The 230,686-nt window shown below is 44.4% G+C and carries 202 protein-coding genes, 3 tRNA genes and 1 pseudogene (2 of these 206 running past the window's edge); 75 read left to right on the top strand and 131 right to left on the bottom strand.

Going from position 1 to position 230,686, the window contains the following annotated elements; all coding sequences use genetic code 11:
* Both ACMH5P_RS09410 and ribD read left to right on the top strand, forming a co-directional pair.
* Window positions 1–1,506: the final stretch of an efflux RND transporter permease subunit gene (locus ACMH5P_RS09410; protein ID WP_459494114.1), read on the top strand. The gene continues 1,569 nt to the left of window position 1, outside the view; 1,506 of the gene's 3,075 nt are visible here — the last part of the coding sequence; its start codon lies beyond the left edge, outside the window; it ends in the stop codon at window positions 1,504–1,506.
* Entirely contained in the window at window positions 1,499–2,506 is a 1,008-nt protein-coding gene (gene ribD / locus ACMH5P_RS09405) for a bifunctional diaminohydroxyphosphoribosylaminopyrimidine deaminase/5-amino-6-(5-phosphoribosylamino)uracil reductase RibD (protein ID WP_459494113.1), read from the top strand. The genes ACMH5P_RS09410 and ribD overlap by 8 nt, the downstream gene beginning before the upstream one ends.
* Here the strand turns inward: ribD and ACMH5P_RS09400 are convergent.
* A complete protein-coding gene (locus tag ACMH5P_RS09400; protein ID WP_459494112.1) occupies window positions 2,503–3,822 on the bottom strand; it encodes an Nramp family divalent metal transporter in 1,320 nt (439 codons plus the stop codon). The two genes, ribD and ACMH5P_RS09400, sit on opposite strands and share 4 nt — an antisense overlap.
* 121 nt (window positions 3,823–3,943) lie before the next feature.
* Between ACMH5P_RS09400 and ACMH5P_RS09395 the strand changes: the two genes are divergently transcribed.
* Window positions 3,944–4,609 (top strand): metal-dependent transcriptional regulator, encoded by a 666-nt coding sequence (locus ACMH5P_RS09395; protein ID WP_459494111.1) that lies wholly within the window; start codon window positions 3,944–3,946, stop codon window positions 4,607–4,609.
* On the opposite strand, the gene ACMH5P_RS09390 is transcribed toward ACMH5P_RS09395, so the two are convergent.
* The 4 genes from ACMH5P_RS09390 to ACMH5P_RS09375 form a co-directional block, all read right to left on the bottom strand.
* Complete coding sequence (locus ACMH5P_RS09390) at window positions 4,598–7,534, bottom strand: DEAD/DEAH box helicase (protein ID WP_459494110.1); 2,937 nt, start codon at window positions 7,532–7,534, stop codon at window positions 4,598–4,600. The genes ACMH5P_RS09395 and ACMH5P_RS09390 overlap by 12 nt on opposite strands.
* A 97-nt stretch (window positions 7,535–7,631) precedes the next feature.
* Window positions 7,632–8,459 carry a 50S ribosomal protein L11 methyltransferase gene (gene prmA, locus ACMH5P_RS09385; protein ID WP_459494109.1) on the bottom strand — a complete coding sequence of 276 codons (828 nt, stop codon included), beginning with the start codon at window positions 8,457–8,459 and terminating at the stop codon, window positions 7,632–7,634.
* A gap of 12 nt (window positions 8,460–8,471) precedes the next feature.
* The gene (locus tag ACMH5P_RS09380; RefSeq protein WP_459494108.1) at window positions 8,472–9,422 is read right to left on the bottom strand and encodes an MlaD family protein; all 951 of its coding nucleotides are present in this window, start codon (window positions 9,420–9,422) and stop codon (window positions 8,472–8,474) included.
* Window positions 9,423–9,429: 7 nt separating this feature from the next.
* On the bottom strand, window positions 9,430–10,230 hold the full coding sequence (locus ACMH5P_RS09375) for an N-acetylmuramoyl-L-alanine amidase family protein (RefSeq protein WP_459494107.1): 801 nt from the start codon (window positions 10,228–10,230) through the stop codon (window positions 9,430–9,432).
* A gap of 88 nt (window positions 10,231–10,318) precedes the next feature.
* Between ACMH5P_RS09375 and ACMH5P_RS09370 the strand changes: the two genes are divergently transcribed.
* Window positions 10,319–13,036: a putative LPS assembly protein LptD gene (locus ACMH5P_RS09370; protein ID WP_459494106.1), complete on the top strand. Its 2,718-nt coding sequence runs from the start codon at window positions 10,319–10,321 to the stop codon at window positions 13,034–13,036.
* Here the strand turns inward: ACMH5P_RS09370 and msrA are convergent.
* Window positions 13,033–13,575, bottom strand: a complete 543-nt coding sequence (msrA, locus tag ACMH5P_RS09365; RefSeq protein WP_459494208.1) for a peptide-methionine (S)-S-oxide reductase MsrA — start codon at window positions 13,573–13,575, stop codon at window positions 13,033–13,035. The two genes, ACMH5P_RS09370 and msrA, sit on opposite strands and share 4 nt — an antisense overlap.
* 165 nt (window positions 13,576–13,740) lie before the next feature.
* Here msrA and ACMH5P_RS09360 point away from each other — a divergent pair, with 165 nt between their 5' ends.
* Window positions 13,741–14,376 carry a phosphatase PAP2-related protein gene (locus ACMH5P_RS09360; protein ID WP_459494105.1) on the top strand — a complete coding sequence of 212 codons (636 nt, stop codon included), beginning with the start codon at window positions 13,741–13,743 and terminating at the stop codon, window positions 14,374–14,376.
* Here the strand turns inward: ACMH5P_RS09360 and ACMH5P_RS09355 are convergent.
* The 4 genes from ACMH5P_RS09355 to ACMH5P_RS09340 all read right to left on the bottom strand — a co-directional run bounded on the left by ACMH5P_RS09355 (window position 14,373) and on the right by ACMH5P_RS09340 (window position 18,641).
* Window positions 14,373–16,307: a polysaccharide biosynthesis protein gene (locus ACMH5P_RS09355; RefSeq protein WP_459494104.1), complete on the bottom strand. Its 1,935-nt coding sequence runs from the start codon at window positions 16,305–16,307 to the stop codon at window positions 14,373–14,375. The genes ACMH5P_RS09360 and ACMH5P_RS09355 overlap by 4 nt on opposite strands.
* Before the next feature lie 78 nt (window positions 16,308–16,385).
* On the bottom strand, window positions 16,386–17,087 hold the full coding sequence (locus ACMH5P_RS09350; RefSeq protein WP_459494103.1) for a WbqC family protein: 702 nt from the start codon (window positions 17,085–17,087) through the stop codon (window positions 16,386–16,388).
* Window positions 17,088–17,093: 6 nt separating this feature from the next.
* Complete coding sequence (gene thiL, locus ACMH5P_RS09345; protein WP_459494102.1) at window positions 17,094–18,113, bottom strand: thiamine-phosphate kinase; 1,020 nt, start codon at window positions 18,111–18,113, stop codon at window positions 17,094–17,096.
* Between the two features lie 48 nt (window positions 18,114–18,161).
* Entirely contained in the window at window positions 18,162–18,641 is a 480-nt protein-coding gene (locus ACMH5P_RS09340) for a hypothetical protein (protein WP_459494101.1), read from the bottom strand.
* Between the two features lie 99 nt (window positions 18,642–18,740).
* Here ACMH5P_RS09340 and ACMH5P_RS09335 point away from each other — a divergent pair, with 99 nt between their 5' ends.
* The 3 genes from ACMH5P_RS09335 to ACMH5P_RS09325 all read left to right on the top strand — a co-directional run bounded on the left by ACMH5P_RS09335 (window position 18,741) and on the right by ACMH5P_RS09325 (window position 21,335).
* Window positions 18,741–18,980 (top strand): cytochrome b5 domain-containing protein, encoded by a 240-nt coding sequence (locus ACMH5P_RS09335; protein ID WP_459494100.1) that lies wholly within the window; start codon window positions 18,741–18,743, stop codon window positions 18,978–18,980.
* Complete coding sequence (locus ACMH5P_RS09330) at window positions 18,977–19,837, top strand: N-acetylglucosamine kinase (protein ID WP_459494099.1); 861 nt, start codon at window positions 18,977–18,979, stop codon at window positions 19,835–19,837. Before ACMH5P_RS09335 ends, ACMH5P_RS09330 begins: the two co-directional genes overlap by 4 nt.
* 85 nt (window positions 19,838–19,922) lie before the next feature.
* On the top strand, window positions 19,923–21,335 hold the full coding sequence (locus ACMH5P_RS09325; RefSeq protein WP_459494098.1) for a TonB-dependent receptor: 1,413 nt from the start codon (window positions 19,923–19,925) through the stop codon (window positions 21,333–21,335).
* A gap of 54 nt (window positions 21,336–21,389) precedes the next feature.
* Here the strand turns inward: ACMH5P_RS09325 and carA are convergent, their stop codons facing one another.
* The 30 genes from carA to rplC all read right to left on the bottom strand — a co-directional run bounded on the left by carA (window position 21,390) and on the right by rplC (window position 37,844).
* On the bottom strand, window positions 21,390–22,490 hold the full coding sequence (carA, locus tag ACMH5P_RS09320) for a glutamine-hydrolyzing carbamoyl-phosphate synthase small subunit (protein WP_459494097.1): 1,101 nt from the start codon (window positions 22,488–22,490) through the stop codon (window positions 21,390–21,392).
* Between the two features lie 87 nt (window positions 22,491–22,577).
* A complete protein-coding gene (gene rplQ, locus ACMH5P_RS09315) occupies window positions 22,578–23,165 on the bottom strand; it encodes a 50S ribosomal protein L17 (RefSeq protein WP_459494096.1) in 588 nt (195 codons plus the stop codon).
* Window positions 23,166–23,248: 83 nt separating this feature from the next.
* Entirely contained in the window at window positions 23,249–24,238 is a 990-nt protein-coding gene (locus ACMH5P_RS09310; protein ID WP_459494095.1) for a DNA-directed RNA polymerase subunit alpha, read from the bottom strand.
* A gap of 70 nt (window positions 24,239–24,308) precedes the next feature.
* The gene (rpsD, locus tag ACMH5P_RS09305; protein ID WP_315574874.1) at window positions 24,309–24,914 is read right to left on the bottom strand and encodes a 30S ribosomal protein S4; all 606 of its coding nucleotides are present in this window, start codon (window positions 24,912–24,914) and stop codon (window positions 24,309–24,311) included.
* A 100-nt stretch (window positions 24,915–25,014) separates the two neighbouring features.
* Window positions 25,015–25,410, bottom strand: coding sequence for a 30S ribosomal protein S11 (gene rpsK / locus ACMH5P_RS09300; RefSeq protein WP_315574872.1), 396 nt, complete (start codon window positions 25,408–25,410; stop codon window positions 25,015–25,017).
* 45 nt (window positions 25,411–25,455) lie between these two features.
* Window positions 25,456–25,833 (bottom strand): 30S ribosomal protein S13, encoded by a 378-nt coding sequence (gene rpsM, locus ACMH5P_RS09295; RefSeq protein WP_459494094.1) that lies wholly within the window; start codon window positions 25,831–25,833, stop codon window positions 25,456–25,458.
* Window positions 25,834–25,873: 40 nt separating this feature from the next.
* A complete protein-coding gene (gene ykgO, locus ACMH5P_RS09290; protein WP_130895424.1) occupies window positions 25,874–25,990 on the bottom strand; it encodes a type B 50S ribosomal protein L36 in 117 nt (38 codons plus the stop codon).
* A gap of 31 nt (window positions 25,991–26,021) precedes the next feature.
* Window positions 26,022–26,240 carry a translation initiation factor IF-1 gene (gene infA, locus ACMH5P_RS09285; protein WP_092013982.1) on the bottom strand — a complete coding sequence of 73 codons (219 nt, stop codon included), beginning with the start codon at window positions 26,238–26,240 and terminating at the stop codon, window positions 26,022–26,024.
* Between the two features lie 7 nt (window positions 26,241–26,247).
* The gene (map, locus tag ACMH5P_RS09280) at window positions 26,248–27,054 is read right to left on the bottom strand and encodes a type I methionyl aminopeptidase (RefSeq protein WP_459494093.1); all 807 of its coding nucleotides are present in this window, start codon (window positions 27,052–27,054) and stop codon (window positions 26,248–26,250) included.
* Window position 27,055: 1 nt separating this feature from the next.
* A complete protein-coding gene (gene secY, locus ACMH5P_RS09275) occupies window positions 27,056–28,384 on the bottom strand; it encodes a preprotein translocase subunit SecY (RefSeq protein ID WP_459494092.1) in 1,329 nt (442 codons plus the stop codon).
* A 17-nt stretch (window positions 28,385–28,401) separates the two neighbouring features.
* Window positions 28,402–28,848: a 50S ribosomal protein L15 gene (rplO, locus tag ACMH5P_RS09270; protein WP_459494091.1), complete on the bottom strand. Its 447-nt coding sequence runs from the start codon at window positions 28,846–28,848 to the stop codon at window positions 28,402–28,404.
* A gap of 46 nt (window positions 28,849–28,894) precedes the next feature.
* Window positions 28,895–29,074, bottom strand: coding sequence for a 50S ribosomal protein L30 (rpmD, locus tag ACMH5P_RS09265; RefSeq protein WP_377974656.1), 180 nt, complete (start codon window positions 29,072–29,074; stop codon window positions 28,895–28,897).
* 35 nt (window positions 29,075–29,109) lie between these two features.
* Window positions 29,110–29,628, bottom strand: a complete 519-nt coding sequence (rpsE, locus tag ACMH5P_RS09260; RefSeq protein ID WP_459494090.1) for a 30S ribosomal protein S5 — start codon at window positions 29,626–29,628, stop codon at window positions 29,110–29,112.
* A 6-nt stretch (window positions 29,629–29,634) separates the two neighbouring features.
* Window positions 29,635–29,982, bottom strand: a complete 348-nt coding sequence (rplR, locus tag ACMH5P_RS09255; RefSeq protein WP_459494089.1) for a 50S ribosomal protein L18 — start codon at window positions 29,980–29,982, stop codon at window positions 29,635–29,637.
* A gap of 42 nt (window positions 29,983–30,024) precedes the next feature.
* Window positions 30,025–30,582, bottom strand: a complete 558-nt coding sequence (gene rplF, locus ACMH5P_RS09250) for a 50S ribosomal protein L6 (protein ID WP_459494088.1) — start codon at window positions 30,580–30,582, stop codon at window positions 30,025–30,027.
* A gap of 51 nt (window positions 30,583–30,633) precedes the next feature.
* Window positions 30,634–31,029 (bottom strand): 30S ribosomal protein S8, encoded by a 396-nt coding sequence (gene rpsH / locus ACMH5P_RS09245; protein ID WP_130895432.1) that lies wholly within the window; start codon window positions 31,027–31,029, stop codon window positions 30,634–30,636.
* Between the two features lie 75 nt (window positions 31,030–31,104).
* Window positions 31,105–31,374, bottom strand: a complete 270-nt coding sequence (gene rpsN / locus ACMH5P_RS09240; protein ID WP_459494087.1) for a 30S ribosomal protein S14 — start codon at window positions 31,372–31,374, stop codon at window positions 31,105–31,107.
* Between the two features lie 40 nt (window positions 31,375–31,414).
* Complete coding sequence (gene rplE, locus ACMH5P_RS09235; protein ID WP_459494086.1) at window positions 31,415–31,969, bottom strand: 50S ribosomal protein L5; 555 nt, start codon at window positions 31,967–31,969, stop codon at window positions 31,415–31,417.
* Between the two features lie 46 nt (window positions 31,970–32,015).
* Window positions 32,016–32,351 carry a 50S ribosomal protein L24 gene (rplX, locus tag ACMH5P_RS09230; RefSeq protein ID WP_459494085.1) on the bottom strand — a complete coding sequence of 112 codons (336 nt, stop codon included), beginning with the start codon at window positions 32,349–32,351 and terminating at the stop codon, window positions 32,016–32,018.
* Window positions 32,352–32,393: 42 nt separating this feature from the next.
* Window positions 32,394–32,762 carry a 50S ribosomal protein L14 gene (gene rplN / locus ACMH5P_RS09225; protein ID WP_315574843.1) on the bottom strand — a complete coding sequence of 123 codons (369 nt, stop codon included), beginning with the start codon at window positions 32,760–32,762 and terminating at the stop codon, window positions 32,394–32,396.
* A gap of 43 nt (window positions 32,763–32,805) precedes the next feature.
* Complete coding sequence (rpsQ, locus tag ACMH5P_RS09220) at window positions 32,806–33,063, bottom strand: 30S ribosomal protein S17 (protein ID WP_459494084.1); 258 nt, start codon at window positions 33,061–33,063, stop codon at window positions 32,806–32,808.
* 75 nt (window positions 33,064–33,138) lie between these two features.
* Window positions 33,139–33,330 (bottom strand): 50S ribosomal protein L29, encoded by a 192-nt coding sequence (gene rpmC / locus ACMH5P_RS09215; protein ID WP_377974644.1) that lies wholly within the window; start codon window positions 33,328–33,330, stop codon window positions 33,139–33,141.
* A 40-nt stretch (window positions 33,331–33,370) separates the two neighbouring features.
* Complete coding sequence (gene rplP, locus ACMH5P_RS09210) at window positions 33,371–33,790, bottom strand: 50S ribosomal protein L16 (protein ID WP_377983482.1); 420 nt, start codon at window positions 33,788–33,790, stop codon at window positions 33,371–33,373.
* A 44-nt stretch (window positions 33,791–33,834) separates the two neighbouring features.
* Complete coding sequence (gene rpsC, locus ACMH5P_RS09205; protein ID WP_459494083.1) at window positions 33,835–34,647, bottom strand: 30S ribosomal protein S3; 813 nt, start codon at window positions 34,645–34,647, stop codon at window positions 33,835–33,837.
* A 23-nt stretch (window positions 34,648–34,670) separates the two neighbouring features.
* Entirely contained in the window at window positions 34,671–35,045 is a 375-nt protein-coding gene (rplV, locus tag ACMH5P_RS09200; RefSeq protein WP_315574834.1) for a 50S ribosomal protein L22, read from the bottom strand.
* A 39-nt stretch (window positions 35,046–35,084) separates the two neighbouring features.
* Window positions 35,085–35,363: a 30S ribosomal protein S19 gene (rpsS, locus tag ACMH5P_RS09195; RefSeq protein WP_315574833.1), complete on the bottom strand. Its 279-nt coding sequence runs from the start codon at window positions 35,361–35,363 to the stop codon at window positions 35,085–35,087.
* A gap of 3 nt (window positions 35,364–35,366) precedes the next feature.
* On the bottom strand, window positions 35,367–36,194 hold the full coding sequence (rplB, locus tag ACMH5P_RS09190; RefSeq protein WP_459494082.1) for a 50S ribosomal protein L2: 828 nt from the start codon (window positions 36,192–36,194) through the stop codon (window positions 35,367–35,369).
* 45 nt (window positions 36,195–36,239) lie between these two features.
* Window positions 36,240–36,527, bottom strand: a complete 288-nt coding sequence (gene rplW / locus ACMH5P_RS09185; protein WP_315574829.1) for a 50S ribosomal protein L23 — start codon at window positions 36,525–36,527, stop codon at window positions 36,240–36,242.
* Window positions 36,528–36,564: 37 nt separating this feature from the next.
* Entirely contained in the window at window positions 36,565–37,194 is a 630-nt protein-coding gene (rplD, locus tag ACMH5P_RS09180; RefSeq protein WP_459494081.1) for a 50S ribosomal protein L4, read from the bottom strand.
* 32 nt (window positions 37,195–37,226) lie between these two features.
* Complete coding sequence (gene rplC / locus ACMH5P_RS09175; RefSeq protein WP_377974635.1) at window positions 37,227–37,844, bottom strand: 50S ribosomal protein L3; 618 nt, start codon at window positions 37,842–37,844, stop codon at window positions 37,227–37,229.
* 796 nt (window positions 37,845–38,640) lie between these two features.
* Between rplC and fbaA the strand changes: the two genes are divergently transcribed.
* On the top strand, window positions 38,641–39,723 hold the full coding sequence (fbaA, locus tag ACMH5P_RS09170) for a class II fructose-bisphosphate aldolase (protein WP_459494080.1): 1,083 nt from the start codon (window positions 38,641–38,643) through the stop codon (window positions 39,721–39,723).
* A gap of 109 nt (window positions 39,724–39,832) precedes the next feature.
* On the opposite strand, the gene ACMH5P_RS09165 is transcribed toward fbaA, so the two are convergent.
* The 7 genes from ACMH5P_RS09165 to ACMH5P_RS09135 form a co-directional block, all read right to left on the bottom strand.
* Entirely contained in the window at window positions 39,833–40,441 is a 609-nt protein-coding gene (locus ACMH5P_RS09165; RefSeq protein WP_459494079.1) for a transposase, read from the bottom strand.
* Between the two features lie 159 nt (window positions 40,442–40,600).
* Window positions 40,601–41,176 (bottom strand): precorrin-2 dehydrogenase/sirohydrochlorin ferrochelatase family protein, encoded by a 576-nt coding sequence (locus ACMH5P_RS09160; protein ID WP_459494078.1) that lies wholly within the window; start codon window positions 41,174–41,176, stop codon window positions 40,601–40,603.
* A 3-nt stretch (window positions 41,177–41,179) separates the two neighbouring features.
* A complete protein-coding gene (gene rlmN / locus ACMH5P_RS09155) occupies window positions 41,180–42,220 on the bottom strand; it encodes a dual-specificity RNA methyltransferase RlmN (RefSeq protein WP_459494077.1) in 1,041 nt (346 codons plus the stop codon).
* Entirely contained in the window at window positions 42,221–42,673 is a 453-nt protein-coding gene (locus ACMH5P_RS09150) for a GatB/YqeY domain-containing protein (RefSeq protein WP_459494076.1), read from the bottom strand. It lies immediately after the preceding gene.
* Window position 42,674: 1 nt separating this feature from the next.
* Complete coding sequence (locus ACMH5P_RS09145) at window positions 42,675–44,195, bottom strand: GH3 auxin-responsive promoter family protein (protein ID WP_459494075.1); 1,521 nt, start codon at window positions 44,193–44,195, stop codon at window positions 42,675–42,677.
* A gap of 1 nt (window position 44,196) precedes the next feature.
* Window positions 44,197–45,060: a glycerophosphodiester phosphodiesterase family protein gene (locus ACMH5P_RS09140; protein WP_459494074.1), complete on the bottom strand. Its 864-nt coding sequence runs from the start codon at window positions 45,058–45,060 to the stop codon at window positions 44,197–44,199.
* 3 nt (window positions 45,061–45,063) lie between these two features.
* Window positions 45,064–45,390: a DUF4296 domain-containing protein gene (locus ACMH5P_RS09135; protein ID WP_459494073.1), complete on the bottom strand. Its 327-nt coding sequence runs from the start codon at window positions 45,388–45,390 to the stop codon at window positions 45,064–45,066.
* Between the two features lie 106 nt (window positions 45,391–45,496).
* Here ACMH5P_RS09135 and ACMH5P_RS09130 point away from each other — a divergent pair, with 106 nt between their 5' ends.
* The 4 genes from ACMH5P_RS09130 (at window position 45,497) to ispE (ending at window position 49,024) form a co-directional block, all read left to right on the top strand.
* Complete coding sequence (locus ACMH5P_RS09130) at window positions 45,497–46,360, top strand: DUF58 domain-containing protein (protein ID WP_459494072.1); 864 nt, start codon at window positions 45,497–45,499, stop codon at window positions 46,358–46,360.
* Complete coding sequence (locus ACMH5P_RS09125; RefSeq protein WP_459494071.1) at window positions 46,360–47,223, top strand: hypothetical protein; 864 nt, start codon at window positions 46,360–46,362, stop codon at window positions 47,221–47,223. Before ACMH5P_RS09130 ends, ACMH5P_RS09125 begins: the two co-directional genes overlap by 1 nt.
* Window positions 47,224–47,456: 233 nt before the next feature.
* Window positions 47,457–48,212: a VWA domain-containing protein gene (locus tag ACMH5P_RS09120; protein WP_459494070.1), complete on the top strand. Its 756-nt coding sequence runs from the start codon at window positions 47,457–47,459 to the stop codon at window positions 48,210–48,212.
* 2 nt (window positions 48,213–48,214) lie between these two features.
* The gene (gene ispE, locus ACMH5P_RS09115) at window positions 48,215–49,024 is read left to right on the top strand and encodes a 4-(cytidine 5'-diphospho)-2-C-methyl-D-erythritol kinase (protein ID WP_459494069.1); all 810 of its coding nucleotides are present in this window, start codon (window positions 48,215–48,217) and stop codon (window positions 49,022–49,024) included.
* On the opposite strand, the gene ACMH5P_RS09110 is transcribed toward ispE, so the two are convergent.
* Genes ACMH5P_RS09110 through ACMH5P_RS09100 form a run of 3 tightly spaced genes read right to left on the bottom strand, consistent with a single transcriptional unit; the run spans window position 49,021 to window position 54,864 of the window.
* Window positions 49,021–50,130, bottom strand: coding sequence for an efflux RND transporter periplasmic adaptor subunit (locus tag ACMH5P_RS09110; RefSeq protein ID WP_459494068.1), 1,110 nt, complete (start codon window positions 50,128–50,130; stop codon window positions 49,021–49,023). The two genes, ispE and ACMH5P_RS09110, sit on opposite strands and share 4 nt — an antisense overlap.
* Entirely contained in the window at window positions 50,123–54,442 is a 4,320-nt protein-coding gene (locus ACMH5P_RS09105) for a CusA/CzcA family heavy metal efflux RND transporter (RefSeq protein ID WP_459494067.1), read from the bottom strand. The genes ACMH5P_RS09110 and ACMH5P_RS09105 overlap by 8 nt, the downstream gene beginning before the upstream one ends.
* 38 nt (window positions 54,443–54,480) lie before the next feature.
* A complete protein-coding gene (locus tag ACMH5P_RS09100; RefSeq protein ID WP_459494066.1) occupies window positions 54,481–54,864 on the bottom strand; it encodes a hypothetical protein in 384 nt (127 codons plus the stop codon).
* 103 nt (window positions 54,865–54,967) lie between these two features.
* On the opposite strand from ACMH5P_RS09100, the gene ACMH5P_RS09095 reads away from it, so the two are divergent.
* Both ACMH5P_RS09095 and ACMH5P_RS09090 read left to right on the top strand, forming a co-directional pair.
* Window positions 54,968–55,585 carry a DedA family protein gene (locus tag ACMH5P_RS09095; protein ID WP_459494065.1) on the top strand — a complete coding sequence of 206 codons (618 nt, stop codon included), beginning with the start codon at window positions 54,968–54,970 and terminating at the stop codon, window positions 55,583–55,585.
* Window positions 55,582–56,034: an NADH-quinone oxidoreductase subunit A gene (locus ACMH5P_RS09090; RefSeq protein WP_459494064.1), complete on the top strand. Its 453-nt coding sequence runs from the start codon at window positions 55,582–55,584 to the stop codon at window positions 56,032–56,034. The genes ACMH5P_RS09095 and ACMH5P_RS09090 overlap by 4 nt, the downstream gene beginning before the upstream one ends.
* Here the strand turns inward: ACMH5P_RS09090 and ACMH5P_RS09085 are convergent.
* Window positions 56,031–57,146 carry a PorP/SprF family type IX secretion system membrane protein gene (locus ACMH5P_RS09085; RefSeq protein ID WP_459494063.1) on the bottom strand — a complete coding sequence of 372 codons (1,116 nt, stop codon included), beginning with the start codon at window positions 57,144–57,146 and terminating at the stop codon, window positions 56,031–56,033. The two genes, ACMH5P_RS09090 and ACMH5P_RS09085, sit on opposite strands and share 4 nt — an antisense overlap.
* Before the next feature lie 106 nt (window positions 57,147–57,252).
* Between ACMH5P_RS09085 and bshC the strand changes: the two genes are divergently transcribed.
* The 4 genes from bshC to cysM are packed head-to-tail and all read left to right on the top strand — an operon-like array spanning window position 57,253 to window position 61,523.
* Complete coding sequence (bshC, locus tag ACMH5P_RS09080; protein ID WP_459494062.1) at window positions 57,253–58,806, top strand: bacillithiol biosynthesis cysteine-adding enzyme BshC; 1,554 nt, start codon at window positions 57,253–57,255, stop codon at window positions 58,804–58,806.
* Window positions 58,799–59,833: a tRNA 2-selenouridine(34) synthase MnmH gene (mnmH, locus tag ACMH5P_RS09075; protein WP_459494061.1), complete on the top strand. Its 1,035-nt coding sequence runs from the start codon at window positions 58,799–58,801 to the stop codon at window positions 59,831–59,833. The genes bshC and mnmH overlap by 8 nt, the downstream gene beginning before the upstream one ends.
* A 9-nt stretch (window positions 59,834–59,842) precedes the next feature.
* Window positions 59,843–60,646 carry a serine O-acetyltransferase gene (locus ACMH5P_RS09070; RefSeq protein WP_459494060.1) on the top strand — a complete coding sequence of 268 codons (804 nt, stop codon included), beginning with the start codon at window positions 59,843–59,845 and terminating at the stop codon, window positions 60,644–60,646.
* Window position 60,647: 1 nt separating this feature from the next.
* On the top strand, window positions 60,648–61,523 hold the full coding sequence (cysM, locus tag ACMH5P_RS09065) for a cysteine synthase CysM (RefSeq protein WP_459494059.1): 876 nt from the start codon (window positions 60,648–60,650) through the stop codon (window positions 61,521–61,523).
* Here cysM and ACMH5P_RS09060 read toward each other — a convergent pair.
* From ACMH5P_RS09060 to ACMH5P_RS09040, 5 genes are all read right to left on the bottom strand, one after another.
* Window positions 61,509–62,063, bottom strand: coding sequence for a hypothetical protein (locus ACMH5P_RS09060; protein WP_459494058.1), 555 nt, complete (start codon window positions 62,061–62,063; stop codon window positions 61,509–61,511). The genes cysM and ACMH5P_RS09060 overlap by 15 nt on opposite strands.
* 55 nt (window positions 62,064–62,118) lie before the next feature.
* Window positions 62,119–62,325 carry a helix-turn-helix transcriptional regulator gene (locus ACMH5P_RS09055; protein WP_459494057.1) on the bottom strand — a complete coding sequence of 69 codons (207 nt, stop codon included), beginning with the start codon at window positions 62,323–62,325 and terminating at the stop codon, window positions 62,119–62,121.
* Between the two features lie 215 nt (window positions 62,326–62,540).
* On the bottom strand, window positions 62,541–64,259 hold the full coding sequence (locus ACMH5P_RS09050; protein WP_459494056.1) for a GMC oxidoreductase: 1,719 nt from the start codon (window positions 64,257–64,259) through the stop codon (window positions 62,541–62,543).
* Window positions 64,260–64,277: 18 nt separating this feature from the next.
* Window positions 64,278–64,883: a gluconate 2-dehydrogenase subunit 3 family protein gene (locus tag ACMH5P_RS09045; RefSeq protein ID WP_459494055.1), complete on the bottom strand. Its 606-nt coding sequence runs from the start codon at window positions 64,881–64,883 to the stop codon at window positions 64,278–64,280.
* Between the two features lie 92 nt (window positions 64,884–64,975).
* Window positions 64,976–66,298 carry an alpha-L-fucosidase gene (locus ACMH5P_RS09040; RefSeq protein ID WP_459494054.1) on the bottom strand — a complete coding sequence of 441 codons (1,323 nt, stop codon included), beginning with the start codon at window positions 66,296–66,298 and terminating at the stop codon, window positions 64,976–64,978.
* A 145-nt stretch (window positions 66,299–66,443) separates the two neighbouring features.
* On the opposite strand from ACMH5P_RS09040, the gene ACMH5P_RS09035 reads away from it, so the two are divergent.
* The gene (locus ACMH5P_RS09035) at window positions 66,444–67,814 is read left to right on the top strand and encodes an MFS transporter (RefSeq protein ID WP_459494053.1); all 1,371 of its coding nucleotides are present in this window, start codon (window positions 66,444–66,446) and stop codon (window positions 67,812–67,814) included.
* Window positions 67,815–68,015: 201 nt separating this feature from the next.
* Here ACMH5P_RS09035 and ACMH5P_RS09030 read toward each other — a convergent pair whose 3' ends face one another.
* Genes ACMH5P_RS09030 through ACMH5P_RS09010 form a run of 5 tightly spaced genes read right to left on the bottom strand, consistent with a single transcriptional unit; the run spans window position 68,016 to window position 72,493 of the window.
* A complete protein-coding gene (locus ACMH5P_RS09030; RefSeq protein WP_459494052.1) occupies window positions 68,016–69,209 on the bottom strand; it encodes an MFS transporter in 1,194 nt (397 codons plus the stop codon).
* Window positions 69,206–70,174: a zinc-dependent alcohol dehydrogenase gene (locus ACMH5P_RS09025; RefSeq protein WP_459494051.1), complete on the bottom strand. Its 969-nt coding sequence runs from the start codon at window positions 70,172–70,174 to the stop codon at window positions 69,206–69,208. Before ACMH5P_RS09025 ends, ACMH5P_RS09030 begins: the two co-directional genes overlap by 4 nt.
* Entirely contained in the window at window positions 70,174–70,587 is a 414-nt protein-coding gene (locus ACMH5P_RS09020) for a VOC family protein (RefSeq protein WP_459494050.1), read from the bottom strand. The genes ACMH5P_RS09025 and ACMH5P_RS09020 overlap by 1 nt, the downstream gene beginning before the upstream one ends.
* A gap of 45 nt (window positions 70,588–70,632) precedes the next feature.
* On the bottom strand, window positions 70,633–71,244 hold the full coding sequence (locus ACMH5P_RS09015; RefSeq protein WP_459494049.1) for a flavin reductase family protein: 612 nt from the start codon (window positions 71,242–71,244) through the stop codon (window positions 70,633–70,635).
* Window positions 71,245–71,275: 31 nt separating this feature from the next.
* Window positions 71,276–72,493: an acyltransferase family protein gene (locus tag ACMH5P_RS09010; RefSeq protein ID WP_459494048.1), complete on the bottom strand. Its 1,218-nt coding sequence runs from the start codon at window positions 72,491–72,493 to the stop codon at window positions 71,276–71,278.
* Between the two features lie 73 nt (window positions 72,494–72,566).
* On the opposite strand from ACMH5P_RS09010, the gene rbsK reads away from it, so the two are divergent.
* The 4 genes from rbsK to ACMH5P_RS08990 are packed head-to-tail and all read left to right on the top strand — an operon-like array spanning window position 72,567 to window position 76,949.
* Window positions 72,567–73,466, top strand: coding sequence for a ribokinase (gene rbsK / locus ACMH5P_RS09005; RefSeq protein WP_459494047.1), 900 nt, complete (start codon window positions 72,567–72,569; stop codon window positions 73,464–73,466).
* Complete coding sequence (locus ACMH5P_RS09000) at window positions 73,463–74,404, top strand: nucleoside hydrolase (RefSeq protein WP_459494046.1); 942 nt, start codon at window positions 73,463–73,465, stop codon at window positions 74,402–74,404. The genes rbsK and ACMH5P_RS09000 overlap by 4 nt, the downstream gene beginning before the upstream one ends.
* Window positions 74,401–75,948: an ADP-ribosylglycohydrolase family protein gene (locus ACMH5P_RS08995; protein ID WP_459494045.1), complete on the top strand. Its 1,548-nt coding sequence runs from the start codon at window positions 74,401–74,403 to the stop codon at window positions 75,946–75,948. Before ACMH5P_RS09000 ends, ACMH5P_RS08995 begins: the two co-directional genes overlap by 4 nt.
* Window positions 75,949–75,959: 11 nt before the next feature.
* On the top strand, window positions 75,960–76,949 hold the full coding sequence (locus ACMH5P_RS08990; RefSeq protein ID WP_459494044.1) for a GRP family sugar transporter: 990 nt from the start codon (window positions 75,960–75,962) through the stop codon (window positions 76,947–76,949).
* Here the strand turns inward: ACMH5P_RS08990 and ACMH5P_RS08985 are convergent, their stop codons facing one another.
* From ACMH5P_RS08985 to ACMH5P_RS08975, 3 genes are all read right to left on the bottom strand, one after another.
* Window positions 76,950–79,304, bottom strand: a complete 2,355-nt coding sequence (locus tag ACMH5P_RS08985) for a glycoside hydrolase family 95 protein (RefSeq protein WP_459494043.1) — start codon at window positions 79,302–79,304, stop codon at window positions 76,950–76,952. It abuts the gene before it with no gap.
* A 54-nt stretch (window positions 79,305–79,358) separates the two neighbouring features.
* Window positions 79,359–80,270, bottom strand: coding sequence for a sugar phosphate isomerase/epimerase family protein (locus ACMH5P_RS08980; RefSeq protein ID WP_459494042.1), 912 nt, complete (start codon window positions 80,268–80,270; stop codon window positions 79,359–79,361).
* Between the two features lie 172 nt (window positions 80,271–80,442).
* A tRNA-Phe gene (locus ACMH5P_RS08975) sits at window positions 80,443–80,518 on the bottom strand.
* Between the two features lie 139 nt (window positions 80,519–80,657).
* Between ACMH5P_RS08975 and ACMH5P_RS08970 the strand changes: the two genes are divergently transcribed.
* The 11 genes from ACMH5P_RS08970 (at window position 80,658) to ACMH5P_RS08920 (ending at window position 92,959) form a co-directional block, all read left to right on the top strand.
* Window positions 80,658–82,064 (top strand): capsule assembly Wzi family protein, encoded by a 1,407-nt coding sequence (locus tag ACMH5P_RS08970; RefSeq protein WP_459494041.1) that lies wholly within the window; start codon window positions 80,658–80,660, stop codon window positions 82,062–82,064.
* Window positions 82,065–82,136: 72 nt separating this feature from the next.
* Window positions 82,137–82,865 carry an LPS export ABC transporter ATP-binding protein gene (lptB, locus tag ACMH5P_RS08965; protein WP_459494040.1) on the top strand — a complete coding sequence of 243 codons (729 nt, stop codon included), beginning with the start codon at window positions 82,137–82,139 and terminating at the stop codon, window positions 82,863–82,865.
* 2 nt (window positions 82,866–82,867) lie between these two features.
* Window positions 82,868–83,992, top strand: coding sequence for a trans-sulfuration enzyme family protein (locus ACMH5P_RS08960; protein ID WP_459494039.1), 1,125 nt, complete (start codon window positions 82,868–82,870; stop codon window positions 83,990–83,992).
* A complete protein-coding gene (locus ACMH5P_RS08955) occupies window positions 83,989–84,549 on the top strand; it encodes a sugar transferase (RefSeq protein WP_459494038.1) in 561 nt (186 codons plus the stop codon). Before ACMH5P_RS08960 ends, ACMH5P_RS08955 begins: the two co-directional genes overlap by 4 nt.
* A gap of 83 nt (window positions 84,550–84,632) precedes the next feature.
* A complete protein-coding gene (gene recJ / locus ACMH5P_RS08950) occupies window positions 84,633–86,393 on the top strand; it encodes a single-stranded-DNA-specific exonuclease RecJ (protein WP_459494037.1) in 1,761 nt (586 codons plus the stop codon).
* A 19-nt stretch (window positions 86,394–86,412) separates the two neighbouring features.
* Window positions 86,413–88,008, top strand: a complete 1,596-nt coding sequence (locus ACMH5P_RS08945; RefSeq protein ID WP_459494036.1) for a hypothetical protein — start codon at window positions 86,413–86,415, stop codon at window positions 88,006–88,008.
* A 104-nt stretch (window positions 88,009–88,112) separates the two neighbouring features.
* Window positions 88,113–89,165: an NAD-dependent epimerase/dehydratase family protein gene (locus ACMH5P_RS08940; protein WP_459494035.1), complete on the top strand. Its 1,053-nt coding sequence runs from the start codon at window positions 88,113–88,115 to the stop codon at window positions 89,163–89,165.
* Window positions 89,162–90,226 (top strand): NAD-dependent epimerase/dehydratase family protein, encoded by a 1,065-nt coding sequence (locus ACMH5P_RS08935; protein ID WP_459494034.1) that lies wholly within the window; start codon window positions 89,162–89,164, stop codon window positions 90,224–90,226. The genes ACMH5P_RS08940 and ACMH5P_RS08935 overlap by 4 nt, the downstream gene beginning before the upstream one ends.
* On the top strand, window positions 90,226–90,966 hold the full coding sequence (locus ACMH5P_RS08930; RefSeq protein WP_459494033.1) for a glycosyltransferase family 2 protein: 741 nt from the start codon (window positions 90,226–90,228) through the stop codon (window positions 90,964–90,966). Before ACMH5P_RS08935 ends, ACMH5P_RS08930 begins: the two co-directional genes overlap by 1 nt.
* Before the next feature lies 1 nt (window position 90,967).
* A complete protein-coding gene (locus ACMH5P_RS08925) occupies window positions 90,968–92,533 on the top strand; it encodes a hypothetical protein (RefSeq protein WP_459494032.1) in 1,566 nt (521 codons plus the stop codon).
* Between the two features lie 60 nt (window positions 92,534–92,593).
* Entirely contained in the window at window positions 92,594–92,959 is a 366-nt protein-coding gene (locus ACMH5P_RS08920; RefSeq protein WP_459494031.1) for a hypothetical protein, read from the top strand.
* Between the two features lie 31 nt (window positions 92,960–92,990).
* On the opposite strand, the gene thrC is transcribed toward ACMH5P_RS08920, so the two are convergent.
* From thrC to ACMH5P_RS08900, 4 genes are read right to left on the bottom strand one after another with little or no spacing between them, the layout of a single operon-like run.
* Window positions 92,991–94,295 carry a threonine synthase gene (gene thrC, locus ACMH5P_RS08915; protein ID WP_459494030.1) on the bottom strand — a complete coding sequence of 435 codons (1,305 nt, stop codon included), beginning with the start codon at window positions 94,293–94,295 and terminating at the stop codon, window positions 92,991–92,993.
* The gene (locus ACMH5P_RS08910) at window positions 94,292–94,993 is read right to left on the bottom strand and encodes a 2-phosphosulfolactate phosphatase (protein ID WP_459494028.1); all 702 of its coding nucleotides are present in this window, start codon (window positions 94,991–94,993) and stop codon (window positions 94,292–94,294) included. The genes thrC and ACMH5P_RS08910 overlap by 4 nt, the downstream gene beginning before the upstream one ends.
* Entirely contained in the window at window positions 94,994–96,073 is a 1,080-nt protein-coding gene (gene gcvT / locus ACMH5P_RS08905; RefSeq protein ID WP_459494027.1) for a glycine cleavage system aminomethyltransferase GcvT, read from the bottom strand.
* Window positions 96,073–97,074, bottom strand: a complete 1,002-nt coding sequence (locus tag ACMH5P_RS08900; protein ID WP_459494026.1) for a M28 family peptidase — start codon at window positions 97,072–97,074, stop codon at window positions 96,073–96,075. Before ACMH5P_RS08900 ends, gcvT begins: the two co-directional genes overlap by 1 nt.
* 85 nt (window positions 97,075–97,159) lie before the next feature.
* On the opposite strand from ACMH5P_RS08900, the gene rnr reads away from it, so the two are divergent.
* Entirely contained in the window at window positions 97,160–99,400 is a 2,241-nt protein-coding gene (gene rnr / locus ACMH5P_RS08895; protein WP_459494024.1) for a ribonuclease R, read from the top strand.
* Window position 99,401: 1 nt separating this feature from the next.
* On the opposite strand, the gene ACMH5P_RS08890 is transcribed toward rnr, so the two are convergent.
* Window positions 99,402–99,776 carry a hypothetical protein gene (locus ACMH5P_RS08890; protein WP_459494023.1) on the bottom strand — a complete coding sequence of 125 codons (375 nt, stop codon included), beginning with the start codon at window positions 99,774–99,776 and terminating at the stop codon, window positions 99,402–99,404.
* Window positions 99,777–99,839: 63 nt separating this feature from the next.
* Here ACMH5P_RS08890 and ACMH5P_RS08885 point away from each other — a divergent pair, with 63 nt between their 5' ends.
* Window positions 99,840–100,934 carry a glycerate kinase gene (locus ACMH5P_RS08885; RefSeq protein WP_459494021.1) on the top strand — a complete coding sequence of 365 codons (1,095 nt, stop codon included), beginning with the start codon at window positions 99,840–99,842 and terminating at the stop codon, window positions 100,932–100,934.
* On the opposite strand, the gene ACMH5P_RS08880 is transcribed toward ACMH5P_RS08885, so the two are convergent.
* The 3 genes from ACMH5P_RS08880 to ggt all read right to left on the bottom strand — a co-directional run bounded on the left by ACMH5P_RS08880 (window position 100,929) and on the right by ggt (window position 104,903).
* Window positions 100,929–102,074, bottom strand: a complete 1,146-nt coding sequence (locus tag ACMH5P_RS08880; RefSeq protein WP_459494019.1) for a methionine aminotransferase — start codon at window positions 102,072–102,074, stop codon at window positions 100,929–100,931. The two genes, ACMH5P_RS08885 and ACMH5P_RS08880, sit on opposite strands and share 6 nt — an antisense overlap.
* A gap of 3 nt (window positions 102,075–102,077) precedes the next feature.
* On the bottom strand, window positions 102,078–103,151 hold the full coding sequence (gene nagA, locus ACMH5P_RS08875; protein ID WP_459494017.1) for an N-acetylglucosamine-6-phosphate deacetylase: 1,074 nt from the start codon (window positions 103,149–103,151) through the stop codon (window positions 102,078–102,080).
* 63 nt (window positions 103,152–103,214) lie between these two features.
* Window positions 103,215–104,903 (bottom strand): gamma-glutamyltransferase, encoded by a 1,689-nt coding sequence (gene ggt, locus ACMH5P_RS08870; protein ID WP_459494016.1) that lies wholly within the window; start codon window positions 104,901–104,903, stop codon window positions 103,215–103,217.
* 354 nt (window positions 104,904–105,257) lie between these two features.
* On the opposite strand from ggt, the gene ACMH5P_RS08865 reads away from it, so the two are divergent.
* On the top strand, window positions 105,258–105,824 hold the full coding sequence (locus ACMH5P_RS08865) for a hypothetical protein (protein WP_459494014.1): 567 nt from the start codon (window positions 105,258–105,260) through the stop codon (window positions 105,822–105,824).
* A 288-nt stretch (window positions 105,825–106,112) separates the two neighbouring features.
* Here the strand turns inward: ACMH5P_RS08865 and ACMH5P_RS08860 are convergent, their stop codons facing one another.
* The 7 genes from ACMH5P_RS08860 to rpsA all read right to left on the bottom strand — a co-directional run bounded on the left by ACMH5P_RS08860 (window position 106,113) and on the right by rpsA (window position 116,747).
* A complete protein-coding gene (locus tag ACMH5P_RS08860) occupies window positions 106,113–109,484 on the bottom strand; it encodes an efflux RND transporter permease subunit (protein WP_459494207.1) in 3,372 nt (1,123 codons plus the stop codon).
* Window positions 109,485–109,548: 64 nt separating this feature from the next.
* Window positions 109,549–110,661, bottom strand: a complete 1,113-nt coding sequence (locus ACMH5P_RS08855; RefSeq protein ID WP_459494013.1) for an efflux RND transporter periplasmic adaptor subunit — start codon at window positions 110,659–110,661, stop codon at window positions 109,549–109,551.
* Window positions 110,662–110,668: 7 nt separating this feature from the next.
* Complete coding sequence (locus ACMH5P_RS08850; protein WP_459494011.1) at window positions 110,669–111,958, bottom strand: TolC family protein; 1,290 nt, start codon at window positions 111,956–111,958, stop codon at window positions 110,669–110,671.
* Between the two features lie 50 nt (window positions 111,959–112,008).
* The gene (locus ACMH5P_RS08845) at window positions 112,009–112,614 is read right to left on the bottom strand and encodes a TetR/AcrR family transcriptional regulator (RefSeq protein ID WP_459494010.1); all 606 of its coding nucleotides are present in this window, start codon (window positions 112,612–112,614) and stop codon (window positions 112,009–112,011) included.
* Between the two features lie 101 nt (window positions 112,615–112,715).
* The gene (locus ACMH5P_RS08840; RefSeq protein ID WP_459494009.1) at window positions 112,716–113,222 is read right to left on the bottom strand and encodes a cupin domain-containing protein; all 507 of its coding nucleotides are present in this window, start codon (window positions 113,220–113,222) and stop codon (window positions 112,716–112,718) included.
* A gap of 76 nt (window positions 113,223–113,298) precedes the next feature.
* On the bottom strand, window positions 113,299–114,732 hold the full coding sequence (locus ACMH5P_RS08835; protein ID WP_459494008.1) for a Gfo/Idh/MocA family protein: 1,434 nt from the start codon (window positions 114,730–114,732) through the stop codon (window positions 113,299–113,301).
* 194 nt (window positions 114,733–114,926) lie between these two features.
* Window positions 114,927–116,747, bottom strand: coding sequence for a 30S ribosomal protein S1 (gene rpsA, locus ACMH5P_RS08830; RefSeq protein ID WP_459494007.1), 1,821 nt, complete (start codon window positions 116,745–116,747; stop codon window positions 114,927–114,929).
* A 147-nt stretch (window positions 116,748–116,894) separates the two neighbouring features.
* Between rpsA and ACMH5P_RS08825 the strand changes: the two genes are divergently transcribed.
* Window positions 116,895–118,034, top strand: coding sequence for an aldose epimerase family protein (locus tag ACMH5P_RS08825; protein ID WP_459494006.1), 1,140 nt, complete (start codon window positions 116,895–116,897; stop codon window positions 118,032–118,034).
* A 23-nt stretch (window positions 118,035–118,057) separates the two neighbouring features.
* Here the strand turns inward: ACMH5P_RS08825 and mazG are convergent, their stop codons facing one another.
* Both mazG and ACMH5P_RS08815 read right to left on the bottom strand, forming a co-directional pair.
* Window positions 118,058–118,855, bottom strand: a complete 798-nt coding sequence (gene mazG / locus ACMH5P_RS08820) for a nucleoside triphosphate pyrophosphohydrolase (protein WP_459494005.1) — start codon at window positions 118,853–118,855, stop codon at window positions 118,058–118,060.
* 2 nt (window positions 118,856–118,857) lie between these two features.
* Entirely contained in the window at window positions 118,858–119,709 is an 852-nt protein-coding gene (locus ACMH5P_RS08815; protein ID WP_459494004.1) for a glycoside hydrolase family 16 protein, read from the bottom strand.
* Window positions 119,710–119,791: 82 nt separating this feature from the next.
* Between ACMH5P_RS08815 and uvrB the strand changes: the two genes are divergently transcribed.
* On the top strand, window positions 119,792–121,813 hold the full coding sequence (gene uvrB, locus ACMH5P_RS08810) for an excinuclease ABC subunit UvrB (protein ID WP_459494002.1): 2,022 nt from the start codon (window positions 119,792–119,794) through the stop codon (window positions 121,811–121,813).
* A 49-nt stretch (window positions 121,814–121,862) separates the two neighbouring features.
* Here the strand turns inward: uvrB and pdhA are convergent, their stop codons facing one another.
* Window positions 121,863–122,873, bottom strand: a complete 1,011-nt coding sequence (pdhA, locus tag ACMH5P_RS08805) for a pyruvate dehydrogenase (acetyl-transferring) E1 component subunit alpha (protein ID WP_459494000.1) — start codon at window positions 122,871–122,873, stop codon at window positions 121,863–121,865.
* 139 nt (window positions 122,874–123,012) lie between these two features.
* Here pdhA and recF point away from each other — a divergent pair, with 139 nt between their 5' ends.
* The gene (gene recF, locus ACMH5P_RS08800) at window positions 123,013–124,113 is read left to right on the top strand and encodes a DNA replication/repair protein RecF (RefSeq protein WP_459493999.1); all 1,101 of its coding nucleotides are present in this window, start codon (window positions 123,013–123,015) and stop codon (window positions 124,111–124,113) included.
* Here recF and ACMH5P_RS08795 read toward each other — a convergent pair.
* From ACMH5P_RS08795 to ACMH5P_RS08755, 9 genes are all read right to left on the bottom strand, one after another.
* Window positions 124,085–125,236, bottom strand: a complete 1,152-nt coding sequence (locus ACMH5P_RS08795; RefSeq protein WP_459493997.1) for a glycosyltransferase — start codon at window positions 125,234–125,236, stop codon at window positions 124,085–124,087. The genes recF and ACMH5P_RS08795 overlap by 29 nt on opposite strands.
* A gap of 75 nt (window positions 125,237–125,311) precedes the next feature.
* On the bottom strand, window positions 125,312–126,610 hold the full coding sequence (locus ACMH5P_RS08790) for an amidohydrolase family protein (protein WP_459493996.1): 1,299 nt from the start codon (window positions 126,608–126,610) through the stop codon (window positions 125,312–125,314).
* Window positions 126,611–126,614: 4 nt separating this feature from the next.
* Window positions 126,615–129,638 carry an amidohydrolase family protein gene (locus tag ACMH5P_RS08785; RefSeq protein WP_459493994.1) on the bottom strand — a complete coding sequence of 1,008 codons (3,024 nt, stop codon included), beginning with the start codon at window positions 129,636–129,638 and terminating at the stop codon, window positions 126,615–126,617.
* 56 nt (window positions 129,639–129,694) lie between these two features.
* Complete coding sequence (locus ACMH5P_RS08780) at window positions 129,695–131,047, bottom strand: DUF6056 family protein (RefSeq protein WP_459493993.1); 1,353 nt, start codon at window positions 131,045–131,047, stop codon at window positions 129,695–129,697.
* Window positions 131,044–131,772 carry a glycosyltransferase family 2 protein gene (locus ACMH5P_RS08775; protein WP_459493992.1) on the bottom strand — a complete coding sequence of 243 codons (729 nt, stop codon included), beginning with the start codon at window positions 131,770–131,772 and terminating at the stop codon, window positions 131,044–131,046. The genes ACMH5P_RS08780 and ACMH5P_RS08775 overlap by 4 nt, the downstream gene beginning before the upstream one ends.
* The gene (locus ACMH5P_RS08770) at window positions 131,759–132,661 is read right to left on the bottom strand and encodes an NAD-dependent epimerase/dehydratase family protein (RefSeq protein ID WP_459493991.1); all 903 of its coding nucleotides are present in this window, start codon (window positions 132,659–132,661) and stop codon (window positions 131,759–131,761) included. Before ACMH5P_RS08770 ends, ACMH5P_RS08775 begins: the two co-directional genes overlap by 14 nt.
* An 11-nt stretch (window positions 132,662–132,672) precedes the next feature.
* Window positions 132,673–133,425 carry an NTP transferase domain-containing protein gene (locus tag ACMH5P_RS08765; RefSeq protein ID WP_459493990.1) on the bottom strand — a complete coding sequence of 251 codons (753 nt, stop codon included), beginning with the start codon at window positions 133,423–133,425 and terminating at the stop codon, window positions 132,673–132,675.
* Entirely contained in the window at window positions 133,422–134,033 is a 612-nt protein-coding gene (locus ACMH5P_RS08760; protein WP_459493989.1) for an HAD family hydrolase, read from the bottom strand. Before ACMH5P_RS08760 ends, ACMH5P_RS08765 begins: the two co-directional genes overlap by 4 nt.
* On the bottom strand, window positions 134,026–135,726 hold the full coding sequence (locus tag ACMH5P_RS08755; RefSeq protein ID WP_459493988.1) for a 2-phospho-L-lactate transferase CofD family protein: 1,701 nt from the start codon (window positions 135,724–135,726) through the stop codon (window positions 134,026–134,028). The genes ACMH5P_RS08760 and ACMH5P_RS08755 overlap by 8 nt, the downstream gene beginning before the upstream one ends.
* 158 nt (window positions 135,727–135,884) lie before the next feature.
* Between ACMH5P_RS08755 and ACMH5P_RS08750 the strand changes: the two genes are divergently transcribed.
* The gene (locus tag ACMH5P_RS08750) at window positions 135,885–137,636 is read left to right on the top strand and encodes a T9SS type A sorting domain-containing protein (RefSeq protein WP_459493986.1); all 1,752 of its coding nucleotides are present in this window, start codon (window positions 135,885–135,887) and stop codon (window positions 137,634–137,636) included.
* Here ACMH5P_RS08750 and ACMH5P_RS08745 read toward each other — a convergent pair.
* Window positions 137,628–138,038 carry a GNAT family N-acetyltransferase gene (locus tag ACMH5P_RS08745; protein ID WP_459493984.1) on the bottom strand — a complete coding sequence of 137 codons (411 nt, stop codon included), beginning with the start codon at window positions 138,036–138,038 and terminating at the stop codon, window positions 137,628–137,630. The genes ACMH5P_RS08750 and ACMH5P_RS08745 overlap by 9 nt on opposite strands.
* Before the next feature lie 87 nt (window positions 138,039–138,125).
* Here ACMH5P_RS08745 and ACMH5P_RS08740 point away from each other — a divergent pair, with 87 nt between their 5' ends.
* Together ACMH5P_RS08740 and ACMH5P_RS08735 are read left to right on the top strand one after the other, a co-directional pair.
* Window positions 138,126–138,746: a hypothetical protein gene (locus ACMH5P_RS08740; protein WP_459493983.1), complete on the top strand. Its 621-nt coding sequence runs from the start codon at window positions 138,126–138,128 to the stop codon at window positions 138,744–138,746.
* A gap of 6 nt (window positions 138,747–138,752) precedes the next feature.
* On the top strand, window positions 138,753–139,817 hold the full coding sequence (locus ACMH5P_RS08735) for a lactonase family protein (protein WP_459493981.1): 1,065 nt from the start codon (window positions 138,753–138,755) through the stop codon (window positions 139,815–139,817).
* Window positions 139,818–139,897: 80 nt separating this feature from the next.
* On the opposite strand, the gene ACMH5P_RS08730 is transcribed toward ACMH5P_RS08735, so the two are convergent.
* The 3 genes from ACMH5P_RS08730 to ACMH5P_RS08720 all read right to left on the bottom strand — a co-directional run bounded on the left by ACMH5P_RS08730 (window position 139,898) and on the right by ACMH5P_RS08720 (window position 145,915).
* On the bottom strand, window positions 139,898–140,824 hold the full coding sequence (locus ACMH5P_RS08730; RefSeq protein ID WP_459493980.1) for a PorP/SprF family type IX secretion system membrane protein: 927 nt from the start codon (window positions 140,822–140,824) through the stop codon (window positions 139,898–139,900).
* A gap of 33 nt (window positions 140,825–140,857) precedes the next feature.
* Window positions 140,858–144,727, bottom strand: coding sequence for a T9SS type B sorting domain-containing protein (locus tag ACMH5P_RS08725; protein WP_459493979.1), 3,870 nt, complete (start codon window positions 144,725–144,727; stop codon window positions 140,858–140,860).
* A 366-nt stretch (window positions 144,728–145,093) separates the two neighbouring features.
* Entirely contained in the window at window positions 145,094–145,915 is an 822-nt protein-coding gene (locus ACMH5P_RS08720) for a sterol desaturase family protein (protein WP_459493977.1), read from the bottom strand.
* 103 nt (window positions 145,916–146,018) lie between these two features.
* Between ACMH5P_RS08720 and ACMH5P_RS08715 the strand changes: the two genes are divergently transcribed.
* Both ACMH5P_RS08715 and ACMH5P_RS08710 read left to right on the top strand, forming a co-directional pair.
* Window positions 146,019–148,082, top strand: coding sequence for a glycoside hydrolase family 97 protein (locus ACMH5P_RS08715; protein ID WP_459493975.1), 2,064 nt, complete (start codon window positions 146,019–146,021; stop codon window positions 148,080–148,082).
* Between the two features lie 11 nt (window positions 148,083–148,093).
* Complete coding sequence (locus tag ACMH5P_RS08710; protein WP_459493974.1) at window positions 148,094–148,579, top strand: GNAT family N-acetyltransferase; 486 nt, start codon at window positions 148,094–148,096, stop codon at window positions 148,577–148,579.
* Here ACMH5P_RS08710 and ACMH5P_RS08705 read toward each other — a convergent pair.
* Both ACMH5P_RS08705 and ACMH5P_RS08700 read right to left on the bottom strand, forming a co-directional pair.
* Window positions 148,573–149,406, bottom strand: a complete 834-nt coding sequence (locus ACMH5P_RS08705; RefSeq protein ID WP_459493972.1) for a DUF1684 domain-containing protein — start codon at window positions 149,404–149,406, stop codon at window positions 148,573–148,575. The genes ACMH5P_RS08710 and ACMH5P_RS08705 overlap by 7 nt on opposite strands.
* The gene (locus ACMH5P_RS08700) at window positions 149,396–150,724 is read right to left on the bottom strand and encodes a hypothetical protein (RefSeq protein ID WP_459493971.1); all 1,329 of its coding nucleotides are present in this window, start codon (window positions 150,722–150,724) and stop codon (window positions 149,396–149,398) included. The genes ACMH5P_RS08705 and ACMH5P_RS08700 overlap by 11 nt, the downstream gene beginning before the upstream one ends.
* 83 nt (window positions 150,725–150,807) lie before the next feature.
* Here ACMH5P_RS08700 and ACMH5P_RS08695 point away from each other — a divergent pair, with 83 nt between their 5' ends.
* A complete protein-coding gene (locus tag ACMH5P_RS08695) occupies window positions 150,808–151,305 on the top strand; it encodes a heme-binding domain-containing protein (RefSeq protein WP_459493970.1) in 498 nt (165 codons plus the stop codon).
* Here ACMH5P_RS08695 and ACMH5P_RS08690 read toward each other — a convergent pair.
* From ACMH5P_RS08690 to ACMH5P_RS08675, 4 genes are all read right to left on the bottom strand, one after another.
* On the bottom strand, window positions 151,282–151,869 hold the full coding sequence (locus ACMH5P_RS08690; protein WP_459493968.1) for a PepSY-associated TM helix domain-containing protein: 588 nt from the start codon (window positions 151,867–151,869) through the stop codon (window positions 151,282–151,284). The two genes, ACMH5P_RS08695 and ACMH5P_RS08690, sit on opposite strands and share 24 nt — an antisense overlap.
* A gap of 1 nt (window position 151,870) precedes the next feature.
* Window positions 151,871–153,247 carry a DUF2271 domain-containing protein gene (locus tag ACMH5P_RS08685; protein WP_459493966.1) on the bottom strand — a complete coding sequence of 459 codons (1,377 nt, stop codon included), beginning with the start codon at window positions 153,245–153,247 and terminating at the stop codon, window positions 151,871–151,873.
* A 158-nt stretch (window positions 153,248–153,405) separates the two neighbouring features.
* Entirely contained in the window at window positions 153,406–154,449 is a 1,044-nt protein-coding gene (locus tag ACMH5P_RS08680) for an NAD(P)-dependent alcohol dehydrogenase (RefSeq protein WP_459493964.1), read from the bottom strand.
* Complete coding sequence (locus ACMH5P_RS08675) at window positions 154,439–155,083, bottom strand: DsbA family oxidoreductase (protein ID WP_459493963.1); 645 nt, start codon at window positions 155,081–155,083, stop codon at window positions 154,439–154,441. The genes ACMH5P_RS08680 and ACMH5P_RS08675 overlap by 11 nt, the downstream gene beginning before the upstream one ends.
* A 43-nt stretch (window positions 155,084–155,126) precedes the next feature.
* Between ACMH5P_RS08675 and ACMH5P_RS08670 the strand changes: the two genes are divergently transcribed.
* The 3 genes from ACMH5P_RS08670 to ACMH5P_RS08660 all read left to right on the top strand — a co-directional run bounded on the left by ACMH5P_RS08670 (window position 155,127) and on the right by ACMH5P_RS08660 (window position 161,012).
* Window positions 155,127–157,352 carry an alpha-L-rhamnosidase-related protein gene (locus ACMH5P_RS08670; RefSeq protein WP_459493962.1) on the top strand — a complete coding sequence of 742 codons (2,226 nt, stop codon included), beginning with the start codon at window positions 155,127–155,129 and terminating at the stop codon, window positions 157,350–157,352.
* 53 nt (window positions 157,353–157,405) lie between these two features.
* A complete protein-coding gene (locus ACMH5P_RS08665; RefSeq protein ID WP_459493961.1) occupies window positions 157,406–159,661 on the top strand; it encodes a glycoside hydrolase family 3 protein in 2,256 nt (751 codons plus the stop codon).
* A 97-nt stretch (window positions 159,662–159,758) separates the two neighbouring features.
* The gene (locus ACMH5P_RS08660; RefSeq protein WP_459493959.1) at window positions 159,759–161,012 is read left to right on the top strand and encodes an alkaline phosphatase family protein; all 1,254 of its coding nucleotides are present in this window, start codon (window positions 159,759–159,761) and stop codon (window positions 161,010–161,012) included.
* On the opposite strand, the gene ACMH5P_RS08655 is transcribed toward ACMH5P_RS08660, so the two are convergent.
* Both ACMH5P_RS08655 and ACMH5P_RS08650 read right to left on the bottom strand, forming a co-directional pair.
* The gene (locus ACMH5P_RS08655; protein WP_459493958.1) at window positions 161,013–162,458 is read right to left on the bottom strand and encodes a glycoside hydrolase family 32 protein; all 1,446 of its coding nucleotides are present in this window, start codon (window positions 162,456–162,458) and stop codon (window positions 161,013–161,015) included.
* A gap of 56 nt (window positions 162,459–162,514) precedes the next feature.
* Window positions 162,515–163,351 carry a sugar phosphate isomerase/epimerase family protein gene (locus ACMH5P_RS08650; RefSeq protein ID WP_459493957.1) on the bottom strand — a complete coding sequence of 279 codons (837 nt, stop codon included), beginning with the start codon at window positions 163,349–163,351 and terminating at the stop codon, window positions 162,515–162,517.
* 59 nt (window positions 163,352–163,410) lie between these two features.
* On the opposite strand from ACMH5P_RS08650, the gene ACMH5P_RS08645 reads away from it, so the two are divergent.
* From ACMH5P_RS08645 to ACMH5P_RS08630, 4 genes are all read left to right on the top strand, one after another.
* Window positions 163,411–163,971, top strand: a complete 561-nt coding sequence (locus ACMH5P_RS08645) for a pentapeptide repeat-containing protein (protein ID WP_459493956.1) — start codon at window positions 163,411–163,413, stop codon at window positions 163,969–163,971.
* A 91-nt stretch (window positions 163,972–164,062) separates the two neighbouring features.
* A complete protein-coding gene (locus ACMH5P_RS08640) occupies window positions 164,063–165,061 on the top strand; it encodes a sialidase family protein (RefSeq protein WP_459493955.1) in 999 nt (332 codons plus the stop codon).
* Window position 165,062: 1 nt separating this feature from the next.
* On the top strand, window positions 165,063–166,562 hold the full coding sequence (locus ACMH5P_RS08635; protein WP_459493954.1) for a sodium:solute symporter family protein: 1,500 nt from the start codon (window positions 165,063–165,065) through the stop codon (window positions 166,560–166,562).
* On the top strand, window positions 166,559–167,443 hold the full coding sequence (locus tag ACMH5P_RS08630) for a dihydrodipicolinate synthase family protein (RefSeq protein ID WP_459493953.1): 885 nt from the start codon (window positions 166,559–166,561) through the stop codon (window positions 167,441–167,443). Before ACMH5P_RS08635 ends, ACMH5P_RS08630 begins: the two co-directional genes overlap by 4 nt.
* On the opposite strand, the gene ACMH5P_RS08625 is transcribed toward ACMH5P_RS08630, so the two are convergent.
* Genes ACMH5P_RS08625 through ACMH5P_RS08615 form a run of 3 tightly spaced genes read right to left on the bottom strand, consistent with a single transcriptional unit; the run spans window position 167,415 to window position 169,381 of the window.
* On the bottom strand, window positions 167,415–167,870 hold the full coding sequence (locus tag ACMH5P_RS08625; RefSeq protein WP_459493952.1) for a DUF1569 domain-containing protein: 456 nt from the start codon (window positions 167,868–167,870) through the stop codon (window positions 167,415–167,417). The genes ACMH5P_RS08630 and ACMH5P_RS08625 overlap by 29 nt on opposite strands.
* On the bottom strand, window positions 167,867–168,499 hold the full coding sequence (locus ACMH5P_RS08620) for a hypothetical protein (RefSeq protein WP_459493950.1): 633 nt from the start codon (window positions 168,497–168,499) through the stop codon (window positions 167,867–167,869). Before ACMH5P_RS08620 ends, ACMH5P_RS08625 begins: the two co-directional genes overlap by 4 nt.
* A 21-nt stretch (window positions 168,500–168,520) precedes the next feature.
* The gene (locus ACMH5P_RS08615) at window positions 168,521–169,381 is read right to left on the bottom strand and encodes a bile acid:sodium symporter family protein (protein WP_459493949.1); all 861 of its coding nucleotides are present in this window, start codon (window positions 169,379–169,381) and stop codon (window positions 168,521–168,523) included.
* 37 nt (window positions 169,382–169,418) lie between these two features.
* On the opposite strand from ACMH5P_RS08615, the gene ACMH5P_RS08610 reads away from it, so the two are divergent.
* Window positions 169,419–170,297, top strand: coding sequence for a 1-acyl-sn-glycerol-3-phosphate acyltransferase (locus tag ACMH5P_RS08610; RefSeq protein ID WP_459493948.1), 879 nt, complete (start codon window positions 169,419–169,421; stop codon window positions 170,295–170,297).
* A gap of 30 nt (window positions 170,298–170,327) precedes the next feature.
* On the opposite strand, the gene ACMH5P_RS08605 is transcribed toward ACMH5P_RS08610, so the two are convergent.
* Genes ACMH5P_RS08605 through ACMH5P_RS08595 form a run of 3 tightly spaced genes read right to left on the bottom strand, consistent with a single transcriptional unit; the run spans window position 170,328 to window position 172,162 of the window.
* The gene (locus ACMH5P_RS08605; RefSeq protein ID WP_459493947.1) at window positions 170,328–171,209 is read right to left on the bottom strand and encodes an aldo/keto reductase; all 882 of its coding nucleotides are present in this window, start codon (window positions 171,207–171,209) and stop codon (window positions 170,328–170,330) included.
* On the bottom strand, window positions 171,206–171,718 hold the full coding sequence (locus tag ACMH5P_RS08600) for a D-glycero-alpha-D-manno-heptose-1,7-bisphosphate 7-phosphatase (protein WP_459493946.1): 513 nt from the start codon (window positions 171,716–171,718) through the stop codon (window positions 171,206–171,208). Before ACMH5P_RS08600 ends, ACMH5P_RS08605 begins: the two co-directional genes overlap by 4 nt.
* Window positions 171,719–171,724: 6 nt before the next feature.
* Window positions 171,725–172,162: a hypothetical protein gene (locus ACMH5P_RS08595; RefSeq protein WP_459493944.1), complete on the bottom strand. Its 438-nt coding sequence runs from the start codon at window positions 172,160–172,162 to the stop codon at window positions 171,725–171,727.
* Window positions 172,163–172,274: 112 nt separating this feature from the next.
* On the opposite strand from ACMH5P_RS08595, the gene ACMH5P_RS08590 reads away from it, so the two are divergent.
* The 8 genes from ACMH5P_RS08590 (at window position 172,275) to tgt (ending at window position 182,332) form a co-directional block, all read left to right on the top strand.
* On the top strand, window positions 172,275–172,652 hold the full coding sequence (locus ACMH5P_RS08590; protein WP_459493942.1) for a DUF983 domain-containing protein: 378 nt from the start codon (window positions 172,275–172,277) through the stop codon (window positions 172,650–172,652).
* Window positions 172,652–173,728: an LptF/LptG family permease gene (locus ACMH5P_RS08585; RefSeq protein ID WP_459494206.1), complete on the top strand. Its 1,077-nt coding sequence runs from the start codon at window positions 172,652–172,654 to the stop codon at window positions 173,726–173,728. The genes ACMH5P_RS08590 and ACMH5P_RS08585 overlap by 1 nt, the downstream gene beginning before the upstream one ends.
* Window positions 173,729–174,604 carry a DMT family transporter gene (locus ACMH5P_RS08580; RefSeq protein ID WP_459493941.1) on the top strand — a complete coding sequence of 292 codons (876 nt, stop codon included), beginning with the start codon at window positions 173,729–173,731 and terminating at the stop codon, window positions 174,602–174,604.
* 148 nt (window positions 174,605–174,752) lie between these two features.
* Window positions 174,753–175,583: a sugar phosphate isomerase/epimerase family protein gene (locus tag ACMH5P_RS08575; RefSeq protein WP_459493940.1), complete on the top strand. Its 831-nt coding sequence runs from the start codon at window positions 174,753–174,755 to the stop codon at window positions 175,581–175,583.
* 145 nt (window positions 175,584–175,728) lie between these two features.
* A complete protein-coding gene (locus ACMH5P_RS08570) occupies window positions 175,729–176,841 on the top strand; it encodes a Gfo/Idh/MocA family protein (RefSeq protein WP_459493939.1) in 1,113 nt (370 codons plus the stop codon).
* Window positions 176,842–176,844: 3 nt separating this feature from the next.
* Window positions 176,845–180,450 (top strand): PVC-type heme-binding CxxCH protein, encoded by a 3,606-nt coding sequence (locus ACMH5P_RS08565; protein ID WP_459493937.1) that lies wholly within the window; start codon window positions 176,845–176,847, stop codon window positions 180,448–180,450.
* A 93-nt stretch (window positions 180,451–180,543) separates the two neighbouring features.
* A complete protein-coding gene (locus ACMH5P_RS08560; RefSeq protein WP_459493936.1) occupies window positions 180,544–180,984 on the top strand; it encodes a VOC family protein in 441 nt (146 codons plus the stop codon).
* Window positions 180,985–181,198: 214 nt separating this feature from the next.
* Window positions 181,199–182,332, top strand: a complete 1,134-nt coding sequence (gene tgt, locus ACMH5P_RS08555) for a tRNA guanosine(34) transglycosylase Tgt (protein WP_459493934.1) — start codon at window positions 181,199–181,201, stop codon at window positions 182,330–182,332.
* Between the two features lie 3 nt (window positions 182,333–182,335).
* Here the strand turns inward: tgt and ACMH5P_RS08550 are convergent, their stop codons facing one another.
* On the bottom strand, window positions 182,336–182,806 hold the full coding sequence (locus ACMH5P_RS08550; protein WP_459493932.1) for an Lrp/AsnC family transcriptional regulator: 471 nt from the start codon (window positions 182,804–182,806) through the stop codon (window positions 182,336–182,338).
* Between the two features lie 99 nt (window positions 182,807–182,905).
* Between ACMH5P_RS08550 and ACMH5P_RS08545 the strand changes: the two genes are divergently transcribed.
* From ACMH5P_RS08545 to ACMH5P_RS08530, 4 genes are all read left to right on the top strand, one after another.
* Window positions 182,906–182,978 (top strand) — tRNA-Gly (locus tag ACMH5P_RS08545).
* 45 nt (window positions 182,979–183,023) lie between these two features.
* Window positions 183,024–183,109: transfer RNA gene (locus tag ACMH5P_RS08540), tRNA-Leu, on the top strand.
* Window positions 183,110–183,488: 379 nt separating this feature from the next.
* Window positions 183,489–184,736 (top strand): serine hydrolase domain-containing protein, encoded by a 1,248-nt coding sequence (locus tag ACMH5P_RS08535; RefSeq protein ID WP_459493931.1) that lies wholly within the window; start codon window positions 183,489–183,491, stop codon window positions 184,734–184,736.
* 82 nt (window positions 184,737–184,818) lie between these two features.
* A complete protein-coding gene (locus tag ACMH5P_RS08530; RefSeq protein WP_459493930.1) occupies window positions 184,819–185,817 on the top strand; it encodes a glycosyl transferase in 999 nt (332 codons plus the stop codon).
* A 65-nt stretch (window positions 185,818–185,882) separates the two neighbouring features.
* Here ACMH5P_RS08530 and ACMH5P_RS08525 read toward each other — a convergent pair whose 3' ends face one another.
* Together ACMH5P_RS08525 and ACMH5P_RS08520 are read right to left on the bottom strand one after the other, a co-directional pair.
* The gene (locus ACMH5P_RS08525) at window positions 185,883–186,770 is read right to left on the bottom strand and encodes a PorP/SprF family type IX secretion system membrane protein (RefSeq protein ID WP_459493929.1); all 888 of its coding nucleotides are present in this window, start codon (window positions 186,768–186,770) and stop codon (window positions 185,883–185,885) included.
* Window positions 186,771–186,774: 4 nt separating this feature from the next.
* Window positions 186,775–201,042, bottom strand: a complete 14,268-nt coding sequence (locus tag ACMH5P_RS08520) for an Ig-like domain-containing protein (RefSeq protein ID WP_459493928.1) — start codon at window positions 201,040–201,042, stop codon at window positions 186,775–186,777.
* 374 nt (window positions 201,043–201,416) lie between these two features.
* On the opposite strand from ACMH5P_RS08520, the gene ACMH5P_RS08515 reads away from it, so the two are divergent.
* Entirely contained in the window at window positions 201,417–202,400 is a 984-nt protein-coding gene (locus tag ACMH5P_RS08515) for a helix-turn-helix domain-containing protein (RefSeq protein WP_459493927.1), read from the top strand.
* A gap of 99 nt (window positions 202,401–202,499) precedes the next feature.
* Here ACMH5P_RS08515 and ACMH5P_RS08510 read toward each other — a convergent pair whose 3' ends face one another.
* Genes ACMH5P_RS08510 through ACMH5P_RS08495 form a run of 4 tightly spaced genes read right to left on the bottom strand, consistent with a single transcriptional unit; the run spans window position 202,500 to window position 208,660 of the window.
* The gene (locus ACMH5P_RS08510) at window positions 202,500–204,110 is read right to left on the bottom strand and encodes an OmpA family protein (RefSeq protein ID WP_459493926.1); all 1,611 of its coding nucleotides are present in this window, start codon (window positions 204,108–204,110) and stop codon (window positions 202,500–202,502) included.
* Window positions 204,092–204,673 carry an LOG family protein gene (locus ACMH5P_RS08505; RefSeq protein WP_459493925.1) on the bottom strand — a complete coding sequence of 194 codons (582 nt, stop codon included), beginning with the start codon at window positions 204,671–204,673 and terminating at the stop codon, window positions 204,092–204,094. The genes ACMH5P_RS08510 and ACMH5P_RS08505 overlap by 19 nt, the downstream gene beginning before the upstream one ends.
* Window positions 204,666–205,541 carry a TIGR01777 family oxidoreductase gene (locus tag ACMH5P_RS08500; protein ID WP_459493924.1) on the bottom strand — a complete coding sequence of 292 codons (876 nt, stop codon included), beginning with the start codon at window positions 205,539–205,541 and terminating at the stop codon, window positions 204,666–204,668. Before ACMH5P_RS08500 ends, ACMH5P_RS08505 begins: the two co-directional genes overlap by 8 nt.
* Complete coding sequence (locus ACMH5P_RS08495; RefSeq protein ID WP_459493923.1) at window positions 205,541–208,660, bottom strand: glycoside hydrolase family 3 N-terminal domain-containing protein; 3,120 nt, start codon at window positions 208,658–208,660, stop codon at window positions 205,541–205,543. Before ACMH5P_RS08495 ends, ACMH5P_RS08500 begins: the two co-directional genes overlap by 1 nt.
* 111 nt (window positions 208,661–208,771) lie before the next feature.
* Between ACMH5P_RS08495 and tpiA the strand changes: the two genes are divergently transcribed.
* Together tpiA and ACMH5P_RS08485 are read left to right on the top strand one after the other, a co-directional pair.
* The gene (gene tpiA / locus ACMH5P_RS08490) at window positions 208,772–209,533 is read left to right on the top strand and encodes a triose-phosphate isomerase (protein WP_459493922.1); all 762 of its coding nucleotides are present in this window, start codon (window positions 208,772–208,774) and stop codon (window positions 209,531–209,533) included.
* A 55-nt stretch (window positions 209,534–209,588) separates the two neighbouring features.
* Window positions 209,589–210,266 carry an HAD family hydrolase gene (locus tag ACMH5P_RS08485; RefSeq protein ID WP_459493921.1) on the top strand — a complete coding sequence of 226 codons (678 nt, stop codon included), beginning with the start codon at window positions 209,589–209,591 and terminating at the stop codon, window positions 210,264–210,266.
* 24 nt (window positions 210,267–210,290) lie between these two features.
* Here ACMH5P_RS08485 and ACMH5P_RS08480 read toward each other — a convergent pair whose 3' ends face one another.
* The 10 genes and pseudogenes from ACMH5P_RS08480 to ACMH5P_RS08435 all read right to left on the bottom strand — a co-directional run bounded on the left by ACMH5P_RS08480 (window position 210,291) and on the right by ACMH5P_RS08435 (window position 221,724).
* Window positions 210,291–210,884 carry a NifU family protein gene (locus ACMH5P_RS08480; RefSeq protein ID WP_459493920.1) on the bottom strand — a complete coding sequence of 198 codons (594 nt, stop codon included), beginning with the start codon at window positions 210,882–210,884 and terminating at the stop codon, window positions 210,291–210,293.
* A 257-nt stretch (window positions 210,885–211,141) separates the two neighbouring features.
* Window positions 211,142–211,399 (bottom strand): annotated as a pseudogene (gene rpmA, locus ACMH5P_RS08475) (50S ribosomal protein L27); the annotation flags it as partial.
* A 38-nt stretch (window positions 211,400–211,437) separates the two neighbouring features.
* Entirely contained in the window at window positions 211,438–211,752 is a 315-nt protein-coding gene (gene rplU / locus ACMH5P_RS08470) for a 50S ribosomal protein L21 (RefSeq protein WP_459493919.1), read from the bottom strand.
* 107 nt (window positions 211,753–211,859) lie between these two features.
* On the bottom strand, window positions 211,860–213,029 hold the full coding sequence (locus tag ACMH5P_RS08465; RefSeq protein WP_459493918.1) for an AIR synthase related protein: 1,170 nt from the start codon (window positions 213,027–213,029) through the stop codon (window positions 211,860–211,862).
* Window position 213,030: 1 nt separating this feature from the next.
* A complete protein-coding gene (gene hemB / locus ACMH5P_RS08460) occupies window positions 213,031–214,002 on the bottom strand; it encodes a porphobilinogen synthase (RefSeq protein WP_459493917.1) in 972 nt (323 codons plus the stop codon).
* A gap of 34 nt (window positions 214,003–214,036) precedes the next feature.
* The gene (locus tag ACMH5P_RS08455; protein ID WP_459493916.1) at window positions 214,037–214,366 is read right to left on the bottom strand and encodes a helix-turn-helix domain-containing protein; all 330 of its coding nucleotides are present in this window, start codon (window positions 214,364–214,366) and stop codon (window positions 214,037–214,039) included.
* Window positions 214,367–214,441: 75 nt separating this feature from the next.
* Window positions 214,442–215,848 (bottom strand): M61 family metallopeptidase, encoded by a 1,407-nt coding sequence (locus tag ACMH5P_RS08450; protein WP_459493915.1) that lies wholly within the window; start codon window positions 215,846–215,848, stop codon window positions 214,442–214,444.
* Entirely contained in the window at window positions 215,845–216,531 is a 687-nt protein-coding gene (gene recO, locus ACMH5P_RS08445) for a DNA repair protein RecO (RefSeq protein WP_459493914.1), read from the bottom strand. Before recO ends, ACMH5P_RS08450 begins: the two co-directional genes overlap by 4 nt.
* Window positions 216,521–217,303, bottom strand: a complete 783-nt coding sequence (locus ACMH5P_RS08440) for a lysophospholipid acyltransferase family protein (RefSeq protein ID WP_459493913.1) — start codon at window positions 217,301–217,303, stop codon at window positions 216,521–216,523. Before ACMH5P_RS08440 ends, recO begins: the two co-directional genes overlap by 11 nt.
* Complete coding sequence (locus ACMH5P_RS08435; RefSeq protein WP_459493912.1) at window positions 217,303–221,724, bottom strand: hypothetical protein; 4,422 nt, start codon at window positions 221,722–221,724, stop codon at window positions 217,303–217,305. The genes ACMH5P_RS08440 and ACMH5P_RS08435 overlap by 1 nt, the downstream gene beginning before the upstream one ends.
* Window positions 221,725–221,809: 85 nt before the next feature.
* Between ACMH5P_RS08435 and ACMH5P_RS08430 the strand changes: the two genes are divergently transcribed.
* Together ACMH5P_RS08430 and ACMH5P_RS08425 are read left to right on the top strand one after the other, a co-directional pair.
* On the top strand, window positions 221,810–222,322 hold the full coding sequence (locus ACMH5P_RS08430; RefSeq protein ID WP_459493910.1) for a KdsC family phosphatase: 513 nt from the start codon (window positions 221,810–221,812) through the stop codon (window positions 222,320–222,322).
* An 11-nt stretch (window positions 222,323–222,333) separates the two neighbouring features.
* Window positions 222,334–222,843 carry a gamma carbonic anhydrase family protein gene (locus ACMH5P_RS08425; RefSeq protein ID WP_459493909.1) on the top strand — a complete coding sequence of 170 codons (510 nt, stop codon included), beginning with the start codon at window positions 222,334–222,336 and terminating at the stop codon, window positions 222,841–222,843.
* Between the two features lie 139 nt (window positions 222,844–222,982).
* On the opposite strand, the gene ACMH5P_RS08420 is transcribed toward ACMH5P_RS08425, so the two are convergent.
* The 3 genes from ACMH5P_RS08420 to ACMH5P_RS08410 are packed head-to-tail and all read right to left on the bottom strand — an operon-like array spanning window position 222,983 to window position 226,592.
* Window positions 222,983–224,476 (bottom strand): GH3 auxin-responsive promoter family protein, encoded by a 1,494-nt coding sequence (locus ACMH5P_RS08420; RefSeq protein ID WP_459493908.1) that lies wholly within the window; start codon window positions 224,474–224,476, stop codon window positions 222,983–222,985.
* A gap of 6 nt (window positions 224,477–224,482) precedes the next feature.
* Window positions 224,483–225,166: a tetratricopeptide repeat protein gene (locus ACMH5P_RS08415; RefSeq protein WP_459493907.1), complete on the bottom strand. Its 684-nt coding sequence runs from the start codon at window positions 225,164–225,166 to the stop codon at window positions 224,483–224,485.
* A 10-nt stretch (window positions 225,167–225,176) separates the two neighbouring features.
* On the bottom strand, window positions 225,177–226,592 hold the full coding sequence (locus ACMH5P_RS08410) for a DEAD/DEAH box helicase (protein ID WP_459493906.1): 1,416 nt from the start codon (window positions 226,590–226,592) through the stop codon (window positions 225,177–225,179).
* 146 nt (window positions 226,593–226,738) lie between these two features.
* On the opposite strand from ACMH5P_RS08410, the gene ACMH5P_RS08405 reads away from it, so the two are divergent.
* From ACMH5P_RS08405 to ACMH5P_RS08395, 3 genes are read left to right on the top strand one after another with little or no spacing between them, the layout of a single operon-like run.
* Complete coding sequence (locus tag ACMH5P_RS08405; RefSeq protein WP_459493905.1) at window positions 226,739–227,932, top strand: chloride channel protein; 1,194 nt, start codon at window positions 226,739–226,741, stop codon at window positions 227,930–227,932.
* Between the two features lies 1 nt (window position 227,933).
* Entirely contained in the window at window positions 227,934–229,124 is a 1,191-nt protein-coding gene (locus ACMH5P_RS08400) for a M14 family zinc carboxypeptidase (RefSeq protein ID WP_459493904.1), read from the top strand.
* Window positions 229,121–229,756: a DapH/DapD/GlmU-related protein gene (locus ACMH5P_RS08395; RefSeq protein ID WP_459493903.1), complete on the top strand. Its 636-nt coding sequence runs from the start codon at window positions 229,121–229,123 to the stop codon at window positions 229,754–229,756. The genes ACMH5P_RS08400 and ACMH5P_RS08395 overlap by 4 nt, the downstream gene beginning before the upstream one ends.
* Here ACMH5P_RS08395 and ACMH5P_RS08390 read toward each other — a convergent pair.
* Both ACMH5P_RS08390 and lipB read right to left on the bottom strand, forming a co-directional pair.
* Complete coding sequence (locus ACMH5P_RS08390) at window positions 229,751–230,464, bottom strand: 3'-5' exonuclease (RefSeq protein WP_459493901.1); 714 nt, start codon at window positions 230,462–230,464, stop codon at window positions 229,751–229,753. The genes ACMH5P_RS08395 and ACMH5P_RS08390 overlap by 6 nt on opposite strands.
* Before the next feature lies 1 nt (window position 230,465).
* On the bottom strand, window positions 230,466–230,686 hold the final stretch of the coding sequence (gene lipB, locus ACMH5P_RS08385) for a lipoyl(octanoyl) transferase LipB (RefSeq protein WP_459493900.1). It continues 517 nt past the right edge of the window; 221 of the gene's 738 nt are visible here — the last part of the coding sequence; its start codon lies off the right edge, out of view; the stop codon is at window positions 230,466–230,468.

The raw sequence follows: 230,686 nt of genomic DNA, 5'->3' as shown, positions 1-230,686 counted from the left end.
GTACGATGGATTGCTTGGGTGATTATGATCGGTTTGGTAGGCGTGATTTATACGTTATTCAAATCAGGAGCCATCCCATCAGAATTGGCGCCATTGGAAGACCGCGGCCAAATGCGTGTCAGTGCAACGGCACCGGAAGGCGCTACATTCGACTACATGTTGAACTTTACGGATGAAATTACCAAATTCATCATGAAGGAAATTCCGGAAAAAGAGCGGAGTGCCATCTACACCATTACATCACCCGGATTCGGAAATGCCGGTTCAAATTCTGGAATGATTCGGATTTTATTAAGTGATACGGCGGCGCGTAGGAGCCAACAAGCAATTGTCGATGGACTCCAACCGAAGGTGAAGAAATTTCCTGGAGCTAAAACGATTGTTATTCAGGAGCCTACCTTACAAACGGGTCAACGTGGGGGTGGAGGTTTGCCTGTAGCCTTTGTGGTTCAGGCCCCTAACTTTGAGAAATTGAAAAAAATGATGCCACAGTTTATGGCTAAGGTGCGGGATTCTCCAAAATTTGAGGTGTCCGATATCAACTTGAAATTCACGAAGCCTGAGCTCCGCTTGGAAATTGATCGTGCCAAAGCACAAAACTTGGGTGTATCGATTCAAGATGTGGCGCAAACCTTACAATTGGGACTTTCAGGACGTCGTTTCGGATATTTCATCATGGATGGAAAGCAATACCAGGTGATTGGTCAAATCAATCGTTCTTTGCGTAATGACGTGAACGATTTGAAGTCACTTTACGTGAAAAATAATCGGGGGGATTTGATTCAATTGGACAACATGGTAAAGATTACAGAACAGAGTACGCCACCGCAATTATTCCGTTTCAATCGGTACTCGGCCGCTACGGTAACGGCACAGATGGCAAAAGGAGTTACCTTAGGAGAAGCCTTGGATGAGATGGATAAGTTGGCCAAAGAAACCTTCGATGAATCCTTCTCTACAGCCTATGACGGACAAAGTAAGCAATTTAAAGAGTCGAGTTCTTCGTTGCTTTTTGCCTTTGCGCTTGCCATTTTATTGATTTACTTGATCCTATCGGCGCAGTTTGAAAGCTTTATCGATCCATTCATTATCTTGTTTACGGTACCATTAGCCGTAGCTGGAGCACTATTATCCTTGTGGGATTTTAGCCAAACGCTGAATATCTTCTCACAAATTGGAATCATTGTATTGATTGGTTTGGTAACGAAGAATGGTATCCTGATTGTGGAATTTGCGAATCAGAAAAAGGAAAGTGGGTTAGCGAAATTAGAAGCGGTAAAAAGTGCAGCTACGGCACGTTTCAGACCGATTATTATGACATCGCTCTGTACGATCTTAGGTATATTACCCATTGCCTTGGCCTTGGGATCTGGTTCAACGAGCCGTGTTTCGATGGGTATTGCCGTTGTAGGGGGTATGTTATTCTCCACCACCTTAACCTTGTATGTGATTCCAGCGATTTACAGCTATATGTCTAGAAATTTAAAACCTTCAAAAGGTGAATGATGAAATTTGGATGCAACGAGCCCTTGATTTGGCCCAATTGGGTGGAGGGTTCGTTGTTCCTAATCCTTGGGTTGGTTGTGTAATCGTCCGAAACAATCAAATAATTGGCGAAGGGTATCACGCCCAATACGGCGGTCCCCATGCAGAAGTTAATGCCTTCCTTCAAACGGAGGATGCATGTGGCGCGACCGTTTATGTCAGTTTAGAACCCTGCAGTCATACCGGTAAAACACCCCCCTGTGCCGATCTACTGATCAAACATCAAGTTGGCCGAGTAGTCATCTGCAACCTAGATCCCAACCCCTTAGTGGCAGGACAAGGTGTCGCCAAATTACAAGCTGCAGGCATTGAGGTTGAGATTGGAGTTCTAGCAGAAAAAGGAGAATACCTGAATCGCCGATTCTTTCATTTTCACCGACATCAACGACCCTACTTAACTGTTAAATTCGCCAGCTCCTCGGATCAATTTATTGCTCAAAAATCGGGAGAGGCGATCTTGTTTTCGAATCCGATTAGTCATGCCTTGGTCCACCGATTAAGATCTGAGCACCATGCGATTTTAGTGGGAGTTAACACGGTGAATAACGATAATCCAAGTTTAACGTCCCGGACATGGCCTGGGAAATCACCCTTACGATTGATCTTGGATCCACATGGCCGAACGAGTCCCAATGCCCTCGTTTTAACGGATGGCAATCCGACTATCCTATTCACATATGAAATCACTAAATCGGAAGGGAATAAAGCATGGGTTGCATTGGGGGAATCTGATTACTTAGCGGCTTTTATGCGCTATTGCTATGCAAAGGGGATTCAATCGATTCTAGTAGAAGGAGGAACCAAAACTATTGAGGAATTGGTGGAAAAAATGGAGGTTCAAGAACTCATTCAAATCGAATCGGATCTTGAGCTAAACGAAGGAATTGCTGCACCCCGACTAGCCAATGAAGATTTTAAGTCCTATCCAATCGGATCCAATAACCGCTGGAAAAAACGTTAGGCTAAAAGGATTTGACCTAGTAAATAACAATTAAGCGAGAGAATAATCGCAGAGACAATCCAAGCAAGATTACGCATCCAGTTCGGATTTACAAAAGGTCCCATTCGTTCGGGATCACTCGTAAACCAAACCAGTGGAATAACGGCAAAGCTCAGTTGCATCGATAGAATGACTTGCGAGAAAATCAATAATTCATTGATACGAGATTCCCCCCAAATCCAGGTCACGAAGAATGCGGGCACAATGGCAATCATTCGGGTAATCATTCGTCTTAACCAAGGTTTCATCTTCAAATCGATGAATCCTTCCATGACAATTTGCCCCGCCAAGGTACCTGTTACCGTGGCATTTTGACCTGACGCTAAAAGTGCCACAGCAAATAAGATACTCGCCCATTTTGTGCCCATCACGGGATCCAGTAGCACAAAGGCATCTTGGATATCGGCAACGTCCTGACGGCCATTCCAATGAAAAGCCGCCGCCGCTAAAATCAAAATACTCGCATTGATGAAGAACGCAAAGCTGAGGGAAATCGTAGAGTCCCAAGTCGCATACTTGATGGCTTTTTTACGGTCGATGTCATTTTGTTCAAAAGCACGGGTCTGCACAATGCTCGAATGCAGGTATAGATTATGGGGCATCACGGTAGCTCCTAAGATACCAATAGCAACATATAGTTGACGCTCATCCATCAGGATACTCGAACTAGGAATGAGGCCTTGTAGAACTTGAGCAACCGCGGGCTGTGCTGCCCACATTTCATAGGCAAAACAGAGCGCAATGACAGCAAGCAAGGCCATCACGATGGATTCAAGGACGCGGAAACCGCGATTTTGAAAATAAAGAATTAAGAAAACATCCAGAATGGTAATTGCGATACCCGCTAAAATGGGTATACCAAAAAGCAAATGAAGCGCGAGCGCGGAGCCAATCACTTCGGCTAGATCGCAAGCAGCAATAGCTAATTCACAGATAATCCAGAGAAAATACGCGACCGGTTTTGAGAAGGAATCTCCACAGGCTTGCGCTAAATCCCGACCTGTAGCCACGCCTAATTTCAAGGCCAAATGTTGAAGCAAAATCGCAAATAGGCTGGAGATAAGAATCACCGATAGAAGCGTATAGCCAAATTGAGCGCCACCAGCTAAATCCGTCGCCCAGTTTCCAGGGTCCATGTAGCCGACAGCGACCATAAATCCTGGACCAATGAATGCACGTAAATTTCGCCAAAATCCTTCTCCTTTAGGGACAGGTATCGTAGCAAAAACCTCGCTCAATGAATTTTCCGGATGTGATTTACGCCAATGCTTGGACATTGAATTAACTATTTACCTTCAAATATACTTATTTTACGACAATTCAAAAATAATTTTTAGTTAAGCCTAAAAAATTAAATCCCCAAATAATTCCTTATTTTTGAGTTCAAAACAATTCAAGATGGCGACTTCATTTGCGGAAGAAAACTACCTGAAAATCATTTATCGCCTTTCAGAGGGCCATAATGAGGATATATCAACCAATGCAGTGGCTGAATTAACCCAGACAAAAGCGGCTTCGGTAACCGATATGCTTCGCAAACTGGCTGATAAAGGCTGGGTCAACTACCAAAAATACCAAGGTGTTCGTTTAAGTCCGGAGGGTGAAAAAATAGCCTTGGGTATTGTTCGCAAGCACCGGTTATGGGAGGTTTTTCTGGTGGAAAAAATGGGCTTTAATTGGGATGAGGTACATGAAATCGCTGAACAGCTGGAACATATTGAGTCGGATACGCTCATCGACAAGCTGGATGCCTTTCTTGAATTCCCCAAAACGGACCCACACGGAGATCCAATTCCCAGTAAAAGTGGAGTGATGCCTGAACTAGGCTATTTGCATTTGGCAGATATCAGAGCAGGAAAAAGTTGCGTGCTGATGGGCGTAGCGAAAGACTCTGCTGTCTTTCTGCAATTACTTACGAAAATGAATTTAAGTCTTGGGAGTAGCCTAAGCGTACAAGAAATCAATGAGTTTGATCGTTCGATTGCGGTAAGCATCGACGGAAAACCTGCTGTGTTTATTAGCCACGAGGTTGCCAAAAATATTTTGGTTAAACTAGCTCAATAGATCCAAGACTTCATCCTCACTCAGATTACGCAAGATACTTTCATCTGAAGTCACCAATTCATTCGCTAAATCCAGCTTCCGTTGCTGCAAGGATAAAATCTTTTCCTCGACGGTTTCCTTGCTGATAAACTTATAGGTAAATACGGTCTTCTTCTGTCCGATTCGGTGCGCCCGGTCGATCGCTTGTGCCTCCGCCGCAGGATTCCACCACGGATCCAACAAGAATACGTAATCCGCTGCTGTCAAGTTTAAACCTACTCCACCGGCCTTCAAGGAAATCAAAAATACAGATTGCCCATCGTCCTTTTGGAAGCTTTCCACCTGACTTTTACGATCGGAGGTACTTCCGTCCAAATAAGCATAATCAATGCCTCGCTCATCCAAAGCCTTGCGAATAAGGCCTAAATGCTGGACAAACTGGCTGAATATCAGCACCTTATGATGCTGCTCCAATACAGTTTCCAATTTCTCTAACACAGCCTCCATCTTGCCAGATTCTCCCTCGAAGCCTTCTTCACAGAGTGCCGGGTGATTCGCTAATTGGCGTAATTTGGTTAGACCTTGAAGGACAGAGAATCGGGATTTTTGAAGACCCTCGTCTTTGATTTGTTTCAACAACACATCGCGATAGAACGATTTCGTCTTATCGTATAGGCGTTCTTGTTCCTCTGACATGGTGCAATAGGTAATGGACTCCATTTTCTCTGGTAAATCCGCCGCTACCTGCCGCTTTTCACGACGTAATAAATAAGGCTTTATTAAGAAATAAAGACGTTTTTTCTGATCGCTATCGGCCTTCTTCTCAATGGGAATTTGAAAATAATCCTTAAAATATCGCTGAGTACCTAATAATCCTGTATTGACAAAATTCATTTGCGACCACAAGTCCATGGTTGAATTTTCCAGCGGCGTTCCCGTCATCACTAAACGGTACTTCGCATTTAACTTCTGAACGGCTTTCGTAATATTAGCCAAAGGATTTTTAATCGCTTGCGACTCATCCAAGATGACATAACTAAAGGCTTGTTTCTCAAACCAGTCTATATCCGAACGAACCAACCCAAATGAGCAAAGAATCAAATCAACTTTGCCAATCTGGGCCTGTAATTTCTCTCGTTGAGGTCCACTATAGACCAAAACACGCAATTGAGGCGTAAATTTCTTGGCTTCCATCTCCCAGTTGTACAAGAGGGAAGTTGGCATAACCAATAAGGACGGTGCCGTCTCCCCTTGCTCCTTTAAGCTCTGCAATAGACACAAGGTTTGCACCGTCTTACCAAGACCCATATCATCTGCTAAACAGGCGCCTAAGCCAGCAGCTTGGCGAGTCCGCATCCAACGGTAACCTTCCAATTGATATGGGCGAAGCGTTCCCTTGAAGTTCTTCGGAACGGGGAACTCTTTGGTTTCGAGTTTGAGATCGTTGAGGGTTTTTGTCCGCAAATTGGTTTTGACCAATTCTTGGTTTTCCCATTCTTGAATCAATTGAAAATGTTGACGGCGTAAAAATACCCCCTCTTCACCGGGACGGGTCTCGGAGAAATAGAAAAGATCTTGGTAATCATGAAACCAGTTATCAGGGATAATGGCGATGGAACCATCGGGCAGATGGAACTCCTTCTTCTTCTGTAAGATGAGTTGGCGTATCTTCAAAAATGGGATCTGGAAAGTCCCAAACGAAATAATAGCTTGCACATCAAACCAATCTAATTTCTCGCCAATACGAATCTTAATTTCCGGTTTACCTAGGAAATACCTTGGGGCAGAACCATCCCCTTTGAATTGCACGGAGAAAGCGGCTTGATCTAGGTCTTGCTTGTGGGCAGTTAGCCATTGTACGGCATCTGAACGGGAAATCGTTGCCCGGCCATCCGCTTCCATGGGCAGACCCATTGATTTAAGTGCTTGAAAAGCACGCTTTTCCTTGGTGAGGGAGCGCATGATTTTTTGAAAAGCATAGCTATCGCCTTTCTTTTCGAATAAGACATTCGCCTCCGCGGAGAGACCATCCCAAGGGAAGCGATTATTACCATATTGGAATGAAAGTACAAACTGCCATCGATCCGCAGCTTCCAAAGCTTTCTTGGAACTTACTTTTTCATCTTCATCTAACTTCGGGGTAATGGGCCCGTAAGACAAAAGGTATTGACAGTTCTTTTCGGTATTGGTAATCTCAAAACCTTTGGCATGAACGGGATAGCGAGCTACCATGGCTTTGACGAATTTTCTAAAATAATCTTCCTCCATGTTTCGAGGAATAACGACAAACTTCTTATTCAAAAAGGCGCGTAATTTCTTGCCTTCTAATTGCGGTTTGAAGTGATAAAGCTTTTGATTTAAAAGCATCCAAGCTGGTTCATCACAAAGAATGAGGGCATCCTTGTATTGAAATTCCAGCTTATTACCCTTGTATTTGAGGGTTGGAAAATAGTGCGTATTCTCCTCATTCCGCATGAAATGAAATAACACCTCAACAGCATCCTCCTGAATTTCAACGGCTTGTCGCATCGGGTTGCCGTCATTACCCATGATAAATAACGTTTTATCTGGGCAAATCAATTCGAAAATCTGGGAACGGCGTTTTTCGACGACAGCATGAACCGCCTCTTGGATTTCTTTCTCGCCTTTTTCGGCATCGAACGTCTTTAAATAAAACTCCTCCATGGACTTGCGCTTGGAGGTATTAAATTTCTCATAAATCGCAGCGGGTTTCATTCCCTCCACCAATTTGACTGCAGCCTCATCACGTTCATCTAAACTGTGTGCAAATTCATGGAAATTGCGTGTCGTAAGGGTTTGATACTCCCACGTCAACTGACCCTTGTCATTCAATTGAACAACAAAAACCTCAAACAAATAACCGAGGCATTCGTGGGATAACAAGGAATAAACAACCTGAAAAGGTTTGTTTGGGGAGATCTTCATGTAGCTATTCAGAGCTCGATTTCGCGAGTTCTAAGAGTAAAACCTTCAAAAATAAGGTTTTTTTATGAAATACTACCTAAGAATAAGAAAATTAACTTCAAGCCTTCTTCAGACGTAGATAAGCCCAATTCCGCAAGTTCGTCTCAGATTCCAACGATAATCCATGGGAGGTCGCAGCTTCCAACAAATACGAAATATCATCCGCATAGAATCCACTTAATAACAAAGTGCCACCAGGGACAAGCCGTGCGGCATATTCAGCGAGCTCGTCCAACAAGATATTTCGATTGATATTGGCTAGCACAACATCATACGTAGTATCGGGTTCATTTCGAATTGTTCCTTCTTGAAAGGTCACCATTTCGCATCCATTCAATGAGGCATTTTCGATCGAATTCTCCACTGACCAGGGGTCGATGTCGAAACCATGTACTCGGTTAGCACCTAATTTAATCGCAATGAAAGCTAATATTCCGGTACCCGTACCTACGTCAAGGACGGATTTATTCGTTAACTCTATTTCAAACATACCCTGAACCATGAGGGTTGTTGTTTCATGATGCCCCGTCCCAAAAGACATCTTGGGATTAATGACGATATCCATGGTCACGGATGGGTCAGGCTCATGAAAACTTGCGCGGATGTTTACTTGGTCCGAAATACGGATGGGGTCATAATTGGTTTCCCAAACCGCATTCCAATTTTGCTTTTCGATTTCTGCCTCCTCCACTTCGATAGGACCTAAAAATCGATACCGTTCAATGATTTCATGAGCGGCGCCATGGTCGTAAACGGCGAGTGGGCAATAAGCTTGAATACCGGTGTCAGTATCTTCAAAGATATCGAATCCAATTTCACTTAGCTCCGCCATTAAAATATCTGTAATCTCGACACTAGCCGAAATACGTAGTTGTTTCGTCGCCATACTGAAAAGGAATTATTGGGTAACCGGATTCGGATCTTTTTTGCCGAAAACAGAGAAATGTATGTAGCGTTTGGGCTGTGTACGAAAATCGATCAGCAGCTTATCAAGATCCAATAAGGATTTGTTAAGCCCGTTGTACAATGAATCGTTGACCAATAATTTGCCCGCAGTTCCTTGTCCTTGTTCAAGCTTCGTCACAATCTTCTGCAGTGAATTAATCGCTTTCCCCGCTTCCTGCAAGGTTTGTCCGATGCGTACAGCTTGCAAGGAATCGGCAACTGTATTGAATTTCGTCAACAAGGGCTTTAATTGCTTTTCCGTTTCAGTCAAACTCTGTGTCAACGACTTCATGTTAGCGGTAATCTGCTTCACGTTCGCTTTGTTGTCGGCTACTAACTCTGTCACCGACCCATTGATATTGGTCACCGCTGAATTCGAATTTTTAATCAATTCATTCAGATGGGTTCCCGTATGCTCAAATTTCTTACTGATGGTTCGGAAGGAAATCAATAAAGAATCCGCATTGGATAAAACTGGTAAAGCGCGTTCTTTTAGCAGGGCAGAAAGTCCCTTTTCGGTCGTCCCAACCAATATGCTTTCACTAGGCAAAGATCCTTTTCCGAGTAATTCCAAACGCATCACTTTCCCGCCGAGCAAGGCCCCATCTGACAAAACGACGATGGATTTATCCGGAAGAATTAAATCTTTATTGATGCGTAAGGTAACCTTGATTTTATTGCCATCCTCCGGCAACAACTCTACTTTTTTGACTTTACCTACCTCAATTCCATTTAATAAAACTTGATTAGATGCGGTCAATCCATCTACGTTATCGTAGGTGACGTAATAAATATTAGAGGAAGAGAAAACGTCATTCCCTTTCAAAAAATTAAACCCAAAATACAGGATTAGGAAGGCAATTAAAGCTAAAAAACCAACCTTTAATTCGTTGCTTTGAAACATAGTGGGTTTATTTTTCGATTTCTAATTTATACTTCTTGAAGGCTGTCGCGATAGCTTCCGCAACCTCAGCTTGCCCTTTTTCTGAGTTTAAGTATTCTTCTTCATTCGGGTTCGTTAAAAAGCCCGTCTCAACGAGAACACTTGGCATGGCCGTCCGCCAAATGACTAAAAAACCTGCTTGCTTCACACCAAAGCTTTTGCGCTTGTAGGTTTTGGAGAACTGGTCCTCCACATGCGAGGCAAACTTCACCGAATTGGCCATAAATGCACTTTGGTAATTTGCCATCATGATATGTGCTAAAGGCGAATTAGGATCAAAACCATTGTAGGAGGTTTGATAGTCCTTTTCTTGTAAGATTACCGAGTTCTCGCGCTTCGCAACATTTAGATTTCCATCCGTTTTATGTAAACCCATCGTATAGGTTTCCGTTCCATAAGCGGATTTATTTACGGCTGCATTACAATGAACAGAAATAAATAAATCAGCTTTATTACGATTAGCGATGTCAGCGCGCTCAAAAAGTTCGATAAATTCATCGGTTTGGCGCGTGTAGATAATCTTCAAATCTGGGTATTCGGCTTTCAACTTTTTCACTAATTCCAAAATGATTTTCAGGGTGACTTTCCCCTCTCGAGCACCCGTAGGGCCCAAACATCCGGGATCCTTTCCACCATGGCCCGCATCCAAACAAACCGTTTTGATAAGATTCTTATTGACCGAACGAGCTGGATCAATCGTCGGCATCGTCGCCGAAATAATCGACAAAGTTAAACCAAGAACAAAAACAACTCGGATGGATGAAAACATTATTTTTATGATTATTACACTTAGGTACCAAGCAATGATGTAATTTTGCAAATTAATTACAAGGACAAATATAATTTTTAAATTCCATTTGATAAAGAAATCCACATATTACCTTTTACTGAGTTGGGCTTTGTTTTTAGCAACACCCAAGCTACAGGCGCAGCGGGTAATCTTGGCGGATTCCACGCAAAAATCAATAGCCAAAACCGATAGCGCTAGCAAATCTCAAGATTTACAAACTACGGTATTTTATTCCGCTGTTGATTCAACGGTTTTAGATGCCGACAAACAGGTGGTTCACCTCTATGGAAACGCCAAGGTGAAATATGGCGAAATCAGCTTAGAATCAAGTTACATTCGATTGGATTGGGATAAAAACGAGGTCTATGCCATTGGTCGGTATGACTCCACCAGCCATAAAATGGAAGGCTTACCGGTGTTTACACAGGGCTCCGACAAATACGATTCGGATGAAATTCGCTATAATTTTAAGACGAAACGGGCCGCGATTAAGGGAATTGTTACCCAGCAAGGCGAGGGCTATGTTCAAGGAAAAACGGTCAAAAAAGACGAGGAAGACAATCTTTACATTCGAAATGCGATCTACACGACTTGTAATTTAAGTCATCCCCATTTTCACATCAAAGCGAGTAAAATCAAGGTTGTTGGCAAAAAGGAAATCATTTCCGGCCCATTCCACTTTGAACTAAATGACATCCCATTACCGATTGGCCTTCCCTTTGGTTTCTTCCCCTATTCACAACCGAGAGAGGCGGGAAAATCGGGTATTTTGGTTCCTACCTATGGTGAGGAACCCACGGGTAGAGGGTTTTACCTTCGAGAAGGTGGATATTATTGGGCTGCTAGCGAGAATATTGGGATTCGATTCACGGGTCAAATTTACTCCAAAGGGGGCTGGGGATTGGGAGCGAATTCACAATACAATAAGCGTTACCGCTATACGGGAAGTTTTAATTTAGCGTTTAATCGCAATTCCAATGGGGATGAGTTTAACCCGACCAAACGTACTGATTTCGCGTTGCAGTGGTCCCATAGTCCGAGAAGCTTAGGAAATTCCAGCTTTTCAGCATCGGTAAACATTGCATCCAACTCCTACAATCAGTTTAATAACTTTAATACCCAACAATACCTATCGAATACCATTGGCTCATCGGTTCAGTATACGAAAAACATTGGCCAAACATTTAGAAGTAGTATCAGTTTGCGAATCAATCAAAACACGACAACGCGTGTGTTTGATGCGGGTACCGAATTCAGTTTGGGTTTGAATCAATTTCAACCTTTCAAACGAAAATCAAGCGTAGGTGACCGCTTCATGGATCAGTTCCGGGTAGGTTTAGATTTCTCTGGAGGCATCAGTATGACCAACCAAATCTCGGATCCGTATACGCGTTATGAATTCGATGTTTTTCCGAGGGAATCAAATAGTCAACGTGGAATCATACAGAAACCATTTATACCGAAAGGCTTAGATGATTTGCCTCCGGGTGTTGTGGCTGTTAATGCGAACACCATTCCCTTGCTTTGGGAAAAGGCTCAGACAAAATTTAATTACAGTATCCCTATTTCCCTCCCGAATATCAAGTTGAATCGTTATATCAATGTGACGCCGGGAATATCGTGGTCGGGCAATATGTATACCCGCTCATACAAATACACCTACATGAAATCGGACTCAACAGTTCGAATCGATACCGTGGGGGGCTTGCCGAAATTCAATTCTCAAATCTCCTTTTCTGCGAGTATGAATACGCGTTTATTTGGAACGGCAAGATTTAAAAAAGGACGCTTAGAGGCCTTAAGGCACACGATGATACCATCTATTAGTGTTAGTTATACGCCGGACTATTCCGATCCGGCCTATGGCTATTTTCAGGATGTTCGCATTAACAACCGGAAGTTCATCAATGCCGCTGGGGAAGAGCAAATTGGTGATATCCGACGAATAAGTACATTTGACCCCCGCATTCTCTCGTATGGTGGCGCCTCTGGGGCGATAAGTTTTGGTATTCAAAATAGCTTGGAAGCTAAGTTGAAGACCAAATCAGATACGGCAACTAAGCAAAATGAAAAGATAAGCCTGATCGATAACTTTGGGATTAATGGCAGTTATAATTTTCTGGCCAAAGAATACCCCTTATCGAATATTGGCTTTACAGCAAATTCGCGGGTCAAAGAATTTGACATCAATATTGGTGGAAGTATAGACCCATACTCCTATGTACAGGATAAATCGTTTTTCGATATGGGCCGACGGACGAATGAGTATATGTTTAGCAAAGGCGAGGGATTAGGTCGCTTGCAGTCATTTAACTTGTCCATTGGAAGGCGATTTGCCCCGAGTACGGCAAAGAAACAAAAGACGAGTGAACTTGGTTCGGAGGCGCAATTGAAACAGATTAATCGCAACATGGATGATTATGTCGACTGGAATGTGCCTTGGACCTTTTCGTTCTCTTATCAATTTAGTTATAACCGAATGGGCTTGGCTGACCCGCAGAAAATTAGTGGTTTAACTTTTCAGGGAGATATCAGTCTAAGTGAAAAGTGGAAATTCTCCGTAAGCTCCGGCTACGATTTTAAATTCAGTGGACTGACCTATACGAACATGTCGGTGCATCGCGATTTGCATTGCTGGGAAATGAACTTCAACTGGACGCCGATTGCAAGCCCATTCTTTGGTCGGGCGAGTAACTATTCCTTCGATTTACGAGTTAAATCAAGCTTATTGCAAGATTTGAAAATCTCTCGTCGCAGAAGTTTCTACGACAAGGGCGGATTTTAATTCAGCTTATCCTTAAAGGCCTTCAAGAATTTATCCATTTTGGGTTTGATGACAATCTGGCAATAGGGTTCGGTGCCATTAAGGTTATAGTAATCTTGATGATAATCTTCCGCTGGATAAAAGGCACTCGCTGTAGTCACTTCGGTTACAATCGGATTAGGAAAAACTTTCTTAGCATTTAGGTTGGTCTTCCATTCCTGAGCTGCCTTCAATTGTGCGTCTGAATGTGCAAATATTGCAGATCGATATTGAGTACCGACGTCAGCACCTTGGCGGTTGAGTGTTGTGGGATCGTGGGTTTGCCAGAAAACTTCAAGCAGCGTTTCGAATGAAACAATCGTAGGGTCGTAGGTAATTTGGCAAACTTCGGCATGTCCTGTAAGCCCTGAACAAACTTCGCGGTAGGTCGGATTTTTCAATTGACCTCCCATGTAGCCCGAGGTTACGGAATGAACTCCTTTGAGGCGCTGATAAACTGCTTCTACGCACCAAAAGCAACCGGCCCCAAACGTAATCGTATCTAATTTTGCTGTATTCATAGCTTGTTTTGTTTGAACTGATTTAGTTGAACTTCCACAGGAAATGTGCGTTAGCACGATGGAAATAAGTCCAATCAGAGCAATATTTTTGAGCAGCTTATTCATTTCATTCTAAATTTAGGTAGTTTTGCGCTCCGTTTTACTAAGGTATAACGACAAGAACACATGAAAGGTTTTGAACAATCCATTGAGAAAAATTGGACTGCCGCTTGGCAAGATAGCCGATTTCGTTGGCAATTGATAATTGCCATGGGCGTCTTTGCCATTTTCCCATGGAAAGCAGATGACTATTTTCAATGGATTCAACAAAGGGATGGACAGGTTTTGCAGGATATCGTGCTTAAACAAGTACCTGCATACAATGTATCCATTCCCATTTTTGCCATCATCTACTGCAGCGTAATCTATTTATTGCTTCGAATCATTCGTAGGCCAACGCACTTTTTATGGTTTGCTTGGGCCTTTAATTTGGAAACGATTTTTCGATTTATCTGCATCTATGGAGTGGCATTAAACCCTCCGATTGGTTTAGTAGATTTACATGACCCCATCGCAGAATTGTTTATTTACGGGGAGAACTTAGCAATCACGAAGGACCTGTTCTTTTCCGGGCATACGGCTACCATGGTATTTGTTTGTTATTACTTGCCAACAAAAATAGAAAGGGGAATTGCGTTGATCTTAACTTTAATTCTTATTGGCTTGTTGATCATCCAGCATGTCCATTATACGCTCGATATTTTAGCGGCTCCTATCGCTACCTGGATAGCGATTCAATTAGCTAAACGGTTGATTTCTTAACGAGATCGCTTGGACGAATAGGACTTCGCATCTAATTTTTCGAAAACAGAATTATTCGATTTGTATTCGGGGATGACGTCTTTGATTTTCCCGACGATGTCATTGCTATCCCCTTCTTCCAACAATCTGAGAATCTCCTGAATTTGGGTTTCCATGAAGGCAAAACTAGGCGAATTAACTTTAGCCTTCAGGATTTTAGGATGATGCGTAGGCAAGGTATTTTCATCATTATTTAGGAGCTCTTCATATAGTTTCTCACCTGGACGCAAACCTGTGAATTTAATCTCAATATCCCGATCAACACGTAAACCACTCAGTGTAATCATCTTTTTGGCAAGGTTGACAATCTTAACAGATTCTCCCATATCAAAAACAAAAACCTCTCCCCCATCACCCATGGTTGCGGCTTCTAACACGAGCTCACAGGCCTCCGGAATCGTCATAAAATAGCGCGTAATTTCAGGATGGGTAACAGTCACTGGCCCACCGCGCTCAATTTGTTTTTTAAACAAAGGGATAACAGATCCACTCGAACCCAAAACATTACCAAAACGAGTCGCAATAAACTTCGTATAAACTCCCTCTATTTCATTGAGGGATTGCGTATACATTTCGGCAAAACGTTTTGTCGCACCCATAACATTCGTCGGATTCACCGCTTTGTCCGTTGAAACCATAATGAACTTTTCAACCCCATGTTCCGCAGCCAAATCCGCTAAGGTCTGCGTCCCTAATATATTCACCTTCACGGCCTCGTACGCATTTTTTTCCATGAGAGGCACATGTTTGTAAGCGGCAGCATGAAAAACTAAAGAAGGTTTATGGGCCCGAAAAATAGCGGCCAAACGATTCTTGTCGGTCACATCCGCAATCTTTACAACAAGTTCTGTATTCGAAGGGATCAGGCTGGAAAGCTCATATTCCAAATCAAAAAGGCCCGATTCCGACTGGTCTACCAAAATAATTTTAGACGGGAAATAAGCAATTAATTGCCGAACGATTTCGCTACCAATAGACCCCGCGGCACCGGTTACCATGACGGATTTAGAATTAATTTCCTGACTAATTTGCTGGTTGTTCATTTGAATTTCTTCGCGTCCAAGCAAGTCTTCAATTTTGACATTGTGAATCTGATTTAAGGCAAATTCACCGTTTACCCACTTATCAACGGGTGGAAGAATTTTTACTACGACACCTCGATCCAAAAAAACTTCGGAAATCTTTCTTTTTGCTTGTAGGCCAATGTTATTGATGGCCATAATGACTTGAAGTCCTTCGTATTGATTTACGAATTTATCCATTGCCTCAGCTAAACTAAATACCCGAATACCTTCGATGGTTTTGTCAATTTTGGAGGAATTATCATCAATAAAACCTAGTACTTGGTAATTCACCCCCCGGTCATTCTGAATGACGTTTTTTGTTAGCATCCCGGAATAACCCGCGCCGTAAATGAGGACACCTACAGCAGGCTTAAATTCATTGATAAATGATTCATAGAATGACTTTACAAAAAAGCGAAGCGTCACCATCAAGAATAAGCAGATGAAAAAATCAATCGCTAAGATGGATAAGGGTACATATAAGAATGTATTGATTCCTGAAAAATAGCGAAGACTAACAGAGAAGATACCGGCAATTAATGTGCCTAAAAAAACTGCTTTTAAAATCAGGACCGCATCTTCTATACTCGTATGTCGGATAATTCCCGTGTAGGACTTAAACCATAAGAAAACAAGTATCCGAATCGTAAACAAAAAAGCAAAATGGAATTGAAATCCATACAAATCGATTTCGCTGTAATGAAAATTCATTCGCAAAAGCGTTGCCAGAGAAAAAGAGAACATGACAATCAACAAATCGATAGCAAGCACCAGCCATCTAGAGAGAAAGCGATTGGAATATTTCCGTATGAGAATCGATTGCGTCATGTACTGTAACGAGTTAAAACCCAAATACAAATTTAAAAACAAATTGCGCTAAAACGCATGATAATTACTAAATGGTATTTATTCTAAGGAATACGTTGTTAGCATTTCTCGAATGAGGTGGGGTTCACACCACATTAAGACATCTAGCATTGACAATCCGGGAATAAATTCAGTTACCCCCTGTTGCGTGTAAGATGTTAACTCCGGCTTAATAAACAATAATTCAACCCCCTGGGCGGCAAAAGAATCCTTTTGATATAAGCTCTGTCCATTTAACGCATTAATGTACTTTGTGGAGCCTAGTTGTTTTGTTAGATGAATAAGTCGCTCAGCCCGCCCATCAGCCTGATTATTTGGCATTTGCGAACTGTAATGAAAACGTTTTTCTAAACCTAGATATTGCCATACCAACTGAATACTTTTCCCAGCCAACTCCGCCATACTCATAGGTCTATCCTCAAATAGCTTTTCTACCAAAGGCCTCAAATTGGCATATTGGGGTGCTTTTTTGTAGGCGGAATCCAATTGGGCTAAAAATTTTCCTGAAAAATCCGTCTCCCAGGCTACACTTGATTCACGAATCGTCTTATTCTGACTTTGTTTTTCAAGAGGAATTGTAAACAAAAATTCACGGCCTTGAAGCAAAATTCGATTTCGATTAATCCAACCTTTTTTAATGAACATCACATCATCATAGAACACAAAATCATCGACCGCTTGGACTAATTGAAAATAGCCCAAATAGGGGAAAAAATAGGGTTGCATGATGGCTACTGACATGTAGACTTAATTAAATCCAGGAGCAGTCAAGGTTACAATTTGATCCGACTTCATGACCATGACTTTCTCATTTGGCATATTAGTCATGTAGCCAATGGCCGTTACATCCGCAATCTTCTCCACTTTTTCAAAGTCGGCCTGCGAAACGGTAAACACCAACTCATAATCTTCCCCACCATTCAATGCCGCGGTCAGCGGACTCAGATTAAACTCAGTTGCCGCCAAATAAGTCTCATCATCAATCGGAATATTCTTCTCAAAAATACGAGCGCCCGTACCGGATGCCTCACAAAGGTGAAGTATTTCAGCGGCTAATCCGTCTGAACTATCAATCATGGAGGTGGGAACAACACCTAAGTCTCTCAACTCGTGGATAATATCAAAACGAGCACTCGGCTTTAATTGGCGTAAAACGACATAACTCTTATTATCCAATTCGGGTTGCATGTCAGGATTCGCCAAAAAAACCTGCTTCTCGCGTTCCAAGGATTGTAATCCTAATAATGCTCCTCCAAAATCCCCACTCACACAAATAACATCGTTGGGTTGTGCTTTCGATCGCGTAACTACTTGCGCGGAATCAACTACCCCCAGCGCAGTAACCGATAGGATTAGTCCTTGGGGAGAAGCCGTTGTATCTCCACCTACTAAATCAATTTGATAGTCTTCACAAGCTGCTTTAATTCCTGCATATAATTCATCGACAGCCTCAACCGAAAAGCGATTGCTCAGACCTATGCCAACCATCAACTGCGTTGGGATGGCATTCATGGCAGCGATATCGGATACGGCAACAGTTACTACCTTATATCCCAAATGTTGGAGGGGAGTATAAGATAAATCAAAATGAACCCCTTCTATGAGAAGTTCGGTTGAGCTGACGGTCAACTGATTTGCAGCTTCTAATAAGGCCGCATCGTCCCCGATACCCAATTTGGTCCAACCTTGATGCTCGGCAAAAGGTACAGCAAGGCGCTTAATTAAGCCAAATTCCCCGAGTGTCCCTATTTCTGTTCTCTTTTCCATATAAAAAAAAAGCCGCCTCACGAGACGGCTCAAACAATAAATTCTAGTTTATGGGTTTACTAAAGACAAGCTTACTTTTTTGTTGCTCGCTTTGATGTATGTTGTCGATGTTTCTAAGCTTAATGCAGCTGCAGACGGCGTACCAACAATATTGAATTCAATGGTTCCATTCGTCCCCGAAGGTGCCCCCTCTGAACTGGTTAAGCCATTTAACGTAATCTTCTTATTATCCGTGGATAAGGTATAAGTACCCGTAAATTTGCGTCCATCAAATTCGGTTAATGAGGCAGCCGTCGTACTCGATAAATCTAACTTGAATTGAGAATATCCTGATACTAAGTTGGTCGTTGCGCCTTTTGAATATTGGGCAACACCGTCCCAACTAACATTGCTCGCGCTCCAAGATTTGCTAATCAATTGCGATACGGTAGGCTGTGGCGTGGGTGCTGGATCTGACCCAGAGGAAGAACCACATGACCACATAGCAACACTAACTAAACAAATAAGAGCCCTCGAAATGATTTTCATAAATCTGCAAATTAGTAATACATGTAAAATTAAAAATCTTTACTAAAAAAACGGTCTTTAGTCCTTTTTATTTAGCTTCGTAAAATATTTATTTCCGTTTTGCAAGAAGATCTTCATACGTACACACGTTCACAATTAGCCCTCCGAAATGGACAGGACCGTCCGGAAATTTGGGTGGCTTTTCAGGGGCTAATCTACGACATGACCCAATCCAAATTGTGGAAAAATGGAAAACATTATGAACATTGGGCAGGCCAGGATTTAACGGATGAATTAGCTGATGCCCCGCACTCAGAAAAAGTTTTTGAAAAGTTTAACCCTATCGGAAAACTCATATGATTCTGATCATTGAAAGTGGTTCTACCAAAACAGCTTGGCGTAATATTACAACTTTGAATGAAGCATACGAAAGTTTCAATTCATTGGGGATTAACCCATACTATCAAAGCGCAGAGGAAATTCAAAAAGCACAAGCCGAAACGCTCGAAAAGGTAAAACCCCTATCCTTAAAATTTGTCTATTATTTTGGTACGGGCATTACCGATGAATCAAAAAAAGCCATCATCGAAGCCGTCTTAAGACCCGTCATTGGAAATGCGGAACTTCTAATTCAATCTGATTTGATGGCAGCCGGCCTGGCCTTATGTGGCAAACAAGCAGGGATTGCATGCATCCTCGGGACAGGAGCAAATTCCGGGTTTTTCGATCAAGGTGAGTTGCAAAACCAAGTCCCTCCTCTTGGATTTTGGCTAGGTGACGAGGGTAGCGGGGGCCACTTGGGCAAAAGCCTCATGTTGGCTTATCTGCATCAGGAATTACCGGCCGACTTACGTAGTTTATTCGAAAAACGCTATGGTGCGATTGACCGATTAAGCATTCTTCAAAAAGCCTACCGGGAAGAATTTCCCAATCGCTGGTTTGCCTCTTTCTCCAAATTCCTTTTTGACCACCGGAAACACCCCTTTTGTTACCAATTGATTGAAAAATCGTTTCAATCGTTCTGTGAATTGTATTTACTGAAATACGAACAAGCGCTCAATCAGCCGATTCATTTTACCGGCTCAGTGGCATTTTATTATGCCGATATCTTACGACGGGTTCTAAAGGCCAATAAGCTTCAAGCGGGTATCATTAGCGAGGGTCCAATGGCCGGATTAACCTTGTATTACAAGGAATTGCACAAAAGCATTTTTTAGGATTTTTTCAAGAAATAGCACCGACAAAAGCGAATATTTTTTTAACTTGCTGTACCTAAGCAACATTTAACAAACTAATTCGCCGATGACAGCCACATTAAAATCCATTGGAACGAAGCAAAAAGCTCTTAAGATCAATTTAGATCGAAGTATCTATGGTTCTTTCGCGGAAATTGGAGCGGGTCAAGAAGTAGCTGCCAACTTTTTTAAAGCCGGCGGAGCATCAGGAACCATCGCAAAAACAATCTCGGCTTATGATATGGCCTTCTCAGACGCCATCTATGGCGAAGAGGAATCAGGCAAATATGTTTGCGAGCCTCGCTTAATCAAAATGTTAAATCGGGAATATAAATTATTACAAGTCCGATTAACTGAGAGCGCGGCGGAGAAAAGATTCTTCGCTTTTGCAGATACAGTCTCCGCACTAAATTATCAGAAAACAAATGATGCCCATGGCTGGATTGGCCTACGCTTTCAGTTGCGCCCCAATGGCCCGGTTAATAGCGTCGTGATCCACGTAAACATGTTGGACAACGATAATATTTTACAACAACAGGCATTAGGTATCATCGGCGTCAACTTAATTTATGGTTGTTATTTCTACCATGAAGATCCAGAAAAACTTCTTTTGTCCCTTTTAGATGATTTGTCGCGTGATCGAATTGAAATCGACATGATTCGCTTTGAGGGCGCTGATTTTAAGGAAGTGGACAATCGCTTGATGTCACTGTATTTAGTGAAGCATGGTTATACGCAGGCGGCTGTTTTCGGTCCAGACGGAAATGTGATGCAACCCTATGATGCCTTAGCGAAAAAACATATCATAGCCATTCGTGGACGATTTAGACCTGTGACAAACATCTTCCTCGACATGTTGAAAAAGGGGCAATCTCAATTCGAACAGGAGGCTGATGTGGATGACGATAAGGTATGTGTTCTTTCGGAGTTGACATTACGTAGCTTAGAAGATGGAACTCACAATATAAATGAGAAAGACTTTTTAGATCGCGTCGATATTTTGTGCTCTTTAGGCCAAACCGTTTTAATTTCAAATTTCCACGAATACTTTAAGCTCGTTGCCTTCTTAAGCCAATTCTCAAAGTTGAAAATGGCACTCATCATGGGTATGCCTAACTTGGAGTATATCTTCGATGAGAAGCATTATACCCATTTAGAGGGCGGAATTTTAAGTGCCTTTGCGAATCTCTTTGGGCACAAGATTAAATTATATTTATACCCAACGATCGATGATGCGGGTTCCGTTTTGAATCTAAAATCATTCAAGCCAGATCCTCACTTGAAAGGCTTGTATCAATATCTAATCGATAATGCGAAGTTGGAGGACATCAAAAAATCCGACGAAAAACTCATGAACATTCGTACCGACCAGGTTTTGGATATGATCCAACAAGGAACGGGTGAATGGGAGAAACTTGTTCCGAGTTCCGTGGCTGCCATGATTAAGGAGAATGCCTTATTCGGATTTCCCAAGAAGTAAATTCTACCCATAAAAAAAGCCCAACCGAAAGATTGGGCTTCTTTGTTGTATCTGCTATTTCAATAGATCAACAAATTGATCAAATAAGTAACGGGAATCATGTGGACCTGGTGATGCCTCTGGGTGATGTTGCACAGAGAATGCCTTACGGCCCTTAACACGAAGACCCTCCACCGTTTGGTCGTTCAGGTTGATATGCGTTAACTCTGCCTTTTCAGACGCTGCTAACTCCTCCATACGAACGGCAAAACCGTGGTTTTGAGAGGTAATTTCAGATAGGCCGGTAATTAGGTTTTTAACCGGATGATTTAGGCCTCTATGTCCATTGTGCATTTTGTACGTAGATAATCCACAAACTTGTGCCAAGATTTGGTGACCTAAACAGATTCCAAATACCGGTTTATCCGAAGCCAAGAATTGAGAGACCGTCTCTACAGCATAAGGCATCGTAGCCGGATCGCCAGGACCGTTGGAAACAAAATAACCATCAGGATTCCAAGCAGCTATTTCGGCAAATGGCGTTTTGGCAGGGAAAACTTGTAAATAACAATCTCGATCGGTGAAGTTGGTCAAAATGCTTTTCTTCACCCCTAAATCCAATACCGCAATCTTATAAGTAGCAGTTGGATCACCAAGGAAATATGCCTGTTTCGTACATACTTGAGAAGACAATTCCAATCCTTCCATGGAAGGAATCTTGGCTAATTCCGCTTGCAAGGTAGGAAGGTCGAAAATTTCCGATGAGATAAGGCAGTTCATCACCCCTTTCGTGCGTATATGACGAACTAAGGCGCGCGTATCGATCCCAGAGATACCAACGATGCCAGCATTGGCTAAATAATCTTGCAAGGATCCATCGGCCGTGGCACGGGAATGAACACTGGCAAACTCGTTACAAACCATTCCAGCGATTTGCACTTGGTTAGACTCCGCTTCGGTTTTATCGATGACACCATAGTTACCAATATGGGCTGTCGTATTGATAATCACTTGTCCGCTGTAGGAGGGATCGGTATAGATTTCTTGGTACCCCGTCATACCGGTATTAAAGCAGATTTCTCCACCGTGGGTACCGATTTTGCCTAGGGCTTTTCCATGGAATAATGTTCCATCTTGAAGTAAGAGTACAGCTGGGGTCGACTCAGAAACTTTCATAAAAAATATTCAAATATTGACGATTAATCCTAAAAAAAGGGCCTCAACTAAACGTTGAAGCCCTTCAAAAAAATGTAAGAAAAGATATTAAGCGTCTTCTCCTTTTTCTTCTGTAGGCTCCTCTGTTGCAGGTGCTTCCGGAGTTTCTTCAGCTGGTGTTTCTTCAACAACCTCTGCAGCAGCAACTTCTTCTACAACTTCTGCAGAAGGTGCTTCAGCAGCAGGTGCAGCAGCAACAGCCTCATCCTTCTTAGCTCCAGCACGGCGACTACGACGAGTCTTACCCGCTTTCTCCGCAGAAGCAGCTAACATCGTTTCGTTGAAGTCAACTAATTCGATGAAACAAATCTCCGCGTTATCACCAAGACGATTTCCTAATTTAATAATACGTGTATAACCACCTGGACGGTTCGCTACCTTTTCAGAAACGATGCTGAACAATTCTTTGATGGCATCCTTATTTTGTAAGTAAGAGAAAACCACACGACGATTGTTTGTGCTATCTGTTTTTGATTTCGTAATCATTGGCTCAATGTATTTACGCAACTCCTTAGCTTTCGCTACAGTTGTTTCGATACGCTTGTGTAAGATTAACGAAGAGGCCATATTGGATAATAAGGCTGCTCTGTGGGAAGCTGTTCTTCCTAAGTGATTGAATTTTTTACCGTGTCTCATTGTTGTAATTCGTAAGTTAAAAGCTCTTGCGAGCTGCGGTTAGTATACTACCTGCATACCACCTATTACTTTTTGTTTAATTATTAATCTTCGTCTAAACGATATTTAGATACATCCATTCCGAACGTTAGACCTTTTTCTTCGATCAATTGTTCTAACTCTGTTAATGATTTCTTACCAAAGTTGCGGAATTTCATCATATCTGAAATCTCTAATTTCGCTAATTCTCCAAGTGTACGAACATCAGCTGATTTTAAGCAGTTGTAAGCACGAACTGAAAGATCTAGGTCAGCCAATGAAGTCTTCAACAACTTGCGCATGTGAAGCATTTCCTCATCAACTACGTTATCTTCCTCAGCTTTCGGAGTTTCAAACGTCATTGTTTGATCAGAGAACAACATAAAGTGTTGGATCAAGATATACGCAGCACCTTTCAATGCATCTTCTGGGTGGATAGAACCATCCGTTTCGATATCTAAAACTAATTTCTCGTAATCGGTTTTTTGCTCTACACGTGTATTTTCAATGCTGAACTTAACGTTCTTAATTGGCGTGTAGATTGAATCAATCGCGATGTGTCCGAAAGGAAGCTCATTTGCACGAGGCTCATCTGCAGGAACGTATCCGCGACCTTTTTCAATGATCAACTCAACTTCTACTTCTTTCGAAGCGTCTAAGTGACAGATCACTAAATCAGGATTTAAAATGGTGAAATAAGGTGTGAATTTGGCGATGTCACCAGCAGTAATGGCTGTTTGGCCCTTTACTTTTAATGTCACCTTGTTATCTAAAATCTCTTGTGCTTTCTTAAAGCGAACTTTTTTCAAGTTTAAGATGATTTCAGATACATCTTCATGTACACCTTCGATAGCTGAAAACTCGTGTAAAACACCAGAAATCTTAACGCTTGTAATCGCATATCCCTCTAAAGAAGAAAGTAAGATTCTACGAAGCGCGTTACCAATGGTAACACCGTAACCTTTTTCGAGTGGCTTGAACTCAAATAACCCGTGAAAGTCATCGGCTTTCTCCATCACAACTTTTTCGGGCATTTGGAATGCTAATATTGACATATTTCGTAGCTTAAAATGATACTGAAAAAACGTTATTGGTACTGTTTAATTTATTGAATAACCCTAGGGATTATTTAGAGTACAATTCGACGATTGCTTGCTCGTTGAAGTTTTCTGTGATTTGATCTCTTTCTGGGTATGCCAAAAATTTACCAACCATATCACTTTCAGACCACTCTAACCAGTTGTAACGTTTTGGAGAACGTCCAGCCAAAGAATTAGTCACAACCTCTAAAGATTTAGATTTTTCACGAACACCGATCAATTGACCTGCGCGTAAAGAGTAAGATGGCACATTTACTACTTCACCGTCTACAATGATGTGTTTGTGGATAACCAATTGACGAGCTGCACGACGCGTCGGTGCAATTCCCAAACGGTATACTGTATTATCTAGACGTGCTTCACACAATTTTAACAAGTTCTCACCTGTAATACCTTCTTTAACAGCGGCTTTGTGGAATAGGTTCTCGAACTGACGCTCTAAGATACCGTACGTGTATTTAACTTTTTGCTTCTCCTTTAATTGAACAGCGTATTCAGAAACCTTTGAACGTTTCCCTTTACCGTGCATACCTGGAGCATAATTTTTACGAGCTAATGCTTTGCTCGGACCTAAAATTGGTTCGCCGAAACGACGCGCAATCTTGGATTTTGGACCTGTGTATCTAGCCATTTTTTTTAAAAGTCAATGCACCTCTTATGTGCAGTGAAGTAATTAAATTGTGAATAAAAGCGGGGGAAAATAATTACTAATTACCCCTGCATGAAAATTATTAAACGCGACGACGTTTTGGAGGACGACATCCATTGTGAGGCATTGGAGTGATATCACGGATAAGTGATACTTCGATACCTGAATTTTGGATGGTACGGATTGCTGACTCACGTCCTGCACCCGGTCCTTTTACAAAAACCTCTGCTTTCTTCATCCCTGCCTCGACAGCTACTGCTGCACAGTTCGATGCTGCCATTTGAGCTGCATACGGAGTGTTTTTCTTAGAACCACGGAAACCCATCTTTCCTGCTGATGCCCAAGAGATCACTTGACCTGCTGAGTTGGTAATGGAGATAATGATGTTGTTAAAGGAAGCTTTGATGTGTACTTGACCAACTTGCTCAACTACAACAACCCTTTTCTTCGCTTTATCTTTTCTTTTTGCTTGTGCCATACTATTTGATAAATAAAATTGGGTGTGAGGTATTTCCTCTACTTATTATTTAGTTACTTTTTTCTTGTTAGCAACTGTCTTACGACGTCCCTTACGAGTACGTGAGTTGTTCTTCGTGCGTTGACCACGTACTGGAAGACCTTTACGGTGACGCAATCCACGGTAACAACCGATGTCCATCAAACGCTTGATGTTCAATTGAACTTCAGACTTAAGCTGACCTTCCGTTTTGAATTCTGCTGCGATGATCGCACGAATAGCATTCGCCTCCGTGTCATTCCACTCACCAGCTTTCTTATCAAAAGAAACTGACGCCTTCGTTAAAATCTTTTGAGCAGTGCTACGACCAATACCGAAAATATAAGTCAATGCAATTTCTCCTCTTTTTTTGTCGGGAATATCAACCCCTGCAATACGAGCCATATAGGTAATTAATTGTTGTGATTAATCAATTTAGTTTGAATTATCCTTGTCTTTGTTTGAACTTCGGATTCTTCTTGTTAATAACGTAAAGCTTACCGTGACGACGAATCACTTTGCAGTCTGCACTACGCTTTTTAATAGATGCTTTAACTTTCATTTTATTTAATTTTATGGGTCAAACCCTATTTTTACTTGTAACGATAAACAATTCTAGCCTTACTCAAATCATATGGAGACATCTCCAACTTCACCTTGTCTCCTGGTAGAATCTTAATGTAGTTCATACGCATCTTGCCCGAAATATGAGCAATCACTTGATGGGTATTCTCCAATTCTACTCGAAACATGGCGTTCGAAAGAGCTTCCAAAATAATTCCGTCTACTTCGATCGAAGATTGTTTAGCCATAATTTTTTTAAATATTCAACAATACTGTTGAGGTTTTTAATACGTCTTCAATATAAGCAAATGTAGTCAATGCCCTTGGGCCTGCAGCGGTTACCCCGACTGTGTGCTCAAAATGGGCGCTCGCTTTGCGGTCGATTGTACGGATGGTCCAACCATCTTTGTCAACCGTGATCTGGCGTTTTCCTAAATTGATCATCGGTTCGATCGCAATGACCATTCCTTCCTTCAATTTAGCACCATCTCCGCGCCGGCCGTAATTAGGAACCTCCGGACTTTCGTGTAAGTTTTTTCCTACACCATGTCCTACCAATTCCCGAACCACTCCGTAGCCTAAGGATTCCGTATATACTTGAACGGCATTCCCGACATCCCCTACTCGCTTACCTATTTGGGCTTGATTCAAACCCTGATACAAGGACTCTTTTGTCACTTGTAATAATTTCTGTACCTCCGCATCTACATTTCCTATTCCGTACGTGTAGGCACTATCGGCGTGAAACTTATTCTTATAAACACCCGCATCAATCGAGATAATATCGCCTTCTTGTAAGACTAAATCTCCTGGTAAACCATGAACTACCACATCATTTACCGAGATGCAAAGTGAATAAGCATATTTCTTATTCCCAACTTGGTAGTTTAAAAAAGAAGGGTGAGCCCCATTATCTTTAATAAACTCGTAAGCAATCTTGTCTAATTCCAGGGTGCTAACACCCGGCTTTATCGCCTTGGCAACCTCCGCATGACATTTCCCCAAAATCTCGCCATTCGCTTGGATGATGGCCATCTCTTCGGGTGTCTTTAGGTAAATCATCTTAACGACCTATCACCTCAGAACGTCCTTTTACACGTCCCGACTGCATTAAACCTTCATATTTACGCATCAACAAGTAACTTTCAACTTGTTGCAAAGTATCTAAAACAACTCCTACTAGGATCAACAAAGATGTTCCACCAAAGAAAGAGGCAAATCCACGCGTTACACCAAATAAATTGGCAATCGCAGGAAGGATCGCGATAATTGACAACATCACTGCACCTGGCAAAGTGATACGATCTAAAATCGTCGCAATAAAACCAGCAGTCTCTTCGCCCGGCTTAACGCCTGGAACAAAACCTCCACCACGCTTCATGTCATCGGAAATCTGCGTAGGGTTGATTGAGATCGCTGTATAGAAAAACGTAAAGACAATAATTAAGAATGCGAATAATGCATTGTATTGCCATGTCGTAAAGTCGCCAAATGATTGCGCTACCGATGCCGCAAATTCAGACTTCTCAGCAAATGACTGAGCAACTAAACCTGGGATAAACATCAAAGCCTGTGCAAAGATGATTGGCATTACACCTGAGGCATTCAATTTCAACGGAATATATTGACGTTCACCACCGACAGCAGCAGCTGAAGTTTTCGCACCTACAACTTGTTTCGCATATTGAACAGGAATACGACGAACCGCTTGCGTAACCATCACAGCACCCATTACTACGAAAAATAATGCGATCACTTCAATGATAAACAACAAAGCACCCGACATTCCACGTGAACCTGCTTCTTGAATTAAAGAGGATGGGAAACGAGATACGATACCGATCATGATCAACATCGAAATACCGTTACCAATACCTTTGTCGGTGATTTTCTCCCCCAACCACATACACAACATCGTTCCTCCTACCAAGATGGCAACGCCATAAAGACGGAAAAACCATGGATCAACCATGATGGCTTCCGAAGGGATTGTCACCTGAAGGTAAGTGAAACCTTGCGCAGCCGTCACGAAAATCGTAAGGATACGTGTGATTTGGTTTAATTTTTTACGACCAGACTCGCCGTCTTTCTGCATTTTTTGGAAATACGGAAGGGCGATAGTCAATAACTGAATTGCGATAGACGCCGAAATGTACGGCATGATACCTAACGCAAATACAGAGGCGTTGCTCAAGGCACCACCTGAAAACATATTCAACAAGCCGAATAAACCACCATCTCCACCTTGAGACAATTTAGTCGCATCTACACCCGGTAAAACGATAAAAGATCCCAAACGGAAGAAAGCAATGAAGAGAAGCGTATTGATGATACGTCCTCTCAATTCTTCAATTGCGAAAATATGCTTGAAAGTTGTTATTAACTTGTTCATTCGATTAGAATAGAGGATTAACCAACAATTGCTTTACCGCCAGCCGCTTCGATAGCAGCTTTAGCAGCACCTGAGAAACCTTTTACAGTTACTTCCAAAGCAGAAGTTACCGCACCGCGGCTAAGGATTTTCACTAAGTCAGACTTAGATACTAAACCGTTGCTGTATAAAGTTTCGAATGTGATTACTTTCAAACCTGTCGCGTCAGCTAATGCTTGTAACGTATCCAAGTTGATTGCTTTGTATTCTACTCGATTGATGTTCTTGAAACCGAACTTAGGAACACGACGTTGGATCGGCATTTGACCACCTTCGAATCCACGCTTACGTGAGTAACCTGAACGAGACTGAGCTCCTTTGTGTCCACGTGCAGAAGTTCCACCTAAACCAGAACCTTGACCACGACCTACTCTTTTTCTTACTTTTACTGAGCCTTCTGCAGGCTTTAGTGACGATAATTTCATTGTAATTGGGGCTTAACGCTGCCATCGCTGGCAACTCGCGTGTTAATTAAATATTTTCTACGACAATTAAGTGGTTTACGGCACGAATCATACCCGAGATTGCAGGGTTCAATTCTACCTCAACGCTCTTACGGATTTTTCCTAAACCCAACGCTTGGATTGTACGCTTTTGTACTTCCGGGCGCTTAATTGCACTTTTAACTTGAGTAATTTTTACTTTAGACATCTTCTGTTCTATTAGTGAGGCTTGAAGCGCTCGGATTATCCATTAAATACTTTCGCAACTGAAATTCCACGTTGGAACGCTACGCTATGTGGTGCACGCATCTTCACTAACGCATCGATGGTTGCCTTCACCACGTTGTGTGGATTCGATGAACCTTTTGATTTTGCTAGGACATCGTGGATACCCGCAGATTCCAATACAGCACGCATCGCACCACCGGCGATCAATCCTGTACCTGGAGCAGCTGGCTTCACTAAAACGAAACCACCAGAGAATTTACCTAATTGCTCGTGAGGAACGGTTTTCTTCAACAAAGGAATTTGGAACAAATTCTTCTTTGCATCTTCGATACCTTTTGTAATCGCGTCAGTAACCTCGTTTGCTTTTCCTAAGCCGTATCCAACGATCCCGTTACCATCTCCTACTACAACGATAGCAGAAAAACTAAAACGACGACCCCCTTTTACCACTTTGGCAACACGGTTGATGGCTACTACCTTCTCCTTCAACTCACCCTCGTTAACCTTAATTGGTTTTGCTTGTAATTGCGACATATCTTATTAAAATTGTAAGCCACCCTCGCGAGCGCCTTCAGCTAATGATTTAATTCTTCCGTGATATAAATAACCGTTACGATCGAAAACTACTTTCGTAATACCTGCAACTTTCGCCTTGTCAGCGATTGCTTTTCCTACTGCTTTCGCAGCTTCGATGTTATTGTTCACTTTATCCTTCTTGTACGAAGTTGCCGAGAACAAAGTCTTTCCTGCTTGATCATCTACTAACTGTGCGTAAACTGCAGTGTTAGAACGATAAACTGTCAAGCGAGGACGCTCAGCTGAACCAGCTATCTTAGCACGAATCGCACGCTTAATGCGGGTTCTGCGTAAATCTTTTGTTGTTGCCATTGTTTAACTTGTTTGTGTGGATTTCCGGCCCACGCTTATAATTTATTTCTTACCGCCTGCTTTACCAGCCTTACGACGAACTTGCTCACCCAAGAAACGAACACCCTTACCTTTGTATGGCTCAACTGGACGTAATGATTTAATTTTAGCAGCTACTTGACCAATCAATTGCTTGTCAATACCTTCTAAAATAACCATTGGGTTTTTACCTTTTTCCATCGCCGTAGCTACTTTGATCTCAGCAGGTACCGACATGAAAATAGCGTGAGAATATCCCAAGCTTAATTCCAAAATATTTCCTTGATTAGCGGCTTTGTAACCAACCCCGATAATCTCTAAATCTTTCTTGTAGCCTTCACTTACCCCAACAACCATATTGTTGATCAATGAACGGTATAATCCGTGCATCGCTTTGTGACGCTTTTGCTCAGTTGGACGAGCTACTGTCAACACACCATCCTCAATCTTAACGATGATATCTTGATCAATTTGTTGTGACAAAGTTCCCTTAGGACCCTTTACCGTTACTAAATTACCAGCACTAACTTCTACTGTAACTCCAGCAGGCAATGTGATAATCTTATTTCCAATTCTAGACATAAAATAAATATTAGCTTAAATTACGAGTTACCCCCTTTCAGCGTGAAACAATTAATATACGTAGCAAAGTACTTCTCCACCTACGTGAAGTGTACGAGCTTCCTTATCTGTAATAACTCCTTTCGAAGTAGATAAGATCGCGATACCCAAACCGTTCAATACACGTGGCAACTCTTCAGCACCATTGTATTTACGTAGACCTGGTTTAGAGATACGAGTCAAATTAACGATAGCCGGTTGCTTCGTTACTGAATTGTATTTCAAAGCAATCTTGATTGTTCCTTGTACGGAAGAATCATCGAACTTATAGTTTGAAATGTATCCTTTATCAAAAAGCACTTTCGTGATTTCCTTTTTAATGTTGGAAGCAGGAATTTCAACTACCCTATGGCGTGCCTTAAGCGCGTTTCTCAATCGGGTTAAATAGTCTGCTATTGGATCTGTCATTGTTTTTAAATTTGCCGCATTCCGAAAACCGGGATGCAAAATTACAGAAATGAATTTAATTAATCAAATTTTATCTTACCAGCTTGACTTAGTCACACCTGGAATCAAACCGTTTGAAGCCATTTCACGGAAGGTAACACGGCTAATACCGAACTTACGCATGTATCCACGAGGACGTCCTGTTAATTTACAACGGTTGTGTAAACGCACTGGAGATGCATTTTTAGGCAATTTATCTAAACCTAAGTAATCTCCAGCTGCTTTCAAAGCTGCACGCTTCGCTGCATATTTAGCAACGGTTGCTTCGCGTTTTCTTTCTCTTGCTTTTACTGACTCTTTAGCCATTTTGTAAAAATTTTAAAGGGGTTATGAAGCCTTGCGGCAATTATTTTTTAATATTTGAAAAAGGCATTCCAATTGCTGCTAATAAAGCGTAAGCCTCTTCGTCTGTGGGTGCAGTCGTCACAAATGTGATGTCCATACCAGAGATTTTAGATACTTTGTCAATTGAAATTTCTGGGAAGATAATTTGCTCCTTCACGCCTAACGTATAATTACCACGGCCATCGAAACCCTTCTCTGAAACACCTTTGAAGTCACGTACACGAGCCAAAGAAACCGTAGTTAAACGATCCAAAAACTCATACATACGATCACCACGTAAAGTTACTTTCACACCAATCGGCATGTTCTCACGTAACTTAAAGTTTGAGATCGCTTTCTTAGAGATCGTTGCTACCGCCTTTTGACCAGCGATTTGAGTAATTTCCTCTACTGCAACGTCAACTAATTTCTTGTCGGATACTGCTGCTCCAACACCCTTGTTGATTACAATTTTCGTAATCTTAGGAACTTGCATTACTGATTTGTACTCAAACTTCGTTTTCAAGCTAGGTACAACCTCTTTTAAATAACGCTCTTTTAATCTAGGTACTGCCATGTTCTTCTATTTTGTGGATTTCCGACCCACGTTTTACATTCTTATATTATGCGATAAACTTACCTGTTGCTTTTGAGTAACGTTGTAATTTACCTTTCTCGTTCAACTTACGTCCTGTACGTACTGGCTTTCCGTTCTCAACAACCATTAGGTTAGAGATGTGGATCGAACCTTCACGCTTCTCGATGCCACCTTGTGGGTTGCTCGCAGACGGCTTAACGTGTTTTGTTTGAAGGTTAGCACCTTCTACAATAGCACGAGATTTCTCCGTGATCACTTCTTTGATGACACCGGTTTTACCTTTGGCGTTACCAGCGATAACCATCACAGTATCACCTTTTTTGATGTGCAATTTTGTTTGCTTGATAATTTTCTTTTCCATTGTATGATTCGTTCTATTGGTTAACCCAATATGTCATCTTTCTTATAAAACTTCAGGGGCTAAGGAAACGATTTTCATAAAACCTGCCTCACGCAATTCACGAGCAACTGGCCCGAAAATACGTGTTCCTCTTGGCTCATCATTCGCGTTCAATAACACGGCTGCGTTATCTTCGAAACGAATATATGTACCATCCTTACGACGAATTTCTTTTTTCGTGCGAACAACTACCGCACGAGAAACCGTACCTTTTTTCATATTTGATGAAGAAAGAGCTGATTTAACTGAAACGACAATTTTATCGCCAATAGAAGCATATCTCTTACCAGTACCGCCCAATACGCGAATTACCAAAACTTCTTTTGCTCCAGAATTATCCGCTACACCCAATCTTGATTCCTGCTGTAACATTATCTTTGATCTTTAAATTTTAAAATTGAATAACAAGAGGGTCTTATTTCGCTTTAGCGATAATTTCGACTAATCTCCAACGCTTATTTTTTGAAAGAGGACGCGTTTCCATCACTTTCACTGTATCTCCGATACCACACTCATTGTTCTCATCGTGTGCCATCAACTTAGTTGTTTTCTGTACGAACTTGCCGTACAAAGGGTGTTTTACTTTACGGTCAACAGTTAATGTGATTGATTTATCCATCTTATCACTAACTACTTTCCCAATCCTTACCTTTCTTAGATTTCTCTGTTCCATCGTTGGTTTGTTAACTTGTTAAACAATTGACCATGAGCCTTATATCGACACGGTCTATTAAAATTAATTTTACTATTATGCGTTAACCGCTTTTGTAAGAGCTGTCTCTAACTTCGCGATCACACGGCGAGTTTCACGAATACGCATCGGATTCTCGATCGGTGAAATGGCGTGAGCCAATTTCAAACGAGTCAAGTTCTCTTGCTCTGCCGCAATGGCTTTCTTCAATTCGTCTACTCCTAATTTGTTTATTTCTGCGTTTTTCATAACAATGCTATTTGGATGTTTAAACCGAATGGCTTAAAACCTATTCTGAATAATCTCTACGTACGACAAACTTCGTGCGCATCGGCAATTTTTGTGCGGCTAAACGCAATGCCTCTTGTGCAAGCGCTAACGGTACACCCGCCGATTCAAACAAAATAGTTCCTGGACGAACGTTCGCTACCCAATACTCTGGAGCTCCCTTTCCCTTACCCATACGAACCTCTGCAGGCTTCTTCGTAATTACTTTGTCAGGGAAAATACGGATCCAAACTTGGCCCTCACGCTTCATAGCACGAGTTACCGAAATACGAGCAGCCTCAATTTGACGTGCTGTAATACGTCCCGGCTCTAACGATTTAATAGCGAATGATCCAAAATCAATTTCGTGCCCACGTGTGGCAACACCTCTTACGCGGCCTTTTTGGGACTTACGAAATTTGGTTCTTTTTGGTTGTAACATCTTCTTAAAAGTCTAATATCTATTTCTTGATTTATTTTAGGCAATTAGCGTTTTCCACCACGTCCACGACCACCGGCACCTGGACCACCTGCCTTGTTACGATCGCCTCCTTGATCTCCGTCACGACGACCACGACCACCACGGTCACCTGGACGACCACCACGATCACCTGGACGAGAATCCGCAGCTGTAGACTGCAAGCCCATGTTCGCATTTGGAGACAAATCTGGCTTTCCGAAAACTTCACCACGGAATACCCATACCTTGATACCGATCTTTCCGTAAACAGTTAACGCTTCTGAGATCGCATAATCCACATCCGCACGTAATGTATGCAATGGGATACGACCCTCCTTATATCCTTCTGAACGTGCCATTTCCGCACCGCCCAAACGACCAGACAATTTCAATTTGATACCTTGTGCACCTACACGCATCGCTGACGCGATCGCTTGCTTCATCGCACGACGGAATGAAATACGAGCTTGTAATTGTTGAGCAATCGCCTCACCGATCAATTTCGCATCGATTTCTGGACGCTTAATCTCAAAGATGTTAATTTGAACATCCTTTCCTGTGATCGCTTTTAGCTCTTCTTTTACCTTGTCTACCTCAGCACCTTGCTTACCGATAACCACACCCGCACGAGCCGTGTTAATTGTCAAAGTAATGCGCTTTAAGGTACGCTCAATAATAACTTTAGAGATAGATCCCTTTGGAATACGAGCTGCTACGTATTTTCTGATTTTCTCGTCTTCAACAAGCTTATCAGCAAATGTCTTGCCACCGTACCAGTTAGAATCCCAACCTCTTACGATACCTAATCTTAATCCAACGGGGTTAATTTTTTGTCCCATTTCTTGTTTTATCTAATAGTTAATTATTCTGCTGTTGTTTCTTCCAAGATAGGAGCTGCCGAAGAAGCTACTACGAGGGTAATGTGATTCGAACGCTTCAAGATGCGGTGTCCACGTCCTTGCGGAGCTGGACGTAAACGCTTGATCGAAGCACCTCCATCTACGAAGATCGTCTTGATAAACAAGTCAGCCTCCTCAATTTTAGCATCCACATGCTTGTTTTGCCAGTTAGAAACGGCTGAGAGCAATAATTTCTCGATAGCCTTCGCACCAACTTTGGGCTCAAATTTCAAGATACCCAACGCTTTGGATACTTTCTGTCCACGTACCATATCTGCGACAATACGCATCTTCTGTGGTGACGTAGGAACATTTCTTAATTTAGCAATTGCTTCCATTTTACAATATCTGATTACAGGACCCGAGGGTCACCCTTTTTACTTTTTACCTTTGTCTTTCTTCGCAATGTGACCACGGAAGTTACGCGTCGGAGAAAATTCTCCCAATTTGTGACCTACCATGTTCTCAGTTACATAAACTGGGATAAACTTGTTACCATTGTGAACCGCAAATGTGTGACCAACGAAATCTGGAGAAATCATTGAGCGTCTTGACCAAGTTTTGATTACTGACTTCTTGCCAGAATCATTCATAACTTGAACCTTGTTATCAAGGCGGTAATCAATGTAAGGACCTTTTTTTAGTGAACGTGCCATCTACTATTTTTTTCTTCTACTGATGATAAGACGATTTGTGTTTTTCTTTGGATTACGAGTTTTCTTACCCTTAGCCAATAAACCAGTACGTGAACGTGGGTGACCTCCTGAAGAACGACCCTCACCACCACCCATTGGGTGATCAACTGGGTTCATCACAACACCACGAACACGTGGACGACGACCCAACCAACGATGACGACCTGCTTTTCCTAAGTTCACGTTCATGTGATCCGAGTTAGATACCGTACCAATTGTCGCTAAACAACGAGCCAATACCATACGCATCTCACCTGAAGGCAACTTCAACGTAGCATATTTTCCATCACGAGCTAATAATTGAGCATACGTACCAGCCGAACGAGCCATCTCAGCTCCTCTTCCTGGTTGCAACTCAATCGCGTGAACCAAAGTACCCAAAGGGATGTTTGCCAAAGGCAATGTATTTCCTACTTCCGGAGCAACTTTCTCTCCTGAAATAACCGTTTGACCTACTTGAATACCTGCTGGAGCCAAGATATACGTCTTAACACCATCCGTATATTCGATCAAAGCAATACGTGATGTACGGTTTGGATCATACTCAACTGTCAAAACAGTTGCAGGTACATCAAATTTCGCACGTGTAAAATCAATCACACGGTAACGACGCTTGTGACCACCACCGATGTAACGCATCGAGCGACGACCATCCGCATTACGACCACCCGTACGCTTAATAGGCTCCAAAAGGGGCTTATACGGCTTGTCCGTAGTAATCTCCTCAAACGTTGGCGCAATGCGCTGACGCTGTCCTGGAGTTGTTGGTTTAATTTTTTTAATTGCTGCCATTTAATTAGTTCAATTTATCGGGATGAACCCCCTTAATTATTTTTATTAAATTCCTTGGTAGAAGTCAATCACTTCTCCCGCTGCTACCGTAACGATCGCCTTCTTGTAAGTTGACGTGCGTCCTGAAGTAACCTTTGTACGTGTGCTCTTGGACTTTACTTTTCCAATCTGACGCATCGTTTGTACATCTTGTACATCCACTCCGTACATTTTCTTAACCTCCTTGGCAATTTCAATCTTGTTTGCTGTCAATTCAACCACAAACACGTATTTGCCTTTTTCTTGCATGGCTTGCGACTTTTCAGTCAAGGCCGGACGTTTAATAATGCCCATTGTTTATTTCGTTTAAACAGAACCGAAGTCCCGCAAATTATTTACTAAATGTTGACTCAATTTTTTGGATCGCATCCACCGTAATTAACAATTTCGATGCATTCACCAAATCATATGTATTTACGTCAGCCGCATTCGAAACCTTTGTTTTCGGTACGTTACGTCCAGACAATACAACGTTCTTGTCAACTTCATTTGTGATCAACAACGATTTTGTGTTGTCCAAAGAAAGAGCCTTCAACATCGCTAAGTATGCCTTTGTCTTTGGTGCATCAAATGATACAGTATCCAAAACAGCGATATCTCCCGACTGTGCCTTTGCAGCTAACGCTGATTGACGAGCCAATGATTTAACTTTCTTATTCAATTTGAAATGGTAATCACGTGGACGTGGACCGAAAATACGACCACCACCTTTCATCAACGGCGATTTCATTGAACCCGCACGTGCGCCACCTGTACCTTTTTGTTTCTTCAACTTACGAGTTGAACGTGAAACTTCTGCACGCTCCTTCGCTTTGTGAGTTCCTTGACGTTGGTTAGCTAAATATTGCTTCACATCTAAGTAAACCACATGCTCGTTTGGAACGATTCCAAAGATCTCGTCAGAAAGGGTTACTTTCTTTCCGGTATCTTTTCCTGCGATGTTATATACTGATAATTCCATACTTCAGAATGTCTATAGGCTATGCCCGAATTTTAATTTTCAATGATTACGTATGAGTTCTTTGCTCCTGGTACCGATCCCGATACAACCAAAAGGTTTTTCTCTGGATAAACTTTCAAAACCTGTAAGTTCTGAACCTTCACACGATTACCCCCTGTACGACCCGCCATACGCAAACCTTTGAATACACGAGATGGGAATGAACACGCACCAATTGAACCTGGGTGACGACCACGGTTATGCTGACCGTGTGTTTGTCCACCTACACCGGCAAATCCGTGGCGCTTTACAACACCTTGGAAACCTTTACCTTTCGATGTTCCCACCACGTCAACAAAAGTCTCAACCTCTAACATTTCAACCGTCAAAACATCCCCTAATGCGAGTGGCTGCTCAAACGTACGAAACTCAACAAGCTTTTTCTTTGGAGTTGTGTTTGCTTTCTTGAAGTGACCCAACAAAGATTTTGTTGTGTGCTTATCCTTCTTCTCACCATAACCGATTTGAACGGCATTGTAGCCTTCTTTCTCAACGGTCTTTACCTGCGTTACCACGCAAGGTCCGGCTTCAATCAGCGTACATGCGACAGAGCGTCCGTCTTCCATGTATAGGCTGGTCATTCCGATTTTTTTACCAATAATTCCAGACATAATATTTTATATTTATTAGAAAATATGCTTACAAGGCGATCGAGGCTTGTTGTAAGACTTTTATTCAAAATCGTTTCGCAACGATATAGGAATCACATTAAATAAAAAGCAGAATTGGTATAAGGCGACAAAGTGGAGCCACTGTGGATAACAGTGAAAATCACTCTGTGTAGCTTAATATTCAATTAATACGTTGGGCATTCAACTTGTACTAACCAATACCAGTTCTGACACAAAAATCGAGCTTACCTCAATTTAAACCCTGTTTCGACCCGCATTTTTGTGTTTAAAATAAATTCGAGAAGTTCTGCCAACCTCTTTCGGAATTGAAAACTGCGTTTGTCGAACGGGAGTGCAAAGGTACAGAAAAAAATAACACGTGCAATAGGTAGTGTAAAAATATTTTGAAAATCAGGGGATTAGGGGGAAAACAGTATTCAGTTATCAGTGGGCAGTGGCCAGTAGTCAGTGGCCAGTGATCAGTAGTCAGTAGTCAGGATAATTATTGATCATTGATAAAAATGAATTCCACATCTATTGTTAAAAGGCTAACTTGTGCACATAGGTTAAATGGCCATTTCTAATTTGGAAATAGATATCTCTCCCTTCAAAAAAAAATAACTAATAATCCTGACTACTGATCACTGGCCACTGACTACTAACTACTGCCCACTGATTACTAAAATTGTATTTTTCCCATACACATACCTTGAAATTGAACTTATTTTAGTATTTTTGGCCATTACTTGCTGAAAATCAGGTACTTTATATTTATTTCCCAAGAAAAAAAATCATTATGTCAAGTTTATCCACTCAAAAAGGAGTATTGCATGGAGACGCGGTTCAAGAGCTTTTTGAAATCGCTAAGAAAAATCAGTTTGCCCTTCCAGCTGTTAACGTTACAGGTACAAATACAGTAAATGCCGTTCTAGAAACTGCAAAAGCCGTTAACTCTCCCGTAATCATTCAGTTTTCAAACGGTGGTGGAATTTTCTACGCAGGAAAGTCCCTTTCAAACGAAAATCAAGCTGCTGCCATCGCGGGTTCTATCTCAGGTGCCTACCACGTTCACCAAATGGCAAAAGCCTATGGCGTTCAAGTCGTATTACACACTGACCACTGTGCAAAGAAACTTTTACCTTGGATCGACGGACTTCTAGACGCCGGCGAGAAATTCTTCGCTGAGACAGGCCAACCCTTATTCTCGTCTCACATGATCGATTTGTCGGAAGAGCCTTTGGAAGAAAACTTAGAGATCTGCGCAAAATATTTAGAGCGCATGTCGAAAATGGGCATGACCCTAGAAATCGAATTAGGTGTTACCGGTGGTGAAGAAGATGGCGTAGACAACTCAGACGTAGATTCATCTAAATTATATACCCAACCGGAAGAAGTTGCTTATGCTTACGAAGTATTAAGCAAAATCTCACACCGCTTTACCATCGCTGCCGCTTTCGGTAACGTACACGGTGTTTACAAACCAGGTAACGTTAAATTACAACCTGTCATCTTGAAGAACTCACAAGAATTCATCAAAGAAAAATATAGCTTAGATGCTGAAAAACCAATCAACTTCGTATTCCACGGTGGTTCAGGTTCTTCTCGCGAAGAAATCCGCGAAGCCCTTTCTTACGGTGCCATCAAAATGAACATCGATACAGATACACAATGGGCCTTCTGGGAAGGTATCTTAAATTTCTACAAAGCAAACGAAGGATACTTGCAAGGCCAAATCGGTAACCCTACAGGTGACGATTCTCCAAACAAGAAATATTACGATCCACGTGTTTGGTTACGTAAAGGCGAAGAGACCTTAATCACACGCTTAAAGACTGCTTTCGAAGACCTTAACGCAACGAACGCAAATCAATACTTGTAGTCTTAAACTGACTCAAACAAAAAGGGCTGCGTTTGCAGCCCTTTTTTTATCTCTTTACCTTTGGCAATCCTCCCCGGTTTGCCAAAGGTAGCGTAATGAAATTTGAAATTTATTCATCCTCCGATAGATATTGGCGAATATCTACATCTTGATATTCTTTCTTATGAAATAATATAAATTCACTTACTCCTCCAAACCATTCCAAAACAAAAGCTCGATCCACAATTGATTTCCGAGGTGACAAAATAAATTTATATGAACTCCAAGGAAAAGTCCTGAAATCCAAAACCAGCCTATTCTTCTCCGGATTAACATGAATATATTGCACCAAATAAGATAGATACCGGCTATCCTCCACCAAAACACGCTTGTAAGGTCCATCAAACAATGGACCCGTTCTTCCATGGTTTCGATTAAACGCTAATGCATATGTGCGAAAGAGCTTCTTCAATCTTTCTGAAATAAGTTCATGCGCGGATTTACTCCCAAATTGAACTTTGTCAAAATGAGGCACGCGAACTAAAAAATGGAAATGATTAGCATTCAAGGAGTAAGAAATAACATCCAAATATCCCTTAAGATAACGCTGCCATAACCGCATAAAATACAAATGATTTGATCGAGTCTTATAAATCAATTTTCGATCAACTCCGCGATTATAAATATGATAGAAATTTCCCGATTCAAATCGAGTCAAATAATGTGCGAGTTGTGACATAGTGGCAAGATCTTTTCCAAATCTATTCACTAAATCAATAAGAATTTACATCAAATATATTTTATCAAATATCTGATAATCAGAGTTTTCGCAAACTTAATTGAAGAAATAACCTCTACCTTTGGCAAACCGGGGAGGATTGCCAAAGGTAAATCAGAGCTATTTTCGAAAGATCAAATCTTTGGTTAACTCATTCAAGGCTTGAATCTTCGCCTGAAAATCCCCCTTCAAGGTCTTCCGAACTGCCTCCATCCCCTCCAAACTTTCTTGTATCTCCTCCGGAATCACATCTTCCAAAAACGCACGTATTCGTTTCGCCAAAGTCGGCGACTTCCCGTTCGTCGAAATCGCAATCTTTAAATCGCCCTTCAGAACAATCGACCCCAAATAAAAATCGCATAAATCCGGCGTATCCGCCACATTACACAACAAATGCCTCTGGGAACATACCTCCTTAATCCCCTCATGCAATGCCCGATTATCCGTCGCACAAATCACCAAATCCCGACCCTCCAAATCCGATAACTCAAATCCCCGCTCCAAAATCTCCACCTGCGCATAATCCTTTAAAAATACCAAGGTATCCTCCCGAAACATCGGAGCCACCATCGTCACACGGGCCGCTGGCGAATTGCGCAATAAGGCCGACACCTTTTCCAAGGCAACATTTCCTCCCCCAACGACCAAGGTATTAAGTCGGTCCAATTTCAAGAAAATAGGGAATAACTCGTTCATGTCTTACTTTTTGCCTGCCAATTGACCACAAGCCGCATCAATATCCTTTCCACGCGAACGACGGACATTGACAATCATCTTCTTCGACTCCAGATATGCCGTAAACTTCGCCAAGGCATCCGCCTCCGCATTCACAAAATCTGCCTGCTTAATCGGGTTATATTCGATTATATTAATCTTACAAGGAATGTGGCGCGCAAATTCATATAACTCCTTCGCATCTTCCACCGAATCATTGAACTTGTTGAACATGATGTACTCCAAGGTAATCTCATTCTCCGTCTTCTCATAAAAATACCTCAATGCCTCCGAAAGCGCCTCCAAGGTATTCGACTCGTTGATTGGCATAATCTGATTCCGCTTCACATCATTCGCCGCATGTAGCGACAATGCCAAATTAAACTTCACCTGATCATCCCCCAATTTCTTAATCATCTTCGCAATCCCGGCCGTCGACACCGTAATCCGACGAGAAGCCATCCCCAATCCTTCCGGCGAAGTAATCATCTCAATCGACTTCAACACATTGGCATAGTTCAACAAGGGTTCCCCCATTCCCATATACACAATATTGGTCAACGGAATTCCATATTTCTCCTGCGCCTGGTCACGTATCAATACCACCTGATCATAGATCTCAAAGGCCTCCAAATTCCGCTTCCGGTCCATGTAACCCGTCGCACAAAAACTGCAGGTCAAGGAACATCCTACCTGCGAAGAAACACAAGCCGTCATTCGCTCCCGTGTGGGAATCAAAACCCCCTCAATCAAATGCGCGTCGTGCAATGCAAAACTCGACTTAATCGTACGATCCGTACTCACCTGCATCTCTGCCGTGCTCACACATTGTAAATCGAATTCAACCTCCAGCCACTCACGTGTGGTTTTGGGGATATTCGCCATGGCCTCAAATGAGCGGACCGACTTTTTCCAAATCCATTCATAAACCTGTTTCGCGCGAAACGCAGGCTCCCCGTGCTGAAGCATCTCCTGCTTCAACGCATCCAAACTCAAATTCCGAATCGCTCGTTTCGTCACTACCATTTATTTCTTCAATAATTCACCCACTTTCACTGAGATCGCTTTGCCCTCGGCTAAACCGGCCAACTGCTTGGAAGCGACACCCATCACTTTCCCCATGTCTGCCGGACTAGTCGCCCCTACCTGTGCGATGATGGCTGCGATTTTCTCCGTTAACTCCGCCTCCGTTAATTGCTTCGGCAAAAATTCCTCGATAATCGAAAGCTCCGCTTGTTCCTTTTCCGCCAAATCCGGACGATTTTGTGTCAAATATACATCTAATGAATCTTTGCGCTGTTTAGCCGCCTTCATCAAAATCTTCATCTCCGCATCCGCCGAAAGGCCATCCGCGTTCGAGCCCGAGGTCTCCTCCAATAATATCATCGATTTAATCGCACGCAACGCACGTAAACGATCTGCATCTTTTGCCCGCATCGCATCTTTGATGCCTGCCTCAATTGTTTCTTTTAAAGCCATGTTATTGATTTATATGAGCCAAAACTCCTTCTAAAAATTCGCGGTGATTACTCAAACGAGGCACCTTGTGCTGACCCCCTAATTTTCCCCGACTCCGCATCCAGGCATAAAATGTACCTTCCGGAGCGTCATGAATCAGAGGAGGGCCTAAAACCAAATCATACGAACGCTTCGCATCATAATCCGAATTGCTCGCACGCAAGGTTTCATCCAACACCGCCGCAAAGGTACGCAAATCTTTTGGCGCACGCGAAAATTCAATCACCCATTCGTGACTTCCACGCTTTCCCCCATCCATATAGGCCGGCGCCGCCGTGTAATCCTTGATTTCAGCATCGCTTGCCCGACAAGCCTTAGCTATCGCTTGCTCGGCATTTTCGATAATCAATTCCTCGCCAAATGCATTAATAAAATGCTTTGTCCGACCCGATATCTTCACTCGATAAGGACTCAATGAGGTAAATCGAACCGTATCACCAATCTTATAACGCCATAATCCCGAATTCGTTGTAATCACCACCGCATAATTCACGCCCAACTCAACCTGTTCCAAAGACACAATCGAGTCCAGCTCCTCCCCACTCTCATGCATCGGAATAAATTCATAGAAAATGCCATAATCTAACATCAATAGCATCTCATCCGGTCGGCTCAAATCATCCTGTATCCCAAAAAATCCCTCCGAAGCATTGTAAATCTCCAGGAAACGAACCTCCGAAGATGGGAAAACATGGCTCTGAAATAAATCCCGGTAAGGACCAAAGGCCACCGCACCATGCACCAAAAACTCAAAATTCGGCCAAACTTCTAATATACTCTTCTTGCCTGTGATTTCCAGAATCTTTTCAATCAACACCAAGGTCCATGTCGGAACCCCCAAAATACTCGTCACATTCTCTTGGGATGTCTCCAAGGCCATCTTTTCAATCTTCTGATCCCAATCCCCCATCAAGGCTACGTCTAACGAAGGCGTCCGAATCATCTGTGCCCAAATTGGCAAGTTCTTCATGACCACCGCCGAAACATCTCCCATTAACATCCGCGAGTTCATCGAATCTGTCGTCAAGCTACCTCCGATCGACAAGCCTTTGCCCTCAAATATTTTCGTCTCAGGCTTATTTTGAATCAGCAAGGTAATCATATCCTTGCCCCCCATCATGTGGCAATCCTCCAAGGATTCCTTGGAAACAGGAATAAACTTGCTTCGCGCATTGGTCGTGCCAGAGGATTTGGAAAACCATTGAATCGGCGTGGACCATAGGACTTGTTGCTCGCCCTGCATCATTCGTTCGATATAAGGAAACATCTCCTCGTAGGTCGAAATAGGCACCCGCTGACGGAAGGTCTCATAGGACGAAAAATCATCATAGCCATATTTCTGCCCCCATTCTGTGTTGCGGCCCTCTGAGATTAATCGGCTCAAACCCTCATATTGCAAGTCCAAAGGCCGATTGTAAATCGCCTCGATCCGCGGCATTCGCCGCTTCATAAACCACAATAAAGTCTCGTTGAACAAGGACATATTAACGAATCTTGGGAGCTCTGTTTGGGTAATCTGTGATAATTCCATCCACACCCCATGCCTCAAATTGTTGCATCTTTTCCGTCGAATTAATCGTCCATGGAACCACTTGCATCCCTTTGGAATGGCAAAACTGAATCATTTCTGGAGTCAAATATTGATAACTCGAACTGAATATGGCCGGAGTGAACCCTAACACATCCAAGGTGTATTGTGGGGACTCGGATTCAACGAGCGCCGACAAGCGTACCTCGGGATATACTTGGTGATAATAGGCCAATACGGCGAAATCAAAACTTTGAAGAATGATGAAGGGATTGGCCACGTGTGCACGAATGACGCGCTGTACGCGATCCGAAAAATCCTTAATGCTTGCTGGTTGTGAATGACCGTATTCGCTTGGCTCCGACTTGATTTCTATGTTATAATAAATAGCCTCGCCAGTCTTTTTCCGAAATGTTTCGCCCAAGGCCAGAACTTCTGATAACAAGGGTTTATACGTAGACACCTTCTTTTGCTCCGGGAATGACGCATTTCCCCGACTTCCCACATCGAACCTTTTGATCTCCGAATAGGGCATTTGGTATAAATTCAATCGACTTTCCTCCTCTTTCAAAACAGGGTTTCCACTTGGATGACTCGCATAACGAGCATTCATGTATGACTCGTGACTAACCACGACTTGCCCATCAGCTGATAGGCAAACGTCCATTTCCAAGACGCGGACGCCCAGATTGAGGGCATGCTCGAAAGCAGGTATTGAATTTTCAGGATATAAACCCCGGCAACCTCGGTGACCTTGTATAAATGGAATTTGTGCCATGATGGATGAACTGATGAAAAGCAAGCCTACGATGAATTTCATTGATTAACGCTTTTGCTGTTTTTTGGCTAAAGCCGCATTTACCTTTTGATACAAATCAATAAAATCTTTGGGCTCCTGGACATAAGAAGCGAAACTCAGAGCGAAGGCCGTCGAGTCTACTCCATGTCGCTTTAAGGTCGCGCGCTCCAAACGATTGTACAAAATAACCGAGGTGTCCGCACTAACAATATTCATGGAACTAATTTTCCCCTCATCTAAATGAATATCCGCCAAAATTTCAGCCATCTGATCTTCAGGAAGCCGATTCGAAGGTTTCGAATCCGAGCAACTCCAACAAGCCAACAAGACAATAATGATTAAAAATCGCATAATCCAAATTTGATACAAATTAGAAAGCTTTTCTCGCTTTTCATCCAAAGTGCTCAAAAAATCGGTAATTTAGCGAGATTCTAACGCTAAATTACAGCAAAAAGAAGTGGATATTCGATCATTCCTTTCTCGTATCGTTCAGTTGGAAATTCGCATTCGCAAAGCGATTAATACCCAAATGCATGGTAACTTCTCCTCGATCTTCAAGGGGTCGGGATTGGAATTTAATGACCTTCGGCAATACCATTATGGTGACGATGTTCGCCACATCGACTGGAATACCACGGCAAAAGGTCATGGCACCTTCGTCAAATTATTCAAAGAAGAAAAAGAACAAACGGTATTCTTCTTATTAGACGTCAGTGCATCACAGCTAGTAGGTAAACGCCAACAAAGCAAACTCAATACACTCAAAGAAGTTGCTGGTGTGCTCGCATTTTCGGCGATGCAAGAGGCGGGACATATTGGTTTCTGCGCCTATTCGGATCAAATTGAAAAATTCATGGCACCGGGTTCGGGTAAAAAACATGGGTATAAGGCCATCACAGAGATTTTCAAAGTCGCGCCAGTGAGTTTGGGGACCGACTTAAAAGCCGGACTTAAATTCACTTTGGAGGCGCTCAAAAGAAAGAGTCTTGTCTTTGTCTTATCGGACTTCATTGACGAAAATTACCAAGACCTGCTTCGGGCTCTTGCATTGAAACATGATTTAGTTGTCATACACATACAAGACACCTTGGAAATTCAGTTGCCCAAAATGGGGATTGTTCCAGTATATGACCCTGAAAGACGCCAAACGACTTGGGTGAATACCTCATCTAGTGCATTTCGCGAACAGCTCAGAGAGAATGTCTCAGATCTCACGGCATTAAAAAATCTTTGTAAGCAATGGCAAGCGGATTATGTTTCGATTCGTTCAGGCGAAGACTTCGTGCCCGCGTTGGTCAAACTTTTTAACGTGCGGAAATAATGCAAGAGCAATCCATACAACTACAAGGACGCTTTTTAGAGGATTCTGCCAAAATTGGCCAAGATATCCACTATGTGTTACGTGTGGCGCACAAACCCTCCCAAGAAATTTTCTTCCCAGGAGTACAGCAGAGTTTTGGGATATTTAAGCCCATTAAAAAAGAATATTTCCCTACTAAAACAAACGAAAAAGGAATCAGCATTGATTCGGCGGTATATACTTTCCAGCAATTTTCAATCAGAGACTTTCAGACGCTACGAATTCCTGTTGCCTTGCAAACGGAACAAGATTGCACCTTGGTAGCGCCTCCGGCAGATACGATATACCTGAAACGCCTTTTGCCAAACGCAAGCTCGATCAAGATTGACTCGCTGATCCAATCCATTCCCATCAGCCCACTGAAACCGAAACCCGATTTAAAAAACCTTGCCATGGGTGCGATTAGCATTTTGATCGTCGCTGGATTAATCTATTGGTTGCTTGGAAAACGAATCAGACAGGGGATTAAACTTTACTTGCTTTGGAGGAAAAATTTAGAGTTTCGTAGAGCGTATCAACGACTTATGCGAAATATCTCAAATTCCACGAAAGGCCTACAAAATTTGGAAAATGCTACCGCACTGTGGAAAAACTACTTGGAGCGACTGACCGACATCCCTTTTGCGACATTTACAACGACAGAGATGGTGGATAACCTGCCCGACAAGCGCCTAGAGAAGACCTTACAAGAAGTAGATTCTGCCATTTATGGAGGAAACTTTTCTTCCAATACCCTCGAAGCGATCAAGGTTCTTCTCGAAATCGCTGAGACCGCATACAATCAAGAAAGGGCGAAAATCAACAACGAAGTCAAGCGATCATGAAATTCAATCTCCTCTATTCATGGCAGCAATTAAAATCCATTTTCTCCTATTCGTGGGAAAATGAATTTTACCTGTACTTGATTCCGCTTCCCTTGCTAATCATTGGAATTCGCATTCTGGTTAAAAGAAAAAGTCAAAACCGAGTAGTCTTGTCCTTTAAGACCCCACTTAAGCAAAATAAACTCGTACGGTTTCTGACTTTTTTACCCGACACAGTGCTAAGTCTATGTCTGATGAGCATTATCATTGCATTAGCAGACCCTTATAAATCGAAGTTCCATACGAGGATCCAACAGGAGGGGGTCGATATCGCGATTGGCCTGGACGTTTCATCCTCCATGTTGAGTAAAGATGTATTGCCATCTCGTCTTGCGATTGCTAAAAAAACGGCGCGCGCGTTCATTTTCGGTCGGGAATACGACCAAATTGCCTTAGTCGCTTTTGCGGGAGCACCTTATTTAGCGAGTCCCATCACCACAGACACCAGTTTTTTAGCGCATGCCATTCAAAATTTAGCTAGCCAACAAATTTCTGAGGAGGGCACGGCGCTTGGGGATGCCTTGGGTATGTGTATCAATCAAATACGGGAGGAAGCCAACCCCAAGAAAATCATTATCTTGATCAGTGACGGAAATAATACAGCGGGAAATTTGGACCCGATGACTTCCGCCGAACTAGCCAAAACCTTTAAAATTAAAGTTTATACCATCGCGGTAGGTAGTACAAAGGCGAACCTAGATCCGGTTGACGAAAGTACCCTACGCATGATAGCGGAACAATCTCAGGGGCATTTTTACCGAGCTACGGACCAAGAAACCTTGAGACAAATTTTTCAGGAAATCGATTTGATGGAAAAATCTCGAAAATTATTCATTCGGGAAGTAGAACATGAATCTGCTGCACCTGTTTTTTACCAACTGGCCTTTATACTTTTCTTCATCAACCTCCTGCTGAAATTAATCGGCGTAAGTAACTCACTCGAAGACTAATCATGATTTTATTCCCAAACGCCAAAATCAATATTGGCCTCTATATCACCGAAAAACGTGCCGATGGATTTCACAACTTGACATCCTGTTTTTACCACGTACCTTGGTCAGATATCTTGGAAATAACACCCAGCACTACATTCGAATTTAGCACATCCGGACTGAGTATATCCGGTGCATTAGAGGATAATCTATGCTTCCGCGCCTTTCAATTACTTCAAAAAGCATATAAAATAGCCCCCGTACACATTCATTTGCATAAAGTGATTCCCATGGGAGCCGGTTTGGGGGGTGGATCTGCAGATGCCGCCTTCACCCTGCTTGGATTACGAGATATGTTTAAGCTCCCTCTGACTAATGCGGATTTAATCCCGTTTGCCCAACAACTCGGAAGTGACTGCGCCTTTTTCCTTACACCTCAAGCGCAAATCGGTACAGAAAAAGGCGATATCCTTCATCCAATCGATTTGAATCTTTCCGGAAAATTCCTGGTGATGGTTTATCCCAACTTTGGTATATCAACCAAAGAAGCCTATGCGGGTATAAAGCCTAAAAAAGCAAAGAAAAATTGGGAAAAGGCTTTGGCAAAACCCATCGAAACATGGAAAGAGACCATTTCAAATGACTTTGAAAATAGTCTCTTCCCGTCCTATCCTACTCTAGTTACGATTAAAGAGGAACTATATGCCCTAGGTGCTCAGTATGCTGCGATGAGCGGGTCTGGGTCTACGCTATTCGGTATTTTCGAAAACGCCACGCCCATACCAGAAGCATGGGATGGCTATGCAACTTGGTCAGGCTTTCTTCCTTAGTCTTTCGCAAAAATCGCCTCCAAGGCTGATGCACCTCGAACAACAACCTTTCCTTCGGGTAGGGCTTTAGTGGGCAAAATCCCGACCATTTCTTGATTTGCACTACGAACCTCCACCGGGATTTGGGCCATGGTGCCGTCCGTCTTTTCCACATAGATAAATCCACCCTTACCCACACGCGCTAATCCGGATTGTGGAATCGTCAATACCTTTTGAGAACCTACTTGAATCGCGGCATTCACAAACTGGCCGACCGTGAAATTCTGCTCATCAGCCTCAATGGAAAAATGCCCATGAATGGGTGTCAAACGCGTACTCATATCAACCTGCTTGCCTACTAAAAATACCTTACCGGTCGACTTATTTCCATCGCCTTCAAAATCGATTGTTTGGCCAATCTTAATTTTTGATAAGTCCCGTTCGAAAACCTTCAATTCAACGTGCTTATGTGCCACACCCACTACTTTCACTAATACGTCCGTGGGAGTTATGTATTTCCCAATCGCTAAGCTTTGATCTTCAATAAAGCCATCAATCGGGGACTTAAGAGTCAAATTAGCATTCATTTTTCCCTGGGCCAAGGCCTTCATGTCGCAGCCTAAGATTTCTAGCTTCATAGCCAAAGCGCGCGATAGGGTCTGCAAATTTCCTAATTCCGCCTCCGCTTGTTGGAACTTCTTTTTTGAACCAACCTCTTCATCCTGTAAAACTTGCTGGCGTGCTCGCTCCGCCGTCAACAAATTCATCTGGCTTTGTGCCTGTAAATATTCTTGCTGCATTTGGATGTATTCCATGCTGGTTATCGATGCCAAAACCTGACCTTTCGATACCTGCTTCCCCGGCAATACTTCAATGGTCGATTTTACATAACCTGCGATGGGTAAAGAAATGGATGCCATGGACAAAGGAGGGACATCCACTAATCCCGTGCAGTAAATACTTTCAGCCATTTCTTTTTCCTCCAAATTACCGAATTCAATTCCGGCATTTTGTTTCTGTTCAGCTGTCAATTTGATAGCTGGTTTTGCTGTCGTTGTTTCAGTGGTTGCCTCCTTGCCACAACTGGCCAATACGATGGCAGATACGATAATAATGAACTTATTCATTTCCTAAGATGGTTTCAATTTGTACGATTGACTGATTATAAGCCAATACTTCCTGTAAATATTGTTCGCGAATTTGCCAAGCCTGTTGCATGTTCTGCAAGACTTCTACATATTCGATTTCGCCTTGTTGGTAACTCTTCAAGGCCGTTAACTCCAACCACGCTGCTTGCGCTAATCCGGTTTGTTGGTAGTAATTTATTCCATTCAAATGCTTCTCCAATTGAAGAAAGAGACTCGATAATTCAGCGCTCAGCGCGGCGATGCCTTGATCTTTTTGACTTACCAAAAGGAGCTCATTTTGTTCCGCGGCTTTGATCCGTGCCTTTTGGGCTTTGGCAAAGATGGGAATGGAAATCCCGGCCTGTACAAAATTCTGGCCTGAATAATTCTCAATGCTTTGCGTGACTGCCCCAATTCGAATATCGGGAAGTAGTTTTTGCCGTTCCACATCCGTTAATAATTTCCCATGTTGAATTTGCTCATCATACAATCGCAAAGCGGGCATGTTGGCGATATCCTTGCCTTTTTGAAGACTCAGGGTAATCGATTCTGTCCCGGAAATTTCAAAGGGTGTGGGTTGGTTAATCCAATACGCTAATTGTGCATAGTTGGCTTTCATGTCCAATTCCAAAGCCGCCTGCTTTTGCTGAAACTCCCGTAAACGAGCCTCCGCGGCAACAAATTCCAACTTACCTGTTTCCCCCTCCTTGTATTTCAAACTCGCGGCACGACGCATTTGAACGTATAAACTATCTTGTTGTTTGAGGAAAGTGGCCTGTTTTTGTTGGACAACTAGCTGGTAATAATACCATTTCACACTCGCGGCAACTAAACTTTTCGTGAGATTCAAGCGTTTCTCGGCAATCATTTTCTGTGACCGGAGCGCATTGACCTGAGCGGTTAATAAACTTGGCCATGGAATACTTTGATTCGCAATGACAGTATAGTCTTTACTGAAATAGGTCTGGGTTTTCCCATATTGAAAATCCAAGGTCCCTTTCGGCAATTCCCGTCCTGTTGCAATAAGTGTTTGAGCGGTCTCTACCTCGAGGCCCCCAGAACGAATAAGACTATTTTTAGCCAAAGCCTGCTCAATACACTGATTCAAGTTCATTTTCGGCTTTTGAGCCTGCGCCGGAATTTGACTTAGCCCCATAACGAGGAGTACCAATAAACCCGTTGACGCGGCATTAGCCTTTCGTTCCTTCCGGCCCATCAAAATGGAATAAACAACCGGAATAACAACCAATGTCAGGAAGGTGGCTGTTATCAGACCTCCAATCACCACCGTAGCCAAGGGTCGTTGAACTTCCGCGCCGGGTGAGGTACTTAAGGCCATCGGCAAGAAACCCAAAGAAGCTACCGCTGCAGTCATAATCACAGGGCGGAAGCGCAGGGCTAAACCCTTTTGCAGTCGTTCTTCGACCGAAAGCCCTTCGTCGGCCAATTGCTTAAAGAAAGACAATAGCACAATGCCGTTCAGAACCGCAACTCCAAACAGGGCGATAAATCCAATTCCGGCAGAAACCGAGAAGGGCATGCCGCGCAACCAAAGTGCCCAGATACCTCCTATGGCCGACAGTGGGATGGCTAAATAAATGATAGATGCCTCCATAAATGACTGAAAAGTAAAGAATAGAAGTACAAAAATCAAAACCAAGGCAACGGGAACAACCAAAGCCAAACGCGATTTAGCAGCTTGTAAGTTTTCGAAAGTTCCTCCATAGGTGGTGTAATATCCCGCAGGTAAAACAACCTTGTCCTTCATGACTTTTTGGATGTCGGCTACGACACTTTCCACATCACGATTTCTAACATTGATTCCGATGGTTATTCGTCGGTGTGTATCGTCCCGAGATACCTCCACCGGTGCATTCTCAAAATCAACCTCGGCGACCTCTTGCAAAGGAATTTGCCCCCCATTCGGCAGTTCAACATACAATTCACGAAGATTTTGAATGTCTTGTCGGTGCGTCGAATCCATCCGAACGACCAAATCAAATCGTTTTTCCCCTTCCATCACGATTCCCGCCGTCTCCCCAGCAAACGTGGTCTTGATTAATTGGTTAATTGACTGAACATCCAATCCGTATTGGGCTAATTTAGCCCGGTTGAATTTGACTACCAATTGAGGAATGCCATCAATCTGCTGCACCTTGATATCCCCGACGCCTTCGATTTTACGGATATGGCGAGCGGCCTCGGTCGCGTGTTCATAGAGCAAGCCAAGATCTTCCCCAAAGATTTTTATGGCGATGTCCGACTTAACTCCAGCGATTAATTCGTTGAAGCGCATTTGAATGGGTTGCGTAAATTCGAAATTGACTTCCGGAAATGCATTGAGTTCCTCATCCATTTGTACCTCCAAATCCTCCATATTCGATGCTTTTTTCCATTCGGATGGCTCTTTCAGGATGATTAATAGATCACAAGCATTAATTCCCATCGGGTCCGTTGGAATTTCAGATGCTCCAATCCGAGAGACCACTTGTTTAATCTCATCGGGAAACTTCTTCATGAGAAGCTTTTGGGCTTCTATGTTCACATGGATACTTTGGCTCAAGGAGGCGTTGGTCGGTAGAACTACTTCCACCGCAAAATCCCCTTCATTCAGCTCCGGGATAAATTCCCCACCAAGTGTTGTAAATAAACCGATGCTCGCGATTAATAGGCCCGATGACGCAAGCACCACAAATTTCGGTCGGGCAAATGCCCAATCCACCATGGGCTTATAGCCTCTGAAAAGACTATTCATGATGCGATCGGCTATGGTCACCTGATGATCAATTTTCTTGCTCAAAAACAATGCCGAAGCCATGGGAACATAGGTCAAGGAAAGAATCAAGGCGCCGATAATCGCAAAACTCACGGTTTGGGCCATCGGACGGAACATTTTTCCTTCGATACCTCCTAAGGCCATGATTGGGAAATAGACGATTAGGATAATGATGACCCCGAAAGCCGCGGATTGGAAAATGGCTTTGGCAGAAATCCCCACTTCCTCATCCATCTCGTGTTGAGAGAGCATTTCCCCTTTTTTGTGCGCATGGAGTCGGTGAATAATCGACTCCACGATAATCACAGCCCCATCAACGATTAGGCCAAAATCGATGGCTCCTAAACTCATCAAGTTCGCAGAAACCCCGAAAATGTTCATCATGGCAAAGGCAAATAGCAAACAAAGCGGAATGACAGATGCCACAATGAGACCTGCACGTAAATTACCAAGTAGTAAAACCAGAATGAAAACGACGATTAAGCCCCCCTCGATAAGGTTCTTCTCAACAGTCGAAATAGCCTTTCCGATTAAAACACTTCGATCTAAAAAAGGCACAATTTTTATCCCTTGCGGCATGGTCTTTTGGATTTCCTCCATGCGAACCTTGACATCTTTCACGACTTCATTGGCGCTTGCTCCTTTGAGTAAAAGCATCACGGCGCCAACTACCTCACCCTCCCCATTTCGGGTCATTGCGCCATATCGTACTGCTTTCCCGAATTGCACGGTGGCGACATCTTTCACGCGAATGGGAGTTCCGGCCGGGCCACGTTGTTCAACGACGACGTTTTCAACATCTGCTAGACTACTCAACATACCCTCCGTCCGGATAAAATATACATCGGTGCCTTTTTCAAGGTAGCTACCGCCGGAATTGGAATTGTTATTTTCGAGTGCCGTAAAAATCTGGTTGACCGTCACGTGCATGGCACGGAGGCGCTCCGGATTAATTGCTACTTCGTATTGCTTTAGGTTACCCCCAAAAGAAGACACTTCCACGACACCAGGAATACCTAACAATTGGCGTTTGACGATCCAATCTTGGTAAGTCCGAAGATCGGCAAGCGAGTATTGATCTTTGAAATCAGGATCCACTTCCAAGGTATATTGAAAAAACTCTCCAAGTCCCGTGGTGATCGGAGCCATCTCGGGCACACCGGCACCTCGAAGCAGATAAGGTTCCGCGCCCTTTAGCTTTTCAGAGACTTGTTGGCGCGCCACATCCATCGCAACGGCATCGTCAAAGACGACAGTAATTATGGAGAGGCCCATGCGGGAAACGGAACGAATCCCTTTGACATTGGGAATTGTTCGTAGCGAGATTTCCAAGGGATAGGTAATGAACTTCTCCACCTCAGAGGCAGCCAGTGCCGGGGACTGCGTAATCACTTGTACCTGGTTGGACGTAATGTCCGGCAAGGCATCAATGGGCAACTTGCTTAGGGAATAACCTCCCCAAAAGATGAGGCCTAAAACAAATAGCCCGACAACTAATTTGTTGCGTATACTGAATGAAATAATGGAATTAATCATAATGTGTTTTTACGTAAGAAAATTGAGATACAATCTTCCTAGGCCCGGGGAGGGGCAATCAAAACACGTTCTAATGAAAATTGATATTGGTTTTCCCAATAGATTCGTAGGCGTCGAATGCTTAAGAATGTTAGAGCGACCAACCAGATTAATTGAAAGGTGGGCAATACATATCCCGCAAATCCGGAGAAATCAAAATGAGGTAGGCTAGGATGCTTGGTCGTTTTGGTATGTTTCGAATCGGCTGCATAATGCATCCACAAGAAATCAACGAAACTGAATGTTTTCCCAGCGAGTTTTTGATGATCTTGAAAATGTTTGAGCAGTTCATTCGCTTTAAATGACTGTTCCAATCCAACCTTGGGAATCAAACTCCCAGAGAAGAAAAGTATGAACAAGAATAAAGCGATTACATTTTTCATCTCTCAAATGTAGAAAAAATTCGAAATTTATTGGATATTTATACGCTCAATTTATTTAAACGATTGAGAATTAGGCCAAACCCTCTTTTTGAGGGATCAAATTATGGATGAATTCAACCTTTTGTGGCATCAATTAACGGATTCCGAAACGATCATTCGCTCAGGCCTTTTTGTTATCACATGTATCGTTTTTGCTGAAAACGGCCTGTTTTTTGCCTTTTTCCTTCCGGGAGATTACTTGCTATTTTTGACGGGTGTGTTTGGAGGAACCGGGGTCTTAAAGGAACCGCTTTCAACCATCTTAATTAGTATTTTCTTGGCTGCCGTCCTAGGATCCTTGTTAGGCTACCTCATCGGTCGTTTTTTTGGTAATTCGCTCCAACGAAGGCCTGATAGTCTCTTTTTCAAAAAGAAGCATCTAGAATCAACAAGGGAATTTTTTGATAAATATGGATTCATGGCTTTGGTAATCAGTCGATTCCTACCTGTTGTTCGCACCTTTACCCCCATATTAGCGGGAATTAGCCACATGCCTTGGTACAGCTTTATCATATTAAATGTTGTCGGCGGTGTTTTATGGGTGGGGATCTTAGTGGCGGGTGGTTTTTACATGGGCCAGCATTTCCCTTGGATTATCAATTACGTTCAGTACATCATTTTGTTTTTCTTAGGAATCACAACATTCACCCTAATTAAAGGGTATTTGAAACTTCGCAAATGATAGAGCAATTTGGCTACGTGGCGGCATTCCTGTTGGCGGGAATTACTTTCTTGGGGCTTATACTAACCTTAGCCCGATTGATTCGCCCGAATCGACCGAATGTTGAGAAATTGAGTACTTATGAGTCGGGAGAAGAACCAACCGGAAACGCAAACACGCGTTTCAATCCTCGATTTTATGTCGTAGCCCTTCTTTTTGTCTTATTCGAAGTAGAGTTAATTTTTCTCTTTCCTTGGGCGGTAGTCTTTAATCAAAAGAGCTTACGAGCGATTCCAAATTGGTCTGCATTTGCCCTTAGTGAGGTATTTGTGTTCGTGGGTATGTTGGCTCTAGGATTAGCTTTCGCTTGGCGTAGAGGCTATTTGACCTGGGAAAAACCCATTCAAGAAACAAAAGATGTGGAAAGTCCGATTCCTTCGGATGCTTACGCTCGATTTAAAAAGAACTAATACGCGGGATCTACGCTGTATACCTTATTCCTGAATTTCAAGGCTAAGACAAGTTCATGCGAACCCATGGAAGTAGCCATATATCCATTCGAATGATTTTCATAGGAATAGGTCAGATTCATTTGTTGGCTTAAATGCATCCCAAACATCAATCCAATCGATTCTTTATGACGGTAGGTCGCTCCTGCCCAAATCGCTTCATTGAAAGTCACCCGCATGTTTGCTTCCATTGCTAACGAAGCCCCCTTCATGTATTTCACGAGAATAGATGGCGAATAGGTCCAGAATTCTCCCGATTTTATTTCCATTCCGGTTTGAAAGAAAAAATTAGGACTTGTACTTCCTAGTAATAAGGATTGATTATAAACCTTGTAGGAATCCGCATCATCTGGATAGAATTGCTTCCGGGTCAGCGTGTCTGAACCATTACTAGTTCGTAGGTAACTAAAACTATCAAAGATCAACTGATTGGCTGAAAGACCAATGTAAAAATTTCGGTTGTAATATAAGGCTCCGACATTGATCAAAGACTGTCCACCGGAAACCTGCCCACTCGGCATTAAGGACGGCAAATTTTGATCGTTGTACATGATAAACGGATCCCCTGGGTCCTTAACATTAAAGCCCGACATGTTGAGATTACGAAAATAATAGCCCGCTGTGGCACCTACGGCTATTTTATTTTCACCGCCAACCGACAAATGATAGGCATAGGTTCCGGCGATCGAGGTACTGGTTAGCCCACCAATTTGGTCGGAATAGGCTTGTAGACCGATACCTTGGTGAAAACCACTTCGTTTTGTTTTTTGACGAATGTAGGTCGGCGAAAAATTCCGCCGAATTGTTTTCGACATAAATGGCGTTCTTCCCAAGGACGTGCGGTCTGATTTATCAAGCGCCATATTGGCGGTCACATACGCTGTTCTGTTGGAAGTATTAAGTCCGGTCCATTGCGAACGGAATCCCGTTTTGACGTCTATGTAATCCTCGAATCCGGCAAAAGCGGGATTGTAGATATATTTATTCATCATAAACTGCGTAAACTGAGGCGTCTGCTGCGCAAAGCCCACAAAAGTCAGAAAGAAGAATAAAAGGGAAATTAAAAATCTCATTCAGTCGGTATGGAACCACAAATTTCCCCTAAATATATTTAATTTAGTCCGAACTTTCCGGAAAACGACAGGGTTTTTAGCGAAAGGCATTCAAGATATCAGGCTCATGCAAACAAAAACATATCCGCTCAAACAGATTAAAGGCTTCGGTAAACTGCTGTTAAATTATCTAGCGGGTGATGAAGCGCTAAAATCGCTGTACGGGAATGAGCCCAAACTATCTTCCTTCCAAAAACAGATCGATTCAAAAAAATCAGTTAATCGATCAGTCCTCGTGGAGGTATTAAAAGACCAATACCAATCCATTAGCGATGCGCCTGACATTAATCAATTAGCGGACGAGAAAACCTTTACGGTCACCACGGGGCATCAATTAAACTTGTTGACAGGCCCATTGTATGTCATCTTCAAGATTGTCTCCACCATACATTTGGCGAGGACGTTAAAAAAGGCCTATCCCGAATATCAATTTGTGCCCGTTTATTGGATGGCCTCTGAGGATCACGACTGGGATGAAATCAATCACTTGCACCTCTTTGGGAAAAAGATTCAATGGAATACCGACCAAAAAGGGCCCGTCGGCCGATTCAACCTCAACGGCTTTGAGTCAATTTGGAAAGAATTACCGAGCGATCTGCCCTATTTCAAGGAATGTTATTCCGAATCAGGCACCCTATCGGAGGCTGTCCGAAAATACATGCATGCCCTATTCGGGAAAGAGGGATTGGTTTGTCTGGATGCTGATGATGCCCGCTTGAAAAAACTATTTACGCCTGTCATGGAGGCAGATTTGTTTGACAACAAGCACCTTCCTCGCGTGAATCAATCAAATTCCAAGCTAGAGGAATTGGGATTTAGCCCACAAATCTATGCGCGCGAAATCAACCTATTCTACATGCAGGATGGTCTTAGGGAGCGAATCGAAAAGCAAGGCGAGCATTTTCGAGTCGTGAATCAATCGATCCGATTTACTGAGTCTGAATTAAAACTAGAGTTACAAAATCATCCGGAACGTTTTAGCCCGAACGTGGTTTTGCGTCCCGTTTATCAAGAGTGTATTTTACCTAATCTAGCTTACCTCGGGGGTGCGGCGGAAGTTGCTTATTGGTTTCAATTAAAAGGCATTTTCGACCTGCATCAAATTCCATTCCCTATTTTATTGCCTCGTAATTTTGGAGTCATTATTCCTCCAGTTGAGGCTGCCAGGTTGGAGAAATTAGAATTAAGTATTCCTGAAATCTTTGAAGATGAACGCGAATTGAGACAAAAATTCGTCGACAAACATACACAACATAGTCTTGACCTTGGGGCTGAGCAAGAGCGTTTGTCGACGCTCATGGGAAAAATCGCCCAAAAAGCGCAAGCCATCGACGAGACGCTTGAGGCATCTGTTTTAGCCGAAGAAACCCGTTGGCAAAAAGGACTCGAACGCCTAAGCAAAAAAATGCGAAAGGCGGAGGAGCGAAATCAAGCGGTAGGCCTAGGCCAAATTCAAGCATTAAAACAGAAATTATTTCCTGCAGAAACCTGGCAAGAACGTTATACCAATTTCTTGGAATTTGCTTTGGCATATCCTGATTTTATTCAGGAGCTTTATCCGCAATTAGACCCTTTAAAATTCGAGCTTTTCGTCTTTTATTTACCCGAAAAAAATGCCTGAAAAACTTAATCCAGACGCATTTTTAGATGCCGCGCAAACTTATCCCATCTTGGATGTTCGTTCACCCGGGGAGTTTGAGCATGCCCACATCCCCGGTGCGATTTCGTTTCCAATTTTCAATAATGAAGAACGCGCGAAAGTCGGAACTAAGTATAAGCAAGTGGGCAAGGATGAAACCATCGAATTAGGACTCGAAATCGTGGGTCCTAAACTTGCGAAATGGGTCAAAGAGGTAAAAAAACTCGCCGTAGACAATACCATTTTAGTCCATTGCTGGCGGGGCGGAATGCGATCCGGAAGCATGGCATGGCTTTTTGAAACAGCTGGCATTCAGGTAAAAATACTTGTAGGGGGATACAAGGCCTACCGCAAATATGTTCTTGGCCAATTTGAAAGTGAAATTCCGTTTCGTGTTTTGGGCGGAAAAACGGGGAGCGGGAAAACGGACATCTTACTCGAAATGCAAAAACGCGGGGTTCAAGTGATCGACTTGGAAGGTATCGCTCATCATCGAGGTTCAGCATTTGGACATTTGGGCTTAGCCCCCCAGCCTACGAGTGAGCAATTTGAGAACGAGGTCGTTGCTCAGCTACGGAAAATGGATTACGAGAAACCGATCTGGATTGAGGATGAGAGCAGAAACATTGGGCAAGTGTATATGCCCTTGGGGCTTTACACCCAGCTACGAGCGGCACCGGTCTTGTTTTTAGACATTGATGCGCAATTCCGACTGCCTTATTTAGTAGAAGTCTATGCGCATTATCCCAAAGCGGAATTGGAACGAGCGGTAGGAAAGATTAAAAAACGTTTGGGAGGAGATCATTTCAAAAATGCGATGATAGCTCTTGAAAACGATGATTTCACACAAGTGGCGGCGCTCACCCTTCATTATTATGACAAGGCTTATGTGCATGGATTGGAAAAACGTGCAAAAGAACAAATCACGCGACTCGAACTTAATACATTGAATATTCAGGCACAAGCGGATGCGGTTTTAGCACATCCCATTTGCCACAACAGCCTATAAAATACGTCTATGTTACCTGAAAAATTTCTTCATGAATTGGTCGGACGCCATGCAAACACGCGTTCCTTCCCGGCGACGTCCGATATCAAAAAGCTTTTCACCAAGATTATTTTGGCGCTTTTCCCGGAGCAAGCGCGCCGACAGGTTTGTCAAATCGACGAGCTAAAATCCGTTTGGGAAGGAATTGAAACGGGCTTGGAAAGCCTCCTGCATGATATGTCCGATGTGCTTCCCGATACCCCGCAAAATATTACGTCCCGTTACATCGCACGTATACCGGACATTTATAAACTATTACTCACCGATGTGGAGGCCATGGTAAACGGCGACCCTGCGGCTACGACAGATTATGAGGTAATTCGTACCTATCCCGGATTTTACGCATTGGCTTTTTACCGTTTAGCACACGGCTTGCATCAAGAAAAAGTGCCTTTACTACCTCGTATCTTAACGGAATATGCGCATTCCAAAACGGGTATCGATATTCACCCTGGTGCGCAAATCGGTCAATATTTTTTCATGGACCATGGAACAGGCATCGTTATCGGAGAAACCTGCGTCATCGGTGAGCATGTGAAAATATATCAAGGAGTAACCTTAGGAGCCTTGTCGGTCGATAAGTCCATGGCCTCCACCAAGCGCCACCCGAGCATTGAAAATGGGGTTGTCATCTATTCGGGTGCTACCATTTTAGGTGGGGATACGATCGTAGGCGCAAATTCCGTGATTGGTGGAAATGTTTGGTTGACGCGCAGCGTAGCTCCAAACACCAAAATCTATCACCAAGAAAATCAAAAAATCATTCAAGCATAAGATGGCCGCATTACTAGATTTAGTCGGGAACACACCCCTCGTCGATTTGAATAAGTTGCACAACAATCCCAAAGTTCGCCTTTTAGGGAAGTTGGAAGGCAATAACCCCGGCGGTTCTGTCAAGGACCGAGCTGCCAAAAACATGATAGAGGGCGCCCTTTTGCGAGGTGAAATCAAGCCGGGGATGCAATTAATCGAGGCAACGTCGGGAAATACAGGGATTGCCCTAGCCATGATTGCGCGTTTGTATGATTTGAATATTGAATTGGCGATGCCGGCCAACTCGACGCGGGAGCGAGTACTGACCATGGAGGCCTTTGGAGCCAAGGTTACGCTGACGGAGAGCATTGAAACGGCTCGGGATTATGCGATCGAAAAGGCCGCATCTGGCAATTATGTCTTATTGAATCAATTCGAAAATCCAGATAATTATTTGGCCCATTATAAAACCACGGGGCCTGAAATCTACCGAGATACGGAAGGAAAAATAACGCACTTCGTGAGTTCCATGGGTACCACTGGAACGATCATGGGAACGTCCATGTACCTCAAGGAGCAAAATCCAGCGATTCAAATTGTGGGATGTCAGCCCACGGAGGGTTCCAAAATTCCCGGAATCCGCCGTTGGCCGGAGGCTTACCGACCGAAAATCTACCAACCTGAGCGTGTCGATCGCATTATGGATATTTCGGAAGAGGACGCTACCGAGATGACGCGCCGAATGGCAAAAATAGAGGGTGTATTTGGTGGTATGAGTAGTGGTGGATCCGTGACAGCAAGCGTTCGTTTAGCGCATGAAATCGAGGAGGGACTTATTGTTTGCATTATTTGCGACCGAGGGGATCGTTACTTGTCGAGCGGATTATTTGGGGAGTAAAATACCCATCAACTGAAATTTTGTGGGAGACATCCAGCGCATTTGTTGGGTTCCATCAATGGAATAGGCTTGCACCTTGCCATTGGAGAAGTTCATGTGCATTATCTTTTGCGATTCAAAAAGGAAATTCTTTTCCTCGATTAGGATTTCGACTTTAGCTGGTCGCTCCAATCCATCTAAATGAATAAGTAATTTTTTTACGGGTAAATCCTCCCCAGACTTCAAGGAATAGTAAATCAATCCTTCCTCGGAAAGATTATCGTAGCTTGACGCCGCAGCCGCTGTATTTAAGTCGGCACGCAGAAACATCGACCATTCCTGCTTCCAATCGATGGAACTTAAATTCTGTTGCTCCTTCTTCCCATCGAGGTTAATGGACTTTTGGACGATGGCGGGATGTTTTTTGAGCGAATCGATTTGGGCATTTAAGTAGTTTTCCCAAGGGTAATATTGAACCTTGGCTGATTTATCAATCTCGGGCGTACAAGCCAAGAAGAGTACTGATATCCAAAGAATTATTCCGATTCGTTTTACGAGCATAGCTTAAAGGTAAAAAAAATCCTTGACGCTAGAAAGCGCCAAGGATTTAGACGGATTAGGTTCCAATCATTTCATCGATCGGGATGTTTAATACCCGCGTCAAATTGTATAGTTTTTGTGCGTTTGGATAATGTTTGCCTGATTCCCAGTAATTGTAAGTACTTTGACTTACACCTACTGCTGAGGCTACTTGCTGCTGGGTCATGCGTTTCGACTGCCGTGACTTAATCAGAAGGACGGAAAAGAGGTGTTTTGTTTTCATGATGATTAGGGTTAGGTGAATTTTTCATGCTTGAATATTTAAAAATGTATCAGGATTCGCAATGCTTTGAACTATAAATTTCTTGATTTATCACTTTTTCGGTCGAAATTGTCTCATTGGTCTGTAAAATTTTCACTATCAGAAATATGTTTTCCTTTTTAGAAAACAAAAAGCCCGAGACTTTCGCCTCGGGCTTTCGTTAAAAATGGGATAAACTATTTCAAGTTTCCTTTTTTCAATTCACTTACCGCGAAATCAGCCGCACGAGCCGTCATCGCCATGTAAGTCAATGATGGATTCACACAAGAAGCAGATGCCATCGCGGCACCATCCGTCATGAATACGTTTTTCACTTCATGTACTTGATTGTGCTTATTCACAATGGAATTCTTCACGGACGTACCCATACGAGCTGTACCCATTTCGTGGATACCTAAACCGATGTGTGTATTTGGACTATTGTATGCATTGATATTTTTGAAGCCGGCAGCCTCTAACATTTCAGCCGCATCGTTCATCATATCTTGACGCATTCTCAATTCGTTCTCCCCGAAGTTTGCCTCGAATGAAAGAACTGGTAAGCCCCACTTATCTTTTTGGTCGCTCAATGTGAAGCGGTTATTCGGATCTGGTAAAATCTCACCAAAACCTCCGAATCCAACCGTCCATTGGCCTGGATGTGTCAAGCTCTCTTTGAATTGAGCTCCGAAACCATCTTGGCCCACACCACGGCCCCAGCCCTCACGGCTAGCACCTCCTTGGTAACCAAATCCACGCGTATAGCTACGCTTGTCTTTGCCCCAGTTACGGTAACGTGGAATGTAAAGTCCGTTTGGACGGCTACCAAACATGTAGTCCTTTTCAAATCCTTCAACGGTCGCTGAAGCACCTACTCCCAAGTGGTGGTCCATGATGTTACGACCTAATTGATCGGAATCATTACCTAAACCCGTTGGGTAGCGGCTTGATTTTGAATTCATCAAAATCGATGTAGAACCGATCGCACCTGCATTCACAAAAATGATTTTTGCAAAATACTCTTTCGACTCCAAGGTATTTTGATCGATGACACGCACACCTTTCGCCTTTTGCGATTTCTCATCGTAGATGATTTCCGCTACAATCGCATTGTGAACCATCGTTAAACGGCCCGTACGTTGTGCAGCTGGTAAAGTTGCCGACAAAGAGCTAAAATACGCTCCATAAGGACAACCACGCATACATTTGTTACGGTAGTTACAAGATGAACGACCCAAATCTGTATGCTGCTTTCCAGGTTTTGTCAGGTGGGCCACACGACCCACAGTTACGGGACGGCCTAATTTCTTGTCAACTGCCTGCTTAAAGTGAACCTCCGGAGCTGTCATTTGCATGGCAGGTAAGAAGTCTGAATCTGGCAAAACGTCCAAACCTTCGGCTTGACCTGAAATACCCGCAAATTTCTCTACATATGAATACCAAGGCGCCAAATCATCATAGCCAATTGGCCATGGCGTTCCGACACCTTCCTTTTCGTTTGCTAGGAAATCCTCACGGTTCCAACGGTAGGTTTGACGACCCCACAACAAGGATTTACCTCCTGTGTGGTACGCACGAATCCAATCAAATCCTCCCTTCTTCTCGATGTATGGATTTTGTTTGTCGTTTTCGAATAAGTAGCGGTGCTCCTCATTCGGTGTATAACCCGTACGCATCCCTGCCCAGTATTCCTCGGCAGCCATGTTGGTCGGCCGACCGCGGTGGTCGAATTCCCAAGGGTTTTTCATCGCTGTTTCGTAACCTTCGATGTGCTTGATCTCACGACCACGCTCCATTACGGCTACTTTCAGTCCTTTTTCTGTTAATTCTTTTGCAGCCCAACCACCTGAAATACCGGATCCAATGACGATCGCGTCAAATGTTTGGCTCTTGATTGCATCTATATTAAGATTCATTTTTCGTAGGTTTTGGGATTAATAAACAAATGATTTTTGGTCAGGTTTCATGTTTGAAATAACCTCAAACTTTCCTGGAACTGGGTGGTATTCGAATGAACCTTCGATACCCTTTTCAGACGTATAGTAACCTAAGAGCGTTAACTCCTTCATCACACGCCAGAATGGAACTCCACCAGCACCCTCTAAAATATCCTTGTCCACGTTATCCCCTACTTTGACTTTACTTGCTGAATAGCTGCGCATCAATTCTTTGGTATCCGCTTCCAAAAGTGTCAACATCGCTACTTGTGCATCGTGTGATTGATCTAAAAACTTCGCTTTCGCCAAGTTATCAACCCCTTTCTTAAAGCTCACGTGCTCGGGCTTCTTGTAGCAATCGTTCAACATCATTTCGATGAAAGCTGGAACGCCTGCCTCAATGGCTCCTGCCGTAGTGGTTTTTGGAATAATGTGTTCAGCCACAGCCGCCACGATTTTACGTTGGCCATCTGTTAAAACAAAGGTACCCGCTTCCGCGACAATACCTGCATTTTTCGCCTCCATAGCAAACAAGGTAGGCGCACTGAAAACACCCCCAACGAGCATTGCTATTCTCGAGACAGCATCTCTTCTATTAAGCATAGTTTTATTGTTAAATTGTTCAGGTCGGTCGTCTATTTATCGCAAAAATAGACAAGCCACAAAATTAAACAGAATCTTCGTTTTTCAAGGATTTATTTGGCTTTTTCTAACTTTAAAACCAAATCTATCCGGTATGGAGGAAGCTGTTTCACATCAATGTGGACGCCGTTTTTTTCAAACAAACCATTCAGGGTATTTGTTTCGCCCAACATCGCCACGGCTCCTTTTTTATAAGTCCCTGGAATAAAGATACTTTCATCTTGTGGGCGCTTCAACAAGTGAACATACACATGTGTATCTGTCTGCGTAGTCACCCCCCAGGTTTGCGGACTCAAGGGACCACCGCGTGTTCCGTAGACCGACTCGCCATGGCCTTTCAACCAACGGCCAGCGACCGCCAAAGAATCCGTAAACTCAGGTTGGATTTCACCGGTTGGCATCGGCCCAACGTTCAATAATAGATTCGCATTGCGTCCTGCAGCACCTACCAACAAATGAATGATTTGCTTCGGCGTCTTAAATCGACGGTCCGTAATGTTATAACCCCAAGCGCCGTTGATCGTCTCGCAAGTCTCCAACGGCAAGGAAGAGGCTTGTTGGAAGCTCAAGCCTGAATGATTCTCGCCCGGCAAATCGCGCTCAAACATTTGGAAATCTTCGCCCGGAATCGGATCCAAGTGGTGATTATTTCCGATCAAACAAGCTGGTTGCAATTGGTGAATCAAGCTGTAAATTTCATCGTATTTCCAGTCGATCCGTGCCTTGCGGTCCGCGCTCCCCTCTGGATTTGTTTGATCCCAGTGACCGTCGAACCAGATATTATGTATTTCCCCGTAATTAGTGAGTAATTCGGTCAATTGCGCCTTCATGAATTTCAAATAGGAGGCATAATCACCCTTGCCTTTTCTACCACTCTTTTGGCCGGTACGACCTGTCTCAAAGGGATAATCATCGCGATACCAATCCAAAGTCGAATAGTAAAGACCCAATTTCATGTCTTGCTTTTTACAAGCCTCCGCCAATTCTTTCAAGGCATCCCGGTGGAATGGCGTATTCGTTATTTTCCAATCAGATTGTTTGGTGTCCCAGTTGGAGAAACTATCGTGGTGACGCGTAATGAAAATAATGTATTTCATCCCCGCATTTTTGGCGATGCTCACCCATTGATCTGCATTGAATTTGCTCGGATCAAAAGCCGGCATCAAACGGCCGTAATCGTTTTTCGAAATGCCTTTATTGTTCATGACCCATTCGCCATCTCCTAACATGCTGGACAAACCCCAGTGGATAAACATGCCGTATTTACGATCTTGAAACGCCTGACGTTCAGCGAGATTAGCCTCAGAAGGCGTGTATTGCTGACTGACAGCCTGAAAACTGATGAGACTTACTAAGATTAGGAAAATTTTCTTCATGATAGATAGGTTTAGAAAAAGCAAATTATGATTTTTTTGGATAGGTTTATCAGGAAGCCGATAGGATTTTTAGTAGATTTTTTTGTTTTTTGTACCGCTACTACGGGTGCATATACCCCGGCAGCCTAAACGCAAAAATACGTTCATGGAAGAAGTAAGTCCGATATTTGACAACAATAAAATACCCGTTAAAAAGCTTTGGCAAGTCATTATTGCCTCGTCCGTTGGGACGGTCATTGAATGGTATGACTTTTACATTTTCGGTAGTTTATCTGCGATAATTTCCCTCTCCTTTTTCCCCAAAGACGACCCTACAGCCGCATTCTTATCGACACTGGCAGCCTTTGGAGCAGGATTTGTGGCTCGGCCTTTTGGTGGAATTTTGTTTGGCAGATTGGGCGATAAAATAGGGCGCAAGTACACATTTTTATTAACCTTACTCCTTATGGGGGGGTCAACTTTTGCCATTGCCTTAATCCCATCCTACAGTGAAATAGGTCTCATTGCGCCTTCGATCTTACTTTTACTTCGCATCGTTCAAGGACTCGCATTAGGCGGAGAATACGGCGGAGCTGCGACTTATGTGGCAGAATATGCGCCGGATGCCCAACGTGGTAAATACACAGCTTACATTCAAACGACAGCCACGCTCGGATTTTTCGTCTCGATTGTAGTGGTTTTGGTTTGCCAAAACGTCATTGGTGAAGCCGCTTTTAAAGATTGGGGATGGCGTATCCCTTTTGCACTATCCGGAATCTTGGTGATAGTATCCTATTTCATTCGTCGGAACATGCACGAATCCCCGCTTTTTGCGAAACTGAAAAAAGAAGGCCGACTATCCGAAAATCCTCTGAAAGAAGCCTTTTCAACGCAGGCTAATCGTCGTTTGATGTTAATTGCCATGTTCGGAGCGATTGTTGGCCAAGGGGTTGTCTGGCATACCGGACAGTTTTATGCACAAATCTTTATTAACAAGATTTTAAAAGTAGATTTCACGACCACCAACCTGATCATCGCTGCCTCGCTTGTCGTAGGTACTCCCTTGTTTGTGGTATTCGGTAGTCTTTCGGATCGCGTAGGTCGGAAAAAAATCATGTTAGGCGGCATGGCTTTGGCAGCCATTTTCTATTATCCCCTATTCGCATGGATGTCGGACATCGTAGACCAAGAAGGTACCTTAGTGAATGATGTTTACCAATTAACGATGAAAGGCAAGGTGGAACTAGCCTTTATCTGCACCTGTTTGGTGACTTTCGCATCGATGGCTTATGGGCCTATCGCGGCATTTTTGGTGGAATTATTCCCAACCAAAATCCGCTACACGTCTTTGTCGGTTCCCTATCATTTTGCCAACGGAATTTTCGGGGGTTGCGCACCCTTCGTCGCAACCTGGTTAGGGTCTGTCACACATTCTAATTTTGCCGGGATCTTTTATCCGATTGCCTTAGCAGCGCTCACTGTGGTTGTTGGGGTAATTTATTTGCCAGAGACAAAAGGGAAAGCCTTGATGGATTAATCGCTGGACGTTAGACTTTAGACGTTGGACCTTGAACACAACGTATTGACACTACTTAATGTGGAGACGCGATACCTCGCGTCTACGGGATTTGTAGAGACGCGATACCTCGCGTCTACAGAATTTGTAGAGACGCGATACCTCGCGTCTACGGATACCAACATCAGGAATTTGCAGTTTTAGACGCGAAGTATCGCGTCTCTACAATAGGTTCTCCGACTTAATCCGATTGATAAACACGGCCGCTAAGACAATCGGTAACGAAAATATTACAAAGCGCATCGAGATACTCGCTCCCGCATCGGCCATCAAACCAAATAAGCTTGGCCCTAAAATCGCTCCGAAGCGACCCATGCCCATGGCCAAGCCGACACCCGTCGAACGAATTTCCGAGGGATAAATCCGCGTCGAAGCAGGATACATCGAATTGAACCCCCCTTGTACAAAGAATCCAATCCCAAAGGTCAAAGCAAACTTTAAGACAAAGTCCTGCGTCAAATTCCCGTAGAGATTCAACAAAACAAAGGCGAGTACCACATAAATCAAAATCACGCGTTTGATGCCAATCCGACCAATCAATAAGCCCATCACAAATACGCCAGAAAATGCCCCCAAATTCATCGCTGTTCCAATGTAGGTCGCTAGCTCAAAGGGCATGCCCGTTTGTTTGGCGAGGATGGGGACCCAACTTAAAACCGTATACAAGGTAATGAAGCCAAAGAAGGTCGCGAGCCATAAGTAAATCGTCGACTGACGAAATTCGGGCACAAAAAGGTCACGCCAAGAGCTTTTATTTTTAACAGCTAAATCTCGATTCAGATAGGCCGGCGACTCGGGTAAGACGAAAAAAATGGCAATGAGCATTAAGAAGGAAAATAGACCTGCCGACAAATAGGCAAATCGCCAACCATACAAAGGTACCACCCAAGCACTGTAAAAACCGGTTAGAATAGCGCCGAGTGGCCAGCCGCCTTGGACAATCCCCACATTAAAATCCCGTGTTTGATCGGTAGAAAATTCGGAGGCAACGGTTGCCAAATTAGGTAAGATACCCCCGATGCCTAAACCTGTTAATATCCGACAAACTAATAAAAGTGCATACGTATTCGAGAAATTCGCCAATACCATTCCTGAACTGATCAGCAATAAGGAAACTAAGAACACCTTCCGCCGACCGATTTGATCGCCCAATGGCGCCAATAAAAAACACCCAGCGGTCATCCCGCCCAAACCTGCACTGAAAATATAGCCCAATTCGGCATTGGTAAGTGCAAATTCCTTCATGATTTCAGCCCCCGTGAAAGACACCAAAAGAACATCAATCCCATCATTGAAATTGAGTAAAAAACAGAGCGAAACGACTCCTATCTGGAGCCATGACATCGAATTTTTCATGCGATTTGGATGACAATTTTACCCGCATGACCCTGTGAAGCAGCTTCTAAGCCCGCTTGCAAATCGGCTAATGGAAGGTATTTAGAAATGATTTTCCCGGGTTGAATTTGGCCATTAGATACCATTCGAATCACCGACTGGAAATCCTCCGGATGATCGTAAATCAAGGAGCCTTCGATGGAAATTCCCCGACGGACCAAATCGAGTGGAGTGAAACTTGCAGGTTTTTCTGACAAGCCCAGCAAAATGATTTTGGATCCACGAGGGGCATCAGTGCATAACTGGGTGGTAGCAGCAGCGGAACCCGTGCATTCAAACACAACCCGGATATCCTCTTGCTTCCAATCGCCCAGCTCGGCTCCAAAGTCATTGGCCTTTTCCATCAATCTCGAATTTAAATCCCCGACGAAAACCCGTAAACCTCGTTGGACCCCCAAATGCGTAATCAACATGCCTATCGCTCCCAGACCCAAAACATAAATCGCATCTCCCGGCTGTAAATTCACCATTTTCAAGGCATGGTAGGCAACAGCGGTAGGTTCAATGGTCACGGCATCTTCCTTGGAAACATTTTCGGGAAGCGCGTGTGCAAATTCCGCGGGTAATAAGACATATTCAGCAAAACAACCCGGCGCGTTTAAACCAATGGTTCGCTTATTCGGACAAACGGTCGCTTGACCCCGCTGGCAATAAATACATTTTCCACAGGGCGCATTGGGGTCGACAACAACTCGTTCCCCGATTTTCCGATCAACTCCCTCACCGATGGCATCAATGTAACCCCAACCCTCATGACCGATAATTGTAGGTTCAGGTAGCGGTCGATGCCCACCATAATAGTGCACATCGGAACCACAAATTCCTACCTCTTGTAAACGAATCCGTAATTCCCCGGGTCTAGGAACAGGGGCTGACTCTTCGCGAAAAGCGATGGTTTTGGGTGACAGAAGATAGGCCGCGCGCATTATAAAATCTGATTAAATTCGATGATCTCTCCTGACGGTCCCTTCACATTGAAGAACCTTGTGCCATTTTTCCAAAAGGCCAAGAACGTCGGAGTCTCCTCCAAAATCTCGAAGCCTACCTTTTTCAAGGTCTCGAAGGCATGATCCACATCGGCCACATCAATCGCAAAATGGTCCACATGGCCATTGCTGCGTTTTTTGATTTCGGCCAATTGCTTTTCGGGCATTTGGTATAATTCGACAATCACCTCATGATTCTTCATCATCACACAAGTCCCATACCCCCCATCAAATTCAAAGGGAGATTCCATAACATTCTCAAATCCGAGACGTTCGTAAAATGGGATGGACACTTCAAGGTCGTGAGCGGGGATCCCGATGTGTTGGATCCGATGGATAAAGTCGATTTTCATGTCCGTTTTTTAGGTTAGCAAACCTAAAAATAGGAAATTCTACACTTAAGGACGAGCGTAACCCTCTTTTTGTATGAATTTAGGTTGGTAATAGCCCTGCAAACCCAAAGTACTCACCGCACCTGCCTCCGCCAAATCCACAAATCCATCCGCTGACACATGAGCCTCCTCCAAGAAAGCGCATTGCAATTCGCCAATGACTAAGTAGGTTCCATTTTGCTGAATCGGAACAATCTCCACCAATCGCAAGCCAATTTGAGCTGGGCTACCCTCCACAAAGGGAATGGAAAATTCGGGACGAAACTGCTCGACAAGTTCCACTTTTTCGAATTCACTTACCCCCGTGGGATATTTAGCACTGGTCTGATGCGCTGCGGAAATTTGGGATGGATTAATGTGATTAATGGTGTAAAAACCCGTCGATTCAATGTTTCCCAAGGTATGTGGCGTCGCCTCGCGGGGCCGATTGATAAATCCGATCAAAGCGGGATCCGCTCCGAGGTGTACAATGTTATTGAAAAGCGCCACATTACTCAAGCCATTTTTATCCTGCGATACGATCAGTGCAGCCGGCTTAAAGCCACTCAAACAATTGACAAAATTGGCCCGAACATAGCGATCCATCGCCTGCAAATCCGAAGGGGTATAACATTTCATACCTTGCTAACTGATTAACGGGCGTGATTGTTTATACTTTGAATAGTAAGCCCCGACGGTAAAAAATGCGAAGGATAAGATACCAAATGATCAAATACGTCAAAGCCCCCGCAAAAGAAGCCAAATACGGATCCGAAATTCGAGATGCAAATAGGACATCTTGCAAATAGGCTGTAATACCTCTCCCCTCGATTTCCAACATGTTTAATGCGCGGGGAATGATGCCAGAGAAAAAGAAAACCAACATTGGATTAACCCCAAAAATGACAAAGGGCTTCGTCCACTTTTGATAGCCAAGCACATCGATTAAATAATACAAAAAGCTCAACAACAACATCGCCCAGCCCCCGGTGAACAACACAAAAGAACTCGTCCATAAGGCTTTGTTAATCGGAAAATGGAGATCCCAAACAGCTCCCAAGACGATGCAGGCCAAACCCGCTATTGCCAAAAGTCTCGTTTGTGTGCGGAAATACAAGCCGGCCAAAATCCCTAAGATCCCCGTTGCGAAAGCAGGAATCGTACTTAAAATTCCTTCCGGATCCCAAGTATTCGTCACCGACCACAAATGTCCCGGCAGTAACAAATTATCCACATAAGCCGCCAAATTTGTCCCCTCATGCAGATTCGCAGGACCCACGCCGGGCACATCGATGTAATTCATCATCGCCCAATAAGCAAGCAGAAAAATAGATGCCAAAGCCAGCAATCCGCAAGCCGACAACCGACCTTGTAATGTGGCTAAAAGTGCATAAACAAAAGCAATACGAGGCAATACACCAGGTAAGCGAACATGCTCAAAAGATTCAAATCCTCCGAAGGCCAAGAATAATGCCAGAAAAAACAAGACCAAAGACACCAGGAGCTTGCGGGAATATTGCGTGAGAAATAAACAGACAATCAGGGACGTGGCCAATAAACGGATGAGCAACAATGGGCCGCCACTTAAATCCCCGACATGAATCTTGGAGAAAAAACTCAAGAACCAACCCAATAAAAGTATGCTTAAGGTCCTGGAAAGAATTTTACTCGGGGGTACGATTTGGGTAGCATTTAAAGAAACGGATACACCAACGATAAAAAGGAAGAAAGGGAAAACGAGGTCCGTTGGTGTGCAACCATTCCAGGCAGCATGCTCGAAAGGTGCATAGATATGATCCCAATCCCCGGGATTATTCACGATGGTCATCATCATGACCGTTATTCCCCGAAATACATCCAGCGATAAAATCCGATTTTTCGTTTCCATGCCCGAAAATTAGCCATTTTTATACTAAATCAATATAAAATTGTAATTTAGGGACAAACAATTTCGCTCAAACATGCCCAAAATTATCGTCGTTGGCAGTTCAAATACCGACATGGTTATTCAGTCGGCACGCATCCCCAGACCCGGTGAAACGATATTAGGCGGCACCTTTTTCATGAATCCGGGAGGGAAAGGCGCGAATCAGGCAGTGGCTGCTACCCGACTCGGTGGAGAGGTTCATTTTATCTGCAAAGTGGGAAAAGATGTTTTTGGCGACATGGCCTTGTCGCAATTTGCCCAAGAAGGCATGCATACGGAATTTGTCCAACAAGATTCGAATTTGGCATCTGGTGTCGCATTAATCAATGTCGATTCCCATGGGGAAAATAGCATCACCGTGGCTTCCGGGGCAAATGCCGCATTAAAAACAGCTGATATAGACCAAGCCGAGGGCTTATTTTGCTCCGGCGATGTGCTCTTAATTCAATTGGAAACCCCTTTGGAAACCGTTTGGTATGCCATCAAAAAAGCGTATGAAAAGGGGCTCAAAGTCATCTTGAACCCCGCGCCCGCCGCTGAAATTCCGGAGGATGTTTACCCCTATATATATGCCTTGACGCCCAATGAAACCGAAACCGAATTGTTGACCGGCGTGCAAGTCGACTCCCTCGCCAAGGCCCATGAGGCTGCCCAAATCCTTTTAAATAAGGGTTTGCAAAATCTCATCATTACAATGGGTTCACGGGGGGCTTACTTCCAGTCGGCCGACACCAAATTATTCATCCCAACCCAATCCGTCGAAGCCGTGGATACCACCGCCGCAGGAGATTGTTTTAATGGGGCTTTAGCGGTGGCCATCAGTCAAGGGAAGGATTGGGAAGCAAGCATTCGATTCGCTTGCGAGGCGGCCACACGTTCGGTAACTCAAATGGGGGCACAGGCATCGATGCCCTACTTAACAGATTTAGCATGAAAAAGCTTGTCATACTTTTATTGTTTGCGTTTCAGGTTTTTGGCCAACAAAAACAGAAGGTCATTTTTGATTGTGATTTAGGCGATGACATCGATGATGCGTATGCTTTGGGATTATTATTGACGATGCAGGATCGCTATGAAATTCTAGGAATCACGACATGTTACGGTCGGACAGATGACCGAGTAAGGTTAGCGCAAAAACTGCTCGCAGAAACGGGGCAGTCCGACATTCCTGTTTATTTAGGGCGGAATACGTCGGGGAAAAATGAGCGGGCCAACTGGTACGCTGAGCAATTTTACTGGGCGGAGGGATACAATTTAGCGCTTCAAAAGCAGAATGCATCTGAATTTACACGTACGAGTTTGGCAAAATACCCGGGGGAAGTTGTCATTTTTTCGGTGGGACCTGTCACAAATTTTGCTGACATCATCGACCAAGATCCGGAGGTGTTAAAAAAGGCCAAGGCGATTTACGCGATGTTTGGCTCCTTCCGAATGGGTTATTCAACCAAGGCGCCCATCGATGCGGAATGGAATGTAGCCGTGGATATCCCAGCTGCGAAAAAATTTGTGCATTCGGGAGCCAAAATTATTTATGCGGGATTGGATGTCACCGCGATGGTCAAATTGGGTCGTACGAATCGTGACCGAATTTTACAGCGTCAATCGCCACTCACCAATGCATTAAGCGGATTATATGTGCTTTGGGGCAATGAAACGCCTACCCTTTTTGATCCCGTGGCCATTGGCATGGAGGCTTATCCTAGCTTGTTTCAAACGGAAAAAGTGCACATCGATGTGGATGAAAAGGGTTTTACTCGAATCATTCCCAATAAAAGCCCCAATGCGGAAATCGGTATTAGTATAGATACTCCGGCGTTTGTTGATCGCATCATGAAAAAATTCCTCTATCAAAACCTACAACCTAAACGATGAAAAAATTCTTATTTCTTATCCCCTGCATGATGTTTGCCTTGTTGGCATCAGCACAAACCAAGATGCTGAACATCAGCCCTGCTGCATTAAAAAACAAAATCAAAGGGGGCTGGGCCGGACAAACAATCGGCGTGACTTTCGGGGGGCCTATGGAATTCCGTTACAATGGAACGATGATTAATTCGTATCAACCCGTGCCTTGGTATGATGGTTATTTGAAAAAAACGATGCTGGAAAACCCGGGACTTTACGATGATTTGTACATGGATTTAACATTCGTGGAGGTCTTTGAGCGGGAGGGTTTACAAGCACCGATTGCCTCCCATGCGAAAGCCTATGCGCAGGCGGGGTATGCCCTTTGGCATGCGAATCAAGCAGGTCGATATAATATTTTGAATGGCATGATGCCCCCAGCTTCCGGACATTGGAAGAACAATCCACATGCCGACTGCATTGATTACCAAATCGAATGTGATTTTGCGGGTTTAATGTCCCCGGCGATGCCGAATGCCGCCTCGCAAATTTCCGATAAGATCGGACACATCATGAACTACGGCGATGGCTATTACGGGGGAGTTTATTTAGGGGCCTGTTATACCTTGGCTTTTGTGCACAACGATATCAATAAAATTGTCAGCGAGGCATTGAAGACGATTCCGGCACAGAGTAATTACTACAAATGTATTTCGGATGTGATTCGTTGGCATAAACAATACCCAACGGATTGGCGCAAGACCTGGTTGGAGGTTCAAAATAAATGGTCGGACGATATTGGTTGCCCGGATGGTGTTTTTGCGCCGTTCAACATCGATGCAACGGTTAACTCCGCTTATGTGGTGATCGGATTGTTGTATGGCCAAGGAGACTTTGGCAAAACAGTCGAGATAGCGACGCGTTGTGGACAGGATGCGGATTGCAATCCATCTTCGGCAGCGGGTATTTTAGGAACAATGTTGGGCTATGACAAAATCCCAACCTACTGGAAATTGGGATTGAAGGGGGCAGAGGATATCGACTTCAAGTATACGACAACGTCTTTAAATAAGGTGTATGAGATTGGTTACCGACATGCCTTGAAAAACATCGAAATGCATGGGGGTAAGATTTCTGAGAATCAAATCCAGATTCCGTTGGAAGCCCCCAAAGCAGTGGCATTTGAGCAGAGTTTTACGGATGTGTATCCGGTGGATCGGATTTGGGTGAATAAGCCCTTGAAGGATGAATATCAATTTCAATTTGAGGGAACGGGATTTGTCGTGAAGGGTGAGATGGCCAAATGGGCGTCATTGGATCCGCATGCATTCGATTTAGAAGTGTGGGTGGATGGCGAGTTGATGGAGCATGTTAAATTACCGGTGTCCTTTACCACGCGACGTCATGAGGTAACTTGGAAATATGATTTGAAATCGGGCAAGCATGATGTGAAGTTGAAGTTGACAAATCCAACGGCAGGTTACGAATGCAAATTGGCGGATATTTTGATCTATCAGGATAAGGCCATTCGCGTGACCGACCCAAAAAATTATCGCTTAGGAAATCTTTAAATCACTGCACTATGTTCATCATTGAAACCTATACGACAGCTGTATGTCTTTGCGTGGTAACCATGTTATGCTGGGGTTCTTGGGCCAATACCCAAAAACTCACCACATCCACTTGGCGCTTTGAATTATTTTATTGGGATTATTCGATTGGCATATTGCTGGCATCATTGGTGCTTGCATTGACCCTGGGAAGTTCGGGAGATACGGGAAGGAGCTTTCTGGCAGACATCGATCAGGCCAGTTCTGAATATGTTCAATCCGCCTTAATCGGCGGGGTGGTATTTAACGCGGCCAACATATTATTAGTAGCAGCGATTGGAATCACGGGGATGTCGGTGGCATTTCCGGTAGGTATTGGAATCGCTTTAGTGTTGGGTGTTTTGGTGAATTATTTGGATAGCCCCACAGGTAATCCGGCAATCATTTTCGGCGGAGTTGCTTTGATTACCCTGGCGATTATCCTGAATGCTTGGGCTTATGGGAAGCGCGGGTCCACGGGGATGTCGGTGAAAGGTTTGCTGATTGCCGTTGTGAGCGGATGCATGATGGGATTGTTTTATAAGTATGTGGCCAATTCCATGGTAATTAATTTCTCGATTCCAGAAGCGGGAAAATTGACCCCATATTCAGCACTGTTATTTTTTGCGGTCGGGATACTAGGCAGTTCATTGCTCTTTAACACCTTACAAATGTACCGTCCGTTTCAGGGTGCGCCGGTGAGCTTTGGGGATTATTTCCGTGGAAGTTTAAAGGATCACGGTGTGGGCATGTTAGGCGGCGCCATTTGGTTTGTGGGGATGGCCTTCAGTATTTTGGCCTCCGAAAAAGCGGGCACCGCCATCTCCTATGGCTTGGGTCAGGGAGCAACGGTTGTCGCGGCACTTTGGGGAATTTATGTATGGAAGGAATTTGAGGGCAGTGAAGCAAAAACCCAAGGAATGCTAAAGCTCATGTTGGCTTTATACATCCTCGGGTTAGGGCTTTTAATTTATGCCAAATAGTTAGTTGGCCTTCACTTTTTTCCAGGCTCCATTCACTTGCACATCAACAGTTCCACCGCCTGGTCGGGTCAAGCTAAAGTCTTTCACTTTGCCGTTGGCCCAGGTCATGTTGAGCGTATAGCCTCCACGTGTTTTTAGGCCTTTGACTTCTCCGGAATCCCAGGCTTTGGGAAGCGCAGGAAGCAAGTAAATCTTCGAAGAAGTAGACTGAACGAGCATCTCGGCTACGGCCGCTGCACCTCCAAAATTTCCGTCGATTTGGAAGGGTGGGTGTGCGTCAAAAAGGTTTGGATAGGTTCCTCCCCCGCGTTGGTAATTGATTTTAACGCCATCGGGCTCAACGTATTTAAGAAGTTCGCGATACATCTTATAAGCATGGTCGCCGTCTTTCAGGCGCGCCCACAGGTTGATGCGCCAGCCTTTGGACCAACCGGTTGTTTCGTCCCCTTTGATTTCCAGGGTTTTCTTGGCGGCATCGGTCAATTTTGGCGTTTCCTCCACAGTCAAATGATTGCCTGGGAAGAGGCCATACAAATGGCTTTGGTGGCGGTGTTTGGGATCTTGATCTGGCCAATCGTGGTACCATTCTTGGAGGTTCCCGAGTTTGCCAACTTGATAAGGATATAGTTTTGCCAGTGCTTCTTTCACCTGTGACACAAAAGCCGGGTCGTTTTGAAGGACGTTTTGTGCTGCGATGATATCCAAAAACAATTCCCGAATCATGGCTAAATCTGCTGTTCCGCCATAAAGTGTGGAGCCGATGTAACCAGAAGGTGTAATGAATTTATTTTCGGGCGAAGTGGACGGGGATGTCATGAGTTTCCCGTTTTGGTCTTTGACCATGAATGCCAAACAGAATTCGGCAGCCCCTTTCATCAAAGGATAACCCTTCTCCTGCAAGAATTTCTTGTCTTGCGTAAACTGGTAATGTTCCCAAAGATGTGTAGATGCCCAGGTAGCCCCCATCGGCCAGTTGGCCCAACTCGGTTCTCCATTTCCAAAATCCCCCACGGGATTCGTCATCGCCCAGATGTCAGAGTTGTGGTGTGTCACCCAACCCGGCGCGTTGTAAAAAGTCTGCGCACTGATCCGACCTGTTTTTTCGAGGTTTTCGAGGAAACCTAAAAAGGACTGATGCATTTCGGAGAGGTTGGTATTTTCGGCCAACCAATAATTCTCCTCGGCATTGATGTTCATGGTATAATTACTGCTCCAAGGGGGTTGGATGTGCGGATTCCACAGGCCTTGCAGGTTGGCAGGCACTTTCGGTGTCCGAGAGCTGCTGATGAGTAAGTAACGGCCATATTGAAAATACAGGGCTTCTAAATAGGGATCCGATTCTCCTGTCGCATAACGGCGTAAGCGTTCGTCGGTAGGCAATTCAGGAGCTGGCTTCCCCCCTAGCGATAATGAAACGCGCTGGAAAAAAGGTTGATAATCCGCCAAATGACGGGTAACCAAGGATTTGAATGGGATTAAACTAGCGTCTTGTAATTGTTTTTGAGCGAGCGAGTCGTCGTTGCGTCCTTCTTTGGACGGGCTTTTATCAAAGCCGTTGAAGCTGGTCGCGATAGAAACTAATATGACCGCTTCGGTTCCTTCGGTCAGAACGATGGAAGTGTCGGTACGACTAACTTTCCCGTCGGTGGATTGCAAGAGTACATCCGTGGAAAAACGAGTTCCTTTGTCGGCCTGAAAAACGATGGGATTATCTTTTTTTCGTACGTAATTCGGGTCGGCACGAACGGGTGCGGTGCCATTCATGTGCAGGTGATTGATGGTGGTGTGCACCTGAAACTTCAATTTCGAATTCATTCGAATGGCAAAAGAAAGTCCGCCTTTTTGTTCGCTGCTTAAATGGATTGCGAAGATTTTATCGGGGTGGGATACGAAGTAAGCGCGTTTGATGAGGTTCCCATCGGCGCGATATTGAACTTTGGCTGTCGCTTGATTGAGATCAAGTTCTCGGTAGTATTGGCTGATGTTTTTATTGGGGAAATCGAGGTAAAGCGTTCCGAGTGGAGCGTAGGATTCCGAGAATTTTCCTTGGATTTTTTTCACGAGTGAATCGGCGGCGCGGTAATTTTCGGCTTTGAGGGCTTCGCGAACGCCGGGCAGGTGTTTGTAGGCTTCGGGATTCATACGGGGATTCATGGGTTCACCCGACCACAGCGTGAGGTCGTTCAGGAAAATTTGCTCCGTTTTCGTTCCGCCGAAGACGGTGGCTCCTTGCGTACCATTACCAAGTACGAGGGTTTCCTCGAAATAGGTCGCAGGTTTGTCGTACCACAGTTTGAGGTTTTTCTGTGCGAAAGTTGGGATACTTAAAAGAATCAGGAAACAGATTTTTTTCATCAGTTTTTTCTTTTGATTTAGCAATATGATTAATTCTGTGAGGCTTTTTACTTATTAAGCCAGAATACGTTTCATTTTTTCAAGGCCATTTTTGGCGACAGTTAATGGGTCTTGTTTGTACAATTCCTTATTAAATAATTCGAGTGAAATGACTTCGGGTTTCAGGGTATTCAGGATTTTTGCAATGGGTGCGTCTCCATCACCGGCATAAATACGATCGGCATCAGTAATTTGACCGGGCGTGATGGAAGTGACATAATCGTTCACGTGAAATACTTCGACGGTATCGGGGCCTACGACATGTAAGGCATCGACAGACGAGCCACCTTTGTAGATGTGAAAGACATCTAAAAGCAAGCGTGCATCTGGGTGACCCGCCTCCGCGGCAACGAATAATACTTCGGAGACTTTGCTTAGGTTTTTGGAATGTCCCCACATTTCCAAGATGGGTCTAATTCCCATTTGTGCGCCTAGTTCAAGGACAGTGCGGTAGCGTTCAGCGGCCTTACGAAGATCCAATCCGGCTTGTTGGGTCGCACCCATCGGGGGTGCTGCGGTCCGCGGACAACCTAATTGGGCGAGCATATCCATCTCGCGTTTCATTTGTTCGAGGCCTTGTTGACGAATATTTTCATCGTCGACGATCCATTGCGCGAAACCGATGGCGTTTTGAATTTTCATGCCGAGGTCATCGGCGCGTTGACGTGCTTCTTTTAAAGTGCCACCTGATTTGAGGTAGGCTTCGAGCGTGGGCATCCAGATTTCGCAGGAGCGAAAACCGGCGGCGGCGGCGACTTCGATTTCTTTGATGTAGCCCAACTTTTGGCCCATGATGGTACTCATGTTCAGGGAAAGTTCGGGCTTGTATTTCGCGGCAGGACTTGCTTTTAGGGCTGCGGGGAATTGGGAAATGCCAACAGCCAAACCGCTTGCTTTCAGCAAGGAGCGTCTAGATAAATTATTCATAGAGGTTTAAAGTAAATTCAAACCAATTTACAGATTATTCTCTAATGCTGTCGAATATGTTGAAAGATTGAGCAAATTTCTAGGCTTCTAAGCTAATTTGAAGGGAATTGACCTATTGATAAATAACAAAAAAGCCCTTCTTGTAAACAAGAAAGGCTTTTAAAATCAATCATGGTGGTAGATCCCGGACTCGAACCGGGGACACACGGATTTTCAGTCCGATGCTCTACCAACTGAGCTAATCCACCATAGGTGATTCCCCTAATTGGGACTGCAAAAATAGGAAAGTTTTTATTTAATCCCAATTTGAGTTTAAAAATAATTCTTTCAGGTTATTGAGCGGTGAATAAATTGCTCCTTTAAACATAATTATTTTAATTGCACGTTATGTTTGCAATCATCATCACTTTCTTCGGTTTAGTTAGTCCCTTGCCTGCCCCCGACACGACGTTTCGTACGGATGTAAACCTTGCCGTATATGCCTCCGATGCCGGGCAAACTCCATTTTGGCAGCGAAGCCTACGTTATGGTCAAGTACCCATAAATAACCCAGGGGCCGTTGCTATAGTTAGACATGCCAAAACGGATAACTATCAAAATAAATTGGGCTGGAAATACGAAGTTGAGGCCACTGCCTGGGGAGGAAAAAGCAATGATGTATTACTGACACAAGCCTATGTAGCTGGTCGATTTAAAAAATGGGAATTGTGGGCCGGTCGGCGAAAAGAGATTATTGGCTTAGGCGATTCGAGTTTAACGAGTGGATTTTATGCTTGGTCGGGCAATGCAACTCCCATGCCCAAGGTTCAATTTGGAACGCGGGATTACATCAACCTATTGAAAGGTTGGGTGGGCCTCCACATGACCTACTCACATGGCTGGTTTGATAATCAAGGAAATACACTAAATGCCTATCTTCATCAAAAAACCTTGTATGGCCGAATTGGGAAACCCAATAGTTTCATCAACCTATTTGGAGGGATCAATCACAATGTATCATGGGGTGGGGAAAACCGAATTAAAAACGGGGGAGATTATGACTACTATCCATCGGATCTTGCCGCATACTTTTACGTGGTAACCGCACTGAAAGATCGATCCATTGTAAAAATCAACTATGATTTGTCATATGATGATGCCTTCAATCAATTTGGCAATCACCTAGGCTCCATCGATTTGGCACTTAAATTACAACCAAAATGGGGACAGGTTTTACTATATAAACAAACCCCTTACGAAACGGGGCGGGTTGCGTCGCTAACCACATTTGATGATGGGATTACGGGTATTTCTTTCCGACTGAAACAAAAAAGCTTCATCGATCATATTGTTTTGGAAAATATCTACACGGCTAATCAAGGGACTTATATATCTTGGTTGGGAACCTTGCTGAACATTCCCGATCCACATAAAAGTGAAATTGAAAGTTACTTTAACAATGGTGGAAGAGGTAGCTTTAATTACCAAGGTAAGGGAATCGGAACACCCATGATCATCATAGATTCGGAAAGCCAGCAAGGGGGGGGTCGGTCATTCAATTACAATGCCGTGAATAGTTGGTATCTAGGAATTGGAGGCCACACTTCCAATTCGCTCTTGTATCAATTTCGTTTGTCTTACGGGACGCATGCGCAAATAAATGGGCCTGGACTGAAGCAGCTTTCTAGTTCAATCGATATTCAGAAATTGCTTACGAATAAATTGATTCTACAGGGTTCATTGGCGATCGACCAGGGTGACCGACTTCCAGGGAATGTCGGCGCGCGTATCGGAGCAAAATACATTATTCAATAATTACTTCAATACAGCCGGAATTCGTAATTTTATCTTCGCCTTGAAACTGGGGCAAAATCATTTCAAACATATATGATATTACGCACCGAAAATCTGGTTAAAAAATACGGCCAAAGACTTGTCAATGACCATATTTCCTATCAAGTCGCTCAAGGCGAAATCGTAGGTCTTCTGGGCCCGAATGGTGCAGGAAAAACAACCTCCTTTTATATCGCGACCGGGTTGGTTAAACCCAATTCTGGAAAAGTCTATTTGGATGAAGTGGATGTCACTGATTTGCCGATGTACAAGCGAGCACGCTTGGGCGTAGGTTATTTAGCACAGGAAGCCTCCGTTTTTCGTACCTTGACGGTCGAAGAAAATATCCTTGCCGTGTTAGAGATGACCCATTTAACGAAGGCAGAACAAAAGGAGAAAACGGAAAGTCTTTTGGAGGAATTTTCCTTAACCCATGTTCGAAAGAATTTAGGACAAGTTTTATCCGGTGGGGAAAGAAGACGAACTGAAATCGCACGCGCACTCGCTGTTGATCCTAAATTTATCCTTTTGGATGAACCATTCGCCGGTGTGGACCCTATTGCTGTGGAGGAAATTCAAAGCATTGTGGCTAAATTAAAATATCGCAATATTGGTATTTTGATTACCGACCATAATGTGGATGAGACCCTTTCCATCACAGATCGGGCTTATTTGCTTTTTGAAGGTAAAATTTTGAAGGCGGGAACGCCTCAAGAATTGGCAGATGACGAGCAAGTTCGCCGTCTTTATTTAGGCAAGAATTTTGAGTTGAAAAAGAAATAAGGATGAGAAAAGAGACATTAGCCATTCATTCAACACACTTAACGGATGAGACGGCCGCATCCATTGCGCCACCCGTTTTTTTATCGACGACATTCGAGCGTTCAGCGGATGGTACTTACCCCAAAGGGCACATGTATTCGCGAAATTCCAATCCGAATCGAGATGTGTTGGAACAAGGTCTAGCAAAATTAGAAGGGGGTGAAATTGCTTTTGTTTTTGGCTCGGGATTAGCGGCGGTTTCGGCGGTTTTCCAATGCTTAAAATCCGGAGATCATGTACTCATGCCCGAAGTGGGTTATTATGCGAGTTATAAATTAGCTGAGGAAATCATGGGACCTTGGGGGTTACAGGTTTCACAAGTAGACATGACGGACCACGCAGCAATTGAGGCAGCGATTCGTCCGGAAACAAAACTAATTTGGGTGGAAACTCCGGCGAATCCCTTATTAACATTAACCGACATAGAGGCGGTGTGTAAAATCGCACATCCGCGCGGAATAAAGGTGGGCGTCGACAACACCCTAACAAGTCCTATTCTCCAAAATCCAATTTCTTTTGGCGCAGATATTGTCATGCATGCGACGACCAAATACATTGGAGGACACTCCGATATCTTGGGGGGAGCTATCATTTTCAAGGAAGCATCCGCCTGGTCGGAACGTGTGAAACGTGTTCAAATCTTGATGGGGGCTACACAAAATCCCATGGATTGCTATTTATTGGCCCGTGGTTTGAAAACATTAGCGCTTCGAATGCGAGAGCATAGCAAAAATGCTTTGGAAATTGCGACGCGCTTAGAAAATCATCCTGTCATCGAAAAAGTACATTACCCAGGACTTCCATCTAATCCACACTATAGATTAGCTATCAAACAAATGCCGCAAGGCCAAAGTGGAATGATCTCTATTCAAATCAAAGGAGATGAGTCACAAGCGCGCGCGGTAGCAAATCAGCTACGCTTATTCCAACAAGCCACTAGTTTAGGCGGGGTAGAAAGTTTAGTGGAACATCGCCGCTCGATTGAGGGACCAGGAAGTACAACGCCCGGAAACTTATTGAGATTATCCATCGGCCTGGAGCATGTCGAGGATTTGTGGGAAGATTTAAATCAGGCGCTTCTTTCATGAAAAGATTTTTTGACCTTGTAGTCGTCATCCTTGCTGCTTTGATTTTCGCCATTCCCATGCTAGTGGTGGCGGTGGCGGTTGGCCTGACCTCCAAGGGCCCTATCCTCTACTGGTCGAAACGCGTAGGGAAAAATAATCGTTTGTTTAACATGCCGAAATTCCGGACAATGCGGGTTGATACGCCGGTTTTGCCTACCCATTTGTTGGGAAATCCAGATGCCTATTTAACATCCATCGGTTCATTTTTGCGAAAAAGCAGTTTGGATGAATTACCCCAATTGTGGTGTATTTTAATTGGAAATATGTCGGTCGTAGGACCCAGACCTGCCTTATCCAATCAACAAGATTTGATTGATGCACGGACCGAGAAAGGGATACATTTAATCAAACCTGGCTTAACCGGTTGGGCCCAAGTAAATGGTCGGGATGAAATCGAATTAGCGAAAAAGGTGCAACTAGATTATGAATACCTTGATAAAAAATCACTGATTTTCGATGTTTACGTTGTCCTATTGACCTTTTATAAGGTGGTAAAGCGTGAAGGGATTCAGCATTGACGCGAGTGACACTGCAAGTACCCATTATTACCTAAAAGTTTCCTGATAATCTCAAAAACCCACTTGCAAGTCCACGAAAGGAAATGCAAATTGCCAAGAAAAACCGCATGCTAATCGCCAAGAAAAACTGGATTTTTGTCCCTGAACCCAATTTGCAAACCGTACAAGCATTGGGGGAGGAATTTCAAGCCAACATCAATCCCTATTTTTTGCGTTTACTCGTTTCCAGAAACTTAAACAGTTTAGCTGAAGCAAAAAAATTCATGGTCCCCACTTGGGAACAACTTTATGATCCCTTTCTCATGAAGGACATGGATAAGGCTGTGGACCGCCTCAATCAAGCACTTGAATTTGGGGAGAAAATATTGATTTATGGTGATTATGATGTCGATGGCACTACCTCCGTTGCATTGGTTTATAGCTATTTGACGCAGGAATTGGGGGCTGATTGTGATTATTACATTCCCGACCGTTATGCGGAAGGTTATGGCGTATCGCAAGCGGGAGTCCAATTTGCGGCCGATAATGGATATACGCTTATAATTTCCTTAGACTGCGGCATCAAGGCGCACGAACGTGTCCAGTGGTGTAAAGATCATGGGATTGATTTCATCGTTTGCGATCACCACCTTCCGGAAACAACGCTGCCAGAAGCTTATGCGGTGTTAGATCCCAAACGAAAAGATTGCGAATACCCATTTAAAGAGCTCACCGGATGCGGTGTTGGATTCAAGCTCCTTCAAGCCTTCATTCAAGCTAATGACCTTGAAATGGAACCCCTGATGGATCGAATTGATTTATTGGCTGCCTCCATCGCAGCTGATATGGTTCCCATCATGGATGAGAATCGAGTATTGGCCTATTTTGGACTTCAAAAATTAGGTTCAAACCCCTGCCCAGGTTTGGGCTATTTGCTACAGAAGGCGAATAAAAAAGCGCCCATTCAAATCTCTGATATCGTTTTCTCTATCTCGCCCATCATCAATGCGGCCGGTCGGATGGACCATGCCCATGGCGCAGTGAAATTGCTCCTCGCCTCCGATAACACCGAAGCGGGCATGATGGCGGAGGACGTAATCCAACAAAATCTTGACCGCAGGGTGGTGGAAAAAGAAATTGTCCAACAAGCCTTAAAGATGTTTGAGGAGAATACTTTCCTCCAACAGGCGAGCAGTACGGTTCTATTTCAAGCAGGATGGCACAAAGGGGTAGTCGGTATCGTAGCAAGTAAAATTCAAGAACATTACTACAGACCTACGATCATTTTAACAGAATCCCATGGACAAGTTGTCGGCTCCGCTCGCTCGGTGAAGGGCTTCGATGTGCATCGGGCTTTGGAACAATGCGCCGATCTGCTTACCCAATTTGGAGGACATACGCATGCGGCAGGCTTGCACCTGAGCCCAGAAAATTTACCGGCATTCATTGACCGATTTGAAGCACTTGTTAAAGCAGGGACAGCCGAGGGGCCTCAAAAAGCGGAACTTCGGATCGATATGGAAATTCCGCTGCAAGCGTTGAGTCTCCCCTTTCACGATAATTTATTGGCTCGTTTAGCCCCCTATGGCCCGGGAAATATGTTACCCAATTTTTTAAGCGCCAATGTCTACCTGTGTCAAGCCCCCTTGATCATGAAGGAAGAGCATCTAAAAATTGTCATCGCTGATCAAGCCATGGGGCGCACATGGGAAGCTGTTGGTTTTGGAATACGTGGCGACTTTTATGAGGGCTTAGCAGAAGCCTATGAAAAGCAGTTGCCCATTAAAATCGTATACCACCTAGATATTAACGAGTTTCGAGGGGATCGGAAATTGCAACTTCGCATTCTAGATGTAAGCATGTAAATTTGATAAAGGATAAATCATGAAGGCTAGTAGTTTCTTAACATACATACCCATCATCGTTTTGGCAATATGCGGCTATTTATTTGCAACATACGATATTTGGAACGATGACATCGTGCCCGTGGCTTATATCTATCACGCCGGAAACTTCCCTTCATTCAAACATGTTCTCGTCGAACTATTCACGCCTCACAACGATCATATTTTATTCGTAGTCAAACTTCTTTTCGGATTGAACTATTTACTTTTAGGAAGCATTAATTTAAAATGGATTAGCTATTTATCCATCATTGGATTTATTGCAACCTATTTTTTCATCCTAAAAACAATTAAACTTAGCCCTTCTCAAAAGCTTATACTGAGCTTTGGAATGCTCATTCCCATATTTTATGATTTATTCTATTGGGCATTATCGATTCAAAATATCCTCGTTAACCTTTTTGTTTTTTTATGTTGGCACGCCTTGCTAAACAAGCAGTACACGCGCTCAAACATCTTCTACATCGCCGCTATTTTTTCGAGTTCCCAAGCGATGGTCCTTTTGCCCATTGGAATTGCCTATGGAATCATAAAAAAGACGAAGTATCGAGTCATCATCATGCCCATTTTAATCACGTTAGGAATCAAATGGTTTGCAAGTAAATACACTAATGAGAATCCGATCTATGCGAGTTCAATGCTCGAAAATATCAGCTTTGAGAAACTCAAAGAGGCTTTCTTGGCACTTTGTCCTCCCTTTAATTTCCATTTCACTTTTTACCAAATCTTACTCTCCACGGCGCTTGTTGGTATACTTTGTTTGGTTGGATTCGACTATTTAAAGAAAATCAAGAATCAAACAAATAGTTCCCGGGAAGACTTTTTAATCGGATTAATACTTTATTCATTGGGATGTTTTGTGGCGTCTATATTTCTCCGACAAGTATCTGAAATTCGATACCTGGCTTATTCCTGTACTTTTGTTCCATTTGCACTAATCTACCTAACTGATCTATACACCAATGTGAAATTATCAAAAGCATTGGCCTGGATATCCATCCTAAATTACGCGATACTTCTTTTCGCACTCGTTGAAATTCTACCCGATATTTACCTAGACAAAATCGTTCGAACCGAAAATATAACTCGAAATCATTCGGCGAATTTTTTCCCAACGGAGTTGATTCGAAAGCAATCGGAAAAATTGTTCCGGAAATATGATTTCAACGAAAAGCCCTTATTCTTGATCCCCAATGGAATTAATGGATCCGTGCCCGAACACCTTTTTATCTTCAACGAGTTCATTGGATATGGACGCAAAACCATCCAACTGCCAGATACGAAAACCAACCCATTAACTTTTGTTGAAACCAATGTGACCCCCAAAGGTCAGATTGAAAATAAACCCAGCGGGCAAATCAACGAACTCATAAACATTTCCATTCCCAAAAAAGGACTTGGGCATTACTTCCTCATTCGAATTTCTTCGCCCACCCAATACTTTGAATTCCCACTTTCCGGAAATCAGTACAATCACATCGACGATAACTATTCCTTAATCGTTTATTCGAATCAACTACCCTACGGGAAATTTGATGTCAAACTTGTTGAATTGGGATTACAATATTCATTGTAGCAGTGAGTCCGTTTGCTAAAAATAGCACAGAAGCTCGCTTAGATTTAGCTTAAATTCTGACTAAGATTAAATTTTCGCTAACTTTGTGCTTTAAAATTTATGAGATGTCTAAAAAATTAATCGTAACAGGTTCGATGGGGCTAATTGGCTCTGAGGTAAGTGAATATTTCTTGGAAAAAGGATGGGAAGTTCACGGAATTGACAACAATCAGCGCGCGATATTCTTTGGACTGCAAGGAGATAATTCTTCTAATAAAGACCGTTTGGCTAAATATGGCAGTCAATATAAGTTGTATACAAACATCGATATTCGTGATCGCCAAGCCATCTTAGATATTATTCCTCAAATTCAGCCCGATGCCATTGTGCACACAGCCGCTCAACCGAGCCATGACCGTGCTGCATCGATTCCATTTGAAGATTTTGATACAAACGCAGTGGGGACTTTCAACCTTTTGGAGTCCCTTCGCCGTTATTCAACAGAGGTTCCCTTTGTCCATTTATCAACGAATAAAGTATACGGCGACGCTCCTAATTACATCAAAATGAAGGAGTTAGAAACTCGCTATGATTATGATGATAGCGCATACGAACATGGGATTGCCGAAACATTCAGCATTGACCAGTCAAAACACTCGCTATTCGGTGCATCCAAAGTTTCCGCGGATATTTCTGTCCAAGAATATGGCCGTTATTTTAACATGCCCACCGCTTGTTTACGTGGTGGTTGCCTAACAGGCCCTAACCATGCAGGGGTGGAACTTCATGGCTTCTTGAGTTATTTGATCAAATGTAATATCGAAGAGCGCGAATATTCCGTATTTGGTTACAAAGGAAAACAAGTTCGGGATAACATTCACTCTTACGACGTAGCGCGGTTTATCGAAGAATTCATCAAAGCTCCACGCGTTGCGGAAGTTTACAACATTGGCGGCGGAAAAGACAACTCGGTTTCCATCTTAGAAGCGTTTGATTTAATTGCAAAAATTTCAGGCAAACCGATGAAATATAAATATGTGGACCAAAACCGTATTGGCGACCACATCTGTTATTACAGTGATTTGCGTAAGATGAAGGCGCATTACCCAAATTGGGACATCACAAAATCATTGGAAGACGTCTTTGTGGACATCTATAACCGTTACATGGAAGCATGAAAATATTAATTACCGGAGGTTGTGGGTTTGTTGGATCCAATTTGGCCGTATTGTTCAAGCAATACTACACGGACTCCGAGGTATATTGCCTGGACAATTTATCCCGTCGGGGCTCGGAAGTAAACCTTCAAAAAGTATTGGCCGCCGGTGGACAATTTGTTCATGGCGATGTACGCGTTAAAACAGACTTTGATCGAATCCCAGCAGTCGATATCGTAATCGATGCCGCTGCCGAGCCCTCGGTTTTAGCAGGCAAAGTACCGGGAGAATTGGAAAATCTAATCGATACCAATTTGAACGGAACGATCAATACACTCTATTTTGCCAAAAAACATCAGGCTGCGATTATCTTCTTATCCACATCGCGCGTCTATCCTTACGACACTTTAGCCGAGGCGAAATTAGTTGCCTCCCCCAAGCGGTTCAACCTATCTAATGAGCAAGCCTTGCCTGGTTTATCGGAACAAGGAGTTGCCGAAAACTACCCATTAGAAGGATTAAGATCTCTATACGGAGCTACTAAATTAGCCTCTGAATACTTTATCCAAGAATTTGCCCATAATTTTGGCTTACCTGCCGTCATCAACCGTTGTGGCGTATTAAGTGGCCCCTACCAAATGGGAAAAATCGATCAAGGAGTGATCGTTCTCTGGATGGCAAAGCATTTCTGGAAAGGTCGATTGGGCTATATTGGCTATGGGGGCTTGGGCCAACAAGCCCGTGATGTTTTACATGTACGTGATTTATTCCGTTTGGTTCAATGGCAGATTGCCAATTTAGGATTGCAGAAGGGCCAAATTTTTAATGTAGGAGGCGGCTTACAAAATACCGTATCATTAGCTGAATTAACAGATTTGTGTACCCAAATCACGGGAAATACAATCGAAATGGGCTCCTCCTTGGAGAATCGCCCGGGGGATTTGCCTATTTACATCACAGACAATAGCAAGATAACGGCATTCAGTGGATGGAAACCTGAGATCAGTGTTCCCACGCTACTACAAGAAGTTCATGATTGGTTCATCGCAGATGAAGCCTCCTTAAAAGCCATTTTAGCCTAATGAAGTTAAGCGTCGTTTTACCTGCCTACAATGAAGAAGGTTCTATTGAGGAAACCTTAAGAACCCTTTATGCCAAATTGCAGGAAGAAAAAATCGACCATGAAATTTTAGTCGTAAATGACAATTCCAAGGATAATACCCTAGGACTTTTGACCAAGATTCAAGAGACCATTCCCACCTTGGTCGTCCATACGAATCACGGTCCCAATGGATTTGGCTATGCCATTCGCTACGGATTGGAACGTTTTCAAGGGGATTGTGTGGCGATTATGATGTCCGACTTGTCAGATGACCCGGCCGACTTAGTTGCATTTTACCGTAAGATGGTGAACGAAAATTTAGATTGTGTATTTGGATCGCGTTTCATCAAGGGAGGAGCTACCTATGATTATCCAAAACACAAATACCTCATTAATCGCTTCGCGAATACCTTAATTCGTTTGTTGCTCGGGATTCCTTACAATGATTCCACCAACGCGTTTAAGATGTACAAAAAGTCGACCATATTGGGTCTGAAACCATTTCTATCGGCCCACTTTAACCTGACAATTGAATTGCCCTTAAAAGCAATTATCCGCGGTTATAGCTATGGAATCTTGCCGAACTCCTGGCGGAATCGAAAAGCTGGGGAATCCAATTTGAAGATCAAAGAAATGGGCAGTCGATACCTCTTCATTTTACTCTATGTCATTATCGAAAAATACCTATCGCGGAATGACTATTTAAAAAGAGAAAACTAGCATGAAATTGACAAGAAACCACTTATTTCTTTGTCTTGCTGCAATTCCCGTTGTCCTTCATTTCTATCTAGTATCGTCAACAATCGTCAACTTCCCAACCTGGGGAGATGATTTCCTATTTTTTGAATTAATTGAACATCTCAAAAAAGATACATTGCCCGATTTCGTTGCATTTTTATTCAAACCTCATAATCAGATACATCTCCTCGTTTTTGGCAAATTATTCGTCCTGCTGAGTTATGTAATCTTGGGTAGCCTGCAAGTAAAATGGATTATTATCGCTGCCAATTTAATGCTCCTTGGAATCACATTTACACTTTACCGTTACCTAAAAAGCCAACGTTTTTCTACTGCTTACCTCATTCCCATCACTTGCCTGCTCTTTGCCCCAAATGCAAATACAGACAACTATAACTTAATCGGTGTGGTCCAACATACTGGCTCCATCGGATGCTTGGTTTCGATCGCTTATTTAGTAACTCAAAAAAGGTATTCCCTTACATTGTTGATTCTCCTTGCCATCTATCCACTAATCTCCACAGAAGGCTGGGCGATGCTACCTTTTGTGGCCCTGTACATGTGGAACACCAAACACCCATTAAAAAAATATGTCATTGGGATGGGAATTGTGGCCATTGGAGGACTTACTTATTTAGTCGGCCAACAGCCCACGCCGTCGAACAAAACGCCTATACTAGATATCCTAGCTCAAGCACCCATTGCCCTTCTCACCTTTCTGGGAAATGCTGCATGGCCCATCTCAGACACCTATAAAATTGGGTTGAATGCTAGTTTAGGGGGATTATTGGTCTTGCTGAGCATTTGGGCAATTCGAAGAAAAATTACTTATCCTTCGAAGTGGGAATTCCCGCTTATCATTTGGCTCCAACTTATTTTAACGGGAGCTATGATTGTTCTCGGGCGCAGCCAAGGTGACTCCATCAGCACACTCATCCTTTCCGAGCGCTTTCATTCGTATGCGAACTTAGCCCTCGTGGCAACTTTTCTACTCATTATACCCAACCTTGAGAAAACACCTAGTAAATGGATATGCATCTCAATTTGCCTACTCTATTTTGGAGGATCATCTGCCTTTTTCAATCCAAAAAAACTACACAGTAGACTGCGGGCCGATGTAAGTAATGCTTATTTCCAGGCGGCTTCTACTAGTTATCCGATGCCATCGGCGCAAATCCATTCATTTATATTCGCGTCCTATTACCAAGTGAATTCCGATGAGTTACTCAAAATGATGCTACCTAATCCTTCCATAATCAAGGAAATTGATTTGGAAATGGAGAAGAAAAATGATGGTGCGTTTAGTGTCCGAATAAAGAACATTCCGAACAAAGTAAACAGCGAGGATTTACGCTGGATAATCATTCAATCTGCCGAGAATCCAGCTAGTCAATTGATTTTACCTTTCCATGCCGATAAGTCCAATAGGCCCAAAATACTCGAAGTAAACTCAATGCAGTTAGCCGACCTAAACCATAAAAACCTTTGGTTATATACAATTCAGGCCGACAAAACGTCGAAGTTGGCTTACTTAGGTAGCCTAAAATAAATTGGATTTTTAAAAAGATACTAGTTACTTGCCATCTCATTAATCAAAAAACTCAAACAAATGAAACTATTAAAACACGTACCAGCTGTATTATTAGGATTACTTTTCCTTGCCGGAGGAATAACCTTTTTCTTAGGGGTTGGGGCAGACCAACCTATGCCAGGAAGAGCCCCTGAATTCATGAAACTATTTGGCGGAACGGGCTACCTTGCCGTCGTTAAAGTTTTAGAAATCATTGGAGGTGCCCTGATCTTATTCCCAGCACATCGCGCGAAAGCACTTCTAATTTTAGGACCTATTGCCGTAAATATCTTGTTATTTGATATCTACATCGCCGGATCCATCATGGGCGTAGGAATCTTCTGTGTAATTTTGGTATTGATTCAAGCTTACTTAGATCAAGATAAATTCAAAGCACTTTTATAATAAAAAAGGCCATCCGAAAGATGGCCTTTTTTTATCCCAATAAATACTTTTTGAATCCTTCGAAATCCGTTCCCATGGGGATGGATTTTTTTTCTTTATCGAGAAGCTCGGCTAGACGAATAGGAACCTCAACTTGCGTTCCTAATGTCGCTTCGACCGTCGGCAAGAATTTCGCATAATGCGCCGTCGACAACATCACGCCATAGAAATCTCCAGCATTTTCTGCATCATATTGTTTCAAACCATCATACGCCACTGCCGTATGCGGACACATCACATAGCCCGTACGCTGATAAACCTCCAACATGATGTCTTTAGTCGTCTCATCCGAAGTGAAATACCCCTTCACCAAAGCACGTACCTTCTCGATATCCGTTCCAGCTAAAATCTGCATGCGAATGAAGTTGGACGGAGCACCTACGTCCATCGCATTCGAAATTGTTTCCACGGATGGCTTAGGCTCATAATTTCCCGAAGCTAAATAATCCGGCACGGGATGATTGGCATTACATGCCGCTACAAAAGCCTGAATAGGTAACCCCATTTGGTAAGCCATCAAGCCCGCACTTAAATTCCCGAAGTTACCCGAAGGAACACTAAATACCACGGGCTTCTGAATTCCTTGCTTACGCAAGGCTGCATAAGCCGCAAAATAATAAAAGGACTGCGGAATCAACCGCGCGATATTAATCGAATTGGCCGAAGCCAAATTAAACGCTGAACGCAAATCGGCATCCAAAAATGCCTCCTTCACCAATCGTTGGCAATCATCGAATGTCCCATCAATTTCCAAAGCCGTCACATTGCCTCCGAGCGTCGTCAACTGCTTCTCTTGAATATCAGATACCTTACCCCTTGGATACAAAATCGTCACCGAAATACCCGGCGTATTGTAAAAACCCTGAGCCACCGCACCACCCGTATCTCCCGAAGTCGCCACCAGAATACGAATCTCCCGTTTGGCCTTCAATAAATAATGCGACATGATCGCCGCCATAAAGCGCGCGCCAAAATCCTTAAACGCCATGGATGGGCCATGGAACAATTCCAACACACCCACATTTTCCTCCAAGGGCACCACAGGCGCCTCAAAAGTCATCGATGAATCAATGATCCCCTCGATTTCCGCATCCGACAAATCATCGCCCAAAAGGTTTTGACAAACGGCTTTAGCGATTTCAGGAAGGGAAAGCGTATGGATGGACTCAAAAAAGGACGCAGGCATTGCCGGAATTTCGTAGGGCATATACAATCCGTTATCCGGAGGTAAACCCCTGAAAATCGCCTCCTGCAAATCTACATCGGCACTTTCGTGTTTGGTACTGTATAACTTCATAACACTAATTTATCCCCTTGTAGGTGTGGCAACACATCATAGCGATCCCGCTCCAAACAAAAAGCAATATCTTTTTCAATTCCCAATCCCAATAGACGATTCACATGGGACGATTTTTTCACAGCCGTAATTAAATCACTTGATGCCACGTGGTATTGTTTCCATGCCATCAATGCTGCATCATCGGCCACGGTATATTGGCCAACCAATTCATCGATCAATGCCCCTGCAAACAAGGTGTCTTCCAAATTTGGTTTTCCTTTCCATCCCGCACAAACCACCAAGGCATCTCCTGACCAGGCTTTCAAGGCCCCAACGACTGAGGAAATATTCAAAAATGCGCCTACATAAACACGATCTGCACTGACCGACCGACGAAGCGCGACCGTCCCATTTGTCGTAGTTACACATATTTTGGCTCCTTTGACGCGTTCAACTTGATAGGAAAAAGGCGAATTGTCAAAATCAAAACCCTTCGGTGTAATTCCGTTTCGCTCTGCTGAAATCAAATAACCCTGATCACGATGCGAAGCACATAGGTCAACATCCTCCACAGGAATAATCTCGACGGCACCATGCGCAAAAGCCGTCACCATACAAGACGTAGCCCGAAAAACATCCACAACGACAACAGCCTTGCCCGCCAACTCATAGAGGTGAATTAAATCCGGCGATAAACAAACATCGATCTTTTGCATTTATACAAAGGGCATTTTTACAATTTCAGCCTTCAAAGCCTTCTCCCGAATCGAGATAAATATCTCCGATCCCACATGTTTCGTGGACACATAACCCATCCCAATTCCTTTGGACAAGGTGGGCGATTGGGTTCCCGATGTAACTTCACCAATCACCTCGCCCGCCGCATTCAAAATCGGGTAATGTTGGCGAGGAATCCCGCGATCAATCATCTCAAAACCTACTAATTTCTTCGAAGGTCCCGCCGCTTTAATCGCCGCATGGTGATCCTTCATGATAAAATCTTTGTTGAAGGACGTAATCCAACCCAACCCCGCTTCTATCGGCGAAGTTGTGTCATCGATATCGTGTCCATACAAGCAATAACCCTTCTCCGTACGAAGCGTATCGCGCGCACCCAAACCGATGGGTTGAATACCCTCCGGTTCACCGGCCGCGAAAATCGCATTCCACATCGCCAAGGCATTTTCATTCTTTACGTAAATCTCAAATCCACCGGCACCCGTATATCCCGTATTCGAAATAATGATATCCTCAAATCCAGCCATCGAGCCAATTTTGAAGGTATAATAAGGCATGGCCGATAAATCCACCGAAGTCAATCGCTGTAAAACACCCGTCGCCTTAGGACCTTGAACGGCGAATAAGGAATATTGCGAACTCGCATTGGTCATCTCAACCCCAAAGGTATTGTGCGAGGAAATCCAATTCCAATCCTTTTCGATGTTGGACGCGTTCACGACCAATAAATATTCATTATCGCGAATCTTGTAAACCAATAAATCATCCACAATACCACCCTCGGCATTGGGCAAACAAGAATATTGCACCTTGCCATCCACCAATTTCGACGCATCATTCGATGTCACGTATTGAATTAAATCCAAGGCCTTGTCCCCATTCAAGAAGAATTCACCCATGTGACTCACATCAAAAACCCCCACCGAATTACGCACGCAATTGTGCTCCTCAATCAAATTCGTATACAACACGGGCATGTTATAACCAGCAAAAGGAACCATTTTGGCGCCCAATGCAACGTGCGTATCATTCAAATGTACTTGCAATAATTCTTCCATTATTCTCGGTATAAAACTTGTAAAAGGGTTTGGCCCACGACTTTCAACGTGGATTTATCGATGATCGATAAATTATCTTGATGCGTATGGTGGTAAGATCCGAAATCAAATCCGCCATTCACCGGACGTATGTCTATAATATCAATCATTTGAATTTTAGCGATCTCATTCACCGCCGTATGGTCATCCGAAATACCAAATGCTTCCATGTCCACAAATTGGGATCCATAACCCAAATCAGCCGCCGTAGCCCAAATCGAGCGAACTAAGCCGGGTGCATATTGCATCGAGGAGCCCTCATGTGGGAACACCGCGCCTTTGGCACCCACCATGTCCAATAAAATTCCATAATACGGTCGGTAATTTTCTGGCATTAAATGCGCCGCCCAATACTGTGAACCAAGGGCCCAACTCAAAGGATTTCCGGCAGCCATGTCATGCGGCTCTCCATGATCTTCCAAGTCAAAGAACACAAAATCCACCCCAACGGCAGGTTTATCTTTCGTTTGCGACAGAACGCGCGCTAATTCGATCATTACACCAACACCCGATGCCCCATCATTGGCGGCATCTATCGGTTCATTCTTACGTACCGAATCTTTATCCGCAATCGAACGAGAATCCCAGTGCGCCGCAATTAAAATACGTTTAGTAGCCGCAGGATTAAAAGATGCGATGATATTGGTTCCATTCAATTTCTTCCCATCGTAACGATTCGCTTCAAAGGGCTGCGTCGAAACTTGCAAGCCATAGGATTTCATCTTGCCGACAATCCAGTCGGCACATTGTTTTTGGGCAGATGAATTAGGTACTCGAGGACCAAATGCGACTTGCTTAGCAATATGCGCATAGGCAGAATCCGCAGCAAATTCCGGTGTTGGAACTATATTGGGTGCCGATGTCGTTGATGTAGTACCTGTTTGGGAAGATTGGTATCCGTAATAGACTCCTGAAAGGACAAGGAGTACCAATAACAATAGCGCGATGCGGGAGCGATTCATCCAGCAAAGATACAAATAAGGTTTTAAGATTTGAAACGCTGTGAAGGTTATGTACCTTGCAGACTAATATTATAAATACAAGGGTATGAACCCCAAAGAAGAACGATTTTTAAAAGGTATACAGATCGAGTTATTAGACTTTTTCGAGCTAAACGACTACCGCTCCTACTCCCTCAATCAGATACACAAAGCGTTTGCGATCCGTGATCGAAAAACGAAAGAAATATACGGCGATGCCCTAACGAATCTCGCCAAAGAAGGTCGATTAATTCGGCATGCCGACGGAAATTACCGTTACGATAATGAGTCCTTCGTCGTAGAAGGCCGTGTAGACCACGTCAACTCTCGCTTTGCTTTTGTGATTGTCGAGGGAGAAGGAAAAGATATTTGGGTGGCATCGGCCGACCTGATGAATGCCAAAGACGGGGACCGTGTCCGCGTTCAAGCGCGTAAACCCTCCGAAAAGAAGAAGAACGACCGCCCCGAAGGTGAGGTGATCGAAATCCTCGAACGCGGATCCAGTGAGGTCGTTGGTGTCATTCAAGTGACCCCACACTATGCCTTCCTCATCCCCGATTCGAAGAAGATTTACGAAGATATTTACGTTCCGCGCACCGAGGTGATGGGCGCCAATCACCTCGATAAAGTGATTGTCGAAGTAACCCGCTGGGGAAGTCCCGGGAAAAAAGCGGAAGGTCGTGTCATCAAAGTTTTAGGAAAAGCAGGCGAGAACGAAACTGAAATGCACTCGATTCTGGCGGAATTTGGCTTGCCTTATGAATTCCCTGCCGAGGTGGAAGCCATGGCGGAATCAATCAACACGACTATTCCCAAGGAAGAAATCAAGAAACGCCGCGACATGCGCAAGGTTTTAAGCTTTACGATTGACCCCATCGATGCCAAAGACTTCGACGATGCCTTAAGTTACGAGGTGTTGAAGAATGGAAATGTGGAGATTGGGGTGCATATCGCCGACGTATCCCATTACGTCAAACCGGGAAGTTTACTGGACCAAGAAGCCTACAAACGAGCAACCTCCGTTTATTTAGTGGACCGCGTCGTACCGATGCTGCCCGAAAAATTATCCAATGGACTTTGTTCCTTGCGTCCCAATGAAGATAAATTAACCTTCTCCGCCGTCTTTGAATTTAACGCGAGTGGGGTGATTGTGAAGGAATGGTTTGGGCGTACGGTTATTCACTCCGACCGCCGTTTTGCCTATGAGCAAGCACAAGAATTAATCGAACATACGGGCGAAGTGACCGATCCGTATGAACCCATCGTTAAAGCATTAAATCAATTGGCGCATAAATTGCGCGATGCGCGTTTTGCGAATGGTTCGGTGAATTTTGAAACGGCAGAAGTCCGTTTTGAATTAGATGCCGACGGCAAGCCGATTGCCGTGCATCCACGGGTTAGAAAGGATGCCCATAAGTTGATTGAGGAGTTTATGTTATTGGCCAACAAGCGTGTGGCCACCTACGTATACGACCTAAAGAAAACAGACCCTCGCAACACGATGGTTTACCGGGTGCACGAAGCACCGGATCCGGAAAAATTGCGTGTGTTCTCAACTTTTGCAAAGAAATTTGGGTACCAAGTAACCACGGAACCTAAGCAGGTGAGCAAGTCATTTAATGCCTTGATGGAATCGATAGAGGGCAAAGGCGAAGAACATGTGCTACAAAGTTTGGCCGTTCGTACAATGTCCAAGGCACGTTACAGTACGGATGCCATTGGCCACTTTGGTTTGGCATTTCCGTTTTATTCGCACTTTACGAGTCCGATTCGTCGCTACCCCGACGTGATGACACACCGTTTATTGCAACATTATTTGGATGGTGGAGCTTCTCCGGAGCGCGCACCCTTAGAGATTCAATGTAAGCACTCTTCGGACCGTGAAAAATTAGCGGCCGATGCGGAACGCGCATCTATCAAATACAAGCAAGTGGAATACATGAGTTTGCATGAGCCACAAATCTTCGACGGAATCATCACCGGAGTAACCGAGTTTGGTTTATTCGTGGAAATCGGGGATACCTCGTGTGAGGGCTTAGTTCGCATGGTGGATTTGAACGACGATTTCTATGATTTGGATAAAGAAAATTATCGAATTGTGGGTAAATCAAACGGCCGCGTATTCACTTTTGGGGATACGGTCAAGGTCAAAGTTCGGGATACCAACTTAGCGAAACGAACAATCGATTTGGAGATGGTCGGCATGCGAGGTGCGGGGGCTTATGCGAATAACCGTTCCCGTAAGCGCGATATGCCACGCGGAGCACGTAGTTCCAAAGTAATTCCTCGCGGAAAAAGAAGACGTTAAATTAGAGCGGAATCCCTTGTTGGAAGGTAACTTCCGTTGCAATGCCCATAGCACTAAAACGGAAGGCAATCGACTTAGCTTGCGAGGCCTTTTGGTTGCAATGCGGTCCCGGTTCTAGAAAATAGATGTAATATTCTTGGTTACGATCCGCTAATTGTTGGATATCGGGTTTCCCCAAAATATCCTCCATGTTGTTCGAAGTAACGCCACGGAAGGTCATTTTATGCGCTTTTAACCAAGCGAGTTGCTGGCCTCGTTTACCAGCACATGCCCCGCGGTCTTTTTTAAACGCCTCCGCATCAAATCCCTGTAAATCGGGTTGATGCGTACAAGACGCGAGGAAGAAAAGTCCGATAAGAAATGCGAGGTATTTCATGGGTTTGTTTTAGCTGCACAAAAGTAAAGAATTGTCAGTAAATTGAACCATTAAATTCAAGTTGTGAACATATTAATCTGTCCCGATAAATTTAAAGGAAGCTTAAGCGCGCAAGCCGCAGCGGACGCCATTGCACAAGGAATTTTGGCAAGGCGGAAAAAATCAAGCATCCAATGCATTCCATTAGCGGATGGCGGAGAGGGGACATTGGAAGTTGTCCAACACATTCATGGCGGTCAATGGATTTCCGTTCAAGTGAACGACCCCTTGTTTCGACCCATTCAGGCGGAATATTTATGGTTGGCCGACCAAAAAACCGCCTACATCGAAATGGCGCGCGCATCTGGATTGGGATTACTTGCCAAAAAGGAACAAAATCCCTTGAAAACAAGCACCTATGGAACCGGGGAATTAATTCGCCATGCGGCAGATGCGGGCGCAACAACTATTGTGCTAACCATCGGAGGTTCCGCGACGAATGACGCGGGAATCGGAATGGCGGCGGCATTGGGATATCAGTTTATCGATCAAAAAGGAGCACAATTGACGGCTATTGGTGAAAATCTCAGCGAAATCACCGAAATCAAAGGCTCAAATCCATACCCTGCCATTCAGTTTATCGTATTAAGCGATGTGAATAATCCGCTCCATGGCCCGGACGGAGCAGCCCATGTATATGCAAAACAAAAAGGTGCAAATACCACTACAATTAAACAATTAGACAAAGGTCTAATTAATATCAGTAAGTGGTTATCGGCGGACACTCCTGGCGCCGGAGCAGCCGGCGGATTAGGTGCCGGTGCGATGTATTTTTTAGGCGCACGGATGGAACCAGGAGCTGAATGGTTGTTGAATAAATTACACATCAACCGCGCGATTCGCAAGGCGGATTTTGTGATTACGGGGGAAGGTAAAATTGACCAACAAAGCTGGTCGGGGAAATTGGTTTCGAACATTGTCGACCGGGCCGACAAGCAATTAAAGCAATCGATTTTAGTCTGTGGCTTGTTTGAGGATCCGGAACGCATTCCTTTATTTCTGGATCCGAGAGAGGTTTACAGCATCACAGATATCGCGGAGAGTCCGACGGATGCCATGGATAATGCGGCGAAATACCTAACACAAGTTGGGGAAGCTATTGCGTTGAAATACCTATAAGCGCGCGAGTCTTTGGGCAGCTTCTTGCAACATATCATCACTTTTCGCGAAACAAAAGCGCAAAATTCGATCAGCCGGTGGTGTTTCATAAAAGACGGAAACAGGAATAGAGGCCACCTTTAATTCCTTGGTCAGGCGTACCGCCAAATCCACATCCTTCTCATCACTAATCGCCGAATAATCGAGGCATTGGAAAAAACTACCTTTGGATGGTAAAATCTTCCAACGGGAATCGGTGAAGAAAGAGGCAAATAAATCACGTTTTTGTTGGTAGAAATCCGACAGCCCTACATAATGCGCTGGCGTTTTCAGATAATCCGCTAAGGCATGTTGCAGGGGCGTCGCACTCGAAAAGGTAACCCACTGATGCAGTTTACGGAACTCACTCGTTAGATATTCCGGCGCGAGGCAGTACCCCATTTTCCAACCGGTAATGTGATAGGTCTTCCCAAAGGACCCACAGACAAAACTGCGTTTACGAAGTTCAGGATGTAATAATACGGAGGCATGTTGGGCGCCATCAAAAACGATATGCTCATAGACCTCATCCGAGACAATGAGAATATTCGTTCCTTTCACTACTTCCGCGAAGGCATCTAAATCTTCCATGGCCCAAACCGAACCCGTCGGATTGTGCGGCGTATTGACCATAATCGCGCGGGTCTTATCGGTGATGTTGGCAGCTAATTCCTCCCAATTAATCCGAAAATTATCTTCGGCCTTTAAAGAAATATGAACCGGAACTCCTCCAGCCAAACGAACGATGGGATCATAGGCATCGTAGGATGGATCGAACATGATCACCTCATCACCTGGAGAAACACAGCAATGAATGGCCGCAAATAACGCCTCAGTGGCCCCCGATACCACAGTTACCTCGGTATTAGCATCCATATCAATGCCATAAAAATCGCGGGTTTTGGTTGCGATACTTTGGCGTAAGACAGGAACACCGGCCATGGGGGCATATTGATTATGCCCTTTGGAATAAAATTTCAGGAGATCTTGTAACTCATCCGAACAATCGAATCCTGGAAAACCTTGGGATAGATTAAACGCCCCCTCATCCAAAGCGAGTTGGGACATTTTCGTGAAAATCGTCGTTTGAACCTGGGGTTGTTTCGAGGGAAAATGAATCATGCCCTAATTTATCAAAGCTTCCCCATCATACCAAACTTGCTGAACCTCTAAAGCATCATTTAAGTGAACAAAACAAGCACGTTTCCCTACCTCAATACTTCCCAAATTAGTCAAATTCGCAACTTCGGCAGGATATAGTGTGGCCATACGAACAGCCTCCTCGGTCGAGATTCCCGCTTTTTGAACACAATTTCGAATCGCCTCGTCCATGGTCAATGCGGAGCCTGAAAGCACGCCGTCGTCATTGGTGAATCGATTACCCACTTTTTTGAAGATGTAGGGGCCCGACTCGTCATGCGTGACTGCATCGGTAATCAAAAACAATTTGTCGCCTTTCAATTGCTTCGCCAATCGCAAAGATTCAAAATCGCAATGCAAGCCATCCGCAATAATACTCGTCCAAGCGTCCGAGCGGAAACTAGCTCCCACCAAACCGAGCGCTCTACTTTGCCATTGTGACATGGCATTAAATAAATGCGTGATTCGAGAGATTCCAGCTTGTTGGGCCACTTCATACGTCGCATCCGAATGGCCCATCGAGCACAGGATAGAACTGCTTTTCAGCAAGTCCAATACCTCGGCTTCAAACATCTCAGGGGCAATCGTCAGGTAGGTCGGGAGACCTTGTGTTCGATCAATGATTTCCTGCACAAATTCCTTCGTGGGCTTTTGAACAAAGGCCTCTTGGTGCGCCCCGCGTCTGACAGGATTAAAAAATGGCCCCTCTAAATGAAGCCCGACCAAGCCTTTCCCTTGATAGGATTTACACGCATCAATCGCCTGCCACATCGCGGGCTTCGGAGAACAATTCAGGGTAATTTGAAAGGCAATCGTACCTTTCCTTGAATGTTCCTCAAAGGTCGATTGAATGGCCTCCTCCGTTTGATGATTCGAAAATAAAATTCCCCCACCCCCATAAACTTGTAAATCAATAAACCCGGGAACCAAGAATCCCTCCGACACGCCACCCGTCTCCATCTGCATGGATTTGATCTGTCCGTCCTCGAATGAAATTGCCTGGTTTTCGAGCCATTCATAGCCCGTAAATACGCGCTCGAAAATCAGTTTATTAATCATATTTTTGAATTTCAACCACTACCTTTGGCAAACCGGGAAGGATTGCCAAAGGTAAAGTGGGGTTTAGTAACCAGCTGCTTGACCGTCCTTCCGCGACTCGGTCGCACCAAAATATACTTTACGAACAGGGTCCCAGCGAATGCATTGATACCCCCCATAGATACCGTTCATATATCCTACTTGGTGACCCTTTTGTAATAATTCACGAATCACTTCATAAGGATAGCCGTGCTCTAACGTAATCATACCGCCCGTAGGCTCCATCTTCTCGCCAGTCGGCTCTGAAGAACCTTCGTGGTTAATCCGTGGATAATCCCCTGCTTCCTGCACATTCATTCCAAAATCAACCACATTCATCACGATTTGCACATGACCCATCGGTTGGAACGCTCCACCCATCACACCAAAACTCATCACCGGTTGGCCATCCTTCGTCATAAACGCTGGAATAATCGTATGGAACGGCCGCTTACCCGGCGCATAGGTATTGTTCTCGCCTTCTGTTAAGCTGTATAACTCCCCACGATCCTGGAACATAAAGCCCAAGCCGTCCGGCATCATCCCCGAACCAAATCCTCGGTAATTACTTTGAATCAAGGATACCATGTTACCGTCTTTGTCGGCAATCGTCAAATAAATCGTATCCCCATCCTTCAATGCTGGATTACCTGCATCAAAGTGCTTCGAAGCCCGATTGGGATTGATTAATTTCCGGCGCTCCGCAGCATACGCTTCGGAGATTAAACTTTGCACGGGAATTTTAGCGAACTCTGGATCTGCATAATATTTGGCACGGTCTTCGAATACCAATTTTTTCGCTTCGGTAAATAGGTGAACGTGTTCCGCGGAGCCCAACTTGATTTTAGAAAAGTCGTAGCCTTCCAAGATATTCAACATCTGTAAAGCGGCAATGCCTTGTCCATTTGGAGGTAATTCCCAAACGTCATAGCCTCGGTAATTCACAGAAACGGGATCGATCCAGGTAGATGTATGCGTGGCTAAATCCTCATAGCTCAAAAATCCCCCATTCTTCTTCATAAAGGCATCCATCGTACGAGCCATATCCCCCCTGTAAAAGGCATCTCGGCCTTCCTTACCTATCTTTTCCAACGTGTTCGCTAGGTTAGGATTTTTAAAGATGTCCCCTTCTCCGGGCACTTTTCCGCTTGGATAATAATGTTGTGCCACATTGGGAAACTTGCCATAATTGGCCTCCACACGCGTTAATGCCGATGCGAATTCGCCGTGTACTGGGAAGCCATTGCGGGCGTAGGAAACAGCAGCATTCAAAATCTTGCTCATAGGCATGGAACCGAATTTCTTATGCAATTCAAACCAAGCATCCACGGCCCCAGGCACAGAAACGGGTAGGGGTCCTGTGGAAGGAATATGCGTCAAGCCACGCTTTTTAAACTCTGCGAGTGTTAATGATTTGGGGGAACGACCTGAGCCGTTCAAGCCATATAATTTCTTGGTTTTGGCATCCCAAACAATGGCGAACAAATCACCCCCGATACCATTCACATGCGGTTCCACCACACCTTCCATGGCATTGGCTGCAATGGCTGCATCGATGGCGTTTCCGCCTGCTTTAAGTACATCCAAAGCGGCTTGAGTCGATAGTGGATGAGAGGTCGCTGCCATACCGTTTTGGGCGATGACCTGTGAGCGTGTCGCCCAAAGTTTGCCATAGTTTCGGTCTTGCGCGCTCCCGAGAAGTGGCAATAAAATTAATAGAAGCAGTTTTTTCATGTCGTTGATTTTGTAAAGGTAAATTAACCTTTCGTTTTGAAAATACAATCCTGATAGTCTTAAATAGAATAACAATTCGGAGTCATGAATGTTAACTTGAGCACTAAAATTTCACCTATTATCTTAACATAACCATCTAATTACTATGAAAACATACCTAAATATCTATACAAACATTATCCACTCCATTATTATAATTGGATTGTTTGCCACGCTACAGAGTTGTATTTCAAAAAATTTAGTTTTAAGAAATGATGAAATCAATGAAATAATAGCCAAGGAAATCGCATTTGATTCGGTCAAATCTGACATTTCAAAAATTAGTTATGTTTTGGGAATTGCGAGGTACAAAAAATGAAACATACAAAACCGAATGAAATTACATTTAAAGTGGAAGGTAATAAAACCATGGTCAACGGCGAAAATATGAATTTAGATAATACCGAAATCGTTTTCAAAAAGGAATCACCTTCGCGCTATTCAATTTCAACCTATTTACAAAGTTGGGGCACGAGGGCTTACATTTCAGTTGACGGATCTTCAAAAAAGTTTACTTTTAAGTATAATGAAAAAATTATTGGCCAAAATAATTTAGTAGAATTAACTAACCGGCAACGAATCGTTATCATGATTTTATCAAACTTCTATGATGAATTACGAATTTCCAACCCTTATTTTAATCATAATTCAAATCTTAAATCCGAATATGATGCCCCCATTGGGAGAGATTATTATGGATATATCATCGGTTGGGGATTTACACGAGAACAATCCATCGATGATGAACTTGAAACAAGAAAAGGCGCAGGCTCTCTCATTGAAACATATAAATGCAAATTACTTGGAACAAGCACCTCTTGTTTTTACGAATCCATTGGATGTGTCACCATTTCAACTTTTAAATGTTATACAGACCATTAGCCATGTCTTTTTTATCCCCAACTGCCGCCATTTTATTCAGAATAATAATCGCGGCCGCATTGATACTTTACATCAAATTAGTTTTAAAAGCTATTCAACAAATTATTTCAAATAGTTTAACTACAACCTTTCAAAAATCAATTGTTATACTACTAATTTTAGGCGTACCTATCTTTGGACTTATCATCTATTCCCTAATAAAGTTTTGGGAACTCAACAGAATTCATTAAACACAAAAAACCCCCGAACAATGTTCGAGGGTTTTTAAAATTTGAACCTCCAAATTAACTAAACGCGGTTTGGAAAAAACTTCTGCTTTATCCGCTCCGAAATGTAATACATACACGGTACGATGACCAAGGTCAATACGGTCGAGAACGTCAATCCGAAAATGATCGTCCAAGCTAATATGCCCCAGAAGTCGGCCGACTCAGATCCAAAGAAAATATGTGGATTCAACTCGGTAAACATCGCTACGAAGTCGATGCTCAAACCAACTGCCAATGGGATCAAGCCCAATACCGCAGCTGATGCTGTCAACAAGACCGGAGTCAAACGAATGCCACCCCCTTCAATAATCGCCTCTTTCAAATCGTAGCCACGCTTGAAACGTAACTCTTCAATGAACTCAATCAACAAGATACCGTTCTTTACAACGATACCAGCCAAGGCAATAATACCCACCCCAGACATGATTACCGAGAAGGTCATCCCAAAGGCCATGAAGCCCAAGAATACCCCAATCAATGATAACAAGATCGTTGCAAAAATGATGAATGGTTTCACCGCTGAATTAAATTGCGTTGCCAAAATCAAGTAAATCAATACCAAGGCCGCCAAGAAAGCGATCCCCAAGAATTCACCCGATTCCTTCTGCTGCTCCTGCTCACCGCCCATACGAATCTTATAACCTTGCGGCATTTCCATCGTCTCAAATAAAGACTCTAATTCGCCTACAATCTCATTCGCATTATAGCCTTGAACCACATCGGATCCCAAGGTAACGACACGTTCCTGGTTCTTCCGGTTGATCTGACTAAATGAAGTGGCATAACGAATATCTGCGATCGAATTCAATGGAACCTGGCGCAAAGCACCACCCATGTTCATGTCGCGGTAGGTCACATTCATCGATAATAACTTCTCGATTTGATTACGTGAATCCCCCTTCAATCGCAATTGGATTGGATACTCATCTTTCACATCACGGAACTTCGAAATCTCCGCTCCGAACAATCCAGTACGAACCGCCATCGCTACTTGCGCAGAGGAGATACCCTCCCGACTCGCTTTTTCACGATTCACGTCGATGATGATTTCGGGCTTGTTCGTTACTAAATCAGATTTCAATTCTTGAATACCTTCAATACCCGATTTCTGAATTACTTTACGAACTTTCTGCTCCAACTCTTGTAAGACAGCAAAGTCATCCCCCGCTATCTCAATGGAGATAGGCTTACCTGTCGGAGGACCTTTAGCCTCACGCTCAATCGCCATCTCAACACTTGGAATAGGCTTCTCGAAGAATTCCTTTTGGATTTTCTCCAACAAAACACCGGAAGAAATATCCCCACGCTCTTGCTTCGGTGCAAAAGCAATGGTTACCTTACTCTTGTGTGGCGTGGCTCCACGATCCGGATTCATCGGATCTCCCGCATTTTTTCCTACGTTGGAAATCACGGAATTAACCGCCTTACCTGCATTCTCCTTTTTGATAAAGGCAAAAACACGTTGCTCCACCACCTTCGTTACCGAATCCGTTACTTTGGAATCCGTACCGATTGGCATTTTCGAATAGATGTAGATATAATCGGGATCCGATGCTGGGAAGAAAATTACTTTTGGCTTAACGATGCCCAACAAGACAATCGTCGCCACCAATAACCCAAATGCACTAATTGTTGCATATACCGGACGACGGCCTTCCAATACCCAGGAAATCACCCGACGGTACGAATTCTTAAATGCCGGCAAGGTATTTTCTTGGAATGGAACTACCCATTTTGGCGTTACAATAAAGTGATTGAAAACATACAATACCAAGGCCAATAAACCAAAGTTTCCAAAACCAAAATGGCCCAATCCGAATCCAATCACGTATCCGAATATCGTCAAGCTCAATAAGATGAATACTGTGCGACGAATATCTTCGAACTTCGGGAACTTTACATCATTCACCTCTTCGTCATGGCGCTTCATGAAGGAAACCGCAAAAACCGGGTTCATCACATAAGCCACGAAAAGGGATGCAAACAAGGTAATGATTAAGGTGATTGGCAAGAACTTCATGAACTCACCCACGATGCCCGGCCAGAATAATAACGGCAAGAATGGAGAGATCGTTGTCAACGTACCCGTTAATACCGGAACAAATACCTCAGACGCGGCTAATTTAACTGCCTCCGTAATCGTCAATTTCTTAAAGTTGTTGAACAAACGGTGTGCATTCTCAATGACCACAATCGCATCATCTACCACAATTCCCAAACCTAATAAGAACGCGAATAACACGATCGTATTCAAGGTAAAGTCAAGACCCGGCATGAATAAGAAAGTCAGGAGGGCCGACAATGGAACGGAAAGTCCCACGAATGCCGCATCGCGAACACCCATAAAGAACATCAATACGATAACCACAAAGATAAATCCGAGGATAACCGTGTTAATCAAATCTGCTAAGTCACCACGCGTACGCTCCGACTGGTCAGCGGTGATGGAAACCACCAAGCCTGCAGGGAAACGCGACTCACGATACTCTTCGATCGTCTTTTCGATACGGTCAGCCGCATTGATCAAGTTGGCCCCACTACGCTTAATAACGTTCAAGGTAATCACTGATTTATTATCCAAGCGGGCAAAATCTTGCTTCTCTTCAAATCCATCACGGACATCCGCCACGTCTTTCAATCGAACTCGAGCGCCCGTGGATGAGCCAACCATTAGATTCGCTAATTGATCCACCGACTTAAATTCTCCGACCACACGTAGGGAGCGACGAACGCCATTCACGTCTAGATCACCACCAGAAATGTTCACGTTTTCGCCCTGTACAGCTTGTTGGATATCATAAAACGTCAAGCCATAGCTCTGCATTTTATACAAATCCAAGTTCACTTGAATCTCCCGCTTCAAAGCACCCACGATATCCACACGCGTGATTTCAGGCATCCCTTCGATCTCGTCTTGTAAATCTTCGGCGTATTTCTTCAACTTGTCCAAGGGATAATCTCCGGCGATGTTGATGTTCATGATCGGGAACTCCGAGAAGTTCACTTCTGCTACCGAAGGATCACGTGTTAAATCTTTCGGCAAATCGTTTTTCGCCTTATCGACAGCATCTTGCACGCGCTGTTTGGCAACGGGTACCTCGACATCGGTATTAAACTCGACGATGATGACGGAGATATCTTGCAGTGCGTTCGATTTCACACTCTTGATGCCCGTGACCGATTTCAATTGCTTTTCGATCGGTTTATTAATCGTGTTCTCAATATCCGCTGGCGTAGTTCCTGCATAAACGGTCTGAACGACCATTTGCGGTACGACGATATCTGGAAATTGCTCTTTCGGTAGGCTGGAATAGATTCCCAAACCTGCGACAAAAATGATAAAAGTAAATATGTAAACAGTGGTTCGGTTTTGGCCTAACCAGCCGACCATATTATAAATCAAGCCTTTCCCCTCGGGCAGTTGCTCGTTCTTCAAATTCTTCTCCATGGTTGATTTAGAATGAAATAGCTTGTCCGTCCACTAAATCTTGGTAGCCCTGTGTAATGATCAAATCGCCAGCTTGCAAACCGCTTGCTACTTCCGCCTGACCATTGTAAGTCAAACCAATCGTAATCACACGCGCTTTCGCTACTTTCTTTCCATTTTCAGTTACCGCAACGTACACGAGACTTCCTTTTTCTGTTTTCTGAATGATGTTTTCATCAACTACCAAGGCATTCGCTTTTGACAAGTCATTGATATTGATGACAGCCAATTGATTCGGCTTCAAGTCGCCACCTGCATTTGGAATTCGAGCTTCGATATCAAACGTACGCGTTAATGGGTTAACCATTTTCGAAACCAAGGAAATACGCGCCGTAATTTCTTTGTTGATATCTGGGAATTTGATCGCGATTGGATCGCCTTGCTTCACAGAACCTACATAAGAGTCAGCAATTTTTGCAGAAATTTTCAAGTTGCCCAAATTCACGATTTGAACGATTGGCATACCAGGAGCAGCCATTTCACCCGCCTTTTGACGAACAAGTTCAATCGTTCCAGAAATCGGAGCCACCACGCGTGACATTCCTAATTGAGCGCGCAAAGTTACCAAACGCTTCTCCAAGGATTCCTTATTAGACTTCGCACTTAAATATTGAACCTCGGTTCCGATTTGTTGGTCCCAAAGCGTCTTTTGCTTCTCAAACAAGGTCTTCGCCAAATCCAATTGGTGTTTCACCTCTTCCATCGACTCCTTCAAGATGCTGTTGTCCAAGGTTGCAATCAATTGGCCTTTTGAAACTTGTTGGCCCGCCACCACTGGCAAACTAACGATCATGCCACCCGTTTGTGGGCTAACCAATACGGTATTTTCAGCAACCACATTTCCTTGGGCTTCCACAAAGTGTTTGAATGTCAAAGGGGCGATCGGGGTAACCGATACGGCAATCACTTTCGTGGACGCCGTCTCTTTTCCAGCACCCATTTCCTTTTCTAAGGCAGCGATTTTCGCGTTAATTTCTTTGGCTTCCGCTTTTAGGTTGGCCAATTCGGTTTTTTTGTCGGCCGACTTATTGCATGCCGCAAATAAGATAATGGCGCTTAGGAGGATAGTTATTTTTTTCATGTTCGTATTATTCTGAGTATAGAGTTCCGTTTGATTTTGCAAGTTCTACTTTCGCGATTAAGGCATTGTAGAGTGCAGTAAAGTAATTTGCCTGTGATTCTTTAATGGATGTCTCGGCATTTAAGACTTCTAAGTTTGAACCAACCCCTTGGGTGTATTTCACTCGGGTTACGCGCGAAATTTCATTGGCCAAATCAAGATTTGCTTTTTGCTCTTTCAAGGACTCCAAGGCATTTTTCAAGGAAATGATTGACTGGCTGCGTTGTAAGTCGATAGACGACTTCAACAAGTCAAAGCTTTGACGAACCTTTTGTAAGTTATTTGCTGATTGAATCGCCTTGTATTTTTTCGAATATCCGTCGAAGATTGGAATTTGAATACCAAAGCTAATGGTCGCATTATCGAACCAAGATTTTGATACCAAATCACCAAAGCTGTTCGCTCCCGCATTGTAACCATAATTAGCGCCGGCTACCAAGCGAGGTAGATAACCTGCTTTTATGCTTTTTAAATCAAGCTCAGCTAAACTTTCTTGGGTTTTCAAAATGGAATATTCAATGCGATTTCCGTAGTTGAAGGGTAAATCTTGATCATCCAATAGGCGATTACTCAATTCGATTTGCTCCAATGTTTCTGCTAGGCGGATTGGCGTTTCCATCGGATACCCCATCTGGAATTTCAATAGCGAATAGCTCAACTCCTGAAGACGGTAGACATTTTCCAGTTCCGTACGCAAGTTATTCGCCTGCACTTCCAAACGTTGTACGTCAATTTTTTCGACAAATCCTTGTGCATTAAGCGCTTTTGTTTCCTTCAACAAGGTATCCAGTCGGCCGACGTTAGCTTGTAAAATGGAAAGGCGTTTCTCATTGACAAGTATTCCGTAATACGCTTTCATCACATTCTCAGCAACTTGTTGCTTGGATTGTGTTAAGTTTTTTACGGATAAATCTTTGTAAACTTCCGATGCCTTCAAGCCTAATAGGTAAGTTCCATCAAAGAGAAGTTGGTTAACAGCCACGCTGGTGGAACCCGAATTGGTCACACCAAACTTCGCAGCGATTAACTCGCCGGGCTTGGCAGCGGGGTTAAATAGGTTGGCAGGAATGAAAACACGTTGTAAAATCAATGCATTTCCATAACCCACTGAAGCACTCACTTGAGGTAAGCCAATGGCTCTGATCTCATTAATTTTCGCGCTTGCATTTTGCAAGTCGATTTGGCTATTTTTTACCTGCACATGATGTACGACAGCATAATCCACCGCTTCTTTTAAGCTGAAGGATTGCGCGCTCATACTGAAGGAGCTCAGTAAAAATAGACCGGCACAGATTTTTCTTAGACGGATCATATTTGAGGGTTGTTTTGGTATGAATTGTATAGAACTAAACCTTTCTCTGTCAAAATGCCACGCATGAAAATATCCATGAGAATCATTTGAGTTTCAAAAAGCGATAATTTGTTTTCAGGGTAAAAATCGGGATTAAAGACTAAGCCTACTTCCGCCATACGAAGTCGGGCAAGCAATTCCACATCAATGTCTTTTCGGAAGTAGCCAAACTGCATGCCCTTCTTAAAATCTAACACAAGATGCGCGTGTATCCCTCGTTCGTTGTATTCTCTAAAACGAGCATAGGCCGCAGGGAAATATTTTTCGATCTCGAAAAGCAAACGGGGGTTCATTTGCATCAACATTTCCTTCACCATTTCGAAGGACTTGAACATCTTCTCGATGACATTGGGATACCGCTTATCCAGCTCAACCCATTTGACTTCATCCTTTTCGATAAAGGCATCCACGACCTGAAGGACCATGGCGTCTTTATCAGGAAAATGTTGATAAATCGTTTTTTTAGAAATGCCTAATTCCGCGGCAATCGCGTCCATCGTTACCGACTTGACGCCGTAACGAAAGAATAATTGGGTTCCTTTTTCTAAAATACGTGATTTCATTTGCTAGTCCACCTGATGAAGTGAGGAGCAAAACTATGGAAACTTTTTAAGACTACAAAGTTTTCTTGTATTATTTTTAGATGAACGGCTTGTAAAATCGATTAACGGCCGAAGTCATCTTGTAAACGAACGATGTCCGATTCATCAGACGGATTAGCCGCATCCGTATGTTGCCAGATCTCAGCAACCACTCCCCATTGATCTAAACCCACAAGGCGATGCCGCTGACCCACGGGCAAAGTGATGATCTCGTTCACCTGATAAATACCTGGCTCGGATTGTTCATCGGTATCTGAAATAGCTACGCCGATGGGACCGTAGGTCACTGACCATAACTCGGCACGGCGAAAATGGTATTGCCAAGAAAGACGTTTATTGGGAGCTACTACTAAAAACTTGGGGCTCAACTTTTGGGTAATTTGAATCGAGTCCAAGGATATACCCGGGAAAAACTGGGCAGCGAATTGAGCCGACTGGCTTTCATCTAATACAAAAAAACCACCCCAAGGTCGAGAAAAATCATGGTCAACAATGGTATATCCGTTTTCTAGGATAAACGATTCGACTTGTTGGAAAACTTGATTTGCTTCGGTAGCGCTTAATTGCATAGATGAATATTTTTACAAAAATAAAAAAAAGACGGGAGAGAACCCCCGTCTTTTCAATATATCAAGTAATTGATACCTACATTGTCCAACCCGCGCGGTATTCGCGTTTCACAAATTGATTGGCCGCTTCAAAGTTGGTAATGCGCATATTCGCCGCATCCCACTCTAATTGTTGACGTCCAATGTACTTCGCATTACGGCCTTCGCCTTCACGCAACATGTACGAACGAATGGCTAAGTTACCCATCAATACCGACTCGGTAAATGGACCCGCGTAATCGAATGGAGAACTAACTTCCATGTTGCCAAAGCCTGCTTTACAAGCCTCTACCCATTGCGTATTGTGGCCACCGGCACCGCCCTCAACGCGAGGTAATTTAGCTTTTGGGAGATCTGCCTCATCCACACGCTTACCATCCTTGAATACCTTTGGATACATACCATAAGTACCACAGGTCATGATTCCTTTCGATCCGATCAAAATCACGCCATTAGTTCCATCTGGATCTCCAATAATTTCTGTCGCAGGGATACCTGCAGGATGTGGAGCACGAAGACCGCCATCAAACCATGTCAACTTCACGTTCGACTTGTTCTTCGCAGATGGTCCATAATTCAAGGTTACCATTGACGACGGAGGGCATCCTTCTGGAATCCACTCCGGAACCCAATCCGTTAAGAATACAGAACCTACGGAACATTCGACGTTCAAGGCATCCCGAATTCCCAATACTTTAAATGGAGGATCTAATAAGTGACATCCCATATCACCTAAAGCACCTGTACCATAATCCCACCATCCACGCCATTTAAATGGAACAAATGCTGGATTAAATTCACGATATTTTGATGGTCCTAACCACAAATCCCAATCCAATTCCGCCGGTACAGGATGTCCAGCAGCTGGATAAGAAATTCCTTGTGGCCAAACCGGACGATTCGTCCAAACCAATACTTCGGATACTTTACCAATCACACCTCCATCAAACCACTCAATCATTTGACGAACACCGTCTCCTGAAGAACCCTGGTTACCCATTTGCGTCACGACTTTCATTTCACGAGCTTTCTCCGTCATCATACGGGCCTCGTAGATGTCATGCGTCAATGGTTTTTGTACATAAACGTGCTTCTTGCGACGCATCGCTTCCATGGCAATCGTAGTATGCGTATGGTCCGGTGTCGAAACAATCACTGCATCTACCTTATCACCTTCCGCATCCAATGCCTTGCGGAAATCACGGTAATAATTCGCTTTCGGGAAATCCTTCCGCGACTGAACCGCGCGGCGATCATCCACATCTACCAAAGCAACGATGTTTTCCTTGCCCTTGTTAAATGAGTTCATGATATCACTTTGGCCTTTACCGCCGGCACCGATACCCATAATGTTTAACTTGTCGGAAGGTGCTGTAAAGCCCTTACCCAATACATGCCTCGGAACAATGTAAAAACTGCCCGCTGCCAAACCGGCCTTTTTTAGAAAGTCTCTCCGTGAATTATTTCCCATAGTTTAATTGATTTAGATGACTCCGATGCCCACAGAATTCCTGCATTTGGCATCAAGACTACAATTTGACAAATTGCCCCGAAATAAGCAATCTATTTCTTGAAATTTTACAAATCTGTCGGCTAATTTCAGGATAGCACAAAAAAAGGGGATTCGTTTCCGAATCCCCTTTTGATCAAAACTTAAAACAAATATTACTCTGCTTTCTTAGATTTCTTCTCTAATTTTTTGATCGCTTGCTCACGCTCAGCACCTTCCATTTGCTCTTTCAAAGCAGATAAAGCTCCGATATCTCCCATGGTCGACTTCTCAGCTGTAACTGTTGCCGTCTTCTCGGTTGTTTTCGTTGCTTTTTTCTTCTCTACTTTTACTTCTTCAACTGGCGCACCTGAGAATGTACGTGTGTGCGAAAGAATAATCTTACGATCATCCTTGTGGAATTCAGTTACTACGAAATCCAATGCCTCACCCGCTTCAGCTACCGACTCATCTGCTTTCGTCAATTGCTTCAATGGAGCCAAACCTTCGATACCGTAAGGTAACTCTAAAGTCGCCATCTTGTCATTTTTCGAAATAACAGTTGCCTTGTGAACAGAACCTACTGTGAATACACTTTCAAACGTATCCCAAGGATTCTCTTCTAATTGCTTGTGACCTAATGCTAAACGACGGTTGTCCGCGTCTAATTCAATCACGATAACATCTAATGAATCGCCAACTTTAACGAATTCAGATGGATGCTTGATTTTCTTTGTCCATGACAAGTCAGATACGTGTACCAAACCATCGATACCCTCTTCTAACTCAAGGAATAAACCAAAGTTAGTCAAGTTACGAACAGTTCCCTTGTGCTTCGTACCTACTGCATATTTAGACAATAAGTCTGTCTTGTTCCAAGGATCTTCGGTCAATTGCTTGATACCTAAGGACATCTTGCGCTCAGCACGATCCAATGTCAACACAACCGCCTCCATTTCATCGCCTACTTTCAAGAAATCTTGTGGGTTACGCAAGTGCTGAGACCATGACATCTCAGAAACGTGGATCAAACCTTCAACGCCTGGCAATACTTCTAAGAAAGCACCGTAATCCGCAACGTTAACGATTTTACCTTTTACTTTTGATCCAACCTCAACCTCAGCCGCTAAAGCTTCCCAAGGATGTGCTTGTAATTGCTTCATACCCAATGAGATACGCTTCTTGTTCTCATCAAAGTCTAATACAACCACTTGGATTTTTTGATCTAATTTCAACACCTCTTGTGGGTGGTTGATACGTCCCCACGAGATATCTGTAATGTGCAATAAACCATCAACACCACCTAAATCGATGAACACACCGAAGTTAGTCATGTTTTTGATTACACCTTCTAATACTTGACCCTTATCTAAGTTGTTCAAGATCAATTGACGTTGCGCCTCAAGATCCTTCTCAATCAATACTTTATGAGATACAACTACGTTGTCATTCGTATGGTTGATCTTAACCACCTTAACTTCCATATTCTTGCCAACAAAAATATCGAAATCACGGATTGGCTTCACATCAATTTGAGAACCCGGCAAGAACGCCTCGATTCCAAAAATATCTACGATCAAACCACCTTTTGTACGACGCTTCACGAAACCATTGATGATTGTGTCTTCTTCCAAAGCCTTCTCAATGTTCGTCCAAGCACCCATTACCTTCGCTAATTTGCGAGATAAGATCAATTGGCCATTTGAATCTTCTTGATTCTCAATGTATACTTCTACCTCGTCGCCTGCTTTCAAATCCGGCATATCGCGGAATTCAGATGCAGATACTAAACCATCAGACTTAAATCCAATGTTGACGATTACTTCACGGTCTGTTTTGCTCACAACAACCCCCTTCACAACTTCCTTCTCAGTTACCGAGTTTAGAGTAGCCTCAATAGCTGCCTCCATTTGTGCTTTTTGATCCGCAGTATAGTTACCACCAAATCCTTTTCCTTCAACTAAATCCCAGTCGAAATCTTTTTTAACTTTTGACATATGTGCTTGCCCTAGATACATCAACACGCTGGGCTAACGTGCTGAAATTAAGTGTAAAACAATTTTTAAATTGGGGTGCAAAGGTAGGAAGAAAAATTTTATTTTCAAGCAAAAAAGCTAAATTGGAAGTTCAATAACCTATTGACCATGAAAAAAACCGTTATATGGCTTACTACAGCCTTTTTTGCTTGCACCTTTTTTATGGGAATGGCACAATCTAAACCTCTTAAAACCAATATGTTAAACTCGGAAAAACCCTTTGGCCAAACACCCAACCACGAAGCCGTAACGTTGTATACCTTAAAAAATGCGCACGGCATGGAGGTGCAAATCATGAACTACGGAGCCATCATTACCAAAATCATGGTGCCCGACAAAAACAAAGTCATCGAGGACGTTGTCTTGGGATTCGATAGCGTGGCCGACTACATCAAAGATTCTCCCTACTTTGGAGCCGTGGTAGGACGTTACGGAAACCGCATCGCCGCCGGAAAATTCAGCCTAGATGGTAAAAATTATAGCTTGGCGGCGCAAAACAATGGCCAACACCTACATGGCGGCCTCAAAGGTTTCGATAAAAAAGTATGGAAAACGCTTTCCCAAAAACCCGGAAGCCTGACTCTATCTTACCTTTCAAAAGATGGCGAAGAAGGTTTTCCTGGTAACCTAGAGGTTCAAGTTACCTATACGCTTACTGAAGACAACGCGATTGCGATGGATTATACCGCAAAAACAGACCAGGCAACTGTCATAAATATTTGCAATCACTCGTACTTCAACCTATCCGGCAATGTAAAGCGCGATGTCCTTGATCACACGATCCAACTGAATGCGCCTTTTTTTATTCCGGTAGATAAAATCCTAATCCCAACCGGCGAAGTAAAAACTGTGAAAGGAGGACCCTTTGATTTTACATCCCCTAAAAAAATCGGCTTAGAGATTAATGCTGCGGATGAGCAAATCGCTTTCGGTGGTGGTTACGATCATTGCTATGCCTTCGACAAAGCGCCTGGAGCTTATGCGAAAATCGCACATGTGGAGGAACCAGTATCTGGTCGGGTCATGGAAGTATTCACCACCGAGCCCGGTGTTCAATTCTATACCGGAAATAATTTAGATGGTCACCTGATCGGTAAATATGGTGCGAAATACAACAAGCGCACGGGATTCTGTCTAGAAACACAGCACTATCCCGATTCCCCGAATAAACCCAATTTCCCTTCAACGGTCTTACGTCCCGGGGAAACCTACACCTCGAAAACGGTTTATCAGTTTTCTGTTAAATAACGATAATCATCACACCGCGAGGACTAAACCCCTGGCGGTGTTTTTTTTGCCTCATTCCAATAGACATCCATTTCGGCAAGGGTCATCTCCGACAAGCTTTTTCCAATTTCCGCCGCGCGCTTTTCTAAATGTTGGAAGCGATGGATGAATTTTCGATTCGTCCGTTCAACCGCCGTCTCCGGATTAATATCGACAAAACGTGCAAAATTCACCAAGCTAAAAATCAAATCCCCTAACTCGCCTTCTGCCTCTTCCTTTTGAGCTGACGACAAATCCTTTCCCACAAAGGTCTCCTTGAATTCGCCTAACTCTTCTTCTACCTTCTCCCAAACCTGTTCCTTTTCCTCCCAGTCGAAGCCCGCACCGCGTGCCTTTTCCTGTATCCGCATCGCCTTCACCAAAGCCGGCAATGAACCCGGAACACCCGATAACACCGATTTATTCCCTTCCTTCAATTTCAAGGCCTCCCAATTCGCCTTCACCTGCTCCTCCGTCTCTGCCACCACATCCCCATATATATGCGGATGCCGCGAAATCAATTTCTCGCAAATCCCATGAAGTACCGACGTAATATCAAAGTCCCCCGTCTCCGAACCAATCTTGCTATAGAAAACCAAGTGAAGCATCACATCCCCAATCTCCTTACGAATCTCCGCCATATCCTTGGACATAATCGCGTCAGACAACTCATAGGTCTCCTCGATCGTCAAATGCCGCAAGGTATCCATCGTCTGCTTCTTATCCCATGGACACTTCTCACGCAAATCATCCATCACACACAACAATCGATCAAAGGCTTCCGCCGCAGCTGGGTATCTCATTCCTAAGGGTTTAATCCGTAAACTCGGACATAATCGATTAAAAATTTATTCGGGAAAATTGTATCATCGACGCCCTTCTGACCTCCCCAGTTACCCCCGATGGCCAGGTTCAACAAGATGTGTTGCTTTTTATCAAATGGCCATTCCTCAAATCCCCTGCCCGAATTTTCAAAAGTAAAATATAACTTACCATCAATGTAGGACTTGATGTTTTGAGGTGTCCACTCCATTGTATACACATGAAACTCTTTGTCAAAATCATCTAATCGTGTCGTAGCCGTCTTTTGCGTACCAATCACATGATTGAATGCTTTGGTATGCACCGAGAAATGCATCACCCCCGGGTTATAACCCACATGTTCCAAAATGTCAATTTCACCATTATCCGGCCAATAAACAGAGCCATAATCGGATTGACTGGCCAACATCCATATGGCCGGCCAATTGCCTCGACCCGCTGGAATCTTCGCTCGTACCTCAACTTTTCCATACAAGAAATCTTGCTTGCCTTTCGTGACAATACGCGCTGATGAATAATTCATTGCTCCAATGGACTCCTTTCTTGCCTCGATGGTCAAGATTCCATTTTCAATGTGCGCATTATCTAAATCGGCTTTCGTATAATATTGCAACTCATTGTTGCCCCATCCCGAACCGCCAACGTCATAGGACCAAAACTTGTCATTCGGTAATCCAGGCGTATCAAATTCATCCACCCAAATCGGATCCTTCGTAAAAGTATAGACTTTGGGCACAACCGGTGTTGTGGGTTCTGTAGGCAAAAAAGGCTTAGGGTCTTCTTTGGAGGAGCAACCTAAAAAAGCGATTCCCAAGAGGGCAAGATTTTTGATCATTTGTTGAATTTTAGGACTCAAAAAAAGCGTATTTAGCCGATAAATCCTACTCTTCGCAAGCGAATATTATGTACTTTTGAACATGGAATTTAAAATCGCATCGTCCTATCAACCCACAGGGGATCAACCCAATGCCATCCGGGAATTGGTGGAAGGATTACAGAAAGAAGAGAGAGCTCAAACCCTTCTTGGCGTGACCGGATCCGGAAAAACCTTTACGATTGCGAATGTCATCAAAGAAGTCAATCGGCCGACGCTGATTTTAAGTCATAACAAAACTCTTGCCGCTCAACTTTACGGAGAATTTAAATCCTTCTTCCCCGAAAATGCAGTCGAGTATTTCATCTCCTATTACGATTATTACCAGCCCGAGGCCTTCATCGCCTCTACCGGCACCTACATCGAAAAGGATTTGTCGATCAACCAAGAAATTGAAAAACTTCGCCTCGCCACCACCGCGGCCCTCATGTCCGGTCGGCGAGATATCATCGTCATCGCCTCCGTTTCCTGTATTTACGGTATGGGGAATCCCGATGAATACAAAAATTCCATCATGCGCATTGGTGTGGGAGAAACGATTTCAAGGAATCAGTTTCTTTTCCGACTCGTCGAGATTCTATATTCGAGAACCGAAGGTGAATTCCTACGAGGTACCTTTCGCGTCAAAGGGGACACGGTGGATATCTTTTTGGCCTATGCGGATTTCGGCTACCGGGTTATTTTCTTTGGCGACGAAATCGAGGAGATACACCGCATCGATCCCTGGACCGGCAAGAAAATTTCCAAAGAAACGATGGTCGCGATTTTCCCGGCCAACCTATTTGTCACCGGCCGCGAGACCTTGAACAATGCTATCTCGGATATTCAAGCAGACCTCGTCAATCAGATTTCTTATTTCGGCAAAGACGGCCGTTTGCAAGAAGCCGAACGAATTAAGCAACGAACCGAATTTGATTTAGAAATGATGCGCGAGCTGGGCTATTGCTCCGGCATCGAGAATTATTCCCGCTATTTCGATCAGCGGAAACCTGGGCAGCGGCCCTTCTGCCTCCTCGACTTCTTTCCCGATGATTTCCTGATGGTCGTGGACGAAAGCCATGTGACCATGCCACAAATCCGTGCGATGTACGGTGGCGACCGGTCCCGAAAAGAATCGCTCGTCGAATACGGATTCCGTCTGCCATCGGCGATGGACAACCGACCGTTAACTTTTCAAGAATTTGAAGATATTGTAGGCCAAACCATCTACGTTTCCGCCACCCCGTCCGATTACGAACTCAAGCAATCCGAAGGTGTGGTGGTCGAGCAAATCATCCGACCTACGGGTTTGTTAGATCCTTTGATAGACGTCCGTCCGACCAAAAACCAAATCGACGATTTATTGGACGAGGTTTACGACCGCATCAAGAAAAAAGAACGCGTACTCATCACGACCTTGACCAAACGGATGGCGGAAGAACTCTCCAAATACATGGATCGTGTGGGGGTCAAATGCCGTTACATCCACTCGGAAATCAAGACCCTGGAACGGGTGGAGATTTTAAGGGAATTGCGTTTAGGCGTGATCGATGTGCTGGTGGGGGTGAACTTATTGCGCGAAGGATTAGACTTGCCAGAGGTATCTTTGGTGGCGATTATGGACGCCGACAAAGAAGGTTTCTTACGTGATATCCGTTCGTTGATCCAAACGATTGGTCGGGCAGCGCGAAATGAAAACGGTCGGGTAATCATGTACGGCGACAAAATGACCGGCTCGATGGAGCGGGCGATTTCGGAAACGAATCGCAGAAGGGAGAAACAAATGGCCTATAACCAAGAGCATGGCATCACACCAAAAACCATTTGGCGTAGTCATGATGAGATTATGGAGCAGACTTCGATCGCGGATCGCATGGCGAAGCCGATGAAGTCTTATGGCATTACGCCGAAAGAATCGATTCAAGCCGCGGATCCATTATTGGCCTACATGAGTAAGCCTGAGTTAAAGAAACAAAAAGAATCCATTCAGAAGGAAATGGAACGTGCCGCACGCGAGCTGGATTTCCCATTGGCTGCGAAATTCCGGGATGAATTATTGGCGATCGACAAGATGTTGGTCGAATAAAAAAGGCACGGAAATCATCCCGTGCCTCTCAATTATATTAACGTCAAGATTATTCGACGATAAACGGATAATCTTCTTGAACGTACACATCTTTGTATGCCTCATCCGCGGTAGGGAATGGAGACGCCTCCGCAAAATCAACAGATTCTTGAACCTGAATTTTGATCTTCGCATCGATCGCATCTAAATCAGCTTGCGTCGCAATACCAAATTCCAAAATACGTGCTTTCACTTGTTCGATTGGATCGCGCTCTTTGTAGGCCTCAACCTCTTCTTTTGAGCGGTATTTTTGAGGATCTGACATCGAGTGTCCACGGTAACGATAGGTTCTGAATTCTAAGAACGTAGGACCTTCACCCGCACGAGCACGAGCTGCTGCACGAGAAACTGCCTCGTGTACAGCTTCCACATCCATCGCGTCAACTGCCTCGGATGGCATGTCGTAAGCCTCCCCTAATTGGTATAATTCCGTTACGTTAGACGTACGAGCAACGGAAGTACCCATCGCATAACCGTTATTTTCTACGACGAAAATCGCAGGTAATTTCCAAGTCATTGCCATGTTAAAGGCCTCGTGCAAAGCACCTTGGCGAGATGCCCCGTCACCGAAATAAGTGATCGAAACATTACCTGTTTTCTTATATTTTTCAGCGAATGCCAAACCTGCACCTAATGGGATTTGCGCCCCAACGATACCGTGTCCACCCACGAAACCTACTTCCTTATCGAAGATATGCATCGAACCACCTTTCCCTTTGGAAGCTCCTGTAATTTTACCGTATAATTCGGCCATAATCGCGTTAGGAGATGTTCCCAAGGCTAAAGGAATACCGTGGTCACGGTAAGCGGTAATGTATTTATCGCCTTCGCGTAAGGCAGATTTTGATCCAGAAGAACAAGCCTCCTGGCCAATGTATAAGTGACAAAAACCTTTGATTTTTTGCATTCCATATAATTGACCGCATTTCTCTTCGAACTTGCGTTGTAACTGCATGGATTCATACCAATACATGTAGGTCTCTTTGGAATACTTAGGTGCTTGTGTTTCTTTCTTTGCCATTTGTCGGTCGGAAATTTTTGTTGTCGAAGGAAAATGCCCTCGTCAAAATCAAGGCGAAATTAAAACAAAACACGCAAGCAGCCAAAAAATCGCGTATTATTCTTTATTTTTACAGCATTGTGCCCATTCGCTCCTCCCTATGTACCTAAAATCTTTACAGGTCAAACAGTTTAAGTCCTACGAGGAGGCGCAATTTGATTTCATCCCAAATATTAATTGCATCGTGGGGGAAAATGGAATCGGGAAAACGAATCTATTGGATGCCATTCATTTTCTTTCCTTGACCAAAAGTGCCCGCGGTGTAGCCGATCCGCTGTGCATCCGGCACGGAGATTCCTTCTTTATGATACAAGGTAGTTTCGTATTCCAAAAGGACGAACACGTGCCTGAAACCGAAACACAGATTACCTGCGCGGTTCAAAAGGGCCAGAAAAAAGCACTACTACGCGACCAAAAGCCCTACACCCGATTAGCCGACCACATCGGAAATTTCCCGATTGTCCTCATGGACCCGCATGACACGGATCTAGTTCGTGACAGTTCGGATACCCGAAGACGATTCTTTGATGGGGTCATGGCACAATTAGATCGGACGTTTTTAGAAAACCTGATTCGCTATAATCGCATCGTGCAGCAACGCAACAGTCTACTGAAGATGTTTGCAGAAAGCGGAACGATGGATACATTGATGTTGGCCAGCTACCATGAACCGCTCGTTCTTCTTGGAGAGTCAATTCGTGCCGCACGAAGTGAATTTTTGAAAGATTTCCTTCCGCGATTTCAAGCGCATTATGCCGCACTCTCGGACGACCGAGAGCAGGTTTTAATCCGCATGGAATCGACTTTTGAGGCGGGTCAATTAGACGCGGCACTTAAGCTGGCCGAAAGACAGGATTTTGCTGCCCAACGAACAACCGTGGGGATACACCGGGATGATTTTGAATTTGAAATCAATGGATATCCCTTGAAAAAATACGGTTCCCAAGGACAGACCAAGAGTTTTGTCGTTGCGCTTAAATTAGCTCAATTCGATGCCTTAACGGCAGTTAAGCCGAGAAAACCCTTGTTGTTATTGGATGATATTTTCGATAAACTAGATGACCGACGGATTCAGCGCTTAATTGAAATGATGGCAGAAGACCATTTTGGGCAGGTGTTTATCACGGATGCCCGACCGGAAAGAACCAAGAATCTATTGAAAGATTTAAGTGCTAAGATTCAATACCTTTCGCTATCGTAAGCACGAAAGCCTCCACGGAATTTTGGTGTGCCAAATCCGCTTGTTTCATTGGATCAGTCTTGATCTTTGATTTAATCGCGTCTGCAAATTCCGCATCATCTAAAGGATCAATCGCAAGGCCTAAATGATAGTCTTTGATGGTCAAGCCGATTGTCCCAACACGCGTTCCGATCACCGGTTTCCCCGCTAATGCAGCCCGCACTAATACAGAACTCATTCCCAAGTGATCTTGATAAGTGACCAATACGACGTCCGCCAAATCAAAACACAATTCAACCGTCGGGTAGTTATGGTAATCGTATAACTTCACAACCTGAAGATTCGGAATCTCCTGAAAAAGTACATCCAGTTCCAGCGCGTAGCTCAATTCAATCGGCCCCGCAAGAAGTAAACAGATGCCCGACAAATCTTTGGGAGAAAGAAGTTTACACGCGGCAACGAAGGCTTCTATCCCCTTACGCTGATCTAATTGCCCAAAATTGAGGAATACCTTCTTGTTCTTGGCTATATCACAATTCAATCGGAAATCCGATTTTTGCTGAGCTGTCAGTGGCAAATGTGCAACGGGATCCGCTAAAGGGGTCACGGTTGCGTACGCACTTAAATGATTCATGACAGGGACTGCCGAATGAACAATGGAAAAAACTTGATCTATCTGTCCGGAAGATAGCATGGCCTGCCAAAGTTTCTGCTTAAGGAAAGCAAAAAGCCCTTGCATTTTTTGTGGTGGACGGAAACTGATTCCCGATACAGGCACCGGCGATTTCTTTCCCAATAAAACCCCCAACGGAAAGTAGTCAACATACATTAACATCGCATGACTTACCTGCAATTCTTTCACCATATCCACCAGCATGTTCCACTCCCGAATGGACCGAAGGTATATGGGACTGTCGTGTAAAGTTTGAATCGTTACAAGATCAATGGGATAAAAGCGCACATTTTCTCCCCAAAGTAATTGCTCGGAAGTTTGACGTTTGGCGAAATTAGATTGAAATTCTTCACCCGTCGCGACGATTAATTCGACATCGGGCTGCGTACTGTAATAGCCAATTAAATGAATTAAATAGGCTGGATGATGCCCATCTAAAATCGTGTCAAAAAGGAGAATTCGTTGTTTCACTGAACAAAAATAGACTAAATAAATGAAAAAAGGTCGGCAAACCTGTCACCGACCTTTTTCCAGAAGCTAATTTGACTACTTCAAGTTGTACTTGTATTTGTAACGATTGTACAACTGCGTATGCTTGTTATCCAAGTCGATCGCACGGCCTTGAATAAAGGCATGCGTCACAACGCTGGTTTTCATATCCAACAAATCCCCTTGACAAATCACGATGTTCGCATCCTTGCCTGTTTCCAAGCTTCCGGTACGATCTGCAATCCCCAAAATCTTAGCAGGGTTCAAGGTAATTGCTGATAACGCTTCCTCGCGAGTTAGGCCATAGGCTGACATCGTTCCGGCCATGAATGGCAAATTACGAATTTGCGTATAGCCATCACCTGAATCTTGGCAAATGGTAAACAAAACACCAGCCTTCTGCAATTGAGCTCCTGTTTTATACGGTTGGTCCACCGCATCATCTTCCGCTGCAGGCAATGCATGCGGCTCATGCAGGATAACGGCTACTTGATTGGCTGCCAAAATATCGGCAATCATCCAGCTGTCTGCTCCTCCTGCGATAACCAATTTGAAATTAAATTCCTTCGCAAAATCGATCGCCGTTAACATCTCCTTAACGAGGTCACAATGCACGTAAAGCGTTTTCGAACGATCAAATAAACCCTTCGTAGCCTCGTACTTTAAATTCACGGCCGCATGCGTCTTCTCGTTGAAGTAAGCTTTTGCCTCACGGAAGAATACCCGCGCCTGTTCGATGCGCTCCAATCCCGCTTTCACGGCATCCGAATCAGCACCTCTGCGGCCGCCTCCGCCGTTCGGGCGATTGATCAAGGCAGGAAACGTAATATGTATTCCGTTGTCAAGGACATATGCTGCATCTTCCCAGTTCCAAGCGTCCAACTGCACAATCGTGGAGGAACCTGAAATCAACCCACCTTGCGGAACAATTTGAGCCAATAAGATTCCGTTTGATCGCAACGTATTGATCACTTTGGAATCCGTATTGTACGCCACAATCGAACGAATATTCGGGTTCATTTCCCCTAATTCGTCGTAATCGACGGTTGATTTGGTCGAACTAACCTCCACCAATCCGAGGTTGGTATTCGGAGCAATCAATCCCGGATAAATATGTTTACCGGTCGCGTCGATGTGTTCCACGTCGCCTGTAATAGCGGGCGCAGAAGTCAACACGGTCAATTTGCCTTTATCAATGGAAAGGCTTCCATTCTGAACCACTTGTCCATTTCCAATATGCAAGGTTGCCCCTGTGATAACGATTTTCTTCGTTTGTGCGGGAGAAGGGTGCATCGTTTCTTGCGCCATCAATGATAGGCCCAAGAAGCAAAATATAGGTATTAATAGCTTTTTCATGTTCTTAATCATTAATATGGTCATGCTCTTCATCAATAAAACGGCTTGCGATACGCTCCCAAAGGCTCTTATCATGGTTGTGGTCTTCTTCACACATGTTTTGCTTCTTCACCGATGGCGTAGAAGGGCGCGTAGAAGCGCCGCCTTTTTTCGAAGCAATCATCTTTTGAATCAAGCGCTGCTTCTCGTTCTTTAAAGCCTCTTGCAATTTGGCATCTTGCTCGCGGTCAAATACCACGGTACCATCTACAATCGTCTTCTCCGACTTCGCATAAATGCTCAACGGATGATCTGACCAAATAACTAAATCGGCATCCTTCCTAGGTGCAATGCTACCTACGCGATCAGCGACGTGTAACATTTTAGCCGGGTTCAAGGTCACCATTTTCAAGGCATCTTCTTCCGACATGCCCGCATATTTTACAGATTTAGCCGCTTCTTGGTTTAGACGACGTGCCATTTCCGCATCATCAGAGTTGATCGCCACATTCACTCCCACCGCTTGCATAATAGCAGCGTTTTGTGGAATAGCGTCTAGAACCTCCATCTTGTAATTCCACCAATCGGCGAAAGTAGAAGCATTCGCTCCATGTGCCTTCATTTTATCAGCAACCTTATAGCCTTCCAAAATGTGGGTCAAAGTATTAACCGTGAATCCAAATTTATCTGCCACTTTCAAAATGGTATTGATTTCACTTTGAACGTAAGAGTGACAAGTGATGAAGCGCTTCTTGTTTAGAATCTCCAACAAAGTCTCTAATTCTAAATCGATCCGCTTGCCTGTTCCTTGTTTCTCGTAATCACGAGCACGGGTAAAGGCATCCATGAGAACTTGCTCCACACCCATACGCGTGTCTGGGAAACGTGGATTTGAAGTATTCCATGAACGTTTTACGTTTTCTCCCAAAGCAAACTTGATAAATGGATCCCAGTTCGCAAACTTCAATGCCTCCGCATTTTGTCCCCAACGGAATTTCAATAATTGGGTTTGACCACCAATGACATTACAACTACCGTGTAAAATGTGGCTAGCTGTAACCCCACCACTCAATTGACGGTAAATATCTACATCATCCGGATCAATAACATCCGCGACACGAACTTCAGCCGTCACAGATTGCGTACATTCGTTGATACCCCCCGTAGCTCCTACGTGCGAGTGCTCATCGATAATACCTGCTGTCACGTGTTTGCCTGTTCCGTCCACAATGCGAGCTGTCGGATCTTTCAAGCCTTTACCCACTTGAACAATCTTTCCTGCTTTCACCAAGACGTCAGCATCCTTAAGAATACCTTGTTTCTCGTTGGTCCAAACCGTCGCATGTTGAATCAATAGATTCTCTTGCTTCGCGATTGTTTTTTGTCCAAATCCATTGAAAGGGAAAACAACGTCACCGATTGCTTCCGGCTTATTTGACCTTGATTTTGTCGAATCCGAACCCGCTACTGCGGAACGAACGGCTTTCCAAGAAATCCAATCCCCAGAAGCCAGTTGGCCCGTACCTGAAATATTCGCACCATCAAACGAACCCGTCAAACGAATGCGTTGCGATTTATCTGCCTTGCTTGTATAACCTAAGTTTACTAATTGATCCTTTTGAGAAAGGTCCACTTGCGTCGTATCACTTGCGATTAACTGCGCTTTGTAAGAACCTGGCTCACCTTGAACGACTAATTTGGCGTTGTTGGATCCTAAGCTCACTTGATAAGTTCCGGCTAAATTCGTCCACAGGTTAGACTGCACGGTATGTGCACGACCTTGAACCCAGTTCTCAACAATAGCCGTGTTTTCTGCAAAAACCGGACCTGTTGCGATGAAGAAATTGGCTACTTTACCAGCATCGAGGGTTCCAACTAAATCGGAAACGCCAAGTAATTGGGCTGGAGTTGTGGTCAAGGCTTCTAAGGCCTTTTGATAGCTCAATCCATATTGAATCGCCTTACGCAGATTTGGCATGAAGGAACTCATGTCCTTTAACCCATAAGCTGTTAAAGCGAAAGGAATATTTGCCTTTTCGAAAGCGGCCGGGTTTGTAGGAGCTAATTCCCAATGCTTCAATTCCGCCACATTCACAAAACGCATGTCGGTCGGATCCTCCACATCAATCGTCTGCGGGAAAGCCAATGGCAAAATGAAAGACGCTTTGGTTGCTTTCATTTCATCGATGCGCTGGTATTCATCACCGCTTCCTTTGATAATATATTGTACCCCAAACTCATCGCCAATTTTATCGGCGCGAAGCACATTCCATTTCTCTGTTACCGCAAAAATCTGTGGCAAATTCGCATTTTGAATAAAACGATCAATGCTTAGGTTTAAACCTTCTTGCGCGGGTTTGCCTTTGTACCATTGCGCGTCGAGGAAATTTTGACGAAGCAAGGCTACGCTACCCATTAAGGAGCCTGGATAATCCTGTGTGGAGGAACCTTTCTCGAACGAATAATGTGCGGCCGTTTTCTCTTTGAGGATAACCATGTTTTCACGGTCTTTGGCTAAGGATACGAGCGCACTCGTACCGCGGGAAATTCCGTCAGGCTGAAGGGTAGATACCGCTCCGAAGCCTATTTTACGAAGTTCTTTCGCCTTGGATTCGTTGACAACGAAGTGCTTGGCGTGCTCCACTTCAGATTTAAGGGCTTGGTTCCACGAGAAAGGCCCTTTGGTATTGCTGAGCATTTGAGACGGCGCCCGGTAGCTGTAGTTGCTTGGCGAAACCGCTTCCATACCGTAATCACTAAATGCATCGACGAAACTTGGATAGATAAATTTCCCTTGACATTCGATGACGATGGCTTCTTTGGGAATAACTACGGAGGCACCGATTGCTTCGATGCGTCCTTGCTTGATTAAAAGCGTCGCATTGGGAATCGTCGTCTTCGCGTCTTTGACGATGTTTGCATGCACGAAGGCATAATAGCCAGAACGTGGATTCGCAACGTCGTTGATCGGAAAGGTTACTTGAGCTTGGAGTCCAAATGCGAGGAAAAACAGAATGACCCCGAGACTCCTACAGGAGAATATTTTCATAGGTATGCATTATTGATGAACCAACAAGTTACCAAAAAAAATGTATTGGCCAATCCTTACTTTAAGTTGACCGCTTTTTTCCCGTAATAATTAGCGACGCATTTACACCAGAGGTGTTTGGGATCTTTAGAAAGTTCCTCGCTAAAGAATAATTTCGATTTAATGGGCAAAGGGTCCACAGATACGCTATCCTTCGTGGAGCGTTGGATTTTTTCAAATCGCGCCTCATTTGCAGAAAAATACGCCGCCGCCCTGCCCGAGCTTAGTTCCTCAACAAGTAATCGGGCATTACTGCTTTTCCAAACGCCTGCTCCCAAAAAAATCAAAATCAATAAGCCTGCCCAAACTCCCTGGCCTTGACTCACATAATGTTTCAAATGAATCAGCATAAATGAAACATAGAGCATCAAAAACAACAAAAAGAGGCTAAGGATTCGTGCTGGGATATGGACTTCACCTAAGGCAAAGGATAGGGGAATAAAACTAACAACCATCGATCCAAAGAACAGAATGGAAATGATGGTAAGGTTAAAAAGGCTCATGGGCTTAATTGATTCAGGCGAAAATCCCCACCATACCCAAGCGATGAATGCCCAAAGGAAAGGAGCTGAAAAGAATTGAATCAATAAGTCTTTAAAATTGGCCAGCAAAATGTGTATGCCCTCCGGCAAACTTACATTGGTCACCGCGCGCACTTGGTTGCCTGGAGAGAGCATAACGATTAAAAAACCAATCAGCCATACGGCAAACAAATAATATAGGTCTTTTTTGATGGGACCTTTAAATCGCCAAAGCCACAATTGATAACCCCAGAAGACGCCTGAAAACATGAGCATGCTGACCTCGCTACATCCCATCAAACAAAACACAAAAAAGGATAATAGAATCGTCCGCTTGTTAGTTGCAGGTAGTATAAAATAGGTGACAAGCAAAATCAAAACGAATTGAAAGGAAACGTAATAATAGATTCCCGAGAACCAATAAAACCATTGATACAATCCAGAAATGGAATAAAGCGCCGCAGCTTGAAATAAAAACACCCCGGTCCAAAGACGATAATCGCCAAAGCTCCATTGACTAATTCGCTTGATGGTATAGATACTTGTCCCAAATCCAAAAAGTAAAAGGAAATACGTATTCAGCTGGAGAAAAGCGAAATTGCTACTAAAATAAAGTGGCGTGGAATGCATGAGCAAATTCCCAAAATAGCGACCACTCCAGCCCATGTAATAATAATAGGCTCCCGAAAAGATTCCATATTGCTTTGATACCCAAGCAAAACAAAAATCATCCACAATATTGGGAACATTGTAATGGGCAATGATCACCATCAGGCCCACGATGAAGGCCCAAGCGCTGAAACTTGCCAGGAAAACAAATCGAGGAAATAGGTTTTTCAATGGGCTCATGAAAAAATCACGCGTTTTTTACGCAGATAGACAGAGAAAAAAAGAAACGCGATATAAAAAAATCGATTCCTTGCACGGAGATATTCTGCCTTTAATGGCCTCTTGCGGGCAGGCGCCGGCGTACAAGTCACTTGAAACTCCATGTATGAAACACCTGCGCTAAGTAATTTCCCGGAATGATCTAGGGAGTAATTCATGTAGCGAGCATCCAAACGCATACTTTGAAGCAAGCTCGTATTTACCAATTTAAACGCGCAAGAAAAATCCTTTAAATGGGAGCCAAAAATCGAATTACAAAGCCAATTCGACGCTTTTTGACCAAAGCGATTTAAGGCATTATCAAATTTCCGGGTACGATAAGTAAAAGCAACTTCATGAGGCGAACTCCATAATTCAGGGATAATCGAATCTAAATTTTCAATGGGGAATTGCCCGTCGGAGTCAGTAATAAGCGTCCAGGTATTGGATGCCTCCGCGATGGCTTTGGCAAATGAAAAACCGGGGCCTTCGTTTTGTGCATTACGCAGAATCTTCACCTGAGGGTTCCCCTCAAATGCTTGACAAAGCTGCTCATATTGTTCCACTGCACTAAAATCATCACAAACAATTACCTCTAAGGCCTCGATTTGTGGGTGTTTCTCGCCATAAGTAATCCAACCCTGGATTAGCGAAATAATCCCCGGGCACTCATTAAAGGCAGCCGTTACAATACTAATTGAGCTCATCGTCTATCGCTTGAATCATCGATTTAATACCTTCCTCTAACGTAATTTGTGGTTTCCATCCCAACATACGGGTAATCTTTTCCACATCTGCCAACGTCGTATTGGCATCCCCCGCGCGGGATTCCGTATGAATTTTTTCCAAAGGGAAGAAGGCCGCAAGTTCATTGACAGAATAATTGATGCCGGAACCGACATTAAAAATTTCCCCAACATGCTGGGTTTCCATGGCTTTGATATTGGCTTGAACGATATCCGACACATGGATAAAATCCCGCCTTTGTTCCCCAGAACCATGAATTTCCAAGGTTTCTTTGTTCCGGTATTTATTTAAAAAGATACCAACGACTAACGCATAGGCTCCTGTACTCGGTTGGCCTGGTCCATAGACATTGAAATAGCGCAATATATTTGCCTCTAGGCCAAAATTTCGCACATATTGTTGGACATATAATTCCCCAACATGCTTCGTAAGACCGTAATAATTCAGGAAATCTCCTGCGTCTTTTTCATTTTGAACACCCGGGTGATTGCCATAGAAAGTTGACGATCCCGAATAAACAAGACGTTTAACACCCTGCTTCCGAGCGGCCGCCAATACATTTAAGGTTCCCAAGGCGTTGCTCTCATGGCATTCAAATGGCATATCAAACGAAGGACCACTGCGGGAAAATGCCGCCATGTGAAAAATCCCATCTACCCCCTTCACCGCTTTTTCACAGTCGGCCAAATTCTGAATATTCCCCTGAATGAATTCGATTTTTGAATTTAATTTAGATGCATCTCCAAAAGACAAATCGTCCAAAACGCGGACTTGGTGACCTGCCTTCACAAGTGTATTTGATAAATGTGTACCGATAAATCCGGCTCCGCCAGTAACTAAATAATGCATGAAATAATATGTTAAAGACCTGCTGCTTGGTGTTGTTTTACAAATAATGTCGCTTCGGCTAATTCCTCGGGGGTATTTATGCCGATTGATTTAAAATAGGGTTGATCTAGGCGCCAAAACACACGAAATTCAGGGTGCAAGGTACCAATATATTTCACAAAGTTCTTTTCTCCGGTTACTTTTCCTGCGCTAGCATGCTGCGCATAACGATCCCACGATGACTCCAAAAGACGCTTTTTCAGTCCAAATATACCCATGTCTTTAAATCCATGGGGATCGACGGATTCGCCTTCTCGCTGTTCAAATACATGAACGGCATTGGAGCCAAATTGGTATTGTACGTAAGGCTTCTCCACCCAAACGAGGGGAACGCAGGCATCGTATGACGCTAAGTCTTGAAACATCAATTCATGTAAATGCGCATCACAAAAAGGTTGATCTCCCCACTGCAAAATCAAATTAACCTCACCGGGCATGGCTAATACATGTGAAACCAACTGATTCACGGCATCAAACATTCCTGTAGCAGATTCTTGCACAAGGATCTCGATGCGCTGAGGGGCAGTAGGTCTAATGTTTACGTCGAAATATTCTTTGCCTGAAGGACTCAGCAATAAAAGGATTTGGTCGATTTGGGGACTTAGTGATTCCGTAATGAAATCAAATACGGTTTTTCCCTCCCAAATGGGCGTAAAAATTTTGGGAATATCGAGTTTTAAACGGCTACCTTTTCCGGCCGCAGGAATCGCTAATATATTTTTCATCGCGTTGGAAGTAGTTCGGTTAGGTAGGTGTTTATGCTTGGATAATAGGCATCTGCAAAGGCTTCAATACCAGGATTGTGAACACCCACGGCATGCAGGTTCGCGGCGCGAACACTTTGTATACCCTGCAAGGAATCCTCAACGCCATGCATTTTGCCTTGAATTTGGTATTGCCTTATGCAATGCAAGAAGGGCTCGGGATCCGGCTTAGATGCCTGGTAATCTTCCGCACAAACGATTCCACGAAAGAACGATTGAATTTCATGAATCTTCAGAATGCCTTCGATGGATTTTCGGCTTCCGCCAGTCACGATGTAAAGAGCTATCCCCGACTGTTTCACTTGATTTAATAGACTTAAATCCACTAAGGGTTTTATATTCGCTAGACCTTCTTGGTAAGTACTTGATTTATAATTTGCCAAAGAATCCGTATCCGCATAGATAGAACGATAACGCGCGAAAACCTCTTTCGTTTTAATCCCTTTCAGTGTTTCATAAGAAGGGAATGGGCCTAAATTGAAATGCGCGAATGTTTGTTGGTATGCCGCCTCATGTCCTGACTCGGTATCAAAGAGCGTTCCATCAAAATCCAACAATAGGCTAAACATAGAGTCGAAAGAGGTTCTTAATAACAGTTCCTACTTTGGTCACTAAATTGGTCTCTTTAAAAGTTCGGTAGCCAATCGGAAAAGAAGCGAGCTCCGCTGCAGGTAAGCGATTAATTTGCTTCAGGAACCCGGAGATATGATTGTAATTTATTTGTCGGTTTGCCTTCACCAAATACACGCCACTGAGGGGATCGGGTACGATTCGACCAAAGCGTAAAAAGTAAAAGAAACTGACAAAATAGGAGGTGATCAACGCGGAAAAGAAATTACGATTCGATTCAACCAAGCTATGTTTGAATGAGCGGATTAATTGTCGGCGCGACTCAAAGCGTGAACCAATAACAGCGTCCAATTGGTTCATTTGAACAATATTAATCCACGAATCGATCTCGAAAAGGGCAATTTTACCGGAGGCATCAATGTGTAAATGGTAGGCCGCATGTTGGCTATCTTCCCCCACAACAAATTTGATCTTCCGGGAATTATCCGAATTTAATCGGGCAATTTCGGGTAGGTAATGTTGCTCAACCAAAGGCAATGAATTGCCGTAAAAATGTACGCCGATGTGAACGGCGCCATCTTTCATATCAATCGACCGACAAATCCAATTCCAAAGCTTTTGACCATCATGCTTGTTATTGTTGTCCGCAATTCGTTGGACAATGATGGATGATAACCTTTCCTTCGGCTGAATTAAACTATTGGGATCTACTAAAATCGAATCAAAAAAGTCTAAATCCGAAGCGCCTATTTCCGCTAAAATTTGACCCATAAACTGGTCAAAACCTATGTTTTGAATGTCGCTGTCGTACTGATTATTCACGATGGCTACTTTCTTCGCCGAAGAAGCTAAAATCGCCGATTGGCAAATTCGATAAGAAGGCAGCAAAGAAGAAAACTGCGTTCCCGAACCAAATATAATTACATCCGCTTCTTGTAAAGCCAGTTGCGCCTCTTTGGATATCGGTGGAATTTTAGCCAATGATTCGATTTCCGCTTCTGTGTAAGATTTCGAAGCATCTAAGCCGTTCAAAGATGCCAAAGAGAGCAAATAGAAGGATTTAAGTGGCTTATCTCCCTTGTAATTGACAATATCCGCTTCGTTTATCAATAAATTGCCATCGGCATCGAAGGCCACCAATTTCGAATCGTCTTCGGTTGAGACATTGATCAACTGTGCTGTTAGTTGGAATTGCCTTGTCAAATTCAACAGCGCCAAATTAAAATCTTGAGTCTCGACAAAGAGTCCACCCATGACAATATTTCCAATGCTAAATCCTACTAATTCATCAAAATTCTGAGTGAATTGAAGCAGCTGTGTCGCACCTAAAAGAAAATAACGTTCAATGAAGGTCTGTGCACGGGCGTCCAACGTAAACTCTTGGGCCAACAAAAGTGCGATTAAATTGGCCGGCGATTGAAGGAGGTTCTTCGTCTCGGACTCCGACATGCGATGTTCAAACAAGCGCTTGATGTTTCGGTTAGATTCCGTAAAATCATCAATGATGTAGGTAAAGTTCTTCCGAAAATCGGATGGCCCAAGCATGCCCTGATTCGCACTACGGATAATCCCCGTAGACAAACCATCATCATAACCGTTAATCAGAAGACTTAAATTTACGAAGGGGATATCTTTTAAATGCTTAATCAAATTAGCATTCCCATTCCCTCCCGTAAAGATGACTACATTCATGCTTTACTTTGCTTATTCAAAATCAAAGTTAAGGGAATAAAAGGATTTGCTGTTTTCTAAGATGAAAAAAATCAAGTATTTGGTTGAAGCGTCTTTAATTAAGTCCTGAAATATTGTAAATTGGACCTTCAATTTATATGGCGTTGAAAATAACGAGTTTGAGCTTTTTTAGAATTGCCTTCCTACTTAGTTTGCTAAGTACCCAATTCGCGTTTGGACAAAAATTCAATGCCTTTACTTTTAGTCAGCTGCCTCAGGATTATCAGTTATTCCCAAGGGAAAATGATAATCAAGGAGCTATTATTATCGAGGGGTTCCTCACTTCAAATGAATTCCAATCCTATTCCGTGCGCTTGTTACGAAACGGAATCCTTAGATCGGCCAAAAAAACCCTCCTTCAATTTTCCAATGGTACGGCCAAAGTAGCCGAAACATTGAAAATTCCAGCGGAATTAGCTGAATACGGAATCGAAATTTATGGCCATAAAAATGCAGATTCTAGCCTTATTGTTCGCCGTAGTAATTTGGTCGCAGGGGATGTCTTTTATGTTTCCGGGCAATCGAATGCGTGGATTGGGCCTATTGATGATTTGGTTTATCAGGGGGAATGGTGTCGTTCTTTTGGACTCGTTCAGGGACCCGAAAATTACGGTCCATATAATCCGGCTGACACGCTTTGGTCATTAGCCGTTGGGCGTGCCCGTATCGGACCTTTTGCCTCTGAATTGGCGAAACTCATTATTGATTCGGAGAAAATTCCGGTAGCCATTATCAACTCCGCCGCGGGTGGTAGTAGCATCGATTGGCATTTGCAACTTGATGGAAATACCAAAGCCTTGGATGGTGGAAATATCATGTACTACAAGGCATTGAAGTCGAAAACACTTTCCAAAGTTCGCGCCATTGTGTATCGTCAGGGAGAAGCGGAAGCCTCAGATACGAAATCACCTTATACCTGGGGAGAGAAGTTTAATTCCTTGCTTCAGAAATACAAACAATATTTCCCAAGTGCTCAGTTTGTGTTTAACCCGCAAGTAAGCATCTACGAATATCCCAATCGATTTGCGGCACAATTACGTGAGGATCAACGAGCCTTAGCTAGTCGAAATAGTTATGTTCGCTCCTTTGCAACCGTAGGGACAACCGGGCTTTTGCCGGATCGCTTACACTATACCAATTTAGGATATCGGCAGACGGCGCTCGAGTTGTTTCGTTTGATGTCAAACCATGTTTATAAGCGTAACTATTCGGTTGAAATAAATAGCCCTAATATTCAAAAAGCGTATTTCAAAACAGAACAAGAACGTAATAAGGTATATCTGCGATTTGAAGAGGGGCAAAATTTGCACATCACGAAAGACACCTTAGTCGTTGACGCAAAAGGGAATACGATACAAGCAAAACTAGCCCGATACTTCTATTGGGATAAGTTAAATGCGAATACCTTTGAACCCTATATTACGAATATTGAGGCGGTGAAAAATGAAATCATCATTACGTTCAATCAAAATTATACGGGGAATATGATTAGTTATTTACCCGACTACCACCGTGATTTTCAAACGGGAAATAAAGAATATGGTTTCCCGGGTCCATTCATCAAGAATGGATTGGGCATGCGTGCGTTTGCTTTTTCTGGATTCCCGGTGGTCGTGGAAGACAAATTAAATTTCGATTTTAAATGCAGTCCCAATCCAAGTTCCGATTACCTGCAAATTTCTTGGGAAAACCCAGGCGTAGGCCTGCTTGAAATTTACGACATGCTCGGGAAGGTCATGTATCGGGAGCGCATTACCAATGCTTACATGAAAACGATTGATACGAGCAAATGGACAAGCGCTAATTACTTCGTAAGTTTCAAAACAGATACGGGCAAATTTTACAGTAGACGCCTGGCGATTTTACACTAATTCATCACCGGGAGCCAACAAGTAGCAGTGCGGATGATTTTTCATTCCAATTTTCGGATAATACTTTTCTGCTGCTGGGGCAGCTAATAAAATAACTTTAGCCTGAGGTGTAGCCTTTTGAACCTCCTGAATCAGTCTTTTCCCGATACCCTGATGTTGGAACGCTACATCCACTGCCAAATCGGACAAATAACTCGTGTAAACAAAGTCGGTCATGACGCGGGCGAGGCCAACTAAGGTTTTCCCATCATAGGCGGCTACATATACATTACCATATTTGAACATCGTATCCATCGCCTTAAGGTCATTCACGGGTCTTCGCTCCCCAAGTGTAGACCGTTGGAGGATATCAATAAAATCAGCTGTGGAGAGCACAGGATTAATTTGGTAGCTAATTGGCATAGTCATTCGAAAATAGTAGGTAAATGTAATTTATTGTTCTCAATTCAGCACGGAGAACTTATCTTTGTTATGAATTAAATCCGCCAAATGAATACGCAATTAAAACCCCTCATCGAACAAATTACGAAAGATCCGTTTGTGCATGCCCAATGGCTAAACACACTTTCCTTTATGGAGAACACCGGAGCTAAAAAGATCTCTCGTTTTGAATCCAAAACCGATGTTAGTTTATTGATCCTCAAGCATGCCGCCGAAGAACATCGCCATGCCTATTACCTGAAGAAGCAAATTTCGAAACTAGCACCCACAGGTTTTGAGAATTACGAAGATGCTTGGCTAATCAGCCCGCAGACCTCTAAATACTACTTGGACATGCTAGACGTTTGGGTTAGTAAATACATCAAAAAAACCTTGGGATTATCTGGCTATGATTTGAAATGGGCATCCTATTTATTAGTAACTTATGCTATAGAAGTACGTGCAGACGAACTATATCCCATATACCAAGAGATCCTAACGGCCCAGCAATCCAAGATTCAAGTCAAATCAATTATTGTCGAGGAAGTAGGGCACTTAAATGAGATGAAAGCACAACTTGCTGAATTCTCGCCGGATTGGGAAACGCATGCCGCGGTGGCTTGTGAACTCGAAAATCAATTATTCCAATCGTGGATACAAAGCTTAAGCCAATTGTATCCCTTAAATTAAGGCACTATGTTCATGCTCATTTGTTCCCTGATTACCTTATTTCGTCCAGCGACCGATACGCTTTTAGTAGGGTCCTACACCGCACAAGGTAATGCGGGGATTGAGCTAATTCAGACAAGTAACGGCCAAAAAATCTCGGAGATTTCCGTTCCGCAGGCCTCCTATCAAATTGTATCGACGGATGGGCAATATTTATTCTCCGTTTCTGAGCAAGTTAAAAATCAAGGTGCCGTTTTTAGTTTTAAGAAAAGCCCGACCGGAAATTGGGAGGAGATAAACCATCAACTAACCGAGGGCGATGCCCCTTGTCACATCAATTTCCGCACCAAGAGCCGAACCTTATATACGGCCAATTACATGGGAGGGAGTGTTTCCATCTTTCAAACCACGCAAGGGAAAATAGAACCTTTAAGTCAAAAACTCGAATATGTTAGCTCCGGCAAATACCCCCAACAAGCCTCTTCGCATGCCCACATGGTGGTTTTGACCAAAGATGAAAATGAACTGCACATATCGGATTTAGGAGGGGATAAAATTTACCACTATAAACTTAGGCCGGACGGACGGGTTGAAGAGAAATACAGCCTAACCCAATTCCCTGCGGGGACAGGTCCTCGGCATTTTATTTTTTCCCCCAACGAGCAGTGGATTTACATCCTGGGTGAAGTGAGCGGCACCGTAGATGTATATGAAAACCAAGGAACTAAATGGGAATTTGTCCAGCGCGAAATTTTGGACCTCTCAGGAGCTGATGGCCCCAAAGCGAGTGCTGACATTCACCTCTCCCCGAATGGCAAATGGCTAGTCGCATCCAATCGCATCACAAGAAATTCACTGGTCGTTTACAAAGTCGAAGCCAATGGCCGGATTAAATTCCAACGCGAAGTCATGGTAGGTAAAGTTCCTCGTAATTTTCAATTTGATAAATCAGGAACGAAAATCTATGTCGCGTGCAAGGACGAAAATCGCATTCAACAGTTTAAATTCAATCCAGAGACCGGCGAAATGCAAGATGAACATCAAGACATTTCGGTAATGAGTCCGGTAGCTATATTGGTCGTTAGACGTTAGTCGTTAGACTGTAGAGACGCGATACTTCGCGTCTAAAAGCTATTCTATAAAAAAAGCCCCAGGGTCTCTGGGGCTTTCGCTTATTTCGTTAATGAATAACGCAGGGCAATCTCATGCGATTGGACGCTCATCTTACTCATGGCCGAGGTTGGCATCTCGTAGACATAGCCTACGTAAATCTTCTTGGTTGCTTGGAGTCCCAAACGAACTCCCCAGCTATCTTGATGGCGGTAGTTCAATCCCACATCAAAACGCTTGTTCAATTGCGCATATACGTTCGCATCCCAGCTCAATGGCACGTCCTTAGCTGTACGGAACAAGGCACTTGGGTATAAGACAACATTTTCGCTCACGGCTAATTTCGTTCCGACCATCGTATAAAAATACGCTACGTCCTTATAGGAACCGCTGCCTAAATCATACTTGAATAAACGAGGCTGCGATAAGCTAACAAAAAAGCCATCCCCCTTATTAATCTTCAAACCCCAACCCGTGTTAAAGCTTAAGCCCGTCGAACGGCTACCCGCAAACAACGCATCGCCATCATGTACCAAGGCCAAACCTGAAAAGTCTAAGCTTAGATTCGAAAATCCAGCACGGATACCTCCTGAAAAACGCCAAGCTTCGTTCAACTTAATGTGGTAAGCGTAGTCTCCGCTAATCGCTGTTACCTTCACCGGACCTGCTTGGTCATACATCGCATTGAATCCGATGCCACTCTGTTGCTTAAACTTAAAATCCCCCGATATCGCATAGGTCATCGGAGCACCGTCAATCCCCACCCATTGTTGGCGGTTGATTACTGTAATATCACTCACCGAATCACTACCAACGTGCGTCGGGCTTAAAATCTGTGGATTCAAGCGGTAAGACGAGTACATCGACTCTACCTGTCCGTAACTTGAACTCGAGATCATGTTCAAAACAACAAGGGAAACAAGGGTCATTAGACCCTTGATCCACTTAAATTGATCTACTCTCTGATTAAAATCTATATATGCTTTCATGCTATTTCTTTTCGTTTTTGTTGGCTGTGAACTTTACTTATCTAATCGGTTCACGTAAATGAAGGACTTCACGTTTGATTTATTCCCCTTGAAATCAATTACATAATAATAGGTTCCATCAGGTAGCAAGCCATCACTCGCTAGTAAATCAAAGGCGCGATCCGTTTGACCATGCCAATCGTTTTGGTAATTGTCTTTCTCGTAGACAATGTTACCCCAACGGTTAAAGATCGTCAACGTGTTCGGCTGTGCATTCAAAATACCTGGAATGATAAACGTATCATTCTTGCCATCGCCATTCGGTGAGATACCTTGTGGAATAAAGCTTGGACACTTATCTGCATCTAAACGGTTTGGAATACCATCGTTATCGCAGTCGGCTAATCCCGCCAAGTTGATGTTGTCCTCGTCCTTATCCAATATACCATCGTTATCCGAATCCGTATCTCTAAAGTCATAGGTCAAATCCTTATCCGTATCCAATGGATTCTTCGGATCTGGTCCCGCCTCTACCTTATCTGTAATACCGTCATTATCCGAATCCAAATCTCTAAAGTCAGCATTGCCATCTTTATCCGTATCCACTGGCGTAGCCGATGGACCCTTCTCGATGTTATCCGAAATCGTATCGCTATCTGAATCTAAGTCGCGGTAATCCGGCAAGCCATCGCCATCCGTATCCACCGGATTGGCTGTCGGACCCTTCTCAATGTTGTCTGAGATACCATCGTTATCGGAATCCAAATCCCTAAAGTCGGCCGTACCATCTCCATCCGTATCAATCGGTGTAGCTGATGGACCCTTCTCCGTGTTATCTAAAATACCATCGTTATCACTATCTAAGTCACGGAAGTCCGCCGTGCCATCGCCATCTGTATCCACAGGGGTCGCAGATGGGCCTTTCTCTATGTTATCCGAGATGCCATCGTTATCTGAATCCAAGTCACGGTAATCTGGTGTACCATCACCATCCGTATCTACCGGAGTGCCTGTTGGGCCCTTCTCAATATTATCTGAGATACCATCATTATCCGAATCAATATCGCGGTAATCCGGTAAGCCGTCTTTATCCGTATCGACAGGTGTAGCCGTTGGGCCCTTTTCGATCGAATCTAAAATACCATCGTTATCCGAATCTGTCTCGCGGAAATCATAAATCCCGTCGCCATCTGTATCCAAGGGTTTCGTCGGATCTGCTCCTGCTTCAATTGCATCCGTGATGCCATCGTTATCTGAGTCCAAGTCTCGGTAATCCGGTGTACCATCCTTATCCGTGTCTACAGGAACAGCTGGATCCTTACCCGCTTCAATCGTATCTGGAATACCGTCGTTATCTGAATCGATGTCTCTAAAGTCTGGCGTGCCATCCTTATCGGTATCCACCGGGTTCTTCGGATCGTTGCCTGCTTCGACCGCGTCTGGAATGCCATCGTTGTCGGAATCTACATCCAAGAAGTCTAAAGCACCATCGCCGTCCGTATCTACACCCGGGTATTTAGGATCTTGTTGCGCGCGGTCATCATATCCATCGTCGTTATTATCTACCCGACCGCAGTCAAAGCATAAATTCAAGGCCTCGTATTGATCAGATAATCCGTCTCCATCCGAATCTAAATCCAAGAAGTTAGGCTTACCGTCAGCATCCATGTCACCGAATTTCTCGTAGGCATCTGAAACGCCGTCTCCATCACTATCGCCATCGCGGTAGTTCGGGTGTTGGTCGCCGTCCATATCGCCACGCAATTCAATGCTATCCAAGATTCCATCACCATCTGATTCTAAATCCAAGAAATCAGGAGAACCATCCTTGTCTGTATCAGGTACCTCCAACGGCTTGCCGCCAAAGACCGCTTCCACGTTGTCTGGAATTCCATTCCAGTTCGTATCCGAAGTAACTCCGTTTACATCACAACGACCATCGCCATTGCTGTCGCCAAACGGACGGTAATCTGCCGTGCCTTCAAACGTATCTAAAATACCATCACCATCTGAATCCAAATCTAGGTAGTTGGCAATACCATCTTTGTCAAAATCATTCGCTGTTTCACGGATATCTAAAATACCATCGTTATCAGAATCATAGTCGATGTAATCACCCCGACCATCGCCGTCGGAATCAAACTCGCGCTCAGAAATATCAGCCATCTGATCGTTATCAGAATCCCAATCCAAATAGTTCGGAATGCCATCGCCATCAAAATCAGGGCAATTCACACCTGTCGTACATTCGATTCCATTCAAAATACCATCCCCATCACAATCTTGCATGCGGAAAATATCATAGGCAGGTGTGCCATTGGCAGGAACAGATCCTGATCCATCCACACAGAATGTTAAGGGAGCACTATCACTACCGTTCGGATTACCATCCCCATCGCAATCCGCTGCACGCCAGGCATTCGAGGTATTGGCAAATACTTGGTTGGCTACATTGTAGCTACAGCCATCATTCGGATCCGTGCCATCTAAAAGCTCCTGGGAATCCGTTACGCCGTCGCCGTCGGTGTCCGCAATAGTAATCGTTGCAACTACCGCCGTACGCGCAGATGAAATACAACCGGTTGTTGTGTTTCGAGCTTCAACGTAATAAGTTGTGGTGGTGGAAATACTTGGAGTGGTAAATGAAGTTCCTGAGGCTAAAGCAGATCCCCCCGTAGAGGCCGCATACCAATCAAGCGTTGCGCCGGAAGATGCTGTACCGGAAAGGTTAACAGTTCCAGTGCCGATGTTTGAACCACCCGTCGTACCAGTGACGGTAGGCAAGGCATTCACAATAGCTGTACCGGTCGCTACGTTTTCTGTGGTTGCTCCAGAAGAAGCAACCGTAATGTTTCCTGAAGCTCCGTTGGTTGCCGAACTCGTCAATCGAACGTAAATCGTCGTTGAGGCAACTGTACCGGAAACTTGAGTTAGTGTTAGTGAACTCTGGAATCCAGAATTCGATGCAAGTGAAATTTCGTATCCCGCGGGTGCTGTTATAACCATGTCATTGGTTAACAAACTACCTGAAACATCGAACGATTGAGTAGTTGAAACGGTACCTGCACAGGTCGTGAAAGCCGATAAGCCTCCTGCAGCAACTACTGTAGGGTTTATAGGCGTGTCATTATCGGTAATTGTAGCAATACCCGTATTATCGGAAATCGCCGCATTGACTGAATTTGAAAGTACAACCTTAAAGGTCTCGGTACTTTCAAAATTGGCATCATCTAAAATTGGAACCGTAATGGTCTGAGCCGTTGTTGAGTTGGCCGGGAAAGTCAAGGTTCCCGAAGTCGTTGTATAATCCGTATTGGTAGCTGAAACATCCACAGTTGTATAGTCCACCGTAATTGCAGAAGCATAAGCTGCAGACAAACTGACAGTGAATGTCACAGTACCGGCTGTCTCACTAATCGTAGGATCGTTTATCGTCAATTTTGGAGATGCAGCCAAATAGGCATTCAATGCGTCCAAAAGACCTTGCGTTGCCGCATTACCATTGACAACTCCTCCAGACAAAGGAACGCTAGAGCCGTTAAATGTTAAACCAATGTACTTCGTAGAGTTGATTGTATAGGTTCCCCCGCCGGAAACAGCCAAAGCTTGGGAGTAGCTTGGATCTGGGGAGAAAACCAACGTATTTGGGCTATTACCACTAGGAGAACGCCACTTGATGAATCCTGGAATGGTATGAATCGTACCACTAAAATCTTTCAAGACCACATTTCCGATGATATCATTTCCTTGGGCAGTAAAGATCGTGGCTGTAGAGTTTTGGGTAAACTGTGCTAATGACCAACCTTTAGCCGTTAACAAAGCGGCATTGGTAGACGAGTTGTTTGCTGTGTTGTCCCCAACAAATCCATCGTTAAACGAGACAGACAAATTGTATTGCGCCTGACCCTCTAAGGAAGTGAACATCAACGTAACTGCTAGAAAAAAGGCAGAAACATATGGAAGCTTAGCGCGAAAAAATTTGAGTGGGTGTAAATTAGAATTAAAGCCATACAAGAACGGCTCTAAAAAAATCTGGGTAGATTTTTTAATCATTGTGTTGATAATTTAGAATACGGAGTTAAAACAATATAACTCTTGCTTTCAAATTTAATTGATTAAAAATAAAGAAAGCAATACCTTTCAAATCCTTTTGCTTGGTTGAAAACCTGAAAAGCTTGGAAATGTAGTCAAAATTAGCCACGAGTGGGCTATCGGGCAAATCAAATACGTTATAATACATGTCCTACTTTCAAAATTTAGGACAAAATATTTTTTTTAAGGAAAATGTGGCTATTCGTCCGTTTTTATTTTACGGTTAAATGGAACCCCCAACTGAAACCCAAAACTCCCCGCTGTTTCATCTGGCAAAACATCTAGTCCATATCGAATTTGTTCAATCGGCGTTGCGTTGAATGTCCCGAATAAACGATCCCAAATAGAGAAAATATTTCCATAATTGGAATCCGTTTGCGGGCGCTCCACATGGTGGTGGATTTTATGCATGTTGGGAGATACAATAAACCAGGAAATAGCCTGATCAAGTCCTTTGGGCAATCGGATATTCGCATGATTGAATTGTGAAAGCAAGGCACTGATGCTTTGGTATAACATCACCAACCACATCGGGGCACCACATATAAGCACACCCAAGAGCGTGAAAATCGCCCGAAATACGCTCTCGCCGGGATGATGACGATTTGCCGTAGTCGTATCCACCATCGTATCTGCATGGTGAACCATGTGAAACTTCCACAACACCTTGATTTTGTGTTCAATCCAATGAATGAAATAGGCTCCCACGAGATCTAACAATAATAAACCCACGATTAATTGTGGCCATGCCCCCAAGTCTAACCAAGGTAATACCCCAAATTGATTCGCAATCGCCCAATCGCTGCCCCATACAATGACCGTTGCAAAGGCGAAATTAATGATGATGGTCGTCAGCGTAAAAAACAGGTTGATTCCCGCATGCCTCCATTTGTTATAGCCAAAACGAATCAAAGGAATTCCTCCCTCGATGATCCAAAAGAACGTAATGCCTCCGGCTAAAATGAACGCGCGATGCGCGCTAGGAATGGCGGAAAAGTAATTGATTAAATTTTCAAGCATCGGTTTAGTTTTGATTCTGCGATTTACGCAAGAATTTACAAATTATCAAAATTGGGCATGAACAAAGATTTGGCTAATTTTACATACCCTAAAATAAACACGTATGTTGAAGCAATTGTTTTGCCTATTCTTGGCAATCCTACCCTTTACTAGTTCCGCCCAGCAAATTTCTAGTTTAAGTTCCCCGAATAAATCGATCCAATTAAATACAATCAAAACACCGGAAGGTTATTTAGCCTATCAAGTTCTGATGAAAGGCAAAGAGATTATCTCAAATTCAAGCGTAGGTTTTGTGCTGAAAAAACCAGCAATGGAATTAAAGAAATTTTCGGTCAACAGTATCGATTCATCTTCGGTTTCAGCTAACTGGAAACCAATTTGGGGCGAGGTCAAAGAGATTACCAATCAATACAATGAATTGATCTTGCACACCACGAGCAACGGCGTTTTCATAGATTTGATCTTCCGGGTATTTGATGATGGCGTGGGGTTCCGTTATCACTTTCCGCTGCAAGCCAATTTCCAGCATTTTATTGTAGATCAAGAACTGAGCCAATTTAACATGTCGGGCGATCACACTGCCTTCTGGATTCCAGGGGATTTCGACACCAATGAATATACCTACAACAAGACCAAACTAAGTGAAATCGATGCCACGGCTGCCGCGGCGAAGGAAAAGGATATTGCGGTTACGGCCTTGATGGGAAAAAATGCGGTACAAACGCCCTTAATGATGAAGTCGGCCAACGGGTTTTACCTAAATCTGCATGAAGCCGCATTAGTCAATTATCCCGCGATGCACCTACGCTTGGATCCAACAAGCCAAACATTCACCTCGGCCTTGGTGCCAGATGCCGTGGGCAATAAGGCCTATTTGCAAACTCCCTTTTCAACGCCATGGCGGACAATGGTCATGAGCGAAAAGGCGGAAAAGATTTTGGAATCAAAATTGATCTTAAATTTAAATGAGCCTGCCAAATTTGGGGATTCCACCTGGATCAAACCACAGAAATTTATGGGGATGTGGTGGGAGATGCACATTGGCAAGGCGAATTGGCCTTTGGCGGGCGGGAAACATGGCGCGAATACGGCGAATGTGAAACGCTACATTGATTTTGCCGCGCAGCATGGTTTTGACGGTGTTTTGGTCGAGGGCTGGAATCAAGGCTGGGAAGATTGGTTTGGGAATTGGAAAGAAGAGGTATTCGATTTTGTGAGCCCCTATCCGGATTATGCGATTGACTCATTGACAAATTATGCACAATCCAAAGGTTTGCGCTTAATCATGCACCATGAAACGTCGGGGTCCGTAACCAATTACGAAAGACGCATGGATGAGGCCTATCAATACATGGTCGGCAAAGGGATTAACACCGTTAAAACCGGCTATGTAGGCAAAATTATCCCACGCGGCGAGCATCACGACAGCCAATGGATGGTGAATCATTACAATCGCGTGGCCGAAAAAGCAGCGAAATATCACCTGATGGTCGACTCACACGAGTCGGTACACCCAACCGGCTTACACCGGACCTATCCCAACTGGATGGCAGCCGAAGCGGCACGAGGTTCAGAGTTTAACAATGCGCCGACGCTTGGAATCGTTCCCGAACATACAACCATTCTTCCTTTCACCCGATTGATGGGTGGGCCGATGGATTACACACCCGGATTATTCCATATGTCATTGAATCAATTCGATTCGACGCGGACGCAAAAAGTTCGTTCGACTTTGGCGAAGCAATTGGCCTTGTATGTGACCATTTACAGTCCCTTGCAAATGGCGGCGGATTTGCCGGAAAATTATGAGGGGAAAATGGATGCCTTTCAGTTTATCAAGGATGTAGCGGTCGACTGGGATGACACGAAAGTTATATCCGCTGAACCGGGTGAATACGTCACCATTGCGCGAAAAGCAAAAAATAAGGATACGTGGTTTATTGGCTCTATCACGGATGAAAACGCTCGAAACATTTCCATTCCATTGGATTTCTTGGATGCAGGCACGGCCTACGAAGCCATTTTATACCGCGATGCGGATGATGCCGATTATGAAAAAAATCCAGAGGCCTATGTTGTGGAGAAAAAACTGGTTTCAAAGAGCTCAAATCTCACCTATCGATTGCAGCGTGGTGGTGGTTGTGCGGTTAGTTTAAAGAAATTGTAAGCAAGAAAACGATGGAATTCCTCCTCACGAATCGACTGCATATTAGTCCGGTAGCACTTGATGATGCCGACTTTATGCTTAACCTGTTGAACAGTCCGGGTTTTATCCGCTTCATTGGGGATCGCCAAGTTAGAACAATCGAAGAAGCCGAAGCCTACATCGCTAACCTAATCAATGATCCTGATATCACTTACTGGGTCATCCGAAATAAAGAAACAAAAGACTGTCTTGGCGTCGTAACATGGGTAAAGCGCGATTTCCTGCCTGCTCCGGATTTAGGCTATGCCTTATTGCCAGAATTTGAAGGGAAAGGATATGCCTTTGAGGCAAGTCAAACATGGCTGGCGCACCAGAAAAACAATCATGCAAGCGTCTTGGCGATATGCCAGGCCGAAAACGCTACGTCGATCAAATTATTGCTAAAACTAGGCTTTAGCCTGCAAGAATTATTCGAAAGAGAAGGATTAGCGATGCACAAATACGCTTTTCATCAATGACCATGAAACTGCTCCCCTGCACGAATTTCTACGGCTAATTTATTCGCTGGAGTCGGAAGTGGACACGTCGCAAAGGGTGTAAATGCACATGGAGGATTGTATGCTTTATTGAAATCAATTACCACCTTTCCATTCGCATCAGGTAAAGCCGTTTCAATGAATCGTCCAGCACCATACGTTTGTTTCTTGTTCGTCAAATCGCCAAATACAATAAATAAATTATCCCCTTCTTGACTTGTTTCCAGTTGGTAGGTTTTCTTTCCAATCGTAAAGCGAAGCATCCCCGGCGATTCCAATTGATAAGAACGACCTGTTACATCAATAATCGTCATCATCTTTCCTTTCGTAGGAATGAAATCAGCCACAATACGATATTTTTCGTCTGTTGGGAAGTAATCTATCCCTTTGAACGCCTTCAAATATTCCCCCTCCAAATCGCGCAATCGGACTGCATATTTATCCCCGCGTTTGATGATGAACCAGCGCAAGGAGCGATGCGAAATTACAGGAGCTTTCATGTCATCTCGGTACACTAACATGGTATCGCTGACGGTTTGGTAATACACCTGACCATTCTTTAATAATAGTTGCCCCAAAAACTCATCTGAATGATCCGAAGGAAAAACAAAATCGTTTTTTTCACTTCCACCAAACGTATTAGCCCCCTCTTTCAGCCAAAACAAGCCGGCTAGATTTAGCCAACCATTTTCAGATTTCAAGTTCTCGATTCTTGCTTTCCGAAAGGCCTCGATTTCTAACTTATGGCCATTATCTAATGTAAAACTGCTTAAAAATACCAAGAAAATAAGTGCCCATTTAATCCGCATCGTACATTTGTTTTGATTCAAAATACTTCATTGTTTTGACAATCCCGAATTTAGCTTGCTGCGCATCGGTAAATCCTAAGCCCCCTTTCCCGTTCATTAATTTTTGATATTCCGCAGCGAGCGTCACCCTGCGTTTTGCGACATCCGTCACGGAATTCCAAATACTGAATGACCAAAAAACAAAACTCAAACAAACGAAAAGGTATCGATAAACTCCGAAGGACTTCCATACATGCAATGCCAATAAATAGACAAAAAGCAAGGCTAAGGTCGGGTAAATCTTGTAATTCCCTATTAAATAGACGAATTCCCCCGAAGATGAACGCATAATACTGATCGCCAAGGCATTCATAAGGCAGAATCCTAGCATAGCAGAAATAAACGAGATACTAGGGTTGACTAAATCCCGCGAACGCCATTTGTTTAGCTGCTCCTTCCAAGGGCTTTGGAACAAAAAATAATATACAGCCGCCCCCATCATGAATATCAGGCAAAATCCAGTTAGACCAGTTTGCCAAAGTCTAAAGTGCGATAATTCTCGATACCAAAAGTCGAATCCCCCACCCATAAAGACAAAAAATCCCTGCACGCTCTCCAGAGGATGCTCAAAAAAGTAGCTTAAACCCCGCTCATGATAACTCATACTCGGGTAATTCCAGAAGATCAAAAACAACATAAAAACAAACACCACAACCCAAATAAACAAATGCCGAAGTCGATGCTGCAAAAACAAAACCAATGATCCAATGATAATAAAAAACATACCATCAGAATTTGAAATACTCGCCAGCAGAGCAAAAAATATTGCTCCAATCAAATTGATTCTTGTCGGACGAGTCAATAAAAACATCGATACCCCGCCAAACCCTATCACCAAATTATGCTGCGCCGCAGCGATCATCCAGTATGACGATAAAAAATATTGGAAATTCAAGAATAAAAAAAGCGCAGGAATAAACATTGTGAGCCTATTTTCTTTGGGAAGGCTCTTCCAAATAATGATGTACAAGGGAATTAAATAGAGGTGCGTTTCCCATATAATCCACTTGATGCTCATCTGACCAAAAAGATAATAATTCAAAACCACCAAAACCTTCAATAAAACGACACGATGGTCATTATTGGGAGACCATAAAAGTGCCCAACGATTCCCCCAATTAGATTCATGTATCCAATTAAACAAGGTCATCGGGGCAACTTCAAAATCGTCTAACCAAGGCGTATTGGAGGCGTTATGAAACAAGGTCCAAGCAAAGAAAACAGCAGGTAAGACACCTAATAAGATTAATAAACCATCCTTTTTTTGAATAAATTTCATCTGCCTTGGTTAATTGAAGTCAAATTTAGTCATTTAATTCAAAGATATTTGTTAGATTTCCGATACAACCCGAAGAAACAAACATGAAAAAATTATTACTTGCATTGCCCCTCATTTTGCTTGCTATCCAATTTATTCATCCCGAAAAAAATGAAAGCAAGGACTATACCTACGATATCTCCACGAAATATTCCATTCCCGTACCCGTACAAGAAACGCTGAAAAACGCCTGCAACGATTGTCACTCGAATTTGAGCACCTATCCTTGGTACTCCAACATCCAGCCGGTCGGTTTCTGGCTTAATCACCACATCGAAGAAGGAAAAGAACACTTGAATTTTTCAACATTTACCAAACTTCCCCTCGCGGTTCAAAACCATAAATTAGAAGAAGTTATCGAAACCGTCGAGGAAGGCGAAATGCCCATGCCATCGTATACCTATTTTGGGCTACACCCCAAGGCCAACCTAAGTCAAGCCGAAAAAGACGCCTTAATTTCCTGGGCAAAATCCCAAATGGACAATTTAAAGGCTACTTATCCAGCGGATAGCTTAAAATTAAAGCCACGTAAAAAAGTATAAAAGAACCACCACGGCCATACCGGCAACCAGCCAAATAATTCCGTTTAACCGCTTTTTTTTCAGAAAAAGCAATAAAATGATGCCCGTCAAGGAAATCAAACTCATAAAAATGGCCGAGAAATCGATCACCCATTTCCAGCCTTGACCCGTGTCGCGGCCCTTGTGTAAATCATTGATCCAAGCCACGAAACCCAGAGTTCTTTCCGTCAAATGAAAGGTCCCTTTGGCGCGATCAATAAATACATCCGCCGTGTAACCGGGCCCTTGAAAAGAAACCGAAACTTCCGTTTCATCGATTCTAAAATCGTTCAATAAGCCATTCACCCCGTATTTCGCACGGAACAATTCCACAATCTCCATCTTTTTCACCAACGTGGTATCCGATCCATTTACCCACGAAGCGTCCAATTTGCCATCGACCTCTTCCAAACTTTCCTTTTCCGGAAACCAATCCAAATGATTCAGTGTCAAGCCCGTCACCGCGAAAAAAAGCACAATAACGAAACTAAACATCGACAAATAGATGTGTAACCACCGAGACCATTCCGCTAATTTCCGCTTCATTCTATTTTGTTTTATAAACCAAATTCGCGCCAGAAACCTCTTCATTTCCCGACAAAGCCTGCGACTTCGCCTTGCCATCAAACTTCATCGTCTGCTTCATCAATTGATATGTTCCATGCTCACGAGCCGCCTCGATGTAGACCGTATAATTCCCCAAAGCCACATATTCCCCTTTGTCATTTTTACCATCCCAAATCAAGGAATAATTGCCCGCCGACCGCGTCGCAGAGGCAATCGACATCAAATCAATCGGTACCTCACGCTGTGCGTCCGAAAACGAACGCAAATCTGGGAGCCAACGAGGCTTCCGATACCACAAGGCTAAACGACGAACCGGCTTATGTTGCTCATCCTCAATCCAAACGGCCACATAAGGCCGACGGGCGCCTCCACCCAAATTGGCCAATTCCACATTAATCAACAATTCCTGACCCGCTGTCCATAACTTATCCTTTACATGAACCATCTCGATAGGTGAATCGATCAGCGGCGAACGCCCCGACCAGTTTTCGCTGACATGCGTCTCTCCCCCCATATCCACAATCAAATATTCGGCCTCCGGATATTTTGATGCCAAAACTTTCGATTCCTCCACTGATAACACATTAAAAGCTGTTGCCAAAGCCCCTGCAGTTACTGCGTTAGGATGAATAACCGTTGAAGACATACTGCCTGCTGCGATTTCTCCGGTTCTTGGATCAACTATGTGCGCTCCCCGACGGGTATTTGCGCTCGTTGCAATGGCTTGATTTTCAATCGTAACCGTACTCAAAGATTGTCCGTTTTCTGCATCAGCTTGGGGATCCGATACACGAACAGATTCCCGTAAATCACCTTTGGCAAGTATATCACCGCCTACATTCAAGAGCACTCCGTGGACACCTGGTTCTGCCAGTACCGCATCTGCTACCTGCTCCATCACATAACCCTTGGTAAAGGTGTGTAAACGCAATGCCGCATCACTCAGGTGTCTGGCCGTTCCATCGCCTAGTTCCCAATGCGGCTGATTCACTTTGTCGGAAAATCCATTCACCTTAATTTCTTCCGCCGCTGCATTCAAGGCTCCATAAGACTCCTGTTTCCACGTATCAAACAAACCCAGTACTTCCGAGATTTCAGGTGAAACAGCAACCTCTTCCCCTTGTGATTTTAGCCATTGGCCAAATTCGTTTGACTCAGAACTACCTAAAATAGACTGCAAACGACGAAACTCATCTAAGACTTTCGCCTCCGCCTTTTCCGCTAATTCAAACGAACTAGCCACGATCTTCAGGTCCAAAGACGTACCTAAAACTTGCTCAAAATGAGCTGCTAAAACACCGGATTGATTGGGAACGAAGGCCGACAAAGCAGCCAAGGGAAGCGAGAATGAATGCATATTTCTTTCAGTTTTTTGGAATCCGAAATTAATTTATGTCCCACATAAAGGAAAAACATTTAGACGAAACCATGTTTTTTCTCTACCTATATCCCAAAAACAACACTGCCAAGGTCGGGGACCTCGGCAGCGCAATTGTTACTTAAATAAATAAAAATCTACAAAGTCTTCATATCAATCACGAAACGATATTTCACATCCGACTTAATCACACGCTCATAGGCGCCATTAATATCCTGCATGGAAATCAATTCAATGTCCGACAAAATTTTGTGTTCCGCGCAGTAGTCCAACATCTCCTGCGTCTCCGCGATTCCACCAATCATCGAGCCCACGATACTACGACGCTTCGAGATCAAGGTCGCCGCACCGAACGTATTGTCCTCCGGAGGAATACCTACTAATAACATCTTCCCCTCCACTTTCAACAAGCCCAAAAACGCATTAATATCATGCTTCGCGGCAACCGTATTCAGAATAAAATCAAACTCGCCCTTCAAGGCTTCCATTTGCTTTGGATCTGTGGATAAGGCAAAATGATGTGCTCCTAAGGAGCTCGCATCGGCTTCTTTCGAAGGGGATGTTGACAACATCGTTACTTCCGCACCAAAAGATGCCGCAAATTTCACTGCCATATGACCCAAACCGCCCAATCCCAAGACCGCGACTTTGTGCCCCTTGCCCACACCGGCAAAGCGCAACGGTGAATAGGTCGTAATCCCGGCACACAACAATGGAGCCACACGCGCTAAATCCCCCTCCTCAAAGTTCACATGCAAGGCATACTTTTCATCAATCACATAATTCGCAGAATAACCCCCAAAAGTCTGCGTCTTTCCATCCCGGTAATAATCATTGTAGGTCGCCGTCATGTTCTCATCGCAATACTGCTCTTGACCTTTTTGGCAAGAGGGGCATTCCCGACAAGAATCCACAAAAACCCCAACACCGGCTGTTTGGCCGACCTTAAATTTCGTCACATGCGAACCGATCGCAACTACTTTCCCAACAATCTCATGTCCGGGAACGATTGGATAAATCGAGGGTCCCCACTCGCTGCGAACCATGTGGATGTCGGAATGACATACCCCACAATATTCAATGTCTATCTGAATATCATGTGGTCCCACCTCACGGCGTTCAAAAACGATTGGCGCCACAGGCACCTCCGCGCTCGTAGCGCCATATCCTTTAACTTGCATCTTGTATTGTTTGGTTTAATGTATCGATAAAAACTTGTATCGGCTCCGCACCCGATATCCCATATTTGCGGTCAAACACAAAAAAGGGAACCCCGCGAACACCTAAATTAACTCCTTCCTGAATGTCCTGGCTCACCCGATAAGCCAATTCCTCACTCGCAATCGCCGCGCGAATTTCAGAGGCCTCCAACCCTGCCTCCTCTCCCAATTCAACTAAGGTTTCAACCGATGCTAAATCCCTGCCATCCGTAAAATAAGCCCGGAAAAATAGCTCCTCAATTACATCATCCAAGCCTTTTTCTTTGGCCAATTGTATCACCCGATGCGCATACAACGAATTCGCGACCACCGCGCGGTCAAAATTATATTCCAAACCTACCGTCGCCGCCATCTCCACCACACGATCGTGCATCTGCTCCGACTGCTCCAAACTCCATCCCTTACGATCTGCCAAATATTCATATACGCCAACGGGTTTCTCAAATGACATGGGAATGCTAGGGTCCAACTGGTAACTTTTCCATTCTATTTCCACCTGATCACGCGCCGAGAAAGTTTCCAAGGCCTTCTCCAAATGCCGTTTTCCGATGTAACAAAACGGACACATGATATCACTCCAAATTTCTATTTTCATCTCAGCAATTTAACGTAAATTCGGCAGAATTTTACCCGAAGCTATGCGCCTTTTAGTCCTTCTTTTGTTTATCCTTTTTACGAATACTTTAAAATCCCAAAGCCTGAACGAACTCGTTAATGCTTTACCTAGCATCGAAGGGAAAAAGGAATACCTGAATTCCCCTTTTGCCACGACGGGAGACCGACTCTATGTTATCGGCCATCAAAACGGACAATTCCCAGATTTAGGCTGGCACATCACCAGCGAAATGGGTGGCATATGGGCTCATCCCATTAAACTCCTCGATGGCTTTATTGTTTCCATCGATGGACAGGATTTAACGAATGCGGAAAGCTTTATCAATTTCCCGATGGCGAACCAACATCGCTACCAGACCAAGAATTTCATCATCAATCGGGTCCAATTCGTGCCCGATGGGATCGCAGGATGCATCATTGAACTTGAAGTCGAAAACAAAACGAATCAAGTAATTCATACTCCCTTGGTTTTTCAAGCGAAATCAGATCTCCGCCCTACGTGGCTAGGGGAACGCACAGCTATGACCGACCACCCGGATATCGCAACTTTTACCGCGAACCGCTGGGTATTTCAAGATGCCAAGAATCCCTGGTTTGCCATAGTAGGATCCAATCAAAATGGACTACCCGGTGCTGCGCCCATCCCCTTCAATTCCATCGGAAAGGGAATCGTGAAATCCATCAACTACCAATTAAACGTTCCCGCAAAGGGCAAAATACATATTCAATTCTTCATAGCCGGTTCACCCCAATCGCTTCAAGACGCAGCAAAAAGCTATTCGAAAATCAGCCATAAACCAGCAACATTATTTAAGCAAAAATGGACCCGGCTACAGGCCTTGGCACAAAAAAGCAAGATCAATATTCCCGATAAAAAAATCCAAGAAGCTTATACTTGGTTGCAATTCAATACCGATGGCCTAACCCGGGACGTGCCGGGAATCGGTCGGGGAATTAGCGCCGGACTACCCGATTATCCGTGGTGGTTTGGGACCGACAGCGAATATGCACTACAAGGCGCACTGGCGATTGGGCAAAAAGACTTGAGCCTGAAATCCATTGATTTGATTCACCAGCTTTCGCTGAAAGCAAATAAAAACGGTCGGATCGTTCACGAAGTTTCCACCAATGGTGTCGTGTTTAATCCGGGCAACTTGAACGAGACACCCCAATTTGCCTCTTTGGTTTGGACGGCTTACAAATGGACCGGGGATAAAAACCTCATCAAAAAATACTTTCCAAACATCCAGAAAGGCCTGAACTGGTTACTTACCGAAAATGATAAAGATCAAAACGGATTTCCCGACGGACCCGGCATGATGGAAATCCAAGGACTCCACAGCGAGATGATTGATGTAGCATGCTATACCCAAAAGGCCCTGGAAGATGCATCGCAAATGGCGGATGTTTTAGGCGAGAAGGCATTAAAGAAAGAATACGCCGAAAAAGCGATTCGATTGAAAAAACAAATCAATGAGCGTTTTTGGAATGAGGAGTTTGGGTCATATGCCGACTTCCTCAGTAAGGACGCCGAGGCGATTGAACTCATCAAACAAGCCATCGTACGAGCGGATACTTTACACAAACCGTGGGCTGTTACGGAACTTAAGCAAACCCAAACGTACATCGAAACGCATCCAAGCAATCAAGCAAGACCGTTCGTAGTTCACCACAATTGGGTGGTAAATTCCCCCATGGAATTTGGAATTGCTGATCCGGATAAAGCCATCAAAGGGCTGGAAACGGCTAAAAAATTCACGAACCCATTTGGTCTTTTTGTGACGGGTATCGATCGGGATGCCTCCGCGGGTTCGGATGCGGGCTCCTACAAAGCCCCGAAGATTTTTACCTACACGGGTGCCGTGATGACACTTCCGACCGGCGTGTTGGCCGTGGCCGAAAATCAATACGGTCGACCGGATCAATCCCTCGAATACATCCAAAAACTCGCACGTTCCTTTAGTTACGCCTTGCCAGGCAGCATGTATGAAGTATCCCCGGATTTTGGGATGATGACACAAGCCTGGAATGTATTCGGGTTTGCCGTTCCGATTGTCGAACATTTCTTTGGGATTAAACCTCGAGCCGACTTAAAAGAAATCACCATCGCGCCACGCATGCCTTCGGCGTGGAAAGAGGCAAGTATCGAAAATGTGGAAATTGGGGATAACCGAATAAGTGTGTATTACATACAAGGACAAAGCCCACGCGTGACACAAATGAAAAACTGGAAAATAATAGTAAAATAGCCTATTTTTATTATTGTATCATTTTGCTACATTTGCAAAAAACACCCTAAATCATGAAAAAATTATTAGCGTTAATAGCCATTTCTTCGGCAGCCTTTGGGCAGCACATCGAAGTCAAGCAAAGCAAAGGTCCGACGCTTGGATACACCGCGGACTCCCAAGTGAAAATCATCAAGAAAGATGGCCTTTCATTTAAGGACCTTAACAAAAACGGGAAACTGGATATTTACGAAGATTGGCGCAAGCCTGTAGATGTCCGCGCGGCAGATTTGGCGAAGCAATTAAGCGTGGAGGAAATTGCAGGTTTAATGCTTTACTCCGGACACCAAGCCGTTCCCGCACGTACGGAAGGGTATTTTGCCGGCACCTACAATGGCAAACCCTTCGATCCCAAAACGATGGATGCGAGCGATTTGACCGACCAACAAAAGAAATTCTTAAAAGAAGATAACCTGCGCCACGTCCTATTGACGACGGTTTCCTCTCCCGTAGATGCCGCGAAATGGAACAATAAAATCCAGGCATTTTGCGAGTCGGTAGGCAAGGGGATTCCGGCCAACAACAGTTCAGACCCACGCCATGGAACACAAGCGCGTGCGGAATTCAACGCGGCAGCAGGTGGATTGATTTCAATGTGGCCGAGTTCCTTAGGAATGGCGGCAACATTCAAGCCTGAATTAGTTCAAAAATTCGGTCGGATCGCAGCCCAAGAATACCGTGCGCTTGGTATCGCCACCGCACTTTCACCTCAAGTTGACATGGCAACCGAACCCCGTTGGTTACGTTTCGACGGTACCTTCGGCGAAAGCTCTAAACTTTCCGCAGCCATGGGTGAGGCTTATTGCAATGGTTTCCAAAATGAAAACTGGGGTTCCTTAAGCGTAAATGCCATGGTGAAACACTGGCCCGGTGGAGGATCCGGAGAAGGCGGTCGGGATGCGCATTATGCCAACGGCAAGTTTGCGGTTTATCCGGGTAACAACTTCAAGGAACACTTGATTCCCTTCACAGAGGGGGCCTTTAAATTACAAGGACAAACCAAAAAGGCTGCAGCCGTGATGCCGTATTACACCATTTCGTGGAACCAAACGAACGAAAACGTGGCGAATAACTACAACAAATATTTGGTGACTGACTTACTCCGCAAGCAGTACGGATACGATGGGGTAGTTTGTACCGACTGGACGGTAACCGGTGATCATAAGGCCATGGATGTCTTTGTGGACGGAAAGGTTTGGGGCGTTGAAAACTTGAATATGGCGGAACGTCATTATAAGGTTTTGATGGCTGGCGTGGATCAATTTGGAGGAAACAACGACATGAAACCGATCATCGCGGCCTATGCGATGGGTGTCAAAGAATATGGCGAGGCCTTCATGCGTGCCCGCATGGAGCAATCTGCTATCCGTTTATTGCGCAACATTTTCCAAGTTGGCTTATTTGAAAATCCTTACCAAAATCCCGATCAAACAAAGGCTATTGTGGGTAAACCCGAATTCATGCAAGCGGGCTATGAGGCGCAATTGCAATCAATCGTTTTATTGAAAAACAAGGCAAACGTTCTACCGCTTCAAACCAAGAAAACGATTTACATTCCAAGACGATACATCGCACCATCCCGTCACTTCTTGGGATTCCCGATTCCGGCTTCGAATGAATATCCCATCAACATGGAATTAGTGAAAAAATACTTTAATGTTACTGAAAATCCAGCCGAAGCAGACCTTGCTTTGGTATGTATTGAAAACCCCAAAGGAGGCATCGGCTATGATAAAGAGGATGTGGCCAAAGGAGGCAATGGGTATCTGCCCATTTCACTACAATACGGCGACTATGTAGCAAACGATGCGCGCGAGGTTAGTATCGCCGGAGGAGATCCCCTGGAAAACTTTACCAATCGTTCCTACAAGGGTAAAATGGCAAAATCCCGTAATTTGACCGACATCCAAATGATTGAAGACACGCGTCAAAAAATGCAAGGAAAACCACTAATCGTTTCAATCAATGTTTCAAATCCGATGGTTTTTGCGGAATTTGAGGGAAAAGCAGATGCGATTTTAGCCAGCTTTGGCGTACAAGACCAAGCCATTCTAGATATCCTAAGCGGTAAGGCCGAACCACAAGCCTTGCTTCCCATGCAGATGCCAGCGAGCATGCAGACCGTTGAAAAGCAATTCGAAGATGTGCCTTTCGACATGGAATGCCATTTAGATTCCGAAGGACATCGCTATGACTTTGGCTTCGGTATGAACTGGAAAGGCGTAATTCAAGATGAGCGCGCGAAGAAGTACAGTACTCCGAGCAAATAGAAAATAACATCTTGATTAAATTTCAAAGCCCCAGAAAACCCTGGGGCTTTTTTTAGCGACTATAAAATCGGTAAATTGAACCGTTAAATTCATCCACATGCGCATTCTGACCTCCCTTGTCCTCTCCCTCCTTTTTAGTTTTATTGGCTTTGCCCAAGATACCATCCAAATTGTTCAGGCGGGGCGAACGAATTCAGCGGCCCAACAAGCGAAACCCTACGTGATCTTGATTTCAGCCGATGGTTTTCGTTCCGACTTCTCCGTCAAATACGGCGCCAAATTTTTACAGAGCCGGGAAGCGAAAGGAGTCAAGGCGGCCGCGATGATTCCCTCTTACCCATCCCTGACCTTCCCGAATCATTACAGTATTGTAACAGGTTTATACCCTGCCCATCATGGTTTGGTCGATAACCGCTACTACGATGTGAATTCGAAAACAGAATACAGCATGTCAAATAAGAAAATGGTGGCCGATGGAAAGTGGTATGGCGGGACACCTTTATGGGTTTTAGCTGAACAACAAGGCATGTTGAGCGCCAGCTTTTACTGGGTAGCTTCGGAGGCCGATATACAAGGCATCCGACCGACCTATCACTATGTCTACAACGAAAGCATCCCGATTGAGCAACGCATTCAAGCCGTGAAAAATTGGTTGTCATTGCCGGCCGAAAAAAGACCACACATGATCACTTTCTATTTTCCACAGGTGGATCATGATGCGCATGAATATGGCCCCGAAGATCCACGCGTCGGGGATGCCGTTAAATGGGTCGACCAAAGTATCGCCCAGCTACAAGCCGCTTTAGATCCATTAAAATTACCTATCAATTATGTCTTTGTTTCTGATCACGGAATGACCACCGTGGACACCGAAAACACCTTAAAAAAGCCAAGTCCACTTGATACAACGAATTTTAAAGTCCCCTCAGGGGATGCCCTATTGCATGTTTATGCAAAAAATCCGGAGGCGATTAACCGAACGGTCTCGGCACTAAAGCAGAGCACAACTTATAAAACCTACCTGATGGATGAAACGCCAGAACATTGGCATTGCCGGAAATCGGATGATTATTTCAATCGCTTAGGCGACATCTTACTTGTGCCTAATCACCCTTCTATTTTCAACTTGGGAAGTCGGAAAACGAGTCCGGGAAAACATGGCTATGACAACCACCATCCAGACATGCAGGCAAGTTTTCAAGCTTGGGGACCTGCATTCAAGTTGGGAATAAAAATTCCCGCATTCGAGAATGTCAATGTCTATCCGATGGTCGCAAAGATTCTCGAGTTAAACTTCGATGAGTCCAAGGTTGATGGTAAACTAAACGTGCTGAAGCCTATTCTCAAATAACTACATCGAAGGCTTTAAGCTTTCTAATGTTAAGCTGATTCCTTTCGCACCCGTAACTTTCCATTGCTTGAATGTCTCGCTGGGAAAATAACATGTCGTCATGGCCGTCAAACCGCCGTCGGCAAAAAACTCAGCAGAGGCTACATCCGTAATCAACGTAAAGTCGATGGTATCGGTTTTAGCTAAGCGAGGTGCATAGGCCTTTCCTGCAAATTTGGGACTAAAGCGCATGTCTCCTGAAGCATCCCGATCCACATAATAGCGATTCGTTGCTGCTTCAAATCCAATGATAACTTGTTCCCCTTTTGCATTCGAAAGCGTAATCGAAAAATCCTGAACCGGAACTTTTCCGGTGAGTCTTTGTAAAGCCGAAGCTGTTTCTACTCGCTTATTGGTCTTAATAATTTGCGAACCTGAAACATAATTGGAAACCGAAGCCACCGGCATCGAACTCAAGAAATACTTACCATCCAAAACCTGTAATTTCAAATCACGGGCAAGGGTGTTCGCACTTCGCCATGACTCAGTTGGCACCAAAGTCGCATAATCCCAATTCGACATCCAACCCATAAATATCCGCTGATCCCCCGTCTCGTGAAAGGTAACGCCGGCATAATTATCCCGACCGTAATCCACCCAACGAGTTTCATGGTCTTGCGGTGTAAATTGATGGCCATCGAAGTCCCCGACAAAATATTGCGCCCCCGAACCGCCATTCGGCGCCCCCGGATTAATATTTACGATTAAGACCCATTTTGTCTTACCCTCCACTTGCATTGGAAACAAATCCGGACATTCCCAAACACCCCCGTGGGCGCCTAAGGTAGCCCCAAATTCACTCTCCTTCGTCCAGTTTTTCAAATCCGGCGAAGAATAAAAAGTCTCCCGATCTTGCGTTGCCAAGGCCATAATCCATTTTTTGCCGGGCTCATACCATGAAACATTGGGATCACGGAAGTCGGCAATACCCGGATTCTTAATCACCGGATTCCCCACAAACTTCGTGAAAGTCTGCCCACCATCTAAACTGTAGGAAATGCTCTGGTTTTCGCGATCGATTCGCCCCGCTTTCTCCCAATCCATGTTATGGCTCGTATAAATAGCAACGACAGGAGCTATCCCCTTCTTCCCAAAACCCGAAGTATTTTGATGATCAATTACCGCAGAACCCGAAAAGATTAAACCCAAACTGTCCGGATACAAGGCAATCGGTTGATGCTCCCAATGCATCAGATCCTTACTTGTCGCATGCCCCCAGTGCATGGGACCCCACACCGTACTTTCTGGATGATATTGATAATATAAATGGTAAGTCCCATTCGCATAAAACATCCCGTTAGGATCATTCATCCACATATTGGGCGGTGTGAAATGCAATTGAGGACGGTGTTTTTCTTGGGCAAATGCCGTGAGGCTCAACAATAAAAAGAGGGCAATGTTTCTCATAAGGACAAAAAAATAGGTGGCCTATGTAGACCACCTAACAAAAATAGGGATATTCGTTACAAGTTCTTTAAATATTCGATACTTCTCGGAACAAAATCAAGTTCTTGGTTACTTTCATCCTCGATGAAGCAATGTGCTATTCCATTTTTCTTCGCGAGCTTGATAATCTCTTTCCAGTTGCCCTGACCCGTTCCCACCGGTACATCGTTTTCCGCAGGCGTACCACCCGTTAGGTCGCCTTTCACTCCTTTACGAAGGTCTTTTACGTGCATCAATTTCCAGCGATTCGGATACTTCTTTAATAATTTCACCGGCATATCCGCGCCTCCGCCATGCATCGTCCACAAGACATCCATTTCAAAGGAAACGTACTCCGGATTGGTATTTTTAATGATGTAATCCATCAAGGTACCGTCCTCGTAGGCATGGAATTCATAGCCATGATCATGGTAGCAAAAAGTGATTCCATTTTCCTTGAAAATTTTGCCCGCGCTATTGAAAAGGGCAACGGCTTTCTGCGCATCTTCCAAGGTGAAGTCGGAGCCCTTGTGCGGAATCCAAGCACACATAATAAACTTCGCACCGAGTGCTTTCGCCCGACGAACCGCCTCCATCGGATTCGCTAATTCATCAAAATTAACCCCCGTAGAAGCGATGGTAATACCACGATCCGTACATAATTTCTTGAATTGTTCCTCCGTATATCCTTTAGTGGCACCACCCTCCAACTCAGTAATTCCCATCTTTTGGATAATATCCAAGGTGTTTTCAGTGCTCTTTGGAAAATGATTTCGGAACGTATATGCCTGCACACCGATTGGATACGTGTACAATTTTTGCGCCAAGGCAGGAAGCGTTAAGAGTAAGGCAAAAGCGAGTAATGTCTGTTTCATGTTGAATAGGTTTGTGCGTAAAAATGAATTATTTTTCTCAAATATGCTAATTTTACGAAATGGAAAAACCCTACAGCGCCGACCAAGTTTTTGATAAAATCCAAGAGCTCCCTTTGGGCGAGTACGAGGCCTGTACCTTTCGGAATTGTGTCTTTGAATCCGCCGATTTTAAAAATTATCAATTTGTTAATTGCACGTTTGAAAGTTGCAATTTCAGTCTTGTCAAATTGAGCGGGGCCTCATTGCAAAAAGTTCATTTCAAAGACTGCAAAATGCAGGGGCTTCGATTCGAAGCCTGTAACCCTTTCCTATTCGAAGTACATTTTCAAAATTGTGTACTGAACCTTTCCTCTTTCTATCAAATCAATGGTAAAGGCATGTCCCTCAAGGAATGCTCCCTCCACGAAGTCGATTTCACGGAAGCTAATTTTACGGAGGCCAAATTCGAGGATTGCGATTTAGCGGGAGCCTTGTTTGATCGGACGAATCTGGAGAAGGCCGACTTACGGACAGCCTACAATTACCGAATCTCTCCAACGATCAATCGCCTAAAAAAGGCCAAATTTTCCCAAGAAGGGCTTGCAGGCCTTCTAAGCGATTTCGGAATTGAAATCAGCTAACTGATAATTTAGCCTCCACCTATTTGAATTTGTTTTTTTCCATATAGCTTTGTCAAATCGCTGTGGCTCAAAGCCCTGCGCATCTAAACCTATGAGAAAACGATTCCTATTCCTGTGCCTTTTCGGCATGGCCTGTCTGTGTGCAAATGCCCAGCAGGTTGAACAAGCCGCATTTATTTACGAAACAGCACCCTTTCCATCTTGCCATGCATCAACTTTGGTCGAAACTCCTTCGGGCATCAAAGCAGCCTGGTTTGGAGGAAGCCATGAGAAAAATCCGGATGTGGGAATTTGGTTTAGTGCATTCAATCAAGGCAAATGGAGTACGCCTGTTGAAATCGCCAATGGTATTCAGTCTAGCGGGAAACGCTATCCCACTTGGAATCCCGTGCTCTTTCAAATGCCCGGAAAAGAACTCATCCTATTCTATAAAGTTGGCCCGGCTCCCGACGAATGGTGGGGTGCCTTAAAACGCTCCAAAGACGATGGCAAAACATGGTCGGCCGAAGAAGTTCTACCCAAAGACATCTACGGCCCCATCAAAAATAAACCTGAATTATTAGCGGATGGAACCCTCCTTTGCCCCTCAAGTTCCGAGGATCACGACTGGCGCTTACACATGGAATTCACGAAAGATGGCGGAAGAACATGGTCGAGAACCGATGCCCTCAACGATGGGGTCACCACTTCTGCTATCCAACCTAGTATCTTAAAACTTCCCGACGGAAAAATGCAGTTGGTTTGTCGGTCGGAAAATGATTTCGTCCTCCAAAGCACCTCCTCAGATCAAGGAAAAACGTGGTCGGCTTTAGCCCCCACCTCGCTCCTTAATCCCAACTCGGGTATCGATGCGGTGACCCTCAAGGACGGTCGGCATATTATGATCTATAACAACACCAAAAAGGGTAGAAGCCCATTGAATGTCGCGATCTCCTCGGATGGACAAAACTGGAAAGACATTGCCGTTTTGGAAAATGAACCCAATGGCGAGTTCTCCTATCCGGCGGTGATCCAATCCTCCGACTCGAAGGTGCACATTACCTATACCTGGAAGCGCAAGAAAATCAAACATGTGATCTTAAGTTTGTAAGATGTCCCTGCTAGACCTCCTCATTATTGCTGTTTATTTACTCTGCATGATAGGGGTTGGAGTCTATTTTTCCCGACGGAATAAGAGTTCAGAACAGTTCACGACAGCCTCCGGTCAAATTCCGGGCTGGGCCTTGGGCTTAAGTTTTTATGCCACGTTTTTGAGTGCCATTACGTTTCTGGGGGACCCGGGAAAATCCTTTGGGAGCAATTGGAATCCCTTTGTTTTTAGCCTTTCCATTCCCTTAGCGGCTTGGGTAGCGAGTAAATTATTCGTTCCTTTTTATCGGAACGGAAATGCGATTAGCGCCTATTCTCATCTTGAGGAGCGCTTTGGAGCTTGGGCTCGGACCTATGCGATGGTTTGCTTCATCCTAACGCAATTGGCAAGGATGGGAACCATCTTCTACGGATTGGCGCTCACGATCAATGCATTGACCGGCGTGGACATGCGCTTGATAATCATGGTAGCTGGCCTGGTCATCATCCTGTATACGGTATTGGGTGGCATGGAGGCCGTCATCTGGACGGAGGTGATTCAAGCCATCTTGAAAACCCTTGGGGCCTTGATGATTTTGGGAATAATCTTGAATCAGATTGGGTTGACGGAGGTGATAGCCATCGGACAGCAGCAGGATAAATTTAGTTTGGGGACTTTTCAGCCCGACTTCCATACAAGTTCTTTTTGGGTGATATTGCTGTATGGATTCTTCATTAATCTGACCAATTTTGGCGTCGACCAAAACTACATTCAGCGCTATCATACCGCCAAAAACACGAAGGATGCCGCCAAAAGTATCTGGCTTTGCGTACTCTATTATGTCCCTGTATCCTTTCTTTTCTTCTTCATCGGAAGTGCACTATACGCCTTTTACGAATTGAATCCCGGCTTGATTTGGGAGCTGAAGCAACAGGTTGCCTTGGAGAAAAACTTGTCGGTCCACGCCCTTCAAGCAAGCGATTATGCCGACCGCGTTTTGCCACATTTCATGAAGACCCAGATTCCACAGGGTTTGCTTGGACTATTGTTGGCCGCCCTACTGTCAGCCGGGATGAGCACGATGAGTTCTGGGATGAACAGCTCGGCGACTGTTTTCTTGAAAGATATTTATTTGCGCTATATCCAGGCAGATATAAGCGCTCAAAAACAATTGAGGGTTTTACGAATTTCCACCATCGTCATGGGTTGTTTGGGGATACTTTTCGGAATCAGCATGATCGGTGTGAAGAGCTTATTGGATGTCTGGTGGAAACTGTCTGGAATCTTTGCGGGCGGAATGCTTGGGATATTTTTATTGGGATTTTTGGCCAAAAAGGTTTCGAATGGAGCAGCCATCATTGCAGCCGTTTCAGGCGTCGTCGTCATTACTTGGATGTCGTTCAAAGATAATCTGCCCGATAATTTACGTAGTCCATTCGATACGAAAATGACAGTCGTCATCGGTACGCTGACCATCTTGGCCGTGGGTATATGGGTACAAACATTCAAGAAAGAGCGATGAAGCTGCCCGAAGGATTTATTCCGGTCATGTTGACCCCTTTTACGAGCAACTTACAAGTTGATTATCCGGGTTTACGCCGCCTAACCGAATTCTATTTAGATGCGGGTGCCGTGGGATTATTTGCCAATTGTCTCTCCAGCGAGATGTATGAATTGAGCCCCGAAGAAAGACTCGAAGTCATCGATACCGTGGTAAAACAAGTAGCAGGCCGTGTTCCCGTAGTCGCCACGGGAACAATGGGGGGTAGCATCCCAGAAATGGCTGAATTTTCCAAACAAGTCTATTCCTTGGGCGTGGATGCGGTGATTATGTTGAATAATCAATTGGTGACAGAAGACGAAACGGATGATTTGTTTACAGAACGAATGCAGGAATGGTTAGCGCTGACGCCGGGAATCCCCTTTGGTATATACGAATGTCCGGTACCCTATAAACGATTGGTGAGTATCCCGGTTTTGGAGCAATTACTTGCTACGGGCCGACTCGTTTATCACAAAGATACGTCCTTGAAAATCGATGAGGTGCGCGCGAAAATTAAGTCGGCCGAAAACTGCGTTTTTGGACTCTACGATGCCTACATCGAACACGCGATTGATTCACTAAATTCAGGTGCTAAAGGGCTATCGTGTATTCAAGGAAATTACTTCCCTGACTTAATCGTAAAACTTTGTGCAGCACCTGAGAAGCACAGAGATATACAGGAATTCTTTTCGGCTCACATGGAACTCATGCACCAAAGCTACCCGACCAGCGCAAAATATGTTTTACAAAAAATGGGCTTCCCGATCAATCTGGAAACGCGGCGAAAGGTTGCGGAATTAAATCCTGAAATCAAGCTAAAATTAGACGCGCTTATCGCAGAATATCACGCACGATTTTAAGGTGATGTTCCGTATGAATCCACAAAAAACGCGATGTTAATTTCGTGTTTAAATCCCCGAATAATGGATGCGTGAAATACTGTTTGGGCGATTGATTCAATAAATTCAATACACTCAAACTTCCTCGGTCGAGAGCAGCGTCCAATTCCGCTTTATCGATTTGCGTGGGCATTACCGACTTGGGGGCCCGCGCCTTGCCACGGGGCATTTTCTTCGTCAGCAAAATGCTCCATTTAAGAAAGGAAAACTTAGGAGCATAAGCACTGGGGTCAGACGAAGCAAGTGTAGCAATGACACCATTAATAACTTGCAAATTATGCAACAAATGCCATCCCACGGACTCCACAGAGACATCCGGATTCTTCTTCTCCCAATGTTCGGACAAGTCCTGCATCTCGCGTAATTGAATGGCTAGTTTATTGATCATAAGCGCATTTGGAAAAATAATCCGTGATTCGATTTCTCAAACTTCATGGGGCCATAGGCATCAATATTGGATCCAAGACCAATAATATACTTATCAAAATTTATACCCGCACGAAAGCTAATGCCACTGCGAGCATGTGTTCCTGCCTCAATATTCTGAACCAATAGCCCTTGCAAACGTGTGTATAAACGCAGCTTTTCACTCAATTTAGGTTTGTATTCCGCTAAAGCCACCGTTTCAAATGCATGCTCGGGTTTAAAATTAAAGGTAGGGAAAATAACCACCAAGTAATCCGGGCTGGCCTTTAAGAATTGAAACCCGAGTGTGGGGACAAAACCCAATTTATAATGCCACTGCAAACCCGATGCCGCACTTAAGCCTTTTCCTAAGTTGTAGGTAATGGCATTATTGATGACCATTTCCGTTTCGGAGGGGGTATTTTGATAATCTGCCGCACCGACGGTCACATTAAAGAAGTTAAATTTCCCCGCAGCATCAATGGGACGATTGATGATGATCAGTAAATTGGCACGCTTGTTCCCGGCCATCACCTCGACAGGTAGTGGAGCCTTTTGGGCAAAAAGGCCCGTGGAAATTAACAGCAAACAAAGAATTCCTAAATTTTTCATGGCCACAAATTTAGGCAAAACTTATTCAGTAAGCTTTTTTTGAGACCAAATAGCAAAAATTGCCGCCGTAATAAACATGATTAAGCTGTAAACCACCGCCGGAATCGTCATTTCCCCTTGATTCAAAATACTCAAGGCAATGTAAATCGCCAAAGACCCATTGTGAATTCCCACCTCCATTGAAATCGCCACGGCTTGTTTTGGAGGAAGCTGGAAGAGTCGGGGAAGAAAATAACCCACCACCAAACACGCCAAATTAAACGAAAGCGCGGCAGCTCCCACCGTTTGAATATCCTCCATCAAATGATCGATTTCCTTTAAGCCCGCCAAGATAATCAGCAGCGCAAGAAACAAGCCCGAAACCAATTTTACCGGTCGGCCCATTCGCAACGCAAAATCCGGATAGCGATGACGCACCCACATCCCTATACAGATTGGCGTTATGATCATCGCACAGACCTCTAAAACCTTTTGAAATTGCAGGGGGACATAGGCCTCCGCTTTCATGAAATATGCCAGCGAAAAATTGACAATCCACGCAATCGAAAAAATCGATAAAATACTATTCAAGGCCGTTAAGCTGACATTGAGCGCTACATCTCCCCCGGCCATGTGGCTATATAAATTCGCAGAGGGTCCGCCGGGTGCGGCGGCAAGCAACATGAGGCCAACGGCCAGTACGGGAGACAACTCAAAATACTGGGCAATCAAGAGGCAAATCAGTGGCAAGATTACCATCTGTGTAACGAGCCCAATAATCATCGCTTTGGGATATTGAATGATGCGTTTGAAATCAGCGGGGGTCAACGATAAACCCAAGCCTACCATAATAATGGCAATCGCTATGGGCAAGAGATAGATTGAGAGAAAACTTGCTTGCATCCAATAATTTTTAAACCTTGCTCAAAATATTGAAAATTTGCTTGTCATCCTAAAATTATTTGTTCGTCTCGGCTTGTGGATCTTCTGCCCGGAAGTACATATTCGAAACAAACGCATCCTACAAAAACCAGGCCCCTTGCTGGTGGTTGCTAACCATCCGGATTCCTTTTTGGATGCGGTGATCATCGGGGCCTACTATCCGCGAAAAATGCACTTTTTGGCCCGTGGGGATGTTTTTCGGAAGCCTTTGTTTGGATTCCTATTGCGTTCCATTGGGATGATTCCCATTCACCGAGCCCGGGAAGGCCGCGAGCATTTGCATTTAAATCAGGGTACTTTTGATGAGGCCGTTCAGGTTCTCAAAAAGGGTGGCGGGGTGCTAATTTTTATCGAGGGAATCTGCTTGTTGACCCATGAAATTCAACCCTTCAAAAAAGGGGCGACGAGGATTTTGGAGGCAGCGCACCAACAAGGCATTCGACCCATGATACATGTCATCGGAATTGCCTACAATGACTTCCGGACTTTCGGGAAGGTGGTCGAGCTACATGTAGAGGAATTTGAGCAGGAGCAGGCTTTGGGTCAGGCGAAACAGCGTTTGGATTTTAATGCGGCGGTGGGCCAACAAATGTGTGAACTGGTGCATGTTCCTACTAAACAGGTCAAGATTAAGCGAAGTTTGTTCTATTACCTGAACCTCCCCTTTTACCGACTTATTCAATCAGGCGTGGATACGAAAACGAAGGGGACGGTCTTTTACGATTCCGTATTATTCGCGGCATTGTTGTTTACCTATCCTTTGTATTTGTTGCTTTGGGGATTGGGTTTAGTTTGGGTGGGAGTTCCCATTTGGTATGTGGCATTTTTCATCTTGATGTTACCTCTAGGCGTCAAGATTCAGCAAAAAATCACATAAAAAAAGCCCCAGGAAAACCCGGGGCGATGATTAGTCTTGAATCGAACGAATCGGTTTGGTCGCGTGGTATAATTCATACCAGTCCTCATGACTCAGATTAATTTGGAATGAATTCACAATGTTGCGAATCCGATTCTCTTCCAAAGTTCCAATTAAAGGCAAAGCCCCTAATTTTACGAGCCATGCCACCGCGATCGACTCGATATTCGCATCGTAACGGGCCGCGACTTCCAATAACTTTTTCCGCACCTTAAGCGCTAACTCATCCGTTCCATTTTCGATACGACCACCGTCCAAAGGAGATGTCGCCAAAGGGCGCATGTATTTCTGCTTGATGTAATCGATGGCACCGTTATCCAGTGCCGAAGTATTCAATAAGTTCAAGTCGATGTGATTGGAAACAACCGGGATGTTCAAATAAGACACCAATAATTGATGTTGGTGAACAGAGAAGTTCGAAACCCCAATGTTCTTTACCTTACCCGATGATTTCAATTTTTCCAGTGCTAAAGCTGTGGATTCCAGATCAGAAAGAGGGTCCAACTGATCCAACAAAAACACATCGAGGTAATCTGTCTGCAAGTTGCGCAGGGATTGTTCCACGGATTTGTTGATATGCTCAGCGGAGGTATTCACATGCTGAACACGGTACAAGGGAGGTGTATTCACCCCGCACTTGGAGAACAAGACGATGTCGGAGCGCTTGAAGTATTGTTTAGCTAATACTTCACCAAAGCGTTTTTCACAGGTATAATTGCCATAACGATCCGCGTGGTCAAAAGTGTTCACCCCCAATTCCAAACAGAGGTTGATAATTTTTTCCATGTCGCCTTTGCCTTCTTCCCAGCGCCAGAATCCGTAGATGGCTGGGGAAACTTTGGGGCCAGCGTCGCTTAAATAAACCTTGTTCATGCTAAGATAATTTTTGATGCGGCTAATAAATCATCCACTAAATGGGTGGCCTTCGTCTCGGTTCCCGAAGGAGCTAAACGAATGGTTCGAAGACCGGCACGTGTGCCCGCCGTAATGTCGCGTTCATGGTCGCCCACCATCCAGGAGGCGTCCATGTCAACTTCGTATTTGGCAGCTGCCTTTTCGATCATCAATGAACCTGGCTTACGGGTAAGCGAATGGCTATCGAACTTTTCGTGGTAAGGGCAAAAATAGATGTCGTCTAGCTCGACACCCGTACCTTCTTGAATTGCGTTGTGAATCAAATAAACGTCTTCGCGTTTGTAGATTCCTTTGGCAATGCCACTTTGGTTCGTAATAACAATCAATAAATATCCGGCATCTTTGAGTGCGCGGAGAGCCTCTCCTACGCCCGGAGGAATGATAAATTCTTCCATCCGGTACACATAATCTACTCGGTCAACATTCAATACCCCGTCACGGTCCAAAAAGATGCACTTATTCTTCATTCAATCTTAAAAAAGTAATTTCCAAGGGATGCGGCTTAAAATCAATAGTAAGGCAACCAAGGTAAAAATTAACGCGTTTTTGTGTTTCGCAGCATCGGCAATCGCCTTCTTGTTTTTCGCATTATTAACCGTCGCCAAAACAACCGCAATGATGTTTACCGAAATGTGTTCCACCGCGATTAAGCGCGTTTGCGAGTCTTTCATTGCGGCTCCGAAATCAGCAAAAGCGGCAGCAGTAATCGGGCTTAAAAAGAAATATAAAGCCAAACCGATGAGCAATTGCGTGTGCAATGAGATCATAAAGAACAATCCCGCCTTGCGATCAGCCTCTGTAAATAAGGCATTGCTTGAGCGACCACGAAGTGCACGAACAATGACATTGATACCTAAAATGAACACAAGCACAAAAAGAGCGATGTGTATGTTACTAACAATTGAATACATGTGTTGATAAGTTTAGTTTATCACAAAGATACGAAAAGCCCTCAGAACGTGACCTTTGTTACGAATATTCCTCTGTTTTTCTTTACCTTTGAGCCTCAAAACTGTTAACAAAATGTCTGATTCATCGAAATTAAAAGCTACCATCAATGCCCGTTGCCCACAGTGTCATGAGGGTCGATTATTCAAATTCAAGTGGTGGAATGTCTTCAATTTCGCACAGATGAATGAGCATTGTTCGGAATGTGGTTTACGCTATGAAGTAGAGCCCGGCTTCTTTTACGGGGCGATGTACGTCTCTTATGCCTTCACGGTGGGTATCATGCTCGTGGGTGGAATCGTCATATTTAACTTCTTCGATGACCCGGATGCGATGGGCTATGTCATCCCGATTACGACGATCTCGTTAATTTTGGTCCCCTTTAATTACCGTACCTCCCGTGTTATTTTTATACATTTGTTTTCCGGAGTAAAATACCGGCCAAATAAATGATGAAAATCCTCGATTTATACATTCTGAAAAAATTCTTGAAGACCTATGTCTTCGCGGTTTTTCTCATTGTATTAATCGTTATGGTCATTGATTACACAGAGAAAATCGATGATTTCATTCGGAAAGAGGCGCCTTTACGGGCCATCATTTTTGATTATTACCTGAACTTCATTCCTTATTGGGCGAATTACATCAGTCCGCTGATGGTCTTCATCGCGACCGTGTTTTTCACGGCTAACCTAGCTGCTAAAACGGAAATCATTGCCATTTTAAGCTCGGGTGTCAGCTTTACACGTTTGATGCGCCCCTACATCATTGGGTCATCCCTCATTGCCTTAGCTACATTTGGCATGATCGGTTGGGTCGTTCCAAATGCCAATAAGATTCGAGTGCCCTTCGAGCACGAGTACATTAATAATACCTACTTCTTCGACAAGCGTGATGTGCATATCAAGATTTCGTCGGATGTGTATGCCTATATTGAGAGCTATGATAATACTTCGAACACAGGTTATCGATTTAGTTTGGAGCGCATTGCCGACAACGAGATTAAGCAAAAATTGATGTCGGACCGCATCACTTGGGATTCCTTGGCGAAGAAATGGACCATTCACGATTATCGAATTCGAACATTCAGCGGCACGGGGAACGGGCTTGTGTATGGTACGAAGATTGATACCACGTTGAATTTATTACCCAAGGATTTCCAGAACAAGCACTTATTGCATGAGACCTTTACCTTACCGGAATTGAATCGCCACATCGACCTTGTTCGATCCCGAGGCTCGGATGGAATTGAGATCTTTTTGATTGAGAAATATATTCGATTTGCAAATCCCTTTTCGGTCATTATCTTGACGATTATTGGCTTCTTGGTTTCTGCGCGAAAATCGCGTGGGGGGGTAGGTTTTCAAATTGCCCTTGGATTCTGTTTGGCCTTCGTTTACATCCTCTTTTTTATGATGAGCAAGGGAATTGCCGAAGGAGGAGGTATGCCACCGATGTTGGCGGTTTGGTTACCGAACATCGTCTTTTCGGCCGTTGGGGTCGGACTTTACTACACCATTCCGCGCTAAATGAAACAGGCTCCTAAACTCTTGGACTACCTGAAAATCCACTTCATCGTGGTGCTTTATGCATTTACGGCGATTTTGGGAAATGCGACGCAGGCGAATGCCTTGACGATTGTCTTCTTCCGTTGTGTGATCGCGGCACTCGGATTGGCGGGAATTTTATATTATTCGAAAAGCTCCTTTAAAATAAGCCAAAAGGTTTTGGGCGTTTGGTTATTGAATGGGGTTTTCATTTCCTTGCACTGGTTATTGTTTTTTGGCGCGGCCAAAGTGAGTACGGTGGCCATGTGTTTGGCGGGATTATCCACGCAAACCTTCTGGACTTCGGTCATGGAACCCTTGGCGAAAAAGGTCAAAATTTCTTGGGTGGAAGTATTCTTGGGCCTATTAGTGATCGTGGCCTTGGTGATAATTTTTTCGGTCCAACAAGCCCAGTGGCTAGGCCTATTGATGGGTATTGGTGCCGGATTTTTTGGAGCACTCTTCTCGGTGATAAATGGGAATTATACACATACCCATGACCCCAAACTGATTACGGCTTACGAGATGGCGGCCGCTGGCGTGATGACGGGTTTGGTCTGGGCATATGGCTTATTCGGAGGTGGGGTCGGCTATGTACCGTTCGAATGGGATTGGTTGTGGATTGGGATTCTGGCGGTTGTCTGTACCGTGTATGCCTATACGGAGACGATTCATCTATACAAAGTCTTTTCAGTCTTTTCGATCAACTTAGTGATTACGTTGGAACCGGTCTACGGAATCATCTTGGCCGTATTTATCTTTGGCCAAAAAGAGGTCATGTCGCCAGGGTTTTATTGGGGAACGGGGCTATTGGTGCTGACAGTAATGGTGCAGCCTTTTTTGCAAAAGCAAAAGTAGAGACGCGATACATCGCGTCTGAAAACAAACAGTGTAGAGACGCGATACATCGCGTCTAACTTAAAAAAGACGCGAGGTGTCGCGTCTCTACATTCATAGTATATTCTTAGTTCTAATTTTATTATCTTGCCCCGCAAACCTATTCAACATGAAACACCCCATCGCAATGAACCTGCTCGTCTACGGGCCGGAGATGGATCAAAACGTATTATCCGAATTAGCCTTCATCGCCGAAACCGGTTATCAAGGCATTGAAATACCCATATTCAATACGGATCTCGCACATTGGGGGCCTTGGAAACAGGAGGCGGACCGACTCGGTTTACAGATTTTTGCCTGTGGCATTGCAGGGCCGAACGAGAACCTCATTTCCCCCGATCCCAACATCCGGCAAGCCGGATTAAACTACATCAAAGCAACGATTGATATCGCGGAATTTCTCGGCTCCCCTTATATTTCAGGGCCCATACATTCCGCTTTGGGTGTTTTTACCGGAAAACCTGCGACCGAGCAAGAAATTAGCTGGGCCGTTGACGGGATTCGTGAGGCGGCGGATTATGCCGCATCCAAAAACATCACCATCTGCCTCGAATACCTTAATCGTTTCGAGAGCTACTTGGTTTCCTGTGCCGATGAACTGTACGCTTTGGTGAAAAAGATCAACCACGCTAACGTGAAAATCATGTTCGATACTTTTCACGCGAACATCGAAGAGAAAAATACCTCCGAGGCGCTGAAACGAATGGCCGATTTAACTCCGCACATTCAAATTTCAGAAAGTACCCGCGGGATATTAGGACAAGGGCAGGTAGACATTTCCGGACTACTTCTTACTTTAGAAGGATTGAATTACCCAGGCTGGATTGTCGTTGAATCCTTTGGGATTAAACTTCCGGCAGCGCATATTTGGCGGAAAATGTTTGAGAATGAACGAGAGCTAATCGAGAAATCGTATCGGCATTTAATGTCATTAATGTAGAGACGCGATACCTCGCGTCTTTAAAAACAAAAAAACAGACGCAAAGTATTGCGTCTCTACAAAACAAAAACAGACGCAAAGTATTGCGTCTCTACAAAACAAAAACAGACGCGAAGTATCGCGTCTCTACATAAAACCTAAACCTATGAAAAAATACAACGTAGCCATCGTCGGCCTGGGATTTGGAGCTGAATTCATCCCCATTTATTTGAAACACCCTTTGGCAAATATGTATGCCATTTGCCAACGAAACGAAGAAAAACTTAATTCCATCGGAGAGGCTTACGGCATCGAACATCGCTACACCGATTTTGAAAAATTGATTCAAGATCCCAACATCGATGTGGTACACATCAATTCACCCATTCACCTACACGCCGAACAAACGTTGAAGGCACTGAACGCAGGGAAACACGTCGCTTGTACCGTTCCCATGGCCACGACCGTGGAGGAATGCAAGGCGATCGTCGAGGCGAGCAAGCGCATGGGCAAGAAATACATGATGATGGAAACCGTGGTCTATGCACGCGAATTCTTGTACATCAAAGAACTTTATGAAAAAGGGGAGCTGGGGAAAATTCAGTTTTTGAAGGCCTCTCACCAACAAGACATGGACGGCTGGCCGGATTATTGGCCGGGTCTTCCTCCGATGCACTATGCGACACACTGCGTGGGTCCTGTTGCCGGCTTATTGCGTTTGGAGGCTGAATATGTTTCGTGTTTTGGTTCCGGAACCATTCGCGAGGAATTGATCAGCCACTACAATTCGCCTTTCGCCGTGGAATCAGCACACATTAAATTCCGTGATTCGGATTTAAGCGCGATGGTTTATCGATCACTTTTCGATGTAGCTCGTCAATACCGCGAGAGTTTCGAAGTGTACGGATCTAAAAAATCCGTGGAATGGCCTTTAATCGAAGGCGAAGAATTAGTCGTGCATACGGCCAAAAAACCAGAGCCCGAAATTCCTTCCAAAGTTCCTACGCCGGATTTTGCGCATTATTTACCCGAAGAAATCCAACGATTTACCACCAAAGGCGTCTATGACGAAGATGAAAACACCCACCTTTCCTTCACCCAAGGTGGCGGACACGGGGGTTCTCACCCGCATTTGGTCAACGAATTCCTACAAGCCCTCGCCGCAGACCGTGATCCATTTCCGAATGCACCGCAGTCGGCCAACTGGACGTCTGTCGGCATATTAGCTCACGAATCTGCCCTACAAGGTGGAAAAATTATTGAAATCCCTAAATTCTAAGCCATGCGTTTCATCCTCTTTGCCTGTCTATTTTTGTCGCAATTCGCGCTGCACGCTCAAACTGCGCGCCGACTAGAACTCCTTTTCTTAGGAGACAAGGGGCACCACAAGCCTTTCGATCGCCTACCCGCATTGCAGTCGGCCGTCGGTGTCAAAGGCATGAACATCACCTATACCGAATCGCTAAACGATTTGAATCCGGCGTATTTGAACAAGTTTGATGCCTTGGTGATCTATGCAAACCATGACTCCATTCCAGCGGCCAACGAAAAGGCGCTCTTGGGTTATGTGGCCAGTGGACACGGTTTGGTCGCAATTCACTGTGCGTCGTTCAACTTCCGGAATTCGAAGGAATTTGTGAAGATGGTGGGCGGGCAATTTTGGCGACATGGGATGGATTCCATTCGGGTAAAAAATGAGGCGAATACAAATGTGCAAATTAAGACCGTCGATGAGACGTATTTACATGCGTATTTACAGCCCGACAATCAGATTTGGCAGAGCCGTATCATTGGACCCGAGCAGGCCAAAGACAAACCGGGTGTAGCAACAGAACCTTATACCTGGACAAGGACTTTTGGCAAAGGAAATGTCTTCTATACGGCTTATGGCCACGATGAAAGAACATGGAATACCAAGGAGTTTCAGGACTTAATTACCCAAGGAATCTTGCATGCCGTGGGTGCGGAGAAGCGTGCGATTTTAAGCGCACTTAATCTTCCTAACTTGAAATACCGGGAGGCCCATTTACCCAATTACGAGAAGCGTGACGGACCTCAAATGCAGCAATTGCCTTTGAGCCCAGAGGAATCCGCGAAGTTTATCCAGGTGCCGGTAGACTTTAATTTGCAATTGTTTGTAGCAGAACCGAATGTGATGCACCCCATTGCGATGGCCTGGGATCACAAGGGCCGTTTGTATGTATTGATCACCAAAGACTATCCGAATGAGCGCAAAGAGACTGGCGGAAGTGATTACATCTTATTGTGCGAGGATACCAACAAGGATGGGAAAGCGGATAAATTTACCAAATGGGCAGATAATTTGAGTATCCCTACGGGTATGGTTTTTGCCAATGGCGGTATGATTATTTCGCAGGCACCACACATGGTATTCTTGAAGGATACGGATGGGGATGACAAGGCGGATGAACGCAAGATTTTATTTACGGGATTTGGAACGGGAGATACGCACGCGGGTCCATCGAATTTACACTATGGATTCGACAACTGGATTTGGGGAAGTATCGGATATTCCGGTTTCAAAGGAAAAGTAGGCGCAGATTCCTTGCAATTTGCACAGGCATTTTTCCGATTCAAACCCGATGGTTCGAAGATGGAGCACATGACAACTACCTCAAATAATACATGGGGATTTGATTTTAATGAGGCGGGGGATGTGTTTGGTTCGACGGCCAACAATGCACATGGCTGGTACATGGCAATTCCGCATCGAAACATCTGGCATGCCCCGATGTCTTTAAATGGCTCAAAGAATACCGACACGCACAAAGACATGCGTACCATTACGCAAAAAGTGCGTCAGGTGGACGTATTCGGTGGCTATACGGCTGCCGCAGGGCATAATTTTTATTCGGCACGGGCCTTCCCGAAAAACTATTGGAACCAAATTGCCTTCGTGACGGAGCCGACAGGTCACGTGGTTCACCAAAACCGGCAAGTTGCCAAAGGCTCTGATTTCAGCGATCAAGAGGCCTTTAATTTAATGGCCGGAGCGGATGAATGGGTATCTCCGGTATTTGCGCAGGTGGGTCCAGACGGTGCCGTTTGGGTAGCGGATTGGTATTCGTATATCATTCAGCACAATCCGGTTCCGCAAGGATTTAAAAACGGAGCGGGCAATGCCTATGATACGGATTTGCGTGACTTTACGCATGGTCGGATTTACCGCATTGGCTACAACAAAGCACCGGCCTACACGCCCGTGGATTTGAGCACGCCGGCGGGCTGTGTTCAAGCATTGTCCAATACTAATTTATTCTGGCGTTTGACGGCGCAGCGTTTATTGGTGGAGCGCGGAAATAAGGATGTCGTTCCGGCATTGATTGCGTTGGCGGCGAGTGCGCCAACCGACGAAATCGGTTTAGCGCCGGGAGCGATTCATGCGCTTCGCACCTTGGAGGGATTGGGTGCATTGCCTTTGGATGTAACGACGAAAGCTTTGCGTCATCGCAGTGCCGCGGTGCGTAAGCAAGCGGTACAAATGTTGCCGCGGACAGAAGCTGGGGCAAAAGCCATATTGGCCAATAGCCTGTTGAATGACCGCGATTCTTTAGTGGTCTTGCACAGTATTTTAGCCTTGAGCGAAATGCCAAGTAGCCCGGCTGTTGAAGCGGCGGTGATGAAGAAAATTGAGTCGAATCAGCGCAACGAAGACCGCTGGATACCAGATGCCTTAACGGCCTGGGCGATGTCCGATAGTCAAAAACGCATCGAAGGAATCATTCGCAAGGAAGGAGCTAAATCGGCGCAGGTGGTTGCGGAGAAATTGGCCAAAGACTTGAAAAACCCATCGGTTGATGGATCAACCAACGGCATCGATTTGGTGATTGAAGAGATTCAAGTAAAGGGAGGTAATTTCAAATTACGTGAGGGGGCTAGTTTTGTGGTTCGCGTTAAAAACCGTGGAAATCAAGCTTTGCCGAAGGAGGTACCTGTACCCTTGGCGATTAAGATTGAGGGCATGGGAAGTCGGGTAGATTTAGAATCCTACACCTTCAAAGATGGTATCGCGCCGGGTGAGACTATCTCTGTCATTAAGAACAACAATGGTCCGTGGACGGGTAATTTAGGTTGGACCGCTGAAAATCCGGGTAACTACACGATGGAGATTTCATTGGATCCGAAGGCGACTATTTCGGAATCAAACCGCGCTAATAATAATTTCCGTCAGGCAATCACGGTGAATAACACATCGACCTTATCGAGCTACATGGTGGAGAAAATCTTCCGTGCGGGAGCGACGGAGTGGACCGGGAATCAGGTAGTAGACCATTTACGATGGATTTCGAATCCGGAGAGCATGGCGATGGGCGTGGCTTTGAAAGGAGCAGCAGGAACTTGGAATGCGAAGAAAGCGGCGGATTTAAACGCAGAAAACAAAGCTTATTTTATGGCTTTGGCGAAGATGGTTCGTCCGCAGGATGTGGAGATGTGGGAGCGTTTGGCGAATGCCTGGAAATTGGAAATCCCTAGCTCTGGGGCTAAAGGGCCGGTGGTTAAAGTTACCTTGCAAACGATCAAGGAAGCGATGAAATACAGCCCTGCTGAATTTAAAGTTCCTGCGGGGGCGATGGTGGAATTGGTTTTTGAGAATGTAGATGCCATGCAGCACAACTGGGTATTGGGGACGATCGGAAGCCAGGAGAAAATCGGTTTGGCGGCGGATAAGATGATTACGGCAGCTGATGGTGCCGCGAAAAATTACATCCCGAACATGCCGGAGGTATTAGCCTTTACGCCGTTGGTTGAATCCGATGGTCGCGTCAAAGTGGTCTTCAAGGCACCAAGCGTTCCAGGTAATTATCCATTCTTATGCACTTTCCCGGGACACTGGCGGATTATGAATGGGGTGATGAAGGTGGAGTAATTGTAGAGACGCGATACCTCGCGTCTTTTACCCATATTTAGACGCGAAGTATCGCGTCTCTACAAACTTCCAACTTATAGCCAATTATTTTTCATGGCCAGAACAAGCACATATCTTAATTTTTCCAGTAAAACCGAAGAGGCCTTTTTGTTTTACCGATCCGTTTTTGGTGGAGAATTTTTAGGGGAAGGAATCCTTAAATTTGGGAGCATGTCACCCATGGAAGGGGCTCCTCCCATGAGTGAAGAAATCAAGAATCTAGTGCTTCACGTAGAATTAAGTATTCTGGGAGGGCATGTGCTGATGGGTACAGATGCCCCAGAATCCATGGGATTTCAATGTATTCCGGGAAGCCAAACGTACATCAATCTAGAGCCTGATACCAAAGCTGAGGCACAACGATTGTATGAACAGTTATCAATCGGCGGAACCATTATTGACCCAATCTGCGATACGTTTTGGGGGGCCTATTATGGGAGCCTACAGGATCAATTCGGAATTCGTTGGATGGTGAATTTTACTGAAAGACGATAGTCAAAGGATTGTAGAGACGCGATACTTCGCGTCTTTTACCCAAATTTAGACGCGAGGTATCGAGATCCACTTCAGACTCCGGACTAATTCCCTTCGGACTGGATACTAACTTATAACCCCAGGTTTTAACCTGGGGACCCCCAGACTGAAGTCTGGGGCTATAAAACGCGGCCTTCGGACTTCTGCCTTCGGACTTTTTCCCTACCTTTGCCGCATGAAATTCGAAATTGAGAAGCTAGACCCGAATTCCAAGGCGCGGGCAGGGAAATTATATACAGATCACGGGGTCATTGAAACCCCTATTTTCATGCCGGTAGGTACCGCGGGTACGGTGAAAGCGGTGCATATTTCTGAATTATCAAAACCCATCAATGCCCAAATCATTTTGGGAAATACTTACCATTTATACCTTCGTCCGGGCTTGGATGTGATCGAAGCAGCGGGCGGATTACATAAATTCAATGGGTGGGACAAACCTATTTTGACCGACTCAGGTGGCTATCAAGTATACTCCTTGGCAGGAACCGGTCGGAAAATCCAAGAGGAAGGCGTCAAATTCAAATCGCACATCGACGGGAGTACGCATTTTTTCAGTCCCGAAGGTGTGATGGATATTCAGCGGACCATAGGCGCCGATATCATCATGGCATTTGATGAGTGTACGCCTTATCCGTGTACCTATGAATATGCACGGAAATCGATGGACATGACCCATCGCTGGTTGGACCGTTGCATCACCCGTTTCAATGAAACCGGTCCCAAATACGACTACAACCAAGCCCTTTTCCCCATTGTTCAAGGAAGCGTTTATTCGGATTTACGTAAGGTTTCGGCAGAATACATCGCCTCCAAAGGGGCCGTTGGGAATGCCATCGGCGGTTTATCCGTGGGCGAACCGGTGGAAGACATGTACAAAATGGCGGATGAGGTGACCGATATTTTACCCAAAGACAAGCCCCGTTATTTGATGGGCGTGGGAACGCCAGCGAATATTTTGGAAGGTATCGGTTTGGGAATCGATATGTTTGATTGTGTGATGCCGACGCGCAATGCGCGCAATGGGATGATATTCACGACCCAGGGAATTATCAACATCAAAAATGAAAAATGGAAGACCGACTTCTCGGTGATTGATCCCTTCTTCGCGGAGGATATCCATGGACAATATACCAAGGCCTATTTGCGCCACCTCGTACGCTGTGAGGAGCTCCTGGGCCCAATGATTGCGAGTGTATTTAACCTCCGTTTTTACTTGTGGATGGTGGGCGAAGCACGGAAGGAAATCCAAGCAGGCACCTTTACCGCTTGGAAAAACCGCATGATTCCACAATTTATGAACCGATTATAAGGATCAAGGAATCGGTAAAACTTTGCTCTCTTTAAAGCTGGATAGAATAACCATGGTAGAGGTAGCAGCAACCTCTTCGATTTCATTGATTTTCTCCAACATCAGTTTTTGATAGGTCGAGATGTCTTTCGAAATAATCTTCAGCATGAAATCCCCAGAGCCTGTCACGTGGTGACATTCGATCACTTCGGGAATTTGATTGATTTGGCGAACAAAAGACTCGGTCACTTGCTTTTTGTGACCCGTTAAGGTGACCGTTACAAAGGTGCTCACCCCTAAACCGACCTTGTCACGATCCACTTGAGCATGGTAACTTTGAATGATTCCCAATGCTTCCAATTTCTTCACGCGCTCCAAGGTTGGTGCAGGCGAAAGACCGATTTCCTTGGATAATTGGGCGTTGGTAATCTTCGCATTTTGTTGAAGAATCTCTAATAGTTTGTGATCAATCTGATCTAGTTTGTTGATGCTCATGCCTTGATTTTAAAAAACAAAAATATAGATTTTTTAAGGATTTTTTCACCTGCCTCTTGCATAAATAACTTTAAGGTTCTACTTTTGTACCCACAAAACGCGAAAGTAGCTCAGCTGGTAGAGCGCGACCTTGCCAAGGTCGAGGTCGCGGGTTCGAACCCCGTCTTTCGCTCAAAACGAGAAAGCACCTCTTGGTGCTTTTGAGTTTTACAGGGCTGCCTGGGTGGTGGAACTGGTAGACACGCAGGACTTAAAATCCTGTGAGCCGAAACGCTCGTATGGGTTCGATTCCCATCCCAGGTACATAAATCGACGAAAAACCTTTCAAGGAAACTTGAAGGGTTTTTTTGTTTTCAGCTGACCTGTAGAGACGCGATACCTCGCGTCTTTAAACCGTACCTACGCGATACCTCACGTCATAAACAAACCGTAGAGACGCGATACTTCGCGTCTTAAACAAACCGTAGAGACGCGATACCTCACGTCATAAACAAACCGTAGAGACGCGATACTTCGCGTCTTAAACAAACCGTAGAGACGCGATACTTCGCGTCTTAAACAAACCGTAGAGACGCGATACTTCGCGTCTTAAACAAAACAGACGCGAAGTATCGCGTCTCTACAAATAAGTATTGCATCTCCCCCGAAGAATCCGTAGTTTTCGGGATAATCGAACCTATCCATGAACAAGATTCTGCTTTTTGTCTTCACATGTTTTGCGGCAAGCGCGCAAATCCTCTCTCCTATTCAGAAGTCGCACCCTCAAATGGACGACAAGCGATTGGCCTACATTGACTCGGTGATGGAGGAATACATTCAAAAAAACTGGATGGTGGGATCCACGACGTTAATCGTCAAAGACAATGCGGTCGTATACCATAAATCACATGGCTATGCGGATTTGGCAAACAAAAAACCGATGCCTGCTGATGCGATTTATCGCATTATGAGTCAAACAAAGGCCATTACGAGTGTGGCGATCATGCAATTATTCGAACAAGGAAAACTGCATTTAGATCAGCCCGTTGGAGATTTTATACCTGAATTTGCCTCGCAAACGGTCTTAAAAGAGTTTAATGCAGCAGATTCTTCCTATACTACTGAACCCGCCAAGCGTAAAATTACCATTCGGGATCTTTTGAGCCATCGTTCGGGAATTGATTATGCAGATATTGGATCAGCCAAAATGAAGGCCATTTATGCGAAGGCTAAAATTCCGTCTGGTTTAGGAAATTTCAACGCAGTCTTACTGGAAAAAATGATGGCCTTGGGGAAATTACCATTAGCGCACCAGCCAGGCGAAAAATTCACGTATGGATTAAACACAGACCTATTGGGTTGTCTGGTTGAGGTCGTTTCAGGCATGACTTTGGAAGAATATTTCAAGGCCAATATCTTCGAACCATTGGGCATGAAAGACAGCTACTTCACGGTTCCGTTAGAAAAATCCTCTCGCATGCCAAAGGTTTATACGGAGAATGAGCAGAAGCAAATTATTCCTTGGGATCCTACTTTCCGCAATTTAGACCCCAATTATCCGGTATATCCACATACCTATTTTTCAGGGGGTGCGGGGCTTTCCATGTCGACATTCGATTATGCGATTTTCTTGCAGATGTTGCTGAATGGAGGCGTTTATAATGGGAAACAAATCTTGGGTCGTAGAACAATTGAGTTGATGACGAGTCCGCAAATCAACATGGGAGATGATGATTTTGGCTTAGGATTTAACATTACCTCCAAAAAATCAGCACAAGTAGACATGCCCTCCGAAGGAAGTTTTGGATGGGGTGGTTATTATGGCACGAAGTATTGGGTAGATCCGAAAGAAAAATTAATCGTGCTCATCATGACCCAGCATACCCCGAATTCACATGGCGATTACGGACAAAAAGTCGAAAACATTATTTATGGCAGTTTGAAAAAATAGTTAGTCGGGATGTTTGGCTTGTCCCAGCGCCCTAACGATTTTCAAATTACATTTCGTATTTTTGAGGCTGATAATCCAACGCATGCAAAAAGTAGTCATCACCATTTGTTCCATTAATTACCTCGCACAGGCGAAAACACTGGGCGACTCCTTGATGAAACACAACCCCGATTACACTTTTTTAATCGGTTTGGTGGACCGCTTGGATCAATCCTCGGTAGACAAGTCGCTACTTCCCAATTATCCCCTGCTAGAACTGCATACAATTGGCATAGAGGACCTCGATGAGATGTGCGCGCGATATGACATCACCGAGTTAAATACGGCTGTTAAACCGTACTTTCTCGACTACGTGTACCAAAACTACCCGGAAGCCCAGCTCGTAAATTATTTCGACCCGGATATCGTCATTTATCAGCCATTAACCGAAATAGAAAATGGCCTAAAAAACCATAGTCTTTTTTTAACACCGCATACGCTGCTCGCCTACCCAGACGATGCCTGTTCACCTAACGAACGTGGGCTATTAAATACAGGTTTATATAATCTCGGGTTTATCGGCACCAAACGCAGTGAAACGACACAACATTTTCTGCAATGGTGGAAAGACCGATTGTTTGATCAATGTTACATCGATTTGGCCAATGGGATGTTTGTGGACCAATTATGGGTGAATTTCGCGCCTTTATTCTACGAAGATGTATTCGTCAGTAGACACCTTGGCCTAAACATGGCCTATTGGAACTTACATGAACGCCAGATAAGTAACGATAACGAACCTTATTTGGTGAATAACCAATACCCTTTGATATTCTTTCATTTCTCAGGCTATTCGCCAGAGAAACCTACCCAAATATCAAAATACCAGGATCGCTACAGCTTTCAAGAAAAAGGGGATGTGGCGGGTTTGTTCGACTATTATGCCCAAGCTTTAATTGCCAATGGGCACAAAGAGCTGAAGCCCCTTCCTTGTTTTTACATCAAAGAGCCCATAAAAGCTCCTGTTAAGCGCTATTTAAGGGTCCGAAAATATGCTAGCATGCCATTCCGCTGGATTATTCGGTTGATTGAGAACGCCTAAAAACAAGAAAGTCGCACATTATAAACGTGCGACTTTACAGCTACTCTGTGTTCTAAAATTTATCTTTATTTCTTCGAAATACTCATTCGTAATGCCAATTCATGCGATTGGCTCGTCATCATGCTTATCTGGGATGTTGGCAATTCATACACATAACCCAGGTAAAACAGTTTGGTCATCTGAACCCCTAAACGAATGCCCAAACTTTCATTTCCACGGTAGCCCAAGCCTGCATCTAATTTTCCATTGATGTTAGCCACAACATTCACATCATAACTCAATGGGACATCCGTAGCCAATCGAACTAAGGTACTCGGGTATAAGATCACTTTCTCCGACATGCGCCACTTCGTCCCTGCCATGACAAAAAAGCTCGGGCTGTCTTTGTAGGCTGCACTACCCGCTCCAAAATCATAGCGGAACATACGAGGCTGGGATACCGACAAGAATAAACCATCACCCTTGTATACCTTGATTCCCCATCCCGTATTTACCTGCATGCCTGTGGAACGATCCATGGCAAATGACTCATCACCTGATTGAGGTAATTGAATCCCCGCGAAATTCAAAGTCATATTCCCCACGCCTCCACGAATACCCCCGGAAAACGACCAGGCCTCATTCAAGCGTACGTGGTATCCAAAATCCAATCCCACATGCACGGTTTTCATGGGTCCTGCTTCATCCAATAATCCCACAAGTCCGATACCCTTCTGCTTCCCCCACTTCATGTTGGCAGTTACCCCCATCGTTTTAGGGGCTCCCTCAATTCCCATCCATTGCTGGCGATTCATCACCGTAATCTCGGTTCCCTCATATCCTCCTACGTGTGCAGGCGTGATATTTTGAGGATTAAATCGGTACAAGCTGTAAATCGGATCAACCTGAGCAAAAGCACCCTTTGAAAACCCCACAGCTACCAGTAAAAAACAAATTCCTATATACTTTTTCATCTGCTTATTTTAACCGGTTGATATAAACATAATTGGAAACCGTTGGGAATTTTCCATAAAAATCCAACACATAATAATACGTGCCATCTGGTAAATCCTGGCCATTTTGCCCTTTACCTACCCAATCATTTTTGTAGTTTTCGACATCATAAACGACTGCCCCAGTACGGCTCATTATGGTCAAGCGATTCGGTTGTCGGCCCAAAATACCCGGTATGATAAAGGTGTCATTCTTACCATCCCCGTTCGGCGAGAACCCTTGCGTCGTGAAGGTATCGCACTGATCCTTATCTAATCGGTTTGGTATGCCATCCTTATCGCAATCCGGCAAGGCTCCATAATTCAAGTCGTCTTCCACCGCATCTAAGATGCCATCACCGTCGGTATCGGTATCCAAATAATCTGGGATTCCATCCTTGTCCGTATCCATCGGAACTCCGTTGACCAAATTCGCTTCGTCCTTATCCGAGATACCATCATTATCCGAGTCAACATCCACATAATCCTGCTTGCCGTCTTTATCCGTATCTACCGGATTATTCGGATCCTTTCCAGCCTCAATTTGATCGGTAATTCCATCGTTGTCGGAATCCGTATCCGTGTAGTTTGGCTTGCCATCTCCATCCGTATCGATGTCCTTGTAGTTCGTTGGCTCATTGGCATTCGTCAAAGTACCCGCCTCCACGCGATCTGGAATAGTATCCCCATCAGAGTCTACATCGCGAAAGTTAAAGATGCCATCTCGATCCGTATCCAAAGGTGTCGTAGGATTTACGCCCGCTTCGTAGGTATCCGGTATGCCATCATTATCCGAATCTAAATCCAAGTAGTCCGGTCTCGCATCCGCATCCGTATCCACCGGAACAGAAGGATTTAAGCCTGCCTCAATCGCATCCGGAATCTTATCTCCATCCGAATCGGTATCGATGTAATTGGCTTTGCCGTCACCATCGGTATCCACTGGTTTGGCCGGATTCGTACCCGCCTCCACGCGATCTGGAATGGTGTCGCCGTCTGAGTCTAAATCTAAGAAGTCGGCCACCGTATCTCCATCCGTATCAATAGCCTTCTCTACGGCATCCGGAATCGTATCCTCATCCGAATCCAAATCACGGAAGTTTAGTATGCCATCTCCATCGGAATCCACCGCTTTTTCAATCACATCTGGAATAGTATCCCCATCCGAATCCAAATCACGGAAATCCGCTATTCCATCCTTATCTGTATCGGCCGATGTTTCAATCTTATCCGAAATCGTATCGTTATCGGAATCTAAATCTTGATAATCAAACGAGCCATCTCCGTCAGTATCCACTGGGCTTGTTGGCTTAGCGCCCGCCTCTATCAAATCCGAAATACCATCATCGTCCGAATCGCTATCTCGGTAATCCGGCTTGCCATCTTGATCAAAGTCTTGTGGCTTTGTCGGTATTGCCCCCGCCTCAAATGCATCAAGCATACCGTCATTGTCTGAGTCGAAATCCTCGAAATCTCGTTGGCCATCGCCATCGCTGTCTGCTGGTTTGCCACAGCTAACTGCCTCAATATTATCCGGGATTTTATCATTGTCAGAATCCCCATCCCGGAAATTTAATGCTCCGTCATGATCCACATCATTCAAGCCTTCGACAGCGTCTGGAATACAATCGTTATCACTGTCTGTATCCAAGAAATCCCAGGCTCCATCCCCATCCGTATCTTTCGGCTTGAAACCAGCGAACTGAATCCGATCATCCCAGCCATCGCCATTATTGTCTATTTTATCCGCATCCGTACATGTCCAGCATCGCTCCGCCCCTTCCCAAGCATCTGGGATTCCATCTCCATCACTGTCTGAATCAAGGTAGTTAGGCAAGGCATCATTATCGAAATCAGCCCACTTCTCTAAATTGTCACCTACACCATCTCCATCGGCATCATCGTCTCGATAATTCGCTAATCGGTCACGATCCGCATCCTCTGTACGCTCCAAGAAATCGGGAATACTATCCCCGTCGGAATCGTTATCCTTGTAATCTGGCGTTCCATCGCGATCGGTATCCTCAGGGACAAGTGGCGTGCCTCCTAGGCGTGTTTCCAGAAGATCAATTAATCCATTTGAATTGTTATCAACGAATGCTCCTGATTCGATCGATATTCTTCCATCTGCGTTATAATCTCTGTGGTAGGTAAACTCATCTCTTGCCTCCCAAGCATCAAAGATGCTATCGTTATCTGTATCCGTATCCAGGTAGTTGGCCGTTCCATCCGAATCCACATCTCCGCTGCCCTCAAGTGCATCTAAAATACCATCATTATCACTATCCAAATCACGGTAATTCATAATGCCATCTCCATCGGTGTCGACTGTGCGTTCCACAATATCCAGAATCGAATCCGCATCCGAATCTAAATCCAAGTAATCGGCTGTTCCATCCCCATCGCTATCGCGGGATGCATTTGGACTTTGGTTGTTATATCCTTCGATGTAATTCGGGATACTATCCCCGTCACTATCCGCGACGACGTCACCAGATGTATTTGGGTTCGTTCCTTGACGCGTTTCCACATAATCTGGGATACCGTCGCCATCCGAATCGCGTGAAGATGCAGGATTATTCGGGTTCGAGCCTTGACGTGTTTCCACATAATCGGGAACACCATCTCCATCCGAATCGCGTGAACTTGTCGCATTAAATGGATCCGTACCTTGTGCAATCTCGACAAAATCAGGAACGCCATCGCCATCCGAATCTTTGTAGCTTGAAGGGTTCGTTGGGTCTGTGCCGTCCAACATCTCTTGGAAATCGGGCACACCATCCCCATCCGTATCATGTGTTCTTTCCGTTACGTCCGGAATACCATCCCCATCGGAATCATTATCTAAATAATCCGGAATGCCGTCGCCATCTCTATCCGCCGATGCAACCGGATTCATCGGGTCAAATCCTTCCAAATAATCCGGAATACCATCCCCATCCGCATCTTGCAAGACGTCTGGTACCACCAACGGATTCGTCGACTGGCGATTCTCCACATAATCTGAGATGCCTCCACGATCCGTATCTCGGAAACTCGCTGCATTACGAGGGTCCGTGCCTTGACGCTGCTCCACATAATCCGGAACGCCATCCCCATCCGAATCCAAATAGCTTGAGACATACGCTGGATTCGTTCCTTGGCGCTGCTCCACATAATCCGGAACACCATCCCCGTCAGAATCCAAGAAACTCGTTGCATTCGAAGGATTCGTTCCTTGTTGGTTCTCAATATAATCCGGCACACCATCCCCATCCGAATCCAAGATACTTCCTGAATCATACGGATTGGTTCCTTGCGCTTGTTCATCTGTATCGGGTACCCCATCGCCATCTGAATCCCCAATCAACACGGTCAAGATCGTCGTAATACTCGCCGCATTGTAGTTATTATCTTGAGCTTGCGTTGCCGTAATTGTCGTTGTTCCGATGCCCACAATCGTGACAACATTCCCGCTAATTGTCGCAACAGCTGAGTTACTACTTGTATAAGTAATCGCTCCGGTTCCCGCAGAACTTGTCGGCGGTGTGATTGTAAACGGCTGATCCTGTATCGTTTTCGTCAATGCCGGGAAATTCGATAATACCGGATTATCCCGCGTGATACGAACGTTAATCAGTGCCGTTGAACAGGTATTCGTTGTCGTGTTACAAACTTGATACCCAATCGTCACCACCGAAGCTGGCTCATTCAAACCTGCCGTATAAGTCAATACTCCCGTAGTCGGAGTCAAGACAACCGTTCCTGTTGCTGTACCCGCTGCGCCACCCGGCAAACGAGTCAGGCTAATATTCGCTCCAGGAATATAGTCGTCATTCGCCATGACATTACCTGAAATTGTTCCATTCACAACAGGTCCAAAGAAGTCATTTTGGGCAATAGCCAATAATGGATTCGCATCATTCAAGTTGATCACTCCGTCTCCATCGCAATCCCCTTGTTGCCAGTTGGCACTCGTGGTCACCGTCCGGTGGATCAACAAGTACGAACAAGCATTGCGCGGATTCGTATTATCATTCACCTCGGTTTGATCTAATACGCCATCGCCGTCCGACTCTACATCATATGGGTTGCGAAGGCCGTCCAAGTCAATGTCGGTAGGGGTCAAACCTGCTCCCGCCGACGAAGGAATACCTGAACCATTCACAGTGCCGTCGGCCTTGCCATCATTATTGGCATCGGTTCCCCCGGCTTCGATCACATCTTTGATGCCATCGCCATCGGAATCTAAATCCAAGTAATTTGGAATATTATCTCCGTCAGTATCACAAGTAATGCTCGATGGATTACAAGCTGCGTTTTCGACCGTATCTAAAATACCATCATTATCATCATCCAAATCACCCAGTGTATCGAACACGCCATCCCCGTCTGAATCGACCGGACAACCATTCAATAAAACAGAACCCGCAACCAAACGACATTGATCGACCCCATCCAAGACTGTGTCACCGTCAGAATCCGTATCATATGGGTTCAAGGTGCTATCTGAATCGGTATCCGCTGGCGGTAATCCACTGCCTGCCGAACTTGGTACACCACTGGTATTGACAGAGCCGTCAGCCTTTCCATCGTTGTTGGCATCTGTTCCTCCGGCCTCAATCACGTCCTTGATACCGTCCCCATCGGAATCCAAATCTAAACGATTCGGGATGTTATCTCCATCCGTATCACAAGAAGCACTTGGTTGGTTGCATGCCGCATTTTCAACGGTATCTAAAATACCATCGTTATCATCATCAAGGTCATCAACGGAGTCGTAATACCCATCGCCATCCGAATCGACGGGACAACCATTCAATTGCGCTGTGCCAAATAGCAAAGGACATTGATCCGCGGAATCAATGATGCCATCACCGTCAGAATCCAAGTTAGGATCGTTGAATTCGTACACTCGAATCACCGCACCAAAGGACGTTGAACCTCCGGTATTCGTAGCAGTAATCGTATAAGTAGCCTGAGCCGTCACGGCAGTTGGCGTACCTGAAATCACCCCGGTCGTCGGATTCAAACTCAAGCCAGCTGGCAGCGCTGGAGAAACGGTATAGGAAACAATCGGTCCCCCTTGAACCGTCGGGCTTAAGTTGGTCATGGCCTGCGTGCGTATTAAACCCACGGGCGTTGCATAACTTAATTGCGATGGAGCAACATCGACTACAGCAATTTGAATGACAAAAGTTGAGGAGCCCGTTCCATTATTTGCTGAAATGGTATAGTTGGCTGCCGGACTCAATACCGTCGCCGTACCCGATAATACCCCTGTATTAACATTGATACTTAAACCACTTGGTAGCGCAGGGCTTATCGTGTAAGAGGTTACGGCACCCCCACTAACAGTCGGCGTTTGCGCAGAAATCGCAACGGTTTTCGTCGCGGTTAACGTCGTTATCGGATACGCTAAATTGGTCGGTGCATAATCCTTCACCTCAATCACGACGTTTTGAGAGGCAGAGCCTACAAAGTTAGACGCCGTCACAACATAGGCCGCAGATGCCGTAATGGCGGTAGGCGTACCTGAAATAACCCCCGTGCTTGTATTGAAGCTTAACCCGGCTGGTAAAGCTGGAGAAATGCTATAGCTAGAAGGTGTCCCACCATTATTACTTGGCGTCAACGGTGTAATGGCCGTATTCAAATAATAGATTGGAGGCGTCGGATAAGTGAAATTGACCGGTGGTGCATCGTTTACGATGATATCCATCGTGGTCGATAATGATCCCGTAACGTTTGAACCGGTAATCGTATAGGTCGTCTGTGCTGTTACCGCGGTAGGTGTTCCCGAAATAACCCCCGTACTCGTATTAAACGATAGGCCAGCAGAAAGGGCTGGGCTGATGGTATATGACGTAATCCTTCCACCTGAAGAGCTTGGCCCAATCGGTAAAATTGTAATTCCCCGCTCCAGTACAATCGGTGATGCATACGACAAGGTACTTGGTGCAATGTCATTAACGGTCAACGTAAATGTTGTTGTGGTAGACCCTCCCGAATTTGTTGCCGTAATGGTATATGTCGTTGCTGTTTTTAACTCGACTGGAGTTCCTGAAATGGTACCCGTGGCAGGATCAAATACCAAGCCTCCTGGTAAGCTTGGGCTGATGCTGTAGGTACTAACCACGCCTCCGCTATTGGTAGGAGTGACAGGTGTGATGGTTTGTCCCAACAAATATATAGCGGGCACCGAAATAGCTAAATTGGTCGGAGCGGGTTCAAGTACTGCAAAGCTTGTTGTAACGGATGTTGACCCTCCCACGTTAGAACCAGTAATCGTATAATCTCTGAGTGGACTTAAGCTAAGTGGCGTACCTGAGACTTCACCCGTATTCGAATTAAAGCTTAGTCCTGCAGGTAATGGAGGAGCTATACTATAGGCCGTTACCGCAGCGCCCGAGACAAATGTTGGTGTTAAATTGGAAATAGATGAGCCACGAGTCCAAGATGCCCCTGATACAAAAGTAAAGACGGGAACGTTCGGGTTAACAACCGTTAGCGTTGAGGAGATTGTTCCTCCATTATATCCCGTAGATGGAGCTTGGATTGCTGAAATTGTCGTTGTCCCTAGGCCAACAAGCGTGACCGTATTTCCTGAAATCGTCGCAACAGCAGGGTTCGAGCTCGTATATGTAAACGCCCCAGAGCCCGCACTCGTTGGCGCAGTTATCGTATACGACCCATCCGTAATCGTTTTGGTTTGATTCGGGAAGGCGCTCAAATTCGGACTTGCATTGGTTGAAAGCCCGACGATTAAGGGTGCGTTAATTAAACCTGAGCGATAGGTTAGCGTTGCCGCCTGAATGGCTGTTAAGGTTGTTTGACCATCGCCGACAATCGTAACTTGATTTCCGGTTACCGTGGCAACCGTTGGGTTGCTTGAGAAGTAGGTAAAGGCTCCTAAACTATTAGATACAGGAATAGATAAATTGAAATTAGAATCCCCTTTGGTCCGATTGTATCCGCTGACCCAAGTGATCGTTGGAGCTATTTTACTCGGATCTGAAACGACTACTTGGATACTCGCCGTCGTTGCAGCATAAATTCCACTCGCTGCTTGGGAGACGGTAATCGTTCCTGTACCCGCTTGCGTACCCACGGATAACGTTGTTCCACTAACGGAGAAAACATTCGCAACGCCTCCTGAATAGGTAATGGCGCCCGGGGAATCTGAGGTTACAGATAGCGTTTCATTCGCATCGCCTATTAATTTACTGATTGGATTTAAACGAATGGATGCAGGTTTTGTTACCGTGACCGTAAATGTCGTAGTGCCCTCTGAATAGTCTTCCGTCGCATTTTGACGTGCCGTGATGGTGGCGGTTCCCGTCCCGACTATCGAGATAATGTTGGAAGATACCGTAGCTACTGCTGTATTACCACTTGAGTAGGTAAAGGTTCCATTACTATTAGAAGAAGGAGTTGGAATCGAGAATACAGGGTCACCCAACATCTTATCATAATTTGATAGGGTTCCCAAGGTTGGTGCTGGACGTTCCGCACCATAAATCATCACATTGTATGCCGCACTGTAACTCGGATTCGTGTTATCCGTTGGGGTATAGTTGCTACCATCGGCAATCGTAATCTGATCTCCGTTACCATTATAGGCATAGATTCTAAATTCGGTAGTACCTGCATTTTGCGTGGCAATGCCACTCAGATTCACGGAGCTTAATCCCATATTTCCCGATACGGTCGTGAACTCCCCAAGTGAGCTTGCGAAATTGTCCACACTCGATCGCAACTGTAATTTCGTCGTACCTGCTACATTTAGACCTCCTATGACAAAGCGAATAAACTTCGTACCAACGCTGGTCGTAACCGAGTAACTCAAATAAGGTGCAGATCCTGTGGCTAATGTGGCAGATGTGTTCGCATGAGTCCATTTATTGGAGCCCAAATTCACACCTGTCATATTGCTAAAATTATTGCTCGCAGAACTTACGGCGCCTGATTTGGTAAAGCTTGCCGCTAATGGATAGGAAGTGGTGGACGTATTGGTTTGGTTCCAACCGGCTAGTAAATCTACTGAAGTGTAAGGTATTCCGTACGTAAAGCCTGCTAGACTTGTCGTGCCACCTGATGTCGTTAAACTAACCGAGCCGGTCGCGCCATTTCGCAATACCGCGGTTACCGTGTTATTGTCAACTACGGTAAAACTATACGCCGCAATTCCTCCAAACGAAACAGCTGAAGTAGAGCTTAAATTCGTCCCTTTGATCGTAACAGTCGTTCCCGCATTTGCGCGGATGGGCGAGAAATAGGAAATCGTGGGCGCTGGCGCATACGTAAAGCCCGCCAAGGAAGCCGTTGTTGCCAATGTCCCTGGAGTCGTGACACTAACAGAACCTGTAGCTCCCGCGCCTACAACCGCCGTAATTCGAGTATTGCTATTGACCGAAAACGAAGTCGCAGCAGTACCCCCAAAGCTCACTGCCGTCGCTCCTGTAAATCCGGTACCCGTAATGACTACGCTAGTCGTCGCACCCGATGTCGTTGGGGTAAACGATGTGATACTTGGCGAAGGGTTACCGATCATAAATAGGGATCCAGACAAAGTCATCGTCCCCCTAAAACCGCGGAAGGTAACACGTTTATAGGGTGTGTTATTGCTTGGATTTGAATTATCCGGATCGTCCTCAAATGTTGTCGAAGCTACTGCTTGAGCTACCCAAGCACCCCCCACATAACTGTATAGAACGGGATTAACGACGGTTCCGAGTACATCTGCCGGGTCATAACTAAAGATCAAATCGGTTCCTGTACCCGTCGAATTCGCTGAGGTCTTTCCTAAATACCAGGTTTTATTGACCACGTTCGTTAAACTTGTTCCGGATGTACCGGCCGACAAAACTCCTGTCGCTACGCGGGCAGCATACGTTTCAGAACCTGTCGCGTTATTTACCATGGTCACTGGGGCATAGGCTCCACCAACACCAATCGGGAAAGTTGTTTCAAAGGTCCCAACGGGTAATCGCAACATACCCGTGCTATTGGTATTGACATAAGAAAGTACGCCTGAGCCACCTACATTGGCCCCGCCATCGGATACAATACCTCCCGTGTACGTTCTAGCGCCAAGCGTTAGCACCTTCCCGTTTAAGCGAAGATTGCCCGGCACCGACCAATCAGCCCCAAAAGTATAGGAGCCTCCTGCACCATTGGCCAATAAGAAAACAGATGAAAAATTAGACGGTTGTGAAGGTCCGATTCCAGAGCCATTCACATTGGAGCTCCAGTTTCCTAAGGTTTGTAAAGCGCCGGCTGCACCTGTTGCGGAAGAATAGAATGGCGCAACAACATCAAGATAGAAGCTTGTTGATACTTCACAGCCATTTGCCGCTGTGGCGGTATAAACATAAGTTCCTTTATAAGCATCTAGAATTCCACTAAGATCTAAATCATTTTCACCGGGTCCGCTAGATCCATATCCCGGTCCATTCCACCCAGTATAGGAAATACTTGAACTTGGCGCCGTCGCTCGTATGGCAACAAATACAGATCCCCCTTCGCTGGTCGTCACGTTGGAAGGAGCCGTTTTGATAGATGGAATAATATCTACTGAATAACCTTTGAACACCAAATGACCTATTCCGGCATTACTTCCCCATTTGGTCGCACGTATGTAACGAGCCTCCACTTCATTAAAGGTGCGATCCGGGAAATAACCATTTTGATAGCCGTATTCGGTATCGCTCAAATTGTTAAATAAGGTAAACCAATTGGCATTATCGGGGCTGTATTCGATGGAGCCTCCATTCCAATCGGCATATTCAAAATGACCTGTTCCATACGCCGAGTTTGGATCATTCGTAAATCCTCCAATACCCCCGATTACCATCGTGTTGATCCGATATTTAGCGCCAAAATCCAACACGAGTTGATTCCCTGCAAAACCTGTTCGGGCATCGATATTTGCATACTGACCCAGGTCTGTTAGATAGTTATATGAATAGGTATTGTTATTGCTCGAGAAATTATAACTGTCATCATAATATATGGGCTGAAAATTAGAATCATAACCGCCCGGATTTTCTGTTGGTAAATAGTACGTCAAAGACGAAGGGTTCGACGAAACAACTGCGGTATAATTAAGATCTGTAATGGCACTCCACGCATTGGAACAGTTACCATAAACGTCTGCGACATTAAGAAGGGCCCCATTGCTGTAACTCGTACAACCTGCGGCGGCCGTTAAGGCGATGCGATAACGGAATCCACTAAACTCCTTTTTTGCTGTCGACAAAGTCAGCGTCGCGGAGGTCCCTGTTGTCCCCGAAAAGCCTGTGTAAGTAATCCCGTCCATGTTGGCCGTCACATCCGAATACGTTAATCCTCCGTCTGTACTTCTTTGCCAAACATAGGTTGACTGGCCGCTTAATCCACCTGCTACAATTCTTGCATTCAAGGTATTCGTCACAAAACTTACGTCTGAAATGGTGGATTGAATGGAGGCTCCTGTATAGGTAACAGCCACCGTCGAACGTGGGCTAACACAACCCACAGGACTCGTTGCCATTGCATAATAATTCTGTGGCATTGGGTTGCTTCCTCTTGGCATTGCGCCAATTTCAGGTGTCACATAGGTATTCCCAGTTCCCAAGGTTAAACCTCCCGCACTCGCACTGTGCCAAGTAATTGTACCCGTCGAAGATGCCGCACTAATCGTCGCAGTTCCCGGTTTACAAATCGATGCCCCAGTTGTACTTGTAATGGTAGGAAGGGCAATGATCGTGGCATTGACGGCTGTTCGTGGACTTTCGCAGGTTACCGAATTTCCGGTCGTATACGCTGCGGCATAACGTGTCGTATTTCCAGTTAATAGAAAGGTGTACGAATAGTTAGAGTCTCTTAACAAGGTTCCGCCAGTTGGCGAATCATACCATTTGATATAAGGTGAACCATTGGACGCAGTTGCGGTTAAGGTCACATTCGTATTTTGACATACGGTAGCGCCGGTAACCGAGGTAACTGATGGCGTATTCAAAATGGTGACGGTGGTAGACCGGCGTGTGGAATTTGTTCCGAAGCAGTTCGTAACGGCAACATAATAGGTTGTATTACTAGAAAGCACTGGCGTTACAAAAGAACTCCCCGTGAAGACGGGTGTACCCCCGGTACTTGTCGTATACCAATCGTAAGTAACACCAAAGTTCACATTCGCATCAATTCTGACGGTCCCCGCGTCACAGCGCGTGGGAGCGGTAAGTATAGGCAATGCCGGAACGGTCGTTTGAACAAATGCAGAGATCATTGTTCTGCCAGCTGAACGACATCCAGATGCTGTAATGGCTCCCACGTGATAATTCGTCTGGGTAGAAATACTAGGAGTCGTAAATGTAGCTCCCGTCGCCAAAGGCGAGCCGCCTGTACTTGCTGCATACCATTCAAGCGTTGCCCCCGCTGATGGAATGGCCGATAATTCCACAGTTCCTGGTCCGCAGCGTTCCCCACGAATGATTTCATTAATTGTTGGTAAAGAAGATACCGTTACCAAAACCGGAACGGTGAAGTAGAAATTATTCGAATCTCCCGGATTGGTTACCCCTCTTCTAAACCAAGTCGTTTGGGTTAATGCCGGGGAGGAATACGTCAATGCAGTCGCACCTGAAATATCGGTATAATTAATTCCGTCAGTTGAGCGTTGCCATTTATAAGTCAATGTTCCCCCTGTATAGGTCCCTGCAGCAGTTGAAGTAAATGCGGTCGGAGTTGCTCCCGAGCAAATCGTCTGATCTGAACCGATTGATCCCGCTTCACCCGTCATATTCCGATATACGTCAATGCCAGAAGAAGTTTGACTCGCTAAAATATCAGGCTTATTGTCCCCATCAATATCTGCGACTTCGATTTGGTGATATACTCGGCTGGCTGTTGAAGCGACCAAAACCTGAGAGGCAAATGAAATAGTCCCCACAGAAGATGTATTCGGCAAATAGGCAATTTTCGTAGCGAATCCCGACGCAGATGAATTATCAGATACAATGATATCGGGTTTCCCGTCACCGTTCATGTCGGCAATGGCCAACATATGTGTATTGGCTAAATCAGGCGTAGCGAAATTAAGCGGGTCGGCAAAAGCTAATGTTCCCGTCGTTGTATAAGTGTTTCGCATGACCGAAACTTGCTTCGCTGAACTATTTGTATAGACGATATCGATACGGCCATCACCGTCAAAATCAGCTGTCTTTACCGAATTTATATTGCCGCCGCCACTATTAAAGCGAATAAAGAAGTTTTCATATTTAAAATCTGCTAACCTCAAGGAGCCTGCAGGTGTCACATTGTTTAATACATTAATCCCATTACCCGCGACTACGATATCTACTTTGCCATCGCCATTAAAATCGGCTCGATCAGCCGTAAACATAGGACCTACCAGAAGGTAATCCGTACAAGACTTACAAGTAGTCGCATTAGCTGAATTCCCCGTTGAGGAAGTAAAGGTGTTTCCTGTGGAGGTATTTTGAGTTAAATAATATCCTGAATTGTAGTTAGTGCCAATATTCGGATTGTAAATAGGTTGTCCATTCAGTCCAAAAATATCCAATTTACCATCGTTATTGACATCCAAAGGTACTAAAGCGGCATCCACGAAGTAGTCCCCATTACCCGCGCGAAGGCTTCTAAAAGAACCCAAGGCAATGGAACCGCTTGTACTTGAATTCATGTTGGCAAATCCTCCAGCAGTCGAAACTCCATTACTCGTGGCAAGGTCAATTTTGCCGTCATTGTTTAGATCGGCCGCCATTACCGCCCTCGAGGAGCTTGGCGAATAGGATTCCGAAACACCTGTAACAGACGTTCCCGCCGCAAATGTGCTTGCATTTACAACCCCAGAAGTAGCCGTATTTCGTAATACTTGTGGTATCCCAGCAGAAGAATAGGAGGCAATATCGACCTTGCCATCTTGGTCTATATCGGCCAATTCAAAACGCTGTGATGGATTTAATGCCAAAGGCGTAGCAAATGTAACCGCTGGTAAGAAAGAGGTGTTTGCTTGATTAGAATATTTGGCATTTGCCAAACTCGTGTTTCGTGGCAAGAATTTGGTCTGCGAGATTGCCGTCAGATTGGTCGCTGTATTTACGACCGAGAAATAATCAAGTTTGGCATTTGGCGGAACGGTTACGGTGATGGATGTTGATGTGGCCGCCGTAATCGTACATTTCGCTCCCCCTAAATAAACAATGTTATTCGCGGCATTGTCACCAAAGAATTGTCCGGATAGAGTTACCGAACTACCAACGGCCCCCGAGTTAGCCGATAAAGAAGAAATAAGTGGTGGCGCTACATAGGAAACAGCCACCTCGTCAATAGCTAAATTACCACCATTATATCCGCGAAACGTGTAGGTTGGTGTAGGACAATAAACCCTGACACCACCTATACTAAAGGTCGTACTGGGTAAAGAGGCATTCGTTCGAATCGTCAAATCTTGGGTGCCTTGTCCAGAAATGATGGTTGCATATTGTTGTATGGTCCAAAGAATTAAATAATTAGCCGGTGTTCCTGTAAAATTTACGCGATAGGTGTAAATCGTATTGGGCTGTAACAACTGCTCATTATTAGAATTATAGGTAACATTATTTCCCGTAGGAACAATATTAATGGACGTAGGCAGCGTACAAATAGGAGGGTTTTGCGTATAGTAATTTTGATCTAGGGCAGCCCACTCAAAAACAATTCGATAGGTGGATCCCGGCTTTAGGTTATAACCCCCATACGAAAGGTAAACTGAATTGCGATCATTTTGCAAGGGATTACTATTCGTATAAGTTTGCCAGTTGCTTTGGTTCTGAAGGAATGTGGTGAATGCAGCTGTGTTTGACCGATAGAAATCACCCCCTGTTGGAAGATTTTGTAATTCCGACGCTGGCAAAAATAAAACACGCGGGGGGAACGACGAGCCATCCGGATTTTTCCATTTAAAGGAAACCTGAATCGATGTAGCATTCGAGGGGACAACGACGTCCTTGTACATATAGACAATCGAACTAGCATCTTGCGGACTAGTTAAGGCCTGCGTATTTACGTTGTTCGAAACATAAGCCCCGCTCGTTCCTGCCGATTTTTCGGCAGATCCTACCTGCCATTTATTGGCTTGGATACCATTGAGAAATGTCCAGCCGTGCGCGCCCTCAAATCCCCCATCCGTGTTTGGGTTGATAATGTAGTTAACGGTTTGAGCAAATGTTTGTTGATGAAGTGCACCAATGAGAACCAAGAGCCCGCAGAGCAGCTTTGAACGAAATTTCATTTAAAAATAATAGAACTAGGATTATACCAAAACAAAGGTCAAACTTTTGAAGTTTACATACTTGATTTTAATTTAGGTACATGTCCTAGTTTTAAAAAATCGGACAGAAAAGATATCTTTCCTTTAAAATTCATAATTTTACACCTTGTTCTAAAAAAATCTCGATTAAATAATACATGTTCTTATTTAATGCCCTCTTAAGTTTATTTATTTCGATTATTCTCATATTTTTTAATTGGAGGGAGAACAAAAACACCGTTTATCTCGGGTTATTTCTATTTATCATTTCCATTTACAGTCTAACGCATTATTTTTCCGTTTTCGGAGATTCTCCATTTTGGCTCGCCATTTTTTACGGGCATTTTGCCCCCTTCATGATGTTAGCTGGCCCGCTGATCTATTTTTATGTCCGTGGAATTCTTCGAGATACCTACATTTTAAAGCCCATCGATTTTCTGCACTTTATTCCAGCACTTATCGTCTTATTAGGCAATGTTCCCTATTACCTAACACCCTTTACAGAGAAATTAGAAACCGCGCGTGCAATTCTTGCCGACATGAATCAATTGAAATTCATGCGAGTCAATGTCATCTTCCCCATTGCCGCTAATTACATCATGAGAGTCAGCTCACTAATGATTTACACCTCGGTTAGTTATTATCGCGTCTGGAAATACCGGCCCGCTGTCAAAAAATCCATACCAACCCAGCAATACTTGTTGACCTACCGCTGGTTAAATATGTTCTTCATCACGCTAATTATTTTGTTGATTGCATTTGGAATGATAACGGCCGACTTCATTCAAAAGACGCCCAAAGAGACCTATAGTGCATTGAATTTGGTACACAATCTGGGAGGAATCATGTTTTTGCTTCTTTCCTTAAGTCTATTGGTTTTCCCGCAAATCCTCTACGGATTTCCCATTTACACGGAAATTGCTGATGCGCGCAAAACAAAAACCTCAGTTATCCAACAAAAAGTGGATGAAAATACGATTGACGAAGATGATGAGGATAATCCATTCATCGAACTACGAGATCAAATTAATGCTTATTTGGCCGAAGAAAAGCCGTATTTAAATCCAGATTTCTCCATCGGCGATATGGCCGCCGCCCTAAAAGTTCCACAACACCACGTATCTTATTGCCTACGAGCTTTGTTCAAACAAAGTTTTCCGAAATTGAAAACAACCCTTCGCATTCAATATGCGCTCCAACTGATGAATTCGTCAGATTTTGAACACCTTTCCATCGAAGGAATTGGCCAAATGGCAGGCTTCAGCTCACGTTCAAGCTTCTACTCCGCATTCCAAGCAGAAATGGATTGCTCGCCCGGGGAATACTTAGAAAAGAAGTAGAGACGCGATACCTCGCGTCTGTTTAAAACCACAAAGACGCGATACCTCGCGTCTAAATAAATTAATACAAGACGCGAAGTATCGCGTCTCTACAATCGGCTAAAGAATCGAGAACTCCACCCGTCTATTCTGTGCTCTTCCCTCCTCCGTCTCATTGGAAACTTTTGGTTTCTTCGAGCCATACCCCTTCGATTGAATACGATTCGTTGGAATCCCCGCATTCAATAAATAATTCTTCACCGCATCCGCACGCGCTTGCGATAAGGCATCGTTAATGGCATCCGTACCCGTATTATCCGTATGTCCTGAAATCTCGATCCGCAGCGTCGCATTCTCCCTCATCACTTGAGCCATCCGATTCAACTCCGGCTCGGATTCCGGCGTTAAGGTCGCTTTATTTAACTCGAAAAAGAGGTTATTGGCCGTAACGGTACTACCCTTAGCGATAGGTGCCATCGCTAAATCACGCCCATCCAACTCTAAATAACGCCCCCGCATTTGACTTAAATCAAGATTCAAGGAACTCGGTAAAAAACCATCGGCCTTAGCCGTAATTCCATAATTGATACCATAAGGTAAAACCAATTTATACTGTCCACTTCCTGGATCTGGAATTGCCTGACCTATGATTTTCCCCGTCTTCAAATCCTCGTAACTCACCGAAGCTCCTTTGGGAACATTTCCACTCGCATCATTCACCTTTCCCGAAAGTAAGACCACCGCCTCCGAAGTCTCAGACGAAACAATCCGCGGGCTCGACTTCACATCTTGCTGGATGACCGGCTTTGTCTCCACAACTGCAGGAGCCTCCGGTTCCTGCTCAATGGCTATCCGATAGATATCCTTCTTCCCCGTCTCTGAACTCGATAAGAAATAGGCATAATCCCCTTTCGCAGATAATGTATAATACGCATCGTAATTCTGCGTGTTCACCGGTGGGCCAATGTTCACCGGCTTCCGCCATGAGGTCCAGCCATTCCCCAAACGCTTCGTCATGTAAATATCTTGAGAACCCAAGCCACCCGGTCGGTCGGACGAGAAATACATCGTCCTTCCATCCGCCGCTAAATACGGGGTTGTTTCCGAAAATTCCGTGTTCACCCCATCTCCCAAGTTGATCGGTTTAGACCAACCCGAATCCCCCAACAAACTCACATACAAGTCGTCTCGGTCACTATTCTTCTTCTCCGCAAATGCCAAAAGCAATGCCTTCCCATCCATGGATAGATAGGCATACTCATTCTTCCCTCGGCTTAATTTTTCATAGCCCGGAATCTGAACCTTCTCCGGAATCGACCAACCGCCCACGACCTTGTTCGCAATCGAAAATCCCCGCGATTCATACACCCCATTGATATAAGCCCCCTTCAATAAAATCGTTTGCCCATCCGGAGAAATCGATAAAATCGTATTGTATTGATCCCGATTCAATACATCCGGCATACGTTTGGCCGTACTCCACACATCCCCTACTCGTTCACTATACCAGATATCCTGCGAACCTGCCACCGTTTCCGAGCCTTGGGTTCCGAAACGATTGGATGGGTGGTTCTTTCGACCAAAATATAAAGTCTTCCCGTCGGGCGCCATCACTGGATTTAATTCTGCAAATTCGCTGTTCACGGCAGAGCCCAAGTTCTCCGGCTTTTTCTGCCCGAAACCCATGAATGCCACCAATAAAAACAAGCTAATTAGCCGCGATATATCCATTTTTTCTCCATTTTTTCAGGCTCATACGCCATGATGTAATCCACCAATTGCTCCGGATTCGTTTCAATCTGCAAGGCATCCAAATTAGGCGCCTTCAAGAATCCCTCATGCACCATGTGCTGCAATTGAGCAATCAAATGATCAAAATAACCATTCGTATTTAAAATAGAAATCGGCATTTGATGAAGGTCCAACTGCTTCCAGGTCAACATCTCAAACAACTCATCCAAAGTCCCAAATCCGCCAGGCAAGGCAATCACGCCATCCGCCAATTCGGCCATCTTTTGCTTCCGACTATGCATCGTCTCCGTCACATAGCATTCCTGGATGCCTTTGTGCTTCACCTCCCAAGGTTCCATAAACGAAGGAATTACTCCTATTACATGCCCGCCCAACCGTAAATATTCATCCGCCAAAATACCCATGATGCCCACACTTCCCGCACCAAAAATCAATTTGCAATCATGCTTTTTGAACGCTTGCATCAGGGCCTTCGCCTCCGCTTCATAAATGGGATTATGCCCTTTGGAAGAGCCACAATAAACTAGAATGGTTTTAGTCATGAATAATCTCTTTTAAAGCCTCGGCGAGGCGTGTATAGGTAAACGTAAATTGTAAGTCTTTTTGTATTTTCTCCGACGAGACAAAATTTCCGCCGGTCACTAAAACAGCCATCTCGCCCAGCACCAAACGCAATGCCCAAGCAGGCACATGCGGCCACCAAACCGGTCGGCGATACGCCTTCGCAATCTGACGCGTCATCTCCTCGTGCGTCACTGGTTTCGGTGCCACGGCATTATAAACACCCTCCGCGCGCTCATCCGTCAAGGCACAAGCAAACATCTTCACCAAATCTTGAATATGAATCCAGGATTGCCCTTGTGTTCCTCGGCCTAAAATTACCCCAGCAAACCAACGAATCGGTCGGGCCAATACCGGGAATATTCCCCCGTTCGCACCCAACACCAATCCTATCCGTAATTTCACGACCCGGGGACCCTGAATTGCATCCACAGCTTGTTCCCAAGCCAGCGTGCAAGCACTTAAAAAATCATTCCCCGCAGGACTCGTCTCCAGACATATCGTTTCCCCAGAATCAGCGCCGTAATACCCAATCGCAGAAGCTGAAACAAAGGTATGTACCTTATGTTGGCGCGTCTTCAAGGCCTCCGCCAATAACTGCGTCGAAGCTACCCGTGAATGAATTAACTCTTTTTTGCGAGCCTCCGTCCAGCGACCATCTGCGATCCCGGCACCCGCCAAGTGCACGATGGCATCAATATTCTCAAGCGCATCTTCGGCTAAATAACCACGCTGAATATCCCAGCCATCCTTACGAGACAATACACGCGTTTGGTGACCCAAAGCATGTAAATAAGTCTGTAAAGCCTGCCCAATAAATCCCGTACCACCCGTGATTAGAATCCGCATTAATTTCCTTTTTTAATGGCTTGGTAAATCACCTCATTGATTTCCGTGCGAATATTCGCATCGGAAATTTTGCTGTTGTTACGCGTTGGATATACGCGGTTCGACAAGAATACATACACCAAATCTTGGCTCGGATCTACCCAGGTATACGTTCCCGTAAATCCCGAATGTCCAAAGCTCGCGCCACTTGCAGACGGAGCGGCAGAAATACCGGGTTTCTTGCGATCCGGTTTATCGAAACCTACGCCTCTTCGTGAATTTTCGTCAACCGAAAGTGGATAAGAGGTCCATTGCTTGACCGTTTTTTCCTCCAAAAACTGTTGGCCTCCATAATATCCATTCTGCAAATACATCTGCATCAATTTCGCCAAATCATTCGCATTCCCGAACAATCCCGCATGACCACTAATCCCATCCAATAAAGCCGCTCCCTCATCATGCACCTTGCCATGAATCAAGGACTTGCGGAAGAGCGAATCGTATTCGGTCGGGACAATGCGACTCAACGGAAAGTGTTTCTCCGCTTGATACACCAATGTGCTCGCACCGAGTGGCTTGTAGAATGTCTCCGACAAGTAATTTGTCCATGTTTTTCCTGTTAAGCGAGGTGCAATTTGCGGCAATAAATAGTAAGATAAATCGGAATACACATATTCCTTTTTCTCCCGTAATGCCGAATTTTTAATGGCATCTGTCACCTGTGCGCTGATGCTACGGTGTGCCCAAAGATTAGGTGCCACCTGAATCGGATATTCCTCGGAAGAAGCATAGGAAAGGGTTCTTGGCTTCCAGCGCGTTATCTCATTTTTCAAGTCGACGCAGGACTCCCAAAGATTTTTCTGCGTACGAATGATTTTCTTGATGCGCTCCTCTCCAGCGGCTTTCGTCAAATGCTTTTCGAGAAAAGTATATTGCATGTCATCCTTGGCATACAACTGATTGAACTTTTTACTGTGCACAATCATGTCGGTGCTATCGATGTAGTCCTGCCAAAATGGGATCCAAGCGCGCAATTTTGCTTGATGGGTCAAGACATCCAAATATTTCAAATCCTTCTTATTGCTCTGCGCAAATTCAGGAATCAATTCGCCCATGGTCGTTTCCAAGGAGAATTTTCCTTGATCTTGCCATTTCATCAACGCAGGAACGGAAGTAGAAATTTTGGTTATTGACGCTAAGTCAAAAATATCCGTCTTTTTTAGCGCTTCATTCGATTCATAGGTTTGCTTACCAAAGGCCTTGTGGTAAATCACTTTACCTTCTTTGGCGATGAGCACAACGGCACCCGGTGCACCTTTGATATCGATGGCTTTTTGTGCCAAGGAATCAACATGTTTATTGAGGTATTGACTTGAAATACCTACCGCCTCGGGTAGAACATTGTACTGCAAGCGACCCAAACTTGGCGTTATAACACCCATGCCCGCCGGATAATCTGCCGAAGCACTGACAGGCAACTTGCCCTCTGAGGCAATACCCCCAAATATGACGGACGCCGCTGCTTCTTGTTGGGCGATCCCATCCTGATAGGTCAACACCAATCCCCCAAAATTTTTCAGGTTCTCGAAAGACTTGAAGGTAAATGGATTAGCGAAATAAGATAGAATCGTATTGGGTTTCGCGAAGCGTTTAATCAGCGCTTGAATCTGGGGTTTGATGGCATAATTATTGACCGGACGATACGAAATCCCGTGTAATCCCGCCAAAACCACGTTGTAATTCTTGAGCGTATTTTCGATCCGGGTAATGGTCGAATCGGCACTGGATTCATCGAGGTAGAAGTGGTCCATCTCGACGTAGTTTTGGGCTAATTTCTGGAACTCCGTCGGGAAAACACCTCCATAATTCGCTTTACCGATCGCCAAGGTGGCAATCTTCAAGGTATCCAAGCGACGAAGTGGAATTAAATCAAATGGATTTTTTAAGACCGTGGTCGATTTTTCGGCCAAAGTACGTTTGAGAATATCAGCTTGAATCGGATTTAATTCTTCAATCAATCGATTCATTTCGATCGATTGGTAGCGATCAAGTCCGGCCCAGGCTTTGGCATTCAGAATCCGGCGAACGCGTTTGTCCAATTCGGCCTCCGTGATTTCCCCCGATTCAAGCGCCTTTTTGATGGCATTGAAAGCGGCTGGGACATCCACAAAAGTCTCTAAAATATCGTTACCTGCGAGGAAAGCTTTCACATTAGCTTGTCCTTCAGGGAACATTTTGGTCGCCCCTTTCATGTCCATGGCGTCGGTAAATACAAGGCCCTCAAATTTGAGGCTATCACGCAGTAAAGTTGTGACGATGGGCTTGGACATCGTGGAGGCAAGCATGGCCGTGGAGTCCAAGGCAGGTATGCTTAAATGCCCCACCATTACGCCTTGCAAGCCTTTTTTGATGAGTTCGCGGTAAGGGAAAAGTTCGAGGGAATCGAGGCGGTTCCGACTATGCTTTAACACTGGAATATCATAATGGGAGTCTGTTCCCGTATCACCATGACCGGGAAAATGTTTCGCCGAAGTGATGATTCCCCCCTTTTGCAAGCCACGCATATAGGCCAAAGACTTTGAAGTTACCGCATCGCGATTTTCTCCAAAGGAGCGGAAATTGATGACAGGGTTATCCGGATTATTATTCACGTCGACGACCGGGGCATAATTGATATGTACACCCATGCGTTTACACTGTTGGGCGATCTGAAAACCCATTTTCTCGATCAGGGCATCATTCCCTTGGATGGCACCGAGGGTCATCTGGTAGGGATAGCGGACGGTTGAATCCAGGCGCATGTTTAATCCCCATTCCAAGTCCATTCCGATGAAAAGGGGCACCTTGGACATCGATTGGAGTTTGTTTACTAAGCGTGCTTGATTTGTTGGATAACCAGCAAATAGCACAAATCCACCCACATGGTAGTTTCTGACAATTTCGAAAAGACGCGTGGTATCATAACTTGGATTGGAGTTTCCCCGGGGCATTAATACTTGACCTATTTTTTGATCGATGGACAGGCTTTTCATGACCGAATCTACCCATTTAGATTTCGTGTGGGGGAAAAGGTCTGTTTGGCTGTATGCGGATTTGCCAGAGGCAATGAATAACAAGGCAAGAAGAATGCGTTTGATCATAGGGAAAATGAGGTAATGGATTGTGAAAATACGGAATCTTTGGGATTTTTCTGCTTGGATTTTCGTAAGCGGGAAAGGAATTGTATTTTTGAAGCTTAATCAGATGAACGTATGAGAAAAAAAATTGTTGCTGGAAACTGGAAAATGAATAAAACGGCTGCGGAGGCATTCGTTTTGGCTACGGAAGTAGCTCAATTGGTGAAGTCGGACGTTCCGGCGGATGTACAAGTGATTATGGCGACGCCCGCATTGTATTTAACAGGTGTGGCGCAAGTCGTAGAAGGAATAGATAATTTAGCGGTGGCGGCTCAAAACTGCCACGAGAAGGCATCCGGTGCATATACAGGAGAGATTTCGGCGGTGCAATTAGCATCGGCGGCTATTCCCTATGTATTGATTGGACACTCGGAGCGTCGTGAATATTTCGCGGAGTCGAATGAGCAATTAGCTGCGAAAGTAGATGCCGCTTTGGCCAATAACATTACGCCCATTTTCTGCTGTGGAGAGAGTTTAGCACTTCGTGAGGGTGGCGACTTTTTGGCTTTTGTGGCGGATCAATTAACGGCGAGTTTATTTCATTTATCGGCAGAGGAATTCGGTAAAGTGGTGATTGCTTATGAGCCGATTTGGGCGATTGGTACGGGTTTGACGGCTTCGGCCCAACAAGCACAAGAGATGCATGCGCATTTACGTGTTCACATTGCTGCTAAATACGGCGCAACGGTAGCCGATCATTGTTCGATTTTATATGGTGGATCGTGCAACGCAAAGAATGCACAAGAGATCTTCGCCGGTCCTGATGTGGATGGCGGATTGATCGGAGGCGCATCGCTTATTGCGGCCGATTTCATTACGATCGCAAAATCATTTTAATCAATAAAACTGCCGGGCTAAATCCCCGGCAGTTTTTAGTTAAAATCCTATCAACATGCTGGTAATCGCATTCGATGCAGATGACACCTTATGGGTGAATGAGCCGTACTTTCGCGAGAGCGAAGAGGCCTTTGCAAGCCTATTTGAGAACTATTTACCCATCCATCAGACAGAGCAAGAATTATTCAAAACGGAGATGGATAACCTTGAATTGTATGGCTATGGGGTAAAGGGATTTATGCTATCAATGGTTGAGACTGCTATTCGAATTACCGGCGGAAATTTAAGCGCTGATGGGACTCAAAAAATTCTGGAAATCGGAAAGGAATTGTTGGACCGCCCGATTGAATTGCTTCCCCATGTCGAACAAGTCTTAAGCGAATTATCGGGGAAATATCGACTCGTAGTCGCGACGAAGGGCGATTTGTTGGACCAGGAACGAAAATTAAAGAAGTCGGGCTTGGCGAGATACTTCCACCACATTGAAATCATGTCGGATAAAAAACCGTCCGACTATCAAAAGTTGATCCAACACTTGGACGTCGATCCAAGCCAATTTTTAATGATTGGCAACTCGTTAAAATCAGATATTTTACCGGTACTTGAATTAGGAGGACATGCCGTCCATATTCCATTCCATACGACTTGGGCCCACGAAATGGTTAGCCACCCGGTGGTTCATCCAAATTTTCGAGAAATCGAGAACTTAACGGAAATTCTTTCCTTTTTATAATTCGAGAAATACCTGGATTGGGATTTAAACGCCCTCTGCGACCACTTCTTTTACGGCAGGAACCATGCGAGTCATCAAGGTTTCAATACCCGCCTTAAGCGTCATTTGTGACGATGGACATCCCGAGCAAGAACCTTGCAATAATACTTTCATTTGACCTGTCGACTCGTCAAAGGAATGAAATGAAATAGCTCCCCCATCCGATTCAACTGCGGGCTTCACATATTCCTCCAAAACTTGCTTGATTTGGCCGATAATCTCTGAATCTGACACATCCCCTTCCTCCGCAAATTCAGAGGCTGGTAGAGAGAATACAGGCTGCTTTTCAGCGAAATATTTCTTTAAGTATTGCTTAATTCCGAATAACTCATCTTCCCAAGCGGCATTTTCTGTTTTGGTCAGAGTAATGAAATTGGAGGTAATGAATACCCGACGAACAAATTCGAAACCAAACAAGGCAACAGCGAGTGGTGAATTCTTTTCTTTGGTAAGCCCATCAGCCGGTTGGGTATAGTCGAAGGACATCCCATCAGGCAGTAATTCCACATTAAAAACAAATTTCATAGAATGTGGATTGGGTGTGGATTCCGTATAAATGGTGACAGTCGAGGTAAGCATAAATTAATGATTATAGAGTGCAAACTAACAATCTGTCAATTTGGTTTCGTAAAATAAAAAAAACCTGACACTTTCGTATCAGGTTCTCTCTGAAATTTCATGTTAAATTATTCAGCAGCTTCTTTTTTCTTTGCTGGAGCTTTCTTCGCTTTTGGAGCTGCTTCAACAGCTACCTCTGCTACCGGAGCCGCCTCCACTGCTGGAGCCACTTTTTTGGCTGGAGCTTTCTTTGCTGCAGGTACCACGGGTGCTGGTGCTGCCACTGCTGGCAATACGTGCACGAATGAACGACCTTTAAATCCTTTTTTGAATGCCACTACACCATCCGCTAAAGCAAATAATGTATGATCTTTTCCAAGACCTACATTCTCACCTGGATTGTGAGCTGTACCGCGTTGACGTACAATGATGTTTCCTGCGATTACTGCTTGGCCTCCAAATAACTTAACGCCAAGACGTTTACTATGTGATTCGCGCCCGTTTTTCGACGATCCGGCGCCTTTCTTATGTGCCATGTTTTTTTATTTTATGCGTTAATACCGCTAATGTTCAATTATTTAACAGAAATACCTTCGATCAACACTTGTGTCAAATCTTGACGGTGTCCATTCATTTTTTGGTAAGACTTTCTTCGTTTCTTTTTGAATACCAAAACCTTCTCGCCACGAACGTGAGCTACGATTTTAGCTTTAACAGTCGCACCAGCTACTGTGGGTGCTCCTACGGAAATCTTTCCGTCATTGTCAACAAGTAATACCTTGTCGATAACCAGTGCAGCGCCTTCCGCTCCCGCCAAACGGTGGGTATAAACGGTACGGTCTTTTTCTACTTTAAATTGCTGCCCGGCAATTTCTACGATTGCGTACATTTTAGATGTATTTAAGTGAAACAATCCCACGAGGCCAGGTCGTTACCTTTACAAAGCCTTTTAAATGGGGTCGCAAATATAAAAAGGATTTACGATAAAGCAAAGCACTACTCGTAAATAAATTCTCCGTAAGCACTTTTAATGGTTAATTTCTTCGCTGGGGCGGCCTCCACACGACCTACCACTTGTGCGGGTATGCCAAATGACTCCGATATCTGAATAATTTCATCCGCGAATTCAGGGGCTACATAGAGTTCCATGCGATGCCCCATGTTGAACACCTTGTACATCTCCTGGAAGCTGGTTCCACTCTCCTTTTGAATCAAATCAAACAACGGAGGTATTGGGAATAAATTATCCTTGATCACATGAACGCCTTCCACAAAATGCATCACCTTCGTCTGCGCGCCACCTGAACAATGCACCATTCCGTGAATCTGTGCACGCATCGCTCCCAAGATCGCTTTAATCACCGGCGCATAGGTCCGCGTAGGCGATAAAATCAATTGTCCCACATTCAATGGGGTTCCCGGAACCGCCTCCGTCAAGGAACGCGAACCCGAATAAACCAAATCCGACGGAACCGATGGGTCAAAACTTTCCGGGTATTTCCCCGCCAAATAATTTCCCAGCACATCATGGCGAGCCGATGTTAAGCCATTGCTTCCCATCCCGCCATTGTACGTCTTTTCGTAAGTCGATTGGCCATCAGACGCCAAACCCACAATCACATCCCCCGCCTGAATATTTCCATTCGAAATTACATCCGAACGCTTCATGCGTCCAATCACCGTACTGTCCACAATGATCGTTCGAACCAAGTCGCCCACATCCGCCGTCTCGCCACCTGTCGAATATATGCCCAAACCATTCTCCCGCAACATCTCCAACACCTCTTCCGTCCCATTGATAATCTCCGCAATGACCTCGCCCGGAATCAAATTCTTGTTCCGACCAATCGTACTCGAAAGCAACATTTGATCCGTCGCCCCCACACAAATTAAGTCATCTGTATTCATCACCACCGCATCCTGCGCAATACCCCTCCAAACCGAAATATCTCCCGTTTCCTTCCAATACAAATAAGCCAACGACGATTTTGTCCCCGCGCCATCCGCATGCATAATATTGCAATAGGCCTCATCGCCCCCTAAAATATCCGGCGAAATCTTACAGAAAGCTTGCGGAAATAAACCCTTATCTAATTTGGCAATGGCCTTATGAACATCTTCTTTCGAGGCCGAAACCCCCCGTTGCATATAGCGATCGGTCGACATATTACGCTTGATTTAATTGTGCAAATTCCTTAGCAAAATACGTCAGAATCACCTGCGCACCCGCTCTCTTAATCGATAATAAACTCTCCAACATCGCCTTCTCCCCATCTAACCAGCCATTTTGTGCAGCCGCCTTAATCATGGCATATTCGCCCGACACATTATAGGCCGCAATCGGCAAATTGGAATTTTCACGCAAAAGCGCAATGATATCCAAATAGGCCAAAGCCGGTTTCACCATCAGAAAATCAGCTCCCTCTGCTTCGTCTAATTCCAATTCAATCAATGCCTCCCGACGATTCGCTGGGTTCATTTGATACGTTTTCTTATCTCCAAATTTCGGTGCCGACTCCAAGGCATCCCGGAACGGTCCATAAAATGCCGATGCATATTTAGCCGTGTAAGCCATAATGCCCACATTCGAAAATCCTGCTCCGTCCAAAGCCTCCCGCAAATAACCAACCCGACCATCCATCATATCCGATGGACCAATCAAACGCGAACCTGCCTGTGCTTGCGCAATGGCCATCTTGGCCAAAACCGGCAAGGTCTCGTCATTCAATATTTGACCGTCACGAACAATTCCGTCATGGCCATCTGAACTGTAGGGGTCCATCGCCACATCCGTCAACAAAGAAACCTCCGGAAAACGACTGGCAACCGCATGAATCGCCTCCAAATACAAGGAGCCCGCACGGTGACTTTCTGTCGCCATGGAATCCTTCAAGGACTCGTCTATTTGGGGAAATAAAGCGAAAGAACGAATGCCCAATTGGACACATTCCTCGATTTCCTTTAACAATAAATCTTGCGAATAACGGTAAATCCCCGGCATTGAGGCAATCGGCGTACGCTTTCTCGTTCCCGACTGCACAAACAAAGGAAATAACATGTCCTTGACAGACAGGCGAGTCTCCTCCACCATATCACGAATAACAGCACTTTGACGATTTCTACGTGGCCTTTGTAACATATCGAATGAGTTAAGGCACAAAGGTAAGAATTTATTACGGCAGTTTAGAAAGGATATCGCTTAATTGTCGCTCCAACAAATGCATTTTATCCAGATGCTGAAGAAATTCAGCCCGCGTAACAAAGCCATAACCCACCTGAGTTTGGTCGGAAACCGAATCAGCAGGTTCCGCCTGAAAAAATTGACCCAAATCAAATTCCAATACCTCAGAAATTTGAACGAGCCGCGTAACAGACAACTCAACCAAGCCCCGCTCCAGCTTTGAATAAGACGAAAGCGTCATGCCCAATTTCAGTGCCATATACTCCTGGCTATAACCATGGGAAACTCGGATTTTGCGAATGCGCGATGCGTATGGATTCATACAGCCAAGTTAGCATGTCGTATATCCACAAACGTTAGCACCAAAACGACAAAACTTGTCGAATTTGGAAACAAATTATCTATTTGTTGCACATTTGAATGGAGAAAGAGCAGATTCATCCACAATTTCCAACACACCGCCGCCTGAAAAAGATAATCCAACAAAATTTAGGAGCTCTTTAATCTCACCCTCCAAGGGTTCCGAAGACTCCACCCACTTTGACCAAAAATCTGTAAGGGGTTCCTCGTAAACCTCCTCCACCAAAGCATAAAAATCTTGCCGGCCATACCCTCGCTTCAAGCGACCATAGCGAGCCTGCATCAGCAACATCACATCCCGCATGGATTTGCTATGCTTAAACTTCCGACGAATCAATAAATCCAAACCTAAAGCAACCAACGCACCCTTAAAATAAATCGAAACACGCTTACCAGGTAGGGCTGATCCATAACCATCCAACCACAAATCGACCGAACTTTCAATCAAGGATTGTTTAGATGTCCCATCCCGTTCAAAATGTAATTTCAGATTGCCGGCCAATAAATTCACATACTCCTCAGCCTTAACCACGTCCGACGCCCACAAGAACCAATCTCCCAAATAAGTCGTAATTCCCTCAACGATCCATCCGGTATCGAAAATGATGGCCTTCGTATAGTCGTAAGGCAATAACTCCTTCGGGCGAATGGTGGCCACATTCCACACATGAAATAACTCATGTGCCCCTAAGCCAATCAAATCCTCATAGGAGTCGCGATCCTCTGGGCCCATCACCATCATGGTCGATCTAGTATGCTCTACCCCATGGTAAAAAGGTTTGGGGCAAATCCACAACATAAAACGATAATCCCGAACCGGAAATTCGCCCATGTAGTCCAATTGATAGGCTACGAATTTTTGATAGGCCTGCAACAATCGTTCCGAAAAATGAACCTTCGGCCCTATACCCTGAATATAAAAATCGGTGCGCCCTGATCGCCAAGTTAACGATTGGATTTTCCGGGCCGCCAAATACGGCGAGTCCACGAGTTCCCGATATGATTTTAGCCCTTTGTTTTTTTCGAATGACCAGGAAATTTCATAGTCCCCTCCTAACACAGTCTCCGATAAAATCGCTACCGTACATGGCCGATTTTCGCCTCGATTCGGAAACAGCAAACAGTTCACAAAATTGATATACACCATCGATTCATCCACCCATGATCCACCCGCATCCGGCTGCTCCGCATGATATCGATAGGAAATGGTCATCGGCTCCAATGATGTGACCACAAAGGTCCACGTCGACAAATCCGTCTTCAAAACCACCCCATGATCACTCGTCACGGTAGCAATATTCTTGGCAAAATGTTGAACCTGATACCGCCCCGGACGCCAAATCGGTAAATGTAATTTCAACGGCCCCAGTCGAGCCGGTTGGAATGTTAATCGAATATCCAACGCCTTCGGCGAAGGAATAATCTGATACGCTAATGTTTTCATGACATCACCTCCTGCAAAACTTGTAAAGATCTCAACTCCCCAAACGACTCCATGTGCAAGCCATAATAATAAATCAAGGCACGCAAAACGGCCGCACGTTGCACACGATTTATACCAAGCGCCTGGCCATAATCCGAATCAAACAAGGCCTGAACAGCCTGCGGATCTAAGTCACTGATTCCCGGAACGCCAGCTTCCCGCAATTGATCCATAAACTCTTGCACCCGCCCCGCATGAAAGCCCAAAAACTCGCTCAACTTCCACAGAAATTGTAAATGAAAATTCTCCATCGACCCCACCCCCTGATCCAAAATCTGAAATGAATCCTCTAAAAAATCAAACAAGACCGGATTGGCCTCCTCCTCCCGCAATACCTTTCCCAATACCTCAGTTAGAAACAAAGCAATACTCGAATACGTAATATCAAAAGGTATTTTCCGATAAGGATAATAACATTTGGCCTCCGAGATTCGGTGAAGCCCCTTGCCAGGTTTGTGATAAACCTCGAGTTCAAGCAAGGTCAAGGGCTGAAACAGGGCAATCTTATGCTTCGCCTTGGCGGAACGAACTCCATTTTCCAGATAAGAGCTAATTCCAAATTCCGCCGTATAAATCGTAACCAATAAAGAAGACTCCCGGTATTTCAAGTAATTGATAACAATACCCTTCGTTTTATTCAGCATGTTCCAAGCCTATTTCCTGGCGCAAACGCTCCAAAATCTCCTCCGTCGTAGCCTCCGAATCAAATCGTATCGGTTCGCGAAACTCAACGGTCAAGGTTGTATTCCGTTTCTTAATCAATAAACCCTTCTTATCAAAAGCTCGACGGAAACCATTGATTCGGACCGGCACGACAATCGGATTTTCGCCCTTAATCAAATGCGCCGTCCCTTTACGCAATGGCGCAAAAGCGCGCGTTGTACCTTGGGGAAAACTAATCACCCAGCCAAATTTCAAGCCCTTTCCAATCTTCTCCACCGCGGCCAAATCCACCTCTCGCTTTACATCCACTCCCTCCGCACGCCACGACCGATTCACCAAAATCGCACCTGCCTGTGCCATCACCCGAGGCAAAAAACCATCATTCTTCATCGTTTCCGATGCAGCCACATAAAACAAATTCGACCGAGGAGCCATTAGATAAATCGGGTAATTAATCGTATTTCGAAAACCCCATTTCACCGAGAAAAAGATATGATACAAGGACACCACATCCATAAAATAGGTCTGATGATTCGGTAAAAACAAGACCCCCCGCTCCGGTAAATTTTCCAAATGCTCCGTCCCCGTAATCTTCGTTTTGTTGTACACCGTCAAACGATTATAGGAGATAAATCCCAAAACCATCATAACAATCCGCTTAAACAAAATCGGATTCCCAAATGGATCCCGCTCCCCTAAACCAAGCGTATCCATGAATTGAAATATTTTCCCCAGTTTTGATTCAGTCATCATTAAAACCCTCCTTTTTTCGCTTTCGTCGTTGGCGGCTCTGTCTTCACTGGTATCGCCACTTTTTTTGTTTTCTTGGTTGGCGTAGCAACCCGGTAATACGCCAAAAATCTTTTCACAAACGCATCCTTTTCGTCCCCCGCAGCCTCAACAACCGTTGATTTGCCCTTTTTGTCAGACTTAACCGCCTCGCGTATGGTGGCTAAAAATACAGGATCCGACGAATATACGCCTAACTCGCCATTAAAATAGGCAAAATAATACCATAAATCTTCCGACAATTCCCAATAGCCATAAAATTCCTCCTTATTCGGCTTTTTAACTACCTCCATGTAACCGCGAATCGCCGCATTAATATCCACAGGCCCCACATTAACCAAAGGTATTCCGCCCACCGAATAAAAAGAAGAGGTATTCGGCGACCAAACCCAAGAAACATTGGAAAAGTTAATTGAATTCGCAAACTCTGGCGCCACCTTATCCAAAGCCATGTGGACCTGATCCATTTTTGTCCGCATCGGCTCCGCTACCGCCTTGCCCAATACCTGATCCACACGACGCAAATACGCGTCTCGTTTCTCTGGGTCATCCGCCGGATCACTTTGAATTCCTTGGTCCAACTGATATTTCAGCATCCGATCCCCCATCACCTTCAATAACTTGGCTGGATATGGAAATTGTAAACTCACCCAAGTGTCCAAACGTGGCAGCAAACTATCCGTCGACATGACCAAATTACCAAATGCACGAATCGACTGATTTCCCGTAAACAATTGAATCGGGCCCTGTGCCTCCACGCGATGTTTATCAATAAACAACTGCATGTCCGATGATTTACCCTTGACCTCATAACGATCATTCGACTCAATCACATCCCCCTCAGATTGAAACAAAACAGGATCCAAGTCGTCCGACTGCGGGCTCAAAAATGTTGGGTACAATTTATTCTGCGCATTGATAAATATTCCAGCCGTGATTGGCCGACCGGCCTCATCGCGCAAATCCTTATTCAAGACCAAATGGGGTTCCTCGCCCTTTGCATTCTCAAATGGAATCCAGGCAGCACGAAAATTGGGCAAACCAATGACCGGACGAATGAATCCCTTGAAATTCAAATTCGGGTTGCGTGTATCCAAAGAGACCTCCCCCTTGAATTGCTGATGCTTACTAAATCGAAGCGGTGTTTTTTCCGCCAACAATCCCTCGGCAGTTACATGCGACTTTCCCTCAAACTGAAAGTTTCGCAAAGCAACGGATACCGTATCTCCATCACTACGTGGAAATTGATAATTAGCCTCGCCTTTCCAGCCCCTGGAATTCCCCTCGACAATCTTCAAATCGGCTAAGTAATGTCGCTTATTCTTGCCGTCTAACAGGGCCTTGGCGCCCGCAAATGGTTTAAATGCACCATCTTTCTGAATCCCCAAAATTCCCTTATCTGGGAACAACAAGGCAGGTCCCACTTCCACTTCTTTGACCCCACTTAACGCTAAATATTGCGCCTTTAAATCATAATTCGCGGTGGATGCTCGAATCATTGAGCCCGAGGAAGCCCCAGAACTATCTAAACTCGTGAGCTCAAAACCCGACTTACCAGCCAACAAAAATCGTTGGTTCGTCAAATCCCATGTACCCTCAGATAGACTACTTTGATACGCGATGTATGGAAACGTAATTTGAGTGCCTAATTCGCCTTTCGCCGGCCGAATCATGACTTTATGCGCCGTCATATTCGCATCTAAACTCACTTTACTCATAAAAACAGCCGGGGCGAAAAGAGCCATCTGTTTGCCAATTTTTAGATTCGCGTCGGCCGAAGACCAAGTCTGTGCATCGAAACGAAACAAGTCCGAATCCATTACGCCATCTTGTAATGTCAAAGTCCCTTTGCCAAAAACACGCTTTTGATGCATCCCAAGGGAGCCGGCCAACTGAAGTTCTTTCCCATACAAAAGAAAAGATTGCTTAACTGGATACATCCACAAGCTATCCTGAGCGGGCGTCCAGGCAAACCGATGTTCCCCAACTTGCATGGAAGGGTAACCTTTGCCCTCCATGGAGGCGCTCGTTCCGCTCGCCATTAATGAATCTGGATAAAAGTGGCTCTCTTTTTGATTAAGTGAAAGGCTCCCAAATTGCATGGTTCCCGAAGCTGATAAACCAGCCTTGTTCATCGTAAGCGGGCTCTTCAATTGATAAACAGCCTTGGACTGATAAATAGCTAAAGGGGATTTTTGATTGTATGAAAAACCAAAGGTTTGGTCAGGCATCAAAACCAAGGAGGATTTCAGAGTAGGAAATATCCCATTGGATATAAAGCTTCCCTCAAACGTAATTTCTTTCTGGGTCAAACTATCTAACTCGATCCTGGGCACCTGAAAAAAGTGCTTCTGCGAATATACCCCTTGCGCTCTCCAAGGTTCATCAAAATAAGATACGACTCCCTTGGGAATAATTAATTTTGGATAGGCCGCTAATCCTTTCCGGCCTGATTTATTGTTTGGCGGAGCGAGTAAAATATGCCCGGCCTCATAGCGAAACTGTCCCCCAAGTTCACGAGTCGTCCCTTTCCGAACAAACGTAATCGAATCAATTTGAGGAAGATTAATGGAATAATCATTAAAATTAAATCGGAAACCTTGGCCACGGAAGCGATAGTTGCCGATCTTAATTTCCCCCATAAAATCAAAATCACGCCCCTGGCCAAAGACAATCTGATTGTTAGAAGGAATGAAATTTGCCTTCAAAGAATCCGAAACCATCACTTCCTTAATCCCCCGAATCACCAATTTTTGTTGGGCCAAATCCACCGAAATATTCGCAGTATCCCTGGCTAGCATCCCACCAAAAGATGGCACATAAAAACGGTCAAAATCCTTTTGTGCAAATTTGACCTGTGCATAATGTCGGCCCAATCGCGTAAAAGAAACCTCACTCGTTTGATCGTCAAAATTCAAATACCCGGCATGTTTGTATTGTTGAAAACCGCCACGCATCCATTGCGGATCCTTCTTCGTGGCCGCTGCAATGTCGTATAAATTCGCTTGGCTGCGCTTGATGGCCGACAAATGATTATACAGAATCCGCATCGGGTCGTAGGTCAAAATTCCTTGCTGGCCATCCAATCTGTCTGCATCGTAAAAATCAAAGGACTCCACCCAAGCTGGATTTTGGCTTTTTCCCGCTAATCTATAAAAGTCCATGACTTGCGTATCAACATGCAATACCCCCAAATCTGCCGATATTGAAACCTGGTGAAAACTGTCCTCAAACAAGATCTGATCCTGCGTTGGTTTGATATGCCAAGAAGATTCTACGGGAATCCAATTCGCGGTGACATAGCCATGAAACAACGAATCCTTTTTGCCTACATAGCCCGTAAACGAACCTTCCTTTATTTGAATCGATTCATTGGATTGTATGGTAATTTGTTGGGCCGCAAATTCGCCCAATTTTTTCTCCTTCGACCAAATCTCCAAGCGCGCAGGTCGGTCGCCAGCACCCAACAATCCCCGCTGATCACCAAATACAAAAAGACGCCCGTAACCCCTGTAATGATTGCTCTGCAAAGGCTTAGCCAGAAACTCCTTGGACTTAAATTCAATGGCAAATCCGGAAGAACCCGCCTTCCTTTTCAAGGGCATGCGCAATGACCCTCGTATTTTCTGTTCTCCTTCCTGCCAAGTCATTTCTTCGCTGACCAAAATACCCCTTCGAGGATTTACTTGAAATCGGGGCAATTCCAAAGACCCTGTATTCAACAATCCGTTCTCGCCAATAAATACACGGTCTTTAACCGAAAAGCGTAAGGTCTTTGCCTGAAAACGAAGGCTATCTTTTCCAATGCTCGCTACGAATTCAACCTCATTCCATAGCAAAACCGGCCCCGGGGTAAATGCTTGAATTTGCATATCCTTGTCGGTGGGTATCTCGGGACTTGGGCTATCCCAATTATCGGAAGCCACAGCAAGCGTACTATCTGGGCCCTGCCAAGCTAGCGACAAATTGCCTTGTACCTGAAATGTGTAATTCCCCGTTTGAACCAATCGCTGGTTGTATTGCCAATTTTCAACTTGCTCGAGAAAGCTGAGTAATGTTTTATTATCCTTTTGCTCAATGAGCTTTTGAACCGTAGATAGTAATTCTAATTGAAGATTCGGATTCGATTGAAGAAAGGTTCTGGCTAATAAATAGGCCAACTGAGGTGATTTGAAACCCGCTTTGCGCAGTTGGAAAACTAGATCGACAAACGCTTTAGATGAGGCAATTTTTGCTTGTTGTGACCAATTCGCAGCATCTGTATTTTTGCTTTGGGCTATGCTGTTGACAAATTCCGAAAAAGCCGCATCCGCCTGTTGGGCATGCAATAGGCCTGGACAAATCGCCAGCCCAATAAACATGAAAAACACACGAATTCGTTTCATAGGTGGTAAAAATACAAAAAAGCGACCACGAAACGCATCAAGTCTTTCCACAGATTTATGTAAATTACCGTTCAAAAGCATTCTTATGTCCAACAGCCTTACGCAATTTGCGCAAATTAAAGCCTTTGTTTTCGATATCGATGGCGTCATGACCGACGGCAGTGTGCATGTCTTAGAAACGGGTGAGCATTATCGTACCTTTCACATCCGGGATGGTTATGCCATTGAAAAGGCGCGTGAAGCGGAATATAATCTTTGCGTAATCACGGGTGGCGGTCATCAAGGGGTTAAAAAACGACTCGAAAACCTGAAATTTCAGGATATTTATTTCGGTTTGGGCGGCAAAGATAAATTGGAAACCTACTTAACTTGGTTAGAGAAAATCGGTCTCGACGAATCCGAAATCTTGTACATGGGTGACGATGTTCCCGACTTAAAAATCCTATCCAGGCCCAAACTATTAAGTACCTGTCCGGCGGATGCAATTCCTGAAATTCAGATGGCTTGTAAATATATTTCCCCTTTTGGCGGAGGCAAAGGCGCTGTACGGGATGTCATCGAAAAGGTCATGAAACTACAGGGTCGCTGGCCCGCATAAATCGCGAAACTATGGCATTAATTGTTCCAATCAAGGGGAAATCACCCCGATTTGGCCCAGAAAACTGGCAGGCAGCAAACGCTACCATTGTGGGTGATGTTACGTTTGGTTCACATTGTACAGTTTGGTATAATGCGGTTGTTCGAGGCGATGTCAATCGCATTCGAATAGGCAATTATTCCAACATTCAGGATGGCGCCGTGATTCATTGCACTTACCAAAAAACAGAAACCACTATCGGAAATTATGTCTCCATTGCACACAATGCGATTGTTCATGGCTGCACCATTGAAGACTATGTATTGGTGGGCATGGGAGCCATCATCATGGATGGCGCACTCATCGAAACGGGTTCTATCATCGCTGCCGGAGCTGTGGTAACCCAAAATACCCGCGTTCCCGCAGGTAGTATTTATGCCGGAAATCCCGCCAAATTATTGAAAACCGTAAGCCCCGAGGCTGCGGAAGTGTTCATGCGAACGGCCATGAATTACTTGGAATATGCGAGTTGGCAAAAGTAGAGACGCGATACCTCGCGTCTAATATGCTCGTAATTTATAAGACGCGAAGTGTCGCGTCTCTACATGGCTGCGGTTTACCTGACGCGAAGTGTCGCGTCTCTACATGGCTGCGGTTTACCTGACGCGAAGTATCGCGTCTCTACATGGCTGCGAGCTTATCCGCAATCGCCCGATCATTCGCTAAACGTGGAACCTTATTTTGTCCCCCCAATTTCCCTTGCGATTTCATGTAATCGATAAAGGCATTTGTGGGCAAAATTGTCAACTTCAGAGGCTGCAAGACCTTTCCTTCAATCAAATCACGGTAATAAATATTCTGCGAAACCATGGAGGCCTCTAATGCCGCACTAAATTTGGCTGGATCATTCGGCTGTTGCGCAAACTCAACCAACCATTCGTGATAGGGTAATTCTCCAGCTGGTGGATTCACCTGCGGAGCCAAGGTAAACTCAACCAAACTCGCCTCTGGACAAGCCTTAAGTGCTTCGCCCATCGCGCGTTCCGCTTCCTCGGAAATCACATGTTCTCCAAAAGCCGAAATAAAATGTTTAATCCGGCCTGTCACCACAATTCGGAACGGATCTAAAGACACAAATTTCACCGTATCACCAATTGAATAGGACCAAAGACCCGCATTCGTCGTCATTAATAGCGCATAATTAACGCCCAACTTCACTTCGGAAAGCATCAAGCGCTTCGGTGTTCCGCTGAAATAGGTATCCATGGGAACAAACTCAAAAAAGATTCCCCCATCTACATTGAGCAATAAACCCTCCGCCCCACTTGAATCTTGAAAGGCAATAAATCCCTCCGAAGCCGGGTAAGTTTCCACGACATCAATATCCCGACCGATTGATTCCATCAATTTTTGTCGGTAAGGCTCAAAATTCACCCCACCGGTCACAAACAATTGAAAATCAGGGAATAAGTCCCCGATCTTCTTCCCCGACAAACTCTCTAAACGATCAAAATACATCTGAACCCAAGGCGGAATTCCTGAGATCAATCCCATCCGCTGGTCAATGGTTTCATGAACAATCGCTTCCAATTTCTCCTCCCAATCCTCGATGCAGTTCGTGGTGTAACTCGGCATTTGATTGCTTCGCAAATAGCCTGGAACGTGGTGATTGACGATGCCCGACAAACGGCCGGTTGGGATACCGTTTTTCTCTTCTAACTCCGGAGAGCCCGATAAAAAAATCAATTTTTGGTCTAAAAACTTTGCATTACCTGAATAATGCACATAATGCAAAAGGGCATCACGTGCTCCCGTGATGTGGTAAGGCATCGATTCCTTCGAAATGGGAATGTATTTGGCGCCTGATGTGGTGCCTGATGTTTTGGCAAAATAAGCCGGTTTCCCTGGCCAAAGAATGTTAGGGGAGCCCAAAACCATTTCATCGATGTAGGTTTTCAGGTCCTCATATTCGGCAATGGGTACGCGAATTTTATATTCGAGGTAATTACGGATTTTGTCGAATTCGTAGGCCAGTCCAAAGATGGTCTGCTCGGCCTTTTTAAGGTTGTTTTTCAACCAGGCTTCCTGAATTTGAATCGCTTGAGCGTGACTCTTCTGGTGTTTCTTGACCACCCGCTTCGCAAAAGGTTTCGCAAAAAAGGACCGAATTCCCATAGTGAATTACTTAAATACGCCCTGAGGATCGGGCATTTTTTCAGCTAAACTTTTGCCTAAATTTAAATCCAATTGTGTGATATCCAGCTTTCGACACTCATGCAAATAGGCCCAGGCATTTTCATATTTCTCCTGTAAATACGCCACTTGGGCTCGCTTCATCCAAGCCGTTGCATAATTAGGCGTTTGTAATAAGGCTTGCTGCAACAAGGCATCCGTCTCATCCAAGGTCCCGCAATCCATCGATTTCAAATAACAGCTCAATTTAACGATGGCCAAATCTACCCGTAAAATACTTTGTGTGCTATCTAAGGCCAGACCTTTCGAAAGAAATTCAATCGCCTTCGGAAAATCTTGACGCTGAAATGTGATTACACCCAGCCCCCAATAGGAGTCAACCGCTTGATTATCAAGCTCATGAACCAAATTAAAACGATAGGTGGCTGTATCCAAGTGACCTGATGCGACAAACTCCCAAGCACGTTCAGAGAAAAACTCGACTGCTTCTTTTCGAGATCCGAAACTCGCATCGCAAGATTCCACAAATTGCTTTAACTCCGCTTGGTCTTTCGACAATAGGGTCGTTTGGCCATAAAGGGGAAGATACTTTGCTTCCTTGGGACTAGCGGCTTGTTGGCCCAGCATCAAGCTGCTCACAAGCATCAATAAAGAAATAAGACATACTTTCATCGCTGCAAATCTACCTTTTCTTTTTAGATGATGGTGCGCCCGGGCGAAATTTTGCATTTTTTCCGGGGCGATTGTTTCGTTGGGGCGGTTTTGGGGTGGAAACAGCTCCACCTTTAGGACCCGTTTTTGTAACCGCTTTTCGATTAGGTACCTTTTGGCCACTAGCACGCGCCTTGATGACCCATTTTTTCTCGTGGAACGCGCCTTTGAAATCGGGATCCTCCCGCTTACGCTGATCATCCACGGCGCGCAACATATCTTGCTGCTCAACAAACGGCGTCTCTTCGCGATCTACTTCATCCGGAAGTTGCTGAATATCAATCTTTTGCTGAATAATTTCTTCAATTTTCGCCCAATGGTATTGCTCTGCCAGCGTAATAAACGTGATGGATTCGCCCACTTGATCAGCCCGGCCTGTCCGACCAATCCGGTGCACATAATCTTCGTAAATTAGAGGAACATCGAAATTAATCACATGGGAAACTTTGGGAATATCAATCCCGCGTGCAGCGACATCCGTCGTTACTAGTACACGAATAAGGCCTTCTCGAAACAGCTGCATGGCATTGATTCGGGTATTTTGGCCTTTATTGGAGTGGATCGCACGAACTTGATCTTCGGGTAAGACTTTTCGAATTAAGAATTTCTCAACTTGATTAGCGACATCCTTGCTCCGACAAAATATCATCACGCGCTCAAAAGCATCTTGCTTTAGAAAATGCGCGAGGGCGTTTATTTTCGTACTTAAATTCGGTGCCTCGTAGACAAATTGAGTGACTTGGCTGGCAGGGGTGGCTTGCCTTGTGATCTCAACCTTGTGGGGAAACTCCAAAAATTCATGCGAGAGGTTCTCCACTTTTTCTGGGAAAGTCGCTGAAAATAGCCCATTTTGACGTTTTTTATACGGGATTTTTTCCAAAATCTCCCGGATCTGCGGCATAAAACCCATATCCATCATCTTGTCCGCCTCATCCAAAATTAAGATCTTCAGATCCTTCACGACGATCGTATCCTTGCGATATAATTCTAAAAAACGACCCGGGGTCGAGACCACAATATCGACGCCGTCTTCCAATGCTTGAATTTGCGCCTTAGGCCCCAAACCCCCATAAAGAGCAAGCATTCGAAGGTCTGTTTCTACTGCCAGGCCAACCATCACCTCGTGAATCTGCATAACCAGTTCCCGTGTGGGCGCTAAAATCAAGGCCCGAGGGTTTTTCCCTTGTGCATATTTACAACGCATGAGCACAGGTAAAGCATAGGCCGCCGTTTTACCGGTACCCGTTTGCGCGATCCCTAATACATCATGACCTTGCAACATGAGTGGAATTGCCTTTTCTTGTATGGGGCTTGGCGTAGTGTATCCCAATGCGTCACACGCGCGACACAATTGAGGGTTTAAACCAAGCGAAGAAAAATCAGTCATATGATATTTAATCTAAGGGCCACAATTGACTCCTTGGAATTTCGTTCAAGAACGCCGCCAGCGGCATTCGCTACAGCACATTCGTTTCCGGCACAAAGGTAGGCAAAATAAATTTGCCTACCTTTGAAACAAACATTCTCTCAAACATGCGTATTTGGGGCATTCGAATCCTACTTTGGGCCATCATCTCTTTCTTAACGGGAAGTTTCGCATCCCTATTTCTCTGGGGGCTGGATGAAATCGCAAAAAATCGACAAGCTTATTTTTTATTTGGACTACCTGTCATTGGATATTTCCTATATTGGTTTAGGCGCTGGGCTTTTACTAAACAAGGAACGAATGACTTAATAAACCATTTACAGGGGGGCGCCTTTCATTCATCTTATTGGCTAGCGCCCTTTACCTTAGTCTCCACATGGTTTAGTCATTTAGTCGGCGCGTCAGTCGGCCGAGAGGGTGCCGCCGTATTCATGGGAGGCGCGATCGCTCAAACGAGTTCGGATAAATTTCAAGTTTCGACAGCAGAAAAATCTATTTGGATTCGTGCCGGAATTAGTGCGGGCTTTGCGGCAATTTTTGGAACTCCCTGGGCGGGCTGCTTTTTCGGACTCGAAATCAAGGAAGTTGGAAAAATTCACCTTCGTTCCATATTTGCCTGCTTTGCCACCGCTTTCGCCGCAAATTATGTAAGTCTACACGTGTACGGGACAAAACACGTTTTATATCCCACCATTTTGTTGCCTGACATTTCGGGCCTATTTTGGGCCAAATTAGCGCTTATTGGGCTATTTTTGTCTCTGTTGGCGCGTACTTATAAGGCGCTAGAATCGAATATTTTCTTGGCGACTGAGAAATTGCCCGTACAAGCTGCCCAAAAGGCGATTCTCGGGGGCATCATTTTGTTAGGTTTTTTTCAATTTTCATTTTTTCAAGAGAGCACTGGTTTGGGGTCGGAATTTTTACTCCGGCCATTCGCCGACCATTTTAAGTCGGGCATTTTTGCCATCCAAAAATTAATTGCGACGAGCTTAAGTCTTGGGCTTGGATTCAAAGGGGGAGAGGCAACTCCCTTATTTCTCATTGGTGCCCATGCGACCGCGGGCATCAGCGAGTTCATCCAATTGCCCGGACCATTTTTAGCAGCCATCGGATTTACCTGTTTATACATGGGCTTAACAAAAACCCCCATCGCTGCGACATGTATGGGTGTGGAACTATTTGGACACGAGACTTGGTTTTGCTTCCTAATTGTTACCCTCATAGTAATGTATGTATCGGGCAAAAAGGGGCTCTTTCACGCACAATCCTGGGCAAGTTATTTACCTAAATTACGCAAATAATATGTACAATTACATCTTCGACGAGTATCCTAATTTTCAAGAAACCCGTATCCTAACGAGGCGATTCAATCCGCAAACCTGGGAAGTACTCATCCGCGAATGGTCGGATTCTCCCTATTTGCGTATACAGAAAATTGGCGAAAGCTATGAGAAAAGGCCTATTCACGAAATTCAATTTGGAGAAGGTCCCATCAAAATTATTGCTTGGTCACAAATGCATGGAGACGAAGCCACGGCAACTATGGCATTGTGCGATATTTTCCGCTTTTTAAACACAAATGAACTAGAAAACCAAAAAATAAGGGAAAAATTGCATCAAAATTGTACGATTCACTTCATTCCACTACTTAATAAAGACGGTGCGGCGCGCTGGACGCGAGAGACGGCATTAGGTATCGATATGAACCGAGATGCGGTACATCAATATAGCTCAGAAGCAAAATTACTTTCTGACTGGGCAGACCAAATAAAACCCGATTTTGCCTTTAATCTACATGATCAAAATCGACTATATTCCGTAGGAAATTCTGCACACCAAACTCATATAGCATTCCTTGCCACAACAGGGGACGAAGCTGGAACATGGACTGAATCCCGCAAACGGGCTGGTCAATTAGCGAATCGATTAACCCGTTTAACACAAGCTAAAATACCCAACAAGGTTGCCAAATGGTCTGACGAATTTAATGCACGCGCTTTTGGAGATAACTTTCAAAAACGCGGTTATGGTCTACTATTGGTCGAGTCGGGCGGTGCAGGATGGGACCTTGAAAAACAAAGTCTCCGAAGGCTACATGTAAGTATATTAATCGATGCTTTTTACAGTATTGCCACCGGCACTTACCAACAAGAAGCGCTCGAAACATACGAAGCATTAGAAACCAATGAAAGACAAATTTTCGACATCAAACTAAGCAATGCGCCTTTAGACATGTCGGGAAATGTCCGCGCAGATATCGGTATAAACCTGGTGGAAAAAGCCATAGGAGAGGAACATATTTCCTACGCATGGTGTATCGAAGAAATAGGTGATTTAGCCTATATGCATGCGCTAAATAATATCGACGCCAGCACATTTTCGTCGAATCGACAGATAACACTCGGAGAGGAATTAACTGAATTGACCTTCACAAAAGATGGCCAAATCAGTTTTGATTTACGTAATTTTACAGCCAAAATAAATAATCTATGACATCATTACCCGTAATTATTATTGGAGTTAATCCATTTGCCTTGGAAGTGGCACATATATTCCAGCAGAACAACGTCGTTATCTACGGCTTTTTGGACGATGACATCAAGAAAAAAGACACAATGATTGGCGAAATTCCCGTACTAGGAACGACCGAAGATGAAAGCTATTGGGGGTTAATCGGCAAATCTTGTGCTGTATTTATTGCCTTAGAAAACCCTACAGAGCGCAAGAAAATGATTGAATTAATCGAAGAAGATCGTAAGACAAAACCCGTACACGCCATTCATCCTAGCGTCCAAATTGCTAACGTGAAAAGCTTAGCATATGGCATATTCATTGGTGCAAATTCCGTCATAGGAGCTGAAACAAAAATATCGGACCATGTAGTTATCGGACCAAGCTGTATCATTGAAACTGGTGCTGTCGTTGATGAATACAGCCAAATTGGTGCCGGATCAGTTGTCGGAAAAGAGGCCCAAATTGAGAAAAATGCATTCATTGGAATTCATTCCACGATTGTCGGTAGCATTAAAATAGGTAAGGGTGCTACGGTCGGAGCGGGATCTGTTGTAATTGAAAATATTCCAGCGAGTAAGCGTGCATTTGGCAATCCAGCAAAAATACTATAGTTTTTGAATGTTGTGTGGCTCAACAAGGTTCATGAAATGGAACCGCAAATAGAGTTGGGCCACAACAATAACATCCTCCATACAATACGACTCTATCCGAGCTAAATTGTCTTCTTTGTAATAAACACCGTGTACTTGATCGCCCGACAAGTCTGATTTAGCTCCTTCAATTCCCATCATTTCGGCCAATAATTCGAGGGAAGTATAGTTCTTCCGGTCTCCAAATCGCCACATTTCCATCGTGTCCTGATGAATAATTTCCCATGGTTTTTTACCCTGAACCTGAAGTGCCTTGGGAATTTCGAGATTATTTGCCAGCATTCTTCTACACAAATAGGGGAAATCAAACTCCTTGCCATTGTGTGCAACAAGCGTTAATTCTTTTGATTTATAGGTCTTCGTTATAAACGCCCCAAACTCTTTCAACAACTCCTTTTCGTCATGATGCGCGATTGTTTTCACCTTCAAACAAAGTTCCTGGTCCTTATTTACGTACAAGAAACCCATTCCAATGACAATAATCCGACCAAATTCAGCAAATAAAGCAGCGCGATCTGCATATAAATCCTCAAGGGATACATTATCTGAATTATAAAGATTCTTCGCCTTTTTTAGCCAAAACTCTTTCATTCGTTCGGAAAGTTGGAAAAAATCCGATTTTCCAGATACCGTTTCGATGTCGAGAAATAGCGTGTTCTTGAAGTTCATTTTACGCGGGGTTTGGCAATGTTTCACGTGAAACATTAACTTGGTTAAACTCGAAAAGCGCACATAAATTACCCAAAACGAGCTTCTTTACTTCCGCTATATCAACGCTGCGCCCCAGCTCTTGCGAGAGCGAGGTTACGCCCTTGGTGGCAATTCCACACGGCACAATGTGACCAAAATAGGAGAGGTCGGTGTTAACATTCAAGGCAAATCCGTGCATAC

This window comes from Aquirufa sp. 5-AUSEE-100C1, from assembly GCF_054558655.1.
This window is presented reverse-complemented; position numbering and strand designations above follow the sequence as displayed.

Excerpts from the sequence above, each read along its gene's own strand:
- ACMH5P_RS09135 (WP_459494073.1), bottom strand. The coding sequence starts at position 45,390 with ATGCGATTTTTAATCATTATTGTCTTGTTGGCTTGTTGGAGTTGCTCG.
- ACMH5P_RS08785 (WP_459493994.1), bottom strand. The coding sequence starts at position 129,638 with ATGAAAATATTCTCCTGTAGGAGTCTCGGGGTCATTCTGTTTTTCCTC.
- tpiA (WP_459493922.1), top strand. The coding sequence starts at position 208,772 with ATGAGAAAAAAAATTGTTGCTGGAAACTGGAAAATGAATAAAACGGCT.
- ACMH5P_RS08580 (WP_459493941.1), top strand. The coding sequence starts at position 173,729 with ATGAAACAGGCTCCTAAACTCTTGGACTACCTGAAAATCCACTTCATC.
- ACMH5P_RS09085 (WP_459494063.1), bottom strand. The coding sequence starts at position 57,146 with ATGAGATTTTTAATTTCCCTTTTATTCTTCTTTCTGACTTTTGTGGGC.
- ACMH5P_RS08455 (WP_459493916.1), bottom strand. The coding sequence starts at position 214,366 with ATGAATCCATACGCATCGCGCATTCGCAAAATCCGAGTTTCCCATGGT.
- ACMH5P_RS08405 (WP_459493905.1), top strand. The coding sequence starts at position 226,739 with ATGCGTATTTGGGGCATTCGAATCCTACTTTGGGCCATCATCTCTTTC.
- ACMH5P_RS08855 (WP_459494013.1), bottom strand. The coding sequence starts at position 110,661 with ATGAAAAAAATAACTATCCTCCTAAGCGCCATTATCTTATTTGCGGCA.
- ACMH5P_RS09020 (WP_459494050.1), bottom strand. The coding sequence starts at position 70,587 with ATGAAAATCGACTTTATCCATCGGATCCAACACATCGGGATCCCCGCT.
- infA (WP_092013982.1), bottom strand. The coding sequence starts at position 26,240 with ATGGCTAAACAATCTTCGATCGAAGTAGACGGAATTATTTTGGAAGCT.
- ACMH5P_RS08695 (WP_459493970.1), top strand. The coding sequence starts at position 150,808 with ATGAAAAAATTATTACTTGCATTGCCCCTCATTTTGCTTGCTATCCAA.
- prmA (WP_459494109.1), bottom strand. The coding sequence starts at position 8,459 with ATGGCGACGAAACAACTACGTATTTCGGCTAGTGTCGAGATTACAGAT.
- ACMH5P_RS08735 (WP_459493981.1), top strand. The coding sequence starts at position 138,753 with ATGTTCATGCTCATTTGTTCCCTGATTACCTTATTTCGTCCAGCGACC.
- ACMH5P_RS08650 (WP_459493957.1), bottom strand. The coding sequence starts at position 163,351 with ATGAAACAGACATTACTCGCTTTTGCCTTACTCTTAACGCTTCCTGCC.
- ACMH5P_RS08495 (WP_459493923.1), bottom strand. The coding sequence starts at position 208,660 with ATGATCAAACGCATTCTTCTTGCCTTGTTATTCATTGCCTCTGGCAAA.
- ACMH5P_RS08925 (WP_459494032.1), top strand. The coding sequence starts at position 90,968 with ATGAAATTGACAAGAAACCACTTATTTCTTTGTCTTGCTGCAATTCCC.
- ACMH5P_RS09325 (WP_459494098.1), top strand. The coding sequence starts at position 19,923 with ATGACAGCCACATTAAAATCCATTGGAACGAAGCAAAAAGCTCTTAAG.
- rplD (WP_459494081.1), bottom strand. The coding sequence starts at position 37,194 with ATGGAATTATCAGTATATAACATCGCAGGAAAAGATACCGGAAAGAAA.
- ACMH5P_RS08525 (WP_459493929.1), bottom strand. The coding sequence starts at position 186,770 with ATGAAAAAGTATATAGGAATTTGTTTTTTACTGGTAGCTGTGGGGTTT.
- ACMH5P_RS09380 (WP_459494108.1), bottom strand. The coding sequence starts at position 9,422 with ATGTTTCAAAGCAACGAATTAAAGGTTGGTTTTTTAGCTTTAATTGCC.
- ACMH5P_RS08755 (WP_459493988.1), bottom strand. The coding sequence starts at position 135,726 with ATGAATGTAGTCATCTTTACGGGAGGGAATGGGAATGCTAATTTGATT.
- ACMH5P_RS08710 (WP_459493974.1), top strand. The coding sequence starts at position 148,094 with ATGGAATTCCTCCTCACGAATCGACTGCATATTAGTCCGGTAGCACTT.
- ACMH5P_RS08595 (WP_459493944.1), bottom strand. The coding sequence starts at position 172,162 with ATGTATTCAATTGTTAGTAACATACACATCGCTCTTTTTGTGCTTGTG.
- rplF (WP_459494088.1), bottom strand. The coding sequence starts at position 30,582 with ATGTCTAGAATTGGAAATAAGATTATCACATTGCCTGCTGGAGTTACA.
- ACMH5P_RS08550 (WP_459493932.1), bottom strand. The coding sequence starts at position 182,806 with ATGAGCATCAACAAACTAGATCAGATTGATCACAAACTATTAGAGATT.
- rplW (WP_315574829.1), bottom strand. The coding sequence starts at position 36,527 with ATGGGCATTATTAAACGTCCGGCCTTGACTGAAAAGTCGCAAGCCATG.
- ACMH5P_RS09400 (WP_459494112.1), bottom strand. The coding sequence starts at position 3,822 with ATGTCCAAGCATTGGCGTAAATCACATCCGGAAAATTCATTGAGCGAG.
- ACMH5P_RS08835 (WP_459494008.1), bottom strand. The coding sequence starts at position 114,732 with ATGGGAAATAATTCACGGAGAGACTTTCTAAAAAAGGCCGGTTTGGCA.
- ACMH5P_RS08740 (WP_459493983.1), top strand. The coding sequence starts at position 138,126 with ATGAATACGCAATTAAAACCCCTCATCGAACAAATTACGAAAGATCCG.
- ACMH5P_RS08940 (WP_459494035.1), top strand. The coding sequence starts at position 88,113 with ATGTCTAAAAAATTAATCGTAACAGGTTCGATGGGGCTAATTGGCTCT.
- ACMH5P_RS08680 (WP_459493964.1), bottom strand. The coding sequence starts at position 154,449 with ATGCAAGTTAAAGGATATGGCGCTACGAGCGCGGAGGTGCCTGTGGCG.
- ACMH5P_RS08745 (WP_459493984.1), bottom strand. The coding sequence starts at position 138,038 with ATGCCAATTAGCTACCAAATTAATCCTGTGCTCTCCACAGCTGATTTT.
- ACMH5P_RS09140 (WP_459494074.1), bottom strand. The coding sequence starts at position 45,060 with ATGAAATTCATCGTAGGCTTGCTTTTCATCAGTTCATCCATCATGGCA.
- ACMH5P_RS08660 (WP_459493959.1), top strand. The coding sequence starts at position 159,759 with ATGCGCATTCTGACCTCCCTTGTCCTCTCCCTCCTTTTTAGTTTTATT.
- uvrB (WP_459494002.1), top strand. The coding sequence starts at position 119,792 with ATGGAATTTAAAATCGCATCGTCCTATCAACCCACAGGGGATCAACCC.
- ACMH5P_RS08480 (WP_459493920.1), bottom strand. The coding sequence starts at position 210,884 with ATGCTTACCTCGACTGTCACCATTTATACGGAATCCACACCCAATCCA.
- mazG (WP_459494005.1), bottom strand. The coding sequence starts at position 118,855 with ATGAGATACCCAGCTGCGGCGGAAGCCTTTGATCGATTGTTGTGTGTG.
- ACMH5P_RS08395 (WP_459493903.1), top strand. The coding sequence starts at position 229,121 with ATGACATCATTACCCGTAATTATTATTGGAGTTAATCCATTTGCCTTG.
- ACMH5P_RS08780 (WP_459493993.1), bottom strand. The coding sequence starts at position 131,047 with ATGAGCCCATTGAAAAACCTATTTCCTCGATTTGTTTTCCTGGCAAGT.
- ACMH5P_RS08700 (WP_459493971.1), bottom strand. The coding sequence starts at position 150,724 with ATGAAATTTATTCAAAAAAAGGATGGTTTATTAATCTTATTAGGTGTC.
- ACMH5P_RS08425 (WP_459493909.1), top strand. The coding sequence starts at position 222,334 with ATGGCATTAATTGTTCCAATCAAGGGGAAATCACCCCGATTTGGCCCA.
- ACMH5P_RS08765 (WP_459493990.1), bottom strand. The coding sequence starts at position 133,425 with ATGAAAAATATATTAGCGATTCCTGCGGCCGGAAAAGGTAGCCGTTTA.
- ACMH5P_RS09045 (WP_459494055.1), bottom strand. The coding sequence starts at position 64,883 with ATGCTTAATAGAAGAGATGCTGTCTCGAGAATAGCAATGCTCGTTGGG.
- rpsK (WP_315574872.1), bottom strand. The coding sequence starts at position 25,410 with ATGGCACAAGCAAAAAGAAAAGATAAAGCGAAGAAAAGGGTTGTTGTA.
- ACMH5P_RS09355 (WP_459494104.1), bottom strand. The coding sequence starts at position 16,307 with ATGACGCAATCGATTCTCATACGGAAATATTCCAATCGCTTTCTCTCT.
- ACMH5P_RS08570 (WP_459493939.1), top strand. The coding sequence starts at position 175,729 with ATGAAAAAATACAACGTAGCCATCGTCGGCCTGGGATTTGGAGCTGAA.
- ACMH5P_RS08605 (WP_459493947.1), bottom strand. The coding sequence starts at position 171,209 with ATGAACAAGGTTTATTTAAGCGACGCTGGCCCCAAAGTTTCCCCAGCC.
- msrA (WP_459494208.1), bottom strand. The coding sequence starts at position 13,575 with ATGAATACAGCAAAATTAGATACGATTACGTTTGGGGCCGGTTGCTTT.
- fbaA (WP_459494080.1), top strand. The coding sequence starts at position 38,641 with ATGTCAAGTTTATCCACTCAAAAAGGAGTATTGCATGGAGACGCGGTT.
- tgt (WP_459493934.1), top strand. The coding sequence starts at position 181,199 with ATGAAATTCGAAATTGAGAAGCTAGACCCGAATTCCAAGGCGCGGGCA.
- ACMH5P_RS09340 (WP_459494101.1), bottom strand. The coding sequence starts at position 18,641 with ATGAAAATCATTTCGAGGGCTCTTATTTGTTTAGTTAGTGTTGCTATG.
- ACMH5P_RS08690 (WP_459493968.1), bottom strand. The coding sequence starts at position 151,869 with ATGAAGCGGAAATTAGCGGAATGGTCTCGGTGGTTACACATCTATTTG.
- ykgO (WP_130895424.1), bottom strand. The coding sequence starts at position 25,990 with ATGAAAGTTAAAGCATCTATTAAAAAGCGTAGTGCAGACTGCAAAGTG.
- ACMH5P_RS09025 (WP_459494051.1), bottom strand. The coding sequence starts at position 70,174 with ATGCGCGCGGCCTATCTTCTGTCACCCAAAACCATCGCTTTTCGCGAA.
- ACMH5P_RS08860 (WP_459494207.1), bottom strand. The coding sequence starts at position 109,484 with ATGGTCGGCTGGTTAGGCCAAAACCGAACCACTGTTTACATATTTACT.
- ggt (WP_459494016.1), bottom strand. The coding sequence starts at position 104,903 with ATGAAAAAACTGCTTCTATTAATTTTATTGCCACTTCTCGGGAGCGCG.
- ACMH5P_RS08760 (WP_459493989.1), bottom strand. The coding sequence starts at position 134,033 with ATGTTTAGCCTATTGTTGGATTTTGATGGAACGCTCTTTGATACCGAG.
- recO (WP_459493914.1), bottom strand. The coding sequence starts at position 216,531 with ATGCTGAATAAAACGAAGGGTATTGTTATCAATTACTTGAAATACCGG.
- ACMH5P_RS08655 (WP_459493958.1), bottom strand. The coding sequence starts at position 162,458 with ATGAGAAACATTGCCCTCTTTTTATTGTTGAGCCTCACGGCATTTGCC.
- recJ (WP_459494037.1), top strand. The coding sequence starts at position 84,633 with ATGCAAATTGCCAAGAAAAACCGCATGCTAATCGCCAAGAAAAACTGG.
- rpmC (WP_377974644.1), bottom strand. The coding sequence starts at position 33,330 with ATGAAAAACGCAGAAATAAACAAATTAGGAGTAGACGAATTGAAGAAA.
- map (WP_459494093.1), bottom strand. The coding sequence starts at position 27,054 with ATGATTTACCTAAAGACACCCGAAGAGATGGCCATCATCCAAGCGAAT.
- ispE (WP_459494069.1), top strand. The coding sequence starts at position 48,215 with ATGATTTTATTCCCAAACGCCAAAATCAATATTGGCCTCTATATCACC.
- ACMH5P_RS09330 (WP_459494099.1), top strand. The coding sequence starts at position 18,977 with ATGATTCTGATCATTGAAAGTGGTTCTACCAAAACAGCTTGGCGTAAT.
- rpsM (WP_459494094.1), bottom strand. The coding sequence starts at position 25,833 with ATGGCTCGTATTGCAGGGGTTGATATTCCCGACAAAAAAAGAGGAGAA.
- rnr (WP_459494024.1), top strand. The coding sequence starts at position 97,160 with ATGAACCCCAAAGAAGAACGATTTTTAAAAGGTATACAGATCGAGTTA.
- rpsS (WP_315574833.1), bottom strand. The coding sequence starts at position 35,363 with ATGGCACGTTCACTAAAAAAAGGTCCTTACATTGATTACCGCCTTGAT.
- ACMH5P_RS09010 (WP_459494048.1), bottom strand. The coding sequence starts at position 72,493 with ATGGAAACGAAAAATCGGATTTTATCGCTGGATGTATTTCGGGGAATA.
- rbsK (WP_459494047.1), top strand. The coding sequence starts at position 72,567 with ATGCCCAAAATTATCGTCGTTGGCAGTTCAAATACCGACATGGTTATT.
- ACMH5P_RS08865 (WP_459494014.1), top strand. The coding sequence starts at position 105,258 with ATGAAACATACAAAACCGAATGAAATTACATTTAAAGTGGAAGGTAAT.
- rplE (WP_459494086.1), bottom strand. The coding sequence starts at position 31,969 with ATGGCAGTACCTAGATTAAAAGAGCGTTATTTAAAAGAGGTTGTACCT.
- ACMH5P_RS08880 (WP_459494019.1), bottom strand. The coding sequence starts at position 102,074 with ATGATTCATTTTCCCTCGAAACAACCCCAGGTTCAAACGACGATTTTC.
- ACMH5P_RS08510 (WP_459493926.1), bottom strand. The coding sequence starts at position 204,110 with ATGGATATATCGCGGCTAATTAGCTTGTTTTTATTGGTGGCATTCATG.
- ACMH5P_RS08390 (WP_459493901.1), bottom strand. The coding sequence starts at position 230,464 with ATGAACTTCAAGAACACGCTATTTCTCGACATCGAAACGGTATCTGGA.
- rplX (WP_459494085.1), bottom strand. The coding sequence starts at position 32,351 with ATGGAAAAGAAAATTATCAAGCAAACAAAATTGCACATCAAAAAAGGT.
- ACMH5P_RS09095 (WP_459494065.1), top strand. The coding sequence starts at position 54,968 with ATGGATGAATTCAACCTTTTGTGGCATCAATTAACGGATTCCGAAACG.
- ACMH5P_RS08465 (WP_459493918.1), bottom strand. The coding sequence starts at position 213,029 with ATGTCGACCGATCGCTATATGCAACGGGGGGTTTCGGCCTCGAAAGAA.
- ACMH5P_RS09055 (WP_459494057.1), bottom strand. The coding sequence starts at position 62,325 with ATGAAAACAAAACACCTCTTTTCCGTCCTTCTGATTAAGTCACGGCAG.
- ACMH5P_RS08920 (WP_459494031.1), top strand. The coding sequence starts at position 92,594 with ATGAAACTATTAAAACACGTACCAGCTGTATTATTAGGATTACTTTTC.
- ACMH5P_RS08675 (WP_459493963.1), bottom strand. The coding sequence starts at position 155,083 with ATGAAAATAGAAATTTGGAGTGATATCATGTGTCCGTTTTGTTACATC.
- ACMH5P_RS09000 (WP_459494046.1), top strand. The coding sequence starts at position 73,463 with ATGAAAAAGCTTGTCATACTTTTATTGTTTGCGTTTCAGGTTTTTGGC.
- ACMH5P_RS08530 (WP_459493930.1), top strand. The coding sequence starts at position 184,819 with ATGCAAAAAGTAGTCATCACCATTTGTTCCATTAATTACCTCGCACAG.
- rplP (WP_377983482.1), bottom strand. The coding sequence starts at position 33,790 with ATGTTACAACCAAAAAGAACCAAATTTCGTAAGTCCCAAAAAGGCCGC.
- thiL (WP_459494102.1), bottom strand. The coding sequence starts at position 18,113 with ATGGAAAAGAGAACAGAAATAGGGACACTCGGGGAATTTGGCTTAATT.
- ACMH5P_RS08450 (WP_459493915.1), bottom strand. The coding sequence starts at position 215,848 with ATGAAAACATTAGCGTATCAGATTATTCCTTCGCCGAAGGCGTTGGAT.
- rplR (WP_459494089.1), bottom strand. The coding sequence starts at position 29,982 with ATGGCAACAACAAAAGATTTACGCAGAACCCGCATTAAGCGTGCGATT.
- ACMH5P_RS08630 (WP_459493953.1), top strand. The coding sequence starts at position 166,559 with ATGAAGCTGCCCGAAGGATTTATTCCGGTCATGTTGACCCCTTTTACG.
- ACMH5P_RS09120 (WP_459494070.1), top strand. The coding sequence starts at position 47,457 with ATGAGCATTATCATTGCATTAGCAGACCCTTATAAATCGAAGTTCCAT.
- ACMH5P_RS08435 (WP_459493912.1), bottom strand. The coding sequence starts at position 221,724 with ATGAAACGAATTCGTGTGTTTTTCATGTTTATTGGGCTGGCGATTTGT.
- pdhA (WP_459494000.1), bottom strand. The coding sequence starts at position 122,873 with ATGGCAAAGAAAGAAACACAAGCACCTAAGTATTCCAAAGAGACCTAC.
- lptB (WP_459494040.1), top strand. The coding sequence starts at position 82,137 with ATGATATTACGCACCGAAAATCTGGTTAAAAAATACGGCCAAAGACTT.
- ACMH5P_RS09360 (WP_459494105.1), top strand. The coding sequence starts at position 13,741 with ATGAAAGGTTTTGAACAATCCATTGAGAAAAATTGGACTGCCGCTTGG.
- ACMH5P_RS08565 (WP_459493937.1), top strand. The coding sequence starts at position 176,845 with ATGCGTTTCATCCTCTTTGCCTGTCTATTTTTGTCGCAATTCGCGCTG.
- rpsQ (WP_459494084.1), bottom strand. The coding sequence starts at position 33,063 with ATGGAACAGAGAAATCTAAGAAAGGTAAGGATTGGGAAAGTAGTTAGT.
- ACMH5P_RS09070 (WP_459494060.1), top strand. The coding sequence starts at position 59,843 with ATGTTACCTGAAAAATTTCTTCATGAATTGGTCGGACGCCATGCAAAC.
- ACMH5P_RS08995 (WP_459494045.1), top strand. The coding sequence starts at position 74,401 with ATGAAAAAATTCTTATTTCTTATCCCCTGCATGATGTTTGCCTTGTTG.
- ACMH5P_RS08420 (WP_459493908.1), bottom strand. The coding sequence starts at position 224,476 with ATGGGAATTCGGTCCTTTTTTGCGAAACCTTTTGCGAAGCGGGTGGTC.
- ACMH5P_RS08850 (WP_459494011.1), bottom strand. The coding sequence starts at position 111,958 with ATGAGCGCGCAATCCTTCAGCTTAAAAGAAGCGGTGGATTATGCTGTC.
- rpsN (WP_459494087.1), bottom strand. The coding sequence starts at position 31,374 with ATGGCTAAAGAGTCAGTAAAAGCAAGAGAAAGAAAACGCGAAGCAACC.
- ACMH5P_RS08670 (WP_459493962.1), top strand. The coding sequence starts at position 155,127 with ATGCGCCTTTTAGTCCTTCTTTTGTTTATCCTTTTTACGAATACTTTA.
- rplQ (WP_459494096.1), bottom strand. The coding sequence starts at position 23,165 with ATGAGACACGGTAAAAAATTCAATCACTTAGGAAGAACAGCTTCCCAC.
- rpsH (WP_130895432.1), bottom strand. The coding sequence starts at position 31,029 with ATGACAGATCCAATAGCAGACTATTTAACCCGATTGAGAAACGCGCTT.
- ACMH5P_RS08600 (WP_459493946.1), bottom strand. The coding sequence starts at position 171,718 with ATGAAGAATAAGTGCATCTTTTTGGACCGTGACGGGGTATTGAATGTT.
- ACMH5P_RS08970 (WP_459494041.1), top strand. The coding sequence starts at position 80,658 with ATGTTTGCAATCATCATCACTTTCTTCGGTTTAGTTAGTCCCTTGCCT.
- rpsD (WP_315574874.1), bottom strand. The coding sequence starts at position 24,914 with ATGGCTAGATACACAGGTCCAAAATCCAAGATTGCGCGTCGTTTCGGC.
- ACMH5P_RS09390 (WP_459494110.1), bottom strand. The coding sequence starts at position 7,534 with ATGAAGATCTCCCCAAACAAACCTTTTCAGGTTGTTTATTCCTTGTTA.
- ACMH5P_RS09375 (WP_459494107.1), bottom strand. The coding sequence starts at position 10,230 with ATGTTTTCATCCATCCGAGTTGTTTTTGTTCTTGGTTTAACTTTGTCG.
- ACMH5P_RS08725 (WP_459493979.1), bottom strand. The coding sequence starts at position 144,727 with ATGTTCACTTCCTTAGAGGGTCAGGCGCAATACAATTTGTCTGTCTCG.
- ACMH5P_RS08890 (WP_459494023.1), bottom strand. The coding sequence starts at position 99,776 with ATGAAATACCTCGCATTTCTTATCGGACTTTTCTTCCTCGCGTCTTGT.
- ACMH5P_RS09090 (WP_459494064.1), top strand. The coding sequence starts at position 55,582 with ATGATAGAGCAATTTGGCTACGTGGCGGCATTCCTGTTGGCGGGAATT.
- ACMH5P_RS08635 (WP_459493954.1), top strand. The coding sequence starts at position 165,063 with ATGTCCCTGCTAGACCTCCTCATTATTGCTGTTTATTTACTCTGCATG.
- ACMH5P_RS08845 (WP_459494010.1), bottom strand. The coding sequence starts at position 112,614 with ATGAAATCACGTATTTTAGAAAAAGGAACCCAATTATTCTTTCGTTAC.
- ACMH5P_RS08620 (WP_459493950.1), bottom strand. The coding sequence starts at position 168,499 with ATGAAAAATTTAGGAATTCTTTGTTTGCTGTTAATTTCCACGGGCCTT.
- ACMH5P_RS08590 (WP_459493942.1), top strand. The coding sequence starts at position 172,275 with ATGTCTGATTCATCGAAATTAAAAGCTACCATCAATGCCCGTTGCCCA.
- ACMH5P_RS08955 (WP_459494038.1), top strand. The coding sequence starts at position 83,989 with ATGAAAAGATTTTTTGACCTTGTAGTCGTCATCCTTGCTGCTTTGATT.
- ACMH5P_RS09050 (WP_459494056.1), bottom strand. The coding sequence starts at position 64,259 with ATGAATCTTAATATAGATGCAATCAAGAGCCAAACATTTGACGCGATC.
- ACMH5P_RS08715 (WP_459493975.1), top strand. The coding sequence starts at position 146,019 with ATGTTGAAGCAATTGTTTTGCCTATTCTTGGCAATCCTACCCTTTACT.
- ACMH5P_RS08930 (WP_459494033.1), top strand. The coding sequence starts at position 90,226 with ATGAAGTTAAGCGTCGTTTTACCTGCCTACAATGAAGAAGGTTCTATT.
- ACMH5P_RS08485 (WP_459493921.1), top strand. The coding sequence starts at position 209,589 with ATGCTGGTAATCGCATTCGATGCAGATGACACCTTATGGGTGAATGAG.
- ACMH5P_RS08840 (WP_459494009.1), bottom strand. The coding sequence starts at position 113,222 with ATGCAATTAAGCGCTACCGAAGCAAATCAAGTTTTCCAACAAGTCGAA.
- ACMH5P_RS08645 (WP_459493956.1), top strand. The coding sequence starts at position 163,411 with ATGGAAAAACCCTACAGCGCCGACCAAGTTTTTGATAAAATCCAAGAG.
- ACMH5P_RS08440 (WP_459493913.1), bottom strand. The coding sequence starts at position 217,303 with ATGATGACTGAATCAAAACTGGGGAAAATATTTCAATTCATGGATACG.
- hemB (WP_459493917.1), bottom strand. The coding sequence starts at position 214,002 with ATGTTACAAAGGCCACGTAGAAATCGTCAAAGTGCTGTTATTCGTGAT.
- ACMH5P_RS09060 (WP_459494058.1), bottom strand. The coding sequence starts at position 62,063 with ATGCTCGTAAAACGAATCGGAATAATTCTTTGGATATCAGTACTCTTC.
- mnmH (WP_459494061.1), top strand. The coding sequence starts at position 58,799 with ATGCCTGAAAAACTTAATCCAGACGCATTTTTAGATGCCGCGCAAACT.
- ACMH5P_RS08985 (WP_459494043.1), bottom strand. The coding sequence starts at position 79,304 with ATGAAAAAAATCTGTTTCCTGATTCTTTTAAGTATCCCAACTTTCGCA.
- ACMH5P_RS08500 (WP_459493924.1), bottom strand. The coding sequence starts at position 205,541 with ATGCGGATTCTAATCACGGGTGGTACGGGATTTATTGGGCAGGCTTTA.
- ACMH5P_RS08615 (WP_459493949.1), bottom strand. The coding sequence starts at position 169,381 with ATGCAAGCAAGTTTTCTCTCAATCTATCTCTTGCCCATAGCGATTGCC.
- ACMH5P_RS08990 (WP_459494044.1), top strand. The coding sequence starts at position 75,960 with ATGTTCATCATTGAAACCTATACGACAGCTGTATGTCTTTGCGTGGTA.
- ACMH5P_RS08770 (WP_459493991.1), bottom strand. The coding sequence starts at position 132,661 with ATGCATTATTTAGTTACTGGCGGAGCCGGATTTATCGGTACACATTTA.
- rpmD (WP_377974656.1), bottom strand. The coding sequence starts at position 29,074 with ATGTCTAAAGTAAAAATTACTCAAGTTAAAAGTGCAATTAAGCGCCCG.
- ACMH5P_RS08400 (WP_459493904.1), top strand. The coding sequence starts at position 227,934 with ATGTACAATTACATCTTCGACGAGTATCCTAATTTTCAAGAAACCCGT.
- thrC (WP_459494030.1), bottom strand. The coding sequence starts at position 94,295 with ATGAAGTTATACAGTACCAAACACGAAAGTGCCGATGTAGATTTGCAG.
- ACMH5P_RS08520 (WP_459493928.1), bottom strand. The coding sequence starts at position 201,042 with ATGAAATTTCGTTCAAAGCTGCTCTGCGGGCTCTTGGTTCTCATTGGT.
- ACMH5P_RS09145 (WP_459494075.1), bottom strand. The coding sequence starts at position 44,195 with ATGTCCTTGTTCAACGAGACTTTATTGTGGTTTATGAAGCGGCGAATG.
- ACMH5P_RS08900 (WP_459494026.1), bottom strand. The coding sequence starts at position 97,074 with ATGAATCGCTCCCGCATCGCGCTATTGTTATTGGTACTCCTTGTCCTT.
- ACMH5P_RS08430 (WP_459493910.1), top strand. The coding sequence starts at position 221,810 with ATGTCCAACAGCCTTACGCAATTTGCGCAAATTAAAGCCTTTGTTTTC.
- ACMH5P_RS08945 (WP_459494036.1), top strand. The coding sequence starts at position 86,413 with ATGAAGGCTAGTAGTTTCTTAACATACATACCCATCATCGTTTTGGCA.
- rplU (WP_459493919.1), bottom strand. The coding sequence starts at position 211,752 with ATGTACGCAATCGTAGAAATTGCCGGGCAGCAATTTAAAGTAGAAAAA.
- ACMH5P_RS09165 (WP_459494079.1), bottom strand. The coding sequence starts at position 40,441 with ATGTCACAACTCGCACATTATTTGACTCGATTTGAATCGGGAAATTTC.
- ACMH5P_RS08585 (WP_459494206.1), top strand. The coding sequence starts at position 172,652 with ATGAAAATCCTCGATTTATACATTCTGAAAAAATTCTTGAAGACCTAT.
- ACMH5P_RS08410 (WP_459493906.1), bottom strand. The coding sequence starts at position 226,592 with ATGACTGATTTTTCTTCGCTTGGTTTAAACCCTCAATTGTGTCGCGCG.
- ACMH5P_RS08415 (WP_459493907.1), bottom strand. The coding sequence starts at position 225,166 with ATGAAAGTATGTCTTATTTCTTTATTGATGCTTGTGAGCAGCTTGATG.
- ACMH5P_RS08730 (WP_459493980.1), bottom strand. The coding sequence starts at position 140,824 with ATGAAAGCATATATAGATTTTAATCAGAGAGTAGATCAATTTAAGTGG.
- rpsC (WP_459494083.1), bottom strand. The coding sequence starts at position 34,647 with ATGGGACAAAAAATTAACCCCGTTGGATTAAGATTAGGTATCGTAAGA.
- ACMH5P_RS08685 (WP_459493966.1), bottom strand. The coding sequence starts at position 153,247 with ATGCATTCATTCTCGCTTCCCTTGGCTGCTTTGTCGGCCTTCGTTCCC.
- recF (WP_459493999.1), top strand. The coding sequence starts at position 123,013 with ATGTACCTAAAATCTTTACAGGTCAAACAGTTTAAGTCCTACGAGGAG.
- ACMH5P_RS08815 (WP_459494004.1), bottom strand. The coding sequence starts at position 119,709 with ATGATCAAAAATCTTGCCCTCTTGGGAATCGCTTTTTTAGGTTGCTCC.
- gcvT (WP_459494027.1), bottom strand. The coding sequence starts at position 96,073 with ATGGAAGAATTATTGCAAGTACATTTGAATGATACGCACGTTGCATTG.
- ACMH5P_RS09110 (WP_459494068.1), bottom strand. The coding sequence starts at position 50,130 with ATGAATAAGTTCATTATTATCGTATCTGCCATCGTATTGGCCAGTTGT.
- ACMH5P_RS09125 (WP_459494071.1), top strand. The coding sequence starts at position 46,360 with ATGCAAGAGCAATCCATACAACTACAAGGACGCTTTTTAGAGGATTCT.
- ACMH5P_RS09030 (WP_459494052.1), bottom strand. The coding sequence starts at position 69,209 with ATGAAAAATTCGATGTCATGGCTCCAGATAGGAGTCGTTTCGCTCTGT.
- secY (WP_459494092.1), bottom strand. The coding sequence starts at position 28,384 with ATGAACAAGTTAATAACAACTTTCAAGCATATTTTCGCAATTGAAGAA.
- ACMH5P_RS08575 (WP_459493940.1), top strand. The coding sequence starts at position 174,753 with ATGAAACACCCCATCGCAATGAACCTGCTCGTCTACGGGCCGGAGATG.
- ACMH5P_RS08705 (WP_459493972.1), bottom strand. The coding sequence starts at position 149,406 with ATGCGGATTAAATGGGCACTTATTTTCTTGGTATTTTTAAGCAGTTTT.
- ACMH5P_RS09040 (WP_459494054.1), bottom strand. The coding sequence starts at position 66,298 with ATGAAGAAAATTTTCCTAATCTTAGTAAGTCTCATCAGTTTTCAGGCT.
- cysM (WP_459494059.1), top strand. The coding sequence starts at position 60,648 with ATGGCCGCATTACTAGATTTAGTCGGGAACACACCCCTCGTCGATTTG.
- ACMH5P_RS09350 (WP_459494103.1), bottom strand. The coding sequence starts at position 17,087 with ATGTCAGTAGCCATCATGCAACCCTATTTTTTCCCCTATTTGGGCTAT.
- ACMH5P_RS08720 (WP_459493977.1), bottom strand. The coding sequence starts at position 145,915 with ATGCTTGAAAATTTAATCAATTACTTTTCCGCCATTCCTAGCGCGCAT.
- ACMH5P_RS09105 (WP_459494067.1), bottom strand. The coding sequence starts at position 54,442 with ATGATTAATTCCATTATTTCATTCAGTATACGCAACAAATTAGTTGTC.
- rpsA (WP_459494007.1), bottom strand. The coding sequence starts at position 116,747 with ATGTCAAAAGTTAAAAAAGATTTCGACTGGGATTTAGTTGAAGGAAAA.
- ACMH5P_RS08505 (WP_459493925.1), bottom strand. The coding sequence starts at position 204,673 with ATGACTAAAACCATTCTAGTTTATTGTGGCTCTTCCAAAGGGCATAAT.
- ACMH5P_RS09395 (WP_459494111.1), top strand. The coding sequence starts at position 3,944 with ATGGCGACTTCATTTGCGGAAGAAAACTACCTGAAAATCATTTATCGC.
- rplN (WP_315574843.1), bottom strand. The coding sequence starts at position 32,762 with ATGTTACAGCAGGAATCAAGATTGGGTGTAGCGGATAATTCTGGAGCA.
- ACMH5P_RS09160 (WP_459494078.1), bottom strand. The coding sequence starts at position 41,176 with ATGAACGAGTTATTCCCTATTTTCTTGAAATTGGACCGACTTAATACC.
- rplO (WP_459494091.1), bottom strand. The coding sequence starts at position 28,848 with ATGAAATTATCGTCACTAAAGCCTGCAGAAGGCTCAGTAAAAGTAAGA.
- ACMH5P_RS09100 (WP_459494066.1), bottom strand. The coding sequence starts at position 54,864 with ATGAAAAATGTAATCGCTTTATTCTTGTTCATACTTTTCTTCTCTGGG.
- bshC (WP_459494062.1), top strand. The coding sequence starts at position 57,253 with ATGCAAACAAAAACATATCCGCTCAAACAGATTAAAGGCTTCGGTAAA.
- ACMH5P_RS08825 (WP_459494006.1), top strand. The coding sequence starts at position 116,895 with ATGAAAAAAACCGTTATATGGCTTACTACAGCCTTTTTTGCTTGCACC.
- ACMH5P_RS08910 (WP_459494028.1), bottom strand. The coding sequence starts at position 94,993 with ATGCAAAAGATCGATGTTTGTTTATCGCCGGATTTAATTCACCTCTAT.
- ACMH5P_RS08790 (WP_459493996.1), bottom strand. The coding sequence starts at position 126,610 with ATGAAAAAGCTATTAATACCTATATTTTGCTTCTTGGGCCTATCATTG.
- ACMH5P_RS08640 (WP_459493955.1), top strand. The coding sequence starts at position 164,063 with ATGAGAAAACGATTCCTATTCCTGTGCCTTTTCGGCATGGCCTGTCTG.
- rlmN (WP_459494077.1), bottom strand. The coding sequence starts at position 42,220 with ATGGTAGTGACGAAACGAGCGATTCGGAATTTGAGTTTGGATGCGTTG.
- rplB (WP_459494082.1), bottom strand. The coding sequence starts at position 36,194 with ATGGCAGCAATTAAAAAAATTAAACCAACAACTCCAGGACAGCGTCAG.
- carA (WP_459494097.1), bottom strand. The coding sequence starts at position 22,490 with ATGAAAGTTTCTGAGTCGACCCCAGCTGTACTCTTACTTCAAGATGGA.
- ACMH5P_RS08625 (WP_459493952.1), bottom strand. The coding sequence starts at position 167,870 with ATGATCAATAAACTAGCCATTCAATTACGCGAGATGCAGGACTTGTCC.
- rpsE (WP_459494090.1), bottom strand. The coding sequence starts at position 29,628 with ATGTCGCAATTACAAGCAAAACCAATTAAGGTTAACGAGGGTGAGTTG.
- ACMH5P_RS08665 (WP_459493961.1), top strand. The coding sequence starts at position 157,406 with ATGAAAAAATTATTAGCGTTAATAGCCATTTCTTCGGCAGCCTTTGGG.
- ACMH5P_RS09310 (WP_459494095.1), bottom strand. The coding sequence starts at position 24,238 with ATGTCAATATTAGCATTCCAAATGCCCGAAAAAGTTGTGATGGAGAAA.
- rplC (WP_377974635.1), bottom strand. The coding sequence starts at position 37,844 with ATGTCTGGAATTATTGGTAAAAAAATCGGAATGACCAGCCTATACATG.
- ACMH5P_RS08935 (WP_459494034.1), top strand. The coding sequence starts at position 89,162 with ATGAAAATATTAATTACCGGAGGTTGTGGGTTTGTTGGATCCAATTTG.
- nagA (WP_459494017.1), bottom strand. The coding sequence starts at position 103,151 with ATGATTAATAAACTGATTTTCGAGCGCGTATTTACGGGCTATGAATGG.
- ACMH5P_RS09035 (WP_459494053.1), top strand. The coding sequence starts at position 66,444 with ATGGAAGAAGTAAGTCCGATATTTGACAACAATAAAATACCCGTTAAA.
- ACMH5P_RS08775 (WP_459493992.1), bottom strand. The coding sequence starts at position 131,772 with ATGAGCTCAATTAGTATTGTAACGGCTGCCTTTAATGAGTGCCCGGGG.
- rplV (WP_315574834.1), bottom strand. The coding sequence starts at position 35,045 with ATGGAAGCAATTGCTAAATTAAGAAATGTTCCTACGTCACCACAGAAG.
- ACMH5P_RS08535 (WP_459493931.1), top strand. The coding sequence starts at position 183,489 with ATGAACAAGATTCTGCTTTTTGTCTTCACATGTTTTGCGGCAAGCGCG.
- ACMH5P_RS09150 (WP_459494076.1), bottom strand. The coding sequence starts at position 42,673 with ATGGCTTTAAAAGAAACAATTGAGGCAGGCATCAAAGATGCGATGCGG.
- ACMH5P_RS08515 (WP_459493927.1), top strand. The coding sequence starts at position 201,417 with ATGATGTTAGCTGGCCCGCTGATCTATTTTTATGTCCGTGGAATTCTT.
- ACMH5P_RS08980 (WP_459494042.1), bottom strand. The coding sequence starts at position 80,270 with ATGAATAATTTATCTAGACGCTCCTTGCTGAAAGCAAGCGGTTTGGCT.
- ACMH5P_RS08560 (WP_459493936.1), top strand. The coding sequence starts at position 180,544 with ATGGCCAGAACAAGCACATATCTTAATTTTTCCAGTAAAACCGAAGAG.
- ACMH5P_RS09015 (WP_459494049.1), bottom strand. The coding sequence starts at position 71,244 with ATGAAATGTTATACCCCTTCGGATTTGCAGGCGATGGATCGCTATGTT.
- ACMH5P_RS08960 (WP_459494039.1), top strand. The coding sequence starts at position 82,868 with ATGAGAAAAGAGACATTAGCCATTCATTCAACACACTTAACGGATGAG.